This is a genomic window from Paenibacillus wuxiensis (assembly GCF_040195695.1).
Taxonomy (GTDB): domain Bacteria; phylum Bacillota; class Bacilli; order Paenibacillales; family Paenibacillaceae; genus Paenibacillus_B; species Paenibacillus_B suaedae.
Window position 1 is genome coordinate 1 of the sequence record NZ_JBEFZI010000008.1, and the last position, 230,686, is coordinate 230,686.

A 230,686-nucleotide genomic window follows, 5' to 3' on the forward strand; every position below is an offset into this window, starting at 1 on the left:
CACGCCGCCAGCGTTCGTCCTGAGCCAGGATCAAACTCTCCGTTAAAGTTAAGTTTGAACTGCTCATATCTTTTGACGAGGTATTGCTACCTCATTCACAAACGTTGCTCGTTGTTCAGTTTTCAAAGAACAATCTCAGTCAGTAACCAATCTCTCAGTTACTTTCTTTTTCTCACCGCTTTGTCAGCGGCGACTTTTATAATATATCATGTTCACTTTTTAGAGTCAAGCACTTTTTTTAAATTCTTTTTTCGAGCTTTCGAATGATTGCTTATTCAGCTTTCCTTCGAAGTGCTTCTCTCGAAGAGGCGAGTATTAATGTATCATATATTCCAAACCCAAGTCAACACTTTATTTAAAAAAAGTTAAAACGCTGCATGAGCTGTCATGCAGCGACTCAACTTTCTGTGATTGTGCAGCCGTCAATCAGCCCATTCATAGGCCCGAGTATACCCTAGCTTGCCATATGGACTAGCATGCTCAATCAAACGTTCTTTTACACAACCGCGATGTGTAAGCTTATTTAGTAGAGCTGGCATATAACCGGCCATCCACTTGAATTCTTGGTGCTGCATAATATCCGATATCGGAACTGGCCCCTTCGCTTGCTTCAGCCAATTCAGCAATGGTGCGCAGCATTCTACACTCTTCGATGAGAGGGAGAACTCGCAAGCAAGCAACGCAAGTTCAATTCGCTGCGGCATCGTCTCAGAGCTTGCAGTGAATTCTTCGTACATCTTATAGACACCTAGATTTAACTTCTTCACTTGCTGCCATAACGCTTGTCTAGGCATCTCTCCTTGCTCCATTATGGCAAGCGACGCCCAATAATAGAATGCGAAATCCACACATCGATAAGCGTCTAGCATGTATTCCAGCTTCCGTAAATGCTTCGCTTGATTATATGCCTCCAAAAACAGCGCATATGTCTTCATGTATTGCATCTGGTTCGGAGTCTTCTCTTCTTGAATCAATCTTTCCTGCCAACTTGCAAGCAATCCATCGCGATCTACGCGAATATTGCCACGCCCGTAAAACGGAAGCAGTGACCTCGCCTCATCCGAAACGATCCATTCCTCCCACCTATCTGGGTGGATGCAAATCCAGCGTGCAACAGAGCTGTCATCGGCCGATACTTCCATCGACTCAAAAGGATGGGATGGACAAGCTTCATCAACAACCAGCACATAGCGATCCCAATCAATATATTGGTGCATATCAGCATCCAATTGGCTGCGTTCCAATATATAAAGACCGCTGACTGTAGTCGCACCAATTAATTGATCTATGGAGTTATCCAATACATGTTTCATTCTCGACCCCACGCTTTTTTGGCTTTCTTTTACATCAAATGATAGTTTATAATTCTACATAGAAACTCTCTTTCCTTCTTCCTTCGAAAACATTTTCAATCTTGAAATGGAGAGGCTGCGATGAAACAACGTCTTTTTAGAACAAGTAAAATCAATGAGTTTCGATTGTGGGGACTTGTACTTACATTAGCCGGAATGGGAATGATGGTGCTCGGCACATCCGGCATTCTCATGTGGGGCATACAAGGACGCCCCTTCGCTGGAGTATTCATGGTACTGGGAATGATACTCCTCTTGGGAAGTGTCGCGATTTACTTCTGGGCTGGCATGTTGTCCACTAGTGCTGTAATTCTTGAATGTCCAGAGTGTGGTCGCCAGACCAAAATACTCGGCAGAACGGATCGCTGCATGTTCTGTAGAACGATTCTTACCCTTGATCCGGACAAGGCAACCGCAGAAAACATCGCCCCAGAAAGCAACTTAGATCAAGACAGTAAGAAGGATGTTACCGTATCAAAGTGAGGGAAGAATGACTTACAAAGAGATTTCTCACGCATTGACTCGTTGATTCCCACAACACCATGACCTGACATCTATGTTTTCACGAGCCTCACTCGCAAGAGTGGACCGAATATAACAGACTTAACGAAGAAACCGCCTATCTGATTAGATAGACGGTTTTCTTATTTCTAACTAATAAAAAGTATCATTGCGTGATTAAGAGTTTCGATATCGAAGAACGTTCCATATGCCTTCATTGGCGAAGCTTCGGGCCCATACAGCGACTCCACCGAGCTTTAGACGTTCTGCCATTTGAATGCGAGATTGAATCGATTGTTTATCCTCGATCCATATTTTCTGAGTTGCGCCTTCCTCCTCATATTCGACATAGTGCTGACCTGCACTCTCCGAATAAACAGGCTTCAACTTACGATCCTGAATCAAATCTTGAACTTTCTGCATACCAACAGCCTTAGAGGATACTTTCACTTCTCCGCCTTCAGTTGTCTCTGTCCATATCCGTGTGTATAGCGGCATCCCAAGCACGAGCTTATGCGGAGGCACATTATCCTCTTCCATAATTCGCTTCATAGCATTCTCTGTCCATGGCAAGGATGCAACAGAACCAGCAGTTGGACTTGTCGCCCAATGTTCATCGTAAGCCATAACCATCATGAAGTCGACGGAACGCGCCAGCTGTTCCCGGTCCAAAAATTGCGACCATCTGCCGCTCCCAGACTTCGCCGTCACATCAATCGATGCAACAAGACCCTTCGCATGTAGACGAGGAGTAAGCTCTCGTACAAACTGCGTTAAATTATCACGATCTTCAACATTTACGTTCTCATAGTCAATATTAATGCCGTCAACGTTGTATTTCTCTGCGAGCTTAATCAATTGTGCTATCGTTCGGTTACGTTTGTCGAAGGTTGCAAGCGAAGCTGTAGTTCGGTCTGGATCAAAGCTGTTGCTGTACAGCGCCCATACCTGCTTCCCATTCTGATGCGCCCATTGTACAAGACGCGGATCTGCCTTCTCATCCACATTTCCCTCGTTATCAGCCAAGCTGAACCACGTAGGGCTTATGACATTCGTCCCCGGCATCGCGGGCAGCTTGGTTGGATCCGGATTACGCGAGTACACAGCTTCCCAAGCCAAGCTTACTGGTCGCTTCTCCTTTACAAACGCAGGAACAGGCGCTGGCGAGATTGAAGGAACTGCTACACTTCCCTTACGCTGAATCTCGTCTTTAGCAACATAACCGACATTGCCGCCTTCCGCCTCAATCCGCAGCCAGTCTCCCTCTTCACCCCAGACCGTGACTTGCGTTCCACTTGCAAGCTTCTCTAAGGAGGGAGCTTGCTTACTAGCATTTTCACGCAAGGCTATTTTGGCATCATCCTTTTGCTGAATGACGATCCCCTGTTGAAGAGTCTGCCCCGGTGTGCTTAGTTGAACCGCACCATTCGAAGTGTACTGCTTCGCACGCAAGCCGTATACTTCCTTCAACGCAGTCATTGGAACATAAATGTCGCCGCCAATTTGTTCAGCAGCAGCTGACCACTGTTTAGCTCGACCATTCAAGCTTCCCGTTGAGTGTCCAAGCGCAACTGAAGCAACGTCCTTAGAACTTGTCATAATGACGGTTTCGGAACTATTCTCATACACAATAGAAAGCTTATCAGACAATGCCTGAACAGGTATGAGCAAATTCTCACCTTTGCCTTTCGTCCCATATCCCGTCCAGGCACCGTCCCAGATCAAGGGCTGTTCTACCTGAGAGATCTGGGAGCCAGCCTTATTCTGACCAGGTAACCAATCCCTGATACCATCCCATCCTTTCCACACGCTCGCTGCCAGGATGGCGAGTCCAATCAGAATAAAGAGACATCCTCCTCCCTTCCCTTTTTTACGGTTCTTTCCGCCGGTTCGATAATGCGGAGCACCTCTCCCCACTCCATTGCTTCTCATATAGTCAACTCCTACTTCTTCAGACTGCATCATTGGATTCGATAAAATAAAAAAGCGCGCAAGCATGAACTGCCGCGCGCATTTACATTTCTGCATTGTATTGAATATCGACCATCACCTATTGCTCCTTAGTCGATTCCACACAGGATTGACATACACCATACACTTCCATCCGATGTCCGCGTACGATAAAACCAGTAGCCTCTGCAGCCGATTTCTCCACTGATTCCATTAATTCAGGAATAGCGAAATCAACAATTTTGCCGCATCGCTCGCAAATGGCATGATAGTGATCTGTTACATTGGCATCAAATCGACTAGAACTGTCCCCATATGTCAACTCATGAACGAGCCCCGCCTCAATAAACAACTTCAAGTTGTTATATACGGTAGCAACGCTCATGCTCGGAAAATCCGGCTCGAGTGCTCGATATATTTCATCTGCTGTCGGATGATTCATCGCATCCAGCAAGTAAGCCAATATCGCATGTCTCTGTGGCGTGATGCGTACTCCGGACATTTTCAGATGTCCCAATGCATGTTGAACCCGCGTTTTCATCTTGTCCACCGCCTTCTACGCTCACATTAGTTCTATACGGGTTATCCCAACAAATCGTAGATTGTAACGATTCTCAGAAAATAATCTCTATATGTCCATTGTACGTGGAAGTTTTTTGTTTTGTCAATCCTTAATACGTCGCGCTGTTATCGTTTTCGTATGCTTATGTCACCATTCGTGTCTAAATTGACTTGATACGTAGCATTTCCTATTGTACCCTCTACTTTATTCTTTACGACATGAAAGGGAAAATCCGAATCTATATCGATGTCTCCAAAACGATTCATCGCTTGCAATGTAACATCAGCCCCCTCTGGTATGCCAATGGTGGTATCACCCGCCATATTCTGCAATTTCCAGTTGCCGCCGATGTTCTCTGACTCAACAAGCATGTCTCCACTCAAGGTCTCTGCTTGGACTGCACCAGCTGATTCATGAATGTCGATATCTCCTGATTTCGTATCCGCCATCGACTTCCCACTGATGTCGTACATCGTAATATCCCCACGCATGGTAGATACTTTGGCATCACCGCGTATATTTTGCACAAAGAGATTACCATTCAGTGTCTCTCCCTGTACTGGGGCTTCAATATTAAGCAGCTTAATATCACCATTGTTGCTCTTCGCCACTGCTTCGGCTTTCATATCATGGATCGCGATATCCCCATTATTCGTCATCACATCCGTCTTCCACATAACATGAGCCGGAATGGTGATGATCATATCAATGCGGATTGGCCGATTCCCTACTGCAAATTTCGAGCCGTTCGCGGTAATCGTCAATGTATGTTCGGAAGGCTTATTATCGATGGATGCTCCAGATTGGTTAGCCAGCGATTGCGCCTGCTCTCTATCCACTCCGCTTACAATTGCACTTAGCTCAACATCCATATTCTCTATATTCCCAGTCTGAATCCGAATCTCCCCATTGTTATTGCGAACAACGAGCTTCGATATATCCCCTGATATCGAATGTTCCAGCTTCGGCAACCGGACATTTATCCCATTATCACCTGCCATCTCCTTCATCATGGAGAAGTCGAACTGAATGCCTCGCACCCAATCCCGGAACAGGGAAGGCTGAGAAATCATGAAGACGGAGACTGCAATAAAAACAGAAACGAACATGCCTAAAAAATCCAAGCGCAGACGACGATTATCCCCCCGCTTGCTGTGGTACACGCCAGTCCAAATATATTCGATCCCCCATATAATAAATAACAAGGGCCACCATGTTAATAACAATCGCAATGTATGATATCCAAACAACTGATCGCTGAGCAGCATGATTCCAACAGCGACAAGCAGCAGCGAAGCAGTAATTCTCCCTACCTTAACCACTGAAGACCATCTCCTTCGGTTGTCCGTCAGCGTCTCTTATTCGATTCCTTCACAAGCAGAAAGATACCGCCACCAATAAGAAGAGCCGCTCCCGCGTAGGATCCCGCATACGTAAAGAACCAACGAAGCCACGCTGGATCTACGGTTAATAGCAGCATAACTATTCCCCCGAACAGAAGAAAAAGCCCTAAGAGCGGCCCTTGTCTGGTCGGCTCTATGCCACCAAACATCGCTTGATGATTGACACGTTCCGTACATTGCAAGGCATCAAACAAGTTAAAAAAGTAAATCACCGGCAGCATTAATCCTAACAATACGACAAGCGGTACATTCACTTTCGCATCTATTGCTGTAAAATACACGATAGCTACGATATCCAAGGCCAGCATCATCATAATAAGCAGCCCGCGCTGCATTAACCCTAAGTAGAAATGACCTGCTCCAGGGAAAATGAAGGACAAAAACAAAGAAAGAAACTTGCTCTTCTTCTGCGGCATTGCTCCATACATCGGAGGCGGTGGTATAGGCGCTCCTGGGCCTGGGCCATATCCTTGATGATCCTCATGAGCATGAGACATGCGTTCTCTCCGCGCTAATTGTTCCAGACGCTTGCGCAAAAACTGCTCATCCTGCTCCTTATTAGCAGACTGCTCACGGAATCCTTGATTGTGAGGTTCATGTAATTGATCGTCTTTTCTTTCAGCCAAGTCCTTCCCTCCTTACATAGCTCCTAATCCGGCATGTTCCTGCCACGCTCGCTTAAACAGCATCTTAGCGCGATATAATCTAGTTTCAACCGTTCTAACAGGCATCTTGAGCATCTGCGCAATTTCTGCGTATGTTCGCTGGCGCATGTGGTACAACTCCATGACCATACGATATTTCTCTGGCAATGCCCGAAGTGCTTGGTGAACCTCTTCACATTTTTCCTTCTTCATCACGCGTTCTTCCGGCATATCAGCAACATCATGAAGCTGAAAGGATGCAATATGGTGCGGCTCAAGCCGTTCTACCAGGCCTTCTTTCCGTTTTTTGCGCAATATATCAATCATCTGGTTCTTCGTTAGCCGATACAGCCATGTCGTAAATTTCGAGTCGCCCCGAAATGAATGAATATGGCGATACGCCTTCACGAATACCTCTTGGGCTATATCTTCCGCCAAATAACGATCTTGTACCGTCTGACAAATACACGTTATCACAAATGGACGGTGTCTTTCCACTAAAATACGCATTGCTTCCTCGTTACCTTGCTGCACTTGACTGACGATCAGTTCATCCGAAAATTGAGTTGTCTTACGATACACCATAGTCTCTTCCCTTCTCTACCCAGCAAAATTCATTGTGCGAATTCGCTCTACCGTACGTATTAAGCTTATATTCATTGTACGTTGGATACAGAAATGAAAGAAACCTTCCTGAGTCTAGGAAGGTTTCACCGACTTTAGTCTAGGATCGCTTTGGACTCTTACTCTAAGGTAACAGTGCGAACCCCTTGCACTCGCTCGAGTTGCTCTACAAATACGAACATGTCGAACTGTTTGGGGACGCCAAGAACGAGCTGCAATTCTGCTCGCTTCTCCACCATCGGATCGCCAGGTTGATTCAATAAGCGTTGGAACATCATCTTCTTGACGGTAACATCACGGGTTTCCATGAAGACATGGAGCTCATGAAGAAATTCAGAAGTAGAATCCGCATCTAATGTTAAAACGCGAGTGCGCTTGCCACCGAAGTAACGCTGTTCTACCTTGTTGAATCCGAACAAAATCACGATGACTAGGATTGTCGTCACCACAGCTGCATATTGGAATCCAGCACCTACTGCCAGTCCAATCGCCGCAACGACCCATAAAGAGGCCGCTGTCGTAAGTCCTGCGATTGATTTGCCCGTAAAAATAATTGTACCTGCGCCAAGAAAACCAATGCCTGTAATTACTGCTGTAGCGAGACGAGCAGGATCCACACGAACATTCCCTTCGTATACGAAGCTGGAGAAGCCATAAATGGACAACAGCATGATAAGTGCCGAACCAACGCAAACTAATATATGTGTTCGCAGCCCCGCTGGATGATTCGCTTGTTCTCGCTCCAATCCAATCAAGCCGCCAAGCAGCATCGCAAGCAGCAATCTAAGCGTTAATGAAAGATCATCAATTACCCACGGACTATTTGCAGGTATCTCCGCGAGCAATTCCATATCCGACTACCTCCTTCTTTCCAGGTGACGCAGCGATATGCCCGGCGCAATCTCCTCGTCGCGCACATATCGGAAGCCTTCGCGTTCATACAGTGTCAGCGCAGGAAGATTGCGAGCTCCCGTTGCAATACGGTGCGTATGAACATCTGGCATATGCAGTACATGAGCTAACAAACTTGCACCGATCCCTCTCCGAAAATAATCCGGCCGAACCATCAATCTGCAAATCTCCATAATTACAGGCCCTGTCATTTCGATGGATACCGCTCCAGCCAACTGATTCTCATCCCACCAGCCATAGAATGTTTCCGTGGTATTATGCAGGTCTTCTACCGTTTCCATCAGAGGGGGGATCTTGTCAAAGCCAATCATGTCTGCTTCAATCCGGTATGCCGCCTGTTGCAGGTTCCAGAGTTGATCCAATGTTGCAACATCATTCATATCCAACTGACGTATCATGTCTTTCACTACCCTTTCGGAATAACAGAGTATACGACTACATGAAAATAACTTGAATCTACACGAAAAGCGGAGATTCACTCCGCTTCCATGCCTGGCTCCAACGTATAGATATGTTACCCATCCGTCCTACGGAGCCCTAATCGATTCTTCATTTTTTATCTATAGCTTACATTTACAGCTCGCTCAAGCACTGAACAAGCAATTCGTTCACAAGACCCGGGTTGGCCTTACCCTTCGTCTCCTTCATTACTTGTCCCACGAGGAATCCAATCGCCTTCTGTTTGCCGGCACGGTAATCTTCAACCGATTGTGGGTTGTTTGCGATTACTTGCTCGACGACAGATTTAATGGCGCCTTCATCACTAATTTGGACAAGTCCCTTCTCTTCAACAATAGCCTGAGGAGCTTTGCCCGTCTCCAGCATCTCTTTGAAGACCGTCTTGGCGATTTTGGAACTGATCGTGCCTTTCTCAATCAAGCCGATCATTTCGCCCAAGCCTTGGCCAGTAACTTTTGAAGCATCCGCTTCAAGGCCATTCGCGTTCAAGTATCCGAGTAAGTCACCCATAATCCAGTTGGCTACTGCCTTGGCATCCTTCGTATATTGAAGACTCTCCTCGAACAGGTCAGCCAGCTTCTTCGATGCCGTAATGACTTCTGCATCGTAGCTCGTCAAGCCATATTCGCTCGTGTAGCGAGCTTTACGTGCATCCGGCAATTCCGGAATCGATGCCCGCACACTCTCTCTCCACTCGTCATCAATAACGAGTGTAACGAGATCTGGATCCGGGAAGTAGCGATAGTCATGCGCCTCTTCCTTGCTGCGCATCGTGAGCGTACGCCCTTGCGCTTCATCCCAGCGGCGAGTTTCCTGAACAACCTTACCGCCTTCATCCAGGATGTCAGCTTGGCGCTCCTCTTCATATTCAAGACCACGTTGAACGCCGCGGAAGGAGTTCATATTTTTCAATTCTGCCCTCGTACCCAGTTCTTTCTGGCCAATCGGGCGTATGCTGATGTTCGCATCACAGCGAAGGGAGCCTTCCTCCATCTTCACATCGGATACGTCGCAATATTGCATAATTGCCTTCAGCTTTTCCAAATAAGCCTTCGCTTCTTCTGGTGAATGAAGCTCGGGTTCAGATACAATCTCTACGAGCGGTGTGCCGACACGGTTGAAATCGACGAGAGAAGCATAACCGCCATCTACGTGCGTCAGCTTGCCTGCATCTTCTTCCAAGTGCAGTCGGTTAATGCCGATCCGCTTCGTTTCTCCGTTTACTTCAATATCAATCCAGCCGTTCTGCCCAATTGGCTGATCATTCTGAGAGATTTGATATGCTTTCGGAGAGTCTGGGTAGAAATAGTTTTTTCGGTCAAACTTGCTTACCGGAGCAATTTCACAGTTCAACGCCATAGCAGCCTTCATTGCATATTCTACCGCTTGGTGGTTTAATACCGGCAGTACGCCGGGATGCCCTAAGCAAATCGGGCAAGTATGCGTATTAGGCGGTGCTCCGAATTCGGTAGAGCAACCGCAAAAGATTTTCGAGTTGGTGTGCAGCTCAACGTGCACTTCCAAGCCAATGACCGTTTCATATTTCGTACTTGGCATGTCGTAAGCCTCCTCAATTACAACTGCGGACGCAGCTTATGGAACTCCGTGCGTTGTTCGAACGCATGGGCTGCACGAAGCACAGTCGCTTCGTCGAACGCCTTGCCAATCAATTGCAAGCCAACCGGCAATCCATCCGCCAACCCGCATGGTACGCTAATTGCTGGAACGCCAGCCAAGCTGACCGGAATCGTCAATATATCATTCAAGTACATCGCTAATGGATCATCAATTTGCTCGCCGATACGGAACGCCGTTGTCGGTGCTGTCGGCCCGAGCAAAATATCGAACTTGTTAAATGCTTCGTCAAAGTCACGCTTAATCAAGGTGCGGACTTTCTGCGCCTTCAAGTAATAGGCATCATAGTAGCCTGAGCTTAGTGCATACGTACCCAGCATAATGCGGCGCTTCACTTCTTGTCCAAAGCCTTCACTGCGAGAACGATGATACAGATCCAGCAGATTGTCAGGGTTGTCCGCACGCACTCCGTAGCGAACTCCATCGAAGCGCGCCAAGTTGGAGGAAGCTTCCGAGGAAGCAAGCAGGTAGTAGGTCGCTACTGCATATTCGGTATGCGGCATCGATACTTCTTCCCATGTCGCACCCATATCCTCGAATACTTTCAAGGCAGCGAGCACAGCTTCCTTCACCTTCGGATCGACACCTTGTCCAATATATTCAGAAGGCACGCCAATGCGCAGACCAGCCACATCGCCTGTCAGCTGTGCTGCATAATCCGGAATTTCTACCTTCGCCGAAGTGGAATCCATCTTATCGTGGCCTGCAATCGCTTGGAGCACGAGGGCTGCATCTTCCACATTTCTCGTAATTGGACCGATTTGATCCAATGAAGATGCGAATGCAACCAAGCCGAAGCGAGAAACGAGACCGTATGTCGGCTTCAAGCCAACGACTCCACAATAGGAAGCTGGCTGACGGATTGATCCGCCTGTATCAGAGCCTAGCGCGAACGCAACTTGTCCAGCTGCTACGGAAGCCGCGGAACCACCGCTAGATCCGCCCGGAACACGTTCCAAATCCCACGGGTTGCGAGTCGTGCGATAAGCAGAGTTCTCATTGGATCCGCCCATTGCGAATTCGTCCATGTTCAGCTTACCAATTGTAATGGCACCCGCTTCCTTCAACTTGCGGGATACCGTACCGTCATATACAGGTATGAAATTATCAAGGAATTTACTTGCACATGTTGTGCGCATTCCTTCCGTTACGATGTTGTCCTTAACCCCTGCAGGGATACCAGCCAATAAGCCGATCTGTTCTCCTGCCGAGATGCGCTTGTCGATTGCGGCTGCCTCGTTACGGGCACCCTCTTCATTAATAGTAAGAAATGCTTGCACTTGCTCATCCGTGCTGGCAATGCGTCGGAATGACGCGTCCACCAATTCAGAGACGGAGAGCTTACGCTCTTGTATTGCTTGTCTTGCTTCCGTTAATGACATCTCAAGTGGTGTCAATGCGGGCATCCTCCCTTATTCGCTTTATTCCAGAACGGCCGGTACTTTGAACTGACCATCTTCTTCTTCCGGTGCGTTAGCCATTACCTTCTCTATCGGCAGTGAAGGACGCGCTTCATCCTCACGCATCACGTTCCGTATAGGTAGAACATGAGTCGTTGGCGTGACGTCATCGGTATTCAATTCATTTAATTTTTCTGCATATTTTAGAATCGCGTTCAGCTGTTCCGTGTAACGCTCTTTCTCTTCATTGCTCAAGTCGAGTCTTGCCAACTTAGCAACGTGCTCGACGTCTTGTACGTGAATGCTCATCGGCAGCCTGTTCCTCCTTGCGCCATCAAGGCCAAATTCATCCCCTTATTATAGCTTAGAAGCGGAATCAACTCAACGCGTCATTCTGATAAAGTAATGGATGCAAAAAAACACCGAAGCACCGGAGTGACCGGTGATCGGCGTCTTCTTTAAATCCAAGCTCTTAAATTCACTTGGCGAATGAACTCTTCTTGTGACATTGCTCCGTCCTGTTCGCTCTCTTCGCTATCAGGCTCTGCGTCTGCGTTCATAATTCGACGGAATAATGATTCATTATGGGTCGCCAGTGCATAATCGATAAGTGCTTCCCGTTCGATGCGGTCCGCTTCCTGCTGCAGCAACCGTTCCTCTTGATCGATATCGGATGCTGGCACGAAAAAGTTGCGGTTTGCTCTCGGAACTCGGATGACATAGTCGAATGCGTTGTCTGCATTGCGGTCATAGGCAATAATATAGCCGTATTCCCCGATAGGCAAATGTTGTTCGAAACGGTCGGCAACAATGACTACTTTCTCTCCCAAAGGCAGCATTGTCCATGCCTCCCATCCGTTAGATGTATTCTATATGGTACTAGAATTTATGGTTCCTGTAAATGTATACGTACGAGTATCGCAATTGGTCACAAAAAGAAGCCTCTCTATTGCATACGATAAAAGCTGTACATCCGACTCTAGCTATTGTCTATGTTCACAAAGAAATGATTCGCAATCCTTCCTCCGCAGTCGTTAGCTTCTCATATCCATCAGCAGTAATCAGGTATGTATTCTCTATACCTACGACACCGCGTCCCGGGAAAGTGAATTTAGGTTCGATAGCAATTACCATCCCCTCCTGAAGCGGCTGCTTGAACCCGCGGGCCAATACAGGCCATTCATCAATTTCCATACCAATTCCATGTCCAAGAAACTTGACTTGATCCTCACCATACCCCATAAAATGCTCTTGCAATCCATACGATTTCGCCATATCAACCGCGTCTTCGTACAATGTCTCGCATACCGTTCCCGGCTTCAAGTGTTCCTCAGTTGCACGCAATATCGCTTCCGAAGCATTATAAGCACGCTGGAGTTCATCGTCCAGTTCCCCAATGACAAGGGTTCGGGTCTGATCAATTACATATCCATCGATGCAGCAGCCGAAATCGATCAGAATAGGTTCATTCACTTCAATCGCCTTACGGCTAGATCCTTGTGGACTTGCAGGTGTCAGTCCAAGCCCTCCAGCGGGACCGTCGAAATAAGTCGGTTCTGCGCCTGCACTTCCTGATGCCACCATGCCAGTTATTAGTTCCTGATTGAAGCCGCGCATTCGGATCATTCCAACATGGCCCTGCAGTCGGAATTCTCGTTCAATGTACGCAATGAGTTCTAGTTCTGTCATTCCCGGCTGGATGTAATCTGCAGCAGCAGCAAGCACCTTATGTGCAGCAGCTGCGGCAACCCGAATGCGATCCAGTTCAGCAGAGGACTTAATCATTCTCAGTTCCCGGAATAGGATCGATCCGTCTGTCCAATTCGCATCTGGAATGACCGTCTTCAATCTCTCATACTGCTGAACAGGTAGAACATCGAACTCTGTAGCAATGACGACAGCTTCCTTAACTTGGAACAGCTCCGCATAGTATGAGCGGATCGTCTCACCAAGCTGACGGAATGAACCGAGCGGAGCAACGCGAATGATCGACTCCTTCTGCGCACGCAGATAGCTGCGTTTCACCAAATAGACAGGTTCGCCGCATCTCGGTACGAGCACATAGCCGGTCTGCATGGAGCCGGTTAAGTAATATATATCCACGTTGTGTGTAACTAAGTACAAATCGATACCAGCAAGCTCCATCTTCTGTTGCAGGCGAGCGATTCGATTGCGATGCTCTTCGATAATTGCTGCATCTATTCGCTGTTCGGAATGCATCAATTGACTCCTCCTCGTATTAGGAAATGATATCTGCCGTTTTATTTGCACTTGTATCTGTTATGTAAAAAAAGGGACTGCGATACATAGTAGTAGGCAGTCCCATCGTTGCTGTATGCTTCCCTGATCATATCACGAGCGAGGATTGGCTAGCAAAATGGATCTATGGGTTTGTCTGTTCATGGCTGGGAGAATGTTAAGAGGCAACAGTTTTCATTCATACAAATGCGCTCATCTCTATTTTAAAAAGTGCGGTATCTGTACTTTATCAATGAGGATGAGTCCATCATAATTGTTCTTCGGAACAAGGAAATGTTCTGCACGTCCTTCTTCGTACGATTTGGTCGGCCGCGACATCCATTCGTTTCCGACTACAGGAGGCGAATACCGAATGTCCATAAACGTGTATGGTTTACCCGAAGCAGACAAAATATCTTCAATTGAACCCGGTAACAATGGTAGAACTTTATGAATCCCATTATTGAACCAATCAAATATTTCGCCGCTCGCCATGTATAAGCCAATTACATAGCTTTGTGCTTGTAGTTCCTTAGGCATCAGTTCCCCTACATATTTCAACTGACCCACTTTACCCTCATATAATTCATGTGTGGCTTTCCCGATATGAGTATTATGAGCCCATACTATCAATTTCTCATTCGGATAAACCTCTGTGGCAAGCCATACAAGATTGTCTGCCATTTGTTTATCCCGCCATTGAAGGAATGCTGTATCTACTTCAATGGCGCCGCCTAAAATCTTCTGTAAGTAATCAATATACTGCTCATAGTATTCATTCAAAGCCTTCAAACGAACCTCAATGGCTCGTTTGATTAGCTGATAGATTTGAGGTTCGTTTGGATAATCTTTTTGCATGAAGTCTTTATATTTAGGCAGTTCCTCATTCAAACGCTGGTATAAAGCGATAAGCTCAGGCTTTGCTTTTTGAAAAGATGCTAAATCTCGCTTACCGATCATCCATTCTTTAATATCTTGTTCAGCCTTGAGCAATTTCTCCCTCAACGCTCGACCTTGTATCCAAGTTGCATTAGGCTCCAATATAACATCCATTTTCATATCAAATCCGGTAAGACGGATCGGCGTACTGCTTCCCTGGCTGCTCTTTATGTATTCAAATAATTGTAGGACTTCCTCCGTTATATAGACACCATTAAGCGCTTGGCCTAGTGTATCCTGCGGTGTCCGGCTATTCATTCGCCCTTGAGCCATAGCCGCATCACTAATAGCGCTTTCAAAAGCAACCCTACTATATCCCAGTTCTTGATGAAGATACTGAATAAGTCTTGTTTTTGCTAGGCTGAACTCTGCTGTTGAGTGAGTACTTTCTCCAAGATACACGATCCGCTTATCCTGCAATAAAGTCTTGAGTTTATCCAGATCATCAAAATTCTGCTTTGGAATGCTGCCGTTCACAAGCTTCTCGGGCTGTATGGACGTAAACTCTTGAGCATGTTGCTTGATCCAGGCTTTCCATACTGCAATCTGATCCGTATTAGATTGGACTTCTCCCCTTATCGATACAGTTCCTTCGGCTCCATAAGCAGTCCCCGACTGAATGAAGGAAGAAGCCAAAGTCCCCAGCGCAAGCGTCATCGTCAGTAGCGTAAGTATAACTTTTTTGCGCGATGAAGTTGGCCTATCCGTTTGACAAACTTTTTTCATGACATGTCCCGCTCCTTTTTTCTATACGCTAAATATCAAACTTCCTTTGCCTGTTCTGAATGATGTTGTATTTTCTGACGTCCTTGCAGTGCCATGCTCCTTCACAAACCCTTGACCTTCTGATAAGAATCAATACATCACCTCTGTACATAACGGTTGCGGTAGTCGAAACCTGCCAGCTAATAAAAAAAGCGCCGGGCCTCCTTGATCGGGAATCAAGAGTGCCCAGCGCTTATGTACTGCAAAATCGTATTAGACAAATGGGTTGTGCTTCTTCTCGTATCCAATTGTTGTAGTCGGACCATGTCCAGGGTATACCGTCACTTCGTCGCTTAGTGTGAACAGCTTCTTATGAATAGAGTTCACCAGTGTCTTCATGCTGCCGTCTCTCAGGTCTGTTCTCCCCACACTTTCCCGGAAAAGAACGTCACCTGCGAACAAGTGCTTATCATACAAGAAGCTCACACTGCCCGGCGAATGGCCTGGTGTATGCATGACGTAGAAGGAATAACCGATCAGCTCCAGTGTATCCCCATCTTGCAGCAAATGTTCCGCCGGCTTCATGGACATTGCCGGAGACATTTGCGGCCACATGGTCGAGCCATTAAGTTCCGGTGTTGTCAGCCACTCCGCCTCAAGCTCATGAATGTACACCGGGCACGGATGTGCCTTACGCACAAGATCCACGCCGCCAATGTGATCGAAATGCGCATGTGTCAACAATATTGCCTTAACGTTTAGTCCATCGAGCGCTTGCAGCAACCGATCTGGATTCATGCCCGGATCAATGACAACCGCTTCTTTCGTATCTTCATTTGTCAATAGATAAGCGTTTGTTTGGACAGGACCTAAGTTGAAACTTTGAATCGTAAACAATGTCTTGTCAGCTCCTTGCTATATTAAAAGCCCGACAGCAGTTCTCTCAATTCAGACGTAATTCGAGCATGATAGCCCGTTCCCTCGCCGTATTGTTCGAGAATACGCTGTCTGACTACTTTCAAATTATTTTGATAATCCGGAGCTTCACGATCCGGGTTCTCTTCCTTGAATCGGATCATATGTGCCTGCACGTCACTCGGACGAGGTCCCCATTGACCGAGAACATAACCGCCCGTATCAGCGAAGATGACGATTGGAACGGAGCGTCCGCCCATCGTCAGGAATTGATCCATAACCTCAGGGAACTGTTCCATAATTAAGACTTCTGTGTCAATGCTTGCTGCTTCCATAGCGCGGAACACAACAGGCACATTACGTACCGCATCTCCACACCAATCTGCCGCCAAGATTAAGCAGCGGATATCGTCCCGATATTGAAGCGATTCGAAAAACTCCTTCTCTTCTTCACTGGACCAAGCAAATTGATCATACCAGGAAATGAAGGCTTCCTTGTTCTTCTGCATGGAGTCGATAAATGCTTGTGGTGAAATTCCTTGACCTATCACATTCGCTACATGTTTGCTCATTTCGGGTTCCCCTCTCTTCGCTTGGATTTCATATATTTGATAACAAAATATAGGGTAAGGCCAGCAAGTGCAACCAAAATAAATGGCTGAACATAAGGTGCCGCCTTCTCATTAATATGTTCCCACTGATCTCCAAGCGCGTACCCCAAATAAACAAATAGGATGGTCCATGGGATTACAGCCAGCGTTGTCAGAAGCGTAAATTTTCCTACCGGCATCTTGGAGATTCCTGCTGGTATGGAAATCGCGTGACGGACAACCGGAACGAATCGTGCAGAAAAGATTACGCCTGTTCCATACTTCTGGAACCACTCTTCCGACTTCTCAATATGGTGCTTGCGTATCAGGATGTACTTCCCGAACTTCTCCAAGAAGGGCCGCCCGCCATATCTGCCGATTGCATATACGATGAGTTGCGCAAAGACACCACCAATTGTGCCGAAAATAATCGCAGCGATAAAACTGACTTTGCCAATCGATACTAAATATCCGCCGTAGGCTAACACGATTTCACTCGGAATGACTTCAATCATGAGCCCCAGCATTATTCCCCATTCCCCAAGCTGCTGCACCCAATGAAGCAGCATATTGATCATATCATGTATCCATGCCATAGCTTGTCTCTCTCCCTTTTTAATTCCCAGCTTATTCTAACATATGGATCGCCATGACTCCAATCATGACTTTGGCTTGATCGATCTTGATGCCTCCTTGCCCCTTGGGATAACACAAGTCATGCGCTACCCTGGCCATGCATACACTTGGACTAAGCACAAGCTTGTACCTTATATCTTCTCTAGTAATGGCTGCCTACAAATGAAATGTTATGAACAAGCACTAATAAGTGATACTCAATTGGGCAAAGGAGGTTTCACAATTTGACACGTTTTTGGATTGTCTCTCGCAAACAATTGCGAATTGGTGCAATCGTCTTCTCCGCCATATTAGTAGCTGCAGCGTTCTGGCGCTATGAAACCGTGCGGTCGGAACGGGCAGTTGAGGCAGCACCTCAATCGACTCGAATTCTCCACATGGTTACAGGAGAGGTTAAATCCAAACTGGATAATGGGAAAGAAATCGAAGTGTATCAATTTATTCCGGGTACCGTTCACGCCAAAGCCGGTGAGCGAGTAGAGCTTCGTATTCGCGGAATTAACGGAAAAAAGCATGATTTCGAAATCGAGAGCATGAATGTAAAAGGCAGCATCGAGAAAGACAAAGAAACCGTCATCACCTTTACTGCCAAAGAAGGCATTCATCGCATCGTCTGCTTAACCCATCCGGATATGCAGCATGAAGGCCCTATGGTAGGGTATATCGTAATCGATTCGAAATAGCGCGTGGCCACAAGGAACCTGGGTAGGATGCCTGCATATGATGAACATATATGCAGGAAAGGAGTCGTCATCCATTGAAAGCCCCGAAGGAGCCTCATACAAGGCCTCTCCCCACAGCCAGAAGAATTCGCCGTGCTTGCAACAATGAGTTGTATCGAACCATTAAGCGTATGAACGTCTGGATTCCCGAAGATCTCGTCAAACAAGGAGAAGAACTATACTATCGCAAAGTGATTGAGAACTTGATCTGGATTCACGAGAACGGTGCCAACCGCAAGAAGCTGTCCGATTGGTGGGACGAGACCGTCTGCGAAGAGCTTGCCGCACTGTGGAATGTAGATCAAGCGAAATTATCCTCCAGCTTCCGGCAAGCATTCGGAGGCTAACTGCTATAATCGCTCATGCAGGCTGTCGGTTACCATCCGTTCAGCCTATTTCTAATGTCCAGCAACCTACGGAGCACTCATAGACGCACCAATCGGATTCGAGTTATGATGTTAGAAAATGGACGCTAAGGAGGACATCATCTTGAAAAATATCGTATGTGCACTAGCTTTGCCGCCAGAATTTCTAGAGGTCATTCGCCTCGCTGCTCCCGAATACAATGTCATTGCTGGACGAGCTAAGGAGCTCGATCGAGACGTATTCCGACAAGCTGAAGTTATTTTCGGTTGGTCGCCTGCTATCATCGAGGAATGCCTCCATGATGAATCCCCGCTTCGCTGGATACAGCTGTGGACGGCTGGTGCCGATTATATTCCGATGGATACACTCCGCAAGCACGATGTAATGTTGACTACGGCGGGGGGTGTGCATCCCGTCCCGATGATGGAGACGGTATTCGCGATGCTGCTCGGCTTCACTCGCAATCTGCCACAAGCGATTCGCAACCAAGATCGACACGTATGGGACAGTAAAGGGAATTATACGGAACTGCTGGGCAAGACCATGGGGATTATCGGCATCGGGCAAATCGGGGCTGAGGTTGCACGAATTGCCAAAGCGTTCGGGATGCGTGTTCTAGGCGTACGCCGCTCCGTTCAACCGACTGATTATGTCGACGGCTTGTACACGTTCGAGCAGCTGAATGAAGTTCTATCTGAATGCGACGTAGTCGTCAACATACTGCCAAAGACATCTCAGACGATAAACTTATATGATGAAAATAGGTTCGCTACCATGAAGCAAGGGGCACTGTTTATCAACGTTGGACGCGGTGCATCGGTGAAGACGGATGCTCTTATCGGCGCCTTGAACAGCGGCCACCTCGCAGGCGCTGGCCTCGATGTGTTCGACATTGAGCCATTGCCTGAGGATCATCCGTTATGGTCCATGGACAATGTCATCATGACTCCTCATATTGGAGGCAATACCGATCAATTGAAGGAACGAGCTACGAAGCTGTTTATCGAGAATCTCAAGGCCTATATCGCACAGGGACGTCCTGCTCGCAGCATTGTCGATTACGACAAGGAATACTGAGGATGCTGATTATGGTGGCCGGGCTTGCGTTTGAACCTCGTGATTATTCTGTCAGCTTTCAGGCTGAGACAATCAACTTGCTTGCGAAAGAATACGCGCTGCTCGAATTTCTGTACCGAAATCGCGGCAAGGTCTTTAGCCGGGAGCAGCTGCTGGATCAGGTATGGCCAATGGAATATCCGGGCGAACGAACGGTAGATGATCATGTGTATCGGCTCCGAAAAAGAATGAAACCATGGAGCGGAAAAGTTCAGCTGATCACCGTGCGGGGGCTTGGCTACAGCCTCACAATAAAAGAAACGCTGGGACTTGCGGTTCCGTCGCTGACGGACAGTGGATTGCAGAAGCAAATCGGGCAGTTGTTGGACACCTATCTCATGTTAGGGCAAAGCCAATCGATGTTAGCCCTTGTTAATCAGCAAGAGCTTCTTGGCGTGAATATCAGTCCCTCCCATCAAATGTTTCTGAGGTTTGTGCGGGCAGATCTGGACTGGTTTCTGGAAAGCGATGCGGAGAACCCAGATAAATTATATTGGCTGCTGATATTTTACTACTCTTTTTACATGGAACCGGCAAAAAGTCTGAATTACTTTGAACGGACGATTGAATCGGGGATTTTACCGTTTGAGATGCATCGCGAGTTGAAAGTGTTAAATATTCTTGGTCTTTATGCAGATAACGGTCGTGTTGAAGAGGATCTGCGGCGAGTGCAAGAGGCTTATCGGATCATTGAACAGGAGCAAGGTAAGCTGGATACCTTCAAGGTTCATATTGCCATGTCGGAAATGCATATTCATTTGGTCGCAGGCAGTATCCAGGAGGCGGAGCGGTGCTCTAGGCAGATCGAAGACATGCTGGCTGAAGCTCCTTATTTGCGGGAAATCAGCGCCTACCATGGTTTAAGAGGGAAATTGATGCTGCATCAAGGCCGCCCCCAGGAAGCAGCAGCTGCATTCGAATATGGCCTTGAGGCCGGCAAAACAGCGCATCATGTACCGCTGCTCGCTCGGTTGATCATTGGTACGCTCCATTTTTTGAAAACGTCGTATCACGATCCCAAACTTCTGCAGACCTTCCAGACTCGATATGATGAATTTGAACGGGGGTATAAGCTGGAGGCATATAAACAGCCCATAGAACAGATGATTGAGCGGATTTTAGGTTCTGTCTGATAATCCCCTGATATTTCTTCGTTAAAGTGAGAGAAATTCTATTCTGATTTTGCGGAGGAAATATTCATGTCTACCACATCTGTATCAAACAGGCACCAGACATCTATTTGGAAAAACCCGGTTTTTACTAAAATGTACTCGGCTTATGCCGTCTCATCTTTCGGCGAATGGTTCGACGTCTTTGCGATTGAGATTCTTGTGGCATACCGCTGGCATGCGGATCCGTTTATGATCGCCTTGATTCCGGTGATGATCGCTCTCCCCGGCATTCTGTTCGGATCTTTCGCCGGTGTAATCGCCGACCGCTGGAAGAAGGTCAATCTCATGCTGTTGGCCGATGCAGCCGAGACGCTGCTCACCATATTGCTGCTGTTTGTTCCCGGCATGTACTGGATGCTGCCTTTGCTTGCGTTTCGCGCCACAATGGGAGTATTCCGCGTTCCAGCGCATCAAGCGTTGACGCGTCAGGTGGTTCGGGAGAATCAACTGCTCAAAGCAACCTCGTATAACGGGCTCGTCAATCAATTTTCCAAAATCGCGGGGCCCCTGCTCGGCGCAGTGGCTTTAACAGTGATCTCCCCACAATTATGTATTTTGGTGAATGCCATCACGCGCTTATTCTCCTGCATATTGCTATATACAATGCGGCATATCGATGAAAATGCAAAAGCAGAGAATCGGGGGAATTCTGATGACTCGGAAAACGGCGCAGAGACCAAGATGAGCTTCGTCCAATTATGGAAGCAAGGGTGGGCAGTGCTGCTGCAGCGCCGGATTCTTTTTAGCAGTTTTAGCGTGAATATGATCATTATGCTGATTATTCTGATGATCGATTTCCAATTTCCGACGTTGTATCGGGAAATTGCCCCTCATAACGAATCTCTGCTTGGCTGGATGGTAGCTGCCACAGGAGTTGGAGCGTTTATCACCATCCTGCTGCTGAACCGTCTTGGCAAAGTGAAGTACGGACTTGGTATCGGGGGAGGCGCCGCGTTGATTGGAGCTGCTTTTGGAAGTATGGGACTCTTAAGAGCGGATTCGCATGAAATATGGAGCATCGTCTTGGGACTTGTGATCGGTATTGGAAACGGGCTGTCTATCGTGACTTATAACTATGTCCTACAGAAAGAAACTCCTGAGGGTATGACAGGCCGAATCTTTGGCATTCAAAATATGTCCGCCAGCACGATGATGGTAGGTGCGCCATTAATCGGAGGCTTACTGATTCGTGGAATGGGTGTGAGCAAGGTGTTTTTTTTGCTGGGAACGGTTGTCTTCATCATTGGCGTCATATGCCTGAGTATTCAGCACGTATTATGGCCGACCAGGTTCCAATCAACGCAGTCGCAAGAAATACAGGAGGTTTCCGGGTAGTGGTCTATGCGGATCAAAAGACTCTAGTATGGAGCTGAAAATAAGCCAACTATCCGTCCTATGGATGTCATTTTCATATAGTTTATCATGCTGGCAACGTTGACATACTCGCTCTAGCGAAGGTACGTACCGCTGATTTCAACCGGATGCTGCGGGACGATGCTATTAATCTGATCGTACCGCCTTGGAGTAGCGAATATTAATTTCAGCGGAAAGTTCAAATCGGCCTCTGTTCGCATTATCTGCGACGAGGCCGGTTTTTTCTTGAGTTGTTCGAGATTCCACCCCTATCGGCGTGCCGGCAGGCACAGCATGTTCAAAGTTCACCTTCAACTTCATGAGAAAAGCCCGGTATCCTGGTGGCGTCAAATGAAGGCGACCAGCGCTCCGAATTCTGGTTAACGTCCATGAACTACTGTCCCCTCGTGATCAACGAAACGATCGAGCTGTAAGCCCGCTTCGCTTCCTCCGTCATTGCGAAACGCTTGCTGTTCGCAGGATTGCGCATGAGAAGGACATGATGTGCCTCCGCTTCATATTGCCGGAACATCTTGCCAGCTGCGTTCGCATATGCGGCAGCTTGAAAGCGATCTGAACTGTAGTGCGCCGCAAGCGCCAGCTTCTCAATGGCTTCGGTCTGCAGCACGCGATCGAAGCGGTCGCTGCTAACCGCCGCCTCCCACCAAGCGGCGGCGTCATCGGCGCGGCCTAGGCGTGCACTTGCCAAGGCGAGCGCACGGTAGAGCCCCTTGCCATCGCGTTCGTAGCGCAGCCCTTCCTCCAGAATGGCAAGCGCCTCCTGCGGAGGCAAGGTTCGGCTCACGGCGATGCGAAGCGCCGTGTTCGCGGGCGCCCAGCGCAGCGCAGCCACTTGCTGCGCATGCGCGCGGGCCATGCCGACAGGGCCTGTGGCCCTGTCGGCAGCAGCGCTGGCAGCCGCGGCGAGCTGTTGTGCCACGAGGTGGCACGACGCGAGCACGATTGCGGCTGCCAGCGGAGCGGCAAGCAGCAGTGCCGCGAGACGCTTCCCGCGCTTCGTGCCCACCTGCCACAGCGCGAAGCGCATCCTTGGAGAACCATGATTGAGGCTCTCATCGTACAAGCCCAGCGTTAGCAGCACTGCGAACAGCAGCGTCACTAGCCCATACGACATGTCGAAATCAATCAGACTATGTGCAAGCAGCATCGCTGCGGCCAATCCGAATCCGGCATGCCGACGCCATGCTAGCAGCAATGCTGCTAATACTAACCCTATTGCAGGCATTGTAAATACCAGCCCTACATCAAGCAGCATATCCAGCACGCTGCTGTGCACTTCCTTGCCAACATACGGCTCGCTCTGTATGCGTGCAAACTGCTGCCGCCATGAATCTCCGCCTGCGCCGAACCAAGGATGTTCCTTCCACAGCGTAATTGCATCCTTATAGAACAATGTCCGCGCTCCTGCAGTAGCATAATGATCCGTAATCCGACTGCTTGCCCCTGTAGGCAGCAAGTGAATGCCTGCTATCATAAGCATTGGAAGTATGATGAGAATCAACCCATTTCGTAGCCAACGGTTCTGAGACAGACTCAGCATTAAGCCACTGAACAGTACAATTGAACCGATCCAAGCGAACCAAACAGGCATCGGCAGCCACCCATCCCCACTCTGCCACATCGAGGCACTCCATGCGGCCGCTAGGAAAGACCATGCTCCGAACCACAAAAACGTCGTCACGTACTCCGCACGATAGCCGCGAGCGCTCCAGATTCCAACCAGCAATACGATACCGAACACGATCCAGGATCCCCTTGATTCGGTAAGACCAAGGACGACCAAATGGGGAACAATCGGCACAGCCGCAAGCAGCCATTTGGTAGAGACAACCCGTACATGAACACTTCCACTCCGTTGGCTTCGAGCTTTAGCCGCCGCACAGGCTGCGCCGTTCAAGTGCAGTAACGCGAACGCCCCGGCAAGTACACCAAGCGTATTCGGGTATTGGACAACCCCACCTAATCGAAATCCAAACGCCGACAATTCTGAATTCTGACTCACCATCACACCTGATTCATTCGGTATCCATCCATAGAGCATGCCAAGAGCGCTGCCACTGATTAAGACTCCGACTAACATGATTGAACCTGTAATGAGCCGCTTAGCCTGATCCCCCCCTCTGTGCAGCATAATGGCGAGCAGTATAATCCAAGCTTGCAGCATCGCGGTTCTTAGGATTTGCATCTCTGTGCCATATACGGTTGCAGGCCCTAACACCCAGCTAATGAGATATCCGATGAGCAGGGGAAGCGGATATCTGAGTGGCAATGGAAGGACTGCATCCCACCTCCATGCGGCAAGCATACATACAGAAGCTGCGCAGAGCAGGAGGGATAGCATTCCCACATCGCGATCATAGAACAGCCCCTGCTTCCATAACCCAACAAGAAGCACAGCGAAGATTGTCCCGATTCCAACATACAAAACAACAAAATTGCCATGGCCATCTTGTTGTAAATCCACCTTCATCTGCACTCTCCCTTCTTTCCCGATTCTACCAATTCTATATCTATTATGATGGACAATCAAAAAGAAGGCCAACCCTTAGGTTGACCTTCTGACGATACTGCTTGTTATTCTGCGAGAATCGCCATCACGATCTTAGCGCGAACAAAATTATTGTCACCCTTCGTGAACAGCCATTGCTGGGCGTCCACAATCTGATAGGATGATTCGCCTCTTGCGGCAGCCAGCTCCTTCAATTCACGAATGACTTTCTCTTTGCCGGACAATTCAATCGCTCGCTCCAGCGTGACCGTCGTTCCATCGAACAGATAGAGACCATACTGTCCTTCATCAAATCCTTTAGATTGGCCCTTTTGTTGATCAATGATGAATGTAAGGCTGCCCCCACTTGTCAGTTCTCCCTTACGAGCATTACCTGATGCAACCTTCTGTTCGAGCTCTGCATAGGAAGGCAGATACTGTTCAAATGGAGCCATGTAATACTCACCGGAGCCAGCTGGCATCACTTCAAAGCCATTATCTACTTCTGGATAGGTACCGGCAATGCCAACTTCGCGCGGTTTGCTGATGTACATGCTTAATGTTCCATGCGCAGGAATACCTTGTCGTTGATCATCCGCAGTAATCGTGATTTTCTCGATGCCCTCTGCGGAATCAGCTCTTGCACGCACCAACAGCTTATCCCCATTAATCTCGCATGAGACCAGACCATTAGCTGAGACAGCAGTATAGAATAATTCATCGTTGTCTAAATCCTCAAAATATCTCGACAGCTCAAGACTTGCTTCACCGTCAGGAGTCAAATGCAGCGTTCGATCGAAATTATTTTTCAGGCTGGGCGATCGATTGATTTTATAGTCCTTATAGTATGTAGCGGATATATCTTTACCGTTCGTATCTTTTATTGTTACTTTGAATACCCATCTTGTATCCACTGCGTACTGAGCCTCAGCGCTGAAAAGATATCGTTTCTGATTAACAGGTGTTATGTTCTTGAAGCCATTTCCGGATCGAAGCTCGTTATAAGGTACCGGCAGGTTAGATCTCCAATCTACATTCTCAAATATATCTTGGAAATCATTGATTTCAGAAGATCCTAGCTGCACATAATTTTCCTGTTCAGGTTTTTTAATCCGAGGAATAATATTACCCTGTGAGGGGTCGACTACCGCAACGACAAACTTATGATGAAGCACCGTTCCATCCCCTTGGGTCCATTTGAACTCGACCGTAGTCGATCCTGGACTATGCGGTGTCACCACGTATTCTTCGTTCGGTAAATCTACCTTTACTTCGGCAATTGCAGGATCAATGTTCACCACTTCTTGATACGTAACATTCGTAACAGATGGCTGAATTAACTCGTCCTTAATCTTCTGACGCCCTTCTTGATTCATTGCAACGTCTGTGAATACCTCAAACACCTTAGTCGGGTATCGATTATTTAGCCCAGCTGCTGACGTCGATGTTGGAAAGGCGCTTAATAGGAGCACGATGCCAAGACATCCGATTAATAAGTTCCTTACATGACGAGAAGCACGCTTCAAGCTGCTCCCTCCCTCCTTTTCTCTCCTACCATTTCTTGTCTATGCAATGGTGAAGTACATTGCTATTTTAGCATGTTATGGCCGAGCTGTTATTGAATTTTTTGATTTGCGATCAATATGTGATTTAATCTGTTCCCGCATAATAAATGCACGCAGGGAACGTTGTGCAGGATCACTGGTTACCTGAAGCTTGGCACCATAGAAGATATCGTCTTCCCGACTTGCCATACGAACAATCGTTAAGCGGCAGGGAACAGCAAATCCAAGCTGCAGTTCAGCCTCTAATTCGCTTCCTTCCACGAATGAAGAGTTCCCCTTAATGTTGAAACCGATCCCATTCAAACTAATATCTTCGATATGGATCGGTATTGGTGTCGGCGTAATTGCCATTCCTTCCGCTGGTCGTGAAGGCAATACGTATCCATGCTTGCGCACCTCTATACGCGGAAATAAGCGTTGATCTGTAAATTTACGCTGTTGATGCGGCGGATGAATAAGCATCAACGACCCTTCATGCCGTGCCACAGCCTGAGTATGGAAATTAAATATGCCTACCGGCGAATATATGGTCACCTTCAGCGCCTCTCCAAGTTCAAACCGCTCGAATTCTGGCAGCTCTACCTCCATGACATCTCCTTCTAAATAAGACAATACTCCCGTTGCAATGCAGTTGTCGCCCTCAAGCACTGTACGACTGTGCAAAAGCGACATTAACAAATGCTCTGGAGCATCCGTTACATAAGCTCCCGTCATTGACCGTTCAACCTCCTAGATTCTTCGTTCGCAGTTTATCCCCTTGCTCCGCTTCGCTTCGTTTCACTATTCACGTTAATCTTGCTCTTGCTGTATGAAGATCGGGCCAGACATAGGCGTCCTGCTTGTTCTATTGCAACAACTCACTTAACCCTGTTCTATAACCATGCAGCTATAGATTCTTTTAATGGGCATTGATTTGTTACTGTTCCTGTTCCATACTACCTTCCTTTATATATCGTCCAAAACGGAGGGAATTTGAAGAGAAGCATACTGCTGGATAGAGTCGCTCGACCAAGGAGTTCATGTATGTAGCTCACTAGAGAAGGAGCAGGCCCTACATTATGCAATGTAACGAGAGCCGCCCATATTCGTTGGATCATAACTAAGAACCAAGTCAGCTTATGAGCCTGCCTATCCCCCACATCAAAAAGAACCCTCTACACAACGGAGAGGGCTCTAGCCTTAGATACTTATACTGTGCGCTTGCAGCCACGAGCTTCCAACAGCTCCTGCAGGGCATGCTCCAAGTACGGATCTGCGTTCAAAAACTGTCTGAACGTCTCATACTCGTTCCACATTTGCGGGTCAGTCTTCTCTACCTGCCCAGCAGGTTCTTCACCGCGAACCGCACGAATCAAAATATTCTTGGGTGTGTGCTCTATATCAATAAATTCGAGCAATTGTGTACGATATCCTACGCAATCAAGCAACTTCGCCCGCAGTCCATCCGTCGCCAAGGCACTGAAACGTTCCTTCAATATGCCGTGTCTCAACAAGGGCTCCAGCACGCTCTGCTCCACCTGACGGTTCAATTCATGCTGGCAGCATGGAACCGACAAGATAACTTGAGCTCCCCACCGTACAGCCTTGTTTAGCGCTGCATCTGTCGCGGTATCACAAGCGTGCAGCGTCACCACCATATCGACCTCATCGGCACCTTCATATTGGGCGATATCCCCCATTTGGAAGGAGAGTCCGTCATAGTCAAGGCGCCTAGCAAGCGCCTCACACCGTTCGATGACGTCCCGCTTCAAGTCCAACCCTACAATGTGAACCGGGAGCTTGGATTCTACATGCAGAAAATGATACAGCGCGAACGTTAGATACGATTTGCCGCAGCCAAAATCGATAATGCGGACCGTACGATTGCTCGGCAGATGCGGCAGCACATCCGCCACCATTTCGAGGAAGCGATTGATTTGGCGGAACTTATCATATTTCGCTGCAATCACATTGCCTTCCTTGCCCATGATGCCTAGTTCGACCAAGAATGGAACCGGAATTCCCTCGTTCAACACATATTGCTTCTTGCGGTTATGTGACACTTCAACCTTGCGCACGACTGCCGCTTGCTTGCGAATCGTTACCTTGAATTTCTTGCTGATTAACACTTGATAATCGCCCTCTGTTGTCCGCAACAATCCCTGCTTGAATGTACTTTCGAATAAAGACATTACCTTCGCGGCCGCTTCTGTTAACGGGACATTATCATGCGTCACCTTATTATCATAATGATACTCGAACTGGATCTGAATCTGCCCGCGCAACTGCACCGGCTTGAGCAGCACCTTGGTGTAGCCCTCCTCAGGCTTGCGCCGCAGTTGGCTAAGCACTGCACTGCTTAAGATTTGTTCTGTAATCACTCGTTCAACTAACTCTGTTAATTGTTCCATCTGCTTATAACTCCTACCGTTCCATTTGCCATGCTGTACTCTTACTTACGTCTTCCCTGCCCGAGATGACCTCCTCTCGGCTTAGACCCCCTTCTAGAAGCGTCTCATCCGACATTGCATCAAGTCGTTCATAGAACTTCAACGCTTGCGTATATCGACTTGCTGCCTGCTCAAGATGATGCCGCTCTCCACTGTCCAACCACTCAAACAAAGAGTCCTCCGCTTCAGCCAGACGACCCTCCTTCTCAAACCAGCGCCACATCTTCTCCCTTAAGCGATTATCAATATGATAGCCTTTGATTACCTGATATATCGCTTCCATCGAGTCTTGAACCGGAAGCAGCCTCCGATCACTACCTTGCGAGGTCGCTTCCAGCAAAAGCTCGTACGACTTCATCAATCGCAGAATATATATTGTCTCGTCATTGTCAGTTCCCATCATGCTCTCACCATATCGCGGCACTTCGGCAGCGCCAAACGGCGGCGACTCATTATCATGCCTGCTTCGTTCCCATTCCAACTTAGCCCGCTCATACAGTACAATCGCCAATGCTTGGATCTCATCTGCATGCGGCCGCTCTCCCGTCCGGAACAGTCGTATGATGTCCTCTGCCGGAAGCTTGTCAGCCAGTTCCCCGCTAATCCGAAAACGGCGCTGCAACAATTCATCCCATTCGACAATCAGTTGCTCACGCTTCTTCTTTTCCTTTAGTCCAAGCGCTTGACCAAACATACGAGTCATCTCTTCAATTAACCGGAGTAAATAATCACGTTGGTGCATCACCATCACCTCGGCCGTATTTTAGATTGAAAGACAAGGTAGGAATAAATCATGGGGACAAAGACTGATACCGCTATTACAAATAAACCGATATATCCACCCCAGTGGAGGGGCAGCAGCCATGCTCCAGCACATGCTAGTAAACCCGATATAAGCCACACCTTGCCTGCCAGACGATGCGTTTTGCGCCATACCTGTTCGTCTGCAAGCGTCCACGGCGTACGGATACCGAAAAAATAGTTGAACCGCACACGTCCAAACATGTTGCCAAGGAACATCCACAACAATCCGAGCGTAGTTAATATCAGAGATTGCACCGGAAACCCGTTAATTAGATGATAGCCGATCACGACGCCGAATATAGCTTGCAGGAACACAGACAATGCCCAGCCGAACCATATGTATGTGGATTCGAATTTCTTGTAATTGTGCTGCTGCGGATCTGCACGTCGAACGAACGGCAAAAGTACGGGGATCAGTATTAAGATAGCAGAGAATATGATAAAAACTATCGTCTTCTCCATTGTCCCGTCAGGAGCGCCATAGTAGTTGAAATGGGATACAATCCTCTCTGGAAGCTTCGGATATGCCAGCCACATCAGTCCAGCTACAATCACATTGTACACAAACAATACAAGAAATGCCCTTCTCTCCAGACTGTGATCCAGTAGTTTCATTAATCATCCCTCCCTCGCTTCCCCTGGTATGAAATGATATCAAGAAACCAGCCGAGAGCCTCCTGCAATACGGTTGTATTGAGTGAGTACCATATATGCTGGCCTCGCCGCTCATCAAGAATGAGCTTCGCTTGCTTCAACCCATTCAGATGATGAGAGATGCTTGGCTTCGTCATATTAAAGTGATCGGCGATGTCTCCTGCCGTCATATCCTTATCCTTCAACAAGGTTATAATCTGTCGCCTGGTCGGATCTGCAAGTGCTTTAAACGCCTCATTCATGTCAAAGCCTCGCTTCATGTACATAATATTCGGATTTAGACATCCAAAAAGTAAGTCAAGTATAGCGAAAAAGGGGAGCTTCCTCAAGTGAAGCTCCCCTAAACGTGGTCATCCATATCATCGTTGTCCCTAATACATCAGAACACTTCTGCTGCCTCTTACTGAAATACATTAGCTAAATAGGTGTGCAGCGCATCCGCAAGTGTCGCTGGCGTCTCCATCATACTCATATGACCCGCCTTCTCTATCGTAACCTGCGAAATATTGTCCCCGCTCGCCGTAAAGGCTTTATCTGCTGTCACAATCTGATCGTGCTCTCCCGCTACTAACAGCACGGGTAACTCGGTTGCTTGCAATACCGAAGTCCGATCAGTTCGCTCTCTCATCGCAAGCGCTGCTCCAGCAGCTCCTTGCGGCGGTGTGCAGTATCCAATCTCCTTCGCCCTGCTCACCTGCAAGGCATGCTCTTCAATATGCTGTGGCGCGAACAGCTTCGGGATTAATCCGTCCACAACAGGAACGATACCTTGCGATTGCAGCTTCTCGACAACGGCCAAGCGATTCTGCTTGCCCTCTACGGTATCCGGCAAGCTCGTGGAATGGATCAGCCCGAACCCATGCAAGCGGCTGCTATAGCGCTGAGCGAACGACAGCGTAATATATCCACCAAGAGAGTGACCAAGCAGCACAAATTGCGATAGCTCGAGCTTATCGGCAAGCGCAAGCACATCGTCAGCCATTTGTTCAATGGTATATGCGCCTACAGGTGAATCTGACTTGGCATGACCTCGCAAATCTGGAGCAATGACGCGATAGTTCTGCGCCAGCATCGGCATTATCGCTTCCCAATATTTCGAACTTCCACAATAGCCATGAAGCAATATGACAGCAGGGCCTTGTCCTTGCTGTTCTACATTCATCGTAAAGTTAGCATCCACCTGTATTCTTGTCATCGCTTATCCCTCTCTCCTTTTGGTACGTTCTCAAATTCGCAAGCCTTCATTTTATGCAGAACCTGCCGAAATATGCACCTTTAATTACCATTACACAAAATTTTCAAAAAAGCTTGTCCAAAGCATTCTTTCATTCCAAAAACATCCATACATATATAGTATATTACACTACCCATAAATGCCTGAATCAGCAGCCAACTCCAAGCATTGCCCGCACCAGTAATCTGCGATCTCGAATAGAGGGGGGGTGAACAATATGCAAGGGTTCGAACTTTTCTTTGCCACGAGTGCATTTATTCTCGGGTTAGTTCAGCTCATCATCAAGCTGACGGACCGGGAAAGTAAAAAATGATCCGTTCCCCCAGAACGGATCGGTACAGCTTAACACGCACATCTGTATGAACCCGAATGATGGAGGCGGAGGGCGATCCGGCTCCATCTTTTTTTGGCCCACGACATCATTTGTATGGAGGTTATTCGGTATTTATGCTTGGCTGCGGAAGAAATGATTCGATGATAGCATCCGCTATTTCGTCCGCCATCTTCATGACGTGATGCAAGGAAGTCGTCTGCAATGTCCAATACGGCTTCGGGCCATTCACATTCACGACACAAGCAATGCTGTATTGACCCACTTCCGGCATAGCTAAGCCGACCGATTCTGCTGGCTGTAAGGAGGAGTGGCTGACCAGGTATTGTCCTACGGAGCCTGGATGTCCGAGGCAAGCATCGATTGCAACCGTCACAACATGATCCCGCAGCGCAGATAACCGGGATTGCAAATTCGTGGCATCACATGGCTCTTCCATCGTCCCTACCACCTGCAATCCATGCTGCGCAAGTCGGGTGCCAACCAAGGGTCCAAGCGCATCTCCTGTGGATCGGTCGGTACCGATGCAGACGAACATAACGTCCTGACCTTGATGCTTGTCTGCGACTTGCCGCAGCCAATCTTGGAGACGATCTATCGTGCAGCGCGTTCTCTGGCCGCTCTGTTCGTATACCTTATTCATACTGCCGTTGACTTGCATGGGCGGAGAGCTCCTTCTGTTCTTTGTACTTCTTGATCAATCCTACTTCATAATTCATTCTACTGCATGATTCAATCTGCTTCATGATTCACATTCTACTGTACAATTCCATTGATGCCAAGCAAGGCACAATAAGGAAGGAAGCATAAGAAATGCCTTGGAGACGAACATTGAATTACGCGAGGATATCGTTTTGTTTCCACTGCTTTCGTGATACAATACGGACATGTTGAATAGGACGTTATCGCAATAGCGTCTAAGGAGGAGAACCATGGTTTCCAATGAAAGAACGCAAGCCAATGTAGAAATGATGATTGATGTGATCAAGGATAAATTGAAGATGGCTACGGCAGCAGCGATGCAGTCCTCTGCGTTCTCCGTAGAGCAATATGACGACATCAAGGATATTTACGATATCATTATGAGCAAGCCTGCTTTCAGCATCAGTGAAGTAGAGGCGATTGTCTCTGAGCTCGGCAAATTACGCCGTTCCTAACACTTTGTCGTATCGCATCACCAGTTGCAACCAAACGAAAAATAGCTCCTAGCGGACAGTGCATAAGCAAAGCGGCTCGGGAGCTATTTTTATTTATACCATAATTGTATTGAGCGACGACCGCAAAGCCCGCAGACGTTCAGGGTCAATTGGAGCTAGGGCTTGACCGCCCATGCGTACATTCGATCCAAAATGAACCTGCTTCACTCCTGCTTCCCTTGTGAAATCAACCACCGTCTCCGCGGTCAGTCCACTGCCAGCCAAAATCCCCAGATTCGAGCCAGCAGCCTGCCGCACCATGGACTGGATACACGCAAGGCCTTGCAGAGCGCTTGGCTGACCGCCCGATGTCAGTACAGTAGTCACCTGTGGGTAAGCAAGCAGAACATCCAAGGCTTGTAGCAGGTCGGCAGACTTATCGATCGCGCGATGGAAGGTCAGCGGCAAATCGCCGGCCGCCTCCAACACTCTCTCAAGCAGATCAACGTCTACCTTCCCTTCCAGTGTAAGCGCGCCAAAAACAATAGCATTCGCTCCAGTTTCACGTAACAAGCGAGTATCGCGCACAATTGTTGCTCGATCGTCCGCATCATACACGAATGAACGGCTATGCGGCCGTACCATCACATTAACCGGAATACTTACGGAAGCTATAGCCTCTTCAACGAGCCCGAGACTAGGGGTTAGTCCCCCTTCTGAAAATGCAGTAATCAGTTCAATGCGATCTGCTCCATGCAGCGCCGCTTCCTTCACCTCTTGCACTGTCGTACCGATAACCTCTAAGAGTATGGGATTCATTAGCTCACCTCTTCTATGATGTCATACTACGAATTGCGCATCATACCGCTCACTTCAATGGCTGAAGCTGAAATACCGTCTTCTGTTCACCGACCACACGGCCGTTGTCGTTCCGAATTGTGCCTGGGAACACGCGACGAATACGCTCAATTGTCGACTTCTCCTCATAACAAATCTGTTCGAGAATCGATGCAACAATATGCGCCCATTCCTCATCTGAACCATCCGCTACCTTGAAGGCGAAGCCAAGACCTTCACGACGAAGTCCGAAGGCAAATATCCCTTTGAAGCCGCCCTTGGCTATGATGTTCTTATCTTCCATCAACAGCGAGTCAACCCGATTCGTACCGCCAACTAATAATGGATGCTCCTGCATTGCATTGCGAATGCGCTCTGCAGCCTGGCGAGTCGGTTCATCCTTAATAAGCTCTGGGCAGGCGATCTTCACATACGCCGTTGCGAGTCCTTGAAGCGGAAGTGCATACACCGGGAAACCACAGCCATCTGTACCTGCATGCATCTGTTCTGGATCAACACCTGCCATCTCGCCGATTGTACGTGTAATCTCTTGCTGTGCAGGATGTTCAGGTTCCGTATAAGTCGCCAGATCCCAGCCCATCATATGGCTCCATGCAAGGACGCCGAAATGCTTGCCAGCACAATTATGATACGCTCTCCGGCGTTCTCCTCCATCGCGCAAATACTGCTCTTTCACTTCTTCGTTCAATGGAAAAGAGGGCGAGCAAATCAAATGATTCTCTTCAAGTCCCGCACATTGCATAATGTGTTCCATCGTATCAATATGAATGGATTCTCCTCGATGAGATGCTGTCATCAACGCTAAATCTCGAGTTTGCAGCCCATAATGCTCAAGTGTCCCACTGCGAACAACAGGGATCGCCTGCAGTGGCTTGCCTGCCGAACGCAGGAACATCGGTGAATGTATATCTCCAAGCGCATATTGAGGCTGCAGATGGCGATCGACACCACAGATTGCACCGCGATGCTCGCATTCCAGCCAGCCGTTACGTGTTTCCTCCACTAGACGTTCATTCATGTTCGTCTTCCTTTCATTTCTTCCAGTTGCAACAAAGCATGGAAATATGTTATTGATATTACATATTTACCTTTTGTCCATAATTCGTGCTTTAAGAGGCATCAGCGGACATCTTGTAATGTAAACATACACCTAAAGGAGAAGTGTTGACAACTGTGAAACAACAATATCGGGGCGTTACGCCAGAAGAAAAACGCAAGTTCGCACTAAATCTTCTGGGGGGAGCTGCCGCGACACTTATCTTGGCTATCGTTTTCTTTTTTATCACTAGAAGTGTTCTTCTGAATCAAACGACTGACTTCGATCGCTACGTAACGGATACGGTACGCCAAGCAGCCTCCCCTACCTTAACAACTGTCGTCACATGGATCACCCATATCGGATCTAGCCGTGTCGTTGTACCGTTGGCTGGCATACTTATTGTACTCCTTGCCTTCGTGTACAAGCGCAGATGGGACGCCATAAGCCTTCTGACTGTCTCGCTGGGAGGCGCCTTGGTCAATGAAGGCCTGAAGATCTGCTTCCAGCGGGCAAGACCAGACTGGGAACACTGGGTCGTTGAACATGGCTACAGCTTTCCAAGCGGTCACTCCATGGTTAGTACTGCCTTCTTCGGCATGATTGGATATTTAATATGGGTTCACTTAAAAGAACAGGGCAAGCCTGCCGGATATGTGCTTGTGATTACGGTATTACTTATTGTATGCATCGGGCTTAGCCGCATTTATTTGGGTGTTCATTACGTAACCGATGTGCTGGGCGGATACACGGCGGGTGCAATCTGGCTTCTGTTTACCATTTTGGCGATGCAGTGGCTGAGAGACCGCAAGAGAAGCGCTCGATAGGTACAGATAATGGATGCCTCTGTTTCAAACCTCCTAAAATTGTGTAATCCTCTAGTAAGACATTCGACTACACACAAAAGGAGAGGTTAGTATGAGTCAAAACACAGAATGCAATAACGCAAAAATGGATTGCAACACATTTGTAAAGGGACTTCTCATCGGGGGCGCGATAGGAGCGGCGGCAGCTCTGCTGCTTGCGCCGAAATCCGGACGCGAGCTGCGCTCAGATATAAGCGATAAGGCACAGCAAGTAGGCGGCAAAACAAAAGAAATGGCGACAGATCTTGGATCCCGCACAGCCGAAACCGTAAAAACGGTTGGATCAAAAGCGGGTGCAGTCGTTAGCAGCGTGAAAGAAGCGTCCAAGGAGTTCGCTGCAACCGTAAAGGAAGCAACAGCCAACACTGCAAATCAGTTGAAGGAAGCATCGGCAGACGTAGCAGAGGAAATTGCGGACGAGTTGAAGAAGGAATAGTGAACGGTATCTAATCTTTATGAGAATTGCATCTATGCTAGCATAGCAGACACAAAATGAAGATGCTGTCTATACAGACAAGCATCTTCATTTTTTCTACGAAGAATTATTCGATGTCAATATATTCTTAAGTTTCTCCGTTGCACGCCGCTGGATGCGCGATACGCTCATTTGGGAAATGCCGAGACGATCCGCAGCCGAGCGCTGTGATAATCCTTCATTAAATATAAGTGCCAATACATTTTGTTCTTCCGGCTTGAGTTCCTTCATAGCCTCCATCAGATCCATCTTGCGTTCAACCGATTCATAATCGTCGGCTTCAGAGCGAATCAGCTCTCCCAATGTCGCAGCACTCTCATCCTGCGATAATGGGGTATCTAAGGAAACGTAATGATAGCACTCTCGACCGGCTAGAACTTCGACAGTTTCTTCAACGGACAATTCCAACTTTTCCGCAATCTCATTTACATTAGGCGACCGCTCAAGCTTCATTGTCAGCTCATCAATGGTCTGCTGTACGAGCGCACCTTTTTCCTTAATCCTGCGTGGAACTTGTATATACCATGACTTGTCCCGCAAGAAGTTCTTCATATGCCCAATCATACTTTTCATCGCATAAGCTTCGAACGGAACACCTAACGAACTATCGAATTGCTTCAATAAGCGAATCAATGCCATATTGCCGACCTGCATCAAATCTTCATACAAGTCCGGACGGTTGCGTGAAATCTTGCCAGCGGCCATCTTGACCATGGGATCGTATCTCTGAATGAGGATCGTTGCAATCTCATTATCATTTGTAGCTTGATATTCATGTATGAGCCGTGTTGCTTCCTCGGATGAATGTTGTTGGGGGACAGCACTCATAGAAGTTCCCCGCTTCGCTGCAGGCGCTTCTTCATCTTCACAACGGTGCCGTGACCATCGACGCTCATCACTTCAACCTCATCCATCAACGCCTGCATTAAATAAAATCCAAGACCACCGGCCTGAATATCTTCAAGCTGCTTGTCATGCAAGCCTTCCATCCCACTGGTCTTGCTTGCTGCATCAAAGCTCGCTCCCTCATCCTGTACGATGATCCCAATCTCATCCTCAGCAACCTCAAACAGTACTTCAACGACTCCACCCTGCGAATCATACGCATATAGCACTGCATTATTGCAAGCTTCCGAAATCGCTACCTTCATATCTTCTATATCCTCATAGGAGAATCCGATACGGCTTGCGATGCCATACAAAGTCAACCGTGCCAACTCCACATATTCGGCTTGTGCTGGCAATGATAACTTAACGAGCTTCCATTCTCTTGCGTGTTCCATAATTCTGATTCAGTCCCTTTCATCGTTCATTTGTTAGGCTTGTGGGGTCAGAAATTTCGAAATACCTGTCATATCAAATAGTTTTTGGACATGTGTCGGTACATTTACAATACGGAAAGCTGACTTCTGCTCATGACGCATCTTCAATATCGAGATCAAGATTCCAATCCCTGTGCTATCAATATACGTCAGCTCTTTCAGATCTAAGGTAAGCTCTGTGTTCGCATCGTTCACAATCGGTTCCATCGTGGAACGAAACTCTTTCGCTGCTGCCAAATCCAAATCTCCACAAGTCTGGACAATTACTTGTCCCTCTTGCTGTACCGTCTTAACTGCAAACTTTTTTCCGTTCATCATGTTCCTCTCCTATACATAGGTAAACTTGTTAAATGTACTTTATTGGTAAATAACCTTCTTCATCTAAATCGAAACAATGGGAAAAGAATGCGACAGCTACTCGCCACATTCCTTCAACCATACGTCAAATGTAAATAGGGCCCCTTCTGGTACCGGTATGGCACGAATATCCCCGTCCATCAATTGGACAAGCGACTTGCAAATGGCAAGCCCCAATCCACTTCCGCCATACTTGCGGTTCATAGAAGAGTCAAGCTGTGCGAATGGCTGGAACAGCCCTTCCATCTTATCGACTGGAATACCGATTCCTGTATCCCGTACATCGAACCGAACATGGAACTTATTGCCTTCCCCCGTGCGCTTCGTTTCGATAATGGACACATAAATGCTGACATTCCCACGATTCGTAAATTTGACTGCATTTCCTACGAGATTAATAAGGATCTGCCTGACGCGCAGCATATCTCCATACAATAACGATGGCACATCCTCATCCATTGAATACGACAAGGTCAGATCCCGCTTATTCGCCTCGACCATGAACAGCTCATAAACCTCTGTAATGAGCGAGTTCGTATCGAACGGAAATTCCTCTAATTCCAACTTGCCTGATTCCATCTTGGTGAAATCTAGAATATTATTAATCGTCCTGATCAGTGTATCGGCGCTCTTGCGGATCAACTCCGCATAGTTCGATTGCTCACTTGTCAGCTCAGTGTCGAGCAGCAGATCAACCATTCCGAGCACCCCGTTCATCGGCGTTCGAATCTCATGGCTCATCATTGCTAAAAACTGTGTTCTAGCAAGTGCCGCGCGTTCCGCTGCTTCCTTTGCAGCTGCCAGCTCACTGTTCATCCGCTCAAGTTCCTTCGTCTTCTGATGGAGAAGCATCTTCTGCGCCTGCAGCCGCTTCTGTGCCAGGAATATACCAACGAAGCTATGAATCTTCGACTTCAAAATATGAGGGACGAATGGCTTGACCATATAGTCAACCCCACCCGCTGAGTATCCAGCAAATAAATGCTCGGTTTCCTTATAGTTCGCGGATACGAATATTATCGGAATATTCTTCGTCTTCTCGCGAGCCTTAATCCATTTGGCCGTCTCGATCCCATCCATGCCTGGCATTTGAACATCCAGCACAATAACGGCGAATTCCTCTTTCATCAAGTGGCGCAAAGCTTCCTCGCCTGAAGTAGCCTTGACCAAGCGATAGCTTTCCTCGGACAACACGGCCTCGAGTGCAAGTAAATTCTCGCGCCTATCGTCAACGAGCAAAATATTGATTGGTTCCAAGGTGTTCACAATTGTGCCTCCTACCGTATTTTACGATAAATCTTCTCGTTACGATCGATCTCCTCGTATTGAGATTCTCTCCCTGTAAAATGCAAGGATTCCTTGCCTCCGACAATAAGCACACCTAGTGGCGCCAAGCTCTCATAGAAAAGATCATGAACCCGGTTGCGCAGCGGCTCATTAAAATAAATCATTACATTGCGGCATAGGATGACGTTAAATTCATTAAAGGATCGATCTGTTGCTAGGTTATGCTCTGCAAAAATTACATTTTTACGCAAGTAAGGATGAATGACAACGCCCTCTCCAGAAGCCGTATAATATTCGGAGAAAGAGCTTGTCCCGCCCGCCTCCAAATAATTTTTGGTGTATGTGCGCATTTTGTCCATCGGGCATACGCCTTCTTTGGCTTTCTGCAGCGATAGCGGATTCATATCGGTTGCATACAGCCTGGTCTTCTCATACAGCCCTTCCTCATGAAGCAGTATCGCCATGGAGTATACTTCCTCTCCTGTCGAACAACCCGCATGCCATATCCGAATATACGGATACGTACGCAGCATAGGGACGACCTGTTGACGAAATGCCAAGAACATGGAGGGATCCCGGAACATTTCGGTAACGGGGATCGATAGGCTGCGGACAAAACGCTGCAAGCATTCCCGATTATAGAGTACTCGGCCCTGCAGCTCCGAAATCGTGTCTACCTTTTCCTCATGCACTTGATGCCAAATGCGCCGTTTGAGCGAAGGATACGCATAGTCCCGGAAATCATAACCATAAACTCGATAAACCCCTTCTAACAGCAATTCAATCTCAATGCGTTCTCGGTCCGAATCCTGGGGCCTTCTTCTCTCATCATGTAAACCGAGCCCGTTTCCGTTCATATCTTATCCTTGCTCCTTCATTCATCATGTCAACATATTGCTTACCTGTTATTTATATAACCATACTCGCATCAATGAAAGCAGCTGTTCCGTCTGAAATGGCTTGCTGACATAGTCTGACGCTCCTGCCTCAATGCACTTATTGCGATCTTCTTTCATCGCCTTCGCCGTCAGTGCTATGATCGGCAGCTTCTCGAATCGAGGCTGTTCGCGAATGCGGCGCATCGCTTCATAGCCATCCATCTCCGGCATCATCATATCCATGAGAACGAGGTCGAAATTCTCTTCCCCATCCAATGCTTCAAGTGCTTCGCGTCCATTTTCAGCATACACGATATTCATATCGTACTGCTCTAGCACGCTTGATAGCGCAAATACATTGCGCACATCATCATCGACGAGCAGTACCCGCTTGCCTGACAGCAGCATATCACTTGGTCCCTGGTTTTCTTTTTCATCGCTTAGCTGAACTTCCTCCGAACGCTTCAAGAGAATCATCGTTTCTTGCAGCAGACGTTCAGGAGACTTCACATCCTTAATAATGATGCTCTGTGCGCGCTTTTTCAGTTCCGTCTCTTCCTTCGCATCCAGCAGTTTGCCAGTGTATACAATGATCGGGATACGACGGATTCGGGAGTGGTGACTAATTTCATCCATTAATTCAAATCCTGTCATATCAGGAAGCAGCAAATCCAGAACCATACCGTCGAACTTCTCTTCCCCGAGTACCTTGAGTGCTTCCGTCCCGGTAGAGACCGCGGTAACGGCTACGTCCGCTCCTTCAATTAAGGCAATTAGAGACTGTCGTTGCGGACCATCATCTTCAACGATCAGCAGCTTCTTCTCTCCAAATGGCCACTTATGTCCGTCCACTTCTTCAGAAACAGCGACTTCCTTGAGCAACGCTTCTTCCCAAGCAGTAAGAGGCATACCCTCATGGTTCGCAGATACCTGCGGCATATGAGGCTTGACGAGCTTGCTGCGTTCCTCTGATGTATGCCCCTCTTCGCCCTCTACGGTTAGTGCCGCTTGGGCTTCTGCGATCGCCTTTTCATACAAAGCAACGGTGGAGTTAACTGGAATTGATGAAGGCTCTACCGCCTTCATCGGAAGGAAGAAGGTAAACGTACTGCCTTCCTTCTCTCGACTAACCAGCTGCAGCTTGCCGCCAAGCAGTCTTGCCAACTCTCGGCTGATGGACAGACCGAGCCCTGCGCCGCCGTAATTTCGGCTAGTTGTACCATCCAACTGCTGGAACGCTTCGAAGATCAAATCTTGTTTATCTTTCGGAATGCCGATCCCGGTATCTACAACATGTATCGCCAAATAAGGCTCATCCGCTTCCTGAAGCGGGGAAGGCAATTGCTCCGGCTTCGCCTTCGCAATGTGAAGGGTTACTGAGCCCTTCGTTGTGAATTTAAATGCATTGCCAATCAAATTGCGTACAACCTGCTTCACTCGATGCCCATCAGTTACTAGGGAGCTTGGCAGATCTGGATCTATCTCTACCTTGAACTCAAGCCCTTTCTGCTCTGCAATTGTCTCAAAGCTATCACTCATAAAGGAGGCCAATTCGCTCAAATAGACAGTTTCAAAATTCAACTGCATCTTGCCTGCGTCGATCTTGGACAAATCCAAGATTTCATCAATCATTTTAAGCAGATCCGAACCGGACATGTTAATCGTACGCGCATACTCGACCTGCTTCTGTCCCAAGTTCCCTTCCTTATTCTCCGCCAGCAATTGGGACAGCACCAGTAAGCTGTTAAGCGGAGTACGCAGTTCATGAGACATATTAGCGAGGAACTCAGACTTGTACTTCGAAGCCAAGGCCAACTGCAATGTCTGGCGTTCTAATATCGTTCGCGCCCCTTCGAGCTCTTCGTTCTTCTCTTGGGTTGCCAGCATCTGTTCTTCCAGCGCACGTGTCTTCGCGATCAGTTCCGTATTGTAGTGTTCCAGTTCTTCCTGTTGACGCTGGAGCATCTCCTCAGAACGCTTCAATGCTTCTGTGTGCGATTCCAGATGCTCGTTCGAGCGCTTCAATTCTTCCTGTTGTGTCATCAGTTCCTCAGACTGGCATTGCAGTTCTTCGGTAAGCGCCTGTGACTCACGCAGCAATTCCTCTACACGCAAGCGTCCAGAGATCGTATGCACGATGACCCCGAGCTTCTGTGCGAGCTTTTCGAGCAGTCGATGCTGTACAGGTGACATCTTCGTCAATGATGCCATCTCTAACACCGCAATCACTCTGCGTTCGAACATAATCGGGAATAAGATAAGCTCAATCGGTTGAGATTGACATACGCCCGATTCAATTCGAATGGAGCAATCCTTCATGTCGCTTATAATGATTGGCTTCTCATCTACGACACATTGACCGAGCAGGCCTTTCCCAACAACCATTGTTCGCTCAGCCTTCAAATCGTCAGTAGCTGCATAAGTACCGAACAGTTCGAATACATCTGGTTGATCCGTCTCATTCCGAATATACAGGGCGCCATATTGTCCACCAAGTGTCGGCACGAACTCGCTAATGAACATCTGCCCAACCTGATTCAATGTAGCGGCTCCATTCAGAAGCTCTGTAACACGTGCTGCATTTCCATCGATCCATGCCTGCTCTTCTTGAGCCTTCCGATACAATTCCTCATTCTTCTTGCGTGCTTCCAAGTCTTCTGCCATCCGCTTGAACACTTGAATGACTTCACCAATCTCATCATTCGTATGCGGCTCAAGCTTACGTACAATACGAAGCCTTCCACGGGCAAGACTGCGCATCATGATGGACATCGTATTCAAATTCCGTGTCACACTCGGGATGACCCACAACATAATCGCGCAGGAAACGACAAGCCCCAGCACCATTATACCGGCCGTCAAAGTAATCGACTGCTCGTAATGCTTCTTCGCTTCCAGCACCTGATTGTCGATCGACATCTCATGATGATTGGCCAAATCGGCCACACTGTTTTTCAAGTTGCGTTGATATTCCAATCCCTCTTTATTTCGCAATGCGTTGGCTTCTTCATATTTATTATTGGTGGTGAGCTCTACTGACTTGTTGACGAATTCGTCGTACTTGTCCCAATCGCGTATCGCCAGCTCGATGAGCTTCTTCTCTTGCGCCGTTGAATATTGTGCCGTCAACTCCCTGAACGATTTAACAATATCATCACGGTAAACCTTCCCTTTTTGCAACAGTTCTTCGCCGTTAACATTCGGGTTTAGCATATCGGTCACCAGCACGCTGGCGATATTGTCCATGTCGTCCCGAATCAAAAAGGCAAGTTCCACTTTGCGGAAGCTGTCCGTATAAATCTGATCCAGATCCTGCTGCAAGCTGCTCATGCGATCATAAGACACCCAGCCAAGTCCGGATATGATAAGCATGAACAGAACGAAGCCAGCGATTAATTTCGTGCGTAACTTCACTGTCTGCTCCTCCTTCTAAATCAATGAACATCCACCCAAATCAGACACTTGTCATCCTCACTGTCCTCATCAGAACCAGGTGCAAACAGCTCGTCCCATGAACTGCTCTGCAGCGTCTTCTCGTGTCGAAGAATATTGGCAATGCGCTCCATAGCCTCTTCCACGCTGTTGCCCGCCGTTTCCATTAACCCATCCGTATACATTGCAATTCGAGCACGTGAGTCGCATTGTACTTCTTTGGTCTCTACTTCAAGCTCTGGGAACATGCCTACTGGATATCCGGTAGATTCCAATGTTATGAGCTCACCATCCTCCATCATGACAACGCCAGGAGGGTGTCCTGCGTTTGCATACTGGATGCATCCCTTGTTCGTATCAACAACCACATATAATGCCGTCATATAATAGAGCATTAAATTCCCGTTCATATGAAGCTGATGGAATTTCGTATTCAATCGCTTAAGCACAAGATCCGGCTGTTCGATCTGCATAACGGCGTCCCGTAGAACGGAAGCAATGAACATACACAGCAGCGCAGAGGATACGCCGTGCCCCATAACATCGATTATGATAATTCCATATCTGCCTTGGCCCAGCGGGAACCAAGCATACAGATCTCCCGCCAGCTCCTCAGAAGGCTGATATAGTGCGTTGATCGTAATATGTTCATCTTGATAAGGCTCTGTCAACACAGAGCTCTGCACCTTCGCGGCCAAGCTTAATTCATCGCGAATATGGCGATCACGTTCCTTATGCCAATCCTTCTCCCGCTTCAAGCGCAGCGCTAGCCGGATTCGAGCCAGCAGCTCCACCCTGTTAATCGGCTTCGTGACGTAATCAACCGCACCCGCATCCAATGCCTCTGCGAGCATATTGGAATCCCCAATCGCCGTTACGATAATAATCGGAATGTCCCGAAGCTCAGAGTATTGTTGGATCGTGCTGCAAGCTTCCAGTCCATCAATCTCCGGCATCATCATATCCAATAAAATAAGATCAATATCCGGTACATACATAGGCCCAAGAGGCCCATCCATCCCAAGAACTTGATACATCTCATGGGCTGACGAAGCAGTCTGCACTCCGTCATAGCCAGCTTTACGAAGGATTTCCCGAATGAGCATGACATTCGTCGGATTGTCATCAACGACGAGAACGTTCATCATACTCTCCTCCCCTCATCGATTATGATATAGTTCGTGCCTTTTCGACATAGCCCCCCATAATTCCCAACTACCACTATACCGGAAAAGGCCAAAGAAGATCATCTCTTTTTGTTACTTGCCTGTGAAAAAAAACGAGAGCCGGTTAACCAAACTGTTAACCGGCTCTCCCTCACTATGCGCGCTGTCTCCACAATTGCCACAGCTTCGTCCCAATATCAACCCATTCCTTCCAATCCTGCTGTTGGCTAGCTGTGGAATGGGAATGGCCTTGTCCCTGCGGTGATTGTTCACGCTCTTGCTTATGCTCGGCTTCACCCAGTGGCTCCTGTGTTATCACAGCAGTGTCCGCCTGCAGCGGTGCTGGTACAGGCGCAGACGCTGCTGTCTGATGCTCCTTAGACACTCGTCTATCAGGGGTGGGCTTACGTTCAAATCGCCCTGCGGCTCGACGTACCCCCTTAACCAGTCCTACTGATACCTGCTTCGCAGCGATTGAGATCTCGTTCAAGGCTTCACCGGCATGTTGAACAGAGTCCATCACTGGCTCCATTTTCTTTAATTGCTCAGACAGCTCTAGAGAGAGTTCATTCGCATTTTTGGCGACACCTTGCAAGTCGCCACTCAATAAATTCACGGTCTGCTGTACTTGCTCAAGGGTATCGGCAGCCCGCTCCAGAGAGCGCTTGGCTGACAGCAGTGTTTGAATCAGATAGAACACCAGCACCGCAAACGCTGCTGCTGCAAGTAATGCACTAATTTCCAATAACATAGATGAATACCGCCTTTCTCCGCATTCCCAAGCATAACACAATTTTCCGTATACCAATTATGAATAAATACCCTGAAAGCAGAACTGTGAAACAAAAATACCCAATTGTTTAGCTGTCCTCCAGCTGTGGTAATCATCATGCAAGCCACGACAATCGAGCAGCATAGACAAGCTGCTCGGCCCAATCCTATCTTCGTAAAATTATAACAAGGAGGAACTGCTTATGCTTACATGGTCAGCAATATTTTTAGTAATCGCTGTAATTGCAGGAGTGTTTGGTTTTTTTGGGATCGTCGCAGCAGCAGCATCCATCGCCAAAGTACTGTTCTTTATCTTCCTCGTTCTGTTCATCATCTCCCTTGTTACGGGAAGACGAGTGTCATAATCGCCATATCGCTCTATGCAACACACAAGAATAACAAAAAAGGCTCGTCCGTATGACGAGCCTTTAGCCTTTTGTAATGCTTAACCGTTCATATCATATTCAACTAAGATTCTTCCCCGGAAGGTGAACGGATCTCACCACGGAGAAATGCTTCCTTGTCCCACTGTCTTAGCCAACGAGAGGATAATACGCCCGCCAGCATGGATCCATTTACATTTAGCGCGGTGCGCCCCATATCAATTAGGGGCTCTACAGAAATTAACAGTCCCGCCAAGCCAACCGGCAAATTCATCGAGGACAGCACGATTAGTGCGGCAAATGTAGCTCCTCCTCCAACACCCGCAACACCGAAGGAACTGATCGCAACAACTGCTATGAGCTGCAGAATAAACCATGGATCGAGCGGATTCGTTCCCACAGTAGGTGCAATCATAACGGCCAGCATGGCAGGGTATATGCCGGCACATCCATTCTGTCCCATTGAAGCGCCGAACGACGCACTAAAATTCGCAAAACTCTCCGGTACTCCAAGTTTATCCCGCTGTGTCTCCACATTGATCGGAATAGAACCTGCACTTGTACGTGACGTAAAGGCAAATACCAAGGCAGGAGTTGCGAGCTTCACGTATCGTGCAGGCGATATCCCCGATAACCCAAGAAGCAGCAGGTGAATGATAAACATGACAATCAGTGCAACGTAAGAAGCAATTACGAATCGGCCTAACTTCCATATCTCCGCTGGTGCTGTCGTAGACACAACGCGAATCATCAACGCAAGAACACCATACGGCGTTAATCGAAGCACCAATGTCACCATCCGCATAACAACCGCGTGTAGCGAATCAATGATAGAGGTGAACGTGCGCCCATGCTCCGGCTTCTTCCTAGCCACACCTAATGCTGCAATTCCAACAAAGGCAGAGAAAATAACAACTGCAATGGTAGAAGTTCTTCTCCCCTCTGTCATATCGAGAAATGGATTCGTAGGTATGAACTCCAGTACCTGCTGCGGGATCGTCATATCACGCACTTCTCCGACCTGTTCACTCAAATGCTGCCCACGTTCTGTCTCTTGTTGTCCCGCCTCCATATTCACAGCGGACAAATTGAAGGCCAGCGCAGATGCGATGCCGACAGCAGCTGCAACGGCAGTCGTCGCGATCAGGATGCTTATAATCACTGCACTCATCCTGCCAACACCCGTTCTCGTCGTCACATGCAAGATCGCGGAAATGATAGATACGATAATCAGCGGAATGACGACCATATGCAGCAGACGTACATAGCCACCACCAACGATATACACCCAATCGTTGAGCACACGTACAATATCATGCCCAGCTCCATATAGCTGCTGGAGAATCGCTCCATATACAATCCCTAAGCCGAGCCCAGCAAATACCCGCTTCGTAAAGGACACATGCCTCTTCTGCATGACATACAGCATATAGAGGAGTCCAAGCACAACAACAGCATGAACGATCAACCACCAACCGTTGCTCACGGTCATTTCACTCCTTGGTCGCAGGAGGCGCGGACATTCTCATGTCCATAATTCCATCCAGCATCATGTGATGCTATTATTACTCCCCAACTTGTGATATTTCATCCAGATTGAGGTTGACTTGCTGACAGATGTGAATGAAATGAAGCAACTCTTCATCCGGTATACCTTCGAAGAAGCGTGAGAACACAATCTCTCGCTGGATTTCTACCGCCTTGACCTTCTCATGCCCGGCTTCTGTAAGCTCCAAATAATTAATGCGACGATCAAGTGCATCTCGATTGCGTGTAACATATTGCAGTAAGGTGAGCTTATCGGTTATGCCCGTCACGGCTCCCGGTGTCAAGCGAAGCTCCTTTGCTACATCTGTTACTTTCATTGCCCCATTGCGAAATAGAAGATTCAGTACTGCAAATTGAGTCATATTCACATTGAGGTTATGCAGTTCCAAATGCCGATCCCATTGGGCGCGCATCCCACGCAACATAGAGCGGAAATTCATCTGCAATTGGAGCAGTTGTTCACGATTAGGCAAACTGTCACGTCCTTTTCTATCGTCCTATCTAACACACCAATCCTAGCATGAACCTAGCAATCGGCAACAAATAAGCTCATCTTACTCTGTACTAAAGTTTCAGCCCAAAGCGGAACTTCCAGCCATCTTCTAAGAACTTCACTTCTTTTACTTTAACCAAATGCGGCAGCTCTGACGATAGGGAAAATTCCTTCGTCTGCAATGACAGCCATGAGAGAGGGATTGAAATGTCCTTCACGCGGGCATCAGTCGGCACTACACGTACTGATTGACTGCTATCAATCCACTCCAATTGGAATGTAATCTTGAGCTCTGCTTGAACATAAGAGATAGGCTCCAATTGAATCGTTGCTTCCAATTCATTGTTCGCAAGCTCTGTCTTCATCCCACTAATATTCCACTTTTCCTTCAACGAGCGATAAGGTTCTGTCTCCTGCATATGCTTGGATACCAGTCCATTAATCTCTTCTTCGCTAAATTGTATCGTAAGAGAACGATTGTGTACGATTTGCTCCAAACGTTCTGACAAGGACACATCCACTTGAGGAGGCCAGCCTAATACCGTGGTCGGTTGAATGTAAAAATACGCCGCTCCAGCAAGCAGAATAAACAATACGATGACCGTCAACAATCCACGGCGCAGCCATTTCCACAATGTCTTCACTCTTATCATTCCTTCCAAAATATTGTTTCACTACCATGTGAACCGGTTACATACTAAACAAGGCGGGGGAACATTCCTTATGTCACCTATAAATGATACCTTCATGTCCTCATCGCAAACTTCAATATTCTAGAGAAGCCTAACATAAAGTTGGTATCTGACAATAAGTCCAGTAACCAGTAATCGGAATGTTCACCTTAGCAGTAAACCATACCATTGTATAACCATGAGAGAGGAGAATTCAATAATGAAGAAATTAGTGGCAGTGATGGCTATGACTTTAACGTTCAGTACGATAGCTGCAACAGGAGCATTTACAGCACAAGCAGCAGATACAACTGGAGTTGTTACGACAGAAATCGTGTCGATAGACCTGAAACAAAACACGACTCTCTATGATTCGATCAGCGGTAAAAAAGTAGGCCTCTTGGAGCCCCAGGTGATTTCAATTGAAGCAGCATCGAAGGATGAGCACAATACGACTTGGTATCGGGTGTTTACATGGATGGGAACAGCGTGGATGAAAGACCCGAATGCCTACTCCAAACTCGTTGCAGTCGGCCCCAATACAACCATATATAACGTGCCCAACGGCAAGCAGACGGGCAATCTTGCAGCGCAGACACTTCCTATTATCAATGAGCAAATTGATGAGTCCGGATTTACCTGGTATCAGATCAATAGTTATCAAGGCAAAGCATGGATACTAAATCCAGAACAAAGCCAGCGTGTCAAGTTAACAGCAATAACTCCACTCTATCAAGCCATTGATGGCAAGAAGGTTGGAGAATTGAAGCCGCAGACGGTAAGCGTGCGTACAGTGAAATATGATGCAAAAGGAAAGCGCTGGGTGAATATCCCGACTTGGAAGGGAAACCTGTGGATCAGATGGTAATCTGCAGCTCCTGCTAAGTGAATATCCAAATTTACAGGTATTGACATAAATAATTGTTGTGAATATAATAGTCGTAGCAACTATCTAGGACGACGAAGAGACATAACCATTGTATTGCATCCATACATAACGGTTATGTCTCTTTTTACCCAATTAGTTGCTATGACTACTATTGTCAAGGCAATTATAAATTTTGAACGGAGGTGTGTCGGAATTCGTTCTGCAGACACCGGAATTTTTCAAGTTCCGTATCGGGCGTTGACAATCGGCATCATACTCATTTTATCTACTGTCGCCTTCGAGGGTCTCGCCATTACTACCATAGCTCCCACACTCGCACACAGTCTGCAAGGCATCCATTTGTACGGCTGGATCTTTAGTACCTTCTTATTATTTCAACTTATCGGTTCCATGGTTATCGGCAAACAAATTGATCGGCATGGCGTAATTGCATCCGTTCTCGTCTCTTTCTCTATCTTTGTCATTGGCATCATCACAGCTGCTCTCTCCTTCCATATGTATATGCTCATTGCAGGAAGAGCATTGCAGGGTTTTGGTGCTGGCTCCCTCGTCACCTGTGTCTATTACATTGTAACGATTCGATACCCGGATTCGCTGCGCACCTCTATATTGGCAGCTTTCTCAGCCGCTTATGTTCTTCCTGCATTAATCGGACCTTATGTCGCAGGCCTCATCTCGATCTATTTATCGTGGCGATTCGTGTTTTGGCTCGTGCTCCCTCTTATCGTGCTCGCACTCTGTATGACACTGCCTTCTTTCCGGAGCATACAGAAATCAAACAGTTCCGAGATCAGGGGCGGGCGCAAAGAGTTATACGCAATACTGCTCGCTATCGGAACAGGATTGCTGCTGACCGGGTTAGGCCGAATTACGGATTGGTTAGGCGTAGTGCTCACCGGAATTGGGATTGCCATTATGGTACATCCGCTCCGTCGTCTGCTGCCTCAGGGAACATTCACGGTAACGCGTGGTCTCCCTGCCATCATCGTAACCCGAGCACTCTACATCGCCTGCTATTTCGCAACGGAGAGCTATGTCGTGCTCGGATTAACGAAGGTGAGAGGAATAACTGAGGATCTCGCGGGTCTAATCGTAGCAGCTGGGGCATTAAGTTGGTCTGGCGCCGCATGGGTGCAAGCTCGCCTTGACCGACATGACCTAGGCGAAGGCCGACAGAGGAGAATTCGGGTTGGCTTATGCATCATGATTGTGGGTGTCTCGCTTGTGCTCACTTCCATTGGACTGTCAGGCGGCGGCGTTGCTCTCGCCATGATCTCGCAGGTCTTTACCGGATTTGGAGTCGGGCTAGCCACCCCAACAATTGGGGCAGTTGCTCTGCAGCTGGCTGAGGAAGGCAAGGAGGGCGAGGTATCCGCCACACTCCAATTCATCGATTCATTCAGCATAGCTGTAAGCATAGGGATAAGTGGGGCCCTTGTAGCTCTAAGTGAAAGCCTGCAATTGGGAATCTTCACGGGTGTCATGATGACATTGGTTCTACAACTCTGCTTCGTTGTTCTCAGTTTCGTTACGTCTTTCCGCATTACGATGAAAGCCCACAGCATTGTACAGTCACATTCATCAATGTAGTATCCATTATTGGAGGTGGACGATTTGGCACGTGCATTGGTTGTCATTACTCCTGCTGAAGGACATGTGAATCCATCGTTAGGTTTGGTTCAGCAGCTCGTAAAGTGTGGCGAGGAAGTCACTTATGTGTGCACTGAGGAATATCGCAAACGGATTGAAGCCACAGGTGCAAAGGTCATTACTTACACGTACGCCCGGGGATCATTTGCGGATGATCCGATATTGAAGCCGAAAGTTTACAAGCATCCTTACCAATTTATTCATTTCATCCTGCGCGGCATGATTGAACCTATCATTCCAGAGGTTCTTGCTCTCACTGAGCAGGGCTCTTACGACTATTTGATTTATGATTACTTATTAGGCGGCTGGGGCGGACAAATCATTGCAGAGCGTCTTGGTATCCCTGCTGTATGCTCCATCACTTCGTTCGTATTCGTGAAACCGCTCGGAGCAGAACAACTGATGACCGAGCAGGAGGAGCAGGAAATTCAGGCAATTTATGATTCCTCGATGGAGATCGCAAGGCAATTAGCGGATCGCTATCAACTATCCGCCCCTGACATGTCTGATATTTTCAACGCATATGGAGAGCTGAAGGTCGTGCATCTCAGCCGTGATTTGCAGCCAAATGCAGAATTGCTGGACGACAGCTATGTGTTCACTGGCTCATCCATCGTACCGCGCATGGATGCCCCAACCTTTACATTGGATCGAAGCCAGCTTCCTTATGCACATACCGTCTATATCTCGCTAGGCAGCATTTTGAACAACAACATTGAATTTTACAAGCTATGCTTTGAGGCTTTTCGCAATGAATCCATTACATTCATTTTAGCCTGTGGCAAAGAGACAAATATGGAGCCGCTTGCTGACTTGATTCCAGACAATTTCATTATTAAACCCTACTTGCCGCAATTGGAAGTGCTGCAGCAAGTGGATGTCTTCATTACACATGCCGGCATGAACAGCACAAGTGAAGCCTTATACTACGATGTGCCGCTCGTCATGATCCCATTAACGTCCGATCAGCCTATGGTTGCAATGCAAGTGAAGAACCGGGGAGCTGGAGTTATCGTGGATCATCAAGGTCTCACGCCAGAAGTGCTGCGGAGCGCACTACTCGAAGTGCTGCATACCCCTTCCTATAAGCAGCAAGCCCATGCCATCGGCAAGTCTCTTCGCGAAGCAGGAGGATATGAACGGGCTGCCGAGATCGTCATGAGCGTTGTTGGGAAGGCAGCAGCACAGCCCTTGCGGACACGGAAGTAACCCCTGATTCGTCGCTCAATCGACAACTGTCCCGCTTCATTGACACGTTATTTGTCCTTACCTATAATGGTCATAACAACGATAGGGGTTGTTCAAAGTATGCGTATTTGAACAACTATAATAACGATGTGAATGAATCTGGGGGTCCGCATTTGGAATTAGAAAAGTATATCGGAGTCATTGTTCATCGGGCAGATTTGAAGCTTACGAATTATTATCAGAAGGTTGTAAATCCTTTTGACATCACTGTCGACCAATGGGAAATTTTAGTGGTGTTGTGGGAGCAAGAAGGAATCACACAGAAGGAACTCGCTGAGCGGCTGCATAAAGACCAGACGAATGTAGCTCGCATGCTGTTCAAGCTCGAGAAAAAAGGCTTTATCTATCGAGTAACGCATGAGTCGGATCGCAGATCACTTCGTGTATACTTGACTGTCAAAGGCCGAGAAATCAAAGAAGACATTCTTGCCCCATCCATTGAAGCTTACCAGAAAACAATTGAGGGATTAACAGAGGAAGAAGTGGAAACATTCCGCAGAATCTTGTCCATTATGCATAACAATGTTAAGGATTTATAACAGATTAGGCAGTATAAAAATCCCCTCGGAGTTCCGTAGCTGCATCATCGATATCTCACGATGTGCAGCTGCGGCCCGAGGGGATTTTCCCTATGCGCAGCTATATCAATGACTGTATTTCGTCCACTATTACAACTCCGGCGAACGGTCGAATATTCGGCGCACCTGTGACACGATCCAAATGACCGTAAATACGATCATAATATCGAAGCTCACATTGAACAGGAATAAATGCTTGCCCAGATCTGCTTCCCCATCGCCGACAAGCGGCACCGCAACCGAGATAATCGCTATCAAGGCTACGATGAGTGTGACATCCAGCATCTGGCGCTTATATTTATTCCGAATGTACTCCTTCAGCACGATGCCAATGTATAGTACAAAGAAGATGAAGAAGAAGGTAAAGTTCTTCGGAATTAGTTTCTTCTTGCCCTCACTCCAAGTACTGTAGGTATACGATAGTGCGCCGCGTGGCTCACCCAATTCCTTCTCATAGCTCCCTAGGTAATAAGGACGAATGAATGTCGCCTGCGCAGCGGCAGCCTCAAGCTTGTCAATGATCCGACCTGGATGACGCAAGTAGTAGCCAACAATGTCCATATGTCCAAGTCTGGAGTAAACATGCTCCGTAAGCTCAGGCGCATCCTGCTTAATCGGGACATCGGATTGAAAATAGTTCGTTCCAGCGAGAACCGCATATTTCTGAGGGATGCCTAGTGCATCCATGTCCTCTGACACGTGAGGAGAATCTTTTAAAATTCCGAAAAAGATCGTCTGATATAAATTGATTTGTTTTAACTCTTTAGGCGCGAATACATAGATGAGCGCAGTTGTCGCGATCATGAAGGCTGCTCCCCCAGCTATTACCCGCTTCCAAGCTCGATTCGGCCGCTTTTTGTACAATCGAAGCCCATATAAAGCAAACACCAAGCCAACCGGCGCATTTTGAATCTTGGAGGCTGCCAATATAAACGCGCAGACAAACAATAGGACTAGCCAAGTGAGTGAAGGATGCTGCTGCCTTGCCAAAGTAACCGCAATCGCCGTGGACAACAATAGAAACAGCAGGGAAACCGACTCACCGAAAAAGGAATGAAAATAACCGACATATCCAATATCGAAAAACATGAACAGCACACAGAGCGCTGCTGTGATTTGCAGCCACCGCTTGCCTGCACACGCGTAGCGGACAATGACGAACAGTGTGCTTAATAGCAGCAATGAATATACAATGCCCATTGCCTGCATCGGGAAATAGGATGGATTGAGCACCCGTCCAAGCAGCCCTGCAATGAAGACAAACAACACCTGCGAAGACGCATAATTGACAGCAAATGGGCCGTAATCATATTTGGAATGACTAAATCCGAAATATTTGTCCTCATATGTAAACGTGTCATTAAGCGGCGATATCCCCCCGCTCCGCACGATACGATCAAAGTCTCCGTTATCTGCTACTCCGATATAAGGCGAAGTAAACAAAATGCATGTTAAAATGATAGCACCGATTAGAACGGAACCCCAAGATACCCAATCTTTTCGTTTCATGCCAAGAATCACTCTCCTAACTAAAAAGAATAGCACTTCCCCGAGATGGGGAAGCGCCTCATTTCATTTATTGGCGTTCAGCACTGCGGTAGTTGTCATAGTCCTCTCCGTGTTGTCCGTCGCTCGCTCGCACCACACGGGATGAAGGCTCAGATGCTGACGATGGTGCGGCGAAGGTAATCAGTCGATGGAGAACAAACGAAGTTACGGTGTAAGCACCCGCTTCGCATAACACAATCAGCGATTGCTGCCATGATTGCGGCAGCGAGCCTAACAGCCCCGTAACCAGCGCCGAGAATGCAGGATGAAGCAGCACGTAGGCTGCTGCATAACAGAGCAAGGAAATAACAAGGAACCGAATGAAGCTGCTGAGCTGCGCCCCCTCGTATTGGAACGTAAAGCGGCGATTGAGCACATAACTGCACAGCACCCCTATGGTGTTCCCGACAAATGTCGATGCGAAGTGATCCCATCCAGCAAGGTGCATCAGTGCATAAATAAGCCCAAGTCCAATGCATGTGTTAATCACGCCGACAACCGCATAGCGGCTGAATAATCCCAGCCAGCCCTTCCTGGCCGCTTGCTCACGGCTCATCGGTTCACCTCTACACGCTGGGCACCCGGCCAGGAAGGCTGCGCCTCATTCTGTGCCACGTATGCGTCAGACAGCACCGTCTCCACAATATAGGGTGGTCTGCGTTTTACTTCATTATATATCTTCCCGATGTACTCTCCGATCACACCTAACGCCAGCAGCTGAATGCTGCCGATGAACCATAGCGAGAACATCAATGAAGCCCAGCCGGACACGGTATGTCCTGTCAGCTTGGAAATAAGCGTGTAGCCTCCGGCAATAATACTCGCTCCCAGGCTGATGAAGCCAAGCATTGTAACAAAGCGCATAGGTTTGATGCTGAACGACGTAATGCCATCCCATGCAAAAGACAGCATCTTGCGAAGCGGATACTTCGATTCACCTGCAACACGCTCCATACGGTCATAGGCAACTGTTGTAGAACGGAATCCGATCAGCGGTACGATTCCTCGCAAGAACAAGTTCACTTCATGGAATTCGCTCAAGTGTTCTACAGCCCTCCGGCTCATAAGGCGATAATCTGCATGGTTGTATACCAATGGGATACCCATCTTGCGCATCACTTTATAGAAGGATTCAGCACTCCAGCGCTTGAACCATGTATCTGTTGCTCTGCTGTTGCGAACACCGTATACGACCTCGTATCCCTCATGAAACTTGCGTACGAATTCTCGAATGGCTCCGGTATCGTCTTGAAGATCGGCGTCTAGCGACACGATGCAGTCCGCATGCTCCTTCGCGTACATAAGTCCGGCTAACAGCGCCTTCTGATGGCCGGCATTGCGAGCAAGCTTCAATCCGCAAATAACAGGGTGAGCAGCGCGGGCCTTCTCGATCTGCTGCCACGTTCCATCTCGGCTCCCATCATCTACAAGCACGATACGGCTGTCGGCTGATACGAGCTGATCCCGTTCGAGTCCCTTCAGCAATTCGATGAGTACGGGTGTCGTAATTGGCAAGGCCTCCTCCTCGTTATAGCAAGGAATGACCATATAAAGAATCGGTAATGTCATCGTAGTACCCCTTTTACATTGAAAATACGACATATTTCCACATACAGCTGATTTCCATTATATCCTATATCATGAAATATGCATAACCAAAATGATAACTTGGCTCATCTATTATAGCGAAAGACAAAACCGCCTGCCGAACGCTCAAAGCGAACAGCAGGCGGTTTTAGACGAAAATCGTGATAAAGGGACGTGAATTCTCCGTTTCATGCCGACAAATCAACTTTATTCTGTGATTGCTGCTAGGACGGCTTCATGAAATTGGCGTCGCAGTTCTGATATACTCTTATCCCGTCCATAATGCACGCGATTGGTAAGCAGCACCACTACGATATCCCTTTCAGGATCGATCCATATGCTTGTACCCGTAAAGCCTGTATGACCGAAGCTGGAGGCTGACCATCCTGTTCCAGCAAAATCAGCGGTATCTCCTTGCAGCACCCAACCGAGTCCTCGCTTTGCATTGGGTATATTGGAAGTCTGACAACGGAGCGCCTCTTGAATGACGCGGTCAGACAGCAAATTGCCCTCCGCTCCATGCAGCTCAGCCTTGCTTACCCATAAGCGGGCATAACGCACTAGATCGCGCGCAGAAGCGAACAGCCCTGCGTTTCCGGCGACGCCGCCCAACGCAGCTGCATTCTCATCATGAACCCGTCCCCAGCAATGCTCCTCTAGCCGCGAATCATATTCCGTAGCCGCTATTCGTGAGCGAGCCTCCTGTGGGGGATTGAAGCCGCTGTCCACCATGCCGAGCGGCTTCAACAGCATGCGTTCCACCGCTGAAGCCAGTGACTCTCCGCATACGCGCTCTATAAGTCTACCGAGCACAATATAGCCGAGACAACTATACTGACAGCCTGCTCCCGGCGGATACTCTACTTCCATACGATCCAGATGGCGAGCAATCTCATCAGGTGACCACCCATCTGAATACAGATCCCGATGAGGAGGCAGGCCTGAAGTATGTGCGAGCAACTGGCGAATCGTAATCGAATCTTTTCCATTGCCGCTGAACTCGGGCATGTGCATGGCCACAGGATCATCCAAGTTAAGCTTATCTGACTCAACCAGCATCAATAGTAACGGGAGTGTCACGACAATTTTCGTCAAGGAAGCACAATCGTATATGGTATCAATCGTGACTGGTATTCTATGCTTATCTGTATCCACTGCATGGCCCCTAGCATACTCGAACGCATGACCACCGTACCAAATAAGCGAGACGGCCCCTGGAATATCTCCACTCGTTATTGCATCATCAATCAGCGCGCAAGCATCCTGAAACTGTGCGTTGTTCGCACCAAGACGACCTTCCGGCATCGCCCAATCCCCCCACAGCATTGTGATGAATCTTAGAACGCAATCGTAAGTCCTATTACCGAGAAATTCTCATCTACTTCATAGCAATCATAGCTATGGATTGGATTATGGCATGGCCAGCTTGCCCATAATGGTTGGACGCACAGCTCCGGTAACACGAGGCAAATTATTCGGAATCCCGTGTATAAAATCATTTGCAAGCAGGGCGAATGCGATCGCTTCCTTCGCATCTCCCGGCAATCCCATCTCATCAGAGGCTGTCACCTTCTGTTCCGGCAGCTCTTCCGCAAGCCAGCGCATCAGGGTTGCATTGCGTGCTCCCCCTCCGCTGACAATAACATCTCGTATGCGGTGTTGAGGAAATACAAACTGCCGATAGGCATCCGCAATCGTGCGGGCCGTCAATGCGGTGAATGTCGCAACGATATCCTCAGCCGACAGCCCCAGCATTCTGCCATGCTCGATCCAATGCAGCGCATAATCCGTACCGAACATCTCACGTCCAGTCGTCTTCACTGGCGGCTCGGCGTAGTATGGATGTGCAAGCAATTCATCCAGCAGCTCGGTATTCGCCTGGCCGCGTGACGCCCATTCCCCATTGCGGTCATACCCATATGCCCCGCCCGATAATTGATAGATGGCTTGATCGATCAGCATATTGCCGGGACCCGTATCGAAGGCAGTCACCGTACTCTGATCCCCGCCAGCAGGAAGAATCGTACAATTGCCAATTCCGCCAATGTTCTGCGCAATTCTGCCCACTTCCGAGTCTCGCAGCAACAGATAGTCCGCATACGGCGTTAATGGTGCTCCCTGTCCGCCAACTGCCATATCCGCCGGCCGATAATCTCCGATAACGGGGACACCCGTATGCTTGGCAATGATTGAGATATCCCCAATTTGTAGAGTGGAAGGAACCGCACATCGATCTGCCTTATCTACGACAGGCTGGTGCCAGATTGTCTGGCCGTGGGAGCTGATGAAATCGACGTCCTCCATCGAGATTCCAGCATTGCTTGCCGCCTCGCGCGCCGCCTGTGCCAGCATTTCCCCCATATAGGCATTCATGATACATATTTCTTCTGTACTCGTTCCGCCTCTTGTACACAATCTTTTCAGTCGCTCTCGAAGCTCATCATCATATTCCTTGCAATGAAAGGCGATCATATCTGCCCGAGACTCTACTCCCGCCCCCTGAATGGAAACGACTGCGGCGTCAATCCCGTCGAGTGAAGTACCTGACATTAGTCCGATGATAATATGTTCCGATTTTACAGCTAATGATCGTGTGCGCAATCTTTCTCCTCCTTAGAAACTCCAATTCACTACATAAGTATGTAAACGCCTTCATGAATAATTGCTGCTGAATCCATTAAGCCCTATCTTTTTGCGAGAACATGTCATTTTTGTCCTCTTTTCTTATTATACGCTTCTGAAATTTTATTTCAATTTATGATATAATAATAGAATTATCATTCCAATGAATCTCATAGGGATGGGCTCACGCAGATCGAAAAGAGCCATGTTGAAGAGTAATTTCAACAATTATTAGAACATTCTGCTTCAGCTCGTACATTTCTCATGTAACCAATTGCTCCTCGTAACACAATTGACACATTGTATTTCTGATCCTGACAGATTATAATCTATCCAAATCAATCCAAGAGATTTTCATCACACTAAGGAGCTGATTGTATGAATTTCCCTTCTCTTCAGGATATTGAGTCCCTTGAGAGAGACGAACAAATTGATACCATAAAGAAGCTGCGTCTAAGCAATCGTATTCATGAAATGGCAGAAGGCTTCGGGTTCAAGAGCTCTTCGATGTATTACAATTGGTTGAAAAAGCTGCAAATTTATGAGGATCTATGCGGGAAAAAAAGTGTATTCAATCCGATTATGCCTCGATCATCCAACGAGTCGCTGCTTGCAAACGCAAGCTATACGCTCCGAGATGAAACGGGCAGCTTCTCTCCGGCTTCTCACCAAGTTGTACTATCCCAAGAAGAGATGAAGTTCAAGTATGACTTAGCAGCTTCAGGATCACAGGCTGCTACCTTGCTGCGCAAGATTGCAGCCTACATCGAAGATGAGGAGAGCGAGTTCACAATTACCCTCTGTATCGAAAAATGATGGCTGCAACGCAAAAAGAACTGGACGCGTCAATATGCGCAGCCAGTTCTTTTGTGTTTATATACCTCTAATTCTACGATAGTCCCAATTGTTCGAAGGAGCGGCGCATATCCTGAATGAGCAGTTCAGGATCCTCAAGTCCTGCGTACAGCCGTACGAGGACAAGCTCTTCTCCCTCTTGCCCTGCTAGTGGACGAACAACCTGCACTAAGCTCTCATAGCCACCCCAGCTGACCCCGATTCGGAACATTTGCAGCCGATCTGCCCATGTCAGCACCTGCTCAAGCGGAAGCGCCATCTCGAAGGAGAACAAGCTCCCGTACCCACTCATTTGCTGCTTCGCCAACTCATGCTGCGGATAAGTAGTCAGTCCGGGATGATTTACTCGTGCAATGTACGGAAGCTCATCCAAATACGCAGCCACAGCAAGACCATTCTGCTGCAGCCGCTCCATACGCAGTGGGAGCGTGCGCAGTCCGCGCATCGCAAGACATGCTGTCTGCGGCGTCATTATTCCGCCGTATAACAGAAATTCTTGGCGTCCGATTTCTTGCAGCCGTTCATGTGAGCCGATAATAACCCCAGCCATAATATCACTATGTCCGCCAATATATTTCGTCAAGGAATGAACCACCAAGTCAATACCGAGTTCCAGCGGATTCTGGAATATCGGAGTCGCCCACGTATTATCAATGATCGTTGTCGCTCCGATTCGCTTGGCGAGCTCTGCACATGCACGCAGATCCTGAAGTCGAATCGTCATGCTTGTTGGGCTCTCGAGATATAACATCGAAGTATTCGGCCGAACAGCGGCTTCTATACTCTCAATCGATTCCCCATTCACGAATGTCGTCTCAATCCCGAAGCGGTGCAGGTAATTGCCAAGCATTTCACGAGTCGGCCCATAGACATGATCCACACAGATGACGTGATCACCGGCCTTCACCGCTGACATAATGGCCGCAGAGATCGCCGCCATTCCTGAAGCGAAGCAGCGTGCTGCTTCTCCTCCCTCCAGCAGTGCCAACCGATGCTCTAATTCATTGACGCTCGGATTGTTGCCGCGCGAGTAGAGATGGTGCTCTAGCGGAGAATCCAGTGCCTCATAAAATTCCTTGTGGCATGAAAAGGTAAACAGACTGTTCTGATACATCGGCATTGTAACTGCGCCGAAATGCCGTTCATCGTGACAATCATGCACGACTACTGTTTGCTTGTCCCACTTCTTGTCTGAAGACAGGCCTTGTCTCTCGGTTGACATGATCTTATCGTTCCCTTCGCGGCAATAATGACTACATTTATATTGCACCATACTGAGGCATGCCAGCCCTATATCTGACACCGTGTATGGACATTGCTAAATATGAAACCCCTAGTACTATGACTTTCTACTACCCATGTATTTTCCTTCCCGCTCGCATAATCAGTTCTTATCGCAGCCCGTCGCAGCCGCGCGTCTACGGTAAATCTGGTAGCTTTTGCGAAGCAGCTCAAGCAGCCACTCCGGAACCGGCACTCCCCACTTCAAGCCTAGCGGTTTGTACAACAACCGATATGCCCGCTTGAAATCTCCCCACATGCGGTCAGGCTGCGGGATCAGAAAATCGGATACATCCACGACATACCCTTTGCCACAATCATTGGTGACATTTTTGCCATGAATATCTCTTGGGGTCAACCCTCGTGCGGATGCATACTCCAGCGCTTCATCAATATCGTCCAATACCGATTGTGGTATCGATATCCCGTGCCGGAGGCAGTGATACAGCGTTACCCCAGGTAGCCGCTTCAATATCAAATATCCTTGCCCGACGTAATAACATTCCGAATAGGCAGGATGCTTGCCCAGACGTCGATATACTTCCGCTTCGTCGTCCAACCCCCTCCTACCTGCTGCATACACTTTTACGGCAACAGAGGCATATTGCTTATGGCTGAAGACGACCGCATAATTCCCTGCGCCAATAACCTCCCAATCCACCGGTGTATTGGACACTTGAACGGGGTCGTCCCCATTCAGACTGCGAATGTCTGCTGCAGGCAGCAGAACAAGCTCAATCTGCTCTATTAGCGACTGAAGCTGCTCTGGATTAAGCATCAATACCCATTTCTCCTTCTAATCATTGACCATGTGCAACCCAAGCGAAACGCATTTCTCCCCTTAATATACCATATCGCCGGTCTTCGAGCGCTATCATCAGATGCCCCAGATCCAAAAAAATGGGAGCCTCTTTTTGCAATCTAATTGGGAGCAGCCAAGGAATACATCAGGGTATGGTCACGCAAAAAAAGGATAGGGACTCAGATATAAATCTGAGCCTCTATCCTTCCTCATGTAAATGATAAAATCCATCAAGGATTCAAGTACTTATTTGGCAATGCATTCATACCGCTTCGAGGTGTGATCTTCATTCAGTTCACGCACGATACCGTTCTTAACAAAATATTTCAAGCTGCAATATACCGTAGAGAGTGAAATGCGCTTCGTGGTCGCACGCATTCCAATATAAATTTCAATCGCGGTTGCGGGGGACTTGGCTTGATTAACGAACGATAAGACCGCTTCTCTCTGCTGTGTTAAATGTACGGGTTCTCGCTTACTGTCAGATTGTACGAATGAGATCATCGAATTGCGATTCATGGGGGTCCCTGCCTTTCTTATCGTTGTTTTCATCGTTACTTAAGAGCATGTTATGAGTTCATATGCTGTGTGTGCGCACTTACGTCAATCCCAAGGCAAGCCGCAATTCGGGCACCATAGCCCGCATCGGCACGGAAGAAGTTGCACAATGCGCGCATTTGAACCTCAGGTCTAACCTGCTTGAGGTCGTTCACCAAGTTCGCAATCAATCGCGATTGCTCCTCTGGGGTTAAGCTGCGATACTTATCGCCAGCCTGCCCGAAGTCATTCGTCTTGTTAATCGTACGCCGCATCGTCGTGCCGTCGAGGAGCATTTCGCTCTCTGCGTATTGCCCTCCAGCTTCAACATATGCGCCGGGATGGCTGTTCGGTTCATAGTTAATTGGAGACGGATCCTGATTCACATTCATGGCTCCATCGCGCTGATGGTTCCGAACTTGGGCAAACGGGCAATTGACTGGTATTTGCAAATAGTTTGTCCCTAGACGGTGGCGCTGTGTATCCGGATAAGAGAACAAGCGGCCTTGCAGCAGCTTATCTTCCGATGGCTCGATGCCAGGTACCAGTACGCTTGGCGAGAAGGCAGACTGTTCTACACTTGCGAAGAAGTTCGCTGGGTTCTCGTTCAATGTCATCCGCCCTACCCTCATCATCGGCACGAGCTCTTCCGGCCATACCTTCGTAGGATCAAGCGGATCGAAATCAAAATTATTTCCTTGCGATGGCTCCATCATTTGCACATACAAGTCCCATTCTGGGAAGTCTTCTGCTTCGATCGAATCATACAGATCACGAGTAGCGTGGTTGAAATCCTTCGCTTGAATTTGCTCCGCTTCTTCTGCAGTCAGGCTGCGCACACCTTGAAGTGATTTCCACGTATATTTCACATAGACAACCTTGCCTTCCTCATTCACCCATTTGAAGGCGTGTACGCTAAATCCGTCCATTTCTCGATAATTCGCCGGGATACCCAGGTCTGAGAATAACCATGTCAACATATTGGTCGATTCAGGAGACAGCGACATGAAGTCCCAGTAATGATCTGGTGTTTGGATATTCGTATGTGGAGCCGGCTTCAGGGAGTGCACCATATCCGGGAACTTAATCGCATCCCGAATAAAGAACACAGGCAGGTTATTGCCTACTAAGTCATAATTGCCTTCGGTTGTATAGAACTTCACAGCGAATCCGCGTGGATCGCGAAGCGTCTCAGGAGATGTCCCTCCATGGATGACCGTAGAGAAACGCACGAATACCTTCGTCTCAATGGAAGGATCCTGCAAGAAGGCTGCCTTTGTATATTTAGACATGCTTTGATACGGACGAAACACACCGAACGCCCCTGCACCGCGAGCATGGACGACACGCTCAGGAATACGTTCTCGATCGAAATGCGCAAGCTTCTCAATGAGATGGTAATCCTCCAACAACACTGGACCGCGCTGTCCAGCTGTTTTTGAGTTTTGATTATCAGCTACTGGGGCGCCTTGATTTGTTGTCAGTTTCGTCGGGTTACTCAATAATATCGCCTCCGCATGTTTTTATTTTATGTTTTAAATAATAATTATTATTATTAAGTGTGTTATTAATTTAGCACACTGAGATGCATTTATCAATAATAATTATAATCTAATACTTAATTTAGATAAAATAATCGTGGGTACCGGCACATGATATGCGGCCAAGGATTAAATAGTGAATGAGAGGATAATACTGATGCTGGATATCGCGAGAGAACTGAAACTTGGTGATAGAAGCCATCCTGTGCTGCTTCTTTGGCGGGAATTAGAATAAAGTTGCGGGTGCTAGAACTAGTAGATAAGCTGAAATGAAAATACACCTTACCTCCCATTCTAGCTCTGAACTGCTATTTGGAGATAAGATGCATCGTATTAAGCAGATTATTGTTGCTCGGCTGTTCTTGGGTACGAACGCGAATGATGGATCAGCTCTGCATAATATCCATTCTGTGCAATAAGGGACTCGTTCGTCCCTTCCTCTGCAACGCGGCCATGCCGCATGACAATAATGCGATCTGCATGCTGAATCGTCGATAAACGGTGAGCAATCACGAGCGTCGTTCTACCCTCTGAGACCACTTCAAGCGCTTGCTGGATGAGCTGTTCGGTATGAGAATCCAAATGTGCCGTTGCCTCATCCAAGATGAGAATGCGGGGCTGGAACACGAGAATCCGAGCGAAAGAAATCAGCTGCCGCTCCCCTGCCGATAGACCGCTCCCGCGATCAGACAGCCTTGTATCATAGCCATGCTTCAAGCGCTTGATCAGGCCGTGCGCCCCAACCGACTTGCAGGCCCAGATCACTTCTTCCCGCGATATGGTACCCTGGAATAAGCGGACATTATCAAGAATGGATCCCGAATACAGAAATGGATCCTGCTGCACTAGTCCGACAATCTGATGCAGCGTATGCTGCGGCAGTCGGCGGATATCAACCCCATCAATCTCAACACTTCCCCGCTTGACGTCATAGAAGCGTGCGAGCAGGTTCACAAGTGAGCTTTTGCCAGCTCCCGTCGTGCCTACGATACCTATGAACTCACCTGGCTTAATGTGCAAATCCAGATCATGCAGCACGTCGCGATCATCAACATAAGCGAAGCGAATATGATTGAAGTCGACTTGGCCCTGCACTTCAGAGGCAACTACATTATGCTCCTGCTCTGGCTTCGGATCCTGTACTTCAGGTTGAATGCGGAAGATGCGCCACATGCGATCCATAGATACGATTGTGGATTGGAGCGTGTTCCATTGCTGGGTAATATGGTTGATCGGCTGGAAAAACTGCCGAATGTAATTGATAAAGGCATACAGAACCCCGAACGCCAATGACGTATCCAATACGGCCATGCCGCCAAGCCACACGATGAATGCGACTGACACATTGCCGAGCACATCGAACGAGCGGTTGAACATGATGCTCGTGCGCACCTCGCGCAGATTCTCTTGCAAATACTTCCGATTCTGCGCCGTGAAGCGCTCTGTCTGCTCCTTCTCCTGATGGAACGCCTGGATGAGGCCCATACCCGACAGATTCTCCGCCAAAAATCCGATAAGCCTTGACAGCTCACCCCGTGCGCGTTGATAAGCAGATCGCAGCGCCTTCCGGAAAGCGACCGCAATCGCCAAAATAATTGGGAACAAGATAAGGCAGAACATCGCAAGCTTCGCATCGAGCGAAAACATAAACGCTACGATCAAGAGAAGCGACATGCCGTCCCTTACTACGCTTAACAGCACTTGAGTAAAGAACTGGTTGATCGTCTCGGTGTCACTGGACACATTCGTTACGAGGCTGCCCATCGAATGGCTATCGAAGAATGACATCGATTGCTTTGATATATGTCTGAACAGATCCTTCCGCAACTGGCCGACAATGCCCTGCCCCACCTTCTGAAGCAGGTTCGCCTGAATATAGGTGAACAGCAAGCTAAGCAGCGCGAGAAGCAAATAGCTGCCGCCAATCAGAAATAATGTGCCCACACCGTGCTTCCCGGCCAAGACATGATCGTCAATCGCGATCTTCACGAGATAAGGCTGCAGCAAATCCGCTCCAATTGCAAGGAATGTACATAAAAATATGGCGAGAAATGTCAAGCGATACGGCTTCGCATAAGCGAACATAGCGCGAAACGATTGCCTGCGCTCTTCGGGAGAAGCCCCTGCCATGCGTGAGCCTATCTCCTTGGGCTGTGCAGGATGATGATTGTTCCTGCCCTTCACGTTCGCTGTCGGTTCAGGCATTTCTCTTCCCCTCCTCTTGAATCGTATAGAGCGAGGCATAATAGCCGCCTGATTGGATCAGTTCTTCATGTGTTCCACGTTCCACAATGCTGCCATGATCAAGGACAATAATTTCATCAGCGTGGCGTACAGCGCTTATCCGGTGTGCGATAATGATGTTCGTCTTGCCCTTTCGAACTTCCCGGAGATTGTTCAATATCGTCGTCTCTGTTACAACATCAACCGCACTTACACTATCATCCAAAATGAGAATGGGCGCGTTCTTAATCATTCCCCGTGCCAAGCTCGTTCGTTGACGCTGGCCGCCGGACAAGGTAAGGCCGCGCTCTCCCAGCTTCGTAAAGAACTGATCGGGAAATCCCATAATATTGTCCCATACGTCCGCTTGCTTCGCCGCCTCCTCAACCGCTTCGTCTGCAGCATTTCGGTTATAGAATGCAATATTATCTCGAATAGTCGTGCTGAATAGGAATCCATCCTGCGGCACATACCCAATTTGGGTACGCAGGCTCTCTAGCGTAACTTCACAGATGTCTTGGCCTCCGATCCGAATTGTCCCCTTCGGAGGATCGTAGACGCGAAGCAGCAGCTTCACTAGTGTCGACTTGCCGCTGCCCGTCTTGCCAACAATGCCGAGCGTCTTGCCTGCTGATATCTGAATATTCACATCAGCTAATGATTCTCTACTTTCCTCTGGATAGGCAAATGTCAGGTTCCTGATCTCGATCACAGCATCGTCCGCCGAGATTGGCTGAGCACCCGCATATTCACGGATGTCCGGCTCTTCATTCAACAGCCGGTTCAAGCGATCAAGAGAAGCTCGTGAGCGGAGCATCACATTGATGACATTGCCGATTTGCTGTAGGGGTGTCATAATCATGCGCAAATACAGGGTTAACATAACGAAGCTTCCAAGGGATAATTGTCCCTGCATCGACAGCACACCCCCATACGTTATTGCGATAACGAGGGAAAGTGAGCCAGCGAACGGAATGAGCGCTTGGAAGAGAGATGTCATCCGCACAAGCCCTAATTGATTGCTGCAAATCTGATCCACTGTTGCGCCGAAGCGTTCTTCTGCCACATGCTCAACTGCGAATGTCTTCGTCACCTTCATGCCACCGAATTGCTCTTCTGCGGACTCCGTCATCGCCGCAAGGGAATCCTGCACCGCACGAGAACGAGTGCGAATGCGCGGGCCGAAATAAATGACAAACAGCGGAATCGTAAGCAGTGGAAGCACGCACACGAATACCAAATATAGCGGAATGCCACTTACCCCCATCATAAAGATGACCGACAGGAGCAGGATCGTCGCATTCGTCGTCTGGTTCACGCCGTTGGCAATCGTTTCTCGAACCGAGGTAACATCATTCATGAAATAGCTGAGCAGCTTGCCTACACCATGATTCGAATAATAGTGCTCACTTAATCTTGTAAATTGAGTAAACAGCTTCTGTCTCATGTTGAATTCAAACTTACGTCCTAGGCGATGATTCAAATATTGTCCAATTCCAAACAAGGAGCCATACCCGATAGCAACTCCAAGCAGCCATAAGCTGTAATGAATCACGGACTCCTTCGTCAGCCCCCGCATCTGCAGCTCATCAGTGAATCGCCCTAGCAAGGTGGGAAATACGGAGTAAATGATATTGGCTAACGCCATGCAGCCTACAGCTGTCACATAGAGCGTCAGATGAGCACGGACATGACTAAACAGCAATGTCCTTCCCTTCATGAATAGCATCACATCCCGTCTCATATTCGTTTAACCAGCGCCGTGCACTGGGCCATGTCGGCATCGACTGACTCTTCATCAGCCGCATGTGGGCCCGCCTGCATACGGCACTTCTCTACTTGATATGCACTTCATTTCTACATCGCACTGTGTATATCCATACATAAATAGTAATTGAAATAGTTGCCATTAACAAACCATATTTTTACACACTTAACATCTATGCTTCCTCACTCTTCTTTACAAAATGGGAACACACCTATCCACACACACACATGAAGTGCCTAGCCAGCACAAATAAGCCGTACTGTTCCAAGATCGGGTACGGAAATGCAATTCGTTTAAGGAAATGCGTCAGAAATTATGCAAAGCAAAATGTGATCTCAATCAAATCGTCCCGTATTGTTCTTTGCTATCATCTAAGCATGCATTGACTTATTGATAATGAATCTCAGTGACAAAGGAGACTTACGATGAGCGAACTTATTAATAATCGCGAAAAAATGATGTCGAGGATTTCTGGATCCCATTCAAGGATAAGTTCGTCTATTTTCGCTATTTCGCTGTTCGGGACGAGTCGGGGGAATATATGGGGACGTTAGAATTTACGCAAAATGTAAGCGAGATTCGAGCACTAGAGGGACAGAAGCGAATCATGTCCTAGAGCTCCATCATTGGCCTCTCTGGTCCGCGGCCTGCTTTACGTGAATTGTGCCGCAGGCCGCTGCCGCTGGGCCGAATTCATTACATCTAACCACTGCCCCTTTAAGCCGCTTGCCATAGGATTAAGGATCGGTGCGAAGGGGCAGCAAGAATATCTGCAACTAGCGCTTAACAGCAGTCATCCAGCGCATTGAGACGTTCCAGCACTGCCCGCTTACGGTATAGCATCTGCGCTGTCTCTGCCATGTCATGAATCATAGAGCGGTTCATGAACGAACCGAATATCATGCCGATAACCGGCACGGATTGGAATAGCTTCTTCCAACCAAAATTATCGGTAAAGGACACCATCGTCTCCCGCCATCCCTGTACTTCAGACACCGAGTCTCGAAGTCTATCCGGGTTGTCGTAGTCGCCAATGTCTTGCAGCACCGCCTGCTTGCCCACAATGTCGGACATCGTGAACTGCATACACTTCACAATAAAGAGCCGCTCTCTGGGATCATCCGGATCGAAGCCGTAGCAGATCGCCGTCTCCTGAAGCACCTTAAGTGCGATCCCAAGAACCGCAGGTATATCCACCGCTAATGTAAATATGCCGCCAAATCCCGTCGTTGCCCCTTGAGCAAATGCTACCTTCTTATTGGATTCCCGTACCGAATCCGCAACTGTGTTGCTCAGAGCTAGAGGCATCTGCTTCACAGCCAACAGATCCAGTGGATTCCCCTGCGCAGTAGAGGCCGCCAGGGAAACAGGATCTTCTTCTGCCCACTTTGCACGAAGCTTTTGTAATATGCTTTTCTTCTGGACGAGGTAGCTTCCTCCTGTATGGAGATAGCCTCCCAACTCATCTAGCAATTCAGCAATCTTATTCTGTATCCCCTTGGGAGTGAAGCGATCCAGCAGCGCGAATGGCAGCCGTCCTATCTTCTCGAATATGGATAAGTCCTTCTGCTCGCGTTCCCATTCCTCTATCGCTTGCAGCATCTGTTGAAGCTCGTCTCTCGATTCTCCCATTCCTCTTGATCTCTCCGTCTCCGCATTAGATTAAACCGTTTATTTCTATACCAATACGGAATGGCTTCATGTAGGTTGCGTCCCTTTTCCCGGATTGAGATCCCGTTCCCTAATAGCTCTAAGAGAGCGACGAGGTAGAAACGAAATGAGCAAAGCGAGATGTGACTTTGGTAGACAGACTTTGGTAGACAGACTTTTGTAGATAGATTTTTGTAGGCAGACTTCTCCAGTTGGACTTCTTCCTAATAGTCAGCAATGTTCTTGTCGATGTATCCAATCTTCCTCTATACTGGTGGTAACTGATCTCAACTTCCTAGCTTCCTACTTCCTATTCAAGATATCCTATCAACATCTGCATCTTCTGTGTCAGTTCCGCACTCACACCTAGCTCTTATGCTTTCATTCTGCTACCATCCTACTCACAAACGCTGCACATGCCTGCCAGTTTTCTCATCATGTCCGAACACCATACATATCAGAGTTGCAACATCAATCACATAGGAAGAAGGGATACTATGCATTGGTATGAACCGTTCCGCTCCGAGATTGAACAGGTCTTTCAAGATGCCGAGTGTATCATCGAGGCATTCCCAGCCCCGCTGAATGACGCAGGATTGCGCTATATAGAGAAATTCAATCCCAGTAACGATCGAAGCACAAATAATTATATATGCTACTGCCTCCCTTATTGGATGCAGGACATGACTGGACTCTCGACAGCGCATTGCCACCGCCTGGCGCTTGCAAGCATATTCGGCATGCTCTATTACTTTATCCAAGATGATGTCATGGATAATGATTGCGATAATAAGGCCGAGCAGCTTGCCTTGGGTAATCTATGCTATATCGAATTGCTCGACATCTATAGACAGATGTTCCCTCCCCAGTCCCCGTTATGGGACAGCTTCAGGCAGTACACATGGGAGTGGGTTCATGGCGTCACAAGCGAGCGTGAGCAGGATGTATTTATGACGGATCGCCTCAAGGTCGCTCACAAGTCAGCCCTCGTCAAGCTGTCTAGTAGCGGCGCGCTCTTCTTAACGGGTATGGAGGATAAGCTCCCGCATGTAAACGAGGCCGTTGATACTGTGCTTGTTTGTTTGCAGATGACCGATGACTGGGCAGATTGGCAGACAGATCTACAAGATGGAAGCTATAATTGTCTGCTGGCGTGGATTCGTTTTATTCAACAGATTCCGACAGATAAACCACTTACCGAGGAACTCGTTCGACATGCCATTACCGTATCCGACATCCTCGCTTCCTTTGGTCAAGAAGCTTTGAAACTTCAAGCCAAGCTGGATGGCATGCCGGAAGCGTCCCCTCAACTTGTAGAGTTCAACCGTTCACTAGCAAAGATTCTTGTCGAAGAAGCCGACCATATTCGACAGCAGCGTGAAGTGCTGATGATGGGCGGATTGTCGTATTGGTTGTCGAATTCGGTAACAAAGTAGTAGTTCAGAAAACAGGCAAAGTGTTACATTATCTGTGTAGTTCATTCCATATACGGAGGGGTGCACATGGTAACTACGGAGCAACTTTTCAAAAATCAAATCATTCACAAGGCCTGGGAAGATCCTTCATTTAAGGAGCGCTTGCTCAAAGATCCGAAGGCTGCCATTAAAGAAGTACTAGGCATTTCGATTCCTGACCATGTTGAACTAACGACTCAGGAAGAAACAAAAGATCGCTTCGTCCTCGTCATACCTCCAAATCCAGCAGAGACACTCCCTGCAGAAGGCGTTCGCCGTTTCGTTTGGTAAATAATCTCCCTCTAAAAAGGGGCTTTCCCTCGTCAGGCTATGACTTGTGGAATGCCCCTTCTCACTATTGTATAATCGTCTAAGTACCACTATGAAGCGTAATAGGTGGCTGTTCCAGTGCAGAAGGAAAGCGCACTATCGCCTCTGTCCCTTTCCCCTTCTCACTGTGAAAATGGATGCTTCCCTGCATAACTTCAACGATGCGGAAGGTGACCATCAACCCTAGCCCAGTTCCCTTCGTCTTATTCGAAAAATAAGGCTCGCCAAGGCGTGCTATCTCCTCCTGATCCATCCCTACACCATCATCCTGAACACAGATCATGATACCCCCTCTTTCTTCATACCCTGCTATTCGGATCATACCGCCATCCTGCAGTGCTTCGATGCTATTCTTGATCAGATTGATAAAGACTTGCTTGAACTTGGATGAGTTGCCGTAAATCAATAAATTTGACTCTACTTCCAATTCGATAACACCACCCTGCATATTTGCAAGCGGCATAAGTATCCCCTCAATCTGCCTAAGCTCCTCCCCAACATTAAGAATCACGACATCCTCGAGCTCTGGCTTCGCAAAAGTGAGGAAATCAGTAATAATTTCGGATGCACGATCAAGCTCAGTTAATGCAAGCTTCACGTATTCCTTTTCTTTGTCATTCGAGTGATTCTTCATCAACTGAAGGAATCCTCTCGTTACCTGAAGCGGATTGCGCACCTCATGGGCTACAGAGGCTGCAAGTTCGCTGATGATGTGCATCTTTTCGGAATGCTGCAGCTTGCCGTTGTACATTTCAAGCTCCTTGGAATATTGAATAACCTGTTCATGCGTCGCAACGATTCTTCTGCCCATAATCATGATGAAGGCAATGATAAAGGCAATAACTCCCCATTTCCAAATGGTAAGTTCATACTGGCCAGAATGAAGCAGAAACCAAACTAATTCTCCTAATGTCACAATAGCAAAAACAGTAAAGCCAATTGCAAACAATATCGCGTCCACATTTTTTCGGATAGCGTATACGATAGAAAGCCCCGTCAGCAAGCACAATTGCCCGACAATTAGGACTGCATACACTTTGACGGTTATAAAGTAAAAAAAACCATAGAACTGATTATTAGATAATATATTTATAAACAGGCACACAAGCATGAGTATAGAGTAAACAACTTGAAACTTCCTGATTTTCAATGTAATTGAGAATGGTCCGGGCCCAGTAATTTGCTCGAAATAATAAGTTAGTGCTGGGGAAAGGGCTTGCATGGCGATGTCAAATAAGATGACAGTCAGTTTCCCATATTCGCCGAAATAAGTATGAATAAACTTAGAGTTCGTAATCATGATAATACCAACAGCCATTATTACGATATTAAGAGATAACCAACTGGGCACGTCAATATTACGAAGGGAAAAGACGCAAATAAGCATTACAATGGCGATAAACACCAATGAACTACCTAGTAAAATATCTATGAGCCCTTGATTCGCATAATCTTGAATGATTTCTTGGTAATTGCCGATGATGATTGATTTTTGGATTCCAATTCGTTCTACCGTTGTAGCCGTATGGATATATACATGTTGACTATTAGAGGATGGTCTGATCGGCACAAGAATTTGATATACGTCAGATCCATAATCACGTGCAGAGTGGTACAGCTTTCTACCTTCATCCGAGTATACATCTACTTCAAATCCATATAACATACTTATGTATAACCCGGGTTGATCCCAATGCACAGGCGGGAGAGAAATTCGATACCATGCAGATTGGCTTCCTTGTGGCTTTAGGGGGACGCTTGATTGAAGATCAATTGTCTCCCATCCCTCTGTTCTCCTTACAATGTCCTTCCATGCACTTTGCTGCTTTTCCCATATTACATCCCATTGGGTAATCGTTATTTTAGTGGGTTCTGGTTGTGTGGATAATAGAGAAGGCGATGTTATAGCTCCAATAACCAATATAATGAGGCCTATGAAAATACCTCGCGTGAACCAGTTTTTAAATCCCATTTCACACCCCTGTATGTATTCAAGGATCATTCCATATCCAATATGGGCAATACTTCAACAAAAATATGTAAAATCCTGCTTAGAATCTGGAAATTGAACCATTTCTAATATGCGTCTCCATAAAATATAATAATCTTCATGGATCTTGTTGAAAATACCTGTTCATGCTACTTCTGTGTCGATCTATGGATGGGAAAAGACATAGAGAAAGTATATACAAACAATAGCGAGATGACTGTCGAAAAAAGAATGTCGAAATGTATTTTTTCGTGGCGTCCCCTCGTAATATTTGCATCATTGCAATCAGGTAGATTTCCTTGTTACGATAACTACTGGAACAGATGAACGATATCGTATGAAATCTACAAAGGAGTATCCTATGACAACTTATATAGAAGAACAGTACGACGGCAACGACTTTAGCTATGTCAATTGGAGCGAGTCTGAGCTGCGCAATTGCACGTTTACCTCCTGCCGCTTTCGAGGTGCACAACTGGATGGAGCAGTGACAACAAGCTGTCAATTTATTGACTGTGATTTCACCGGAGCCGTGCTCAATGGCTCTACACACACGCACAGTGCATTTACGAATTGCCGGTTCACAGGAGTGAATTTATTCGCGGCCAAATTTGCAGAATGCAAAATGGTAGGGACGGATTTCACCAATGTATTATGGGATGGCATAACGATTATCGGAGGAGATTGGTCGTATACGAATATGCGCCATGCGAACTTAACGAGGCAGAACTTGCGTGGTGTTCGCTTCATGGAGGCAGACCTGACTGAAAGCAAGCTGGAGAAGGCTGACCTACGGGATGCCGATCTAACCCGTACAAATCTCACCAAAACCAAATTGGCTGGTGCAGATTTGCGGGGAGCTGAGATGAACGGAGTGAACTTCAAAGCACTGGAACTTACCAAAGTCCGAATAGATATGATTCAAGCCGTTGCATTTGCTAGAGCATACGGAGCCAAGGTAGATTGATTCATAGATAGAGTAACAGCCGCAATCTGCTAATATAGCAACTTGCGGCTGTTTTTCAGTACTTCTTTTATTTAAAAATGAGCAGCGCATTGCTAATGTTCCGCCCAGGGTATGTCATATATCTTCCATTGTAATAAAGGCCACTTGATGCTCCGCCATCCAAATTCATCGCCTGATAAGCGCCAGCCTGCTTCATCACTTTAGCAAGCTCTGGAATCGTAGCGCTGGATGTAGTCAAGATCATTAGCTTGTAGTCCTTTGTTATACCAACCGCACTGCGTATGCTGCTGTGCTTCAATATTTTCGGATCTTTAAAGCCTTCGCCCTTCAGATTAACGGTAATCTTGCCGTCTGTAATAAGACGCGGCCCTACCTGCAAAGCTCCGTACACATCCCCTTCTTGGAATCGATCTATGAACGATGGCCCCGGGATCATCTCTACTTGATTATCTTTCGTGAACAGAAGCACACTTCGTTTATCGCCAGAGCCGTTATGTATCATTTTTCCGTTTCTAACTACATAGCCATACGGGACCTTCACCTTCGAATTGGAATAGGCATCAAAGTAGCCCCCATTTATCGCAGCGATTGCATAATTACGCTTTGCCATATGCTTGAGGTTATCGACCGAGCCCTCTCCTCCGTAACCCACTCCTACGCCGAGACGTATATGAGGATGCAGCAGATTTATGGTCAGCATCGTGGTCGTCACCCGCTTGTTCCCGACCTTGAATGCTCGCCAGCTCTTCTCAATTGACGATGTTTGGTTGATCCGCTGCTTCGAGACAATAGGCAAGCGAACATGACTGTCCCCATTCCAAAAATGGACAAGCGATCCGTTCTTGTCCCATTCCATAGACAGGTTCATTGCTTCGCTGACGAACCGAACTGGAACATAAGTCGTCCCCCCTGCTCGGAATGGGGCTGCTTCCAACTCCGTATTCATTCCGTTGACATATGCCTGCGTTGTACCTAATGTCATCTCCAGATAATTATCGTCGCTTACCACCTCTATGCGCTTACTCGTAGGCTCCCATGTCACTTGATAGTGCAGCTTATCGCTCAAATAGCGTATCGGGACGTAAGTACGGTACGCCTTCGTATCCATAACCCCATATGAACTTGCATCTGCGTGAGCTTGCCCATGTGGTGTAATGAATGTAAAAGTTAAGGCTATCCCTAGAACTGCTGTTATTATTTTTTTCAATTTCTGCACTCTCCCAGGCGAAAAAATCCAATTTCAGGAATATAGTATCATATCATCCTTTTGAGGACGATGTCTTTTTTCGACAATTATGTCAATTAGCCGACGTAATCCGATCATTCTGACGATTAATGTCATTGTCACAGAGAAGAGGAGCGCAACGTTAGCGCTCCCCAATCCCGGCACCATCTATCCAGCAGCTATTCTTCTCGATAAACAACTTCAGCATCGAACAACGTACTGCCATCCGAAGCTTGTCCACGAATAAAGCAGCGGCGATCATCTGCATGCATCGCTTCACCAGTAGAACGGTATACATCTACTTGATCCCCGAGAATGATTTCCTTATGGTACGTAATTCGGAAGCGCGACACACCTCGTTCCAATTCCTCTAGCGTCATCGCATCCAAGCATATATCAGCAAATCTGGCATTATTCAAATGGCCGTTCATATCAATACTGCTCTGTCTTACGTGGAGGGTATAAGCAAGGCGAAGAGAAGATTCTTCTGGTATGGCAACCTTCTCAGGCATCTCCCCCACAGAATCCTCATTATTGACAGGAACATCATAAGGAAATGCGGATGCCCGAAGAATACGCCGCTTATTCAGATCAACAAGTGCCCATGTCGTGCGGGATTGAGCAATTTGCTGATGCTCTGCATCGTAGACCACATAATCACGCAGCCATTGAACGCCTCTCGCTCCCTTATGCCATGTATCCAACTGAAGTACATCTCCGTACTTCGGCATTCTCATCAGTTCCAAATCCACGGTCAACAGCATCCAAGCCATGCCGCTGCCTACCAATTCGTCCATGGATACATCATGCGATGCAAGATGGGAATCACCTGCCCGCTGCATCCACTCCATTAATGTCGACAAGCGACAATCGCGCTTGTAATCACAGTTATCAGATGATACTTCATGTTGCTCACTCCAACGATTTGAGACCACTTCTAATCAACTCCTTCTGAACAATCATCTGCCTGCTTTTGAGTCCATCTATCTGCATCAGTCATTCCATGCCCAACAATATCATAACCGATATTGATCTGCTAAACCGCTGCTTCCACTGCGGAAACCTGTTCACGATCCTGAGCTCACTTGGTAATCGTAAATGCTTCTATTCATAAACCATCCTATGATATGTTAGTATAAACATAAGATAAGAAGCAAGCATAGATTATCCCCTTTACACAATAAATCCCCTCTTTACAGAAATTGAGGAAGAAGATAATTTGAAGGAAGTAAATCGATATATAATTTTTCCGATGCGATAGACGGTGTGTGTGAAACGCTTGTCTTGTATCATAAAGGAGCGACCAACATGATGAAGGAAATGAAGGATGCCTCAGCAGCGGTTTCAACTGTCATTAGTGCAGCTGAAGCCGCCGAACAGCCAACAGAGGGCCGCATTCTAATTGTGACTTCTGTCGCAGCAGAGCGGGATGCCTTATTGCGCGGTCTTCAGCATCATCCTCAATATGACGTCATTCTCGGTGGCGTGGGTGTCGCAGCGGCCGCAGCCCGGACGGCTCGGAAGCTTGCAAATGAGGGTTCATCCAACTATCGGCTTGTCATCTGTGCCGGTATCGGCGGGGGATTTCCCGGACAAGCTGAGATTGGATCATTGGTCGTCGCAAGCGACATCATTGCCGCAGATTTAGGTGCGGAGACCCCAGAGGGATTCTCCAGTCTGGACGAGCTTGGCTTCGGCTCTGCTCGCATTCCTGTCGATGCTGGGCTTGTCGCTCAAGTAGCGACAGCACTGCAAGCAGCGAATCTGCCAGCACGTTCCGGCCCCGTGCTCACGGTTGCAACCGTGACAGGCACAGCTGCAACCGCAGCCCAAATGGCAGAACGTGTGCCTGGAGCAGCCGTTGAAGCCATGGAAGGCTATGGCGTAGCCACCGCGGCGCAGGATTTCGGTCTGCCCGTACTGGAGCTACGCGCGATATCGAATGCCGTCGGCCCGCGCAATCGTGCCGCTTGGCGGATTCAAGAAGCGCTGGATGCATTGGAAGCTGCCAGCGCAGTTTTAGTGGAGGTGCTGTAATCATGAAAATCGCCTATTCCCCATGTCCGAACGATACGTTTGTCTTCCATGCTTGGGCGCATGGACTTATACCGGGTGCCCCGGAGTTAGATGTAACATATGCAGATATTGATATCACGAACCACCTTGCAGCGAGCGGAAACGGGTTAGATGTGCTCAAGATTTCATTCGCAGCATTGCCTTGGGTACTGTCTGAGTATGCCCTGCTGCCATGTGGGGGAGCGCTTGGCCGTGGCTGCGGACCGCTTGTATTGACGAAGGAATCGGCTTCGACCCCAGCTGACCCATCCAGCTTGTCTGGCCGACGTGTCGCAGTGCCCAGTGAACGATCTACAGCCTATCTATTGTTCCGGTTGTGGGCTGCACAGAATGTGCCAGGCGGGGTCGGAGAGATTGTCGTCATGCCGTTCCATCAGATCATGCCGGCCGTTCGAGATGGCCACATTGATGCAGGGCTAGTTATTCATGAAGCTCGCTTCACATATCCGTCTTACGGTCTCACAATGCTTGCCGATCTGGGTAAGTGGTGGGAAGCGGATACCGGCCTGCCGATTCCACTCGGTGCCATAATCGCCCGCCGCACGCTTAATGTGAACGCAATCGCCGGCTGGGCACGCGCATCAGTCGAATATGCATGGGCACACCCGGAAGCATCGCGTGAATACGTCCTAGCTCATGCACAGGAGATGTCGCCTGAAGTAACGGATGCCCATATTAACCTGTACGTGAATGAATTTACTAGAAACTTAGGTGAAGACGGCTATGCTGCAGTCGAAGCACTGCTTGGCCGCGCAGCGAAGGAAGGTCTCGTGCCTGCTTTCGATTTAGCCGCACTTCGCCTGTAGTCTATAGTGTGATTCGCGAACGCTACGTATACTATACCATTACGAAGTAGAGCGCCCGCAAATTACGCGGGCGCTCTCTTTGCTTCTTTCGCTGCCGACAGTGATAGACACTTGGCTGATATATCGCTAGGCGCCTACGGGATACAGCAGATGAATAGGTTCAAGATAGGAAGACAATCTGTCCCTTCTATACGCCCCCCTATTCAGTCGTCAACTCTTCGATCATATGCCCATTATGAGAGGATATGCTGTCCATTCGGCATGTCACCGCATACGATACAGCGAGTTTGCATATGCAAACGTTGGAAGCTTTTCATAGGCGGGTCGTGTATAATAGTTTATTGCTAAAGTAAGTAGGCAAATAGAAACGAGATTCTAGGAACAACACACTCCGAAGGAATCGCTCTCTTGCTGAAAACAACTACAGGAGTGAAAGTCCAATGGAAACATGGAAGAAAAATTTATGGATTCTATGGTTTGGTACATTTATCGTCTCATCAAGCTTTTCCATGGTCGTCCCATTCCTGCCGCTCTTCTTGATTCAAATTGGTGTAAAGGATCATATTGAGCTGTGGTCGGGGATTTTGTTCAGCAGCGTATTTTTCGCCGGCGCCATTTCTTCTCCGTTCTGGGGAGCGATTGGCGACAAGTATGGACGCAAACCAATGATTATCCGGGCCGGAATTGTACTATTCGTAACTTATATTATGCTAGCCTTCGTTTCGAATCAGTACCAGCTATTAACAATCCGTATATTGCAAGGCCTGCTCACAGGCTTCATCCCCGGATCGATTGCCCTTGTTGGCACCAGTACACCTGAAAAAAAGGTCGGCTATGCCTTGTCGATGATGGCAACCGCCACCGCAACCGGTACAATAATGGGGCCGCTCCTCGGCGGCATTTTATCGAAGCTGTTCGACAGCCGTCTGACGTTCGCATGTGCAGGCATCTTGTGTTTGATTGCAACATTGCTCGTCATCTTCTGGGTAAAAGAAGAGAACTTCGTTCCAACGAAGGACAGCAGTTCGATCGTCAATACCATTCGGATCGCATCCGTAAATCGTCCGTTTATGATCGTACTTCTGCTGTCGCTATTGACCCAATTCTCGGTCATGACGATTGAGCCTGTTCTGCCTCTCTACATTGTAGAGATCGGGCATTCCGCGAAGGACGCCTCATTAGTAGCTGGATTTGTGTTCTCGCTTGTTGGCGTTGCAAGTATTCTGTTCGCAGCAAGATGGGGTAAGCTTGCCGACCGCATCGGCTTCCAGAAGGTTCTTCTGATCGGCCTGCTCGCGGGCGGTATCGGTACGCTCGCTCAAATTCCGTTTCAAAATATATGGTGGTTCTCGATTATCCGCTTTACATATGGCATCTTCTTCTGCGCTGTGTTCCCAGCATTGAACGGACTCGTGGTGCAGACAACAGACAGTGATTTCCGTGGACGCGCCTTCAGCTTGAATCAGACCGCGAATCAATTTGGCGGAATGCTCGGCCCACTCGTTGGGGGAGCGATTAGTGGTGTGTTCTCCATCCACATGGTATTTTGGGTCACGGGTATATTGCTGCTTGCAACGATGGGGTTGGCGTTCAGGACGCAGCGTGGTGACCGCGTTCCAGTGAAGGCCGCAGGAACAAGCAAAGAGTTGTAAACCTGTAATCCTCAGAAATTACAGGTTTACGTTGCGGAAGACAGAATCATCGTTCTACAATAACAAGGGGCTGCACCGAACGTAATTTTTACATACGTCGGTGAGCCCCTTCTCTTTTTTATCGAGTGAGCGTTGGAACATTACCGCTCTGAACATGTACCTACCAAGGGCTTGCTGACTATCTGCTGGTAATATCGCGTCAGCTCCTGAATGTCCATAGGCATTCCGTCATGCAATCGGGATCGTTCGGCAGCGAACGCCATCATGTGGCTCTGCACGGAGCCGCGCAGCACAGCCGATGGGTCGCTCCTATTATGCGGCTGCGATACGAGACGGCAAAATTCATGCATCATGGCCGTACAGCCTTCGCGACCCTCATCATGGACATGCATCTCTTGTGAGGTATCATCAACAAAATCATATACTGTGAATGTCTGCTTTTCTAGGTTACCACGTATTTCCCCGCTCGTTCCTGATATTTGCACCATTCGCGAGCTGTCATGCGTGAAGGCGGACAAGGTAAAGGAAGCCGTCGCTCCGTTGCGAAATTCCATATTGACCACCTGATGATCGACGACATCATTATCACATTGGAAGACACACCGCCCATAAGGTGTCTCGCGAATCACGTCCCGAATATGCTCATCCGTGGGATCCTTCGTGAAATGCAGCGCACGACGACGACCTTCTCCTAAGTAATATCTCAAATCTGCATAGCAGCATTCATTAACATGTGGACAGCCATCTGTACAATAGAGCGGCGCATTTGCCGGCTTATTCTCTCGCTTGAAATGGAACAGCGAGCCGAAGGATGTCAGCCGCCTGCAATCCTGCTGCATGAGCCACAGAATGATATCTAAATCATGACATGACTTCGCTAAAATCATCGGACTGGACTCGCTCGTCTTACTCCAATGGCCACGTACATAACTATGGGCCATGTGAGAGAAGCCTATATTTTCACATAACTGAATATTCACGATCCTTCCGATGCTGCCTGCATCGATCACCTGCTTGATAGAGGACCAGAATGGTGTGTAGCGCAGCACATAGCATACAAGAACGATCCGGTTGCACCGTCTCGCAGCCGCCTCAATCTCGACGCATTCCTCAGCCGAAGGCGATATCGGCTTCTCCAACAACACGTGATAGCCCTGCTCCAGTGCCATCATCGTCGCTTCGTAATGCATGCGATCCTGCGTGCAGATCATCACCGCATCCGCATAGCGTGCCCCTTGCAGTGCTTCCTTCCAATCCGAAAATACATATTCCGCCTGAATATGATGCTCGCGCGCGAACACCGCCCGCCTCTCCTCGTCCGGTTCGGCAACCGCGACAATTTCTAATTCCTCTGGGAATTGCAAAGCATGCTGTGCGTATACATCTGCTCCTCGCACTCCTGCTCCTAGCAAGATGGCCTTCACACTCATCTCTCCGGCACCCTCCATTAAGCAATCATCTCGTTGTGATTGGGATATTTTTCTTTGTCTATAATTCTATAATCTAAAGCAAATATCCAATCGGAGCAATGCATTTCCCCACTCTATTTATGAACATCGTATGTCATGAAGATATCCTGCTCTTCCCACTCTACGAAGAAGCTAAGCTTGCTATCCTTCTGCATAACGCCAAGCCAGATTTGTCTGTCTCCGCTCGATTCTCTGCCTGCTGGATTCTGTCTCTGTCGAACGTGATGATTTCAAAATTCGCATCGTATTGCGTCTCTCTGTCTTCTATAAATAGGAGCCCATACGGCGGTTGAAGTGGCGTCGTAAGCCCTCTCCCAATAGATTGAAGGTGAGCACCGTGAACAGAATAGCGAGCGCGGGATAAAATACGAAAGTGAACTTGCTTAAATAAATATCCGCGCGCGTCTCTGCAAGCAAGGACACCCAGTTGGTGCTTGTATTCACAAATTTCATGGTGAAGTAATCAACCTCGGCCCAATTGTGCGTCAAGAAAATACTCAACACACCTAATTGTCCGATAAGCAGCATGACCTTGCCCAAATCAATACAGAAATTAATGACGATCTCCGGTACAAGCGACGGCATATAATAATTTCGAATCAGGCGCCATCCACTTAATCCAAGCGACTCTCCTGCTTCTACAAATAATTCGTGCGAGATATGGTTCGCTTGCTGCTGCACAATATGTGCCACTCGCCCCACCTCAAGCAAAGCGAGAATTGGGATTACCCATAGAATACGATTGCTCGAATATTGGATGAACGGCATACTCAGTAATAGAATAGCTGAGAAAATAACAGGCAGAAACGTGAATATCTGATTCAAGCTTGTTACCAGCCAATGAGCAACTCCCTTCTGCTTATACGCGAGCACGCCTAATGGTACTGCAATTATATAGCGCAGCAGAGCAATGAAGAAGACGATATAGACCGTCTCCTTGGTTCCTACCACGAGCTTGCTCAAGTTGTCGACGCCTTTCTTATCCGAGCCAAGCCAGTTCAGATCCGAAGCTTTGTAGGGAGGCAGCATGAGCTTGCCCTGCTCTGACCATCTATGCTTTTCGGGTGTAAGCGACTTGTCTATGAACGGCAATTCTGGACCAAGGTACATCACAAATAAAACCAAGGCGAGCATTGCCCCACCGATCCATAGTGTGTAGTTTTTCAATGAGGACACTCCTTTATCTCGATGTCGGCGCAATGGAACGCTTGGCCAGCAAGGCAATCCACTGAACTAGCACCACCATAATCGTAAAACAGAAAGCAATCCCGATAATGACACCCGGCTCATAATTCACTCCCGATCCGAAGCTAGTATCATAATCAATCGCTTGGAACAAACGGTGAGCGGCACCAGGATAACTCATTAAGTATTCAACCATTAGTAAATTAGACAGGGTGTATCCGAACAAGGAAGGCAGGTGGGACAAAATCGTTCCCATACTGTTGCGGCCAACGTGCTTGAACAAAATCATTCGCTGCGCGACTCCCTTCGCTTTGGCAACTTGAATGTACATCTGTCCTTCCTGCGCCGCAATTGCAGCGCTCGTAATTCGTGCAATATACATAGCCGGATATACGGATACAAGTACAGATGGAATGAGGAAGGCATACCATTCTTTTTGCTCAAAGAAATGAATAAACGGCATGTATCGAATAACAAACCATTGAATGAGCAGCACGACCATGAAGTCAGGCACCGATTGAAACAACCAAGTCGTTCCGTTCCCGATCACATTCCACTTCGACTTGTACAGCTTATAGTCAGCAATCCCTTTCAACAAGCCCAATATAAAACTTAATAGAAAGCCAATCACAATAATAGTTAGGCTGTTCCCCATCACTGTCAGCACCTCAGAACCTACAGCTTCCCCGTAACGATTTACGCCTAAGGTATTGTCAACAAAGATACCGTGTATAAATCCTGTGATGTTCTCGGCATACTGCGACCAGCTGAACTGATACGTCGCTGTCATCTTATAGCCTTCCATGCCGATGTCCAGCTTGCGTGGAAATAGGACAATGAGCATTATCATGATCAATGCAAAAAAGCTGAGGCATAATGACTTCACCATATGCAGTACTAGATTCATAATTTCCTCCTGAGTGATTCTCTCGCGATCCATATGCTAGTGATACCATATCATTCCTGTATTGTGAAGACGATGCAATCCTTTTATGGTTATTTTATCCACGAAATAGATCACTCCTAAGATTGTTGATTGATTGCTTAGGTGATCGTCTCCTTATCAACACCATAAAAAAGCACATTCCCAAATGAACTGGAAATGTGCCCTCTCCTACTAGATCTATTCTATTGACTCCATGGTATAGGGGAGAAACCAGACTTATCCATTGTTACTGACTGTCCAGCGGGAGCTCCAGACGGAACGTGAACCTCCCCTCCTCATGCGACATGCTGAGCTGACCACGATGCAGTCTTGCAATATGATAGGCAATAGATAGGCCGAGACCCGCCCCGGGGCTATCGTGTTGATCGTTACGAGAGGCTTCCGCCTTATAGAACCGCTCGAACAATCGCTGCTCCTGTTCCTTCGTAATAGGCTGCCCCCAGTTCTCTATTTCCAGCCATACTGTATAATTCTGCTCCCAGAGCCGCACCGTAATTTCTCCGGGCCTTACCGAGAACTTGTACGCATTCATTAGTAAGTTATCCATTGCTCGAACAAGCAGTTCTGCATCTGCCATTATCATTATCGCACGTTGGGATGCATGGACAAGTCGAATCTTGAGTGACGCCTCTCTTGCCAACGGTTCAAATTCAACAAGCAATTGGCGGAGCAGTCCGCTCAAATCAAGACGAGAGCGCTCGATTTCCACTCGATTGTCAGCTAGTCTTGTATATTCGAACAAATCATTGATCAGCTGGCTAAGCTGCTCGGTCTTCCGGCATGCATTGTGAAGGTAGCGCAGCTGCTCTTCCTTGCTCGCTGCCTCCTCTTGCTGCAACAAGTTCAAGTATCCAATCAGACTCGTCAGCGGTGTGCGTAAATCATGCGAGACATTCGTAATAAGCTCCATCTTCATCTGCTCGGTAAGACGCTCTTTCTCGATCATCCGCTGCAACTGTCCCGCCATATGGTTAATAGAATCTGCAATAATGCCGAGTTCATCCTGTCTATCCAAGGTTACACGGGATTGCAGATCTCCCTCAGCAATAGACAAGATCCCCTCTGTCAATCTCTTTAAATCTTGTAGTAAACCACGTGTAAAGAGAAAGAAGTATGCAAGGTATAGAAACAGAAACACTAATGGACTGACACCGTGACCTATTAAATAGGACGATACCGTATCCATGAGCGCCATTGTAATAAAGGTACAAAACAAGCTGAGAAGCGCAAACCAGAACAAACGTCCTCGGATGTTATGCTTACCATGCAGCATCGCCCATATCCTTCTATTCAATCCGATACCCCACTCCCCATACGGTCTTAATATACTGAGGCTCTCTAGGGTTCTCTTCAATCTTTTCTCGAATATTGCGGATGTGCACCATTACTGTATTGTCCGTGATGAATTTGTCTTCCTTCCAGACCAATTCAATAAGCTTATCAATGCTGAATACATGCCCCCGCCGCCGTGCCAGCCGCTCCAATATCGAGAATTCAGTAGGGGTGAGCAGCACTTCCTTCCCCCGAACAATAACGAGATGCCGTTCCGGATATATGCATAAATCCTTTATTTCGATAAACGTTTCATCTGAAATCGGGGGCGCCTGCATGATGCGTTCTTCCTGTTCCGCGAAAGATTGTCTGCGCAATTGAGCCTTCACCCTCGCCAGAAGCTCCATCGGATGAAATGGCTTGGCGATATAATCATCCGCACCTGTATGAAGTCCAGTGATCTTATCCAGACTCTCTCCTTTGGCGGAGAGCATGATAATCGGCACCTTCGTATGTTGGCGAATGGCCATGCATGCCTGCATACCATCCATATTCGGCATCATCACGTCCAGAATAATAAGATCAATATGTTCATGCTGCAGCAGTTCCAATGCCTGAATCCCATCTGCTGCCTCAAACACGGTATAACCTTCATTGTGCAAGTAAATGCGGAGCACATCTCGTATGTCCGCATCATCATCTGTTACTAATATCCCTTGACTCATCCCATCCTTACTCTCCTTTCTGTAAAGCAAGTATACAGCTTAAGAGAAGTGTATGAACAATCCAATTGAAAAAGAAATGATATTCAACTCCCAAAAGGATCGAGAGTCGAAGGCCGAATACCCGATTACTGCAACCCGCTCCCTTTCCGGCATACATATACGAAGGCTGGTGGAACGTTCAGAAACACAAAATGAATATTCTCGATATCAAAATAGCGAGCCAATTGCGGCTTCATTTGTTGAGAGTATTGGAATGCAACGAATAAACCTCCCGGCTTAAGCGATGCGTAAATTTCCTCGATCAGATGATCACGCAACTGCTGCGGGAAGTTGAAGAATGGCAGCCCGCTCAGCACACAATCCAGCTTCTCCCTACTTTCATCCCCCAATATCTTGCCTAGCTCACCAGCATCCGGATAAGCAGCGTATTCGGGATAGTTATCCTGCAAACGCGCCAGCAACAATGGATCCTTCTCGAACAAAATCACTCTGGCCGTATCACGTTTAACCGTATCGATAAATCTGGTAATGGCCCCTGTTCCCGCGCCTAATTCGGCAACATGCTGCACCTCTTGCCAGTCCACAGCATCCATCATGCGCTGCGCGAGAAATCGTGAGCTTGGCGTAATGCTCCCTATCTGTTTGGGCGTTCGAAAAAATGTATTTAAGAACAGTAGCTTTTCCCGAATCATGTTCACACTCATTTGACGTCTCCCTTTCGCTCGTATCCTTGGTTGTTATTATCATATCCAACATGTCTTGGGATCATAGGGAGTTTGCTCTGAATGAGTTCTTAATGAGTTCTGAAGAATTTCTGAAGGGATAGATTCTACGGATAAAAAATCTCCTGTTGTTTATATATCAACATTTTACAACCTTGAAACATTTTGATAAACCCTTGAAATATATTCTTCCTTAAATTAGAGCATCGCAACAATACTAAAACAAATAAGCCCTTATCACCCTCGCGAGGATGGTAAGGACTTCAACTTTCAACTTATTTCGAGAGAAGGGCATGCTTCCTACCTTCATGCGCTGCTGTCGCTCAGATTTACATCATTCAGCTATGTGCCAAACCGCTTGCGATACCCACACTTGCGGCACAACTCCTCTACAGCTTCTCTCCGGGAGAATCCGTAGAACAAGTTGTTCGCTCGCTCACTTTCAACAATCTCTGAGAATGAGTCACGGTTCACGTTGCCGAGATTAATAACTCCTTCGCCATCCAAGCAGCACGGTACAACGGTTCCGTCCACGAGTATCGCTGCTTGGGAACGAAGCGCATGGCAGAAGCCTTTGCCATCATCCTCCGGAGCGCTCAAGCTTGGCCATTCAAATTCATGGTCTTGATTCAAATAAACACGATCTGCGATCTTAACACCACTGCCTGGGATAATTTTTTCTTCAATTCGATAGTCCAAATTGAATTCTTTTTCAATAATTTCAAGCGTCTCGCGGTTGCGATTGCGCTCCATATTCGTCTTATTATCCTGTGTCAAATTCCATAGTCGAAACGAGAAGATAACCTTATGCTCTTCAGCTTCACGCACGAACTCCAAAATATCAGCAAGATACTTGTCGCGGTTCTCCGAGCCAATATGACCATCGAAGCTGTGAAGCGAGAAGTTCATCTGGCGCAGCGCTGGCTTGCCAAGCAGCTTATGCTTGTTCTTGCGTATAAGCGTACCATTCGTCGTAATGTTGACCTTGAAGCCCTTCTCATGGGCTGCGTCTAATAGTTCATCGATCTTCGGATGGAGCAAGGGCTCTCCTTTGACATGCAAATAAATATGATTCGTATGCGGCTTAATCTCATCTAGAATATGATTGAATGCATCCAGCTTCATGAAGTTCGCTTTGCGTTCTGTCGGCGGACAGAACGTACAAGCCAAGTTGCATACACTGGTCAGCTCTATATAGACTTTTTTGAACGTTTTCAAGATTGTTCCCCATTCTATTGTAGTAGTTCCGTACTGTCCTCACCCTCTACTATGCACGAAAATGCCCCTGCATTCAACTTAATCTGGGCGGAACATACAGGAACTAGCGTGGAAGAGCCTAATTCCATCACGCTCGACCCCGACGATAGCAGGAACAACACTTATGAATAGCAGATATGTCCGTTCTAAGAGCGCCGATTGGCCTCCCTATGAAATATCCCATTAAATCATCTTGAACGTAGGTTGTATGTAGCCAAATTGAATTCCTTTCGCAACGGCTTCAAGCGACGAGGTTACATTCAGTTTCTCAAACGTATGCTGCAGATGATTCGACACGGTTCGCTCGCTGATATGCAGCTTGCCGGCTATTTCTTTTCGCTTGTATCCGTCGCTTAAGAGCTGGAGAATCTGCTTTTCACTATCTGTCAACGTCTCTATAAAATCGATGGAAGCAGGGAAATAGGTCTCCCCGTCTTGAATTTGCAGCAGTGCACGAACCACCTCTTCAGGGTTCATATTTTTATTCAAGAATCCTTTCGCCCCTATTTTTTGTGCTTCATACCTGTATACCGGTAGATCATAGCCGGTCAACATAACAATTCGGGCATTCGGAATTTCGCGTAACACTTTTTTGGCAAGCATTATCCCATCCTCACTGGCCGAGGAATTAAGGTGGATATCCATCAATATAATATCAGGCTGCTCTTTGATGATCACGGAAACTGCCAGAGCAGTATCCGTAACGGATTGAAACCGCTCGATTTCAGGCGTGCCTTCCAGTGCGATTTCCAGGCTTTTCGCGAACAAAGCATGATCATCGATCAAGATAATGTGCATATGAGCCCTCTCCTTTCATCAAGAACTTTACTGTAACACACAATCCTCCACCGTGGGCCTCTTCCAAGGTAATGGAGCCATCAATCAGAGCAAGCTGTTCCCGAATCGACTGCAATCCCTTTGGTAATCCATCCCCTGCAGATTCAAAATTCTCCAAGCCAATACCGTTATCTTGAACCCTTAGCTTAACCTGCTCAAGATCAAGAGAGAGACGGATGTCCAGAGAGGTTCCGTGCGAGTGCTTAAAGGCGTTAGTGGCAAGCTCCTTAAGCATTCGATACATCATATAATTGTAGGGCTCTACCAGAAAGAAAGTATCGTCGCACTCAAATGAAATGGCAAACCTTCTGGTTGGATACGTTTGCTGAACCATACTCAATAGATTCCTTAAATTTTCTTTCAATGTAAGGGTATTAAGCAGGGCCGGTTGGTACTCCTGCATCTGCTGTCGGATCGACAGATTTAGGCGGTCCAACGCTTCCATGATTAACCCTCGGATTTCGGTGCGATCCGATTTGTTCATCATATTACGGATGGAAAGCAAATCCTGAAGAATACCGTCATGAAGGTAATGCGAGAAATCTCTTTGGATAGCTTCTTCTCGTTTGATCTGCAGCAAAGTTTGCGCATAATGGCTGTCTATATTCTGCATCGAGCTGTCGCATGCCGAGTCCGACTGGTTTTTGGCAAAAACATACAGGAGCAAGGTATAAGCTTGCATGCACAAAAGCATTCCATGAAGAATGACAGAAAATTCGCTTGGCTTAAGCCGCAGCAGCAGAGTAATTAGGCTAAACAGGGATATGATTCCGCCCATAAGAATGAGCATTGATTTCCTACGAAACAACATGACAGGGAAATCTTCCGCATGTGTTAGCGCAATCCGGTGAATGCTTAATAAAGGCAGAAAGAGAAATGGATAAATGCCAAGACCCTCTACGAATTCCGGGTTTGTACCAAAGTACAGCACATAGCCGAAAAAAATCAGAGCTGCCGTTAAAGCAGGTACGCCGAACTGCTTCCATTCGTTGCGGAGCACAAATAGAATCCGCTTCCGATGTACATAACACAGGCCAATGCCTACTCCAAAGCTAAGCACAAGCTGGAACAAGTAAAACAAATGAAACCATGAGTCTTGAATCAAACCCAAAAATACCGTGAATACGCAAGCACCTTTCAATAGGATGTCGGCCTGTTTCTTGTATAAGTACGCCGCATCCTGAAAGAGAAAGGCCGATATAAATCGGTAGACTGCGTATAACAGCACCGAACCACAGAAAGAGAGCAGTTGGGCAAACTGCTCGTCTCCTGAATCGATGCTTAGCAAGGTATACCAGCCAGACAAGATTAACAGCCACGTAAACCGGGTCAATACTCCGCTGTTTTTCAGATTCATGCTGCTGATGTATACGGCATCCAGCGTGATTACAAACATGAGCACCAGCATGATCACATCCGCAACGTCTATATCACTCCGAAAACCGGATAAATGTCCATACACGAGGTAAGCGATAATTAGTAGTTCATTAACGATCAGCATTATTTGTCTGTACAGATATCTGTTTTGAAAAGGGATCGCCTCCGTCCGCGATAATCCATGAATTGAACTCCATTACCGGAGAAATACAGTCCGATAACAAGCGCGTCTCGTAATCAAATAATAGATGCCGAATATAACTCCGGCAATAACCAGGGACATTGCGACCGGAACAAAAATCTGCCAGCTTTGTCCCAAAATATCGTCGATGAGCAGCCCTTTATAGCAAATCAGCCCGCAAATGCTGTGGAAAAGACCGATACCGAGAGGGATTGCATACATCATAAGAATTTGACTTCGAATCACTTTCTTTATTTTCTTCTTACTGTAACCCATCTTACCGAGGATCTCATAATCGCTCTGTTCATAGGAAACGGCCGAGATGTTATGGAAATATAGGATGCTTCCCGCCGCTATGAAGAAGAGTACTGTCAGAAAGCCAAGCAATAAAAAGGTGGAACTGTTGCCGGACATGATGTCATACGTCCGAGCATAAGAGCTCGCGAAATAGGGATTGTCCTTCAAGACTGGACGCAGAGCCTCATAAGCCGCCCTGCTGTCTCTTAAATTCTTGCCATCTATGCTCATGACCGAAATCTTGGGGAGTCCAAGCCCGGATAAACGATGATACATCTCATCTGAAACGATCAGAGTGCCTACACTGATATTAAATCCGATTGGATTTGAAAGCGTTGTGTCCCGTACAGTGATATCAAGTAATTGGTTATCAGGAAGAGAAAGCCGGTAGATTTGTCCGACATCTCTCTGCTTCGGATCGGAACGGTATTTAACCAAAATGCTGTTGCTATCTTCCAATTGTATATATTCCGCTTTCTTGCCCTGCTGATGCAATAACCGATTATAGTCCGACAAAGCCATCAGTTCAAATCCCGGCTCCCTCCCCAGGGCATATTCTGCTGGAAGGTTGTCCGATTGGGATTGGATCTTTATAAGCATAGATTGTTGAGCTGTAAACTGCTCGGAACCGATTGCCTCATTTAATGCTTGAACAGCTCGATCTGCCTGATCCGGCTTCTCGATCGGGAACTCCATCGCAGACGGAATAATGCGACTCACTGCCGCCACGGGATAATACATGGTCAACGCTGTAGAACCGAATACGCCCAAGGTACCGGCAATCAGCAGGGACAGCATAATCAAGGTTTTTGCGTTGGTTCGGATACGGGAAATAAACTTGGGTATCGTGACAATTGCAATGTCTTTGTACAGCAGGCTTTTCCGATGTTCCAGCTTACGGAACAGATACGGAAGAAAGGAGTAAATAACAAATGAAGTCCCGACTGCAATCATCAGCACCATTGACAGCCCCATCGGAGCAACACCGATGGATTTCCACAGAGACTCTTTGCCCCGCATGACATCAATAGCGAACAAATCGCCAGAGATCATGAGCACCAGCCCCAATATGGCCGCAGAAACGCGAACCTTGATCGGTTTTTCAACTGTTTTTTCAAGCCGGACAAGACGTAACAGCGTCGTTTTGCGAAGCAGCCTCCAGTTGGACAAGCTGAGCACCAGAATAACCACAAAGACAAAAACAGCGCTATAAAGCACGGCCTTTCCGTTAAATAACGGGATAGATGAGGTATTAATCTCTAAATTAAGCAGCAAGGAGACCCCTGCGACGATCCCTTTGTGGGCCAACGCTCCCATAGTGATCCCGATAAGAAGAGCTCCTAAACTAATCAGGATGTTCTCAATGGTCAATAATGCAAGCATGGCAGACTTTCGGTAACCTAGCAGCGTATATATGCCCAGTTCCTTCATCCGGCTCTTCATAAAAAACTGATTGGAGTAGGACATATAAAATAATACAAAAGCCATTAAAAAAACGGAGATGGTGCGTGTCATGGTTTCTACTCGGCCGTCTTCCGATATTTTGGACATCATGATGTCATTTAGCGAAAATGACATAAAGGTGAAGAAAACCGTCAAAATTAGAGCGACTGAAAATAGATAGAGCGAGTAGAACGATAGATTCTTCCTTACATTTTTAAAAGCAATAGTCGTTAATTTCATTACAACACCTCTTTTTAGCGCGTCTCATCCAACAGCGCAATCTGCTCCAGAATGGTTTCATAAAAGGAGCGCTGATCTTGAGTCTTGCGTTCAAGCACATTAAAAATCCGCCCGTCCTTAAAAATCAGGATACGCTTGGCAAAGCTTGCAGCGTACGCATCATGAGTCACCATCAGAATTGTTGTGCCCAATTCTTCGTTAGCTTCGCTTAACGTTCGCAGTAATTCGGTGGCCGAATTGGAATCCAGTGCTCCGGTCGGTTCGTCCGCGAATAAGATCGCAGGCTTCTTAATAATAGCTCTTGCTGCCGCAACCCGCTGCCTCTGTCCGCCGGACAACTCACTGGGATATTTCCCAAGCTGCTGGGATATGCCGAAGCGTTCGGCCAAGGAGCGTATGGAGCGGTCGATTTCCCCTTCGGACAGCCCTTTTAAAGCAAGGGGGACAGCAATATTCTCCATGACCGTTAGACTGTCCAGCAAAAAATATTCCTGAAAAATAAATCCAAGATGCTCGTTGCGGAAATCTGCTGCACGAGTATCGTCAAGTTTACTGATATCTACACCGTTAATGGTAATTTCCCCGTCTGTCGGTGTGTCAATGGTGGATAATACATTAAGCAGTGTCGTTTTCCCGGAGCCAGAAGCCCCCATGATGCCGATAAATTCCCTAACATGCACGTCAAAAGATATTCCGTTCAAAGCAGGTCTCTGTACGGAATTGTATCGTTTGGTTACGCTCTTAGCTTGCAGCAGGCTTTGCATAAAATCTCCCTTTCTATATGTTTGTATATACACCTTAATTTTTTTGGGATAGAAAGGCATGAGCAATTCACGCAAATTGGTTAAATAGAAAAATCTGAATGCGACCGAGTAAACTTCCTGAAGCTGTTTTAGTCCGGTGCGAGTTAAGGCGACGAAGAAAACTTTGCTTTCTGGGAGCCAAAAACGTAGAGGCAATCGTCAAATACACTACGGAGCACAAGGAAAAATAAAAAGGCCAAGTTCTGGGATAAGATGTACCCACTAACTCGACCTTTTTTCGAATCTATCGGCTACCTCAAAGGCAGTCACGTAAAAAACTTTCTCCATACAGGAACACATTAAGCATACACTTGAGTTCGATCATCCGATAGTTCTTCAATCGCTATGTAATCAAAATGTGCCTCATATCCTTCTCCCTGCGGACTGCATGCATAGATGCCCACTTGAATTGGCTTCGACTCCTGCTCGAACAAATGGGTCATGCGAAGCTGCTTCCATGCGGCACCATCCAGCGAGTAATCGACATAAAAGTCATTGCTAATCCGGGAAATACGGAAGTAGACCGGAGCATCCCCATTATCAACCTCTTGGGTTGACCAGTCCGAATATCCGTGGTTCGTTACCACTGCGCCGAGCTTATTGCTGGCATCCGGAATATATTCTACAGATGTTTTGAGCCAAGTGTCTGGCGAATAGCGAACCATTAGCCCTGCTTGGTCATAACGGTGAACAGGATAGGAATATACCTTGGTCGTCAGCCTGAAGTTCCCCTCAATTTCTGTATATAGAAAATGTCCATTATCGACTTCAAAGCCATAATGTGTCTTTTGCCAGTAATCGGTTTCTTTGGCGGTGCGAACAATGAGTTTTGCAGATTCTTGATTGATCTCCCACGCTCGAGGCGGCGAGTACCACATCAAGTTCGTGTTCAATTGTTCATGTTCAAAATTTTCATGTAGTCGAATTGAATTGCTCATCTGAATTGCCTCCATGTCGTAGTCTCTATTCCATCATAGGTGGAATCATCCCTACTGTACAGGGGCGCAATTAAGATTACGGTGCATCTCCTACATTATGTTGTGACCTGCGGAGAGTCCTGTTCCAGAATAATGCCATTCAATACAAGTCGAACAGGAGCACTAATCGTATCCCCAACCGGACATGTACGCTCAATGAACTGCACGAATTGTTCGACCTGCTCATAGGAAGCATTGCTCTTCACATGGATGTTGTAGCGAATTTCAGAATAGCCTCGGCGCACGTCAGATTTGTTCATGAAGCCATCTGTATCCAAATCCCCCTCAAGCTCCACCCAAAATTGCTCCAGCTGAATATTGAATTTACGGGCATATGCTCTTGCCACGATGGACTGGCAGGCGCCTAACGCACACAGTACGACTTCAACCGGATTCATTGCCGTATCCGTACCGCCCAGCGATTTCGGCTCGTCAATCGTAATCTCGAAATTCCGTGATCTCGCCTTTACAACCATTCCCTCTTGCAGATGTGCAGAAGCAGTAAATGTTTCAAGTGGCATTCATATAACCTCGCCTTCCTATTTTAACCAACATTATATCACAGTTAAAAAATATGAATAGTGAGAATGTTCTCTTGCTTCCAAGAAAAGAAGGGAGACTGCAGCTTTCTGCAATCTCCCTACTATGGTCGAGCTGCAAACCGAGCAGCCTTTATTTCAACGACCACACCTGTGTAACCCAATCTGCATAAAAGTCAGGCTCATGAGATACCAGCAGCACTGAACCAGTGTAGCTGCGCAGCGCCTCTATAAGGGCCTCCTTCGCCCGTGTATCCAAGTGATTCGTCGGTTCATCCAACACGAGCACATTGCTGTCCGTCAGCATCAATTCGCATAATCGCACCTTAGCCTGCTCTCCGCCGCTTAGCGAGCTGAGCGGCTGCCGAATATGCTCCTCCGTCAACCCAGTCATCGCAAGCAGCTTGCGTATCTGCTGATGTGTCATGTCTGTACGGAATGCGCATAATTGATCAAGCGCGGAATCGTCGGATACGAACAGCTCTTGGGCAAAATAAGCCACCTTCACCCGCTCTCCTTGACGAACATTGCCATGCAATGGGGTTAATTCTCCAAGCAGCGTCTTAAGCAGCGTTGTCTTGCCAACCCCATTATGACCGACAATCGCAATCTTCTCTCCTCGTTTCATCAACAGATTCAGAGGCGAGCATAGCGGCTTCGCATAGCCGATTTGCAGCTGTTCAGCCCTCATAATTCTACCTTCAGGCTCCACATGAACTTGGAAAGAAAACCGCGGCTTCGCACCAGAAGTTGGTCGATCAATCCGCGTCATGCGTTCCAGCATCTTCTCGCGGCTCTTGGCCTGCTTCGCCTTGCGAATCTTATTTTTCTGAACAAAATCTTCGAGTCTGGCAATTTCCTTCTGTTGTCGGCTATACGCTTCGTGCTGCTGCAAATTATTAAGCTCGTATACGCTGCGGAATGCCTCGTAGTTGCCTACATAACGCTTAATATTCTGGTGCTCGACATGAAAGATCGACGTGGCAATTTCATTTAAGAAAGAATTATCATGGGAAATGACCAAGAAGGCTTGCTTATACCCCTTCAAATAGCCCTTCAGCCAATCAATGTGCACCTCATCCAAATAGTTCGTCGGTTCATCCAGCAGGAGAACATGGGGCTCTTCCAAGAGCAATCTTCCTAGAAGCAGCTTCGTGCGTTGACCTCCGCTCAGCTTCTCGACATCCCGATCCAGACCAATATCAAGCAGCCCTAAGCCTGCTGCGATCTGTTCCAGTTTCACTTCAATCTCATAAAATCCCGAATGCTCCAGTCGATGCTGAAGCTCCCCATACTTGGCAAGCCATAACTCCAGATTGTCAGCATCTTCGGCCATCTTGTGTGCCAGCTCCATCAAATTCTGTTCCATGGCATAGAGGTGACCAAATGCCCCGCGCAAATAATCGAGCACGGTCATCCCAGGCTGCAGATCAATATGCTGCTGCAAATAACCTACCTTCACATGAGGCAGCCACTCCACCTTCCCTGCATCCGGCAATAGCTCACCGGACAGGATACGCAGCAATGTTGATTTGCCCGCTCCGTTGCTGCCTACAATTCCGGCATGCTCCCCCGGAAGCAAGCGAAAGCTAATATCGAGAAATACTCGCTTATCTCCATAAAAATGGGTTACTTCTTCTACAGATAACATACTCATCTCATTCTCTCCTTTGCATGTGCGTAAATGATGCTCAACGCCAAGCGAGAGAACAGCTTCATAAAGAAAGTATTTGCTTGTGTGTATGCAAAAAAGGGCAAGGCGAACGAATCGCCTTGCCCTATACAAATAGCCCATAATAGGTAGTTCAATTTATCCTTAGTGCTGCAGACTAATACGAACAGACCGTGTCTGTTGGTTCCGCTTGGTTCTGCACCCAAAGTTCATGAACGCGTACTTGTATATGAAAAAAGGAATCGGTTCTTTATCCACTGTTCTTCGATTGGCATTAAGCTAAAAATGGGCAGACTTCTCCCGTCTTAAGCCAATTTCCGTTGAAGAACAGTTGACAATACCGCCATCCCCTTTCTAATCCTCATCATCATAAAATGGTATTACGAGGAAAATCATACACGATCATAGCTCGTCCTGTCAAGAATATGCAAAAACCGCCGCATTCAAAAGATGCGGCGGAATCAACCAGTAGAAAAATAACTTCTTATTGAGCGCTTTTTATAATATGCTGTGGCACTTTAATCTGAGGAACCACATTGTGTCTAGTGTATGTTGAGTTACTTACAAAATGCTCCTCAATTTTTCGTCCGGACTCTTCTCCTGACTTGGTATATTCTAAAGCGGTACTCATAAGAAAATAATTATCCTTATTGATCCGATATTTAATGACTATGTTTTTCATATCGAGCATGATTTGTTTATTACCCTTTTGCTCCGACTTTTCCTGTTCTAATTTATCCTCTTCCTTGCTTGGTAACTCCGACCACAAAAAATGTTCCGCTTCCTTAGCCTTTTCATTTTCCAAACTCACTGTCACAATATAATCATTGCCTTCAGAATTAATGACCACTTCATTTACATACATCTTGATCTTTCTAAAGAGCTCGCTCAAATCCATATCTTTCCGTATTTGAGTTGGATTCATCGAACCATCCGGCAACTTTCTCCATTCACCGTCATATTGGAGGAAATATGATCCTTCATTCGTTTCGTACTTTTTTAACGTTAGGTTTACTTCATCAGACTTTATCGAATTTTCGAAATATACACCTATCGGTTCCTTCGTATAGTCAAATCTTATATTTGTTATCTTAGACTCTTCTATATTATGGTCTACTGTGAGTGTTTGTGTTTGAACGAAATCTACAGAGAAGCTCTTTAAACTTTTCTGCGCTTCAATTGCTTTTTGTAATAATTCATCAATTGTCGGCATCGTGTTACCGCATGCCGTTAACCCTAGTAATGATAAGAATGCTAGTAGTATGGTTATCCGTTTTTTCAAAATAACAGCCCCCTAAAATAATCTGCTTTACCTATGTTAGCCAATTTATAAAGAAGGGAACAGTAAGTTAAAACCTATTACTTCAATAAAATAGAAGCATTTAGACATCATCGATACATCTAATGGATACAGAAAGACTGTCGACAGTCTTGTTCTTTAACAGAACACCTCAGTTTGTATTCTCTATTAATTTGGTATGATATGGACAAATAACAGTGCACAAGTATTGGATATATTGCGAAAAATGTGTTGCAAAGGACGTCTTGCCCAAACCTCCATGTTCTCCTTCGACGAGCTTGTACCTAAGGATCTTTTGGTTCGCAAAATCGAATACGGCGCTATCGACGTTAGCTTCATCTATGACCTGTTCTTCGCCACAATTCTTAACATAAAATGTTGCGAACTGTTGATAGATTTTCACCTTGGTTCTTCTATATATTTAACGTATATGGAGATGAAAAATATGATTGGTATGAATATTCGTGTGTTGCGTAAAAAGCATAAATTCAGTCAGGAGCAATTAGCGGAGAAGGTAAACGTATCACGACAGACCGTAGCAAAGTGGGAAAATGGGGAGGCCTTGCCCGATATTTTTAAATGCAAGATACTCGCTGAACTTTTTCAAGTAACCCTGGATCAATTATCCCGTGATATGAGTGAAGAAGCGGCGAATCAGCTCGCCCCCAAGGGGAAGCAGTTCTTTGGTGTTGTGAAGGTAGGTGATCGGGGACAGATTGTCATTCCCAAACAGGCACGCGAAATGTATCAGATACAAGCTGGTGATAAGCTGATTGTCTTGGGGGAAGATGCGACAAAAGGGATTGCTCTCTTAAGAAGTAATCATTTCATGGAATTTGTAGAGATGATCCAAAAAGCGGAGCGAGAGGTAGATGAATCAGAATGAGCAAAATTGTATTTTTTTCGATACCCGCACATGGTCATACCAATCCAACCATTCCGGTGGTTGCCGAGTTAGTCAATAGAGGCCATCAAGTTTGGTACTATTCCTTTCTAGAATTTCAGGGAAAAATAGAAGGTGCTGGTGCTGCATTCATTGCTTGTGATGAGTTCTTGCCCCAGCTTTCACAAAAGGAATTGGATCGCAAGGTTGGCAAAGATTTTACAGCATTAATTGAGATGGTTGCCGATACTACCATCGCTTTGGATGAGAAGGTATGTCAGGAATTAAGGGAAATTCAGCCGGATTGTATTGTATCTGACTCTATATGCTTTTGGGGAAAATTATTTGCTAAAAAACTAGAAATTCCATATGTTTGTTCGACTACTACCTTTGCTTTTAATCAGTACACCGCGAAACTGATGAAGCGTGGTTGCATCGATGTATGGAGGATGATCGTGGGTTGGCCCCGAATGAACAGAAAAATTCAGTTGTTAAAGAATCATGGTTATGAAATAGGGAACGTTGTATCGATTGTTCAAAATAATAATGAAACAGACACCATTGTCTATACCTCGAAAGAATTCCAGCCGATGGCGGATACGTTTTCTGAGCGATATGCTTTTGTCGGACCATCCATCAGACAGTCTCCGTCGATACAGATTAATAAAAAAGATAGAAAACTAATCTACATTTCACTTGGGACGATACTGAATCAAAATCAAGATTTTTACCAAAAAGTTATTCAGGCATTTGCAGATACGGACTATGATGTTGTGATGTCAGTTGGTGAAAAAACGGAGATTGCTTCTCTTGGCAACATACCAAGAAATTTTACAGTGAATAACGTCGTGGATCAAATATCGGTATTGCAAACAGCCGATGTATTTATTACCCATTGCGGTATGAATAGTGTGAATGAAAGCCTTTATTTTGGAGTTCCAATGGTTTTATTTCCGCAACATAGCGAACAAGGATTAGTGGCTGATCGGGTTGCTCAACTGGGTGCAGGTTTACAGTTGAAAGGAAAGAAGCCAAAATATTTGGCAGCAGCGGTATCTGAGGTGTTGACGAATCGGACATATCAGGAAAATGCGCAAAAACTGTCAGAAACTTTTCAGAATGCTGGTGGTGCAGTAGAAGCGGCCAATGTGATTTTAACTAAATTCGAGCGAAGTCTTAATGGTATCTGATAATTTCGTATTGAACTATAGACAAAAAACATAAAGAACTCCCGCGGTATAGATATCACGGGAGTTTGTCTTCAATCTAACTGAATCCAATGGAAATAGCCTTAGAAATATGGTCTCGACTGTTAGATGAAAATAAAGTTGTAGACTGGGAGAGCCAATGAAAAAGACAATTGCCGAGCGATAACTCGTACATCACATATGTATTCCCGGAGCAAGCAGATACATAAATATCGAACTGGGTTGATAGACCTGGTACTTGATGAATTTTGCGTACCTATAGGCACAGTTGTATACAAGCTGTTCATTTACATGTTACTATAGACATTTAATCTGTAACATTTGGATAATGGCAAACCCTAGCGAAAGCAGGGGACGCAAAGCCACGGGTCTAATGTATTTCACAATGCGATGACAGCCGGGTTGCCCTAATTGCGACATTACGTGCGTCTTTTTTTATTGCGCTGCCATTAGGGTGGCGCTTTTTTTGTGCTATTGTAAAGCGTCCCCGGTGTTCATCTCATTTGATCGCAGAATGTAAAAGAATAGGAGATGAAATGATGCGGCCATGTTGTACAGCAACCAACAACGCAATGTACCAAGAACAGCATAAACACATTAAAGCAAGAAGAATACGGCATATGACGATTACAGCTAGCGCTGCGCTGTTAGCCGGGATGCTTATCTATCAGCCGACCCTTTATGCAGCGGATAAGCCGGTCGGTAGTAAGATTACTGTCACGAAAACGAACAATGCTCCGCAGGCAGGGGCAAACCAAATGCAAGGTATCACCATAGGAATGAGCGAGGATCAACTATTCCAAAAAATCGGACTGCCGGTTCGCAAGGATCTAAGTGAATATGGCTTCGAGTGGTATATTTACAATCAGGATTATAAACATTACTTACAAGTTGGTGTTCAGGATCACAAGGTCGTTGCACTCTATACGAATGCGAATGATTCTTATGGAAGCATTGGATTCGGTTCAACCAAGCAGGAGGTAGAGGCAGCCTTCGGATCTTCCCTCAGTCAAATTAGGAAAGGCAATACGATTTACAATATGGACAACAGCGGACAATATAGCCTGTACAAGGTCGGCGGTATGTATGCAACCGTGTTCTATGATCTCCATCAAGGGAATACGGTGACGGCTGTCCAATTTATTGCCCAGGATGTGGAACTGGCGTTCAAGGGGTACTTTGGCACGCCTAGCAAGCGATTGCAGACAAGCTTTGAGCAACAAATCCTCGATTTGGCTAATGCTGTGCGTGTCCGCGAGGGCATGAAGCCATTGAAGTGGAATGAAAAGGCTGCGGGAACTGCTCGCAAGCATAGCGACGATATGGGGCTGAGAAGCTTCTTCGATCATAACAATCCAGACGGCAAATCCCCGTTCGATCGGCTGAAGGCGGACGGAATCGTATACCAAAAGGCAGGGGAAAACATTGCTGCTGGACAGTCGAGTGCCATCTTCGTTCACGAGAACTGGATGAACTCGAAAGGACATCGTTCGAATATTTTGGGAGACTTTTCTCATCTAGGGGTGGGTGTGTACTTCGGGGGGAATTCAAATGTATATTACACACAGAACTTCGTCACGCAGAATTCCGTCGACGATAAAAAGCCCGATCCCGATGTTGTATCTCCTAGCCTCAGCAAATCTAAGGTTCTGACAGGAGATCCATTCGATGTAAAGGTCGAATATTCTGTGTCGAAAGCAGTATATTCAGCTTCATTCAGTCTTACTTATGACAGCCGCTTGACTCTCTTAGATATAAAGCCAAGCGTTACGATGGCTACCTATCAAAAGTTGAACTATCCAGATGTCCCACTTATCACGACAAAGAACATAACCGATTTACCTAATGGCCAGAAGCAATTGGATTACTCCGTAAATCTCAACGGAGGCGCTTATGAAGGAGACGGCGACATAGCAACCATCGCTTTCTTGAGCGACCAAGAAGGGAAATATACCTTCAATCTTGTAAATGCGAATCTGTTCAACGCAAACAATGAACGGATCCGAATCGGTTACATTCACTCGTCTACCGTTGATGTCATCAAGCCGTCTGTTCCGAATCCGAAGCCAGAGTTGCCTATTTCGTCTTCCTCATCTGAAGGCTCTAGAGGTTCTAGTAGTTCTACACCTTCGACTTCTGTGGGAACAATTCCAGCCGGTAAGACGATGAAGGCAGGATTATTGGCAGAGACGATGAAGGAGCATGCAGTGAATGCGGAGTTCAAGATAAATGCGAATACCGTAAAAAAACAGCTGCAGGACAAAAATGCCAAGCAGGTTCAACCCGATATTAGCGATGTAAGCATGAAGGATTACAATGAAGTCTCCTTCACGCTGGACAAATCGGCCGCCAAACTGCTGCAGGAATCAGGCAAGGATTTGCTTCTGTCTACAGCCGAATTCGATATTACCATTCCGAACAAGTCTATTGTGGAACTCATCGGAACGAGCGGACTCGAGCTTGTGGTGTCTCTTGCAGAGCATAAGGACAAAGGATTTAGCAAGCATCATGGCGAGACGACCTTTACGTCTCCGATGATCACGATCCGTGGGCCGCAAGAAGCAAAGAATATCCTGTTGGAAATCTCCTTGAAGCTGATGGAAGCTACAAAGGATATTCGTAAGGCAGGCGTGTACGCAGAAGCTCAAGGCGTAACAACAAATGCTTGGAGCTATAAACTGGCCGGAATGAAGGCAGCTGATAAGAAGCATATATCCTTCCAGGTCACGCAGTTCGGCACCTACACGATTGCAGAGCATGCAAGATCCTTCAATGATCTTACTGCACATTGGGCAAAGGATGAAATTGAAGTCATTGCAGCTCACGGACTGTTGTGCGGCAAAGACAGCATACACACATTCAAGCCGAACGACGTTATTACCCAAGCGGAGTTCGCCACCTTGCTTGATCGCTTGACGAATAACGGAAAGACTTGGGAACAGCGGATTGCAGAGCCTGGGGCACGTAAACCGATTACTCGCGAAAAAATGGTAGTGATGCTTACGCGGGCATTGAAAATTGATCTGTCCCATTCAAGCGCTTCGCTTGGATTTAAGGATGAAGCACTCATCTCACAGGATGCAAAGACAGCCGTTGTGTACGCAGTGAGCAAAGGACTTATCAAAGGAACCACCGATAACAAACTTGATCCGGCGGGAACGCTCACTCGAGCGCAGGCGGCACTCGTTTTGTACCGCGTGATACACGAGCAATAAGATATTCATCATGACACAAAAAGCAGAGATCCTAGATTAACACATAGGATCTCTGCTTCTTTTTTTCCTTTTACGGGGTGTATATTTTCTCAGTCTATCACTTTATTTTCTTTCTTCATCGACAATCGAGATCGTATCCTATTGAGCGTTGTCGATTACGTCCATCGGCACTTTGATTTCGGCCACTTCGTTATGCTTCGTAATCGTGCTCGTCACCTTCATGCTGATCGAAATCTTCTGTCCGTTCTCTTCCCCTTCGAGCACAAGTGTAAAGCCGCTCTTCGTCGGGAAGTAGGTTTCCTTATTCACGCCATATGTCATGGTAAGCGTCTTAACATTCATCTTGCCAAGCGCTTCCGCAGCTTCTTCACCAGATGACTCGGACAACAGCGTCTTCGCCAACTCCTTGCCTTTATCGCCAGACATATCCGTAGTCATGATGTATTCGTTACCTTCCACGGTAATCTTCGAATCTTTCTCTAACGGCTTGAATTTATCGAGATTTTGCGTCAAACTCATTTGGCTTTTAATGTTCATTTCCCACTGGCTCTTCAACTCATCCGGAACTTTCGCCCATTCGCCATTGACCTGAGAGTATGCTCCTTCTTTGGTGAAGTATTGTTTAATCGTTTGGTTCGTTTGGTCTGACACAATTGACGTATCTTGATAGAAACCAAGCGGTTCCTTTGTAAAGTCAGTTTTGATTTTAATATCCGATTTTTCTTCTTTGCTGCTGTCGCCTTGAATCCCATTCACTTGCTCAACATGGACATCCATTGAATAGCTCGTCAATGTTTTACCCGCATCCGTAGCCTTTTGAATCAATTCTCCTGCCGTAGGTGTTGAGTTGCCGCATGCTGTAATGCCTAGTACTACCATGATCGCTACGAGTGCTGCCGTCCACTTCTTCAAAACCGTCTGCCTCCCAAAATTAGTATGCTCCCTCATAGTAACCAATATCGATAGACAGACAAAGTGAACGTAGCCCTATTCCGAAACAGAAATTAGTAGAATAGAACTATTAATGCCATAAAAAAACCGCCAAATCCGTAGATTCGACGGTCTAGGCTATACATTGCGATTACTTAGCGCTGTCCAATACTTCTTGTGGCACCTTGATTTCGCCAATCTCGTTATGCTTCGAGAATGTGCTTGTCATAACCATTTTGAGTTCAACTTTCTGACCTTGCTCTTCTGCTTCCATAGACATGTCGATATCGGAAATTGTTGGCTGGTACGACTCCTTGTTGACGCCAAACTTCATCTTAATGCTATTAATTTTCATGTCTTCAAGCATTGCTTCCATTTGCGGATTGCTACCAGAGCCGGATTGGCTCAGCGCCTTCGCCAATTCTTTAAAGCCGTCGCCGGACAAGTCTGCCGTTAAGATATAGTTAGTTCCTTCTTCGGAAACCTTAGTATCTTTTGCAATCGTCTTAAATTGCTCCAAAAACCGCTCCGGACTTACTCCTTTTTCGGCACCCTCCAGGACTTCAGCCTTCACGTCAGCAGCTTTCGTCCATTGCTCGTTCATTTGCGAATAGATGCCGTCCTTCGTAATGTACTGAACAATCTTTTGTTCTTGTCCACCTACGGACATCGTCATTTCTTGATGCAGGTTAAACGGGTTCTTCGTAATGTCGCTTTTCACCTTAATATCTGTATTTTGCTCTTGCTTCTGATCTCCTTGGCTAATCGTAATATCCTGCTTCACTTGCCCTTCCGAGGAGAAACCCTTCAGCGACTTGCTTGCATCAATTGATTTTTGAATAAGTTCATCGACAGATGGAACCTGAGCATCCTTTTTCTCTGTCTCAGTTGTCGTCTGTGCTGTAGAAGAGCTGTTTGCTCCAGCAGCGTCTTTTTTATCTCCACAAGCCGTCATGCTTACTACTAATATTGCCCCCAACAATAGTGCAACCCATTTTTTCAAAACTTTTTCCCCCTAAATGTTAGTATACTTACTCATATTAACCAATTCATACGTCTCTGTAACAGGGATTTTAGAACTAAAACATGTGTCAAATTGATGAATAACTAGCTATTTAGTCCCACTCTCTGTATATTTATCATTTTTAGTTCTACCGTTTATAATCATATACATAGATACATTCTCGGAGGAATCATACATTGAAAAATCTACTCGTTACCGGCTACCGAGCTCACGAACTCGGCATTTATAACAATAAACATCAGGGAGTTCCCTATATACGCAAAGCCATAGAATCTCGCCTTATTCCGCTAATTGAAGAAGGATTAGAATGGGTCATCACACCTGGCCAGTATGGAGTCGATTTATGGGCTTGCGAAGCTGCTATCTCGCTGAAACAACAATATCCGCAGTTGAAATGCTCCATTATTACGGCGTACGCCAATCCTGAAGCACAGTGGAGCGAGGAGAAGCAAACCTATTTCGAAGAAATTATGCGCGGAATCGATTACTATGGCACGGTGAGTAATGCTCCCTACAGTGGCAAATGGCAGTTCATCGCAAGGGACGAGCTGCTGTTCCGCAAGACAGATGGCATTCTGCTCGTCTATGATGAGGATTCGGGAGAGGCAAGTCCGAAGTTTACGAAGGAACGCGCCTTGAAGAAGCAAGAAGAAGAAGGCTATATCTATATCAATATCGGAGGAGAGGAAATTCAAGCGATTGCAGATGAGGAGCAAAGCAGCATGTTCTTCGAGTGAAAAATTGTTTTGAATAAAATTCGCTTGGTCTAGTGAAAACGGATATGTATCAAGTATGTAAGGGAGCAGGGGCTTCAGTTAATCGTTCCAAAAAAGTAATAGGTCGACTCTATAAAACCAGCGGCAGCTTTGTGTTGTAAAATAGTACACTGCCGCTGGTTCATTGAATGAATACAGCCATTAGTTCAATCATTTTGCATCATAAATTCCTCTAATGTTATCCTCATTAGTTGGGTATCTTTATATTCTCCATCAAACAATTCTCTTTCATGTAGTACTTTTATCTTGTTAAATCCACATTTTTCATAACTCTTGATTGCTCTGACATTCACGATTTGTGGATCTATGTAAATATCCTCAACTTCTCGCTCGGTAAATAAATACCGAATGATAAGTTTCAATGCCAGAGTTCCGATTCCCTTATCCCAAAAATCAGTCTCTCCTATAAATATATCTAGTCCGAATTGCGGTTGATCAAGCTTTGCTCCATATTCATGAATTTCATCCTGTTGTAACGGATAGAACTGTAAATATCCTATAGAAGCATTATTAAATTCAATAATACACGGGGTGACATAATGCTCTCCTCTTGCCCGTGGCCCATATTTTCCTATAATCTGTTCCCATGTAAATCTGGTCCTTGGTCCTTCAATAAAACTTAGGATTTTTTTATCATTCAGCCATTTATATAACAAAACAAAGTCTTCATCAGCATAAGACATTTTTCTAATCGATACCTGACCATCCGAAGCAAGCATTACGTCTTCCCCCTCTAATGGTTTATTTTGTTCAACCCCATCAACTAACATCTTGCGATATCTTTTTCATCTCAGTAATTTTGAGGAATAGCAGAATACAAGAACCCTGTTGCTGAAAGTAGTTTTGTTCGGTTTTGTCGCTCTGCCACATTATTTCCCGGAAAATGTTGCACCCCGCTCATTTCCACACGTTCCACTTAAACCAAACTAGATTCAAGCCTCAAGCTTTTCCCAATATTCGATCTATTGCAGGCTTCGTAAAGCAGGCCAATTGCTCGGGCAGCTTGTCCAGGGAAAACCAACGCATATCCCCAATTGCTCCGTCTGCCTCATTATTGCGTGCTTCTCCTCCCTGTACTGTTGTATCGTAGATGAGGGACACCCAGTGTTCATCATTTTCGGGACGGATCGTTTCCGCTATACATAGCAATTGGGTCACCGTTATATCCAGGTTAACTTCCTCCTTCACCTCACGGATAACGCATTCCTCTAATGATTCGTACATATCCAGCTTGCCGCCAGGAATGCTCCATGTTCCTTGTTCCGGGTTCCGGTTGCGCTTGACCAACAGAATTTCATCATTTTGATTGCGAATTACCGCTCCTACACCTAATTTCGGAATTGCTGTTGTATGATTTGTAACTGTCATTGCCAATCACTCCTTAATCGAATATTCACCATCATTAGACTATTTAGGTCATGCAATGGTTTCACAAAAAAAGGAGTCGCGCATTGAGCGCACTCCTCCATTTCTATCGATATTCAGCCTTACTTGAACCAGCCCTTCTCCTTAAACCGCGTAATCGCCTCAATGCGATTGCCCACATTAAGCTTGTCGAGAATAACTGAAATATAGTTGCGCACGGTTCCTGTCGTGATATACAGCTCTGAGGCAATTTCCTTCGTATTCTTGCCGTCTGCAATCAGACAAAGCACTTCCTTCTCCCGCTCTGTCAGCGGATTCTCTTCCGAGTATGCTTCATCTACCAGTTCAGAAGCGTAGATCCGTCTGCCTGCCATAATGCTGCGGATTGCATCTGCCAGTTCCTCGCTCGGGCTGTCCTTGAGCAGATATCCATTCGCGCCTGCCTTCACGGCTCTCTCGAAATATCCCGGACGGGCAAAGGTCGTCAGGATCACGACCTTGCAGCCTGCGCCCTTCAGTTCCTCAGCGGCATCCAACCCGGTCTTCCCTGGCATCTCGATATCCATCAGGCATATATCTGGATTGTGCTCATGAACGAGCTTCACAGCCTCATCCCCATTCCTTGCCCGCCCGACAACACTCATATCCTCTTCCAAATCCAGCAGAGACGCTAGCGCTCCAAGCAGCATCCGCTGATCTTCCGCAATGACAATACGTATCACGTCCCCACCTCCTTAATAGGCTGCTTCGTCACGATCGGCACTTGTATGATGATGGCCGTACCTTGATCACATACAATGTCCATACTTGCGTTAATGAACTCAAGCCGTTCCTTCATTCCAAGCAAGCCATTGCCTGTCGACTGAAGGCTGGTATCCATTCCAACACCATTATCCTGCACCTTAACCTTAAGTTCTGCTTGCGAAGATTCAAATTGAATCGAACAGGACGTCGCATTGCTATGCTTCACAATGTTTGTAACCGCTTCTTTCAAGCACATACTGAGTACATTTTCATAAAGAAGCGAGATATTCGCAGGCTTGCCGCCTTCTAGGCTAAACTCAATTTGAGCCGCCTTCAAAATTTGCTTAATACGGAACAGCTCATCCTCCAGCCGCGTCCCCCGCATTTGCGTCACCAATTCCCGCACTTCCTTCAAGGCCGTTCTCGCTGTCTGCCGCACATCATTGATTTCTGCTTGGGCACGACCGGGATTCTTATGAATTAGCTTGCCTGCAAGATCACTCTTCAGGCCGATGAGCGACAGCTTCTGACCAAGCGTATCATGCAAATCACGGGCAATGCGGTGTCGCTCCTGCAGCTTCACCAGATCCGCAATCCGCTTGTTGGCATCCTCCAGCTCTCCTTGCAGCTTATCTCGCTTGTTGCGATTATAAGTCGTTACTGGGAGCAGGATAACTCCGATCATGCTGACAAGAACGAATGGCAGCTGCGTGATGAGCACCGGATTCTTCGTTACAAATCCATAGTTGATCGTCACAATCGTACTAATCAAGTGGATGGTATATAACGTAATAAAGCCGATTTTGTGCTGAATATTACCGATAAAGAACGCCAGAAACAATGCAAAGTATACATATCCGAACAGTACCGTCATTGTAATGGAAATAATCACTTGGAAGGAGGTCCAAAAGTAGACCCACCATCCCTTCGATACAAACGACAACACATAGCAGCCGAAAAACGCCAGTATCATGACTACGCCAATACCAACTTCGTATGGCGAAGAGGCCCGAAATATAAAGTAAAAAGGAAGGATATAAAAGACAACCCACACGTACGGGCTCAATCCCGTACTCCTGTGAAATATGTGATACCACTTCTGCATGATTGTCTTCCTCCATCCTCTTGCCATATTTAATTGTATCTTACCATAATGATGCCAAGCCGTGCTCATTATTCCCCTTGAATCCCCGCTCTTGGCGGCTTGATAGAGCTTCTAATGCGGCCTGACTTCTGCAGCAGCATCTGCTTGTGTTCCTTGAAGCTAACAAATACCTTTCTCTCTTCATCCCATAGTCGGAATCGGAGCGATTTCAGGCTCGTACGCAAGGTGATCGTCGTTGCCTTCTGCAGCGGAATGGACGCATCATGCGCCTTCTCCAAATTGTAGTTCGGCACCTTCGGACTAAGATGATGCACATGATGGAAGCCGATATTGCCGGTAATCCACTGCAGCAACTTCGGCAGCTTGTAATAGGAGCTTCCTTCTACCGCCGCCTTCACGTAGCTCCATTCATCTTCATGCTCGAAGTACGTCTCCTCGAATTGATGCTGCACATAGAACAGCCAGATGCCAAGCATGCCCGACAATAAGAAGATTGGCCCTTGGATCATCAGAAATGCCTGCCAACCTATGGCCCAACACAGCAATGCATATAACACTACAATTCCAATATTCGTAATGTGCGTATTCACTCGTTCCTTCCGCTTCGCACCTTTAACATTGAAGCGATACGCAATCAGGAAGATGGCGATCGGCCCGATACAGAGCATGACCACTGGATTGCGGTATACACGATAAGCTAGACGCGTCCACCAGGAAGCCTCCTCGTATTCCTCAACCGTCAGCACCCACATGTCGCCAATTCCCCGCTTGTCTAGGTTACTGCTTGTGGCATGATGGATCGAGTGACTGTTCTTCCATTGCTGGTACGGTACAAGGGTGATCACCCCTGTAATCGTTCCCAGAATATCGTTTGCCTTCCGGCTCTTAAAAAAGGATTGGTGACAGCAGTCATGAAATATAATAAATGTCCGAATGACGAAGCCGGACGCCATGACCATGAACACGAGAGATAGCCAATAGGATACCGTAAGACTCGCATAAGCGGCATACCACAGAACCAAAAGCGGTAAAATCGTATTGCATATTTGTCGAATGCTCGATCGCATATCGATCTGTTCATAAGGCGCTACTTCCTTCTTCAAGCTAGTAAGCTTCGAATCGGCCATCGTGTCAGTTCCCCCTAAATTGTTAACGAACATAGGTGATATCGCATGAACCCATACTTAATTATCTTAAGTATAGAGAATCCGTGTCATCCGCAGTAGTCATAAACGTCAGATAAGGGACATGATAAATGTCATATATGTCACGTTAAAACATGCAAACATAGGCGGGCCGATCCGCAAACAAATAAGCAGCCTGCTGAAATAGGTCAGCAGGCTGCTTGTTACTTCTTATTTATGAAGCGCGAATCGGATTGCGCGTCCGATCAAGCCGGGAAGCACCGATAAGTGCCCTTCGCCGGGAAAGACGTGAAAATCTACGGATAAGCCGTTCTCCTCCAGCTGCTTCAAGCGCTGGTACATCTCCTCCGCATTATGAAGCATCCGATTCGGATGTGAGGCTTCCTCTTCCCCAACGGTCATGAGCAGCCGCACAGGGGTTGGATCAGGCTCTACAGTACGGTTCGCTGTAAATGCCAGCTCCGCCTCCAGCACGCAGCGATTGCTCCACCAAATAGAGGGGCTGCCCGCAATATAAGTCTGGAACAGATCTGGCTTCGTGAACATCGTATTCAGCGTGAATAAGCCACCGAGTGAATGACCGAACAAAGCCTGCTTCGAACGATCTATCGGATACGCCTCTTCGATTGCTGGCTTCAGCTCTTCCTCGATGAAGCGAAGGAAGTTGTCGCCGCCTCCAGTTGGCGGCCATTCCTCCCCGCCTGGTCTTGGCGGCAAGGATGCACGATCCGTTGGAGGTGTCAGTTCATAGAAGCGATCCGCAGGAAAGTTTCCTTCCGTCAAATAACCAATCCCTACAACAACCAGAGGGCCGAAGCCGCGAATGCCTCGCCCCTTCAACACACGAGCCGACTCCGCGCAAAGAGGAAATAACGCGTTGCCGTCGAGCACATACAGAACCGGGTACCCCTCCGAAGGAGCTTCGCCCTCGGGAACACTAACACTAATTCGATAATCTCGGTTCGTATGCGTGGAACCCATATTGTAAACCGTAGAACGCGGCAGCGTAATCGGTTGTTCTGCTATTTTCATGCTGGTTCCTCCCCCTATTGTGCGGAATGAATTCCGATGACTCTGCCGATGTCAATGTTATGTCTTTCGAACATCGGACCTATTTCGGAGCTCGATAGAGCAAGTAGATAAAATACGGAACGCCGAGCAGCGCCACAACGACACCTGCCGGCAATGATATCGGCGCAAAAATCGTTCTGCCGATATAATCGGAGATGACAACGATAACCATCCCGATTATTCCGCACACGGGTAGCATGCGATGATGACTCACACCGACCAGCTTCCGTGCAATATGCGGTGCGATCAAGCCGACGAAGCCAATGCTGCCGGATACGGATACACAAGCACTGACAAGACCAATGCTGGCTATGAGCAGTAAATTTGTCTCCCGATTGACTGCCACGCCAAGACTCATCGCACTGTCTCGCTCGAATTGCAGCAAGTCCAGCTTCCGTGACTTGAACCAAATGAATGGGACGCAAATGATGAGCCATGGCAATGCGGCCACAACGTAATGCCAGTTCGCATTCCACACGCTGCCTGACATCCACACCGTTGCCATCTCGAAGTCCTGCGGATTCATCTTCAATGAAATATACATAGACAATGCCCCGAGACCAGAAGCTACCGCAATACCAACTAAGATCAAACGCTGCGGATCAAGCCTGCCTCGATGCCATGAGAACGCAAAAATAAAGATAGCTGCCAGCAAGCCACCAACAAGTCCAAACAAAGGCATAGCCATTACTGCAAACCAATCTGTGCCGACGATCTTCCCTTGGAAGAAAAACATAAACAGTACGACTGCAGCTCCGGCACCAGAGTTAATACCCAAAATTCCTGGATCGGCAAGGCCATTTCGCGTAATGCCTTGAATAACAGCGCCTGCTATGCCCAGACCCAAACCTACCATCGCAGACAGTACTATGCGCGGCAGTCTGAACTCGAAGATAACAAGCTCATGATCCGGCTGCGGATCAATGCCCAGGATGGTATTGATGACATCCTTCACCGTCATATCGAAGACGCCATTTGTAACGCTTATATAGACCGCCGTACAGAACAATGCGAGCCCAACGCCAAATACAATCCACCAACGAAGCAATGAATCTCTATGCACGTCCTCCCCCTCCTTTTTTGCGAATGAGATAGAGGAAGAATGGAACCCCAATTAAGGCTGTTACTACACCGACTGGAGTTTCGAATGGATGGTTGATGAATCTGCTGAGTACATCAGCAAGGCCAAGGAACAATGCCCCCAGCAAGCCTGCACAAGGCACCGTCCACCGGTAATCGAGTCCAACCAGCATGCGTGCAATATGAGGAACAATTAAACCAACGAAGCCAATCTTGCCTGCCAGCGCTACCGAAATACCGGTCAAAATGACGACTGAAGCGGTTGCAAGCAGCTTTACAAAAAACGTCTTCTGCCCCAAGCCAGCCGCAACATCTTCGCCGAGCGAGAGTGTCGTAATTGATCTGGTGACAGACATCGCCAGAATAAATCCAACAATAGCAAATGGAATAACAAGCTTAATTAACTGGAGATCCAATTGATGGAGCCTAGCGTTATACCAGAAGCTGATATTCTGCGAAATTTGAAAATAAACGGCGATCGCAGATGAAATGCTGCTGAGCAGGGTTCCGATAACCGTTCCGACAATTGCCATCTTCACTGGCGACAACCCACCCGGAATTGTGGAGGCCAATCCCCACACGACAACGACGCCAAACAATGAACCTAATAACGAAAAGAAAATCATTTCGATGGATGACGCAGAAGGAACCAAAATCGTGCACAGCGTAATGACGAAGGCCGAACCATCAGATACCCCCATAATAGAAGGGGATGCAAGATAGTTTCTTGTCATCCCCTGCATCATGGCTCCTGATACGGCTAGGAACGCCCCGATCAAGAGCGCCCCTATTGCCCTCGGCATGCGCGAGTGCATAATAATTTGGTGATCTACATTGTCCGGATTGAAGTGGAACACAGCATTCCATACGGTATTCGCATCAATGTTCTTGGCTCCATAGAGCACGGATAATACGATGACCGCCACCATGGCAATTGGTGACAAGATCATGATTGCAATCGCCAATGCCTTCTTATTATGCATATCGTACCAACCTGTTGTTTATTATTTGAACATCTGAATTATTGGGACAGCTTATCTACTGCTGCTTCAAGGAACAAGAATTTGCTGAGCGCTGTGCCGCCTTGTGCGAGCGGATCCACAACATTGACGAACACTTTGCCGTTCTTCACCGCATTAACGCTCTTCCAGATTGGATTGTTCTCCAAATCCTCCAGTGCTTTCGGTGTATTCTTGTTCTCATCTGGAGAGAACTGAACGAACAGATAGTCAGGATTGATTTCCGAGAATTTCTCCAGCGAGATCAATTCTTGCGCCTTCGCTGCTTTCACTTCTGCGGGAGCCGTCAGACCCAAATCGTTATAGAGGGAAGCATTAAAGAAGACTCCCTCAGGGTAGATCGCCAGATCGCCCTTACGAACACGAACCGCCAGTACCTTCTTGTCCTTCAGCTTATCGCCGAACTTCGCTTTCGTCGCATCTAAGTCGGCTTTATACTTGTTCAAAGCCTCTCCCGCTTCTTTCTCCTTGCCTGTTAGTTCTGCCAAGAGCTTCAGATTGGCTTCCCAGTTCGTAGACACGTGTGATACCGGAATGGTAGTCGTAATTTTTTTGAAGTTCTCGATAGCCTCTGGCTTGAACTTCGTAGAAGCGAGGATGACGTCAGGCTTCAGCTTCAAGATGCCTTCGTAATCCGGCTCCATCTTCTCTCCGACCGATACGGCTTCCGTTGTCGCTTTCTTGAACAAGTCAGGGAACTGCCCGCTTACACTAATTGCACCAACGGGCTTCGCGTCAAGTACAACCGCATCTTCCATGGACTCCATAGAACCAGAAATTACGATGCGAATTTCCTTTTTAGCAGGGATCGTATACGTTTGATCCAAATACGTAATTGTTTTTGTTTCGCCGGATGGTGCCGACTCTTTATCTTTATTGTCTGTGTTAGACGCTGCAGGTGCAGTCGTTTCCGTGCCTGAACCGTTCTTCGCATCAGCGCCTTCTTTCGCGCCACCAGCACCGCATGCTGTCAAAGCCAGTGAAAGTGAAAGCAATAATAACCCCTTAGCCATCCATTTGTTCATTTATTTCTGAACTCCCTTCGAACGTTTCAATTGATAATGATTATCACTATTAAATGATAGAACGTTTGCCCCGAATCTCCAATGGATAAATTCCTGAATTGTTATGGACAATTTCCAGATAGCAATTGAAGCATCGTATCCATCATTCGTTCCATCGCGATCGGAGAATACTCGACCCAAGGATCTGTATGTATCAGATGAACACGTTGACGACGCACAGCACTAAGCTGCTGCCATCGCCAGCTTTCATGCAGCTGCTCCCAAGCGGCTAACGTCTCACTCTCTTGGCAGACGTTGACGAGCAGGCGATCTGGATTGATTAGGGCAAGCTGCTCCAATGACAGCTCCATGTTATAGACTTGCTCTGGCCATTGGAATGCCTGTTGGAGCTGCAGATTATCGAATACAACCTCTGCAATTCCACGATTGCAATATGCATAGATCTGCTTTCTCAAAATTCTAACGAAGAGGAAGGTCTCATCCTTCACGCCAGATGGAAGTTGTTCTCTTACCCAATCCACTCTGCGATCATACTGAGCAAGCCAATTCGCAGCCTCCGTCTCTTCCCCAAGCAGCTTCGCTGCATGCATTAGCTGCTCTCGCCAATTCCTCGTACTTGGAACTTGACAGACATTCCCTGCCTGACCAAGCTGCTCTTGCTCCTCCTCGGCAAGCCCATCTATGCTGACAATTACATCCGGCGCCGCCTCGTGCAGCTTCATAATGTTCGCTTCCCAGTGCTCATTGACACGGTACGCACTGAGATGAACAGGAATATCATAGCGATATTGATCGTAATAGTATTTCGTCCATTTCGGGTGCAGGGGCGCAGCATAGGGAATAATATTGAGCGCCAGCAGATAGCCAGCTACTCCAGTTCCGTATGCAGCAATTCTCTTCCTGCGGCTCTTCATATAAACCGAAGGGGAAACACCAACCATCTGCTTGAACTTCCGGCTGAAATAAAACTCATCCTGATATCCAACCTGATGCGCAATATCTCGCAGCTTCACATCAGATCGATTCAGGAATTGCTTCGCCTTATTCATTCGCAGTTCTGTCAAATAATCGTTTGAGCTGAGGCCAAATGTCTTTTTGAATAAATCGACGAAATACTTCGGACTTACTCCTGCAATGGCTCCCAATTGCTCGATCGACAAGCTGTCACTGTAGTGCAATTCCATGTATGCCTTCGCTCTCTCAATTGAAGAACTTCCATGATCAGTGTGGTTCGGCTTCTTATTCAGCAGCGTATAGATAAGCTCCTGGAAGGCATATTGAGCACGGAATCGTTCCTGAGCACTCTCGCTGCCATGCATGCGAACGACTGCATCGCACAGAAGTGTCAGTTCTCCTGCTGAAGTCACCGCAATTGTCTCCTGGTGTTCGATTTCCCGTTCATCATGCAAGGGATGAAGCAGTGCTCCTTCCTCTGCTTCTCTATACATATCGAAATAAAAAAGATAGGCCTCTATGCCATCTTCTGCTTCTGATTTCATGCCGAATGTATGAGCAGGGGCGAACCAATACGCACTTTCACGAGACAAAGAATATTCCTTCTTGTCCAGCTGTACCGTTCCATGCCCTTGTGTTGTAATGATCAACAGATGTGTACTTGTCCACTGTTGGGCGGATTGATAGCCCTGTACATCCTTGCGGTATTCTGCTGTACGCAGTTTATAGATCGCTTCATTCCAGGAAATACGACTGCTGGAATGATTCCGTTTATTCATCGTTTTCATACTGCCTCCTACTTTATATAGAAGAAATCGGTGAGCATAATGAATCTATCTTTATGAATCTATCCTCCTTCTCATCATAATTGATAATGATTATCATCGTCAATATGGCTATGAATGAAACCAATACAAAGAGCCCAACAGTTCCTACTGCTGAGCTTGTCTAACCTGATGACATTGTTCTTGCTAGTTCATTGGGAGATGGCTATTACTCATCGCCAATTCTTCCTCTGACTTGTTCAAGAAGATGAGCATCTTCAATCCATCCTGTACACCCTTTGCATAGATCCATCCCATTTGCATAGAAGCCATCTCGTTCTGCACTTGCATCCATTCCTTGTGCAAGCTGCGCCCACTTCGACCTAACTTGCGCTGAATCGAATGCTCCAATTCATCTAATTTATTCTGCAGTATTGTTATTTCCGGAAGTAGCTCGACTTGTGTCCTAAGGAATTCCAATCGTTGCTGCAAGGTATCTTTTACCCAATCAGACATTTTTTCTTCCTCCACATCGATTACTAAACTGATTACGGAAATGCAATTATCCATGATTCATATCATTTTCCATATAATAGTTCCATTATAGTATAACATTTATCTTTTTGTTATGTTATAGTGATATCTCATTTTCCTCTACGATTCAATAACCTCTAAACTGAGGTGAACATCATGTCAGATTTGCTTAAGTTTGTTGGCGAACAGCTAAGAATGATTCGACTCGCAAAAGGATTAAGCCAGGAGCAAGTTGCAGAAAGAACGGGAAAAGAGGGCATGAGCAAGTCGCGGATATCCGATATTGAATCCGGGAAAGTCAATGTAACCTTGAAGACATTGGAATCTCTTATGCATGCGCTGGATATTATGCCTAGTGAACTGTTTGACTTCCAGAAGCTCGGCATCGAGGATGGCATCGAAGACAAGCAGATGCTTCTTGATCTACATAGAATCACGCTCATGGAAAGATCGATTGATGAGGTCAAGTATGTGGTTCGAACCACAAAGGATTTCCTTAACACGATGGATGCTAAAAGTTCCAAAGGAAATAAGCGTTCCTAAACTTTAGACAAGGCATTCGCGGCACACAAACATGAAGAATGCTTGATCATTTGCATACCATTCCAAGCAACTGAAGAACCCGCCATTCTCGGCGGGTTCTTCAGTCTGGACATCCATTTATTCATATCTCGTAAAGGGTCACCTGCAACTGTCATTACATTACAAGAGGAACGAAACTCTATCTATCCTCTGGCATAACCGAGCAGCTATGTAGCAGGGATCATCTTAGGAAGCTGCATATACTCCCTTTGTTCCACATACCATTCCTCACTGGTTCTGCCCTGCTCCTTCAGCTTCTGCAGCATGCGATGAGCCTCATCTTCTGAAGCGTAGTACCCAACTTCAACAAAATACTCTCCTTCTCTATCTTTCAGAATTCGTACATTCTCCCAATCGAACAGCGCTTCTTCTGCAGTGGCTTGAGCAGAACCAAATGGGTGTGAAGCGGTTCGTAAAGAATAAACGGGCTGGCGGCCTTCATCGCCCCTGCTCACAGGAGTGATGATGATGACAACCTGTGCCGGATCTCCATATTCCCGCACCTCATAGGTGACGGTCTCATTAAATGTGACATTAAATCGGATGGTCGTATCGTCATAAGTTATTAGCTGGTAAGCATCGTCGATGTACCTGCTGTTCTTCAATGTTGCCAAGTCTGTCAATGCGGAAAAAGCACGCGCGTCAAATACGGAAAACGTCATCGTATCAGGGTATTCTGAGAATTTCACATTGAACAAAGTTGCCTTCTCTCTGGCCTTATTCTGTTCTGAGGTTTTTGTAAAATTCAGCATAATTACATCGCTATTGCCTTGCTGACGCAACGAAATTAAGCTAACATCCGTTCCACCCTGCAATTCTCCGCCTCTGGCGCTGCCTTGATTGAACTGCAATATTTTCACGAGTCTGCCGAGCACTGGGATCTCTTCGATCTGCTTCGCAAAAGCAGGCATCGTATTCACACTAATGACGAACAGCACCAATGCAGCAGCTGCGCTTGCGCCTACTAGCTTCAGCCAGCGATTTCTTCTCTTCTCCTTAACGTTTTGCCGTTCACGCTTCCCTCGTTCAATCGCCTTCAGTGTAACTACAGCAAGCTCTTCTGGTATTTCAATATCATCATAAGCTTGTTTTAATTGACTAAGCTCTTTATTCTCCATCGTACTCACTCTCCCCAAGATTCAACTTTAGCTTTTGCAGCCCACGATATAGAATGGATTTCACCGAACTAAGCGGTGCATCCATTACCTCTGCAATTTCTTTGAGCGGAATATCTTCAAAGTATCTCAACATAATAACCGTTTTCGTTTTTTCATCAAGCCGATCCAACGCCTCGTACAAGTCCAGCGCTTCCTCTCGCCCCGCTTGGGTGTAGCTGCCTTCATGCTCTTTATCCAAATACACAACCTTCTTGGATTTGCGGATATAATCCAATGAACAGTTAACTGCAATTTTAGTCAGCCATGTACTGAAATATTGCGGCTGTTTTAATTTGTGTATAGATATAAAGGCACGATATACCGTCTCCTGTACGATTTCTAATGCATCCTCTTTATTTCTCACATACGTGTACGCCATCCGATAAATACTTTCTCTCTTCTCTTGTATAAGCAACGTAAAGCTATCCTCGTCGCCAGCAATCGCTTGTCTTGCCAAATCGGTTTTATTCACGCGGCTTCGCATCCTCCTTGTGCATATGTAAAAGCTGATTGAACACGATCCATATAACAATCCCGCAGCGCCAACGACACTGCGGGACATTTCTAGAACTTATGATTTTCTTATTTTACTGGTATAACCACGCTGTTGATCTTTTTACCTGTCGCTTCGTCGATTTCGAACAATTCAATGGTAAGCGATTGTTTACCAGACAGCTTGCTCACTGGAACCGAGATCTTTTGTGTAAATGTTCCCCATTCTGGGCCACCCTTCGTTGCTGTTCCGAAACCTTTCGCAACTACTTTATTTCCTTGCTTGACAGCATAATTATAATTCCCCTCAAACACTCTTGCTTCGCCCTTAATCGTGTACACGACAGAGGAAGAAACTACTTTTGTATCACGAAACATCTTAGCTTGTTTCTTTTCTTCTGTCTTTGTCAATGGGATCGCTATTTTATGAATCGCATTTCCTGTCTTTTGATCGATTTCGAACAATTCAAGTGACAGTGTCGTACCGTTCGTCATTTCAGCTACAGGAGCATTAATTGTCTGTTCGAATGCCCCCCACTCTGGCCCGCCTTTGGATGCTGTTCCAAAGCCCTGAGTTACTACTTTATCTCCATGCTTCACCGCGTAATGGTACGTACCTTCATGTACGTTTGCTTCGCCTTTTACCGCGTATGTCACAGCAGTAATTATAACCTTCGCATCACGAAACGCTTTATTTCCCTTTTCTTCACCATTTTCGTTCATAGGGAATTCTAGTTTGTTCATAGGCTCGCCTGTTGCTGCATCTTCTTCATACAATTCAAGTGTCAGTGTCTGGTCAGCAGATAGCTTGCTTTTGGAAATTGTAATATCTTGCGAGAATATTCCCCATTCTGGGCCACCCTTCGACGCTGTTCCAAAGCCCTTCGTAATTTCTGTATCGCCTTGCTTAACTACATATTGAAAATTTCCTTCAAATACATTAGCCTCGCCTTTTACTGTATATATAACATCTGTCTCTTCTACCTTAATGTCGCGGAACATGTTTTGTTGCAGTTTTGCTAGTGTTTGCTTCTGAGCTATCGACTTTGTATTCAGCTCTACTTGACCAGCCCAAGTTGTATTCATAAACCCAGCAAATGCAGTACCTGCCAATAGTGTCGCTGTTGCAATTGCTATTTTTGTCTTCTTCATCGTTGTTTATACTCTCCTTATGTTTGGCGTGAGCCTAGACTGTGTGTTTGTGTAGCTTCATGAAGTTTACAAAGGTTAGACCTACGAGGAATGCAAAAAGACGCAGAGTATATAATGGAAAATCATTCATGATTATTCAGCGTGTTTTGCCGTCCCACTTTCAATCCGCGATTCCCCTCATATTCTTGCGATTATTCTATAGAAGACAAAAAGAAAGACCTTAAGGGCAATCTCCCTCAAGGTCGAATATGGTCATAAGAACTAGCACTTCACTTCAAGCGTATCTCATTCTGCCTACAAGCTCAGCAAGTGTTGGAATCGCATCCTCCTTACTCCTAATCTCTACATTGGTATACAAGCCGCATTCTATTTCGTTTGGCGTGAAATGCGCCTTGTTCGCATAACCATATCCATATTGGCACTGCCGATTACGATTATGCTCATCGTTTACAGCTCCGTTATTGTCAGTTTTCGATAGTAGGTTCTAGCTGCACCGAGCGTGCTTACTCCATACATGCCATAGCTCCACGCATCATCCTCGTGCTGCAGCAATTGCTCGCCATTGATGCTTAGTGTAAGGGTACTGCCCTCTGCGGTTAGCTTGATGTCGTACTCCTGATTCAACTTCCATGGGTAGGCACAGCTGGCAAGCTTCTTGTAGCCAAAGTCATTGGCGTATAAAGACACTTGACCCTTACCGTCCAGTCCCGCATGGTATCCGCGCATGGCGCCTTGAGCCCGAATCGCAACAAGATGTGAATCGCCGCATTGCGGGTTGAGCGTAACCTCAACCGAGTAATCTGTCGCAAAATAATTGCCTGCATAAGACTCGCTAGGCTCGGCTGTCATCACGTACATGCTGCCATCTACCAAGCTCCATGCCCCTTGATTGTGAGCGAATGGGGTTACACAGCCGAAGCTCATCGCCTGCTTGTGGAAGTCAATTGTGTAGGCCGCCTTGCCGTAAATCCGGAATTCGTCAATGAAGATGCGTCCAAGGCTCTTCGGCTTGCGCGTAGAGTCTGACTCCAGAACGATGCCAACTTCATCAATCAATTCTCCCTCTTCTGGAATGACAAATTCCACATCGATCCACTGCTCGTTCACAAGCTTGCGGTAACCCTGTACCAAATCCCGCTTGCTCTTCGCCAAACGCACATATGGGGCAATCGTCATCGGCGCATTGCCGCCCCACTGATCAAGGTAAATTTTCATCGATACCGTTTGACCTGAATAAGCCTTCGGCGAGAAGGTAGGCGAATAACGCTCATCGTTGAAGTCATCCCGAGTGTAAAATGACTTGTAGAACACCTTCGAGCTCTCACCGCGAGTCATGCGATCAAATAGCACCTCAAGCGATCCCGTTCCTTGGTACGCCTGTTCTGTAGAATGCTTTAGGCGGCAGAAGAATGGATCAGATACGCGCATATTATGTGTTGAGCCTGGCAGCTCGAAGTCAAAATGGATTTCGTTCTCCTTGCAGCTGTCCAGCAGCTCGGGCGGGCATGGCACATTGGCCAAGCGATAGCCCAGAATCGCCAGTTCCTTCGCATAAGTAGGAATATCAAGAATGTTCAAATAACCCGAAATGCCCGACATGACGATACCGTCATTGATCGGCGTGCGATAATGTTCCCCGATTCCGCTTAAGCCGCAAGCTACCCCAAGCACCGTTCCAACATTGCCAGCATTGCAATCCGTATCCCAGCCGCACATCGTCGCGATTTCGACAGTACGGTTAAAGTCGCCCTGTCCGTAGATCATGGACAGCACACATACGCCTGCATTCGGGATGATATGGCATACACCCGTATATTTATCGTAGCCCCAATCCCGCTCCAGCATCGCGCGACATGCTCTGAAATCGTCCGGATGCTGTTCATAGAAGGCGAGCACAGCACGCGCAACCTGCGCGTAGAGGGAATCGCTTGGAATTTCCGCTAGACCTGCTTCAATAATGTCTTCGATGTTCGCTGTCTCGAAAGCCTTCGAGATCGCCGCACAGAAAAATCTCGCGCCAAGCACACCCTCACCATCATGTGATACTCTTGCCGCTGCTTCGCCAAAGTCAGCCGCCTTCTTCGGATTGCAGGGATTCACAAGTCCCCATGTATCAATAAAAATCTGACCGCCAATCTGTTCGGCAATAATTTGTCCATTCTGCTCAATCGAACCAGATTGCGGAGCGGAGATTCCTTTTTTCAAATTGATATACGCGGTATGCTCAGTGCTTACGCCATATCCGCCCCACCAGAACATGCCGATGCCTTCGCGAGAATAGTTGAGCCAAGCACGCGCCACATCATTTGGCGTAATGTCACGATCCACCGCATCATCATAGAGTGCACGGAGGAAATAATAAGGGCCGTTGGCATCGTCATCTGCCGCAAAGTTTTTAAAATCCTTCACATATCCCGTAATCTCGCCATACGTATTCTGAATTCGCTCATAGGTCCAAATTGTCGGCTCTACCGGCGCTCCGAGCCGAATCCCGATATTCATTCCCAAGTAACCTGCATAAATCTTCTCTACATAATTGTTCGGTATCATACAATCTGTCACCGCCTCTAAGTCGTTATTCTCTTGCATGTTATGAAGTAAGAATGTTAGAACGTAAGAACGTTTTCCATTTTCGTATGCTGTAAATGAGTTACATCATCTGATCTATCATTTGCTCTCTTTTTCGATGTAACTGGGCATCCGTGCCAATGATCGCGGTTGCCGCTTCCATGAATGCTTCGCAGTGCTGATCGATGCGCTGCTGATTGATGTCTTCGAGTGTAGCTATCTCTTCCGCAGGTATTGCCTGCACGCCTTGCATAGCCCCCAGAATAGCGCCGATCATGACGCCGATGGAATCCGTATCGCGCCCCGAGCTGACCCCGTCCTTGACCGCTTCCAGCAGATTGCCCTCGTGCAGCAAGATATAAGCCAGTGCAAGCGGCAGCTCCTCGATGGCGAACAATCGGCTTGGCGTGTAGTGATTGGATGGGATGCCGATCTTGTGTATGCTCCGATGCACATCGTCTCCCATTGGTGAATAGCGCGCGAGCACTTCATGGAAGGAAAGAACGATTTCCTCTCGATCCTCCTTGCGGGACTGAAGAAGAAGAGCCGTCTCGCAAATGTCATGTATCGCCCGCTTCGTGCCGTCCTTCGCATAATGCAGCGCCGTATCCGCTATATCATGTACGGTCGCTCCCGGCTCCATTGCCTTCGCAACACAGCATGCCATTACGCCTGCCGCCTCGAGGCCGTAGCTGAGCTGATGCCCGGATGCGAACAGAATCGCCTCATCATAGGCTCCCTTCGGATTGCAGGCATTCACGATGCCGATCGGGGAGATATACATGGCTGCCCCGCAGTTGACCATATTGCCGTACCCGCCTTCGCGCGGTTCACAATTCGCGAGCACATGCCGATTGAAAATATGCTTCTCGGGATAGAACAATCGATCCATAATGAGCGCTTCCCGGCCGAATTCCGGAATATACCGTGGCCGAAACGCAATCTCCTTCACGAATTCATTTGCCATATCATAGGCATCCAGGTGTCGGCGTTCCGTAACATATACATTCATTAATGCGAGCGTCATTAACGTATCGTCGGTAATAATGCCTTGGCCTCTCATTCTCCCCTGCCTCGCTGCCTCCGGCCAATCCGCCTTCCACCATTTCGTTTGCGTTGTTTCCACGCGCCCATACTTCTCTTTAATTTCGCTGTACGTCATTTTCTCTACGACAGCACCCATTGCATCCCCATAGGCTGTTCCGTAGATTGCTCCTTGTACTCGCTGCGCAAAAGAAACCATCCCGTTTCTCTCCCTCCTGCCTGAAGAGCGAGGCAGTCGCCTCGCTCCCCGATATCCAGTCTCATACGCTCTAGCTTTCGAGCTTCCTATTTGATCGTTTGATTCGCGTACTCTGTAATTTCCTTGCCACCGGCATCATTCCACGCCTGCACGAACTTGTCGAAGTCAGCTGCCGATTTGCTGCCCATCACGATGTTCGCTGCGAATTCCTTGTACAGCTCATTGCAGGCGTCCCATTTGCCGGCAAGTTCGGCTGGTATTATGAAGGCATTATCCTTGCTCGACAGAGAATCAATCATCTCCAGTGACTTCATTGCCGGTTCAGACAGGTATGGTGTCGCAGGATCGAATTCATGTTCCGGCTTGAAGTTAATCGTAGAGCCGACGAATAGCGGATACCATTCCGCGAATTTGTCCTTCAGCTTGATTTTGTTGTTAACGATCTCATACTCTTCACCTTCAATGCCGAGCTTGTCGAGCATTTGCCCCTTCGGGCTAGCCAAATATTCGAGTACAGCAAAAGCCAAATCTTTATGCTTGGACACTTTGCTTATCGCAAAGCCGCGGCTTTCCTTGCTGACATCGATCGGCAGGTAGCCTTGCGCCTTGCCTTTCGCTGGCGGGAGAGGCATTACCTTGGCCGACGCTCCATTCTGAGACGTCATTTTGTTATTGTACAGGTCGATCACCTTGCCCTGTGTCCCTGCGATAATGGCAGCTTGTCCATCATAAAAAGCTTTTTCCTTCGTATCCCATTTCTTTGTTAGAAACTCTGGATCAAGCAAACCTTCCTTATACAGCTTGGCATAGAACTCCAGCTTGTCCTTTTCAAATGATGTAGTTTTGCCGAATGCGTATTTCCCGTCCGCGCCCTTAATCCATGTCGAGGTCAAACCGAATGCTTGTGCGAACATCACATCAAGCTCATCAAGATTGCCCGCTGTCGTGTAGGCAAATTTGGCACCATTCTTTTCTTTCATTTCTTTGAAAAAATGATAATAGTTATCTATGGATGGATTCGCGAGCAATTCCTTGCCTGTTGCCGACTTATCGAACCAGTCCTGGCGCATGACCGGAATTTGGCTGCTTGTTGGCGACAGCCATACTAAGTACGGATAGTTTTTCGTGCGTTCTTGATTGAACACGTTCATGGATGCTTTGACATGGGTGGATTGTTCAATGTAAGGGGTAAGATCTTCAAGGATTTGCTGCGTGATGGCAAATGCGTAATCCCCGCCTTGGAAGTACATAATGTCCGGAATCGTGCCGCTTTGCAGCAGTAAGCCCAGCTTCTCCGAATAAGTTCCGCTCTGTACGGGAACGACCTCCAGCTTAATGTTCTTTCCTTCTGCCTTCATGCCTTCCTCAATCCCTTTAATCACCCTTGCATCAGGCGGCAGATCCTTGCCGACAATTGATATCGTGACTGCCTCTTGTTCGGATGATGATTGTGCATCTCCCGCATCCTTCGTTCCACTGGAACCACACGCTGTAGTAAGCATCATCAAGCTGGCAAGCATAAGGAAAATCATTTTTTTCATTGCATTTCCTCCCCCATATTTATAATCCTTTGTGTTCATAGATGGTTTTCAGCACTAAGAAGGCTACTGCATTTTTTGAACAAAATGCATTTCTTTGATCACAATAGCTTGTTTATTCTTTCACTCCGCCCTCCATCACTCCGCTTGTATAATGTCTCAGAATGACAGGATAGAGGATAAGAAACGGGATAATGGCAATGACGATCGTCGCTGCTTTCAGGGATGAGAAATCCAACTGTGCCACATTACTGTTTTTCAGCAGATCGGCTGTGCCGATTAAGGCCGTGCTGTCCCGCTCCACAACGAACTGCCGAAGCAGCACTTGCAATACGGTATTGTCGCGACTCGATAGAAAAATGCTCGATTTGAAAAATTCATTCCACTTGGCAACCGCATAGAACATCCCGATTGTCAGCAGCGGTATGCGAGCCAGCGGCAGGACGATTTTGACGAACATTCGAATATGTCCGGCACCGTCGATTCTCGCCGCCTCGATAAGGGAGTCCGGGATCTCTTCAAGGAAACGCATCATAATGATCAGGTAGTACACATTGATCATCCGGTAGAATACCATAGCCCATAAGCTGTCGAGCAGATGCAAATCCTTAATGACCATGTATTCCTGCACGATCCCCGGTTCGAAGATCATAATAATAATGAGGAAAATCATAATCGGCGTCTTGCCTACTAAATGTTTGCGGGTCAGCACATAGGCCGCGAGTGTGGTAAAGATAACGCTGATGCATGTACCCGTAATTGAAATAAACAAAGAGTTCAACAGCGCCTTGCTGACCAGTGCATTGTTGAGCACAACTTGAAAGTTAATAAGGGAGAAGCCTTGCGGCCAGATTTCATAGCCCCGCAGCATATGAACCTTGTCTGGATTCGACAGCGCTCTGGCAATCAAGTTCATGATCGGGATGAACATCGTTAAGACAAGTGCTGAGAGGATAAGGCCGATCAGCATTTTGGATACGGTTATTTTATTTCGCAAGATGCATCCCTCCTTACCAGGCGCCTTTGTTCGTAATTTTTTTCGATATAAAATGAGTCGACAGCACAAGGATGACCCCAATTAAGCTCTTGAATAAATTCGCTGCCGTTGCAAACGAATATTGGCCATTAATGAGACCAACCCGATACACGTAAGTATCGATGATATCGATCTTGCTGTTGACCGAATCGTTCGTGAAGTTCAATACTTGATCCAGCCCGGCATTCATAATGAAGCCGACATTGAGAATGAAGATCGTGACCATCGGAATATACAAATGCGGAAGCACGATCCGCGTTACAATATGCCAGCGGCTCGCCCCATCTACATATGCCGCTTCGTACAAGCTAGGACTGATTCCCATGATGGCAGCAAGATAAATAATCGAATCCCATCCGATGCTGCGCCATGCCTCACTCGCCAGCAGAACCCAGCGAATGCTGCCCTTGTCAGTCAGAAAGTCATGCGCGGGGAAGCCGAACACTTGAATGAGCTCATTAACGGCACCTGTCGATGGGGATAAAAATTCGAACCATATCCCTGTAATGACGACCCACGATAAAAAGTGAGGCAAATAGGAGATAACCTGAACCGCCTTGCGAAAGCGCCCATTGCGGAATTCATTAAGCATTAATGCGAACAAAATGGGCAGTGGGAAAAGCAATACCAGCTTCATCCCACTAATGATGAGCGTATTCGCCAGAACATTCATAAAGATGGGTGTACTGAATAATTCGCGGAAATATTTCAAGCCCACGAACACATGGTCACCCAAAATGCGATAGTCGAAGAAGGCCAGCTTCATTCCGATAATGGGCCATATATGAAAAATGAGAAAATACGCAATACAAGGCAGCAGCAGGAGATAGAGCACTTTGTCCGCCCACACCCGCTTTAATTTCGAAGCCGCTTTCATTTCCACTCACCTCCGGGCGGTTGCTTAGCTGATTTCCAATTCCATGAGCGGCGCATGCTGCTGCGCTCCATATACATCCCGATCGAATACGGTGCCTGAGGACACCTGTCTGGCGAACGTAATTTTGAAGCCGAGCGCTTGGTCGAAAAACACAAGCTGCGTAATATGTTCAAGCGGGATTTGGTATAACCTGGATACCGTCTCTTTATTCATTCGACCAGACTGCTTCATTTTGTAATAGAGCTCCGGTTCTTTGAACAAGACGTCTATCGTAATCTCGAAGGGCCCGCTATTTTTGCTTCGAAATACGGCCGCAGCGTCATATAGCTTCATGACTACACCTCTGTATATTCGTTCTTGAACATCTCCAGCCCATCCGCAACCTCCATCAAGTGGTAGACGGAAAATTCATAAACGTCGCCGAACGGCACGTCGCTCGGTGCAAATGGGAATGCTAGATTGCCAGCCGTCGACTTTCTTCCCTCATACCCGTAATGAAGGAAGGTGGAACGGGCCGAGCTGCAAATCGCATTCGCCAGTTCCTGCGTCTTGGCAGTTACCTCGATGACGACACCGAGCTCATGAGCAGGTGCCCGATTCGGCTCCAGCTCTCCCAACACGCCATTCAAGCCATAATTAATGAAATGAATGTGGTAGTCTTCCCTTGAAATTTCATCGTAGTACTCATACACCTGCTGCTTGACCAGTTCCTCTACCTCTTCAATCCGTGCAATAAGGAGCGGATCGCGTACACCGGCAATGACGAAGGTACGGCAGGCCACCTTCATAGCGCCTTCCAGCTTGATTTTGTACACCGGAGTCTCCGATATTCGACTGCCGCTTACTTCTACACTGCCATCACCAAGCTCCGTGAAGATGCAATGCTCCAAATCCAGCGTCAGACCTGGGCCGTGCAAAATGTATGGATGATCCTTCTCATAAAACGTGTGGGCGGCAACCGACACGGCTGTGCACTTGCGCACCTCGCTAAGCGGCTTCACGATAAAGGAATCCGGCTGCAATATGCCCAGCATGCAATCCTTAGTCGTACCCGGTTCAGCCGACAGCGCGGCGCACTCTAGTATTTTCCCCAAATGATAGGCAAGCGCAGTATCGAATCCATGTAGCATGGCAACTGCCGCAAATGGAGACGGATCATAGGCCCGTCCGCAGATCACAATATCTGCTCCTGCTTGAAGCGCCTCTACAATGGGCTCATGCCCCATCTGCGCCACGATGTTCGTCGTTGCCGCCAAGCGCTCCTGAGTCAGCGGCGCAACCGTCAGGCCTAATGGCGCACACTGCCCGGCATCCAGCTTCGCAGCAACCACCTCGTGAGGAATGTCTGCCCAGATCGTGGCGATTTTGATGCCTTGGAAGCGATGCTCTTCAAGGATCTCCATGATGATGGCCTGTGTCCATTCCACATGTACCTTGGCGCCGCTGCCCCCGGCCGATCCGATGATGATCGGAATCTTCGCCTGGATTCCCGCGTTGATCATAATCTCCAAGTCCTTCTTGCAAGCCTGCTTGCTGACGATTGCAGTTCCCGCACCCAGCTTATGGGGACCGGCATCCGTAGACCCAGCGTCTACGACAATGGCATCCGGATGATGCGCCATACCGTTCATGAACGAGGCCCTTGGAAAGCCATAGCCCAGCATCCCGCACGGGGCCAGGATTTTGAATTGTTCTTTTGTCATAGGTACCCTCCACCATCACAGTACGCAATGCGTGTTGTAATTTTTTGTTTGCAGCTTGCTATCCGGTGTTCTTTAGGGTCTAGGTGTGAGTTCTAGGGAGTATTGGAAATGTGGGTAATTGGATGATCCAATTTAATGATCAAAAGGAAGCGATGCGCTCACCCTTTTGAGCTTCCATTGTGGAGCAGAATGTTCTGCTTAACTTGTTGCAAGTGATAGAGCAGTGCTTCCTTTGCTTTTTGTGGGTTTTTCTCCTTAATGGCTTGTAAAATGCGGTAATGCTCCTTATATACATCGTCCTTGCGCCCCGGAATATGTTCCGTCTTCGCAAGTGTCTTCTGCAGCAGATCGATATGCAGATCGATCAGGTTGACGAGTACAACATTGTGTGTCGCCTTGGCAATGGAAAGGTGGAATGCTTGATCCGGATTGGCTTGACCATTCGAATCATCCGAATCATCGGAGTCACGGTCAATCTTGCCCCATTTCTCAAATGCCTGCTCAATCTCCCGAATATCCTGCTCGGTCGCTCGTTCCGCAGCAAGCTCGACGATGCCCGTCTCGAATATCTCTCTTGCTTCGAGCAGCTCAATGATCGTGGCTCGTTCGATATTCTCCAGCATGCGCTTCTTGTCTTCGGCTTCGTTCAGCGTCTTGCTCAAGAAGCGTCCGCCTCCGGGGCGCGTCTCTATGAGTCCTTCTCGTTCGAGAATACGGAAGGCCTCCCGCAAAGTTCCGCGGCTAATGCCGAATGCTTGGGCGAGCTCCCTTTCCGTTGGCAATACATCTCCAGGAGCCAGGTTGCCTTCGAGAATCAGATTCTCTATTTGTTCAATGACATCTTCATAGACACGGTGGTACTTAATTTTTTTAATCGTCATTGCTCATTACCTTTCATGCGTTTCATTCGAAATTGGGTGACCCAATTATCCGCAATTTCATAGTAATTGGTAATGAAAACGGTGTCAATGTTTTTTTCTAATCCTTCTATTCGAAAAAACGACCCGCAAGGTAGCCACTTTTCAAGTGCCACACTGCGGGTCTTATGGTCTTAGGATAGATTATTTTCCACCCTTATAACGCTCATAAGCAGCTTCATAGATCTCCAAGTAACGCTTCACGTTCATTTGCTCCAGCTGCTTCACATACGCATCCCACTGATCGAAGCCTGCCGCTCCAGAGGCGAACTTGTCGCGCATCTCGTCGATATACGTCTGGATGTCCGTCTGGATCGTCGTCAATTCTTCCTGCTCCTCTGGTGTGAAGTTGAACGATGGCCACACATCCTCCATTTTCACGGAGAATGGCTCTGCATCCTGCGCATTCTTCACAGAAGAAGGATAGCCCTCCGCACCCTTGAAGAACTTTTGCTTCACGATGCCCGGATAATAGCCGCCCGGCCACGTTAGGTATTGGCTGATGGCTTGATCCAGATTCAGACCATCCTTGTTGTTCTTAATTGCATCTAGATATTCATAGTCACCCTTGTCGTTCACCTGATAGGTAACACCTTCAAAGCCCATGAAGAACATCTTAGCGCCTTCATCGCCATAGAAATGATCAATCCAGCGTATTGCGGCTTCTGGATTCTTCGCTTTGTCCGTCAGGACGAACATACCGAGGTTGCCGAGCGGCGAGCCGATATTCGTCAGCTGCTTCTCTCCGTTCACTCCTTGAATGACCGGCATCCCCACATAGCCGTCCTGATTGTACACGGCCTTCGGATCAACACCGTCCAAGAACCCATATAAGCCGGCGCTCGCCTTCGACGTAATGTCCGTATCCTTCATCGTGAAGGTTTCCTTGTCCAGTAGTCCATCCTTGTATAGCTTAGCGACATATTGCAGCAATTGCTTATATTCATCAGTTGACTGAACAAAACGAAGCTTGCCCGTCGCCGGATCAAGATCCACATTCGGATTGGCTATCCCGTTCTTGCTTAATCCAAATGGTCCGCGCAAAAAGTTGATCATAATGCTGACGCCCCTGGATCCCCATGGAATCTCATCCTGCTTGCCGTTCTTGTTCGGGTCCTTTTCTTTAAACGCTTTCAACACCTGAACCAATTCATCCAGATTCGTCGGCGCCTTCATTCCCACGTTTTCCAGCCATTCCTGCTTCACCCAAGGTGTGCCGTAGAACAGCGATTTGAACTCTGGATCAAATATGGTTGGGAAGCCGTAAATGCTGCCATCCGGCATCGTAATTCCCTTTTTTACAATCGGGTACTGCTCCATAATCTTCTTGAAGTTCGGCGCATATTGATCAATGAGGTCGTTCAGCCTGAGAAATGTCCCTTGACTACCGTATTTGATTAAATCCGTCTTCGGCAGTGCAGAGGCGAAAAACATCTCCGGATAATCGCCGCCAGCCAGCTTAATGTTGCGCTTCTCCTTCAGACTGTCGATCTGCACGGTCTCCCACTCGATATGGATATTGCTCATTTTCTCGTATTCCTGCCAGAGCATCAGCTTGCTCCAATCGGCAGAAGCGAAGAACTTGCCGGCGAAGGCCGTCATCGTCATTTTGTCCTTCGCGATCGGCATGCCTTCCTTGTTCATCAGCGCCACACGCTCATCACGATTGCCCTCGTTCGCTGCCCCGCCGCCTCCCCCGCCTCCGCACGCCGTTACGAGCAATGAGAAGCTCAGCACCACACTAAGCGTCAATGTGAACCATTTTCTTGAACGCATCACATGTCCCCCTTTATTATTCAATATTGGAATACCGATACCGATAGCCGTGCAATCTACCCCTTCAATGCGCCAATCATGATGCCCTTCACGAAGTACCGCTGCAAGAACGGATACAAAATCAACATTGGCAAATTCGCTACAACGAGTACAGCGTACTTTAACCCTTCCACGCTCATCTTCATCCGGACCGCTGATTCAGAAGTCAGCTTCACGAACTTGCCGGAATCGCTTTGAATCAAGATTTCACGCAGGATAAGCTGCAGTGGGAATTTCTCCTTCGTCGTCAAGTAAATCAAGGCATTAAAGTACGAGTTCCAATGACCCACTGCATAAAAAAGCACCATAACTGCAATAATCGGCATGGACAGCGGCAGTACGATACGGAGCAGCGTTTGAATGTGCGTGCAGCCATCGATCATCGCAGATTCCTGTAGCTCACCGGGAATCGACTGCTGGAAGAAGGTGCGCATAATGATGATATTCCAGACGGATACAGCATTCGGGATAATCATGACCCACAGCGTATCGAGCATGTTCAAGTTTTTAATCAATAGATAGGTAGGAATCAATCCGCCCCCGAAGAACATCGTGAATACGATAAGTCCGGTTACTAGTCCCCGCCCCGCCAAGTCACGGCGAGATAATGGATAGGCGGCACAGATGGTCATCACGACATTAAGCGCCGTACCGATGACCGTATATAGAATAGTGTTGCTGTAGCCGAGCAGAATGTCCTTGTTTTGAAAAATTTTCGTATAGGCATCAAAATTGAACCCCTTCGGAATGAGCCACATTTCTCCGCGCAGCACATGTTCAGGATTGCTGATAGAAGCGCTCAATACGAATACGAGCGGGTACAGAACGATGAGAGTGAGCAAGGTAAGCAGCGTGTAATTGATTAGGTTAAATATGCGGTCGCCAAACGAACGATCGATCATCTTCTGTCCCCCTTACCATAGGCTCGTCTCGTTGACACGCCGCGCAATGTAGTTCACAACAATCAAGAGCGCAAAATTGACAACGGAATTGAACAATCCAACGGCAGCCGAGAAGCTGTACTGCGCGTCCAAAATACCGGTACGATACACATAGGTGGAGATGATGTCTGAACTGCTCATGTTGAGTGAATTTTGCATGAGGAATACTTTCTCGAAGCCAACCGACATGACGCTGCCCAGATTCAAAATGAGCAGAATGATAATCGTCGGTGCAATCGTCGGCAGGTTAATATGCCAGATGCGCTGTACACGTGTTGCGCCATCAATGGTAGCTGCTTCATGCAGCTGGTGATCAACACCGGAAAGAGCCGCCAAGTAGATGATGGAGCTCCACCCCATGGTCTGCCATACATCGGACAGCACATACAGCGTTTTGAACCAACCCGGAGAGGTCATAAAGGTAATCGGCTCGCCGCCCATCGCCACGATCAGATGATTGATAATGCCTGTACTCGGATTCAGGAAAATAAACAGCATCCCCACAACAACGACGACCGACAAGAAGTGCGGGGCGTACGTAATGGTCTGTACGACCTTCTTGAACCGCTCGGCCTTCACTTCGTTCAGCATCAGCGCAAGGAAGATCGGGATTGGGAAGCTTAGCGCCAAGGAATACAGACTGATGAGTACCGTGTTCGTCAGCAGGCGTTCGAAGTAGAAGCTGTTGAAGAAGCGTTCGAAATGCTTGAAGCCAACCCACGGACTGTCCCATATCCCCTTATTCGCCATGAAGTCCTTGAAGGCAATCTGAATACCGTACATCGGCAAATAGTGAAAGATGATATAGTACAGCACGACCGGAAGCAGGAGCAGGTACAACTGCCAATTCTTCACCAGCCCCCTGCGTATACGCTCCATTCGACTGTTGCGCCCAGGTTCAAGCTCACTGGAACGCTGCATTGCAAGTTCAGTTGCCTTCATCGCCTCTTCCTCCCTGATGCATCGTCTACGTGCAAGCTATCCGGCTGCTTCATGGATTAGCCCTCCGATAGGATAGCGGCAGCATCCAAATTCGGGATTGGCGAGACAGGGACAACGCCGCCGCCTTGGCGAATCGACTCGGTTGCCGCACAACCTACAGCCACGCTCATACGACCCGCAAGTGGAGTTGCTATCGGCTCCTTCCCATGCAGAATCATATCGACGAAGTCCTTGCAAATGTTCGGATCCGCTCCGCCATGCGACCCCTTCGCCTCCTTAATCTGATACACGCGATCTGCCAGTTCGTGCTCTGTATTGGATTTGCGCGTCCATACGTATACTTTGTCTTCCATTTCGTTATTTTCCATCCGGCCTTCCGTGCCGATAAAGGTATAGTTCCGCTGATAATCCGGTGTGAAGTGGCATTGTAAATAGGAAGCCTTAATCCCGCCTTCCAGCTCCATAATGACCATATTGTTGTCCTCCACATTCACCTCTTCACGGAATGCACATTCGATCAGTCTCCCTGGGCTCGCTTCCGTACATGTTGCCCGCTCCTCACAGCTTGGACAGGTTAAGTCATTCGGCTTATCCCCGCCATAAAAGTCCAAGCTGCCGAATGCGCTCACCTTTGTCGCATAGCGCCCTGTAATCCAATGAATGATATCGATATCATGCGATCCCTTCTGGAGCAGCAATCCTGTGCTGTTCTTGGAGTTCGCATGCCAATCGTGGAAATAGAAATACCCGCCCCAGCCAACAAAATGTCTTACCCATACAGCCTTGATCTCGCCAATTACACCGGAATCCACAATTTCCTTCATTGTGCGGTACATGTTCATGTAGCGCATATTGAAGCCTACCATCAGATGCTTGCCAGATTCCTTCCATGCGTTCAAAATGTTGTCGCAGCCTTCCACCGTAATCGCCAGCGGCTTCTCGCAAAATACATGCTTGCCTGCCTTCAGCGCAGCTACGGCATGCTCTTCATGGCAGAAATCAGGCGAGGTCACCGCTATCGCATCGATATCTTCACGTGCAAGGAGTTCCCGATAGTCTGTCGTGACGAACGCATCCGGGTTAACATCGTCCTTGAATTCCTGAAGGCGCTCCGGATAAATATCAGCTGCCCCCACTACAATGGAACGTCCCTCCGGCTGATGCCAATATTTCGCGATTGTCCCTCTTCCACGTGCACCAATCATGCCAATTCGAACTTGCTTCTCTGTCTTCATTTCCTCATTCTCCTCTCGATTATGCTTGCAAGCCTTGTGCAAAATGCCCGCTTGCAGCAGCACATCGCCCTCTATAGTAAAGCGCTTTCAATACGCGATGCCGCTAGTTCTCTTGTGCAGCAGCTAAATGCAGGTAAGGGGAAATAAGCGTCAGCAAATAAAACATGTAGCACATAGCTAACGTTCAATCAGATATTTTTCTAGTCGGCTTCCATGGTGAGGTATTTAGAATTCATACGAGACGGGATTTATAGGATCATAGGTGCATTTGATCTATTGGATGTATTGGATGTATTAGATCTATTAGATTCTTGGGTTCATAAGGAGTTTTCTTCTTGCACCATGCTGAATGGTGAATAATTGAAATGTGTCTGATGTGATGGATTTTCTTATGTGATGATCGTGATTGATGGTCATGTGATGGGAATATGATGAGTGCTACCCAAGTACTTAAGTTTGGGTATTGAATCACTTTGCGCAAAAAAGACAAATATATTTGGGGTAAAATCTATTGAAGTTTGGATAAAAATATCGCGAGCACATTTACTACGAAATGGTTTCATCTGCAAGCTTGTCGTCATTATATTACGCTAAACTTTCCTCCGTCAACACGTTTTTGGATGAATTTTTCATCAACCAAATTTTAAATATTTGGGGCAAATATCCAAACTATGCATCTCCCTTAGCTTCTCCGTATTGCATGGAGTTGATCAGTTTCAATACGGCGTACAGGAATATCCGTGCAATCGGCGAATACAACATAGGTAGAATAAATCGTCCCCTTCACACTATAAACAGGTAAGAGAAGGAGTTTGATGACATGAGTAAAGTGCTAGTACTCGGGGGAACCCGCTTCTTTGGCAAGAAGCTTGTAAACCTGCTTATTCAAGAAGGCTCGGATGTTACCGTTGCAACACGAGGACATACGGAGGATTCTTTCGGTGATCAAGTGACGCGTATCCGTCTTGACCGAACAGTGCCTGAACAATTGCGGCAGGCTGTCGGCGACACGGAATGGGATGTCGTGTACGATAATATCGGCTATCACCCGCAGGATGCGTTCCATGCTTGTGAGATATTTGCTGGCAAGGTGAAGCGGTACATCTTCACTTCAACCTTGTCTGTCTATCCCTTCGGGCAGATAGGCTATTCCGAAGAGGAATTCTCCCCATATACATACGCCATACCAGCCAATCTTCCGCAGGAAATCGCATATGGCGAAGGCAAGCGGCTTGCTGAAGCCGTCCTGTTCCAGCATGCTTCTTTCCCCGTATGTGCCGTCCGGTTTCCAATCGTGCTTGGCATGGATGACTATACGAAGCGGCTTCATTTCCACATCGAGCATGTACAACAGGGGCTTCCTATCGGACTTCCGAATCCACAAGCCGAGATGAGCTATATCACTTCGGATGAAGCAGCCCGCTTCCTATTCTGGCTGAAAAACCAGCACTTCGAAGGGCCTGTCAATGCCTGCTCGGACGGGGTACTGTCGATCCGTCAGATCATTCAGCTCATCGAAGAGGGAGCAGGCAAATCTGCACTTATCGTAGACACTTCCGATCCACAGCAGGCAGCAGCATTCGATACCGCTCACCTGTCTCCGTTCGGCGTGCCGGAGCAATGGGGCCTGGATACAAGCAAGGCAGCACAGCACGGATTCAAGTTCGACTCGATTCAGGACTGGTATCCTCAACTCATTACATCGATCATCGGTTCCCGTTCGTAATAGAACAGGCTCGAAGTGAAACACTCAAGGATCCGGTTCAAAAGTCCGTCTTACAATTTGACCCCTACATGGGAGTGAATATGCATGACGAAAGACGCCTTTCCCCCACTACACTGTGGCTTTAAAGGCGTCTTCGCTTATCTTATAGGACTGATCTCCTGTTTAACAGCTCTTGAGAACAGCCTCATCCGCTTAGGTAGACTTGCGTACAATCAGAGAAAAAGGGAGCAGCATTCGGAAAGGCGCAGGATATGGATCCGTCAGCCCATCCAATAAAGCCTTCGCAGCAGCATACCCCATCTCGTACTTCGGAATATGAATAGACGACAATGGCGGAGAGCTGTACTTGGCGAACTCAATATCATCAATGCCTATGAAGGCAAGATCCCCGGGTATGGACAGTCCCTCTTCCGCTGCTGCCCGCATCGCAGCAATCGCCATCATATCGCTGGCACAGAACATCGCAGTAGGCCGATCTACTTGTTGTACTAGCTGCTTCATCTGTTCATAACTGCGATCCGCATCCCATTCAGCGTCAATGACCCAATTCGGGTTCCATACACAGCCCGCTTCCTCAAGAGCGATTCGGTATCCCCGATACCTCTTCTCCCGCTCCAGTTGTCCAAGCAGCCCTTTCCCTCCAATAAATCCAATCTTGCGGTGCCCATTCGTAATGAGATGACCAACCGCCACCCTTGCCGCATTCATCCGATCGTAGGAGATGACCGGAATTGACGGATCTGCTACATCGATCCCAACAATGTTCGGCACTCTCTCCTTCAGCCACTTATATTGAGCAGGATCCATTCCTTCTACACAAATGATTCCGCTAAGCTGATACGACTTCAAGAGGGATTCAAACAACGTGGTGCTTCTCAGTTCAGCTTGGGTATGTAAAAAAGCAAGTGAAGCTCCTGCCTCAAGCAGCTTGGCTTCTATTCCTTGAATAATCGGAGAAAAGTAAGGATGATTGTACTTGTTGTCAGGAAGTGATAGGATGCAGCCAATCGCATGAGTGGACATAGGAGATGTGTGATGCCGCGTTCGGGTACGCGCTTTGGGATTGGCTATAGGTGTTACCTGATAATTGAGTGTTTTGGCGGCCTGCCATATTTTCTGCTTCGTCTCTTCACTTACTCGCCTGCTGTCATCATGATTTATAACGCGTGAGACAGTCGATATCGAGACTCCGACCCTCTCTGCTATATCTTTCAGTCTGACCATGATCTCCTCCCCTGGCAGTATGACTTATCTTCTTCGAAGTCGGTAAGCGGTCTAGTTGTAAATCACAGCATACCACAGCGATCATGCACTTAAAAGCATGAAGTACAAGGCGGCGCGGTTCATCGGGAAATTTGGCTTCAGCCGTTTTTTTTTTGCAAATAGGGACATTTTGTCCCTGACCAATAGCCAATGCCGTGCATTATATATTAACAATAGGTCAGTTCCTATCCGCTTCGTGCAGGAACCTGTGGAGGGTCGCTAGGATGAAATACATGCTCGGCATCTTTTATGTGAATCGCCTTGATCTATTGTATCGGGCCATTGCCAGTATCCAGCCCTACTGGCCGCATACGGTTATCATCGATAATTCAGACAGCCATGACCTCCGTCATGAAGAAGCCTTATCCTCTATCGTTTCGATTTACGAGCCCCCTGTTCCCTTCTCACATAGTCAATCGCAAAATATGCTGCATCGATGGGGCGCTGAGCGGCAATGTGACGCTGTTCTCTATATGCACTCCGACGCAGAAGCTCATGAAGGCGTTCCGTATGCATTCCTCGCTACGTTAGCAGCATGGCAGCAGACTGGGCATCGATGGGGCGTCGCCTTCACTAACTTGGATACGCTCGCTGCATTTCACATGGACGCAATTAGGGCTGCTGGACCGTGGGACCACCTGCTTCCTATGTACTTCTCCGATCAGGACTGGTACCGAAGAGTCGTGCTGGCAGGATACCCGATCGTTCCAACCGGACTTGGCGTGACCCATCATAATGCTGGGGCTTCGACGGTTAAGTCCAATCCCCTGCTCACCCATCTCCATCACGTTACCTTCCCGTTGTACCACCAATATTATGAGACCAAGTGGGGCGGTACTCTAGGGAAAGAGACCTACCACCTTCCATTCAATCAATTCCCGCTGAATCCCGTTGACAATTATCTTCCTGTCACGTAACCCCTGAACACGGAACGCGAGGCTCGATTATCTCTGTCTATCATAGATAGAATGAGGGAGTGTATATCGAATGAAAAAATGTATTGTATTCGGAAATTGTCACGTATTTCCCATACGCAGGTATTTGATGGCATCTCACACATTCCGCTACAGTTATAAGCTGGTAGATGTGCTCCCTATCCAAAACTGCAACCAAGAGATCGGTATCGGCGATCATGTGCTGAACGATTGTGATTTGTTCATTTACATGAAGACGAGCGATGCCTACGGCGAGCGCTTGTCTAGTGATTACTTGTTAAGCAGGCTGCCGCCCCATTGCAAGAAAATTAGCATTGGCAACGCCTACTTCAAATCCTACTACCCTCAATTTACTTACAATAACAAGAATACGCTGTATGGATACGAGGATCAGAACGTTCTCCGGTTATTGAAGCGAGGAGAGAGCAAGGAACGAATTGTCGCCATATTGTCTGACGAGCAATTCTATTCCGCCAAAGAACTGCAAATGATCCACAACGAATTCATGTATAATCTCCGCCAACGCGAATTCGACATTGATATTCCACTTGCGAATTTCATCGAGCAGCATTATCAGAAGGAGCATCTATTCTGCACGGTGTGCCATCCCCGCTACCATATTATCCGCTACTTAGCGATGAACATTTTGCAGCGAATCGGAATTTCTACGATGGAAATTGCGCAAGCCTTTTACGATTCAGACTTCATCGATTTGATTCACCCTATTTATCCAAGCGTCATTAAGCATTTGGATCTGAGATTTCTGCAGCCAGGTGCTCGTATCTATTCGCTGGGAGATGAGAAGTTCACCTTCCAAGAATATATCGCACGGTACGTGGATATTCACAGCCAAGAACTGCAAATGGTGTAGGGCTTGCATAAGAAACCGGATCATATGTAAAAAAAATCAGAGGGCACTCAGCCTCTCTGATTTTTTCTGCCTTCTGTCTTCTGTTCTCCGTCGAAACATTCTCGGTTGTCTTCTATTTTGATTTCGCAACTAGTTCTCTGGTTAATGCGTAGACCTTTCCTTTTTCATTTATATTGTTGAGGAGCTTGGACAGCCCTCTGATCAACCTTAGAATTCGGCACATTATAAATTGCCATTTGCACTTTGCCGCTTTTCGCGTCGATGACAAGCTGGTAAGGGCCTAGCGTACTGACTTCGCCGCTTGCTCCATCAATGTTCAATTTTATAATATCGTCATACGAGAGGCTCTTCTCTGTTTCTGTGATGGCTGCCTTCATCTTTGTCCGGATGCCCTCGTCCAAGGAAGAGAGCTGAGGGTCGAGATTGATTTGATAAATTTCACCGGTTTGTGCTTTGATCGTAACCTCAGCAGCAAATATTTTCTCCGCTCCCTTTACGGGATGCGTTACGGTTCGATAGGCTTTCGAATAAAGAGTAGGCTCTTTCTTCCCATCGATTTTATACGAATACCGTACGCCTTCAAAGTCGATTTCTTCATTTACAAACGGCTTCAAAGCCTCCTGCGCCTTCTCCACCAGCTCCTTGTCCAAATCCTTAACGGTCTTCATGAATCCCGGCTCGCCTTGTTGTTTGGAGTTGGCCGCTGCCGCTGCATCGGATGTCGGTGCCGGAATGGATACCATAAGCAGCGCTGCTGCGGTTACAGATAGAACTACGTTCCATCGTTTCATGAAGATATCCTCCTCCTACCCATTAGTTCCTCTTTCCATTCTCAGGAAGCAGACTGATACCGTAGCAATTCCCTTTCAAGTCCACTCTGGCTTCTATCGTAGGACTGCCTTTTTTCGTAAAAATAAATTTACTTCCGTATTTCGACTCCTGCTTCGCCTCGTACCCGCCCAAGCTTACATTGAATATTGACTTTGTTTTGGATTCTACTGCAGCCTTCACTTTCTTGATGTCCAAATCCGCATATGCTTGATCTTTATCAGGAACATCCACTTTTTTGATGAGAACATCATAGATTTTGCCCGTAACAGCGCCAATCTCCAGACCTATCCAATGATCTTCATCGCCGCCGTTAATTCGCCATACGTAGGAGTCCTCTTTCATTTTCGGATCCTTGCTCACGAACTTGTGCAGTTGGGCTCTCGTTAATTTTGGATTTCCACCGTTCGAGAACTTCTTCAAGGCTTCTTCTGCATTTTTACGTACTGAAGCGTCTATATTCTTATAGGAGAAGTCGATATAAGCGGTATGATCCTGATCTGTCATGGAAGCGGCAAAATCCTCACCCAGCATCGAAATACGGGTTTCATTCGGGGATTTATGTAGATCCACTTGTTTCGGTGCATACTTCCGTTTATTATTCAGCTCCTTAAGCAAGCCAATCATCTTGTCCTGCTTGGCCTTTTCTAATTGATCGAAGGTGAGGCGCAGGTTCAAAAACACGATTTCCTTCGTGTTCTTGTTCATCATCATATTCCCTATATTGTCTTTGAAAGTAATCGTCAAGTTCACTCCTTCCATGTTCACATCGGCCTCAACGATAGACAAGCCTGACAAATCACGAACCTCTTTTTTTATTTTCTCTTGAATCTCCTTATCTACATCTGTTAGCTTCATCGTATTCTGATCACTTGCCTGTGTGACCGTCTTCGCCGCATAAGATTCCGTTGCAGGTAAAGCTGTCAGCACAAGCGCTGCTGCCGTCATACATATCCATACTTTGTTCCATGATTTCATTTGAAATTGCTCCCTTCAGCATTGTCAGTTGATATGTTCCTTTTCTGTGTACCTATTCCGTTAAGGGGATTGTCATTTCTAAGTCTTTGATGTAATCCACCAGTGGTGTATCTTCCGTCACGAATGTCAGTTTCTGATCGGGCGATACCTGGTCATATCCCGCGACAAAGCGATAATTCTCGGGATCGATCACCCGGATTTGCTCATCAATGAGCAATTGCCCTTGCTCATCTTCCAAATATAAACGACGACCGTTATCAAACGGATTGTCGCCAAACTTGCTGTAATAGACAAATAGTTTGTCGCCCTTCCATTCCAAGCGCGTCACTTCCAAACGTCCAGCCGCTCCTTGGCTGAGAATAAGTGGCTTCTCTTCGCTTGGCATCTCGTTAACCATAGTTTTATTTTGAGACCGCGGTTTCTTAGATAATGTTCTGAAATACGGCTTCAACGTAATCGATTTCGATGGATGTTGGAACGGTGCGAAATTGAAGTTGCACGTAATGTGCTCGATCCCATTAATCAACGTCCCTGATCCATCCCTCCCGTTAATTGGCTGGAGTTCATTTCCGCGATCATCGAAGATGGCAACATTAAGTCCCAATGGCTCTAACTCTTTAGGACGATGTGGATGCTCGTGTTTCAAAATAACCCGCGTTGACACTTCCGACATTTCGATTTTATCTACTTTCACGACGGACTCCCCGTGCTTTCTTACCACGTCCGATGTGATGGTTAGCGAAGCAACCTTTTTCACGGGGAAGCTGAATTCGAATCGATCCTGCTCCATTCCCTCCAAGAACACAAACAGCTTCAATTCGAACTCATCGGGCAGATTCCAGTTAGGTGTAAAGTTAATGACACTGTTTACCGTCTTGCCGTCTTCCGATAGGATGCTATCCCGTAAACTGCTCGCAAAATGATCGAGTTCTCCGTCAATCGCCAGCTTTACCTGTTCGATTTTCCGCCCAGGCGCTGTTTGAACGAAGCCCACAGATAATCTTGCCCCATCGTAGATGACCTTGGATACTTTCAGCGTTTCTCCGTTTATCGTCACGCTTTGATTGACATTATCGACGAGCCCCTTTTCATCCGCTGCCTGCAGCCCTAAGTCCCCCGCAATCGTGAACACGGTATTCAGAAGCGGAATCTTCTTCAATGTCTGCGCCATCACCGGCGACACGAACCCAGAACCGATAATGCCCATGCCGATAAAAGATACTGCTGCCGCTATGACGGCGACTTGGCGCATGCGTCTCTTTTGTCGGCTTGCCGCATTTGATCGCAGCGCGTGAACGGACTGCACTACACTCTGCTTCACAACGTCAGGCACAGCATCCCGCTTAGCCGCCAGGTCTCGCAGCTCTGCATAAGTAGCGTCGTAGCGCTGCCGCACCACTTCAGGGACTTCACGCGGCTCATTGGCAGCCGCCTGCTTGAGCACATGCTCCATATCAACATGTTTCATAGTCGCCCTTCCTTTCAAAAGGATTGTCCATCACCTTCGCCAACGCTGCACGGGCCCGATGCAAACGCGACTTAATCGTTCCTTCCGTTGTGTCCAGCAGCTCCGCAATGTCTCTCACAGACATGTCCTCAAAATAATGCAGCGAAATGACGATGCGGTGATTATCCTCCAACCGATCAATCTCCGCCATCAGATCCAAGTACTCGATATGCTCATTGTCCGCAACAGGTGCGGCTTTTGCCGGAAGATCAGCCATGATGACAACCCGCTTCTGCTTGCTGACTAATTGATGACATTCATTCATTACAATACGGAACATCCATGTCTGGAAGTAGGCAGGTTCTCGTAAAGTATGTATCGCGCGAAACGCCTTGAATATCGCCTCCTGAATCACATCAGCGCAATCCTCATCCCGCTTCAAGATGGAACGTGCTACCCGATATAAACTGCGCTCCATACCTGTAATAAGACGAATAAATGCTTCGCAATCTCCCTGCTGTGCCAGCCTTACTTCGTCCACCGTTAGCACATTGATAATCCTCCCTCAAGATTTGAATAAGCTTATTCTATTACGTTAGATTGGCTATGAAGGAAGTTGGTTCCATCCAATCAACATTTCATTTTGGCAGGACAAAAAGCCGTTCATGACAAACCTCCCCATTTAAGAAGGGGCGAACAGATGTATAAATAAATATATTCTCCGTTTTTTTCCTGATGAGGTATTGAAAATCTACCTGTCACATATATACTGATTATATAAATATCATTTGATATGTATCAGATGATATTTCATTGGATTTGGATGCCTACTAGGGAGGAAACCCGCTATGCCGCCTAAGACGAAATTTTCGCGGGATACGATCATTGATGCCGCCTTCCACATTGCCATGCGAGAAGGAATCTACAGCATTACGATTCGCAAGGTCGCAGAACATCTGGGAAGCTCAATTGCGCCTATTTATGTCAACTTCACAGATGTTGCGGAGCTCATTCAAGTGGTTATACAGCGTATTTTTACTTTCAGCGACGATTATCTCCTCAGTCAGGATACGGGCCAGCCATTTCATGATATTGGCGTTGCCACACTCCGCTTCGCACGGGAATACCCGCTCCTGTTCCGCGACATGGTCATGAGACCGAACCCCTATTTGCAGCATGAGCCGGGCGAGATGAACAGCATTATCGACAGAATGAAGACCGATCCGGAGCTTGCCGATTTCACAGACGAAGAGCTGATGCCTATTCTGCTTAAGATGAGAATATTTACGCTAGGTCTGTCCGTTATGACGGCTAATGGCCTGCTGCCAGAAGGCTTCAATGACATTGAGGTCATGGACAGTACGTCCGCCGATATTATCGCTGCCGCCCGCATGCGGCAGAAAGGGGAGCAATTATGAACCGTCAGGAAGCGATGAGTCGAATCGAGCGGCAGTTTAGAAGCGTTATTCAGCGTAATCGCAAGCTTCATAATGCCTATTTCCTCGTACATTGCGAGCCCTTGGGCATTCATCTGAACATGGCGGAAGGCACGACACGAGGTCAGCCATCTCTTCCGCAGCAGCGCTATTATATTGCCAGCATAAGCAAGCTGTTCACCTCGGTACTTACGGCAATGCTCGCAGAAGAGGGCAAGCTCACCTACGAAGATCCCATCCATCATTACCTTCCTTCGGAGCTGATGCACAAGCTCCATGTATACAAGGGCACCGATTACTCTACTCAAATTCAAATCAAGCATCTGCTCAGCCATACGTCCGGATTGAACGATTACTTCGAGGATCGCCCCAAGCAAGGCCCACGGATGCTCGACCTATTCACCTCGGAGCCTTCACGCGAATGGACACCACAGGAGGTTATCCAATGGTCCAAGGAGCATCTAACGTCCCATTTTCCTCCCGGACAGAGAATCCATTACTCGGACACCGGATACCACTTATTAGGCCTACTCATCGAAAACATCACATCCATCCCACTCCATGAAGCATTTCGCCGTTACTTATTCGAACCGCTGCAGCTCCACCATACGCATATGGCGTTTTATTCTACACCGGCAGTAGAAGACCCTTATCCCATGGCCGACTTATATGCAGGCCAGACTGCAATTACCGATTACAAAAGCATCAGCATGGAATACGCAGGCGGCGCCTTAATATCGACCTCAGAGAACTTGCTGACATTCATGAAGGCTCTTACGAGCGGCAAGTTGATATCCGACGAAAGCCTCCAGCGCATGCAAGTATGGACGAAGTTCAGGCCGGGCGTGGATTATGGGTACGGCATTGTCCGCTTTCGAACCGTTCCAATCCTATTCCCGGCAAGATATAATGCGTGGGGCGCATGGGGCTATTCCGGAACCGTTATGTTCTATCATCCCGCCCTCGATGCCTATCTGATCGGCAGCTTGAATCAACTGCGATCCACCGCTAAGGCAGTTCGCATTATGTTCAAGGCCATTGATGTCCTTCTGAAGTGCAGATAGCCAAACGCAAAAACCCGCTGCCAGCGCTTGGGCCGACAGCGGGTAATCTTCCATCCTGATTTCTTTCATTGTATCGAAGAAGACCTCTTCGTTACACCATAATCTTGCACATATCGTTCGTGAACTCCACTGGATCCTGCAGCGGCAAGCCTTCAATCAAGAGCGCTTGGCTGTACAGCAGGTTCGTATACAGGCTCAGCTTCTCTTCATCGGATGCATGAGCATTCTTCAGAGATTGGAACACTTCGTGGTTCACGTTGATTTCGAGCACCTTATCGGCTTTCACCGCTTGGTTGTTCGGCATCGCGTTCAACACTTTTTCCATCTCGATGGATACTTCGCCTTCTGCAGACAAGCATACTGGATGGGACTTCAAGCGCTTCGAGGCTTTAACGCTCTTCACCTTATCCTTCAAGATGTCCTTCATCGCCTCGAACAGTTCCTTGTTCTCGTCTTGTTCGTCAGCAGACTTGTCATCGCCATCGGACTCGATGCCGAGATCGCCGCTCGATACGTTCTTGAATTCCTTCTCCTTGTACTTCATGAGCATCTTAATCGCGAACTCATCAATGTCGTCTGTAAAGTACAGAATCTCATAGCCCTTATCCAACACAAGCTCAGTTTGCGGCAGCTTCTCGATGCGTTCGATCGATTCGCCAACTGCGTAGTAAATGTATTTCTGATCTTCTGGCATTCTTTCCACGTACTCATCGAGCGATATCAACTTCTTCTCCTTGGAGGAGTAGAACATGATCAGGTCTTGCAGCACATCCTTGTTCATGCCATAGTCGCTGTACACACCATACTTCAACTGTCTGCCGAACGATTGGAAGAACTGCTCGTACTTCTCTCTTTCGTCCTTCATCAAGGATTGCAGCTGGCTCTTAATCTTGTTCTTGATATTCTTCGCGATCAAGCTCAACTGGCGGTCATGCTGCAGCATTTCGCGTGAGATGTTCAAGGACAGATCCTCGGAATCGACCATCCCTTTCATGAAGCTGAAGTAGTCTGGGAGCAGTTCTGCGCATTTGTTCATGATCAACACGCCGTTCGAGTACAGCTCAAGCCCCTTCTCATATTCCTTCGTATAATAGTCGAATGGCGTATTCTCTGGAATGTACAAGATCGCATTGTATACAACAGCGCCGTCAGCGCTGATATGAATATGCTTCAGCGGCTTGTCGAAGCCATAACGCTTCTCACTGTAGAAGTTCTCATAGTCTTCTGTCGTCAGCTCATTCTTATTTTTGCGCCAGATCGGAACCATGCTGTTCACTGTTTCTTCTTCTTGATACGCTTCGAATTCCTTATCGTCGTCTTCCTTCGGACGATGCTTCGTCACATCCATCTTGATCGGGTAACGGATGAAGTCCGAATATTTCTTCACGATCGACTTCAGACGGTATTCATCCAAATACTCGTCATATTGCTCGTCTTCCGTGTTCGGCTTGATCTTCAATGTGATGACCGTACCTGGCTCATCCTTCTCGCTAGGCTCAATCGTGTACCCGTCTACACCCTTCGATTCCCATTTGAACGCTTCATCACTGCCGAACGCCTTACTAATTACCGTCACGACATCGGCAACCATGAATGCGGAATAGAAGCCTACACCGAATTGGCCGATAATGTTATGGCCATCCTTCGCTTCATTCTCCGTCTTGAAGGCAAGGGAGCCGCTCTTCGCGATAACGCCGAGGTTGTTCTCCAGTTCTTCCTTCGTCATCCCGATCCCTGTATCGGCTATTGTCAACGTACGGTTCTCTTTATCAACCGAAACTTTAATGAAATAATCTTCTTTATTGAACACCACATTGTCATCAGACAAAGCTTTATAGTACATTTTGTCGATCGCATCGCTCGCATTGGAGATGAGCTCTCTAAGGAAGATTTCCCGCTGCGTGTAGATCGAGTTGATCATCATTTCCAACAAACGCTTGGATTCTGCTTTGAATTGCTTCTTAGCCATGAATAAAAATCCCCTCTCATATCTTTTCATGTCATTACTTACACGTAGTCATTATCATTATAGTAAGTAATGGATTAGCACTCCACTACACAGAGTGCTAACAATATAGTAATAGTGTACCTAGTCTATTTTTTACTGTCAACTATATTACGTTCAAAATTGGGATTTTCTGATATAAATTTTTACTCTTATATCGAGCAGATAATGATGCTAGAAGCATACAAGCCTATCGCTAGACTTCACCTCCCGATGTCCGTTTTTATTTGTATGCCCCTCTATTTACAAACTCTCAAGTTTTCCATTACATCTCCTTAACCCTTCCATTACATAACCTTAACAAGCGGTTGTTATAATCCAGGTGAACAGACAAGAATGCACATTTTAAAGATTCGTCTTATGGAGGGACATGACAAATGAAAAAGAAAGCTATGATCGTGCTAGCAACCGCATTGACACTATCTGCTGGAACAGGAATTACTTCGGTACATGCTGCCGCTGCCGATAGCGTACCTGCATCTCACGTTACGTACACGAACAACGGGCAAACGGTTACACCTGCTTCGCCGGCTGTAGAAATCGACTCTCGCTTATACATGCCTCTCCGCGCACTTAGTGAAGTAACCGGCAAATATGTAGATTGGGATGAATTCAGAGGCAGTGTTGCGTTGACGGACAAGCCTGAGTTGACTGGCAAGTATAAGCTCAATGCAGCGGATCTAGCTGAAGGAATTAAGATGGGCATTGGTTCATCCTTGACTCATGTGCCTGGCGATCCTGACAATGTGTTCTACTCCACTGCTGACCGTGGCCCGAACGGCCAAGTTGAAGTTGGCGGTAAAACTCGCCGGACGTTCCCATTAGCAAGCTATACCCCTAGCTTATACAAGATTCAAATCGATAAAGATGAAATTAAAATATTGGAGCAAATTCCGCTCAAGGTAAATGGCAAAAATCCAACGACGGGAAATGCTCATATTACCGGACTTCCGAATAGTAAAGGTCGTGACGAAGCCCCATTCGATGCCAAAGGGGAAAAAGGTCTAGCCTACGACCCATACGGACTCGATATCGAGGGTCTTGCCTATAACGCGAAGGATGACACGTTCTGGATCTCGGATGAATACGGCCCTTCCATCGTTCATGTGAAGCGCGACGGTACGATTATTGAGCGCATTGTTCCAAAAGGATGGGCTGCACAAGTCTCTACACCGCTTGTACCAGCTAGAGAAGTCATTCCATCCGTATACAATAAGCTTCGCCAAAATCGCGGTGCTGAAGGCGTCGCTATTACGCCAGACGGCAAGTACATGTTCATGTCCATGCAAAGCCCGCTGCGCAATCCAGACAAGTCTACAGACAACTCGCGTCAACTGCGCATCATCAAGCTCGATCTTGCGACATTGCAGCCAGTGGCTGAATATGTGTATGTGACAGAGGATGCCAAGCAGTTCACCGGTCTGGATCAAGCAGACATTGTCATCTCGGACGTGGTAGCCATCAACGAGAATACGCTGCTGATTGACGAACGTGACAAAAACGCAGGCGATAAAGCTCAATTGAAGCGCATTTATGCGGTCGATCTCACAACAGCTACGAATATTCTTGGCAAGTATGACGACGAGAAGTCTGGCAAGACACTGGAGCAAATGTCTCTTGCTGATCTGAAATCCAACAGCATTCTGCCGCTTGCGAAGCGTACTGTATTGGATGCAGTTGAATTCAAATATCCATATGAGAAAATTGAAGGTGTATCCCTCGTAGATGGCAACAAACTCGTAATCGTCAATGATAACGACTTCGGTGTAGACAGCACTTCATCCGATAACGGCACTGAACTGTGGACATTCAAGCTTCCTTACTCCATCCAATAACTTCACACCTACTTGCAGCACCCCGGAACGGACGTCAGCAGTCAGCGTCTATCCGGGGTGTTCGCGTATATTTCACACGATTCCATATAACCTACCTAATACATACAATTGATCCAAATACTAAATAAAAAGCTTCATCATATACATATATGGGTCTGTACATATAAGGAGGTTATTCAATTCATGAGAAAGAAAGTCATATCCGCCACACTTGCTGCTATGCTCGCTGCATCGCTTCCGCTGACTGTCATGGCGCAACAGAAGTCTACTTCTACTGCCGCCTCATCCTGGTACACAGAAGGGATTCAGGCGCTCGTCTCCAGAGGAATACTTCCCGAGCAGACAAAGCCAACGTCCACAATCCCGGTAAAGGACTTCATCCGCTATGCCGCACTATCGCTCACCTACCAACATGGGATCGATCCGCTAAAGGCAGCTGCGAATGAAGGATGGGTCGAAGCTGAGGAATTCTCCTCTCTCGACGCACCGATTACGCGCGGGGAGCTTGCCCGTATCCTCGTTCGCGCCTATGAACTTGGCACAGAGGAACGCGGCGAGAAGACATTAACCGAATATACGCTGCGTGCTAAATCTCTTGGCTTACTTACTGGCTATCCAGACGGCAGCCTCCATGAAAATAAAGACGCGACTATCGGGGAAGCCGCCTCTGCACTTCGCAACCTGCGCAAGCTCCGTCTAGCTCAAATCGACAACAAGGGTGTACCGCTCATTTCCGTTGAGGATTTCATGCGCAACCCTGGCAATTTCTCGTATCAGCTGTCTGCGGACGGCAACTACATTTCTTACGCAGCTCCTTGGGAGAGTCGGACGAATGTATTTGTGAAGAAGATGGATGGCTCGAGCGAGCCTGCACGCATCACTAGCTCTAAGGATCGCGATATTGCGGGGTTCTTCTGGAAGGGCGATCACATCCTGTACTTAAAGGACAAAGGCGGAGATGAAAACTACCACTTATATTCAGCAGCATTCAACGGCAATGCGGAGAAGGATCTCACTCCATTCGATAAGGTGCGCGTCGGGTTAGTCAGCACACTGTCCAATGTGAAGGATGAAATCCTCATTACGATGAACAAAGATAATGCGAAAGCATTCGATGTCTATAAGCTGAACGTGAAGACAGGGGCTACCAAGCTTGTAGCGAAAAATCCTGGCAATATCCAAGCTTGGCTTGCCGATCACAATGGCGCCATCCGTATGGCCGTTGCTACGGAAGGCATTAAAGGCGCTGTACTCTATCGCGATACAGAGGACGAAGAATTTAAGCCTTTCATCACAACGGATACAGGAGAAACCGTCTACCCGCTTGGCTTCACGAAGGACAACAAGAACATATATGCAATATCGAACAAGGGACGCGATAAAACAGCGCTGCTCAAATACGACCTGCATGGCAAGGAACAGCTACTCTACTCCCATCCTGAGGTCGACTTGGATCGTGCAGTATACGATGACAAGCAAGATAAACTGCTCATGGCTACCTATATCACAGACAAGAAGCATAATTATTACTTCGATGCGGACTTCGAGGCTCTGAACAAAAAGCTGCAGCATAAATTGCAGGCAATGGAAAGCGAAATCCAAATCAATGACTACAACGAAGCAAGAACGAAGTTCATCGTCAGTCTGTCGAATGACAAGGTACAGGGCAAATACTACTACTATGATTCAACGACGGATAAGCTGACGCTCCTTGCTGCCTTAAGCGACTGGTTAACAACGGATCACCTTGCCGATATGCATCCAATCTCCTATAAGAGCAGGGATGGCTTAACGATCTACGGCTATTTGACACTGCCCAAAAATAAGCAGCCCGAACAACTCCCGCTTATCGTGAATCCTCACGGCGGGCCTTGGGCTCGCGATGAGTGGGGCTTCAATCCCGAGGTTCAGCTGCTCGCTAATCGCGGCTATGCCGTGCTGCAGGTTAACTTCCGATCCTCAACAGGTTATGGCAAAGCATTCATCGATGCTGGCGACAAGCAGTGGGGACGCGATATTCAAAATGACATTACGGACGGCGTGAAATGGGCAATCAAGCAAGGCATTGCAGATCCAAGCCGCATCGGCATTTACGGCGCATCATTCGGAGGATACGCAACGCTGGCCGGCATAACCTTCACGCCGGATCTGTATGCAGCAGCCGTCGACTATGTAGGCGTGTCCAACATCTTCACCCTGCTGAATACGCTGCCGCCATATTGGGAAGCGAACCGCAATATGTTCTATGCACGGATTGGGCATCCAGAGAAGGATAAGGAGCTGCTTAAGGAAGTATCCCCTGTGTTCCATGCACATAAGATCATTACACCGCTCTTCGTCGCACAAGGAGCCAATGATCCGCGCGTAAATAAAGCTGAATCCGATCAAATGGTTGAAGCACTCAAGAAGAGAGGCATTAATGTGGAGTATATGGTGAAGGACAACGAGGGCCATGGCTTCCACAATGAAGAGAATCGAATTGAATTCTACAATGCCATGGTGAAGTTCTTGGATACCCATTTAACAAAATAGCTTCCCATCCATAAAAGGGCTCTTTCCCATGAGAAAGGGCCCTTTTTCTGTATAAATGGCGATGTATAAATACAATAAATTCACCTGACTGTTATATTTTACATGAATCCTGCAATCCCAATTTCTACGTATATACTTGGGAAAGTTCAAATTATGAACATATACAAGTATACAAAGGGGTTCTTTTCAATGAAAAAGAAATGGATTGCTGCATCACTCGCGGCTGTGCTTGCTGCATCGCTGCCGACGTCGGTCATGGCGCAGAAGCCAGCCGAAGCTGCAACTTGGTACCAGAATGGGATTCATGCGCTTACGTCCAAAGGAATTTTGGATGAACATGCAAAGCTGACGTCTACGGTTTCCGTTGACGAATTCGTCCGCCTAGCTGTCTTGACCCTCACGTATCAACATGGAATCGAACCAATGAAGGCTGCTAAGAATGCAGGCTTGGTAGCTGACGAGGATTTCACCTCTCTTGATGCGCCGATTAAACGCGGCGAGATTGCCCGCATCCTCGTCCGTGCGCTTGGCAAGGAGCAAGACGAGAAGAGCTTGACCGATTATGCGGAACGAGCTAAGACGCTGGGCTTGCTCAAGGGGCTCCCAGATGGGAAACTGCATGAGAATAATGCAGCAACACTGCGCGAGGCTGCGTCCGCACTTGAGAACGTTGTGAAGCTGAGCCGTTCCGGCATCGACAATAAGGGCGTGCCGCAAATTTCCGTCGAGGATTTCATGCGCAACCCCGGAAGCTTCTCCTATCAGCTGTCTCCGGATGGCAATTATATTTCCTATGCAGCACCGTGGGAAAATCGCTCGAATGTCTTCGTACAGAAGATGGACGGTCCCAGCGAGCCAGTGCGCGTAACGAGCTCCAAGGATCGCGATATTTCCGGCTTCTTCTGGAAAGGCGATCATATCCTCTACTTGAAGGACAAGGGCGGGGACGAGAACTTCCACCTGTACTCCGCAGCGTTCAACGGCAATGAAGAGAAGGAATTAACGCCATTCGATAAAGTTCGAGTCGGCGTAGTCAGTGCACTGTCCGGCGTTAAGGACGAGATTCTCGTCTCCATGAACAAGGAAGACGCCAAGGCATTCGACGTGTACAAGCTGAACATCAAGACAGGCGAAACGAAGCTAGTCGCGAAGAATCCAGGCAACATTCAAGAATGGATTGCCGATCATGACGGCAAAATTCGCCTTGCCGTTGCTTCAGATGGCATCGAGGGCGTCGTATTGTACCGGGCGACAGAGGAAGACGAATTCAAGCCATTCATTACGACATCAGGCGGCGACAATGTTAACCCGCTTGGCTTCTCCAAGGACAATAAGACGATCTATGCTGTATCCAACAAAGGTCGCGACAAGTCCGCGCTCGTCAAGTACGACCTTCAGGGCAATGAGCAGCTGATCTACTCCCATCCGGACGTCGATCTGGCAGGAGCGGTGTATGACCATAAGCAAGATAAACTGCTCATGACTGCATATATAACGGATAAAGTACATGTGAAATATTTTGATGAATCATTCGAGGCTTTGCACAAAAAACTTCAGCACAAGCTGCAGGCAACAGAAAGCGAAATCGGCATCAACGACTACAATGAAGACAAGACCAAGCTCATCGTCAGCCTATCCACTGACAAAGTGCAGGGCAAGTATTATTACTATGATTCCACAACGGATCAATTGACGCTGCTCGCCAACCTGAGTGACTGGCTCAATTCAGAGCAGATGGCGGACATGCACCCGATCTCCTATAAGAGCAGAGACGGCATGACGATTCATGGCTACTTAACGCTGCCGAAGAATAAGACACCGGAGAACCTCCCTCTGATCGTCAATCCGCATGGCGGTCCATGGACCCGCGACATGTGGGGCTTCAATACAGAAGCTCAGCTGCTGGCTAATCGCGGCTATGCCGTGCTGCAGGTTAATTTCCGCTCCTCTACGGGTTACGGAAAAGCATTCATCGACGCCGGCAACAAGCAGTGGGGCCGCAACATTCAAAATGACATCACGGATGGCGTACAATGGGCAATCAAGCAAGGCATCGCCGATCCGAAGCGCGTCGGCATTTACGGTGCATCCTTCGGCGGATATGCGACACTAGCCGGCATTACGTTCACACCGGACATGTATGCAGCAGCCGTCGATTATGTCGGGGTATCCAACATCTTCACCCTGCTTGATACATTGCCGCCTTATTGGGAAGCGAACCGCAACATGTTCTATGAGCGCATCGGCCATCCGGAGAAGGACAAAGACATGCTGAAGGCCGTATCTCCTGTATTCCATGCGGACAAAATCACAACGCCGCTCTTCGTTGCACAGGGCGCCAATGATCCGCGCGTGAACAAAGCCGAATCCGATCAAATCGTCGAAGCCCTCAAGAAGAGAGGCGTTGACGTCGAATATATGGTGAAGGACAACGAAGGCCACGGCTTCAACAATGAGGAAAACCGCATCGAATTCTACAATGCCATGGTGAAGTTTTTGGATACACATCTGAAACATTGATTAGATTCGTCTGGACATATTCGCCCACAACCATGTAAAAAAGATCGGGTTTCAGCAGTCAGATGTCTCTGATGTGCTGGACCCGATCTTTTTTTATTTTCGCTATCAATATCTCTGCATACGATGCAGCAATAACTGCTCATTACTCACTTGGAGCTATTTCTCTCCTTACATGCTGGTCCCTCATCTACGGAAGGCAAGAGGTTACAGTTTGAGCCTGCCATAGACATCTCCTGAGTTCATCTAGCTATGCTGCCACACAGACAAAGCGTTCTTTTTGAAATGGCTCGGCGTAACCCCCGTCTTGCGCTTAAAAACTCGGGAGAAGTACGGAACATCATTAAAGCCCACTTGGAAGCATATATCCGTTACCGACATATCGGTATCAAGCAGCATCGCGGCCGCCTTGTGAATCCGAATATCGACCAAGTAATCATTATACGTCTTACCGGTAAATCGTTTAAATAAATCACAGAAGTATGTCTTCGAAATATTAAACTTGCGGCAGATCATCTCTAGGCGCAGCTCTTCATTATAATGCTCATGTATGTAATGAATCGCGGCCGTCATCAATTCCTTGAATTTGCCCAATCGTTCATCCACGTCATCGGAATTGCGCTGTCGATCCATCTCTCGCACAAGCATCGTCATCAGCTTCAGCAGATCCGCCTTAAGTACCAGCTCGTAATAACGATTAGCCTGCTGATATTCGTCCAGCATATCATTCAGAATCTTCGATACCTCAAGATCAGTCGCTCCCGACAATGCCACCTTCGGGGTCACATGTTCCTCATCCAGCATGAACTGTTCCAGATAGGAGTAGTCGAACCTCCCTCTGCTCCCATTATGCGGCTGATACTGCTCGTCAATAAAATGCGGGAGAAACTCAAGTCCAATAATGTCAATTCCTTGACCGGCCACTAATGTCACCCGATGAACGGCGTATGGTGGGATTACAAAAATATTGCCCTTCACCATCCGATACGTGTGATTATTGATCGTATGCATGAACTCGCCCTTCACGACATACCAGATTTGAAAATAGTCATGCGTATGATCACGTATGCTGCCACCCGCATGGTTCCAACGATATATTTTAAAAGGCAGCGGTGTTCCGATCTCGCTCTCAGCGCGATAAAATTGGACATCCTGTGGCATGGGCTTCTGCTGCAACTCTCGACGCTCGAGCATCATCGATTTCCCCTCCTCTTCCTCTCTGATTCCGTTCCCAATCCAATCTGGGTTAGCTTGGAAACCATTCTCTTCTATCATATCATGATTGACCAAACAGGCGATACCGAATGTGCAATTGAAAGGGCGAAATCAGCAGGCGGGAATCCTCCTCCAGCATACACAAAAAAAGAGCCGCATCCCGTATGCAGCCCTATTCAACCTATATTATTGTGCCATCCGTCGTGATGGATGGATCGTGTCCACGAACAATAGACCATCATACTGATCCCGAACGACCATCGTCTCCTCAAGTACGCCCCACGCTTTAGCAATACGAGGAGTGAACATCCATGATGTACCCGGTTCAAGCTTCGCCTGTGTGAGATCCAAGAACTGATTAGGGTGGCCTCCTGCTCTAAGCACCGCTTCTATGCTTCCTTCATTATGCGGCAGCGTGATGCGCTCGGTATCCTTGCTATTCTTGCTGGAGCTTCCTTGATAGGCATACAATCCGATCACATAATTGTCCTTCCGCAGCGAGAATGACAGCATCTCCCCCATTGTCGGATAAGGATGATTGTCGAAGCCGAAGCCGTTATGCTCGGTTACCATCGTCGAATTATGCTTTCGAACATGGTAATTATGCCCCCATACGATGATCTTCTTATCGGGATACAGCCGCTCGGCAAGCCATGCCGCATTGCTCGCCATTTGCTCATCCCGAATATAGCTGGCTTCCTTCATCTGTCGCTCAGGCTCAATCCCTGCGAATAGCTTCACCATTCGTTCACAGTACGTCTCCAGCATATCGATGCGATTCTGCAGCACACGCTCCATAATGGGAACGATCTCTGGTTGCTCAGGGTAAACAGCCTGCAGCTTCGTCTTGTTCTCCTTCACGAACGTTTGGAATACTTGATACTTCGCAATCAGCAGCGATTGCTCCCGCTTGAATTGCTCCAAATCCTTGTAGGCATGCACCTTCAAATACCATCGATCCGTTTGCGCGAACGATACCGCTTTGCTCTTGTCGACTTGGGCGAACCATTTCTCCACAAATGCAATGAACGGTTCCGTAGTACCCTGTACATCAATCCCTGTCAAAATAAGCGGCCGTGCCGTCTTGCTCTGCTGCGCGATATACTCGAATAAGGGCAAGTTCTCCTCCACCTGCCATACGCCAAAGATCGAACTCTTCATCATATCTGTAGGTGTTCGCTTGCCAATCTCCGCAAACGCAGCTGATGTCTCGCCCAGATTCGATTCAAACGCGAGTACATCGTACCCGAGCTGTTCGTGCAAAAACTGAACCAGCCGAACCTTCGCTGAATTATATTCCGATGCGCCATGTGACGCTTCTCCTAGACTGACCATTCGCTTATGCTGCAATAACGGCTTCAGAAACTGGAGATCCTGGAATCGTTCCTTCGTTTCCTGTTCCTTTCCATGGATCTCATTATGTATGGCAATCGGCTTCGCATGCTCCTTGACCCACTGCTTCCACGCTTGGCTGATTGCCATGTCCGCCTCACCAGAGTCAATGCTGCTTGCTGCTGCGCTGTTGGCGATTGAGGTGCAGGCAATCATGCAGACTGCCGCCCCCATAATCAGTGTTCGCTTCCATCCTATCATTGTTTCACCTTCTGATTATGTCTTTGTTGTCTTGCATAAACAGCATAAATCGAGAAGGTTAAGGGCAAGGATGGCTCACATTTAAGTTTGGTTTAAAAAAAGCAAGGTCACGCTTCCTCGGCGACTTCTTGTCGTGCATCCTTCACGCGCAGTCGCAGCAACCGGCGGAATGGGATGCGCTCCTTCCACTGGGACATGACGACAACGAGCGCATAAGCACCATACCCTTCAATGATAATCATCGATGGCATAATGAAGTATCGATACCGCTGCTGCACTTCAATGAACAGATGCACACCCATATAGCCGAGAATTAATAGAATGAGGAACAGATACTTATGTTCGGTATCCCTGCGCAGAATAAGAAGATCAACGGCTAAGAACAGCAGTAAGATAATGACAAAGTAACTGACATACGAATACGTATGAATCAAACCGAATAGACTGCTCACGCTGTTCGTATTCAGGCTCCAAAATAACGCATCAACCTCGCCCCACATAAGCCGAATTTTACTTAGGAAGAGATTCGACAGCTCTCCAACATTGGACAGACGCTCCCACACCATTTCCTTCTCAATACGCGTTCGCTCTTCTCCTAACGGATATTGCGACACTGTTTTAAAGTCCTCTTCCGAATAGGCCCCCTCTGTCCCACGATTGAAGCCCAATACAAATTTCCACATCGGATCATGGTTCTCTAATGGCGTATTCGAGATTCCCGTTCCTACCGCAATGAAGCTAACCAGGTAGAAGATAGCAAAATAGGTCGTCATGAAAATAACAAGGAAGCCGATCACTTTTTTGATGGACTCCTTCTTCAGTACGATTAAATAAATCACGGCATAAAACAGGATACTTAATAGGATCACAATGCCCAATGGACGTATGAGATTGCCAAGTGACAGCAGCACCGCTATTACCATGCTTACTTTCCACTTGGGCGTTCGTTTTTGGAGCAAAAAGTAAAACCCGAGATAGAACAGAAACGTCGCCAAATGCTGATTCGTCAATACCGAGCTCATTACAATGCTGGGAATGAAGAAGCAGTAAGTGATGCTAGCGAACTTCGCCGCAAATTCATGGAATAGATTCCGTCCAATTTTATATACCAACACCGTGATGCCTGCGCACCAGAGTGCATTTATGATTTTCAAGGGCAGCAAGCTTGTGCCGAATATCTTAATCATCAGCGCCTGATACATCGTGAAGCCTAATTGATAGGTCCATGCCTGGAAATAATCGCTGTACTTATACGAGAAATCCCCTACCGACATTTTCACTGCGGCATCGTACATGATTTGAAAATCAGACATCGGCTTCGTATCAACGACAAGCACCCACATAAACCGGATACAGAAGGCTAAGCATGCGATAAAAAGGATAAATGCCCGTTCCTCATGCAAATGCCGATAAGCTAGATAGGCCAAAATAAATACAAAAGCTGTATAACCTGCCATAATGAATGGGACTTGGATAAGCATATCTGGGCTGTACCCCATGAAGACGCCACACATATAAAAGAGAATTACACACAGAAATGAAAGCAAAATAAAAAGCAGCGGTGTCTTGCATATCCGCGCTTTGCGTAACGACATCTCCAAGGATATCCCACCTATTTATAAAATGAACCCATTCATTGTACCATCATTTCTGAATCATAGTAGCTCCATAATATTACACTGCATCGTATGCCATCATGGAGCCACAATACTCACATGCTGCTACAGAATCAGGCTGCACCTTTATCTGGGCACCACAACCCGTGCAGTCGACTACTTTTGGGAGCATCGGCTTGTTGGCAGCAGCTGAATTTGCGGCCGCACGTTCGTAAGGTTTAAAGTTATCGTCCCTTTCATCGTGATCGGTCATCTCATTCACCAATTGTACCCGATACTGTTCTACCATAGCTTTTTCATCCGCACTGCGATCTAGCTTCGTGCTTGCCCACACGAGAAGAGCACCCGGAACACCCAGTAATAATACAAAAACAAACAGCATCTCTACTTCTTCCTGCATATCCGACCAGATCATCATATTTCCCAGCAACACAAGCTCTACGAATAACATCATCATCCAGCCCAAGCCTCGCATGAAATTGCTGGCCCTCCATAGCTTCTTGGCAGGCAGTAATATGCCCCGCTGACGAAGCTGCAGCTCGATTTCGGCTTTTGTCCTCCGCTGCTTGCCCTTGCGGAACAGACAAATTCCTGGAATGCCGAATACGAATACAGAATACAACAATTTCCCGAACCAATCCTCGATCTCGTGAAGCTGTGACAAGTTAAGAAGGAACGAGAGGATAAAGCTGATTTGGAAAAATAAAAAGATTCCGCCTACTACTTTTAAAAAAGAGCCTTTCTTCATTATATGTCTCCCATTCCTCCTGAATTCTACTAAAATCATCTATAGCCCTGTATTTAGCCCTATTTCGCTTAACAATCTCGAATTTCTCTAGATTTCTCTACTGCTCAGCAACAATCATCGCTTAGTTATGTGCTACACTTACTCATACGGAACCGCAGATCCGCAATAGTCGCAAGAAGCAGTAGATCGAGGAGGTACCTCGGTCTGAGCGCCGCATCCGGGGCAGCTGACCATCTTCGGAAGCAATAGCGCACTGGCAGCCACCTCTGCAGCAGCACGACTATGTACCGGTTCGTCATACCCATCCTCATTCTCTTCTTCATCGTCTTCGTTATCTTCGTCTGAGGGGTTCATGTTCTCTGCTTGCTGCTGCATGTACAACGCATCTGCCTTCGCATCGATTCGAGAAGCCCGCCAGAGCATGAAGATACCAAGCATGAAGAAGAATAGCCCTACGCCATAGATTGTCGTTAATTGAGACTTAGGTACTGGCCACTCCGCCAATACAGTGAGAAACTTCCACTCGATGCCGAACAATATGATATAGCCGATGAATCGAAGCAAGTCGCTCACTCTTAACGAATCGCGCGCCGGAATCAGATTCTGCTCCCGCATCATCTTCCGTGTTTCCTTACGTTTCTTCAAATACTTGCCGCCGATGAACGACATAAGCCCTGGAATCCCGAATACAAATACAGAGAATCCCAGCTTCCCTACCGGGTCATCAGCAGGAGTAACACGAGATAAGCTTACGAAAAAGCCAAAAATAAAAGCAACTTGCAAAAAGAGCAGCACTCTTCCTATTGTGCGTAATAAACCACCCATGGAATTCAGTTCACCTTTCTATCTATTTAACTATTGAGCATACATTCATGTTAAATCTATCGTTGTCTACCCATCGCATCTATTCATTGCCACCTATTTCAGCACTGCTAACTGCTCATTGCGCAGCTTCATCCCGTTAGACAACTGCCGGATCATATCGCGCAGCTCATCAGCGCTGTATACCGTGTTGCGATCACGCACCATAGATCGTACACCTTCCTCCAGGCGAGCGGCCTGATCCATGATCTGTCCTTCCTCCAGCACCATAGTCGGTACCGATATCGGATCGCTATATTTCACCTGTTCCTCCAGCTTGTTCACCTGCTCCAGCAGCATATCGCGCTCTGGATTCTCCCAGCTTTCCAACTCCAATCGTGCTCCATGCAAACTAAGCTGAAGTCGCTTCTTAAACTGCATCCGATTGCTCTCATCCTGCTGCAAGCGGCCAACAGATATTCGCGTGAGACCAATGAGGAGCGCCAAAATGAACGCTACTGCAAAGGTGATGATGTGAATCCACATGTACAGCTTCTCGGGTATATCCAGGACGAGCCAAAACAGCACAATATGTACCAAAACTACAATATTATAAATGAAGGCGATTGCTCCCATTGATAAATTCATAGGAACCTCATCCTTGTGCTTGGACAGATGGACGAGCATACTCATGCAAAATAGATAACTGATCAGTCCTGCCATCATGAGGGAGCCGAAGGACAGCCACCATGAGAAGCCGCGGGATTCGACATCGCACAGGCCAAAAAATAAACCAACCGTTACCGCTCCTAGAATGAGAAATATCGCTGATGTAATCCACTTGAACCGTGATGCCCACTTCATGATATTCTCCCCCTATACCAGCTTATTGCCGCATTCCACGCAGAATTTTTGCCCTGGCTTAACCTCGCTGTTGCACCCGCTGCAAGTAAGCGTCGTCACCTCGCCGCAGTGCGGACAGAACTTGACCTTGCTGGACACCGGTTCGCCGCAATGACGGCATGGAACTGGCATTGCTTGTCCGCATTCGATACAAGCACCTTGATCCGGCGGATTGTCTGCCCCGCATTCTGGGCATGGATTATACGGATCCCCGCAGTGTGGGCAGAATTTGGTCGTACGCGGCATCTGCTCCCCACATGCCTGACATTTCACCTCAACCGGCTTCTCCGTGCCGCCACTTACAGCCAGCGATGTACCGCAACCTGTGCAGAAGGAGGCATCTCGCTGATTGCCACGATTGCACTTCGGACATACCTTGTCATGCGCATCAACTCGAAGCTCGCCTGCCATCTGCGTCATGACGCCGCCTACAGCACCGCCAACCCCGTAACCCATGCCAAGCCCAATACCTGCACCCATCAGATCTGACTTCACTCCACTATCATTCCTAGCGACCTCTCCAAGCGTATCGAATGTACGCTCTTGCTGATAGGTGAATCCAATAATATTCATTTCAGCCCGCTTCGCCAGCGCTTCCCGCAAACGCTGTGTGGCTGGATCATCCTCAGGCGTATTGACCGAGTCTACATAGAAATTAAGCAGACGAATGCCATATTCCTCGAACACCGGTGCAACCAGCTCTTGAATATGCTTGGAAATATCCGATATGTAGGCATTGATCTCTAATATACTAATCTTGCGATGCACGAAGTAGGAAGAAATCAGCTGGTGAATATTCATCATGAGCACGCCGCGGAAATATTCAGTCAGCGTATCTTGATTGAACACAGGCAGCGTGCCTACAAGCTTACCCAAGAACTTACGTGCATCTTCGATCTGAATGCCGAACTGCCCGAAGGAACGCACCTTCACGAACAACTGATACTTTGGATCCTGCAATTGAAGTGGTGTCCGCGTGCCCCATTTTACATTCAGAGAATGAACCTTATTGACATACCATACCTCCGCAGTGAAGGGAGAATCTCCTCCGAACGGTAAGTTAACAATATGATTCAATATCGGAATATTCGCCGTGCTAAGCGTATGCCTGCCTGCTGTGAAGCTATCGAGCGCTTGCCCGCCCTTGAACAAAATCGCTTCCTGCGACTCATTTACGATAAGCTGCGACCACGTTGCCAGCTCATGATTGGGAAACTTCCATGCAAATACATCAGGTGAACCATCATATTTGATTACATCAATAATCGCCATATTCTGCAGTACCTCCGACAATAATAGTATGGAGCCATACACATCGAAAGGGATCGTTTCTACTTCCCTATATCAACTGTTTGTATTAATATGAAGATATACACATTCACTACTTTACTACTACGAGGAAGCTTGCAAAACGTATCCATAATTAAGTCCGCATTCCTAATCTTTCTTCTATCTGCTCCATTTCTATTATATAAGGCAGCTGCTTCAGACACCATCCTCATAATGGAAATCAAAAAAATAGGTCTGCCCTAGCCCGTGCTTCATTCGGCATCATAACGTTCATACTCGCTTCGCCTCGTGCATATATTTATTTTCGTGTTAAAACGTTTAGCTGGAAAATCTATAAATGTGATCTCCTCGATTTGACCCAGTATTTATGAACTACTAAATTTCAAGCAACACGTCAAACGATGACTGCAAATTGTTAAAGCGATTCGCTTTATTCCACCTCTTCCCCCTCTTTATAGCACATGGATTCTTTGGATGAATAACGCCTTCTTCACACTTCACTAACACATACAAGACTATGCCGTTTCTAATGTTTGTCTTAGATACCGCCTTAATTTGAGCATCTTAACCCTGCCTTGGCTTGTAATTTCGCATTCTGATCCATCTAGCACCCATCTATCGTTCTAAGAGATTTGAATGCGATTACATAGATTTGTACGTGAAAGGAGATGTTTGCCGTATTCCTCAGGTCTGGCGAACCTAACCCAATATGAAACGGAGTGTGATTAAGATTGAGAAAGGTCAAAAAAGTTAGTGCAATCTTGTTTCTAGTCTTCATCTTGGTATTCACAGCTGTACCATTGACTGCTTTCGCTGCATCACCTTGGGCACCGAATACGGCCTATAAAACAGGAGACCTCGTCACCTATGGAACCGATACCTACCAATGTGTACAAGGACATACCTCTCTTGTCGGATGGGAACCACCAAACGTTCCTGCACTGTGGAGCAAACAATTAGCTCCTGCTGACACGGAACCGCCGACTGCTCCAACAAATGTTACGGCCAGCAATATCACAACCGTATCCATCACCCTTGGGTGGACGGCATCTACCGACAATGTCGGTGTTACAGGCTATGACGTCTATAACGGAACTACACTGGCGGGTTCGACTGCAACGACAACGTTCACCGTTTCAGGTTTATCTCCAAATACCACTTATACCTTCATCATTAAAGCCAAAGACGCTGCCGGCAACATTTCCCCTGCCAGCTCGCCTGTAAGCGCAACGACATTGGCTATTGTTCCGGATACCCAACCTCCGACAGTACCTGCTAATGTAACCGCCTCCAACGTGACCAGCAGCTCGGTTACATTGAACTGGACGGCTTCAACGGATAATGTGGGTGTCACAGGTTATGAGGTGTACAATGGCTCCATACTTGCCGGTTCTTCGACAACTACTTCCTATACCGTTACAGGCTTGAATGCCAGCACTGCCTATACGTTCACGGTCACTGCGAAAGATGCCGCCGGCAACGTATCCGCTGCCAGCTCACCAGTCCATGTCACGACAAGCGCTGTTATTATAGACACGGAGCCACCAACAACGCCCGCCAACTTAACAGCTCCTACCGTAACGACGAACTCCGTATCCTTAAGCTGGACCGCTTCGACAGACAACATCGGCGTCACCGGATACGATATTTATAATGGCACGACGTTGGCAGGTTCTTCGAATACAACCTCCTACACCGTTACAGGCTTAACTGTCAACACCGCTTACACCTTTACTGTGAAAGCAAAAGATGCCGCAGGTAATGTATCCTCCGCCAGTAATGCGCTCACCGTTACAACACGTTCCCAACCTTCATCCCAATATGAGATTATAGGATACTTCCCAAGCTGGGCTGCTTACGATACGCCGTCCTTCACGCCTGCCAAAATTGACCCGACAAAAGTAACGGTTATCAACTATGCATTCCTTGATATTTGCTGGAACGGCAGACATGGAAATCCTTCCAACAGCCCCGATAATCCAAATCCAAACACATGGACCTGCCAAAACGGCAATGGCACCCCAAATAATGCGCCGAACGGTTCCATCGTAATTGGAGATTCATTTACAGACGGTACAGCTGATGGCGGTTACAACCAACTGGTTACGATAAGACAGCTGAAAAACACCAACCCGAATCTGAAATTATTCGCCTCCGTCGGCGGATGGACGTGGTCCAATCAATTCTCCAACACCGCGAATGACCCTGTGACAAGAGGCAACTTCGCCACTTCCGCCGTCAATTTCTTACGTCAGTATCAATTTGATGGCATCGACATCGACTGGGAATATCCGAACAGCGTTGGCGTACCTTGCGCGTCAGGTCAGACTTGCCAACGTACAGCTGACAAAGCCAACTACATCCTGCTGCTGCAAACCCTTCGCCAAGCTCTTGATAAAGCTGGACAGCAAGACGGCAAGCGCTACTACATTACGATTGCTTCCAGTGCGAACTCCAGCTTCCTGGCAGATGCAGGCGGCACCAACAACTGGCTGTCCAACGCTGCACAGTACTTGGACTGGATCAACATCATGACCTACGACTACTATGGCCCATGGGATGCGACAAGCGGCATCGGATCGCCATTGTATAACGACCCCGCCAACACAAACGGCAGCAGCCAATTCAACATCAATTCCACCGTAACCAACTATTTGAATAAAGGCATTCCTGCCAATAAAATAACCATAGGCGAACCATTCTATGGCTATGGCTGGAAAGGATGCAACGCGGGTCCAAATAACAACGGACTGTACCAAAGCTGCAGCGGTGAAGCCACTGGCGGTTCCAGCGGCTCGACGTATGACTTCGCCCACATGCAGAACACCGGCCTGCTGTCTGCTGATTCTACAGGTAAATATACGGTTGCTGGCCAAGGCTATACCCGCTACTGGAACAATGTGACGCAAACTCCATCCCTCTACAACCCATCCACAAAAGTCTTTATTTCGTATGATGACGAGCAATCCATTCATTTGAAAAATGAATTCATCAAATCCAAAGGATTACGTGGCGCGATGTTCTGGGAATTAAACGCGGACAGGAACCGCACCCTTCAATCCGTCGTATCCAACGACTTGCCTCATTAATGCGATCAAGATGATAATTCAGCCATAAGAATAGAATAAACAGCACACGCACGCAATAAAAAAGGGCTTTCCCAAAAGTAGAATCTTCTACTTTCTTAGGAAAGCTCTCTTTATGTATTCCTTGAGAGATGGATATGCCTGAACTGCTGCTGCACAAACGTAGGAGCCGATTTCTTTACAGCAGATTTAAGAGGTTGAATAGATATTCCTTCAACTATAAGGATTGCAGCTGCTTTGTCTTTTGTATATACATAAGCATCTTAAGGTTTACTTAAGAACCTAGTAAGAAAAAAGAGACTTTTAGGAACTAGAATATATTTATCTTAACAAACCAACTTATAAAGTATTTCAGGAGGATTCTATGAAAAAGAAAATGGGTATCGCAATTGCTGCCTCTATTATCACTCTATCTAGTTTTACAGGAAGTACTTATGCAACTTCGAAAGCAGAAGTTCCTGTTACAGGTTCCTACAACACAAATCAAATGGCTCAACATATAAAATGGTTAGAAGAGCATGCAATGCCATTAAAGACAACGGATCCAACAGCACCTATTCATGATTTGAGTCCGCTTAAGGATATGATCGGATCAGCTACAATTGTTGGTTTAGGTGAAGCGACGCATGGGGCTCACGAAGTTTTTACCATGAAGCATCGCATTGTTAATTATTTGACAGCTGAAATGGGCTTTAAGGCCTTAGTGTTAGAAGAGGGATGGGACAGAGCATTGGGACTCGATCGCTATGTTCTTACGGGTAAAGGGGATCCAAGCCAATATCTAAGTCCTGTATTTAACACGAAAGAAATCATAGATCTGCTTCAATGGATACGCCAATATAATGCTGTTCCAAAGCATAAATCCAAAATACGGATCATCGGGATGGATATACAAACCGTAAACGAGAGTGTTTATAACAATATCCTAGCGTATGTAAAGAAATACGATCCGAAACTTGTCACTCGTTTCGAACAAAAGATGAAAGGCCTTATTCCTGTAACGAAGGATTTAGATACCTTTGGCGATCTTAAGAAAGAAACGAAAGCACGGTATGTTTCAGATGCGAAACAAATCAGCGCTTTATTAGAGCAAAATAAAAATAAACTGAATGGAAAATCCCCAGAGTTCGCATGGATCAAACAAAATGCCCGTATTATCGAGCAATTTACGACAATGACAGCCGCATTTCCTGATAACCTGGAAGACTTTTATTTGAAACACGATATTGCCATGTATGAGAATGCGAAATGGACAGAAGAACATATAGGAAAAACAATCGTGTGGGGCCATAATGGGCACGTTTCGAAAACAAATATGATCCCTTTCGTATACCCTAAAGTAGCTGGGCAGCATTTAGCAGAACATTATGGAAAACGGTATGTATCCATTGGAACATCTGTCTATGAGGGACGTTACAATGTTTACAACACTAACCAAGAATTCGGTCCCTATGGAACATTAAAATTAGATGAGCCGAATAGTTACAACTATACCTTTGGACAAGTAAAATACGACCAGTTTTTTGTTGATTTGCGTAAGGCAAGCGGAGTGACTAAAACTTGGCTAAACGAGCAACATGCCATTTTTGCCGGAGTAACAACGGTAGGTCCAGATTTCCCAACGACTGTTGATGTACCATTAGGTAAAACATTTGATATCCTTGTTCAAATTCAGAAAGTGAGTCCATCTCAACTGATCAGGAAACGGTGAAGTCCTGGGATTTATTTATTTGACGGATTGTCAAGCTAAGTACGACCGTTCATTCATGGACGCTTCGTGAGCAGACATCCAGCCTAGACATCTACGTGGACGATTATTAATGAGAGAGATAGCATCGTTGCCAGGAGAATACGGATCTACAAAATAAACTTTAGATTTATGAGAGTTCTCAAGGGGCAACCTCCATCGATAGGCGTTACGATCGGGCATCCTCATGGCTAAGTAGTGTTGAGTCTTACGCTCAATAAAAGTAGCTACACAAGCTTTGCTTTTGCCACGGCTAGAGACAACGGTATCCAGCTCCCAGTGGCCGAAGGTTTCACGCTTGCGAACCTGAACCAGCTTCTCGGTCAGCTCATTTGCAAGTTTAGGCTTATCGTTGCCGACAGAAGCACTAGATGCTGCGGCAACGATAAGCGTGTTGAGCCGACCGGGGCTTCGTATACCTGCTCTTTAAAAGACGTTACAGAATTTTAGATAATTTTGTACCCTCAAACTTATTACCACAACCATTATTTTTATTAATAGGAAATATTAAGAATTTCTCTACACTTGGCAATGGATATTTGTGATCTGACATTAAAATTATAAGTCTTTCCAAAGATTTTAAGCTACTTTTACCATAACCACTAACCGTACCATATGCGTGGCTAGCGCCAAGCTCATGAATACTGTAAAGTAATGAGTTAATGGATTCATCAATATCTTGATACAGTTTGTACAAGTGCAGAAATTCCTCTTTGCTCAATCGTTCAAACTCATGCTTTTCATATGTTTTAAACTCCAGCAAATTCTCAGGAATTAATTCATTTGCAATTGTATTACATTCTTCCAAGTTGCTAGAATTAGTGAATTCCCATAAGTAGTTCAAAACTATCTTCCAATCATTGAGATTATATTTTAAAGCTAGAAGGACATTCTCAAAACAGCTAACTCCATAAGCTACTCTACCTCTTAATGAAATTTGTTTAAATTTTTCCATACTCATCATCTATTAGTCTCCTTTATACCACCTAGTAAGTGCATCAAGGGCATTTCCTTCAAAAGTAAACGTACAATTTTGACAAGCTTCCTTTGCTGCCCCAAACTCAGCAGGGATTGTTTTAGCAGTGTACAAGGTACAAATCACCTATTTTAGCTCCATCATTCAAAGCCTGGGTTAAGTCTGGTATTAAATGAATAGTGAGTTCATTTGGCACTGGATGGGGTGTTTTTGAACAGCCGCCAATTGTGTTACTTGAGATATAGCGGCAAATGAAAAAAGAATACCACAATGGGCAGTTAGCTCGCATTGTGGCGCTGTTGGTTGTAATAAACGATAATTTAAAAACTCTGATGTCATTCTACAAACAGGGGGAATTTACCTTCTATTTCTCACTATCTTTAAAAAAATCTTCTTCTTGATAAGGATAATTCAGTAGTGCTAGATTTTCTGTAGTCATATACCATTTCCTATAATCTAAACTACTATTAATAAACAAACGCCCCTTATCCCTTTTTAATAGAGGATACGTTGTGTGATCCTCAACAACCAAATCCAGATTATTTAACCGCAATAGTTTTCCAATTACTTCGAGTAGTTTTAACCATCCGATATCAAACATACGCGTTATAAATTGGATACTAATAAGTACATTTGTATTCACACCGTACGCTTCGTGATTCATATCTCGAAAACGTTCTGTATAGTCATCTTCATCATCTAAATTAATGCTCATTGAAAAATATGTGCAACCGATGCTCACGTATTGAGTACCAGTTCGATCCCATACCTCTGCCTCATAATTAATTAATTCTACAAATAATACTTCGTAAATCATATTGTAAAGCAATTTCCCCAATTCTTCTTTAGGCAAATTAGAACCAACTGATAGTCTAAAATCCATCTTATTCAAACCTCCAGTATGCTCTAGTTACTTGACGTCCTTCGATAATTAGGAGTTCATTTAGGTATTTTAAATCCTTGTGTGTTTGACTAATTAGATTTTCAATAAGCTCAGCCCTTTTTTCAACAGGGTAATCATTTAAGTTTAGCACTATTCGTCTAGCTTGTTTTGTAGTTTTATCTCTAAGCATGTCAAGTACGTTCTTTTGAATAGTTGTATTAGGAGCATAACAATCAAACACCTGCCCCTCTATGATAAAGTCTGGACTTTTTTCGGGAACGATTCCATACCCGTTACCATTGTCAAATTCAGGAAGCATCGTTGTACGATATCGTTGTTCTGCAAGTACATCAGCAGATTCATTTTGACTCGTTAATCCTCTATCACCTTTTGGTGGAATCTTAGCATAATTCCCCTCTGGTTTCCCACCTTTAGGTAATGGAGGTTTTGTAATTATTGCATTTGGTCTGATTTTAGGTGTATAAGGAATATATTTAGGAGGATGTAGATAGTACTCTGAACTAGTTTTCCATTCAACATTCTTATCACCATATTTTGAACGGAAATAATCATCCCATTCTGGTTACGCTCGAGGTATCTTTTCAGAATAACTCTTACCACTACCCGCCCCCTCAACTTTCTCACGCAATGCCTCCTGGATGCACAACCAATCCTGCTGCGCCGCCAGCAAGATCAGTTATTTTATCTACAATTTCATTTTCGGTTTTCGGTTGATCCACGATTGGGACAACTAACATTTTTCTTTATTGGCATATTAAAAAGGCTCATCCTCCCTATCGTTCAAGTTGGAATAAGCCTTTGAAAGTTTATCAAACGTGTTAATCGAGTATGTCGTTATATTGTACAATTTTGTTGTTGATTGACTGTCCCTTAAAGAATTTTAGATAATTTTATACCTTCAAACTCATCTCCCCACCCATCGTCTTCTTCTATAGAAGATTTCAAAAATGGTTCAATATCAGGTAATGGAAAGTCGTTATTTAACATATGACTGATAAGTGTCTCCAATGCATCCATACTTCTTTCCCCATACCCACTAATATTAGTATAAGCATGACTAACTCCCAGTTCATGAATATCTCGTAGTAAGATATTTATTGATTCGTCAATATTTTGATATAGATTATATAAACATAGGTATTCATCTTCACTTATCCGCTCAAAATCTTCATCATATGTTTTAGTTTCCATTAAATTTTCAGGAATTAATTCAGCTGTTGCTGAGTTACAGTCTTCTAAATTATTTGAACTTGTGAATTCCCATAGATATCTCAAAACAATTTTCCAATCATCTGAATTGTATTTTAATGATATTAGTGCATTCTCAAAACAACTAATCCCATATGCAACTCTACCTCTGAATGAAATTAGTTTAAATGTATCAATATTCATATTCAATTTCACTCTCCTCTTTTCAGAAGGTAACCTTGTTTAGCTTGTTCCGTCCCCTATGTTGTAATCTTAAAATCAGAAAAAAAGAAGATGATCCCCACGTCTATGTTACTAATAACTATCACCATTATATCAACTTACTTTTGCGATATAGTATCAAACGAGTCATGCTATAATAAAAAAAATACTACTGATCTATCTATGAAAGGAGAAAATGATATCGAACAAGTTATTCAGCATTCATGGGATTTAAGCGAATCACAGGCAATTATTCTCCAAAAAGAGCTTGCCTTAAAAGTAATAAAGGAAGACCAACTAGATCAAGTTAACTATATTGCTGGTGTTGACGTAGCCTATAGTAAAAATAGTGATAGATTAGTAGCTGCCGTTGTAATACTTGATGCCGTTACTCTAAAACAAGTTGAAAGCACTGTAGTAGAAGGTAGGTCTAGTTTCCCCTATGTTCCTGGATTATTTTCATTCAGAGAATTACCTTCGGTTATTAAAGCATTCAGTAAAATATCTATTACACCAGATTTAATAGTCTGTGATGGACAAGGGGTCGCTCATCCGAGACGATTTGGATTAGCAAGTCATTTGGGAGTACTGTTTAACATTCCAACAATAGGATGTGGTAAAACCAAGTTAATTGGAGATTCCGAAGAACCTGGTCAAAAAAGAGGGGAATATGCAACTTTAGTTGATCAATCTGACAAAGTTGGTGTCGTATTAAGAACCCAGGATAACATAAAGCCAATTTATGTCTCCGTAGGACACCGAATCTCATTACCTACGGCATGCAAATGGGTTTTACAGCTAGCTCCTCATTTCCGCTTACCCGAAACAACCCGCCAAGCAGATCAATTGGTAAATAGATACTTAGCTCACTTAGAAGAAAAATAGAGGCAAGATGACTTTTTTTATATCCATTGGCCATCGCATTTCTCTGCCGACAGTTTGTGATTGGTTATTAAAGGTTTCTCTTTACTACCTGAGGTAACTCGACAGGCTGACCAACTTGTACGAAAATATTTAAGAAAGTAGGGGAGATAGAATGGGTTGACCCCTTCTATCTCTCTATTATTTATTAATCTTATTTTTACATAAAAAACCTTTTATTATCACAACTAATTCAAATCTGTTTGCTCATTCTTTCTTTGTTCTCTACGTAAATTTAACAACTTATAATTGTCACAAATTTCACTTAACACTCTCGATACAGCTAGATTTCCATTTTCATCCCATTCTTGATAATTCAATTCTATACCATTTTCATATTCTCCAATTGATTTTATCTCCCCGTTTTCATACCAGCTTATCTTCTTGCCAATGATTTGTCCGCGATCCATTGCTTCGATTTTGTTTTCCCGCTTTCATAAAATTCATGAGTTAATCCATGTTGGAACCCATTTTTGTAAATACTGAAATATCTCAACATACCATTTGCATACGTCTCATAAGCAATTCCATTGAAAGGGCTCCCGTTCTCGCCCTCAGCATTATCTAGTACTTCATCACTTGATGATGAATACCACAAATCCCCAAAATCCACACCTTCATCAATAATTTCTTCAAGTGAATAATTTATTTCTTTATCTCCCATGATTATGTTTTAGCACCTCCGGTATAAAATGAGTCCCCTTTGTTATATACTCACAATGAGGGCAGCGAGGCATCGGAGTCCCAATTGGCATCTTCTTATTTATTTTTCTAGCAGAAATTACGAATATCATGAACTCTTCTATATCAGCATCGGGACGAGCTAATAATGCTCTATTTAGAGCTCTTACTTCAGCATGAGAACCTGACCCGAGTGATTTAATATAACCTTCCTCTATTTATTTCGGCATGCCTACAATTCTTTGATTAATTATTTTTATGCTGTGTTACAGGTACATTGCCCTCGGGATCATTAATATCAAAAAATACTTCCCAGTTTTTTATCTAGTACACCAGCAACAGCAGGATCTAGTTCTTTCTTAGTTAATTCACTATTCTTTAATCTATTTAGTTCTTTATGGACAGCTCCCCTTAGGTTTATACGCTGATGCAGTTCTTGAGAACTTAATTGCCCATATTTCTCTCTTAAATATTTCCCCCGAGATTTAATCATCCCCTCAATGCCTTCCTTCGGCTTATTAAGCTTCGGACAGGTTGCTTGACATGCAAAAGAGCCCTTTCCTACTCATAGTTCAAGTGTGAAAGAGCTTTTGAAAGTTTATCAGGTGTTTGAATTATTTAGTGTTTGGTTTGTTGGTTGTCTTGTACGACCTTCTTGTTAAGACTGTAAAGAGTTTACATAAAATTTATGACAGACTCTATCTACTCGCTAGTTCATACACCTCAATGCATTTTTTATTTATCCAGTCTATTGCTATTTCTGCTTCTTCTCTTAACATAACGCCTCGCTTGCATTTATACTGAAAATTTTCTTTTGCCCAGACCAGTATGATCTTTGTATATTCTAAAGTCTCAATCTTACATGTACTGTCCTCTTCATCATCTTCAGCAAAGATATCTTCAATAGTTGTAAAAAATTCATCTGATTTTATTAAGTTTACATTCCCCCCCCCTTCATATAAAGTTGTCTTTCCTGCTAGTAATTCAAGTAATTTTTCAATTTCATCCTTTACAGTAGCAAAATCGCCAAAAATATCCGAACCTAGTGAATTACTAATCAGATAACCATTCTTTAATGATGTATCAATACCAAAATCCAAAATAACCTCATTAAAATCTTCATTAAATTCAATTGTATACAAATATTTAATCATGTTGTTATCTCCATTCTTCTTAATACAACGGATATGCTGACGTAATTTTGCCACTTTTTATAATAAATTCAATAGTAATTCCTGTACTTGCAGTCCCTCTATATCTATTATTCTTGTAAACAACTTTGTTGTTGAAAGCTATATTTATCTCGTCAATTACTTGTTGTGGTGTCCAATCTTTCGGAAAAAACGTAGTCTTAGCTTTCTTTAGTATTCCATCAACCTCTATATTGGCTCTGTATACACCATACTCATTAGGGGGATCAACATTTCCAACAACTTTCCCTTTACTATTTGGCATACCTTCATAATGAAATCCAACTGCTTGTCCCTTTATAATTTCGCCCTCAAAGATATGATTTAGTGCGTTACTCGTCGTTCCTTTTTTGAAAGATTCTGTATTTTTTAAATCATCGAGATTCCAACTAACTTTCCCCGTACCCCCACCGCTTGAGTTCTTATTTTTTCCCGAAGTAGAACCCGATGCTGAATTCTTCGGATCGCTCCCCGGATAGTATTTCCGCACCTCAATCTGATTCTTCGTCGGTTCAAGAGGTTTTTGTGTAGACGATTTATAGTTCGCATTTGGCCCATCGTATACCAACTTGTTCTTGGACAATTGACTAGCGGACTGTTGAAAGGCTTCCAATCTTTCCTTTATACCCCAGTTTACAGTTGACCCCCCACCTATTGGCACCGGCGTCTTTGCACTCACCTTCGGAAGAGTAGGCCCTCCACCTTTTGGTGCAGCTCCTCTCGCCCCTAAAATTAAAGTGACTACGTCAAAGGAACTCATCCAATGCTCCTTAGATAATGGATCATCTGGATTAAATGCTTCTTTGAAGGAACCTGCAATACCCGATGACAACCAGTTCACATAGTCATATGGGGAATCGTTGCGTATGTCGGCCCTTGTCTTGTATCCTTCAATTCTACTACTCACTTCGTCAAATGCCCCTACCGTTAACCAGTTGCCAAAGTCGTATGGAGAATCTAACGATTTGTTTGCACGTACTTCTAACCCATTCCAAAAATCAATTCCTATTTCCGCAAAGCTATTTCCCGTCTTTTTAACTCCAGACCAAATTTCTTCTCCGGTCTGCGCGCCCACCTCTGCAATTTTCTTTCCCATCGCGAGTTGAGCTTCCGCTTGCTGGATCTGGGCTTCGCCTAGCATAGCCAGCCATGACCGGGATTCTTCTTGCTTCGGTTTCGACTGCTCTGCCATGTTACGATCGTAGCTTGCCTTCCAGCGTTGTCTCACTTCAGGTGGAATCTGCTGATACGCTTGAGCCATCGCATTCGACTCTATTTCCATGTTTTGAACCAGCTCTAGTAGACCGCCAGAACTTGCTATATGACGCGCACTTGTGAACACCTTGCCCAGCAGCCACTTACTATAATAGGCATCTTTGGCTTTCTCGTGCTCGTATTGACTGATGAGTCCTTGCATGAACAAACCGGCCAGATATTTCAGTGGATGCAATCCACCTTTTGCGCCTCCACCTCCAGCATGACTCGTCCCTGTACTTCGAACAGGAACAGCAGCGCTTGCTAGTAGACTCGTACTCACAGCCGCTCCGACAAATCCGCCTAATGCTGCTCCCATTGCTACTCCCACTACTGCTCCAGCTACTGCCCCTATCATCGGAATAGCGCCTAGCAGTTTGGACTCCGTACCCAGCAATCCATCAGCTTGTTTTTGATCCGCCGGGTTCGTGATCTTCGCGGTAGGGGTATTTGTGTTGTTAGATGAACCCTTCTTGGCAGCGGCTTGTGCTGCTTCATAGTCTTTGATGTTCATTAGTGGCGGCTCCGGCACGGGAGGAAGATCCATGACGAACACTGGGGCCTTCACCGTTCCCTCTTGATCCACCACCGGGGCCTTGATATCCGTTTCACCATCTAGTACCATGCTGCTGGCTCCGCCTGTGAGGTACAATGCACTTCCTGCGGTAAGCGACAGCTCCTGACCCGCATCCAGCTTCACGTGACCGCCTTGAATCCTTACATCTCCCGGGCTGCTGACGGTAATGCCGTTCCCTTCATGGAGTGTAATTGAAAATCCTCCCGAGGTAGACAGAGTCAGCTCTTGTTCAGACATGTCCACGCCGCTTCCTTGCGCATGTCTCCATACTTTAACGTCTGGCTCCCCTTGCGTGTGGCGATGCTGTCGCGAATCCATGACATAGGCTTCATGTTCCCGGCTCGTCGGCAAGTAAAGCTCCACACGCTCCCCAATCTCTGGCATATCGTACCAGCCACTATGCTCTTCCGCTACATAGCGCGTGGCCACCGGGAACCAACATGCTTTAGCCGGGTCTTGCTTAGGGTCGATATCCAGTTGGAGCTGTACCAAATCTTGCTGTACCTGTAACACGCTGCCCGTCAGCGCAATCCCCGTAGCTTGATCATTCTCATAGCGGGCATAGCGAATATCCTGTTCAGCCTGGAGATCGTAACGGGTAAGCAGCAGTCCATCCTTCATCCGTGTTACTGCCCGAACAACAACTAGCTCTTTCCCAGATCCAATCGGTAACGCGATGCTATCTCCCAACGCATAGTATTGCAGGCTTTCGATCACGTAGGTCACATACGAGCCCGCACGTCTTCCCGGCTTCCCCGTCTCCAGCTCATGGAACGTCCTACGGTAACTTACATCCCGTTCCAGCTCGTACAGTTTGCCTACTGGCATTCCGAAAAAGACCTTAGGCGACGCTGCAGTTACCTCCGGCACCAGCACTGACCCAAAGCGAGAGGCCAGACGCTTTAAAAATGCCCAATCCGTCTCCTCATATTGTAAAACAAACATATTGGTTACGGTATCAATTGCATCTCCATACTTATATTTTCGGTCATCGTTGTGACTACACTTCGAATCGCTACATCGGTGAGAGCATCTGCCACTTCTTTCGTATCGACATCCGCGCTGATCTTGGTAGATGAAAGCCCAGATTGAACTTCGGATGATATCAGATTTATGAGAGCGCCTTCGCTATTGGACAACATTAACTGCTTTCTAAATCACCGCCTCAACGAAGCAAAAATCGTAGTCAATTGACCAGTCATGATGATTGCGAAGAAATTCAAAAAAGGACATGTTTTGCATGAAGTTGAGAACTCGTAATATAAGCATCTGCTCATCGTCTTCTTCGCGCTGCAGCTTTCCTAGCCATAACCCGGCTTGATCACTCACGAATATTCCGCTTTCTTCTTTTACATACACTTTATACATCCACATTACATATTTTTCGATTACAATAAGACAATCGTCCGTGACTAAGTATCCGTCGAAATGCATGATATCGTGTTCCCGCCCAATTTCAATGACTGCCTTTCTCACTCCCAACTCACCTACTTTCTTATTTCTTACGTAACAGTACTTCGCTATACGTATATGTAACCTTGAGTCTTCCTTCCAGCTCGTCTTTAACGAGACGAAGACCGTTTCAAAGACGGAAATACAAGCAAAAGTGAGGAATTAAAATGGCTTTATCAGAGAACATGAGGGCAATTCGCAAGGAAAAAGGTCTTACTCAGCATGAATTAGCCGAGCTTGCGAATCTATCCAGATCATATATTGCGGATGTTGAAAGAAAAAGATATAATCCTAGTTTCGAGTCAATTCAAGCAATCGCAAATGCATTAGGAGTCAAGGTATCAAAACTGATTGGAGAAAGTACAGAAGATATCGACAAAGAAGACTGGACACAAGAAGAAATCGAAGAGATAACAAAATTTAAGGAGTTTATAAAGTCCAAGAGGAAAAAGCAGTAGTTAGCATTAGAAACGTTATTGTTCCGGATTCCGGAAGTAACGACACGCGGAAAATACACGAAGCATAAACCTGTAAAGTTGCTCTCCTTGGAAACTTCATCCATGCACGCATTAACGGATTTGTCATTCTTAGCCAGCTAGAAGTCGTTGTACTTTGTTTTCATCTGCAATCCTTCCTTCTTGTGCTGTTATGCCGCCACCGGGCGGCTATGGAGTAGGGAAGTCGGTGCCCGAAACATCCTTACTTGTCTATGTCAACTGGTCATCACCAGATTTATTGACTTGCACAATAATTATCGCGACTACTTTCTAGATTGTTGCGGAATAAAATTGCTATTTTATCCCTTTCACTATAATGTTCGAACTATGTCATCTCGAAATTGCGAAAATCTTTTGTTCCCTGTGAGGGCAGCGTTAACTACAGATGCATATTATTTTACAAACCTGTAAGAAAACAAAGACAACAAAAAAACAGGCCAATCATGGTAGCATCTGAACATAATCGACCTGCTCAATGTAACGCAGTAGCATTATTTAGGTAATGAAACTAAAGTATTTCGTGTGCGTACAACCGTATTGGCGAAATCTTCATACGGTTACTACATGGGTTATATGTGTTATTGGCTGAATGAGGGGTTCATTTAGCATTGGGTAGCCCAACAATTCCTCTTCGACTTTAAGTCTTCAGCCAATTATCTTGAAACGAATTCTTTTTCAATCCTAGATATATAATTCTCTATAGTAGGAAGCTGATCAGGATGACGGGTAAGATACTCATCGGATGCTTCTTTCAAATACTTGATAAAAACTTCATTATCTAAAATAACTGACTCTTCTTCTGGCACAATAGGATAATCAAAATAATATATAACCCCCGTATCACCGAAATAATCTTCTTCCCATGACTTGAACTCATGAGCAAATACACACCATACTGCTTCTACTCCATATCCTTCTCCTTTTGAGTAACTGTCTAAAATCGTTAAAAACCTATCATCCCCTAAGATTTTATAATAGTTTGATACCATTTTTCTATTTTTTTCATTATCATATCCCATTTCATGTTCCATCACTATCACCTCTACTCATTTCTTGGGACTATAGGAAATACATTTGTTATTTTTCCAGTCGTTTCATCTATATATCCCTCAAACTCTAAACCATTAGATGAATTTCCTCTAACAACGCGTCCATCTACTCGACCATTTTCCATAGCCTCTTTCCCCCACTTAATAATATCTGCATCCGATATCTTTTGGGGATCATAGACGGTTTTCGGTTTTGGAATACTTTTTAACTCACCCGCAATAATATTACCTTCCCTATCTAATGCTGGAATTCCATATTTCAATTCTGTTATCCCGTCAATGTAAGGATGCTTTCTTTCATAAATTATACAATCTTCAAGACTCCATCCTTCATTAGTAAATGCCTTCTCGAAGTTTTCTCTATTATGCCCGCCAACAACCCCTTTATTTTTCTTTCTAACAATACCCTGCACATTAATTATATGATCCTCGAAGTCTGCGGCATAAGTGAAAGCATTTTTCCCCGTCCCATCAAAATGGTTACTCGTACTCGACGGTTTAGGCGTCCCCCTTTTTGAAGGTATCCCCCCAGATGATTTTGGAGACTTAGACACCACCTCAGCTATCCTATCAGCACTTGCTGCACCGCGCATAGCAGCTTGTAGCTCCGACGAAATCTCAGTTAATTCTAAATGCTGCTGCATTTGCATAGAAATCAATTGAGCTTCTAGCACTTGTTGGCCCTGGGTTTTTATACCGGGCTTTTTACCAGTGACAAGTTCTATAAATGGATCTACCAGATAAATATCTATAAAATCTTTTTTCGCTGGTTTACTTTCCCAATCACTATTTTCTTCTTGCTTCAGTTGCAGCTGTTCTGCCATGTAACGACGATCGTAGTTCGCCTTCCAGCGTTGTCTCACTTCAGGTGGAATCTGCTGATACGCTTGAGCCATCGCATTTGACTCTATTGCTATGTTTTGAACCAGCTCTAGTAGACCGCCAGAACTTGCTATATGACGCGCACTTGTGAACACCTTGCCCAGCAGCCACTTACTATAATAGGCATCTTTGGCTTTCTCGTGCTCGTATTGACTGATGAGTCCTTGCATGAACAAACCGGCCAGATATTTCAGTGGATGCAATCCACCTTTTGCGCCTCCACCTCCAGCATGACTCGTCCCTGTACTTCGAACAGGAACAGCAGCGCTTGCTAGTAGACTCGTACTCACAGCCGCTCCGACAAATCCGCCTAATGCTGCTCCCATTGCTACTCCCACTACTGCTCCAGCTACTGCCCCTATCATCGGAATAGCGCCTAGCAGTTTGGACTCCGTACCCAGCAATCCATCAGCTTGTTTTTGATCCGCCGGGTTCGTGATCTTCGCGGTAGGGGTATTTGTGTTATTAGATGAACCCTTCTTGGCTGCGGCTTGTGCTGCTTCATAGTCTTTGATGTTCATTAGTGGCGGCTCCGGCACAGGAGGAAGATCCATGACGAACACTGGAGCCTTCACCGTTCCCTCTTGATCCACCACCGGGGCCTTGATATCCGTTTCTCCGTCCAGTACCATGCTGCTGGATCCGCCTGTGAGGTACAATGCACTTCCCGCTGTCAGCGACAGCTCCTGACCCGCATCCAGCTTCACGTGACCGCCTTGAATCCGCACATCTCCCGGGCTGCTGACGGTAATGCCGTTCCCTTCATGGAGTGTAATTGAAAATCCTCCCGAGGTAGACAGGGTCAGCTCTTGTTCAGACATGTCCACGCCGCTTCCTTGCGTATGTCTCCATACTTTAACGTCTGGCTTCCCTTGCGCGTGGCGATGCTGTCGCGAATCCATGACATAGGCTTCATGCTCCCGGCTCGTCGGCAAGTAAAGCTCTACACGCGCCCCAACCTCCGGCATATCGTACCAGCCACTATGTTCTTCTGCTGCATAGCGAGTGGCCACCGGGAACCAACATACTTTAGCCGGGTCTTGCTTAGGGTCGATATCCAGTTGGAGCTGTACCAAATCTTGCTGTACCTGCAACACGCTGCCCGTCAGCGCAATCCCCGTAGCTTGATCGTTCTCATAGCGGGCATAGCGAATATCTTGTTCAGCCTGGAGATCGTAACGGGTAAGCAGCAGTCCATCCTTCATCCGTGTTACTGCCCGAACAACGACTAGCTCTTTCCCAGATCCAATCGGTAACGCGATGCTATCACCCAACGCATAGTATTGCAGGCTTTCGATCACGTAGGTCACATACGAGCCCGCTCGTCTTCCCGGCTTCCCCGTCTCCAGCTCATGGAACGTCCTACGAACCTGGTAACTTACATCCCGTTCCAGTTTGTACAGTTTGCCTACCGGCATTCCGAAGAAGACCTTAGGCGACGCTGCAGTTACCTCTGGCACTAGCACTGACCCAAAGCGAGCGGCCAGACGCTTTAAAAATGCCCAATCCGTCTCCTCATATTGTAAAACAAAAGTTCCCAGTTTGGTATTGTTGGTTACGGTATCGATGGCGTCTCCAAACTTGTATTTACGAATCATCGTTGTGACCAGATCATCGTAGGTACGATGAATATCCTGATAGGATCGCTTCTTTATCTGGATATCCATCTGATAGGAATGCGAAGCGGCTTCCAGCTCAAAGGTATACACGCCCCGAATGCAATGCACGGATAGGCGCGTAACAATGCCATGAAACAGTCGTCTTACCGATTGTCCCCGTTCATCCAACTGGCGGATAACGATCGGTTCCTCTTCCATGTTCTGTCCAATGCATGCAGCTCCCTGCTCTTCCGACAGCATGCCGCTTACCGTTACATATGCGTGATCGTTGATGGTTCTTGTAATTTGAAGCTTCTCTATATGTTGAGGCTGAAAGGGACCGTAGAAACGCAGACTTTCATATCCGATTTCGTTATGTAATGCACTCAAGTGAGCTCATCTCTCCTTTCGGGCGGCATAAAGCCGCGGTCACTTCCGAAACCTGACGCCTTTGAGAACAGAACCTTAATCCAACTCCTGCCCGTCATTTTCGATTTGGATATGACCACAATATAGACACTGAAGGGTACAGTTCTGCATCAAGGCAGGCTGACCCTCGATCTTCACATCACTTTTCCCGTTCAGCCACGGCATAGTCAGCATCGGAACACATGGAGCCTTCTTCACGCCATAGATGTCTACCATTTCACTGGCCTGCACGGCTGGATTTAGAGGGCTGGAGCAGTTCCCAAAAGACTCGATGTTCACCCCGGGCACGTAATCTCCAATATTCATTTGTGCTTTGTTTTTAATGTAGACGCCATGGCTAAAAGGCCTTTTCAGACGGGTAGGCTGCGTACCATAACTACAGCTTAAGATCGCTCCTGCCACGACATAGCTTTTTTTCGCAGCGCTTCCCGGCTTCACCTGAGTTTCTTCCATCTTGCTTTCTCCCCCTTCATGCCTCCATCTCAACTCTTTGCAATCGAATGCCTGTAAAGAATCGTCGCAACAAGCTTTCCGCCACAGCTAAATGGATATAAATATGAGGTTCGATGGAGCCCTTAATCCGAAAAACAGGCGATTCCAACTCCCCCTGTCTCAGTACCAAACGCTTCAATGTCTGATTGGGGTACCATTCTGTTTGTGCGGACAAACAATCTTCCATCGGCGGACGAAGCAACCAATATACGTCCTGTTTGGCCTGCTTGAAATCGGTAAGGATGACCGCTCTCCATTCCAGTCCGGGCATATATTTCTCCAATAATGATTTCATCCGATCCGACACCAGCGGCAGAGGAAATTCCAAAAAATCCGGGTACACCGTTTGTGGACTGGTATGTACAGCTAGAAAAAGAGGATCCTCCTGCTGGTTCTGTCCCTGTGGATCTGCCAGGATATCTCTTACTTGCAAAGGAGACATCGCAGCAGGCTCCACCCTGTTCTTTACCCGCTCGTCTACCATCAGTCGAAAATATCTCAATGCAGCCACTCCCTTTTACTAGCGGTGTCCCTCGACTGTGCAGGCGCAAATGGATCACGATATAGATGAGATTTCTCAAAGGTTCCCGAATCCAATCCAATGGCTTCTCTACGCTGTACATCTGTAAAAATGACTCCTTGTACATTAGCTCCCGTAAAATCAGCCCCGATCAAACAAGCGCCGGCAAAAGATGCGCCTGATAGATCTGTCCCAGCAAAGCAGGCATCCGTTAGATCCGCTCCGGTAAAAATCGCTCTTTGTAGTAACGCACTTTGAAATACGGCTCCACGCAACTGCGCACCTTGAAAGCTAACCTTATGCAAGCTTGCCCCTGTGAAATCTACACCAGCAAAACCCAGTGGCTCCCAATCCAAAGAAACATCTGATCCATATCCGGCGCTGCCCATAACGGCATCCAATATCGCTCCTTTCATCGAGCATCCGCTGAAATCGGCTCCATGAAGCAAGCTGTATGTCAAGTCGCTACCATTCAACTGACTCTCCTGCCACACCGTTCCTACTAAAACACAGCCATATAGACGGCTATGCTCCATCTCAATCTGGCGAAAAGCTGTATAGCGAAAATCCAGCAAACTATAATCTCCATCCGATAGTTGGACTTGGGTCAACGCCTGATAACCATATGCATGCTCTTCTTTTTCCTCTAGCCATAACCGAATCTGATCTGCCTCCATGGCTCTGCGATCTTCTCGATACACCGATACACTGTGATCCATGTATTCGCCCACACGAATCTCGAACGTCTCTTCCCGCTCCAACTCTTGAAATTCCGGCAAGCACACGGCCTGCTTCATCGCGAGACGAACCATATTTACAAGGAGTGCATGAATATGTGCTGCCGCCTCCAGCATGGCATGCTCCCATTCAAGCTCCGATAGCGAAACACGCCGCTTCTCTACTTCCTCTTGCAATTGCTGCCGAAAATCGTACCAATAGGAATATGACCAGCTTGTATCCCATTCAAATCGGATCGGCTGGGGATCAAGCATCCATAAGGCATCTGAAGCTTCTACAAGATAAGCAGGCCGCTCCTCCAGCCATGTGGTACGCAGCGTGGAGTACGTAATATAGCCGATTTTCCCTTTTCTCCCTTGAATCTGTTCTTGTCGAATATCCCGGCAGTACCCCCGAAAGTCCTCGATACAGGCCTTCATCCGTTGCTCTTGCACCGCCTTGAACTTCAGTGCCCAGTGTCTGCGGATCAGGTACCACGCCAGATTCGAGGCGGCTTGCTGCGGGTCTAGCTCTTCTTTAGGCTTCTCCATTTACATTCCCCCACGATCTGAAGCTCTTCATAGGTCATATCATCAAACTGCCTTCATTCGTTCGCGAACTATAGCCTAATTCGACTTCACTTCGCTGCCCTTCATATTGGCTGATCCGCTCAATTGAATATGACTGCCCTTGCAGTCCATACGCAGCTCGCTGCCTGCGGACAAGCTCATCTTCTTCCCTGCAGACAAGCTCAAATTGCCACCCGCCGAGATACTTACCTGCTTGCTGCTCACAATATGAATGCCTTCCTTGTCGTCCAGCTTGATAAAAATAGAGCCATCTTTCCCCGTCACGACCAGTTCATCCGGTCCCAGACGGATTTCCTTCCCATGGGGCGTTCGCCAGATCTTCATCTGCGGATTGGAGAACTTGTTGTGTCCGCTCCCTCTCCCCGCACGTCGGACCGCACTTCCCGCAACGCCATCTTCTTCACGACTTCCCGGGAAATATAAAGACACCGGATCCCCTTTCTCTGGCATTACATACCAGCCTGTATGTCCTCCGCCGCTATACACCGCCGAATAGGTAAACCAATGCGCCTGCTCGACCGCCTGCTTCTCATCGCAGTCCAGATGGATACGTACCTGATCCTGACGCACGTCCACGACCACCCCGCCTAACGAAGCACCAGCCAGTTTGTCCTGATAATAACGTTTCTGTCGCAATCCTTGGTACGAAGTAAGCACATATTGATGACGCAGTAAGCCCTGCCTCATCTCCGTATAGGCCTCAATAACAAACAAACTATGTCCCTTAAAAGCTAACCGAGCCCCCAAGTCCAGCACCTCGTCCGTCTCTACCTCATAAACAATAAAATCATTCTCGCCCACCTTTGCCTGTTCATTCTCCTGAAAATAGCGAAAAGGCAGCATTTGCTTGCGCACGGTATAACGGGTATGATCCAGCACCACTTGTGCAGGGCTATCCTCGATGCCGAAATAAAATTTAGGACTGTCAAAACGGGCCACAGGCATTAGACTCGTATGATAGTGGGAAGCCATTCGTCTTAAAAAAGCCCAGTCCGTCTCCTGATACTGGATGGCAATTCGGCTGATGGGCTCTCCGCCTGTCGCCCCATCAATCACATCCAGCCCTTCATAATCCTTGCCGACGATCTCCAGCATCTGAGGAATCGTCATCTTCGTATATTGAAAAGAGCGGGTACGCTGTTGGATATCCATCCGGTAGGTATGAGAAATGGCCTCAACCATGAGGTAGTAAACATCCCTTTCAACCCTTACTTCGACCGTTAGTGCGATCCCGCTGAATAACGGCTTGCTGTCGCCCGATTCGTCCCGCTGACTCACCTGAATGACCGTGTTCTTCTCTGTCTTTTCCACATAGCTATCCCGTAGCTCCTCGGGGATGATCCCGGTAAAATAGAGACGGGTGTGCTCGTTTATTTTCTTCGTGAGGGTAAGCTGCTCCAGTTTGACCAGCTCGTAAGGATGGATTTGGATATTTTCGTAGCCTATGCTCATAGCGAATACGCTCCTTTCTCAAACGTAGGAGGCAAGGGCACTGACACCGTTTGGAGCGACTGTACCGTATATTCCGCAACAGGCAGCCATACCTCCATGTCCGATTCCACACAGTTAAACGTCCCCATCATCACCTGTCCTGCATGGATGAACAACAGGATCTCGTTGTACAAATTCGTATCCACACCTGCAGCTATAAAACGGATTTGCCCGATGGATAGACCGGAACGATTCACAATCACTTGAGTACCCATCCAATTATGGATCGGTTGTACAGACCGCAGAACGTCTGCCATCTGCTCGACAAAATCAGGTAGCTCCTCGACCGCCAAAGGGGTTTCGGTTCGATTAAAGGTGATATTCACCGTTCCATCCTCCGAAGTATAAATGAGCTCCGGACGATGCTCCGAAGGATATTTAAACTTGGCTTGCGCAAGCGGCATTAGCTTAAAGAATTTCGGGACGCTAACCGCCATTTGTCCGTCCAAAATCGCTCTCATTTCCAAAGTAATGAGCTTATCGCCCTGCCATAACGTTGAGTTTTTTTCAGTTATGTTTTTATCGTGATTATTTACAGTCGTTTGAGATAGGATCGTATTTTCATTATTAGATGCAGCATTCTGATTAAGCTTGTTTTTGATGCTAAGGATCTGCTCGTCCATATAGTTCATAAGGGTAGTCCCTTCTTAAAAAAATATGACTTTTTGGAAAATTCAATCGGAATTGAAGCGCTGTCGTTCGAATAAATGACATCCGGTCTGTGAGCCGATGAATATTCGCCGCTGCTGCTTCAGGTAGTAACTCCTGCTTTTTAGAACCCCTGACTCAATCCACAATCATCCGCTGCCTTCCACCGTGCCGTACATCAGGAGACAGCGCTCTGCCTCCTCCCGCTTCACTCAAAATTCTCCGCAGGCCTGCGAAGATGCGCTCATTGCTCAGCTCGCGGTATCCCGTTCCGAGACGCTGACCGAGATAATGCTGAATGACGTTCCGTTCCACGGCGCCGCCGTTCAGACAGAGCATGGCAAAGCTCGCATCATAGGGGTGATCCGTGCCGCTCTTCAGCAGTTCATTGGCGAAATACTGCAAAATGAATGGAGACAGCGTGCTGCTTCCGATGCCTGCATACGGCACATGGATGACGTTGAACGTGTTATACTCGGTCTCCAAGTCGGCAAAACCCTGATAATCCGCACGCAGCCGGGCACCCTCCTTCAGCTTGAACCGACCGAGTTCCAGCTCGTCCGTCTGCACCTGCATGTCGTGCTCATCAAGCACGATCTCGCCCGGAAGCGTCGTGAAGTCGCTCGCTGCCTGTTCCGTGAGAAAGCGAATTTTGAGCACTGTCTCCTTGCCGTTCGAGGAATACGGAAGTTCGAAATCCTCTTCCATGGTATATAAGCGGCCGTCATGCTTGACGATGCCCTTGGTAATCATCAAGCTTTCCGCATTGACCTGAACCTCTCCACCCACGATGATACCGTCGGAATAGTGCTGGTAGATGATGTCGGCGAACTGGCGTGGATAATCGCGCAGGCTCTCCAGCATGGCGGTTTTCAGAATCCGACCTTTATGGAAGTGTGGTAATTGATGCTTGAACAAGATGCTTCCTCCTTTCCCCGCTGAGATTGTTCAACAAGGCCGCCTTTCTCCAACTCATACAGGAAATCACTCGGCCTTCTTGAACACGTACGTCCTTCCTTATTTCAACCCGTCGAAGAAATCCAACTCCGACAAATCATTTTCGAACGCATAGAATTGCTTCTTCCCGATATGGAGCTGCTCATTCACCCGCGCAACCGGCACTGCGTTGAAGCCCCAGCTGCCATCGCCCGCAAAAACGAACCATTTCGCCTCGCCGTTGGCAATCGAATCCGTATCGTCCTGTGGAATGCTTGCGCCGTACTGGGCGGCGATCTCTTCGTATAGAGCAGGGCTGTAATCGGCAAAATCATTCCGATATGTCACTGTGTGTCTCAATTGCCCGTCGCCTCCACGAATATGGAACTCGATCTCATGCGCGCTAAGCGGCCGCGAAATCGAGCCCTGCGCCTGATCCAGCCGCTCGTAGCCGGAGATGAGCATCTTCTCCCGCCCGGTATGTGTCCAGGCACTGACCGAATACGGAACGACCGGCGCATGATTCGTTAGCTGCGCCTCGATAAGGCCCGACTTCCGAGCGCTCAAGTAACGCAGGGCACCGCGCAAGCAGGCCAGCTTCAGCTCTGGAACCTTCCCCGAATCTTCCGCCTTCTGCCGGAATTCGATTGCTCTTCCCGGTACGAATTCCTTCAGCGCTTCCCGAAACACGTCGATGCGGCAGGATTGGCCTGTCAGCTTAATGATGGAGTAGTCCTGCAGCCTACCGTCGCGGTAGAACTCGTCCAGAAACTTGCGTACGATGGCGTAAATGTCTCCACGAATCAACTGGTTCATTTCTTGAATGTTGAACACGATGTCCGGCGGCTCGTATACGTCCCGGAACTGCCCGTTCTCGCGCAGTGACAGGCACCATCGATCCACGGCCGTAAGATTCAGGTCGCTTTCTGTCCTGCTTCCCGGCCCTGAGTGGAATCGATTGCGAAGGATGCCCGTTTTGCGGAAAAATTCCTTCTTCATGCCGTCCGCCAGCTCCCACAGCACATAAAAATTGTTCCGCACGCGCTGATATTCATCGCGCGCATGGTTCTCATATTCCTTGAACCGAGTCGGAAGAAAGTGCTCCGTCTCCTTATAACGGGCGTCGAAGTTTGAATAGACGGCATCTGCGCCGAATTCGTCGACATGCCGATAAATGTCCGTCGCCGGAATGTCAATCAAGCTGTCGATGTCTGGCAGACTCGCCTTCCTGTAGAAGTCGGCAAATGCGATCTTCATGTACTGCATGATGCGGTATGTAAGATTGTTGCCGCCGAAGTTCGTATCTCCGTTCTCATAGGATGTATGGATATCGAGCTTATAAGCGATATGCCCATCCTCGATGCGGAACCGGCATGACGACAGATCGGTCGTTCCTCCGCCGCAGTCGATCACGAGCGCTTGATATTCTTCGCCGTCCAGAAACCGCTGTTTCTCCATCTGATCAGCGATCGTGTTGTACAATACGGCCAAGCCTTCATCCAGCGCATCCTTGGTCTCAATGCGGTACTCCGGCAACATATCCGCGAACATATCGATGAATTGTGTCTTCATCTTGACCGGGCCCGATAGATGGAGATGCTTGAAGCGGCATTTGAATTGATGCTCTGCCGTTCGGATTACATGCAGCATATAGGCGCGCAGCAAATCGCTTCTGCTTACCGTTGCTGCATTCCCATGGCCGTCCGTCACTTCCTCCAGCCGCTTGTAATTGTTCACCCAGCGCTTCATTCCATGGAACACGGAGGCGCTGGAGCTGTACCCACTTTTCCGCTTATCCTGCAGCGCATCGCTGCCGAAGCTGAACCGGATTCGCTCCGGATCCGAGCAATCTGCGATTCCGATTACAGTAGGCAGCGACTCGAGCCATTCCCCTTCCTTGGATGTTCCGTCAGGGAAGCACACATAGTTGATACGATCAAGCCGGATTCGCCCGTTCAGCAGATCCGTCGCATTTGGTGAAGCCACGTACCCACCGTGCAAATACGCCCCTGCCGTTGTATTTGTCGTCCCGAAGTCAATCGCCAACACCGCGTCCGTCTCTTCCAGCTCGCGGATATCCAAATCCGCCACCGGAATCTTGTAATAGTACAGATTGGCCGGCGGCTGCGGGGTGCTGCGATAGTACGTGCGATACACATATTCCGATACTTGCTTCGGGAAAAAGAGCAGACTGTATTGGCGATTCGCCGTCTTCCTCACTTCCGCTCCCTCGCCCATCGCAAGCCAATAGCTGCCCGGACGCAGACTATCCTTCACCAGATTGAGGATCGCGCACAGCTCCATATGCTCATTGACAAGCAGCACGTTCGATTCGGCAATTTCCGTTCCCGCTTCCACCCTGTATCCATCATGCCGATCGAGCTTCAAGCCGTCGTATAGCGTAATCTTGGCCGGAACCCGAATACCTCCGTCATTCGGCAGCGGCATACGGAGATAAGTTCGTACCATCTTCTCGACCCGTTCAAACCCGTCCGGGCTAGCCGTTTGAATGAGCTGGCTTTCCTCCGCCCCCCGGTATTTCATGACAGTTGCAATTAATCCGTCGCGATCAAGCGTATGGATCATTCCTTCAATCAGCTTTTCCTGATGGCAAATGTTCCGGAGCTGAAATGTCGTCATCTCCGATAGTTCCTCCCGGGTATATTCCACATGCTTCCGCCCCGCATCCCGCTTGGCCGGCTGCTTATAAAGCCTATATGTATACTCGCTCATCTTTGCCCCCTCCCGGCCGCCTCGCGTCCAGCCTTGCTTCTTATCTTTATAAGTTAATACAGCGACACATTTCCAATCCGCATCGTATCCTCCATGCCAATAATGCCGAAATGATCCTGCCAGTACACTTCCGTATGGAACCTCGCTGGCAGGAACAGCTCCTGAATCAATTCGAGCTTCATTCGCGCCGGTTCACTTTCCTCCTGTCCGACATAGAAGAGAAGCTCGTCCCGATCCTCGCAATTCGCATAGATCGTCGAGCTGCGAAAGATGCCGCGCATCGTATCCTTGAGCAGGTATATCGCCTCACCCGTCTCATATAGCCGCAGCACATTCCCCGCGATCATCTCGCGCTGCTCTTGATTGAACAGGCCGATCCCCTTGCTGACGCGCAAACCGAACTTCCCCTCTTCCATGTCGCGCAGCACGAACTTTATGTAATACTCGCGCCGGTTCATCCCCTGATAACGATCAATTTCCGTCACAAAGTGAAGCACGATATCGAACAGCGTATGGCGCAGCTCCACATCCTCTTCATTGTTTATGTCGAACATGTCCTTGAACAGATCGTAGAACCGATAATACGGATTCACCTCGATTGTGTCCGGCACCGCATTCGCCCAAACGTTGAGCTCCTCCAAGCTCAGTTCCATATAGGGCGAATACACCTTGGCGGGGACAAAGCAAAAATCCGACGCGCTCAGACCGGATTGCTCTGCCTTAATGACCAAATCCCATATGTAATTCACGCCAATACCCCTTCGCACTTATACTCGGGAAAATGCATCTGCACCTCGGAAACGAGAAAGCTCATCAGATCATGCAGAATGAACTGCTCTCCTTCCGACACTTCGTCCTCGACTGCGCGGAAGCTAAGCCGCATAATTTTCTTATCCAGTACCGTCCGCACATTGTCGCTAATGAACGAGTTCATCTCATAGGATTGTTCTCCGCCGTTATTCGCTTCCAGGATATCCACATGCTCCAGTTGAAGCATCTGCGCTGCCTCAAAAGCATTCACGAGCCGCACAATCTCGCCCTTGGAGCGCACGATTTGGGCTTGCTTCCTCGCATATTTGCCGATAAAGCCATCTGCTCTCCGATTGGATACCAGCTTGTATTCCAAGCTTCCAAGCCGGGATTCCGAAGGCTGCGCAATCTTCACGACCGTCCACATGCCGGATTTCTCATGCGGCGACACAATCGTCAAATCGTCTCTCGTTCGCTTGATATAACGAATGTGTTCCTCATTTCCTTCCACCAGATAGCCATGTTCGCTGCCCAGCTTGTGAATCGCCAGAACATGTTCGTAATTAATTCGATCGGCTGCAGGCTCGGGAAAGCCGTCGTTCTGAATGGCAAGCCGCTCGATATTCCAGAGCGGTACGAGATCCACGTGCTTATGAGGCTCGAATTCCTCTAGATTAACGGTAATCTCGTTGATCTCGTCCTCTTTCCGCAAAGCACTGTCGCAGTCCGTGAGCCATACGTCAAAAAATTTATAAGCGTATGGATGATTCAATGTCTTCCATGGAACGCTGTTCTGTTGAAAGACACGGTATAGCTTCTCGATCTCGTTGATGTACAGTCGGCTTTGCGACAAGCGCACCGTAATCGCATAATTGCCCCCTGTTGTCTTCATCTCTCCGCGGAATGTTCTTTTCCCTGACATCAGGTTATGCAGCCTTGCAAAATCACACTGCAAAAACAGAGTTAGCAGCAGCGCTTTCCCCTGCTGCTTCATCTGCTCGACAAGACTTCCCATTTCTATCGTTTTGTGTGCCGTGTCCTCCGGCAGCATCGGGCGGAGGAAATCATGAATCGGGTCGACATCATCGCGGCGGCACATCGATACGAAAATATCGTGCTTTTCCTCGCCATCCTCAATTTCGTCGAATACCTTGCGCTCTATTTTCCGATTCATGTCTTCCTGATATTCCACCAGGTTCAGGAACAATCCAGTCATTATATTTTTCAATAACTTGCGCTGCTCCAGATCCTCCATCCTGCTCAATCGATCATGTATCAGTTCCTTCATGGCGCCTGATGGACTCCTTCCTTGTTCCCTTGTTCTCCCTGCTAGGGGATGGAGCTTCATTCCCTTTGCCGGCAGTTGAAGCATTCCCCGTTGGCATCCCTTATCCGCTGCTCGCAGCCGCTCCGCTTTCGGCGTTGCTCGGCACGGCTCCACCAGCGGCATTGCCCGCTGTGCCTCCGCTTCCGGCGTTGCTCGGTGCAGATTCGCCCGCCGCATTGCCCGCTGTGCCTCCGCTTCCAGCGTTGCTCGGCGCAGATCCGCCTGCCGTATTGCCCGCTGCGCCTCCGCCCCCGGCATTGCCTCCTGCGGTCCCGCCTCCATTCGCGGCGGCAGGAGGCTGTGCAGCAGGCGGCGCCGGATTCAGCTTGACCAGCGCCTTATCGATCTTGCGCTCCATGCCCAGCACACGTTCCAGCATGTCGATTTCCTGATAGATTTGCTGCGCGGCGGAATAAGCATCGATAGCTCCCAGATAATCCTGCCCGGCTAACTGCTGGTCGCCCTTCTTCTCATACTTCTCGCCCTCCAGCAGCCGCTTCTCCTTCCGCAAACCAGCAAGCTTCTCTTCCGCTGAATCGAGCTTGGCTCGGATATCCTTCTCTCCGTCGGTGTACCCTTCCTCAAGCGCGGATTTCCGTGCCTTCTGGTAAGAACTGCGCGCCCCAACATAATCCTGTGCCTCGAACTTCTTGTCCCCTTCCTGCACCCAGTTCATAACCTGCATGTACGTGCGGGAACGGTCTATTTTCTCCTCTAGCTGCTTATGATTGAACTCTTTGTATGGCTTTGCTTCCTCCTGCGCCTTCCCGTATTTGTCCAGCGCCTTCGCGAAGTCCTGTCCCTTGAAAGCTTCATCTCCGTCCACCATAAGCTGCATCACGCGCTGCTTCTTCGCGAAAAAGTCCCGGTGGAACTTGTCCTTCAACCGAATCGCCATATTGCGCGCCTCACTGTAATCCTTAATGGCCTTCGGATAATCGCCATCCTTCATATACATGTCTGCACTTTTCTGATATTCGAGCATGTTCTCCAGATTTTCCGCTTTGATCGCCGCCTGCTTTACGAAGTAGAAAGTCGCGCCTCCGCCAACCAGCAGCAGCACGATCAGGGCCAACAGCCACTTCTTCAGCAAACGCCATTTACGCTTCGGATCCTCCTTGAACACCTTGTTCGCATACACAGCAACAGCCGTGTAATTGCTCACGGTTTGCCGCTGCTTGCTGAGCAGCACGTCCTCAAGCGTGTCCGTGAAATCCTCTGGCTCCTTCGCATCCGTTAGTGCGTCGACCATTTCCGTTGCGTTGACATCCTCCCACAAGCCAGGGGTGCACAGCAGCAGAACATCTCCTTCAGACAAAGGAACCTTTTTCGAAACATACGGCTCCAGGCGCTCCGGCTGCCCCATATACTGAAGAAGATTGTGGCGTTCTTCATGAACCTCCATCGCTTCTTCCGAGATTTCTCCGGCATCCTTCATCGACTGTGCCAAGCTCTGATCCCTGCTGCGACCGAAAAAGCGTCCGCCGCGAAAATGATACAGGCGGGCATTACCCGCTGCCACCCAGCGAATCTTCGCATAATCTGTCACGACCAGAATCAGGCTTGCCTTAAGGCGCACGCGCTTGCTCTCCGTTCTCAGCCATTCATGCGCTTCCTGCATGTAATGCTTCAACCGCAGCGAAGACATCGTCGGCTTCTCCGTAAATCGACCAAGAATGCTCTTGACGACCATCTCGGCACTGTCCACTTCCATGTCCGAATCCAAGCCGTCCGCGATGACCCAGCAGGCCATATCATCCAGTTCAACATAGGCAAAATAGTCTTTATTATGTAGAAAAGAACCGGCCTCCGTCACGAAGCTGGTCTTAAAGTCGCTGTTCTCCTTTCTCATCCTTACCCCCGCTTCTCCTGTCCCATGATTCGCATACCTATCACGGAGCTCGTGTTCAAAAAGGAAATTCCCGCCTTCACACAATCAAAAGCGAGTAAAGTGGTCGATTCGATCTGTCTCTCCCAGAAATCTACCGAAGCCAGGAACAACAGGCTTCATGCGTTATCTACGATGACAATGGTCGCGTTGTCTTGATTGGCCAATCTCTTCTGTTCGATCGCTTCGATGATCTCCTCGGCTGCATCGTGAGGTGAAATCGGCTTGGACAGAATCTGCTCCAATTCCACTTCCGTCATCGTGTTGTACACCCCATCGCTGCAGAGAATGATCCGGTCTCCCGGCTGCAGCCTGAACGGCTCGCTGCCGATCTCGATGCTCTTGAAATTCTCATATCCCAAGTAATTGATAAGCCGCCTCTTCATCGGGTGCTCCATCGCTTCTTCCCTTGTGATCTGCCCCGTTAAGCAGCGTTCCTGCAGCACCGACTCCAAGATATGACGCTCATTCATCCGGATGAAATTGTCTTCCCGGAACACCATGATCATACTGTCGCCCACAGCCCCCCAATACAGGAGATCATCCGCAATGACGGCAGCTACCAGCGTCGTCCCTCCAGGCGCGCCCTTCAAATTCCGCAAAATTTCCGTATTGCTTATCTTGGCCGCCTTCGCGAAAAAGCTCTGGACTTCCCGAATATGCTCTAACTTGAGGAACTCTCGAATAAATACGGTTACCGCGAGCGTACTCGCCATTCTGCCGTGCGCCAGGCCGCTTATGCCGTCCGCAAGTACGGCGGCCGTACCGTGTGCGGTCGTGACGCTGGCGAAATAATCGTCCTGCTCTTCACGAGCGCCAATCGTCTGCCCATTGCCGATCGGCATGCCGGACGCAGGTGGCTCAAGGCTCACCGTATCCAGCAGCAGCCGGCGCCGCACACCCAGCAGAAGCAGAATTGCGGCAGTACAAGTCAACACGATCAAATACGGTACCCAATTCTGTACATCCATTGTGGTCATCATCCCTAACCCATATTGTGATTCCACTCGAAATGTATGCCGCAGAGCGGAATGAAGATAAATTTGCTGCGACCGAGCTGAATGACGTCATACGCTGCCAGCTCCACCGGCGAATAAACGGCCTCTTCGTTGTGATAAGCAAGTCCTGAGGCATCTCCTGGCAATAGGTAGAAATTGCGCTTCTTCGGATCATATACGATTACCGCATGATTTCTGCGCGAGATGGCATTGTCGCCCAAGATGCGAATATGCATCTCCTCTGCGCGCCCGATAAAATTCTTCTCCGCCATAATCCGATAGTCCTGACCAAGCTGAGGGCCCTCAATGCATACGAGCCAGCCGGTTACCGGCTCGATGCCGGTCGTTTCCCCTAGGTATGGCATCGTCTTCTCATTGTCCTCCACGTGCGGCGGCCTCTTCGCGTCCACATTCTGCGGCTGTTCCACCGATATGCTGCAATAAGGGCATATGCTGCCATGCTTCCTCGTACTGAACATGTGTCCGTTAGCGCATCTTGTCAGACTCATCTTTCTTCATTCCCCCGTCAATTTGAATAGTTCTCTTATGATCATGAAGTCAATATATCGTTCGTTATTTCGCCAGTAACCGCGTGTTGGCAATGCTGATGACATCTCCGGAATGAATCCGACATGGTTCCTCCGGTTCCAACTGATTCGCCCTTTTCCCCCCAGCTCTTCGAATGCCAACCCCGCTGCGGGAATCAAGATCCTCGATGAACCATTGGCCCGAGGCATAATTGAGCACCGCATGATGCTTGCTAATAAGCGACGCATATTCCGAATCCGACAGATCTATGTCAACCTCGCCTTCTGCACCGGTTTTGCCGATAAGCAAGGATGTTTCGCCGTGGATGTACCATTCCTTTACGCTCTCTCCCTCATCATTCAGGAGTACAAGCTTGGCAATGGTGTCGACTTCGTCCTGCCGGCCTGCTTCACGACTACCGGAACGTCGCGCCGCATACACGATTATCGCGATCGCCAGAAGGACTCCGACCGCCGCCTTCAGGACGGGATCGATGTTCCATATGTACACATATAACAGAGCAGCAACCACAATGGCTGCAACCCCTATATCAATGAGCGCGATCCACCCGCTCTTTCGATTGGCATGACGGTGAACTTGATCGCTGCTATTTTGCTTACTCACATCTCATTCCTCCGTTGCTTCGCTCAACTCATGTGCATCCCTTTTATTAAAAAAAGCACCGTACTTAAAGCAAAACGATGGCTTTGCTAGCTTGTTCGGAGCTGTCTCACATGTCACTCTGCCTTGTCATATTCGTCCGAAAATACCATACCGCGTGCGTATAGTCGCCGAAGCCGTACCCGAATTGCATAGGCAATCGGCAGAGCCACTCTATTTTTTCTTGTTCATACCGAAAAAGCGTTGGAACATCTCGGACGTATCTATCGGATTCCCCGCGTCCTTGCCGCCGTTCTGCATTGGCTTCTTCGTTTTTGGATCAAAGCCGAAAAATCGCGCGAAATTGGCTTCCACGTTCCGTGGATCAAAATTCGCCCGTTCTCCTGCCGCTTTTCCAGAAGCTGCATTTCTCCCTCTTGAATGGGTAGATTGATGATTTCGTCCGGAGTCTCGCTCCATGCCATCCAGCTTATCATCATAAGCCTTCCGTGCAGCCTCATCCTGAAGCACCGCGTAGGCTTCATGAATCTGCTTGAACCGTTGTTCCGCCTCGCTGCTTCCCCCATTTACATCGGGATGATACTGCTTGGCGAGCCGCCGATATGCCTTCTTCAATTCTTCAGGCGATGCATGCCGCTGTACGCCCAGAAGTTCATAATAGTTCGTCATTCGCCTCGCCCCTGCCTTTCTAACGGTTTTCAACAAAATATTGCAATGCTTCTCATGAATTTCCCAGTGTATCGGATAAAAATATTAAGAGGCTGTAAGCCTCTTAATATTTGTTGTCCGCACTGCCACCAGAACAGGACGTACCTGCTTATACCGGGTAACCGCCGTCGATTGTAGCCAGTTCGGTTTTGTCTTTCTTTTGTTTGATGTACAGCGTGAATGTACCTACGCCTTCCGTGTCCCCGTAAGTTTCGGAGTAGTCCACCACGAATGCGTTCGGGAAATACACTTTGCGCACCACTTGATCCGCAGCGACAACCTCAAGCGTTACCTTGCGGTAGCAGTCCGCCTTCTCAGCAGGAACGAGCGACCACAATGCCAGCTTCTTCGTGTCGTCAGCGTTGTCACCGTCAGTCGCCGTGATGATCTTGCCGGAAATGCGCAGCGTCGCGCCCACGTCCGTCGATCTTGCGTTGGAATCGTTCGGTGTGTCCGTGTCATACACAACTTTCTGAATGTTGTCCATGCCGAGCTCGATCGTTTCTGCGCCTTCTACTCTAAGTATGAATCCCATGAATTTTGCCTCCTTGAATGAAAATAATTTAGGTTCCGCAAGCATGGAATGCTTACGGGATTTATGTTGGAAGGCGCGCTTGAAGCACGCCTCTAACATACGCTTCCATATGCCAGCCAAGCTTCTAATCATTAGGCTTTAACAGGCGTAGTGCCCTTCGTGATCATGACTTCGAGATTCTTCACATTGCCGTTGAACACAAGATCGATATGGCATAGATTGCTCTTGTCGTCTATCACATAGGACATGTCATCCCCGTCTTGAATGATCGAGTTGACAAAGCCGCGCGTACCAAGCCACTTGCTCCTTTGGCTGCTCGGATTATTGCTGAAGAATTTCACGATGTTCTCATGCTTGAAGTCACCCGTCTGGAAGCGGAGAATCCGCTCGATATAGGTGCTGACAAGCGTTTTGTATATGGAATCAAAGCCATTCTCGGTCAATGCCATGCTTCTGGCCTTGTATACCGTGATTCGCTTGATGTCTTTATCCTGAAGCTGCGCATTCTCGGAAGAGAAGACGAAGCCAAAGTTTTTATAGTTGATCGCGTCTTTGATGTTGTTCGTAAATCCAGTAATCTCCTTCGCCATCGTCGTAACCGCGCGCAGCGCATGGTCGCTTGCTTCAATATCGAAGCGTACGCCCGGATAGTCACGGCTGACGTTCTTGAACGATTCGCGCAAATATTCAGGACACTGATAGGCGGCAACGACCCCGGCAGCAACATAAGCGGCGCCTACGTACACACCCTCGATCCACAGCTTCAAGATGTCTTCCTTATCTTGGGACAGCTTGACGCCGTCCTCCGTGTGGAGCATGCGGCTATCGATGATAACGCCGGACTTATCCTTCGGAATAATGGTGAAGTTCGGGATGCATGGAATGGCGAACTCGCTGTATTCCTTGCGAACCATACTACTGCACTTGTCGATATACTTGTCGAGACCGGTGGTTGCCAGACTGTTGAAGGTCGTCTCTTCTCCAGATTCGAAGTTGAAGAATACCTGCACCTTATAGTCCTTCACGACTTGCAGGAGCATCGACAGCGATTCCATCGTGTTGCCCTCCTGCTTCACGGTCTTGCCGTTGCCGCGGAAGCGTTCACGGGACACCTTCACCTTGCCGGCCGATTCCAGCTCGACGGACGGCACGATCCCGAACCAGATCGTGTCGGAGAATTCATTCTTTGAGTTCACCGTGTTCAGATACGTCTCCAAGCGCGGAATATTGCTGCTCTTCACGGTCATATCCAGCTTCGCGTTCGTGATGAGCATGGACGGAAGCATTCCCTTGTTCTTGGTCGCATACTGATCGAAGAACATCCGTACGCCCAGTATCTTCTCCACGAGCGGCTTGACTGTTTTTACAAAGTCATCCTTCGCATTCTTGTAGAACTCCAAATACGTATTATAGTTTTGTACTTCCGTCTCCGTATCGACCTCGTTATGTACCGCTGGCAGCGGACAGAATGTACGCACTACCAAATCCTTCACGTAAGAAGACGGCGTCTCTGTAATGGATTCATAATCTTCGCCGAACACGTTCGAAAGCTCGGTACCGCTGTTGTCATCCAAGAGCATCAGCTCGGTATTGTCGCTCTTCGGCGCTTCAATGATCTTCAATTCGCCCGACTCACCGATCGTCAGCATGCCGATTTGGATCGCCTCGGCTTGATTCTCCTCCCGCGAGCCGCCCAACAAGAGCCGTGTCTTGATATCTTCAATCGCGAGCGGCAGCATTGCCATCACGTTGTTGTAATTTTTGCTGGCATCCTCGAACATCCCGTTCAGCTTATCGCCCAAATCAAGCTTCTTCGGATCCCCTTCATCCAGCTTGTCATACTGGCCGTACAAGTAATGGATTTCCTTGCGCACTTGGCGAATATCGTCCATCACCTTCTTTGGCGAAATCATGTCGAGCAAATTCTCGAACTTGAAATCGACGTTCGTAATTCCCTGACTGCGCTTCGTATCGATCAGGGTGAACAGCATTTTCAGAAAATCATTGTTCTGGTCGATCTTAATTTCTGAGATGCAATCCTCCGCGATTCCCTCCGGCTTCTTCAGCGTATACATCACTTTCTGATTGGCTGCATTGTAGAACGAATACACGCTCGGAGAGAACTTGTCGAGGAACTCATCAAAGCTCCGAACAAGCAGGTGCTCGTTCACTTCCTTGATCTTGTCGTCACTGAGGCTGTCAATTCCTTTGACATCACCTACGATGGTCAGCAGATCCAGCATTTCCGGGTTAATCTCCTCGAAAAGCATGGCTCGGTTCGTTTGACTGATAATGTCCATAATGTCAGCACAAAAACGGCAACCAACTTAACTTACGCTTGAACGCATAAGCTAGGACTGGTATGCACGCTTTATGCTTCCTCCTCTCTATTTCGTTGCAATAGTCTTCTCGCACTAGATATGCAAGAGAAATCATACCTTCGCAAATACAGTTTTCTATAATTTGGGTGATTAGTTCTATTTAAATCTTAGAGAGAACATCCCAAATTTGTCAATATTATTTATTTGTCGCTCAAATTCGCTATAAATCCCCTTGATTTACCCAAATCAAGAAAAAAATTTGTCGTTAGCCCTTCACTTTTTGGTACTTATTTCCGATGATTTGAGATAGGATGACAGTACCAACTGCCCAGTATCCCAGACACCATTCCTCCTTTTCCCAAATATTTCGGTAGAATCTAACAAATACTTTATATCGAAACAAAAAATATTTATATTTTTTGTTAAAAGGTGGGTATATAGTTTTTATGTGTAGACGAAATATTTTCAAATCTATGATTTTCCTGCTTACGACCTGCTTGTTATTCCTAACGTCATCAGCCCTGATACCTATCCACACCCTAGCTCAGGCCGATTCTGCACAAGGAATCGATGCCGTATTCGTCATGGACGTCAGTTATTCCATGAACGAGACCGACAAGGAAGGCATTGCGTCGGAAGTCGTCAATATGTTCATGGACATGAGCGATTCGGAACGCACGCGTATTGGGTTCGTTGCCTATAACGACAGAATCGTGGCCTCGGAGCCGCTAACTTCGCTCGCTGAGCCCAGGCAGAAGGAGAAGCTGAAGCGTCAGATCAGCAGCTTGCGCCGCTATGGGTACACGGATCTAGGCCTCGGCTTGAAGAAGGGAGCCGAGATCGCTGGGAAAGGAACTGGACAAGGCCATAAGCCATTCATTATCCTACTGTCCGACGGGGGCACCGACTTCGGTAATGCTTACACGGGCCGAACGATCGCCGATTCGAACCAGGACGTAGAGCGCGTCATTCAGCAGGCGAACAAGCAGGGATACCCTATTTACACCATCGGCCTGAATCATGACGGCTCGGTGAATGAGAAGCAGCTGAAGACCATTGCCGCAAAGACCGGCGGCACTTCGTATGTCACGACAAGCGCAGAAGAGCTGCCTGATATATTCAACCGCATTTTCGCCGATCAAATCCAATCAGTTCTCGTACCGATTGCCGCGTTAACGGCCACTGGAGGCATGCAGGAAGTAAAGGTTCCTCTTCCGAACTCCAGCATGTCGGAAGCCAATCTCATTCTGCTGTCTCAGAGCCCATTGCTGGAGTCTCAGCTCTATAACAGCACCAAGAATGCGCGATTCTATAAATCCGGCAAATATACGTTGATGAAGATTCCCGAGCCGCGCAAAGGCGAGCTGCTTTTGAAGTTCAGGGGAATGACAGGCGATGTTGTAAAGGTGAACCTGCTTGGCAGCTATAACATGCGAGCAGTCGGGGAATTGACTTCCAAGGAAGCGACGAAAGGACTGCCGACAGCCTTCACGGCTCGCTTGTATTCCCTGTCGAACAAGCAGCCATTGGAAGATAAGGATGTATACATGGACGTACAGGCAGAGCTTGTTATCACCAATCGGCAGACGAAGCAGAAAGAACGCGTGCAGATGACGAACAACGGGACAGGCTTCTCGGCGGAGCATCGCTTCCGGACATCAGGGAAATACGACTGGACTGTCGTCATGAATGGGCCTCATTTCTTCAGAGAAACCGCAGGCAGCATGCTCGAAATCGTCAATAAAGCGCCGGTATTGTCCGGACAGAATCAAATTGGCATCGTGAAGGAAGATGGCGAGGCGAAGCTGAATTTCAAGGATTATTTCACCGATCCGAACGGAGATGAATTGACGTACAAGATTGTCTCCAGCGATCATAAAAATCGAATGGAGGCACGTGTCGAAGGGGCGGCGCTTTACCTGTCCCCGCTGCATTCCGGCTCTTCGGAAATAACCGTAACGGCAACCGACCCTGAGGGGGGAACGGTTACTGGAAAGCTGTACGTGAAGATTTCTTCGGTGTGGGAACGTTATTGGATTATCGGAGGCTGTGCGTTGGCTGCATTGATTGCCTTATTCGCACTATACGTGCTGCTGCGTCCAAAGCCGACGTTCACTGGGAGACTGGAAGGGTACTTCTTAAACACGGCAAGTGGCAATGAGGTTCCCGTTAAATACTGGCCACTTACTTCCTTCGGCAAAACGCGAAAGATAAGCCTGCAGCAGCTGTTTGCTCGCCTGGATGTGAATGAGCCATTGCCGGAAGCCGCCCATATCCTGTTCGAGGCTGGCAAGAACGGCACACTCCGAATCAAGCACCGTACCAACTGTACGGTGGCCAAGGGACGTACGCCTATTAAGCCGAACGATACGGAAACGCTTGAATACAATGATAAGCTGTACATTACGTTCGAGGATGGGATAACGGAGATCGAGCTGCGCTATAAAGCTGTTAAACAGGGCGCTGTATCGTATGCAGATCCGTCTGCAATGTCACGCTAAATGAAATCAACAACCGGTAGGGACAATGGAAGTAGATACAAATCAGGGGCTGATTCAGTTCATTAGAACCTAGATTTCAATAAGTAAATAAAGAGGCTGTCCCACACTCGGACAGCCTCTCATTATTTATTAATAGTGCATCGTTATGCCATGTTGCGCTTTATGCAGCAAATCCTATAAATGCCACCTAGCACACCATATTGATGTAAATCGTACAACATGACCTGTTGCAAACGTAGTTGCACCTACATCCTACTTCTAAGCCTGCTTGCGATCATCCTGCTGCCGCGCCTTGTGCTTGCCGAGCAAGCGCTCAACCATTGCCAGCAGAATTCGTTCCGCATGCAGCGCGGCCTTCATCTGCTTCATGGAAGCATGCCTCTTATCTGGTCGAACCGCTAGTCCCTTGCGAATAGTGCGCTCCATCAGTGGGCTGACGCTGCGGTTTAGGCTTCTGACCGATTCCAGATTATCCTGGAACAAGCGCCTAGTCACATCATTCGGCGTGCGGCCGCTTAGGCAAAAATACATCGTAGCTGCAAAGCTGTATACGTCGGACGTGATTCCCTGCTGCGATTTTTCGGAATAGAATTCAAGCGGCGAATATCCCGTGCTCGTAAAAATCCGATGACCCGTCTTCTCATAGTATATAGCAGAACCGAAATCGAGCAGCTTCGGCTGACCGTCCTCTCCAATGATAATGTTCGCTGGCTTGATATCGCGATGAATGATGCCTTGCGCATGGACATATTCAAGCGCAGATGCAAGCGGCAGTATCGTATCGCGCAGGAAATCGGCCACGGAAACAAGCCTGCCTTCTTCAACAAATCGCTCAAGCGAGATGCCCTTGCAATACTCCATTATCATATAATGCGTCCCGTTCTCCTCAAAATAATCCACAAGGCGAACGATGTTCGAGTGGCTCAATTGCTGCAGCATCTGCGTTTCCATCAGGAAGGCCTCCCGCAGCTCATCATACTGCCGTTGAACAGAGGGTACACGGCACAGCACGGTTCGCTTGTCCAGATCGCGAAGAGCTACCTGCCTCGGGTAGAACTCTTTCACGATGACCGCCGCTCCGTCCGCCAGCTTCCGTCCCGCATATACATTGGCCAGCTCGCTGCAAGCGATTACTTTCTTCACTTTATAGGAATGATGAAGCACAACATTTCGATTCAAACAAATGCCAGCATAATCCGGTTTCACGGTTTCCTCCAGAAGCTCTGGCCTGACTGGGACGTGGAAGTTGCATCGTCCGCCAGCAGACACGTAGTATCTATTATTGTAACACGATACCCAATATTTGCTATATAAGATTTATATGGTTTATTGAATTCTATGAGATAACGATCAAGAGAGATAATGCTTTGACCTTCAATCTTTTCCCATGATATAATTCGGTCATTCTTTCCAATGAGGTGAAATGGATGTCATTCCGCAACGTTCGAGGTATGTAGGTTCCGGGCTGGGTCAAAACGCGTACCAGCTATCAAGGGGATAGTCTGCCCTTTTGAGCCTAACGGAACCAGAGAGCCGCGCAACGAAATGGAATCCATTCAGAAGGATATGCAGTTGTACAGTTCCTGCCGATCTGACAACTCGTATTCCCATTAATTTCACATACTATTGGAAGGCGGAATCAATATGAACTCTTTCGATTACAAACAATTTTATGATCAAGTAGGCAGGCTGAACGGTTGGGATTTCAGTCAAGTGAAATCAACTACAGAGGGGACGAATTGGGAGCTATTCCATGAGGCTGGCAAGCTGTGCGCCAAGTCGGACATCCTGCTCGACATCGGTACAGGTGGCGGTGAATCCGTGCTGCCGATCGCAGGTCAAGTGCTTCTGCTCGTTGGAATCGATGCTTCTGCAAGCATGGTCTGTACGGCACAAGCGAATCTGGCAGCAGCTCAGAAGTCCAATGTTCGCTTTATGCAGATGAATGCAGAGCAGCTTATGTTCCCAGATCGACACTTCGACATCATCACATGTCGACATTCCGAATTCAATGCCACAGAAGTTGCTAGGGTATTGACGGACGATGGCGTGTTCCTAACCCAACAAATCAGTGAAGGCAACAAGCTCAACCTGAAGCAGGCATTCGGCAGAGGACAAAGCAGCGGCGTTGAATCCGGCACCTTGCTGCGTCGATATCAGAAAGAGCTTGGCGAAGCTGGATTCATGAATATCCAATCCTATGAAATCAATCTGACACAGTATTATCAGACCGAAGAAGATCTGATGTTCATCCTTATACATACGCCAACGATACCGAACTTCGGGCAATTCGAGGACGATATGCGCATCTTCAAGCAATTCGTCGCCGACAATAGCACAGATAAGGGCATTCGTACGAATGAACAACGGTTCGCCATCGTTGCAAGAAAGCATTAATCCATCATACGATTTGAGCGATGACTCTTATAGACCATCCTTGCGCATGTAGGATTATTTAATGGTAACTGTCACACTTTATATACAATTCGTCATATAAATTAAAGCAGCCAAGGGATTCGTCCCCCTGGCTGCTTATTTAGATCGGCGAGCTTCTATCGATGTACAATCTAGTCATGATTCACCTTATCTTGTACAGCATTCGGATTTCGCCTTATTGCTCGCGCTTTTCCCAGCTCCAATAATATTTCATCTCTCTAAAAGCAACATCCCACAATGTTTCATTTCCTTCAATGGTTATCGTCAGCTCATTTGCCTTTTCGAGATAAACTGTGAATATTTCCGGCTCATGGCGTTCTGCAGACGCAGACAGGAACTCATGTCCATCAACGGACACACTTACTCTCCCCTGCAACTCCTTCTGATCGGGAACTCCATAAAACAAGGAAAGATAAAGCTCTTTATTGCCTAACGAATACGTATATGTCCCCCTATTTTTTCCATCGATACTATACACATTATATTTGGGCTCTACGGTTTGACCGCCAATTTTGAAACGGTATGGTTTTGTGCCCGTTGATGTATTTCCGGTGCTGTCTATCAGTTCGTTCAACGCCACAAAGGGACCCATTTCTTGGGTAAACGCCTTGTCAACAATCCCGAAGCTCCCCCAAACCACAGTCATAAGGACAACAATGAAAATGCCCGTGGCAGCTATACTTTTCCGGATATTATTTGTACGAAAGCCAAGTTTGTACGCCCAGAATCCGATTGCTGCGCCTAATGAGTTTTCAATTACGTCGTTAATATCGAAGCTGCCGAGCAACGTTAGTGCCTGAATCGTTTCAATCACGAGAATGGATAGGATGAACAATGCAATGAATCGAATAAAGCCCGTTCGATATAACAACGGAATCAAAATGCCAAAAGGAATGAAAGCCGCAATGTTTCCAAATCCAACCAAGTCCATCAGAGTAGGATGTAGAAGATCTGATACACTTGGCAGCCTAAAAAAACTGTCCGGTATAAGAATAAAGGTATAACCATCCTTTTGATCTATGGTACCTACTCTACCGAAAGCTAGAAATATAAAATAAAGAATCAAAAATGTATAGCATATGGTTATGCCCAACATAATCTTACGCTGCTGTTTAGTCATGGTTTACTCCTTTATAGCCGATTTCCATATCTATGCTGATGGATTTCATTTTATCTGTCTAAAATGACTTTCAAGTGACAGTGAAGGTGACAATTTAGTCACTTACGGAGCGGAGATAAATCACTTTTTACTGTATATGAATCTCCTCAATTACTTGTATAAAATAAAAGCAGCCAAAGGAATTTATCCCCTGACTGCTATCTTACGTCACGATAAGATTACCGATAAGTCACCGTTGAACCGCAATACTCACAAGTTGAGGTGGAGCTAGGAGATACACTCGTTTGTGCGCCGCAGCTAGAACATGCAATCATTTTGGGCAACTGTGGTGCAGTCTGTGGTACAGTCGAACTAGCTGCTGCTTCCATTTCTGCACGACGAATCGGCTGCGCTGGAGGTTCCTCAACGATCTCCTCAATTGTTGGCGCATACGAAGGCATTGGCACAGGCTCCTGTTCGAAATAAGCTAGATGCTCTCTTCTAAAGCGCTCCTGTGACCTTTTCTCCAATCCTGATGCTGCCCACCAGAGCAATACCCCCGGTGTGAAAAAGAGCAGCGCAAAAATAGCTGCCAACATGAACTTATCTCCTTGTGTAGACCAGTTCACGATCATACCAAACCATACGATCCCATATAAGAACATAAGAAACCCACCTGCAAATCGCAGGAATGATTGAAAGGCCATGCTAGGCGGATTAAGCCCTAGCTGTCGCAATTGCTCGCGTTCATCTGCTTTTTTCTTCATACTGCCTCCAATTTTTCGGAGCACCAATCCAGGAAGAAGAAATACAAGCAGACATATCATTAGATAATCCTTCCGAAACATAGATCGATCCATAAGCATCCCAAGGATACTAAGTACAAGCGCAAATATGAGAAAACCGCCGCAAAATTTTAAAAAAGAACCGATCTTTCCCCTCATTCCGCTAAACCTCCTATCACCTATCACACCAAACCATCACATTCCGTATAGTTCATATCGCTAAAGACGGCATTCCGATTCATACGGCCCGCCATTTACGGGCATATAACACTCATTATAAATAACATCCAATGGAGAGGCCAACCTAATTGTGGAAAAAGAATTGCAGAACAAAATGAAATAGACCTCCAGCCAAGCTTGCCATGACTGAAGGTCTAGAGAACTTGCAAAAATGAACATGCATCCGAATGCGAATCTGCAAATCTGCGAATTTACGAACTTGCGAACTTCACTTGCCGCACTGCTGGACAATCTCTACGCTCTAGCTCTAGGGCTCTAGGACATTCCCTCCCTGACGTTCTTCTCCTGCAGCTTCATCCGATATTCAAGCGGCGTCATCTGATTCTGCTTCTTGAAGAAGCGAATGAAGGCCAGCGCAGAATTATAACCAAGTGCGGACGCGATCTCATTGACCCTCTTCGAGGTATTGAGCAGCCATTCCTTCGCCTGCAGATTGCGATAATCATTGATGTAATCGGAGATCCCGATGCCTGTCATTTGCTTATATAGTCTAGATAAGTAGGAAGGATTCAACCCTACCTCGTTCGCAATCGCAATCAGCGAGATATCATGGGTTAAATTATTGGCAATGTACCGATGAACTCGCTTGATCAGTTCTCCCGGAACCTGTTCTTCTCTTCCTTCTTGCCGCTCGAACATGAGATCAGCGAGTTCCCAGAAATATTTCTTCAGATCGAGCCATGTGAATGACTCCTTCTTCTGGTACAAGAAACTAATATCCATCTTCGCGCCGACCTCTTGCTTCAACTTCGGATTCTCTCCTAAATGGGATAGGAACAGCGCCGACAAGGAATGATACAACGCCATCTTCCGAGCATAGCTGCTCTCCTCCTCATTGTTCCAATCCTTCGTGATGCGCAGGAACAATTCATAATACTCCTTGCGATGATTGTTCTCCAGACATTTCAGCAGCAGTTGAATTCGGTTATGTTGAAAGTAATCTTGCGTATCCGTACCGTTCCCGCACTCTTGCATTTGCAGAATATCGGAATCCGTCAAAATAACTTCTTTAGGCAGCCGCTCCCCCGACACGAAGCAATACTTCAGCATCTGGAATCGTTCCGCCACACTTGCCCATTCCGTCGATGTACTGCTGAGTGCGAAGGATACCGTTACTTGCAGAAGGCGCTGACAGGTCTGTTGAATCATGCCCATAACTCCGTTCAAGCGAGCCTGTGATGACTTCCACACTTCCGACTCGGACATCACATCCTCATGAGACTCATAACTGGAGTAGGAATAGCTATGATTGCCGTCTTGCGTCATTCGCGGCTGCAGCAGCCATACAAGCTTGGAATGCTCGAATGGGCAGGAGAAGCATTCCATATACGGGGTGACATACTCCTCGACGATATTCTGTACACCATACAGCAATAAGGATTTATCAAGTGAACTGAAGGAATTCTTCCAAGCATCCACCTTGCCAACCACCATCATGACAGGCAGATCGGCACGTAGCGGAATATCATATTCTTGAAAATGACGCTCGATCCCTCTCAGCATCTCCGCCTTGCCCTCTAGAAGCTCCCACACATATTCTCTCTGCAGCAGCGGCAGCGCCTGCCGCATCCGATAATGCGCCTGCTCCAGCCTGCGCATCTGCTCACATTCCTTGTTAAGCTGAGCAATGGCCCGTTCAACGGCAGCAACGATCTTCTCATCGCTCTCAATTTTCAAGATATAATCGAATCCGCCGAGCGCCATGGCGCTCTGGACATAGTGGAAGTCATTATAGCCCGTCAAGAAAATCACTTTACAGTTCGGCCAACTCTGCTTAATATTTTGAAGCAGCTCAATCCCTTCCAGGCCAGGCATTTTAATATCAGAGATAACAATATCTATGGGCGAAGCGGACCTGCGCATCATATCCAATGCCTCTTCACCCGAATACGCTTTCAAAATATCGAGCTCAAGATGTTCCATGCCCTGAAATAACTCCAGCAAACCATCTACAATAATAGGCAAGTCGTCTACGATGAGCATTCGTCGCATGCCGATCTCCTCCTTTATTCAAGCCCCAGATGTATACGTACCTTCAGTCCGCCAAGTTCAGAACGCGACAATTTCAATCCATATGAATCTCCGTAGCGAAGCTGTATCCGTCTGTGTACATTAATTAGCCCTGTCGTCTCATCGATGTGATTGGTACAATTGGCAAGGCGATTGCAAAGCTCATTCAGCTTCTCATCGTCTAAGTCATCTCCATTATCTTCGACACTGATCACAACTTCATCTTCAACCTGTTCGCTGTGCACCCACAACTCTCCTGCTCCGCGCATATTGCCGAATGCATACTTATAGGCATTCTCAATGATCGGCTGCAGCACAAGACGCGGTACGCGTATTGGCTGGCTCTCGATGTCGAGGAACACTTGAATCCGATCCCCGTAGCAGATCGATTGCATCTCTACATAGGTCGAGGAATGCTTCACTTCCATCTCTAGCGGAATTTCATCTTCATCGTTCCGGGTAATGAAATGAAAATACTCGCCGATATACAAGCAGAATTGGTATGCCTTCTCTTTGTCCTCCGACTTAATAAGCCGGCACAGTACAAAGAAGCAATTGTACAAGAAATGGGGATTGATTTGCGATTGAAGCCGCTTCAGTTCCGAGCGCTGGCTTCGAATTTGCTGCTCGTAATTCTGTTCAATGAGTGTTTTCAACGAGTGCACGGTATCATTGAACGCCTGATACAAATATCCGAACTCATCATGGCCGCGATCAATCGGAACAGGCGTCAAGTTAAGCTGCTTCACCCGCCTGAACGCATGAATGAGCTTCATAAGCGGTCTATACATGAGCTTCATTAAGGAGTAAGAGAAAAAGAGCGCTGCCACCACAGCCAATCCACATGCCCACCAGAACCATTGCCGATACTTCTGAATCGGCCCCAGAACGGTTGATTCCGGTATGCAGGTCACAGAGTAAGAACTCCATACAGCGGAGTATTTGTAAACCGTCAAATACCGCTCCCCATCATACTCTACGATATCGTAGCCTTCATGCTTCTCTTCGTTCCATTTCTGTTGAATAAACTCCTTCATTGAATCGTACAGTGTCGATTGCTCATTGCTGCGAATATCCCATTCGTGCTCCACATTCAGCAGCATCGTCTCTCCATTCAGAGAGCCCGCAATCTGATCAAGTGCTTCCTTGATCTTCCTAACGGACAGCTCCGCACCAACCAAATAGATTGGATCCTTGAAAGTAGTCGTCGGGTATTGCAGGGTAATAAACAGTCGATCGTTCCAGTATATGAACGGCTTGCTGTAGAAAGGACTCTCATGCTGCATGGCAGCAAATTCCTCTCGATTGAGCGTCGTATCATATTGCTGACTGAGCAGCGTACGATCAATTTTCGGTACGTATGCCTTGGCTTCGCGAATAAACGGACTCGAATTCTTCATGAGCTCCAATCGCTTCTGAATAAGCGTAATGTTGTTGGCCCGCTCGTAGGCGGTCAAGTCCGTCCCTAGTGCAGCTAACTCCAGTAAATCGTTGTCCGTTACATAATTCGGCAAGTAACGGATAATTCGTTCGACTTCCTTATCGAGCGAGTCGAGGTAGAAGCTTGTCGTATTTAAGGTAGAACGCGATACTTCCCGCTGAATGCTATTAGCTCCCCGCTCATTGATGAATAACGTAATCATCATGAGGGGGAGCAATACGATTAGAAATACAGCCATGATCTTCATGAAGATGGAAGAGTCTTTTAAGCGGAATAATAGTTTCATCGTATTTTCTCCCTACATTTGGAGGTTTCGGCTACTATTATTCTTTGACACTTCCCATTACAATTCCTTTAATGAAGAATCGCTGTAAGAATGGATATATAATTAGAATTGGGAATGCAGCAACGAAGATCTGAGCTGCCTTACTTGTACGGTCAGACAGCTTCTGCATTAATTCAATTTCTTCAGGCTTCAGGTAACGCAGATCCATCTTTATAATGATCGACTGCAGGAACGTTTGCAATGGATATTTCTCAGGATGACTCATCAACAGCATACCGTCGAACCAACTATTCCAATGCCATACCACCGTAAAGAGTCCCGTCGTTGCCAATGCCGGAACCGATAGCGGGGCGTAGATTTTCCACAAGGTTGTGAAATGCCCTGCACCATCAATCTTCGACGATTCCTCCAGCTCCTTCGGCAAGCCGCGATAGAAGTTAAGCAACAGAATGATATTGAATACTTGAACTGCATTTGGGAGTATCAAAGCCCAGATCGTATCCATAATACCAACGGCTTTCACGGTCATATACCATGGAATTAAGCCACCATTGAACAGAATGGTGAATACGAATATCCATACATAAATCGTTCGCATCCGGAACTGTGAAGTTTCTTTGGATAATGGGTATGCGGTCATGATCGTTAAGAACATGCTGAAGGCCGTACCTAATACGGAACGCTCAACCGTAACCCAGAAAGCTCGCAAGTACTCTGGTCTGCCGAATACGTTCTGATACGCCGCAGTCGTGAATTCCACCGGCCAGAGCATGACCTTGCCTGCAGATGCCGCAGAACCTGAACTGAATGATACGGCTAATATATGAACAAGTGGCATGAGGCATAGTATCGAAATGAGAGCTAGAAATAGAACATTGAATCCGAGAAAGACTTGTCGGCCTAACGACTTTTTCATAACGATGATCGTCCTCCTTGACTAGAATATGCGGTAATTGGCGAAGCGATAGGCCATGACATATGAAACGGAAATCAGAATAAAGGAAACAGCTGACTTCAGCAGTCCAACTGCTGTGGCAAATCCATACTGCGATTCCACGACACCCATTCGATAGACGAACGTATCGATAATATCTCCGCTCTCATATACCTGCGGGCTATACAAGTTAAAGATTTGGTCAAACCCAGCATTCAATACGTTACCGATACTGAGCGTAAGCATGAGTACGATAATCGGCAGCATACCCGGCAAGGTAACATATAAGGTCTGCTTCCAACGTCCAGCCCCATCAATCTCTGCAGCCTCATACAACGCTGGATTAATGCCTGTAAGTGCCGCCAAATAAATGATCGTCCCGAAGCCAAATTCCTTCCATACGTCTGTAACGACCATGATATAAGGGAACCAATTATTGTCCCCCAAGAAGAAGATAGGCTTTATGCCAAACAACCCTAGCAATTGATTTAAAACCCCGGTAGACGGAGACAGTACATCTATGACTATACCGCTAAGCAAGACCCAAGATAAGAAGTGCGGCAAGTAGACCAAGGTCTGGAACGTCCGCTTCACCCATTCCTTGCGTAGCTCGTTCAGGAGAATCGCAATCGTAATGGGAACAATCAGACCAGCGATAATTTTCATCGACGCGATATATATCGTATTGAAGAATATGCGTCCGACATCTGGGTAATCCAGCAGGAACTTAAAGTTCTTCCATCCCACGAATGGTGATCCCATTAATCCCTTCGTCGGGATATACTTCTGGAACGCCATCATAATGCCCGCCATCGGAATGTAACTAAACACAATGATAAGAATCAGTGCGGGAATGAGCATCAAATGCAGCTGCCATTCACGCTTCCACATCCGAGATAATTGATTCATTCAGCTTCACCTACTTGTAGTTATAATTTATACAGAAGAGAGTACCTCATATCTAATAAGAACTATCTTCATTGTAGTCTCAGGGCAAATCCCATACCATATACTGGTCTTTACTTCTATATACAACTGTTGCGATTCCACATCTCCTGTATGCTTTAAATCTAATAGAATCACTTCCCGGTAAGCGTATTTGCAATCATTTACGGTGCCTGACGCAGAAAAAAAAGAGAGCGGAACATACTCCGCTCTCCCCGTGAAATTATTTATTTGCTGCGTACCATTCGTTTACTTCCTTCGTCATGTCATCGCCACCGAGTTTCTTCCAATCCTCAACAAATTTATCAAATTCGTCGATAGGTACTTGGTTCATGATGATCTTAATGAAGAGCTCGTCGCGTTTACGCTTCAAAAGCTCACGTTTTTCCACCATTGTTGGTGTCGGTGCACCATAGAATTTATTACGATGGAACAGGTTGTGCTCCTTCATGTATGGTACATTTGAGACTGCTCCGTTTGGACCAGAGATAAGCATTTCCCACCACATTGAAATATCTTCACCATTTACATATTTCATCGCACGAGCATAACGTGTCTTCTGGTCTTTCGTCTTCAGCAAGCTCTCATCCTTCGTTTCAATTGCCTTAGGCAATACGGAACCATTATCGCTTGCTTGGTTGAACGCCATAACCGGGCTGAGCTGCCAATAGTTATTGCCGCTCTCCTTCATGCTCTTGCCGTACTCGTATACCTTCTGTTCTTCCGTCGGGTGATTATCAATTGCGATCCATTGGTTCAACAATTTAACCATAGCCTCCGGATTCTTCGCTTTCTTAGAGACAACGTTATATTTCTCCGTTCCCAGCTCAATTTGCGTGGATGCTTCCGTACCATCAATGGAGAGAAGGCGGAATGGCTTCCATTCTTGAACAACCTTGCCATCCTTAACCGCACCTTGAGCTAAATGCGCAGGAGTCCACTCTGGGCCGTAGAGTACACCAATTTGGTTATTGAAGATCATTTCAGATTCCTTCATCATGTCCTTAACTGCAAATTCTGGATCAATTAGCCCCTTCTTGAACATATCTTGCAACGAGCGAAGTGCTTCTTTCATTTCAGGCTGAATATCACTGAACATCAATCCGCCCTTACCATCGTCGATCCATTGATTCAAGTAAGCGTGGTATCCATTCATGAATCCAGTGAGACCAAGTGCACCTGTAGGTTCATAAAATTCCTTATTCAATGCCAGACCATATGACTTTCCAGTGCCTCCTGGATCCTTAGCTGTAAACGTTTCCATAATTTTAATCAGGTCTTGCAGCGTTTTCGGCTCAGGCAGGTTCAGCTGCTTCAGCCAGTCCGTACGCACCCATACGAATTGAGGCGTGAACGCAGTTCCTGACTCTGGAATCCCCATCAACTTACCATCAAATGTACCGGATTTCATCTGCAATCCGCCATCACGCATCAAGAATTCTTTCGTTTCATCCGTTGCGTATTTGTCATATATTTCAGTCAAGTCCTGAATCATATCTGCTTCAATCAACTGCTGTAATTGAGCTGGTGTAGCTGGGAAGAAATCTGGCAAATCGTCAGTTGCAATTGCCATCTTGAGCTTCTCTTGGAACTGAGGTCCACTTACGACTCCATCAACGATCCATTTATTCGTAATTTTAACGCCAACGTCTTTCTCATAAGCATCATACACGGCGTTCTTGTCATACGTTTCACCTGCATCAAATTTCAAATACGGATCCTTCGCACGAACCGTAGATGCTTCAATTACTGTATTTTCTGGTGTTTCAGCTGGTTTCTCTGCTGTTGTATTTTCTGCTGGTTTATCCGTTGTTGGCTGAGAAGTTTCAGCTGTCTTGCTTGTGCAAGCTGTTGCGACGAGACTCAAGATAAGCGTAAGTGATAATAACATATTCCGCATTCTTTTCACGTCTGACCCTCCTAATATGTGTATTGAAGACCCACTTCTAATTGTAGATACAGTTCGAAGGGCATTCCATATACTGGTCTTTACTTCTATATACAACTGTTGTGGTGCACATGATTTGTCGCCCGTTGTTCCGCATCCATCTAAATGGAATCTTAGACTATGGTTTCTAGTACAGGCAGATGCCTGTCAGGGAATACCGTCGAAGCGACTTCCCCAATTCGTCTAGCCCCCATTCGTACGTAAAAAGGCTCCGCATGCGGATCGCTATGTACGAGCACCGCGCGTATTCCCAATTCCCTAGCAGCATCGACCATGCGGTTCCATAACGCTTGTCCATATCCGCGACCGATGGCATTCGGATGAATGAACAAATAGGTTACTAGGCCCCTGTCCCGCTGAGAAGGATCCTGTTCGAGCGCAATGAATCCTTGAATCTGCCGATTCTCCTCGGCGACAAATAATTGAGCGGCTGTAAGATGCGCCTCGGTAATCGTCAAGTCCTCCCGACAAGCTTCCATAAATGCTTTATCATAACCCCAGTACGCCTTGGATGCATAGGCAAGCTCACTAAGTATATGAACATCCTGCACTGCGGCTTGGCGTATATACACCATCCCTTGTCTCCCCTTTTATGAATGGTAATTGTTGTGAAGTGCTGCTGCATTCATTGTACCTGACAAGATCCATGGGCGGAAGCTTCGAATCACCTATTCACGTTTGTTCAGACTCCACTTTTCTCGCCCATTGCAATGAAAATCCCCAGACGCATGGAAACGCTGGGGACAAGTGTACGCATTATTTATTTTTTGTTCACGAGTTGTTCGACAAAGGCGAGCTGCTCATCCACATGTTTTGTTTTGTTGTAGGTTGACGGCACCACATAATCAGGGACAAGCGCTGCTCCTTTGGAAGCATCCGGTCTTTCGAGTTGTCTACTTGACAAATACATGGAAAATTTACTGTTAGGCAGATCGAATTTTACGGAAGCAATGTATGCATTCGCGTTTCCTCCAGGCGTTTCGCCAATCACCTGCCCAATCTTATTATCTTGCAAAATCGCCGCCATCAATGATGCTCCGCCATATGTATTTTTGGAGGTAAGTACATACAGTTTCCCTTTAAAGACAAGCTCTTTATGAACATTATTATTCTGTGTTGAACGTATTATTTCTTCCATTTCTTCCATGTCCCCTCCACTGTTCGCCACTTGTGAATTATGCGTTACCCCAAAGGATTGATAGTGCTGCACATTCACATATTGGAGCAGTTTCACGAGAGCATTCATATTTCCACCGGATTTATTATCACGGAGGTCTAGCACGACATTGTCGATTTGATTGTGCTTAACAGCAGAGAAGAACTTTTTTAATTCAGCATCATACACATCATCTGGCTTCAGCACATTCATTTTTAATAAAGCTATGTTTTTGTCCTTATCTATGTTTTGAGAATAATTCAAAGGATATCCCACTGAAATAGGCTTCACCTGCAACCTAACCGGCTGCCGCAGCTTTTTCCCATCTCTCATGATGGTATAGACAACATAATCTTTATTTTCAATCAAACCTAACTTCTCCAAATATACCTCTTCAGCCAATAAGGTTGACATTTCCAACGAAGCGAGCAAAAACATCTCATTATCACTAGGGATATATTTGATAAGTTCTTGGGCCAACTCTTCGACTGTTCTGTCGCCAATAGAAATGATTTTATCTCCAGCCTTCAAATCTTCCTCATTACTGTGGTAGATATACACCCCGTTCTCATACCATTTATATAGAATGGGAATGTTGCGCTTTCGAAAGCTTAAACTGGTTACAAACCCTGAATTGGCATCATGCAGTTGAGCAATAACGGATTGTCCCCAGAAGTAAATATCTTTGCGATATATCTGATCTTTCTTTTCTTTAATTTCCTTCAGTACTTGTTCGTATTGGGCCTTCAGTTCCTCTGGTACTCCATTTACGGTGGCAGGATGGGTGTCTGCAATTTTGTTATACAAAAATTCGATGTCTTTGATCGCTTTTTGCTGCTCCTTCGTTAGAACCGCTGGTTCGTGAAGCTGCTTTTCTTTCTTGCTAATCGCCTTTTCCGTAACGCTATCATTCCATGTAAGAGCCGTAACTATTACTGCCCCTATAATCCCGATAAATAATAGAAGACCTACCAATCGGATTTTCATTTGATATCATTCCCCCTGCATTCTCTCTCTTAACGAGCTATTCATTATATGCAGTCACGTTTCCCCATCATTTCGACACTCTTCAATAATTTAGCTATATAAGGAAGATACAAACAACAATATATCATACAATCGAACGTTTTCATTTGAATAAATTGGTAATACCCTCGTGCTATAAGTCATTTCTACATCACATGAATTTCATTACCTGCAAAACATACAAAAAGCTGCCCAACAAGTAGAAATCTCCACCCGTCAGACAGCTTCTTAAATTGTGGCTCGCTATTTCCAAATTAAAATGGCTGCATGCCCGCAGTATCCAGCTTCTCGCCATCAATGTTCGCACCCATGCGTGTCGTAAGATCACGATAGTGCGCGACGCGGCGGCGTACTGGATCAGCCGTCTCCGGCAAATTCGCTTCTTGACCGCCGTTGATGACCATAATGGTGGCCCCGAATCCCGGCACGAGCCCCTTCGCCAACTGATCTGCCGTAGGCGTCCATTGCCCTGTCATGATGTCATGGTTGGAAGGCTTCGGATCCTGTGGGGTCAACCAGAAGAGCAGCCCCGTAATGAAGCCGAGCTTCCCATCTGCTGTAATCTTGTCTGGATCATTCAACAGTACACTAGGATCGCGATATACAATGGAGCTAATCAAGCCATAGTTATAGTTCCAGCTAAGCTGAATCGGACCGCGCCCATGATAGGACTTGCCCGGTACTGGCTTCCAGAACAGGTTGTCCTCATCTACATAGCCGATTTTGTCCGTATTGACGAAGCCTAGCTCTTCATTGAAGAACAGCGCCCAGCGCAGCTCGCCACCTGGTGCCGTAGACCAGCCGCCGCCTGTCTCATGAGCGATGTTCGCTAGGAACCCAGCAAGCTCACGCTTGCGGTCATTACTGCTCCCCTCACCCAGGAAACTGCCGAAATCCACGATCCGCGTCAGCTTCGGCAAATTCGAATGACTGGCATCATTGAAGTCTGGCGCTTGGAAGAGCAAGGTTTCGGTCTTCGCCTGCTTGTCCAGGCGGTAAATTTGCTTCACGTTCGGATAGCCCTCGCGGACGACTTCCTTATACTTAATATTCGCAATCTCTCGTACTGCTGCTACGAGATTGTCATAGGAATAATAGTCGGACTGGTTCGGCTTGTAATAGTAGTTGCCCTTCGCTTTTGCATCCCATTCCGGTGTACCGTAGCGCAGTGGGAACGTGGACTCATATTCCGCCTTCGGAATAGCTGCTTGCACCTCCGCTGCAGCCGCATCCGGCAGGAAGGCAGGATTAATGCCGTTCCACAGCTGACTGATCTGGTCGTCGGTCAGCACACGGCTCTCTCCTACGCCTATATCAATGACCGGGCCGCCCTTCGTTGCTGCGCTTATCGCTGAACTATCGGTATAGTTGCCTGATGTATCCACAGCGCGAATGACGTATTGATATCCTGTATCCGCTTCCAATTCATAGTCTGAGAATTTCTTGGCGATGGTGCTGCCTACTTTAGCTCCATTTCGGAGAACATCATAATGAGAAATGGCTGCATTGTCTGTTGAAGCTGTCCAAGTAAGTGTAATAAAGGTGGAGGATTGCTCGGTTGATACGAGATTCGTTGGAGCGGTAGGAGGTGTAGTATCTTCGTTGTTGTCCTTCAATAACTTCCATGAGGTGTCCCATTCGTTCGTTACTTTTGCATCAGGGATACTATTGTAGGACCACCACTTCGCTTCATAAATCTTGCCTTGATGGGATACAATATCACCTGCAGAGTAAGCCTTGTTGGTCTGCCAAGCTTGTACCTGAGACGAATTCGTGCTGCTTGCCGCATAAGCTGTAGAAGATGATCCTAGTGGCGCTGCTGTGAGAATTGCCGCACCAAGAACAGCGCTTAAACTTTTGAGCAGAAGCTTGTGCGAGAACGGAAAGTTGCGATTCATTATACGCCTCCTATCAATTTGTTATTGATAACGACTTTAGTATAGGAAATTGCATCTACTTCTCTCAATAGGTACAGCGAACCATTCCTTTGTCGAATCTTGATTCTGATACTATCTTATTAGCGCTATAACTTCCTCACTTTCGCTTACGCTGCATTCATCTACTTTTATATTGAAAATGGTATGATATCAGCAATAATATTTAGAGGAGTTAACATGAATGACTATAAATATTCAAGAAATCATCCAGGCCACACAGCATAAGTTCGGATTAGAGGATTACCGCTTGCACACGCAAGAATTGTACCGGGAAGTGAATCTATTCAATGAGACGACCTACTATCTCAGCATGGAGTGGTATCCGCCCTATGTGAAGGAGTCCGTGGAGGAAGATAGCAATCCCGAAGGGACAGCCGTAATATCCTATGACCTGACTGCTGGTCAATATACGAGTGTTATTTTTGTACAGGGGAAATCGTATGCGAACAGCCCCTCTTATCCGAACATCGGCTTAGAAGAGATCATTGCGTGGATCGAGAGAGATAGTGAACTCGTCTATGGCAAGCAGTTTCAGCTCTCTCGCCACCAGAATGGCCAATATGTCTTCCATGAATGCGTCGACGGAACCCCTGTATCTCCTGGCGGACATATCGAGATCCACTTCGATGAAGCCAACAAGCTCGTACAGTATTCCAAGTATGGATTCTATGCTTCCAAGTCATTGATTCAAAAAGAAGCGTTTACCCTCTCCCTTGAACAAGTCGAGCCGCTAGCTAAGGAGCAACTGAAGCTGCTCGAATATCCGGCGTACGAGGAACAACGCCTTCTTCCGCTCTATGGGATCGAGGAGATTTATGTGACGAACGACGGAGCTTCCGTCATTCCGTTCGAATTCATTATCCATGCGGGTTCGCGGCTGAATATCGATAAGGTCATCGAATGGGAACAGGCCAGCACGCAGCCTTTGGAAAAGGTGGACATCGAGTGGCGGGAGACGGTCACCGCCGAACAAGCGGTATCGAGTGAGCCGCATCCCGACTCCTTCCCGATTACCGGAGCAGAGCAAGAGAAGGCGGTCGCAGCGGTTGTTGAAGGAATGAGCCAACTTTATCCGAACGACTCCGGACAATGGGTGTTAAAAACCTTGCATCGTCATCGGGGATATATAGAAGCGATATTGCGGGAGCAGGCGCCAAGCAAGCGCGTATTCCAGCGCAAGCTGGTTCTGTTCATTGATGCGCAGCGCTTTGTGACTGTAAATGCAATGGACAACCTGCCATTTATCGAAATGTTCGATGATTTTCAAGCAGCAGATGAGGTTGTCATTAGTCAGGATGAAGCCTATGTGAAGCTGAAGAAAAAGGGATTCATTAAGCTTACGCCGGTCTACGTGTATCATCCTGAACAGAAGAAGTATGTATTATGCGGAAAATTAGACTGTGCTTATGCGGTGAATGCTGCAAATGGCGAGATTATGGAGTTGAACAACATATAAACAGCGAACACTCTGCCCGAATCGTGCCGGGGATCCTCTGATTGAAAGCATTATACTTTACCAGTATAATGAAATTGATTTCAAAATATTGGATATATGTAAGAGGACTTCCAAGCTGTACGTTGAATAAAAACTTTTCAATGACGGAGGTGTTGGAATGGCGCGATTCGCAGAGCCGTTTAAAATCAAAATGGTGGAGCCGTTGAACATGATCTCACGGGAAGAACGGGAAAAGGCGCTTGAACGGGCGGGATATAATCCATTCCTGCTGCGCGGGGACGAAGTGTATATCGATCTGTTGACCGATAGCGGTACGACCGCGATGAGCGACAACCAATGGGCAGGCCTGATGCTGGGCGACGAATCGTACGCAGGCAGCCGCAACTATTATCATCTGTGCGACGCGGTGCAACAGATTACAGGCTATCAGCATGTAATTCCCATGCATCAGGGACGAGGCGCTGAGAAGGTGCTGTTTCCGCTGCTTATTCAAAAAGGACAGTATGTCCTGAGCAATTGGCATTTCGATACAACGCGTGCGCATGTCGATCTGGCTGGCGGGATTGCGGTTGATCTTGTTACCGAACAAGCCTATGACACGACGACGCCTTACCCGTTCAAAGGAAACTTTGATGTGGATAAGCTGCGCCATGCGCTCGCTGAAAAAGGAGCAGAAAATATCGCATTTATTCTTATTACCGTGACAAACAACAGCGCCGGCGGCCAGCCCGTATCCATGGAAAATATCCGTGAGGTATCCGCCATTGCGAAGCAGAACGGGATTCGCGTTTTCTTTGATGCCGCGCGTTATGCAGAGAATGCGTACTTTATCAAGAAACGCGAGCAAGGCTATGAAGATAAAGAGATTATTGATATCGTCCGTGAAATGTTCTCTTATGGCGAAGGATTCACGATGAGCGCTAAAAAAGATGGGCTTGTCAATATCGGCGGCTTGCTAGCCTTTAAAGAGGATGAAACCTTATTTACGCAAGCGCGTTCGATGACAGTGCCGATGGAGGGCTTTCCGACCTACGGCGGCTTGACCGGCCGCGATATGGAAGCTCTTGCCCGCGGGCTGCGCGAAGGCATCGACGAGCAGTATCTTGCTTATCGCATCGGCCAGATCGAATATCTCGGCAGACGCCTCGAGGAAGGCGGAATCCCGTTCCAGACGCCAACGGGCGGCCATGCCGTCTTCGTAGACGCGAAGAAGATGCTGCCGCATATTTCTGCGGCCCAATTCCCGGCCCAGGTGCTGGCGAATGAGCTATATCTTGAAGCAGGGATACGGGGGGTTGAGATCGGTTCCTTTCTGCTGGGACGTGACGCTGCGACTGGCGAGCAATTGGAGAGCAAGCTTGAATTGCTGCGCTTGACGATTCCGCGCCGTGTCTATACGAATAACCATATGGATGTTATTGCGGATGCCTTGATTGCAATCAAGGATCGGGCAGGAACACTAACGGGATTAGAATTCACCTACGAACCGCCGATATTGCGGCATTTCACTGCGCGCCTTCGACCCGTCAAGACAGAAGCCCTGTCCCACTGACATACGCCGTTCATCCTGAACAGGGACGGTGACGTCGAAATGCCACCACTTGTCAAACGGGTCGTCGTCTACCCTACGTCATATACGCTGATGTGAGGCAGAATGAGGAACGTGAACCCTCTCGTCCGGAGGGTTCAGCAGCTATTCTACATGGATATCGGTAATGAAGTAGGGGGTGTCTCAAAAGTCTATAAAGACTTGGACACCCCCTTGTTTTCAAATATGCAAAAGAACATTTTATTAATTCAGATTACTGTGCTTACGCGAATACATAAAGTATATAATCGTGCCAATGCCGATCCATATAATAAATGAGATCCACGTCATATAAGGCAAGCTGGATGCAAGGTACAGGCAAAGCAGCGCACTAATGATAGGGAGCACGGGTACGAACGGAACACGGAATGAAGCCTTCAATTCAGGAAACTTCTTGCGCAAGACAATGATAGCGACCGAGATTAATGTAAACGCAGCCAATGTCCCCATATTCACCAAATGCGCAAGCGTGGTTAGATCAACAAAACCTGCAATGCCTGCCGCAACGAACCCGGTTAACCATGTGTTGCCGATTGGAGTTTTGGTCTTGGCATTCACTTGCGAGAACATTTTCGGCAACAAGCCGTCACGACTCATAGCGAACGACAAGCGGACTTGAGCATAAATCATGGCAAGGATTACGGTCGTAATGCCAAATACCGCTCCGATTGATATGATCCCCGCTATCGAGTTCTGCCCTACGGATTCCAATGCTAATGCAACCGGCGCACCGACATTGAGCATGGTATATGGAATCATCCCGGTTAATACCCCGGATACCGTAATATATAAAATCGTACAAATGAGCAGAGATACGATGATCCCGATTGGCAACGCTCTTTTGGGGTTTTCCACTTCTTCCGATGCCGTAGCGATAATATCGAACCCAATATAGGCGAAAAACACAGTAGCCGCCCCCGTCATCACACCACTAAATCCAAAAGGCATGAACGGCGTCCAGTTATCAGGCTTTACATACCATATTCCGACTGCGATAAACAGCAAGATAATAGCTAATTTCACGAACACCATGACCGTGTTGAACTTAATGCTTTCCTTGACTCCTTTACTGACGAGCGCTGTGATTGCCAAAATGATAAGAACCGCCGGCAAATCAATAAGGCCGCCTTTCCCCATACTGGGAGCAGAGGATATAATGTCTGGAATCGGCAGGTTAAAGCCCGCAAGCAGAGATTGAAAGTACGCAGACCATCCCGTAGCGACTGCGGAAACCGCGATTACATATTCGAGCATGAGATCCCAGCCGATAAGGAAAGCTAGCAATTCTCCCAATGTTGCATACGTAAATGTATATACGCTTCCCGAGACGGGCACTGCCGAGGAGAACTCCGCATAGCAAAATGCAGCAAGTGCGCAGGCAATACCGGCTACAACAAATGATAGCATGATCGCTGGCCCCGAAGATTCTGCCGCTACGACGCCCGTAACAACGAAAATCCCTGTCCCGATCACGCAGCCTACGCCAAGAAAAATCAAATCGAGCAAAGACATCGCCCGTGCCAATTCTTTTTTCTCGCTCTGCGCAAGCATGAGGCTCAATGACTTCTTTCGGAAAAGCTTATTCAATATTATTCCCCCTATGCTCTGGTACGCAAAAGCAAACACAATCAGTAATTATTGAAAACATTTACATCCCATACCAATTTTTATGCTATCTATGTTTAGGTTAAGAACGATTTTAACATGTCTATTGAATCCTGAGATATAGGTAATTATTGCTAAGCTAACCGTTCTTCCTTTCCCTGAGAATCGACGGAGAGGTTTGTACTGTAGGAGAAGAAATCAAGCATTCATGTATTCCAAAGCAGAACAAACTTATTTATCATTATCCAATATTACCAATTTTTATGCATATGATCCAGAACAAATTTTTCTGAAAAAATGCCTAATAGATATGCTGAAAATGCTAGCAATGGGAGATGTAGCGTCATTGATTCGAATATAACAAAAAAAAAGAAGCTGCCTTCCATCTCTGCTATAGAAAGCCGCTTCTTTTTGCTTTTCTGATATAGATCGTAAGTGCCCTCTTTCATTCTTTCTTGACGCTAGATTGTCGATCTCTTGAAGCGTCCAGGACATTACCTGAAGCTATATCCGATATTATCGTGGACATAACTATTAGCAAGCTCCGACCAGTGGAATATCTTTCCGTCTGTGCTCATAGAGTCGAATCCTTCGAACTTCACAATGGCAGAACTATTATATGGCGTCATGCTCACCCAACTTCCAGACGTCGTCACAAGGGAAGCGTTCAAAAATTTCGCATTATATGCATACGAGCCATTGTTCTTGTATTGATCGGGGTGATGGGCAGTTGTTACCATATTGAATTGCCGGTTGAATCTCGCTCCCTTGGTTTCGGCTCCGTCCTTAAATCCCTGCTCGATCGGGATTACGGCTTGAGCCAGCAGGTTGTTCGAAGTATTATAGATATCGACCTGCACGCCTGCCCCTGCATTCGCGCCATACAGCGTCACGAAATTGACGTCCAAGCGAATTGTTTGGCCGGGCTGATAACTTAATACCGTCGGACTATGGCCGTATGTAGTGCTGGCACAAGGGCTGCTGATTGAGCATGAATTTGAGCCGTATGCACTTGACCAAGTATTGAAGGTCGTGCCATTTCGTGCTACGCCGCCTTGGGTAGCACCCCCAAAGTATTGAAATCTCCAGCCTCCGTTCGCATATTGCAATCCGAAATCCAAGTTATAATAAGTGCCATTCGGCGCGACCGTATCGAATGTCCAAAATACGGATGGGTACGTCTCTGGCGCAACGTACATCGAATCCGGCATTTTGAACCACGTTTGCGCGGCTTTATAGCCTGCACTGTTCGTAATTCTCTCAACCATCGCACCTGATGCGAATGCCGTAATCGGAACGGCGGCGAACACCAAAATAGCGAGCAATAACGTAAACATTTTCTTTTTCATTTCCATTTCCTCCATTACATAGATTCGTTTTTCAATTAAAACGAAATGGAGTTTATCACGTCTTAATATGCTAGTTATATCCATTTGAGACAATAATAGATCGATTCTCGCGCATTGTAAACTACTTATTTCCAAATAATTGCACATTATCAGACATGCAAGAAATTCGAGAATCTGTAAGAGAATCCCGAATCATTCATTTATGCTAGAACGATATACTCTTCCTGTAAATTATGCATTCTGCTAAATCAAATTTTAAAAAATAGTGCCTGATAGATATGCTGAAAATGCTAGCAATGGGAGATGTAGCGTCGTTGATTCGCGTATATCAAAAAAAAGGAGCAGCCTTCTAAGATTAAAAGGCTGCTTCTTCATCTATTAACACTACTATTTAAAAGAGATCCGGCTTGCATGCAATACGCGAACAGCTAGTGTTTACTTGATATAGCCTTAACAAGTAAAGTTACCGCTTCCGCTCTCGTCGCCGGGTTATTTGGAGCCAGCTTGTTGCCCTGCTGCCCACGAATAAAACCTGCCGCATATGCTGCGGATACATGCACCCTGGCTCACATAGGTATCTGCTCCGCATCAGCGAATGGAGGCTGTGCTTGCGAATCTGCCTTCAGTCCTAACGCGCGAGCGATCATCACGATCATCTCCGTACGACTGATCGGATGGCTTGCACGGAAGGTATGATCCGAATACCCCGTAATAATGTCCGCAGTGACGGCGCTGGCCACGTACGGCCGAGCCCAGACTGGAATCTTGTCGAGATCGATGAAATCCAGCAGCTTCGAACCATCCCCATCCAACTTCAAGGCGCGACTAAGCATTGCCGCGAACTCGGCCCGTGTGACCCGCTCATTCGGACGGAAGGTACTGTCTACATATCCGGTAACGATCCCCTGTGCAACAGCCTGCTCAATCGCAGCTTGGGCCCAGTGCCCGGAAATATCCTTGAGGGCGATCTTCTTCGTCCCTGTCGAGCCACTGGCAGATCCTTCACCTGTGCCCGTTTGATTGCCCGAACCATTATTTGAGCCGCTGCTGCCAGTAGATGCTCCGTTAGATCCACTGGAGGAAGAACCTCCAGACGATCCTCCGGATGGGGAACCCGGTTCGGGAACCGTCGCCATCTTGAAATGGAGCGAGTAGCTGCGCAGTAATTTGAAATCCTCATTCATGACTCGAATCACAGCCGTTCCCGGCAGCTCCAAGGCTTGAATGACGCTTACCCGCAAGCGTGGATCATTGGCCTCCGCGCTGACAATAGGCACTTCTGCCGTCCCTACGGGCAATTCGATATGATAGGATGTCTTCTCTGGCGCAAAGTCCGTAAGGAGTCGATCGTTCATGCGAATTGCTGTAATTTCCCCCGGAATGACGCCGCTATGAAACGTATCAAGCGCCTCCATCAAGGTTACGGCCTCTCTGTTCACTTCTTGCTGCGTCGCTCCTGCATCATGAGCAACCTTAGCAGCTGCTTCGATAGCAGCCCGCAGCCCATCAATCACCTTCTGCGGATATTGCCCCGGTTCAGTTCCAGCCTTCGCTGCATGATAGATCTTGTTCGCTAGCGTGATCGTATCGTTCAACGAAGTCGGATCAAGGGCATAGCCTGTGAACGGTACGATGCTATCGTTCAGTCGGAAGTCTTGGAATTCAGCAGTATCCCCATACTCACCTGGGCTTCCGCCTGCATTATTGGCGAACAATCCGACATGGAGATTCGCAATCGTTGCATTTTCATATGCACCCCCTATTTGCGTCCATGTCGTAAGATCCGTGCTATAGTAGCCTGCATACCGATTGCCTTCCTTTGTTACTTTTAGATATACCGTATCGCTCTGAATCTGATCTGCCGTTACCTGCTCTTGCGGAGCTCCATTCGACTCAGAAATGACCGAGAATATGGCTCCTCCATAGCCCGGATGGTTCTTTCTGGCCATATAGAAGTAGTTATCATCATCGCCGTAGATCAGCAGTCCTCCCTCGGCATACGCCTTCGTCGGCTTGAAGGTCAACCGCGTAATCAACGTAACATCTTTGGTAGATGGCGCATAAAGAAGTATATTCTTGTTCGAATTGGCGTCCCTCCACAGATTCCCTTTCTCTGTCTTGATCTTCATGTTGTTGTGCTCGGCATCAAGCGCCCAAGCCTCTTTATTTTCCCTGATCCATGTCCATACGGAATTGAGTGTCAGTTGGCCGCTTACTGCAATGAGCGCTTTGCCATACACACCTGATCCATCGGTTGCTTCAGCTCGAACCTCAACAATCCCGTTAGCTTTCACTGTTAACAGGCCATTGCTGTCAATCGCGGCGACGTGCGAGGCTTGTGTCGTGCCTGGATTGTACGCCCTCCATTCAACCGCCTGCTTATCAGCATGCTGCGGTTCAAGCTTCGCCTGCATGAGCAGCGTACCGAATGGAGCCGTAATCTCTTGCATCCCATTGTGACCGGTTACGATAATTCGCTCCACAGGAGTTCCCTGCTGCGGCTTGAACGTCACAGGAATCGTCTGTTCCGCCACATTTCCACGTAAATTTACGGTCGCTGTAAGGTTAGCCGTTCCGGCTTGCAAGCCCGTCACGACACCGTTGTTATCGATTCGGGCAATGGCCCGGTTGTCGCTCGAGTAGGTAATGACTGCCTTCGTCAGATCTGCGGCATATCCGCCAACCGTCGTGCCTCTTACCCCTAATTGAAAGCTCTGCCCAACCGTATAATCCCGCTCCACTCGGCTCTCTAATTGAACCTCCGCTGCCGATGCGAAGCCGCCGACGCCTTCAGTAGCCTCCAGCTTGATGAACGAAGCTGTCACAGGTTGGAATGCTGCTGATTTCTCCGAAGAATCGGACGACCAGCTGCCGCTCGCGATTTCAGTAAACTGCGCTCCATCTGTACTTGCATATATTTTATAAGCAGTGATGTTCCCGTTATACCCTTCCTGTCTCGGAAGATAGCTTAAACCGCTAACGACTGATTTCATGCTGAGCTCAAGCGTAATCGATTGCGGAAGTGGTGCGTACGGAACCCATTGGCTGTGCCAGAACGTCGATGGATTGCCGTCGATCGCGTATTTGGCATCACCATTGTACTGCGTCGCCTCGCTTGAAGCTGTTGCCTTCACTGTCATCTGGTCGTTGCCCGCTGCAATCGAAATACTCTTCAGCACTCCCTTATCATTCACATGCAACTGCTGTTCTGGGGAGATTGTGACCTCATCCGCAGGCGTCCTGTCCAGAAGAACGGTTCGATTTACACCTTCGCCTTCGAATTGATTGCCTTCTATTGAAATATGATTGCTCTCTAAGAGGTGGAATGCGACTTGCTCATTGGGGTTCATGTTGGGGTGCGTTCTCGTAATCTTGTTGTCGGAGAAACGAATGCCGTCCGTGCTCTTAGCGAACAGTACGGTATTGTCTAGCATCTGAAACGTATTGCCTTCAATGTTGATATTGCGATGCACAGGCCCTGCATACTTCGTATTCTCAGGATGAATCTGAATCACCGGATTCCCGTTCTCGATGAACGTATTATTGCGAATCGTTACATCTTGAACCATCCCGGATTCGTACCAGGTTTGCGCATCACTGGCGATAAGGATTCCGCTCATCTGCATGCGCTCGAACACATTGTCTTCAATGATAGATTTGCCGCGCGTGGATAGAAGAATTCCTCGCGTCGGAATGCGCGAGAAGTGATTTCCTTTAATTTCGACCTCTGGCGCCCAGGTGGCATTCTCGATTACAACGCCTGTTCCCATACTTGAAGGTACATCCTCCTCAAGGGTGAGGGTAATTTCACGGTCGTTGATCCGCTCTGCCTGAGCGACCTTGCCGCTGCCTACAGACGTAAGGGTTCTGTTATCGATGAACTCGATCGCATCACCAGGGAAGAACGCCTCGAATCCGTACGTCTGATGATGCATGAAGCGAACGACGATCTGATTCGGTGCCGGCTTGCGCACCACTTCAAGATGAGTCCCATGTACATTAATGACATCATCATGAGCCCCACGGAAAGTACTGTTCATAATTTTGAGCTTGCCCTTCACGCCTGATGCCTGGATGAAGTCAGCGAATCCGGTTGCGGTACGTCCCGTTTCCGCGCGCGGTGCGAACGTCATGTCCTCGAATGTCAGGTTCTCGCTGAACTGTCCAATGATACCTAGACCATGCGTATAGTGCATCGTAACATGCTTCCACGTGACATTTTTGCTCTTATGAATGAAGGAGCCTACCTGACTGCGAACCCCGTCTCGAATTTGAAATACATGCCCTACCGTAGTATTCGGAGCCTGATTATAATGCAGCCGCAGCGTATTGGCTTTCAACTCCTGCACGCTTGTCGCGCTGGATACGGGATTGCCTGTTCTCCATGTGATATTTTGGTCTGGATCATACTCTTGGGCGATTCCGTCCTTGAACTCCCAATAACGCGCTCCAGCCTTATTCGGTTCGCTCACCCAAAAGACTTGACCGCCGCGAATCTCATATAAGGAATCCTGATTGACCTCAACATCCATATAGTTACTGCCGATCTCCAGCACCTTCACTTCCGACATCGTCGGTCGCTCATAATCAACGCGCACATTGCGAATCTCAATATCTTCGCTTTGATCGATGACAAAGGTCGTCATTTTCCCATGCAGCATAAACAATGACCCATTGCCTTCAACCGTTACGTTCTTCATATCCTTAAGCAGCAAGCCAATCGTCTTCGTTACATCTGGATTCTCGCTCTCGGAAGCTGTATTGGAAATGTAATAGGGTCGCTTCTCCGCATCTTCCGCATAAAAATCATATCTGCCTTCCGGGAAGTTAAGAATCACAGGGCCATCCATAGCCGCCGCAGCAGCAATCGCCCGCTGGACGGGAGATGCCGCATCCTCCTGCGAATTCGGCTTTGCTCCATAGTAAGTAACATCAATGACAGTAGGCATAGATGCAGATTTGGGCTGTTCTCCACCATATGTGGCGTCAACAACCGAAGGCGTATCTTGTTGGATCGAATTTCCCTCCTGTACAACATCGAGCATGACAGCATTGCTAGCATCGTCGTAAGCCATTGCATAATAGGGTGTCAGCATCCAAGTTGCTAGCACGAATAGCATGAAAATCACTACATTCTTGCTTGACCGCTTCATCTCATTCCTCCCAACAAAAGATTGTTGTTCTTCGTTACGCGTTACGTTTGTCCTCCTTTGCTTATGTAGTCGTCTTATCTGTTGCAGATATGGTAATCGCTTACAATTTTGATTGTACTATAGCCTATGCTCTCTAAATCTAGTAGTTTCCATCATTTTTTTATGAGAATCGTACTTATTTAGTAGAGAAAGCAGATTGTCCAAATTGGCTCGTAACAATACAAAAAGTCCGAGAAGCCGCAGCCCCTCGAACCTTTTTATCAGGAAATTACAACACAAAGGTAGGATTGCTCACTAAACCTCGATCTTATACTCTCTCTGTAATAGTCCATATATCTCTAAGTCCACGATTCCTTTGCCCGACCAGAGCGATGCTTGCCGCAGCGTCCCTTCCTTGATGAAGCCATTCTTCAGCAGCACCCGCTTCGAGCGTTCATTTGCAGGCATAACTTCGGCTTGAATTCGGTTTACATCCACGTCCTCGAACAAGAACTTCACAACAATTCGCGTCGCTTCCGCAGCAATGCCTTGCCCCCACTCCGTTTCTGCCAAGAAGTACCCGATCGTCACCATATTCACCTTCTGATTGAAGTCGAACGCTTCCATGATGCCTACCACTCTCTCGCTGTCCTCATTGGTGACTATCCCCCATTTGATGCGCGATCTCTTATTGAAGTCTCTCTCAAAATGTCCGAACATGTTCTTGACGGTCGCCTTGTTATGCTTCGGGATAATGCCGCAATATTCAAAAACGGTATCGTTGCTGTAAATGTCATAGACCTCATTCAGATGATGCTCTTCGACTTTCTTCAACGTAAGTGTATCCGACTTCAATATCGGAAATTGACCAAACACGGCGTCCAGGTTCATCGTATCACCGCTCCATATTTTCAGCTTAATCGTATTCGTCGTATGATCGTAACATCACTGACTTGACCTTGACCGTCTTGTTCCACCTTTTGAGCCTTTTAGCATGTAATCCCGTGTAGATGTGGATTGCTTGTCAGCAACCGCTGCACCCTGTCTAGGGTATCTGGCCCCATTGGTATGCCCCCATTGCGATACAGAAGTATCCATCGAAGACATGCCAGCGCTTGGAATACATCAAACTCCTCTTGCGGGATATCATTTATAGCTAAATACGTATTACGAAACACTTCGGCAAAGTGCTCCGATATGTAGATCTGCTGCAGCGTGAGCGACCAAGCGAAATCATATCTTGCATCTCCCAATTGCACATTGGTCCAGTCGATGACCGTTAATTGCCCGGCCTTCTCAACGAGATTACCAAGATGATAGTCCCCGTGGATGATTCGCTCATGCTTCGGTGCTGCCAGCTCGACCAATTGCTCTAGGAGAGGATACAGATCTGAATGCGCCTGCATACCTAGGAAGAAATATTCGCTAAAATCATGCCGCGGCAGTTGTATCTGAGTATGGAATTCTTCTGGAGAAATGCGGTGCACGCGGTTTAATAGATTCGCAATCTCCTTCATAGTCTGATCATTGCCATCACGCAGCGGCTCGCCATCGAAGGTAGTCAGCAGCACACTGTCACCGTTCGCATTTATCCCCCAACCGATGGGCTCAGACACGGATACCTCCTGCGCATACAGCAGATTGAGCGCTTGGTATTGCAGACGAATATCCGGTTTGGAATCTCTGCTCCATATTTTCAGCACATAGCTGTCCGTATCGGTTACAACCTTAACGGTCTCTGCTTCCATGCCTTGCATCAAGGAAGTGATCGTAATCGTACCCGCTTGCTGCAGAATGCGATCAAGATGCTGATGCTTGTCCCTCCACTCTATTGCTGCCAGATCATGCTCATGGTGCTTGTGCTTGTGTTCCGTCATACCTTCATACCGCCCCTCTGTTTATGCTTCTCATGCTCTTTGACGAATTGGAATATGTAAATCCACTCTGCACTTGCCCTCTTTATCCTGCTTGGGATCGTTCAGGCAAAGTTCAAGACATGGTCGATCATCAGCCTCATAACCACTGCTTGGCAGCCACAGCCTGAACATCGTCTCGTATGCGAGAACGAAATTCGGGACGGTATCGTAATACGAATAGACCGCATACCTACCACCGGGCAGGGTTCCATATGAGATGTCCTTGTGTTCCTGCTTGGTGAATCCTGGCGGCAGCGTGACACAAGCATCGTAACGGCAGGCATACTCCTCAACCTCGTTACTATCGTCTAACGACACGCCAATGAACCTCTGTTGCCCTATGGCACTCCCCTGCTCTCGTACCCAGTTTCCCAACTTGTCCCAAGCACCTCGTGTATCCAAATAACTCCCAACATGCCGCACATACGCCACTTCTACATCCGGAAGCTCCTTGATCACAATCATGTTCTCCCACGCTCTCTGCAGCAATGGATGTCTGCGACTTCTATTGTAGTCTGGAGAGAAAGATAACTCTTCTTGCTTATTGCTATGATTTGCTGACAAATTGCGATCTTCCCGATTTGTATGCTGAATGGTATCTCGCAGCTTGCTCCTAACCGCGCTCGGTGTACTTCCATGGTGCTTCTTGAATACAGCATTGAATGTGGATATGGACTCGAAACCGCACAGACTTGAAATGTCCAGTATGGTGTGATCCGTTTGCTCCAACAAGTGAATTGCCTTCTGCAAGCGCTCTTGATTCACAAATGCCATAGGCGTCATGCCGACATGCGCCGCAAAGACTCTCGTAAAATGATATTTGGAAAAGTTCGCAATGCTGGCGAGCTGATCGAGACTGAGCTTCTGATGGCTGTTT

The 230,686-nt window shown here is 47.1% G+C and carries 198 protein-coding genes, 4 pseudogenes and 1 riboswitch (1 of these 203 cut by a window edge); of the genes and pseudogenes, 43 read left to right on the forward strand and 159 right to left on the reverse strand.

Annotated elements, in window-relative coordinates; translation table 11 throughout:
• Nucleotides 1-422: 422 nt before the first annotated feature.
• Nucleotides 423-1,313, reverse strand: a complete 891-nt coding sequence (locus ABN764_RS18810; RefSeq protein ID WP_174809428.1) for a hypothetical protein — start codon at nt 1,311-1,313, stop codon at nt 423-425.
• Nucleotides 1,314-1,433: 120 nt separating this feature from the next.
• Between ABN764_RS18810 and ABN764_RS18815 the strand changes: the two genes are divergently transcribed.
• Nucleotides 1,434-1,835, forward strand: a complete 402-nt coding sequence (locus ABN764_RS18815) for a DUF2614 family zinc ribbon-containing protein (protein ID WP_065291873.1) — start codon at nt 1,434-1,436, stop codon at nt 1,833-1,835.
• Between the two features lie 195 nt (nt 1,836-2,030).
• On the opposite strand, the gene ABN764_RS18820 is transcribed toward ABN764_RS18815, so the two are convergent.
• From ABN764_RS18820 to uptA, 16 genes are all read right to left on the reverse strand, one after another.
• A complete protein-coding gene (locus ABN764_RS18820) occupies nt 2,031-3,785 on the reverse strand; it encodes a glycosyl hydrolase family 18 protein (protein WP_174809429.1) in 1,755 nt (584 codons plus the stop codon).
• 118 nt (nt 3,786-3,903) lie between these two features.
• Nucleotides 3,904-4,344, reverse strand: coding sequence for a peroxide-responsive transcriptional repressor PerR (gene perR / locus ABN764_RS18825; protein WP_174809430.1), 441 nt, complete (start codon nt 4,342-4,344; stop codon nt 3,904-3,906).
• A gap of 146 nt (nt 4,345-4,490) precedes the next feature.
• Nucleotides 4,491-5,687, reverse strand: a complete 1,197-nt coding sequence (locus tag ABN764_RS18830; protein ID WP_446672734.1) for a DUF4097 family beta strand repeat-containing protein — start codon at nt 5,685-5,687, stop codon at nt 4,491-4,493.
• Between the two features lie 26 nt (nt 5,688-5,713).
• A complete protein-coding gene (locus ABN764_RS18835; RefSeq protein ID WP_021255267.1) occupies nt 5,714-6,394 on the reverse strand; it encodes a DUF6677 family protein in 681 nt (226 codons plus the stop codon).
• A gap of 12 nt (nt 6,395-6,406) precedes the next feature.
• Entirely contained in the window at nt 6,407-6,997 is a 591-nt protein-coding gene (locus ABN764_RS18840) for an RNA polymerase sigma factor (RefSeq protein ID WP_174809432.1), read from the reverse strand.
• Between the two features lie 158 nt (nt 6,998-7,155).
• The gene (locus ABN764_RS18845; protein ID WP_174809433.1) at nt 7,156-7,887 is read right to left on the reverse strand and encodes an MgtC/SapB family protein; all 732 of its coding nucleotides are present in this window, start codon (nt 7,885-7,887) and stop codon (nt 7,156-7,158) included.
• Between the two features lie 6 nt (nt 7,888-7,893).
• Nucleotides 7,894-8,346 (reverse strand): GNAT family N-acetyltransferase, encoded by a 453-nt coding sequence (locus ABN764_RS18850; RefSeq protein WP_072730173.1) that lies wholly within the window; start codon nt 8,344-8,346, stop codon nt 7,894-7,896.
• 175 nt (nt 8,347-8,521) lie between these two features.
• Complete coding sequence (gatB, locus tag ABN764_RS18855; RefSeq protein ID WP_021255271.1) at nt 8,522-9,964, reverse strand: Asp-tRNA(Asn)/Glu-tRNA(Gln) amidotransferase subunit GatB; 1,443 nt, start codon at nt 9,962-9,964, stop codon at nt 8,522-8,524.
• Nucleotides 9,965-9,981: 17 nt separating this feature from the next.
• Nucleotides 9,982-11,424 carry an Asp-tRNA(Asn)/Glu-tRNA(Gln) amidotransferase subunit GatA gene (gatA, locus tag ABN764_RS18860; RefSeq protein ID WP_446672947.1) on the reverse strand — a complete coding sequence of 481 codons (1,443 nt, stop codon included), beginning with the start codon at nt 11,422-11,424 and terminating at the stop codon, nt 9,982-9,984.
• A 39-nt stretch (nt 11,425-11,463) separates the two neighbouring features.
• The gene (gene gatC, locus ABN764_RS18865; protein WP_021255273.1) at nt 11,464-11,751 is read right to left on the reverse strand and encodes an Asp-tRNA(Asn)/Glu-tRNA(Gln) amidotransferase subunit GatC; all 288 of its coding nucleotides are present in this window, start codon (nt 11,749-11,751) and stop codon (nt 11,464-11,466) included.
• A 149-nt stretch (nt 11,752-11,900) separates the two neighbouring features.
• Nucleotides 11,901-12,281: an ATPase gene (locus ABN764_RS18870; protein WP_446672735.1), complete on the reverse strand. Its 381-nt coding sequence runs from the start codon at nt 12,279-12,281 to the stop codon at nt 11,901-11,903.
• Between the two features lie 157 nt (nt 12,282-12,438).
• Nucleotides 12,439-13,662, reverse strand: a complete 1,224-nt coding sequence (locus tag ABN764_RS18875) for a M24 family metallopeptidase (protein WP_446672736.1) — start codon at nt 13,660-13,662, stop codon at nt 12,439-12,441.
• A gap of 237 nt (nt 13,663-13,899) precedes the next feature.
• Nucleotides 13,900-15,345, reverse strand: a complete 1,446-nt coding sequence (locus ABN764_RS18880) for an erythromycin esterase family protein (RefSeq protein WP_446672737.1) — start codon at nt 15,343-15,345, stop codon at nt 13,900-13,902.
• A 252-nt stretch (nt 15,346-15,597) separates the two neighbouring features.
• On the reverse strand, nt 15,598-16,221 hold the full coding sequence (locus ABN764_RS18885; RefSeq protein WP_174810888.1) for an MBL fold metallo-hydrolase: 624 nt from the start codon (nt 16,219-16,221) through the stop codon (nt 15,598-15,600).
• Between the two features lie 23 nt (nt 16,222-16,244).
• Nucleotides 16,245-16,811 (reverse strand): thioredoxin family protein, encoded by a 567-nt coding sequence (locus ABN764_RS18890; protein WP_446672738.1) that lies wholly within the window; start codon nt 16,809-16,811, stop codon nt 16,245-16,247.
• Nucleotides 16,808-17,425 (reverse strand): undecaprenyl phosphate transporter UptA, encoded by a 618-nt coding sequence (uptA, locus tag ABN764_RS18895; RefSeq protein WP_021255279.1) that lies wholly within the window; start codon nt 17,423-17,425, stop codon nt 16,808-16,810. The genes ABN764_RS18890 and uptA overlap by 4 nt, the downstream gene beginning before the upstream one ends.
• 264 nt (nt 17,426-17,689) lie before the next feature.
• Between uptA and ABN764_RS18900 the strand changes: the two genes are divergently transcribed.
• From ABN764_RS18900 to ABN764_RS18920, 5 genes are all read left to right on the forward strand, one after another.
• Entirely contained in the window at nt 17,690-18,148 is a 459-nt protein-coding gene (locus tag ABN764_RS18900) for a cupredoxin domain-containing protein (RefSeq protein ID WP_065291862.1), read from the forward strand.
• Between the two features lie 50 nt (nt 18,149-18,198).
• Complete coding sequence (locus ABN764_RS18905) at nt 18,199-18,534, forward strand: dehydrogenase (RefSeq protein ID WP_370510431.1); 336 nt, start codon at nt 18,199-18,201, stop codon at nt 18,532-18,534.
• Between the two features lie 142 nt (nt 18,535-18,676).
• On the forward strand, nt 18,677-19,630 hold the full coding sequence (locus ABN764_RS18910) for a D-2-hydroxyacid dehydrogenase (protein ID WP_021255282.1): 954 nt from the start codon (nt 18,677-18,679) through the stop codon (nt 19,628-19,630).
• 2 nt (nt 19,631-19,632) lie between these two features.
• The gene (locus ABN764_RS18915) at nt 19,633-20,802 is read left to right on the forward strand and encodes a winged helix-turn-helix domain-containing protein (protein WP_446672739.1); all 1,170 of its coding nucleotides are present in this window, start codon (nt 19,633-19,635) and stop codon (nt 20,800-20,802) included.
• A 66-nt stretch (nt 20,803-20,868) separates the two neighbouring features.
• Complete coding sequence (locus ABN764_RS18920) at nt 20,869-22,176, forward strand: MFS transporter (RefSeq protein WP_446672740.1); 1,308 nt, start codon at nt 20,869-20,871, stop codon at nt 22,174-22,176.
• A gap of 165 nt (nt 22,177-22,341) precedes the next feature.
• Here the strand turns inward: ABN764_RS18920 and ABN764_RS18925 are convergent, their stop codons facing one another.
• The 10 genes from ABN764_RS18925 to yyaC all read right to left on the reverse strand — a co-directional run bounded on the left by ABN764_RS18925 (nt 22,342) and on the right by yyaC (nt 32,381).
• A complete protein-coding gene (locus tag ABN764_RS18925) occupies nt 22,342-22,515 on the reverse strand; it encodes a hypothetical protein (protein WP_446672741.1) in 174 nt (57 codons plus the stop codon).
• 73 nt (nt 22,516-22,588) lie between these two features.
• Nucleotides 22,589-24,685, reverse strand: a complete 2,097-nt coding sequence (locus tag ABN764_RS18930; protein WP_446672742.1) for an O-antigen ligase family protein — start codon at nt 24,683-24,685, stop codon at nt 22,589-22,591.
• A 104-nt stretch (nt 24,686-24,789) separates the two neighbouring features.
• Complete coding sequence (locus ABN764_RS18935) at nt 24,790-26,229, reverse strand: hypothetical protein (RefSeq protein ID WP_446672743.1); 1,440 nt, start codon at nt 26,227-26,229, stop codon at nt 24,790-24,792.
• A gap of 75 nt (nt 26,230-26,304) precedes the next feature.
• Nucleotides 26,305-26,982: a PilZ domain-containing protein gene (locus tag ABN764_RS18940; protein WP_268625113.1), complete on the reverse strand. Its 678-nt coding sequence runs from the start codon at nt 26,980-26,982 to the stop codon at nt 26,305-26,307.
• Between the two features lie 473 nt (nt 26,983-27,455).
• Nucleotides 27,456-28,658, reverse strand: a complete 1,203-nt coding sequence (locus ABN764_RS18945) for a class I SAM-dependent methyltransferase (protein ID WP_021255288.1) — start codon at nt 28,656-28,658, stop codon at nt 27,456-27,458.
• A gap of 13 nt (nt 28,659-28,671) precedes the next feature.
• Nucleotides 28,672-29,439: a DUF6483 family protein gene (locus ABN764_RS18950; RefSeq protein ID WP_174810259.1), complete on the reverse strand. Its 768-nt coding sequence runs from the start codon at nt 29,437-29,439 to the stop codon at nt 28,672-28,674.
• 5 nt (nt 29,440-29,444) lie between these two features.
• Nucleotides 29,445-30,116, reverse strand: coding sequence for an SdpI family protein (locus ABN764_RS18955; protein ID WP_174810260.1), 672 nt, complete (start codon nt 30,114-30,116; stop codon nt 29,445-29,447).
• Entirely contained in the window at nt 30,116-30,397 is a 282-nt protein-coding gene (locus tag ABN764_RS18960; protein ID WP_021255291.1) for an autorepressor SdpR family transcription factor, read from the reverse strand. The genes ABN764_RS18955 and ABN764_RS18960 overlap by 1 nt, the downstream gene beginning before the upstream one ends.
• 158 nt (nt 30,398-30,555) lie before the next feature.
• Nucleotides 30,556-31,350, reverse strand: coding sequence for an alpha/beta fold hydrolase (locus tag ABN764_RS18965; protein ID WP_446672744.1), 795 nt, complete (start codon nt 31,348-31,350; stop codon nt 30,556-30,558).
• Between the two features lie 473 nt (nt 31,351-31,823).
• Nucleotides 31,824-32,381 (reverse strand): spore protease YyaC, encoded by a 558-nt coding sequence (gene yyaC, locus ABN764_RS18970; RefSeq protein ID WP_446672745.1) that lies wholly within the window; start codon nt 32,379-32,381, stop codon nt 31,824-31,826.
• Nucleotides 32,382-32,652: 271 nt separating this feature from the next.
• Here yyaC and ABN764_RS18975 point away from each other — a divergent pair, with 271 nt between their 5' ends.
• Nucleotides 32,653-32,877 (forward strand): DUF1128 family protein, encoded by a 225-nt coding sequence (locus ABN764_RS18975; protein WP_021255294.1) that lies wholly within the window; start codon nt 32,653-32,655, stop codon nt 32,875-32,877.
• Between the two features lie 93 nt (nt 32,878-32,970).
• On the opposite strand, the gene ABN764_RS18980 is transcribed toward ABN764_RS18975, so the two are convergent.
• Together ABN764_RS18980 and ABN764_RS18985 are read right to left on the reverse strand one after the other, a co-directional pair.
• The gene (locus ABN764_RS18980) at nt 32,971-33,675 is read right to left on the reverse strand and encodes a copper homeostasis protein CutC (protein WP_446672746.1); all 705 of its coding nucleotides are present in this window, start codon (nt 33,673-33,675) and stop codon (nt 32,971-32,973) included.
• 49 nt (nt 33,676-33,724) lie between these two features.
• Nucleotides 33,725-34,732, reverse strand: coding sequence for an asparaginase (locus ABN764_RS18985; protein ID WP_446672747.1), 1,008 nt, complete (start codon nt 34,730-34,732; stop codon nt 33,725-33,727).
• 155 nt (nt 34,733-34,887) lie between these two features.
• Between ABN764_RS18985 and ABN764_RS18990 the strand changes: the two genes are divergently transcribed.
• Both ABN764_RS18990 and ABN764_RS18995 read left to right on the forward strand, forming a co-directional pair.
• A complete protein-coding gene (locus ABN764_RS18990; RefSeq protein WP_446672948.1) occupies nt 34,888-35,577 on the forward strand; it encodes a phosphatase PAP2 family protein in 690 nt (229 codons plus the stop codon).
• Nucleotides 35,578-35,668: 91 nt separating this feature from the next.
• On the forward strand, nt 35,669-36,052 hold the full coding sequence (locus ABN764_RS18995) for a YtxH domain-containing protein (RefSeq protein ID WP_021255298.1): 384 nt from the start codon (nt 35,669-35,671) through the stop codon (nt 36,050-36,052).
• A 96-nt stretch (nt 36,053-36,148) separates the two neighbouring features.
• Here the strand turns inward: ABN764_RS18995 and ABN764_RS19000 are convergent, their stop codons facing one another.
• The 8 genes and pseudogenes from ABN764_RS19000 to ABN764_RS19035 all read right to left on the reverse strand — a co-directional run bounded on the left by ABN764_RS19000 (nt 36,149) and on the right by ABN764_RS19035 (nt 45,284).
• Nucleotides 36,149-36,919, reverse strand: coding sequence for a sigma-70 family RNA polymerase sigma factor (locus ABN764_RS19000; RefSeq protein WP_028532007.1), 771 nt, complete (start codon nt 36,917-36,919; stop codon nt 36,149-36,151).
• On the reverse strand, nt 36,916-37,374 hold the full coding sequence (gene rsbW / locus ABN764_RS19005) for an anti-sigma B factor RsbW (protein ID WP_021255300.1): 459 nt from the start codon (nt 37,372-37,374) through the stop codon (nt 36,916-36,918). Before rsbW ends, ABN764_RS19000 begins: the two co-directional genes overlap by 4 nt.
• Nucleotides 37,375-37,407: 33 nt before the next feature.
• Nucleotides 37,408-37,728 (reverse strand): STAS domain-containing protein, encoded by a 321-nt coding sequence (locus ABN764_RS19010; RefSeq protein WP_021255301.1) that lies wholly within the window; start codon nt 37,726-37,728, stop codon nt 37,408-37,410.
• Nucleotides 37,729-37,845: 117 nt separating this feature from the next.
• Nucleotides 37,846-39,036: pseudogene (locus ABN764_RS19015) on the reverse strand (response regulator); the annotation flags it as partial.
• Nucleotides 39,037-39,047: 11 nt separating this feature from the next.
• Nucleotides 39,048-39,914 (reverse strand): CheR family methyltransferase, encoded by an 867-nt coding sequence (locus ABN764_RS19020; protein WP_021255303.1) that lies wholly within the window; start codon nt 39,912-39,914, stop codon nt 39,048-39,050.
• Nucleotides 39,915-39,962: 48 nt separating this feature from the next.
• The gene (locus tag ABN764_RS19025; protein WP_446672748.1) at nt 39,963-43,349 is read right to left on the reverse strand and encodes a response regulator; all 3,387 of its coding nucleotides are present in this window, start codon (nt 43,347-43,349) and stop codon (nt 39,963-39,965) included.
• A 20-nt stretch (nt 43,350-43,369) separates the two neighbouring features.
• Nucleotides 43,370-44,512 (reverse strand): SpoIIE family protein phosphatase, encoded by a 1,143-nt coding sequence (locus ABN764_RS19030; RefSeq protein ID WP_021255305.1) that lies wholly within the window; start codon nt 44,510-44,512, stop codon nt 43,370-43,372.
• Nucleotides 44,513-44,687: 175 nt separating this feature from the next.
• Nucleotides 44,688-45,284, reverse strand: coding sequence for a DUF948 domain-containing protein (locus ABN764_RS19035; RefSeq protein ID WP_446672749.1), 597 nt, complete (start codon nt 45,282-45,284; stop codon nt 44,688-44,690).
• A gap of 223 nt (nt 45,285-45,507) precedes the next feature.
• On the opposite strand from ABN764_RS19035, the gene ABN764_RS19040 reads away from it, so the two are divergent.
• Complete coding sequence (locus ABN764_RS19040) at nt 45,508-45,669, forward strand: DUF1328 domain-containing protein (RefSeq protein ID WP_021261596.1); 162 nt, start codon at nt 45,508-45,510, stop codon at nt 45,667-45,669.
• A gap of 103 nt (nt 45,670-45,772) precedes the next feature.
• On the opposite strand, the gene ABN764_RS19045 is transcribed toward ABN764_RS19040, so the two are convergent.
• The 3 genes from ABN764_RS19045 to ABN764_RS19055 all read right to left on the reverse strand — a co-directional run bounded on the left by ABN764_RS19045 (nt 45,773) and on the right by ABN764_RS19055 (nt 48,372).
• Nucleotides 45,773-47,179 carry an L-cystine transporter gene (locus ABN764_RS19045; RefSeq protein ID WP_268625102.1) on the reverse strand — a complete coding sequence of 469 codons (1,407 nt, stop codon included), beginning with the start codon at nt 47,177-47,179 and terminating at the stop codon, nt 45,773-45,775.
• 73 nt (nt 47,180-47,252) lie between these two features.
• Complete coding sequence (locus tag ABN764_RS19050; protein WP_021255309.1) at nt 47,253-47,708, reverse strand: MarR family winged helix-turn-helix transcriptional regulator; 456 nt, start codon at nt 47,706-47,708, stop codon at nt 47,253-47,255.
• 91 nt (nt 47,709-47,799) lie between these two features.
• Nucleotides 47,800-48,372, reverse strand: coding sequence for a hypothetical protein (locus ABN764_RS19055; protein ID WP_268625100.1), 573 nt, complete (start codon nt 48,370-48,372; stop codon nt 47,800-47,802).
• A gap of 247 nt (nt 48,373-48,619) precedes the next feature.
• Here ABN764_RS19055 and ABN764_RS19060 point away from each other — a divergent pair, with 247 nt between their 5' ends.
• The 4 genes from ABN764_RS19060 (at nt 48,620) to ABN764_RS19075 (ending at nt 52,725) form a co-directional block, all read left to right on the forward strand.
• The gene (locus tag ABN764_RS19060) at nt 48,620-49,267 is read left to right on the forward strand and encodes a hypothetical protein (protein WP_446672750.1); all 648 of its coding nucleotides are present in this window, start codon (nt 48,620-48,622) and stop codon (nt 49,265-49,267) included.
• Between the two features lie 162 nt (nt 49,268-49,429).
• Complete coding sequence (locus ABN764_RS19065; protein ID WP_446672751.1) at nt 49,430-50,878, forward strand: MFS transporter; 1,449 nt, start codon at nt 49,430-49,432, stop codon at nt 50,876-50,878.
• 24 nt (nt 50,879-50,902) lie between these two features.
• On the forward strand, nt 50,903-52,147 hold the full coding sequence (locus ABN764_RS19070) for a macrolide family glycosyltransferase (RefSeq protein ID WP_446672752.1): 1,245 nt from the start codon (nt 50,903-50,905) through the stop codon (nt 52,145-52,147).
• 152 nt (nt 52,148-52,299) lie between these two features.
• Nucleotides 52,300-52,725: a MarR family winged helix-turn-helix transcriptional regulator gene (locus tag ABN764_RS19075; protein WP_028532002.1), complete on the forward strand. Its 426-nt coding sequence runs from the start codon at nt 52,300-52,302 to the stop codon at nt 52,723-52,725.
• Nucleotides 52,726-52,854: 129 nt separating this feature from the next.
• Here ABN764_RS19075 and wsfD read toward each other — a convergent pair whose 3' ends face one another.
• From wsfD to ABN764_RS19100, 5 genes are all read right to left on the reverse strand, one after another.
• Nucleotides 52,855-54,273 carry a glycan biosynthesis hexose transferase WsfD gene (gene wsfD / locus ABN764_RS19080; RefSeq protein ID WP_446672753.1) on the reverse strand — a complete coding sequence of 473 codons (1,419 nt, stop codon included), beginning with the start codon at nt 54,271-54,273 and terminating at the stop codon, nt 52,855-52,857.
• A 67-nt stretch (nt 54,274-54,340) separates the two neighbouring features.
• Nucleotides 54,341-54,868, reverse strand: a complete 528-nt coding sequence (locus ABN764_RS19085) for a GtrA family protein (RefSeq protein WP_446672754.1) — start codon at nt 54,866-54,868, stop codon at nt 54,341-54,343.
• Nucleotides 54,865-55,881 (reverse strand): glycosyltransferase family 2 protein, encoded by a 1,017-nt coding sequence (locus ABN764_RS19090; RefSeq protein WP_446672755.1) that lies wholly within the window; start codon nt 55,879-55,881, stop codon nt 54,865-54,867. The genes ABN764_RS19085 and ABN764_RS19090 overlap by 4 nt, the downstream gene beginning before the upstream one ends.
• A gap of 225 nt (nt 55,882-56,106) precedes the next feature.
• On the reverse strand, nt 56,107-57,204 hold the full coding sequence (locus ABN764_RS19095; protein ID WP_446672756.1) for a serine hydrolase domain-containing protein: 1,098 nt from the start codon (nt 57,202-57,204) through the stop codon (nt 56,107-56,109).
• 105 nt (nt 57,205-57,309) lie between these two features.
• The gene (locus ABN764_RS19100; protein ID WP_446672757.1) at nt 57,310-58,500 is read right to left on the reverse strand and encodes an anhydro-N-acetylmuramic acid kinase; all 1,191 of its coding nucleotides are present in this window, start codon (nt 58,498-58,500) and stop codon (nt 57,310-57,312) included.
• Between the two features lie 399 nt (nt 58,501-58,899).
• Here ABN764_RS19100 and ABN764_RS19105 point away from each other — a divergent pair, with 399 nt between their 5' ends.
• Nucleotides 58,900-59,337 (forward strand): hypothetical protein, encoded by a 438-nt coding sequence (locus ABN764_RS19105; protein ID WP_446672758.1) that lies wholly within the window; start codon nt 58,900-58,902, stop codon nt 59,335-59,337.
• 73 nt (nt 59,338-59,410) lie between these two features.
• Here ABN764_RS19105 and ABN764_RS19110 read toward each other — a convergent pair whose 3' ends face one another.
• From ABN764_RS19110 to ABN764_RS19135, 6 genes are all read right to left on the reverse strand, one after another.
• Nucleotides 59,411-60,598, reverse strand: coding sequence for a trans-sulfuration enzyme family protein (locus ABN764_RS19110; protein WP_446672759.1), 1,188 nt, complete (start codon nt 60,596-60,598; stop codon nt 59,411-59,413).
• Nucleotides 60,599-60,760: 162 nt separating this feature from the next.
• Complete coding sequence (locus ABN764_RS19115) at nt 60,761-61,435, reverse strand: serine/threonine-protein kinase (protein ID WP_446672949.1); 675 nt, start codon at nt 61,433-61,435, stop codon at nt 60,761-60,763.
• A gap of 270 nt (nt 61,436-61,705) precedes the next feature.
• Nucleotides 61,706-61,978, reverse strand: coding sequence for a transcriptional repressor (locus ABN764_RS19120; RefSeq protein WP_021255323.1), 273 nt, complete (start codon nt 61,976-61,978; stop codon nt 61,706-61,708).
• A 50-nt stretch (nt 61,979-62,028) separates the two neighbouring features.
• Nucleotides 62,029-63,498, reverse strand: coding sequence for a catalase (locus ABN764_RS19125; RefSeq protein WP_446672760.1), 1,470 nt, complete (start codon nt 63,496-63,498; stop codon nt 62,029-62,031).
• Between the two features lie 381 nt (nt 63,499-63,879).
• Nucleotides 63,880-65,742, reverse strand: coding sequence for an ABC transporter ATP-binding protein (locus ABN764_RS19130; RefSeq protein WP_446672761.1), 1,863 nt, complete (start codon nt 65,740-65,742; stop codon nt 63,880-63,882).
• On the reverse strand, nt 65,735-67,480 hold the full coding sequence (locus ABN764_RS19135) for an ABC transporter ATP-binding protein (protein ID WP_446672762.1): 1,746 nt from the start codon (nt 67,478-67,480) through the stop codon (nt 65,735-65,737). Before ABN764_RS19135 ends, ABN764_RS19130 begins: the two co-directional genes overlap by 8 nt.
• Nucleotides 67,481-67,979: 499 nt before the next feature.
• Between ABN764_RS19135 and ABN764_RS19140 the strand changes: the two are divergent.
• Nucleotides 67,980-68,144 (forward strand): annotated as a pseudogene (locus tag ABN764_RS19140) (PAS domain-containing protein); the annotation flags it as partial.
• A gap of 167 nt (nt 68,145-68,311) precedes the next feature.
• On the opposite strand, the gene ABN764_RS19145 reads toward ABN764_RS19140, so the two are convergent.
• Entirely contained in the window at nt 68,312-69,160 is an 849-nt protein-coding gene (locus ABN764_RS19145) for an EcsC family protein (protein WP_268625088.1), read from the reverse strand.
• A 515-nt stretch (nt 69,161-69,675) separates the two neighbouring features.
• Here ABN764_RS19145 and ABN764_RS19150 point away from each other — a divergent pair.
• Both ABN764_RS19150 and ABN764_RS19155 read left to right on the forward strand, forming a co-directional pair.
• On the forward strand, nt 69,676-70,614 hold the full coding sequence (locus ABN764_RS19150) for a hypothetical protein (protein WP_446672763.1): 939 nt from the start codon (nt 69,676-69,678) through the stop codon (nt 70,612-70,614).
• 66 nt (nt 70,615-70,680) lie between these two features.
• The gene (locus ABN764_RS19155) at nt 70,681-70,923 is read left to right on the forward strand and encodes an NHLP leader peptide family RiPP precursor (protein WP_021255329.1); all 243 of its coding nucleotides are present in this window, start codon (nt 70,681-70,683) and stop codon (nt 70,921-70,923) included.
• A 79-nt stretch (nt 70,924-71,002) separates the two neighbouring features.
• Here ABN764_RS19155 and ABN764_RS19160 read toward each other — a convergent pair whose 3' ends face one another.
• Entirely contained in the window at nt 71,003-72,934 is a 1,932-nt protein-coding gene (locus ABN764_RS19160; RefSeq protein ID WP_446672764.1) for an ATP-binding protein, read from the reverse strand.
• A 379-nt stretch (nt 72,935-73,313) separates the two neighbouring features.
• On the opposite strand from ABN764_RS19160, the gene ABN764_RS19165 reads away from it, so the two are divergent.
• Nucleotides 73,314-73,919, forward strand: coding sequence for a pentapeptide repeat-containing protein (locus tag ABN764_RS19165; protein WP_021255331.1), 606 nt, complete (start codon nt 73,314-73,316; stop codon nt 73,917-73,919).
• Nucleotides 73,920-73,986: 67 nt separating this feature from the next.
• Here the strand turns inward: ABN764_RS19165 and ABN764_RS19170 are convergent, their stop codons facing one another.
• Nucleotides 73,987-75,135 (reverse strand): phosphodiester glycosidase family protein, encoded by a 1,149-nt coding sequence (locus ABN764_RS19170; protein ID WP_227774817.1) that lies wholly within the window; start codon nt 75,133-75,135, stop codon nt 73,987-73,989.
• 188 nt (nt 75,136-75,323) lie between these two features.
• Entirely contained in the window at nt 75,324-76,079 is a 756-nt protein-coding gene (locus ABN764_RS19175) for an acyl-[acyl-carrier-protein] thioesterase (RefSeq protein ID WP_446672765.1), read from the reverse strand.
• A 376-nt stretch (nt 76,080-76,455) separates the two neighbouring features.
• On the opposite strand from ABN764_RS19175, the gene ABN764_RS19180 reads away from it, so the two are divergent.
• The 3 genes from ABN764_RS19180 (at nt 76,456) to ABN764_RS19190 (ending at nt 79,678) form a co-directional block, all read left to right on the forward strand.
• On the forward strand, nt 76,456-77,181 hold the full coding sequence (locus tag ABN764_RS19180; RefSeq protein ID WP_446672950.1) for a futalosine hydrolase: 726 nt from the start codon (nt 76,456-76,458) through the stop codon (nt 77,179-77,181).
• 2 nt (nt 77,182-77,183) lie between these two features.
• Nucleotides 77,184-78,026 carry a 1,4-dihydroxy-6-naphtoate synthase gene (locus ABN764_RS19185; protein WP_072730132.1) on the forward strand — a complete coding sequence of 281 codons (843 nt, stop codon included), beginning with the start codon at nt 77,184-77,186 and terminating at the stop codon, nt 78,024-78,026.
• Between the two features lie 440 nt (nt 78,027-78,466).
• Nucleotides 78,467-79,678, forward strand: a complete 1,212-nt coding sequence (locus ABN764_RS19190) for an MFS transporter (RefSeq protein ID WP_446672766.1) — start codon at nt 78,467-78,469, stop codon at nt 79,676-79,678.
• 140 nt (nt 79,679-79,818) lie between these two features.
• On the opposite strand, the gene ABN764_RS19195 is transcribed toward ABN764_RS19190, so the two are convergent.
• The 15 genes from ABN764_RS19195 to ABN764_RS19265 all read right to left on the reverse strand — a co-directional run bounded on the left by ABN764_RS19195 (nt 79,819) and on the right by ABN764_RS19265 (nt 96,902).
• Nucleotides 79,819-81,108: a Gfo/Idh/MocA family protein gene (locus tag ABN764_RS19195; protein ID WP_446672767.1), complete on the reverse strand. Its 1,290-nt coding sequence runs from the start codon at nt 81,106-81,108 to the stop codon at nt 79,819-79,821.
• A gap of 303 nt (nt 81,109-81,411) precedes the next feature.
• Entirely contained in the window at nt 81,412-82,314 is a 903-nt protein-coding gene (locus ABN764_RS19200; RefSeq protein WP_138184433.1) for an ABC transporter permease, read from the reverse strand.
• Nucleotides 82,315-82,327: 13 nt separating this feature from the next.
• A complete protein-coding gene (locus tag ABN764_RS19205; RefSeq protein WP_446672768.1) occupies nt 82,328-83,239 on the reverse strand; it encodes an ABC transporter permease subunit in 912 nt (303 codons plus the stop codon).
• Nucleotides 83,240-83,504: 265 nt separating this feature from the next.
• The gene (locus tag ABN764_RS19210; protein ID WP_446672769.1) at nt 83,505-84,572 is read right to left on the reverse strand and encodes a HAMP domain-containing sensor histidine kinase; all 1,068 of its coding nucleotides are present in this window, start codon (nt 84,570-84,572) and stop codon (nt 83,505-83,507) included.
• Complete coding sequence (locus tag ABN764_RS19215) at nt 84,565-85,275, reverse strand: response regulator transcription factor (protein ID WP_021255341.1); 711 nt, start codon at nt 85,273-85,275, stop codon at nt 84,565-84,567. The genes ABN764_RS19210 and ABN764_RS19215 overlap by 8 nt, the downstream gene beginning before the upstream one ends.
• 125 nt (nt 85,276-85,400) lie before the next feature.
• The gene (locus ABN764_RS19220; protein ID WP_174807843.1) at nt 85,401-85,979 is read right to left on the reverse strand and encodes a class I SAM-dependent methyltransferase; all 579 of its coding nucleotides are present in this window, start codon (nt 85,977-85,979) and stop codon (nt 85,401-85,403) included.
• Between the two features lie 360 nt (nt 85,980-86,339).
• Nucleotides 86,340-87,215 carry a radical SAM/SPASM domain-containing protein gene (locus tag ABN764_RS19225; protein ID WP_268625082.1) on the reverse strand — a complete coding sequence of 292 codons (876 nt, stop codon included), beginning with the start codon at nt 87,213-87,215 and terminating at the stop codon, nt 86,340-86,342.
• 222 nt (nt 87,216-87,437) lie between these two features.
• Nucleotides 87,438-88,052, reverse strand: a complete 615-nt coding sequence (locus ABN764_RS19230) for a response regulator transcription factor (protein WP_446672770.1) — start codon at nt 88,050-88,052, stop codon at nt 87,438-87,440.
• On the reverse strand, nt 88,030-89,592 hold the full coding sequence (locus ABN764_RS19235) for a sensor histidine kinase (protein WP_446672771.1): 1,563 nt from the start codon (nt 89,590-89,592) through the stop codon (nt 88,030-88,032). Before ABN764_RS19235 ends, ABN764_RS19230 begins: the two co-directional genes overlap by 23 nt.
• Before the next feature lie 72 nt (nt 89,593-89,664).
• Nucleotides 89,665-91,629 carry an ABC transporter permease gene (locus ABN764_RS19240; RefSeq protein ID WP_446672772.1) on the reverse strand — a complete coding sequence of 655 codons (1,965 nt, stop codon included), beginning with the start codon at nt 91,627-91,629 and terminating at the stop codon, nt 89,665-89,667.
• Between the two features lie 14 nt (nt 91,630-91,643).
• Nucleotides 91,644-92,393 (reverse strand): ABC transporter ATP-binding protein, encoded by a 750-nt coding sequence (locus tag ABN764_RS19245; protein ID WP_446672773.1) that lies wholly within the window; start codon nt 92,391-92,393, stop codon nt 91,644-91,646.
• Between the two features lie 338 nt (nt 92,394-92,731).
• Nucleotides 92,732-93,370, reverse strand: coding sequence for a DUF1349 domain-containing protein (locus ABN764_RS19250; protein WP_174807837.1), 639 nt, complete (start codon nt 93,368-93,370; stop codon nt 92,732-92,734).
• A 95-nt stretch (nt 93,371-93,465) separates the two neighbouring features.
• Nucleotides 93,466-93,930: an OsmC family protein gene (locus ABN764_RS19255; protein WP_174807836.1), complete on the reverse strand. Its 465-nt coding sequence runs from the start codon at nt 93,928-93,930 to the stop codon at nt 93,466-93,468.
• Nucleotides 93,931-94,081: 151 nt separating this feature from the next.
• A complete protein-coding gene (locus ABN764_RS19260; protein ID WP_072730123.1) occupies nt 94,082-95,605 on the reverse strand; it encodes an ABC-F family ATP-binding cassette domain-containing protein in 1,524 nt (507 codons plus the stop codon).
• Nucleotides 95,606-96,104: 499 nt separating this feature from the next.
• Entirely contained in the window at nt 96,105-96,902 is a 798-nt protein-coding gene (locus ABN764_RS19265) for a DUF6612 family protein (RefSeq protein ID WP_268625076.1), read from the reverse strand.
• Nucleotides 96,903-97,365: 463 nt separating this feature from the next.
• Here ABN764_RS19265 and ABN764_RS19270 point away from each other — a divergent pair, with 463 nt between their 5' ends.
• The 3 genes from ABN764_RS19270 to ABN764_RS19280 all read left to right on the forward strand — a co-directional run bounded on the left by ABN764_RS19270 (nt 97,366) and on the right by ABN764_RS19280 (nt 102,226).
• The gene (locus ABN764_RS19270; RefSeq protein ID WP_268625075.1) at nt 97,366-97,806 is read left to right on the forward strand and encodes a helix-turn-helix transcriptional regulator; all 441 of its coding nucleotides are present in this window, start codon (nt 97,366-97,368) and stop codon (nt 97,804-97,806) included.
• Entirely contained in the window at nt 97,803-98,993 is a 1,191-nt protein-coding gene (locus ABN764_RS19275; protein WP_446672774.1) for a macrolide family glycosyltransferase, read from the forward strand. Before ABN764_RS19270 ends, ABN764_RS19275 begins: the two co-directional genes overlap by 4 nt.
• A 338-nt stretch (nt 98,994-99,331) precedes the next feature.
• A riboswitch (cyclic di-GMP riboswitch) is annotated at nt 99,332-99,421 on the forward strand.
• Between the two features lie 210 nt (nt 99,422-99,631).
• Nucleotides 99,632-102,226 carry a CAP-associated domain-containing protein gene (locus ABN764_RS19280; RefSeq protein ID WP_446672775.1) on the forward strand — a complete coding sequence of 865 codons (2,595 nt, stop codon included), beginning with the start codon at nt 99,632-99,634 and terminating at the stop codon, nt 102,224-102,226.
• 138 nt (nt 102,227-102,364) lie between these two features.
• Here ABN764_RS19280 and ABN764_RS19285 read toward each other — a convergent pair whose 3' ends face one another.
• Both ABN764_RS19285 and ABN764_RS19290 read right to left on the reverse strand, forming a co-directional pair.
• Complete coding sequence (locus tag ABN764_RS19285; protein ID WP_174809813.1) at nt 102,365-103,138, reverse strand: DUF6612 family protein; 774 nt, start codon at nt 103,136-103,138, stop codon at nt 102,365-102,367.
• Nucleotides 103,139-103,307: 169 nt separating this feature from the next.
• Nucleotides 103,308-104,159 carry a DUF6612 family protein gene (locus tag ABN764_RS19290; RefSeq protein ID WP_174809812.1) on the reverse strand — a complete coding sequence of 284 codons (852 nt, stop codon included), beginning with the start codon at nt 104,157-104,159 and terminating at the stop codon, nt 103,308-103,310.
• Between the two features lie 197 nt (nt 104,160-104,356).
• On the opposite strand from ABN764_RS19290, the gene ABN764_RS19295 reads away from it, so the two are divergent.
• The gene (locus ABN764_RS19295; protein ID WP_446672776.1) at nt 104,357-104,917 is read left to right on the forward strand and encodes an SLOG family protein; all 561 of its coding nucleotides are present in this window, start codon (nt 104,357-104,359) and stop codon (nt 104,915-104,917) included.
• A 185-nt stretch (nt 104,918-105,102) separates the two neighbouring features.
• On the opposite strand, the gene ABN764_RS19300 is transcribed toward ABN764_RS19295, so the two are convergent.
• The 11 genes from ABN764_RS19300 to ABN764_RS19350 form a co-directional block, all read right to left on the reverse strand.
• Nucleotides 105,103-105,726 (reverse strand): GNAT family N-acetyltransferase, encoded by a 624-nt coding sequence (locus ABN764_RS19300; protein WP_446672777.1) that lies wholly within the window; start codon nt 105,724-105,726, stop codon nt 105,103-105,105.
• A 169-nt stretch (nt 105,727-105,895) separates the two neighbouring features.
• Nucleotides 105,896-106,324: an NUDIX domain-containing protein gene (locus ABN764_RS19305; RefSeq protein ID WP_446672778.1), complete on the reverse strand. Its 429-nt coding sequence runs from the start codon at nt 106,322-106,324 to the stop codon at nt 105,896-105,898.
• A 119-nt stretch (nt 106,325-106,443) separates the two neighbouring features.
• A complete protein-coding gene (locus ABN764_RS19310) occupies nt 106,444-107,043 on the reverse strand; it encodes a response regulator (RefSeq protein WP_446672779.1) in 600 nt (199 codons plus the stop codon).
• A complete protein-coding gene (locus ABN764_RS19315) occupies nt 107,040-108,170 on the reverse strand; it encodes a sensor histidine kinase (protein ID WP_065291312.1) in 1,131 nt (376 codons plus the stop codon). Before ABN764_RS19315 ends, ABN764_RS19310 begins: the two co-directional genes overlap by 4 nt.
• A 68-nt stretch (nt 108,171-108,238) precedes the next feature.
• Nucleotides 108,239-109,297, reverse strand: a complete 1,059-nt coding sequence (gene desA, locus ABN764_RS19320; RefSeq protein ID WP_174810740.1) for a Delta(5) desaturase DesA — start codon at nt 109,295-109,297, stop codon at nt 108,239-108,241.
• Between the two features lie 228 nt (nt 109,298-109,525).
• A complete protein-coding gene (locus ABN764_RS19325) occupies nt 109,526-110,347 on the reverse strand; it encodes an alpha/beta hydrolase (protein ID WP_446672780.1) in 822 nt (273 codons plus the stop codon).
• A 79-nt stretch (nt 110,348-110,426) separates the two neighbouring features.
• Nucleotides 110,427-111,449 carry a FecCD family ABC transporter permease gene (locus tag ABN764_RS19330; RefSeq protein ID WP_446672781.1) on the reverse strand — a complete coding sequence of 341 codons (1,023 nt, stop codon included), beginning with the start codon at nt 111,447-111,449 and terminating at the stop codon, nt 110,427-110,429.
• Nucleotides 111,442-112,449, reverse strand: coding sequence for a FecCD family ABC transporter permease (locus tag ABN764_RS19335; protein WP_446672782.1), 1,008 nt, complete (start codon nt 112,447-112,449; stop codon nt 111,442-111,444). Before ABN764_RS19335 ends, ABN764_RS19330 begins: the two co-directional genes overlap by 8 nt.
• Nucleotides 112,450-112,487: 38 nt before the next feature.
• Nucleotides 112,488-113,510 (reverse strand): ABC transporter substrate-binding protein, encoded by a 1,023-nt coding sequence (locus ABN764_RS19340; RefSeq protein WP_446672783.1) that lies wholly within the window; start codon nt 113,508-113,510, stop codon nt 112,488-112,490.
• 101 nt (nt 113,511-113,611) lie between these two features.
• A complete protein-coding gene (locus ABN764_RS19345) occupies nt 113,612-115,243 on the reverse strand; it encodes an ABC transporter substrate-binding protein (protein WP_446672784.1) in 1,632 nt (543 codons plus the stop codon).
• A gap of 192 nt (nt 115,244-115,435) precedes the next feature.
• Nucleotides 115,436-115,744 carry a hypothetical protein gene (locus ABN764_RS19350; protein WP_174811436.1) on the reverse strand — a complete coding sequence of 103 codons (309 nt, stop codon included), beginning with the start codon at nt 115,742-115,744 and terminating at the stop codon, nt 115,436-115,438.
• Between the two features lie 174 nt (nt 115,745-115,918).
• On the opposite strand from ABN764_RS19350, the gene ABN764_RS19355 reads away from it, so the two are divergent.
• Nucleotides 115,919-116,305: a helix-turn-helix domain-containing protein gene (locus ABN764_RS19355; RefSeq protein WP_021261022.1), complete on the forward strand. Its 387-nt coding sequence runs from the start codon at nt 115,919-115,921 to the stop codon at nt 116,303-116,305.
• Nucleotides 116,306-116,511: 206 nt separating this feature from the next.
• On the opposite strand, the gene ABN764_RS19360 is transcribed toward ABN764_RS19355, so the two are convergent.
• The 15 genes from ABN764_RS19360 to ABN764_RS19430 form a co-directional block, all read right to left on the reverse strand.
• Entirely contained in the window at nt 116,512-117,462 is a 951-nt protein-coding gene (locus ABN764_RS19360; RefSeq protein ID WP_446672785.1) for a DUF4179 domain-containing protein, read from the reverse strand.
• Complete coding sequence (locus tag ABN764_RS19365; RefSeq protein WP_446672786.1) at nt 117,452-117,973, reverse strand: sigma-70 family RNA polymerase sigma factor; 522 nt, start codon at nt 117,971-117,973, stop codon at nt 117,452-117,454. The genes ABN764_RS19360 and ABN764_RS19365 overlap by 11 nt, the downstream gene beginning before the upstream one ends.
• 110 nt (nt 117,974-118,083) lie before the next feature.
• Nucleotides 118,084-119,145 carry a Gmad2 immunoglobulin-like domain-containing protein gene (locus ABN764_RS19370; protein ID WP_446672787.1) on the reverse strand — a complete coding sequence of 354 codons (1,062 nt, stop codon included), beginning with the start codon at nt 119,143-119,145 and terminating at the stop codon, nt 118,084-118,086.
• Nucleotides 119,146-119,592: 447 nt separating this feature from the next.
• Nucleotides 119,593-121,695 (reverse strand): ADP-ribosylglycohydrolase family protein, encoded by a 2,103-nt coding sequence (locus tag ABN764_RS19375; RefSeq protein ID WP_446672788.1) that lies wholly within the window; start codon nt 121,693-121,695, stop codon nt 119,593-119,595.
• Nucleotides 121,696-121,795: 100 nt separating this feature from the next.
• The gene (locus ABN764_RS19380; RefSeq protein WP_446672789.1) at nt 121,796-122,956 is read right to left on the reverse strand and encodes an ADP-ribosylglycohydrolase family protein; all 1,161 of its coding nucleotides are present in this window, start codon (nt 122,954-122,956) and stop codon (nt 121,796-121,798) included.
• A gap of 86 nt (nt 122,957-123,042) precedes the next feature.
• Entirely contained in the window at nt 123,043-124,497 is a 1,455-nt protein-coding gene (locus ABN764_RS19385; RefSeq protein WP_446672790.1) for an extracellular solute-binding protein, read from the reverse strand.
• 112 nt (nt 124,498-124,609) lie between these two features.
• The gene (locus tag ABN764_RS19390; protein ID WP_021255373.1) at nt 124,610-125,491 is read right to left on the reverse strand and encodes a carbohydrate ABC transporter permease; all 882 of its coding nucleotides are present in this window, start codon (nt 125,489-125,491) and stop codon (nt 124,610-124,612) included.
• Nucleotides 125,492-125,504: 13 nt separating this feature from the next.
• Nucleotides 125,505-126,407, reverse strand: coding sequence for an ABC transporter permease (locus ABN764_RS19395; protein WP_446672791.1), 903 nt, complete (start codon nt 126,405-126,407; stop codon nt 125,505-125,507).
• A gap of 24 nt (nt 126,408-126,431) precedes the next feature.
• The gene (locus ABN764_RS19400) at nt 126,432-126,740 is read right to left on the reverse strand and encodes a DUF4387 domain-containing protein (RefSeq protein WP_174809528.1); all 309 of its coding nucleotides are present in this window, start codon (nt 126,738-126,740) and stop codon (nt 126,432-126,434) included.
• A gap of 2 nt (nt 126,741-126,742) precedes the next feature.
• Nucleotides 126,743-128,110 carry an acyclic terpene utilization AtuA family protein gene (locus tag ABN764_RS19405; protein ID WP_446672792.1) on the reverse strand — a complete coding sequence of 456 codons (1,368 nt, stop codon included), beginning with the start codon at nt 128,108-128,110 and terminating at the stop codon, nt 126,743-126,745.
• Nucleotides 128,111-128,268: 158 nt separating this feature from the next.
• Nucleotides 128,269-128,991, reverse strand: a complete 723-nt coding sequence (locus ABN764_RS19410; RefSeq protein WP_065291321.1) for a FadR/GntR family transcriptional regulator — start codon at nt 128,989-128,991, stop codon at nt 128,269-128,271.
• Between the two features lie 180 nt (nt 128,992-129,171).
• Complete coding sequence (locus ABN764_RS19415) at nt 129,172-130,803, reverse strand: type 2 periplasmic-binding domain-containing protein (RefSeq protein WP_446672793.1); 1,632 nt, start codon at nt 130,801-130,803, stop codon at nt 129,172-129,174.
• A gap of 56 nt (nt 130,804-130,859) precedes the next feature.
• Nucleotides 130,860-131,744, reverse strand: coding sequence for a carbohydrate ABC transporter permease (locus ABN764_RS19420; RefSeq protein WP_446672794.1), 885 nt, complete (start codon nt 131,742-131,744; stop codon nt 130,860-130,862).
• 12 nt (nt 131,745-131,756) lie between these two features.
• Complete coding sequence (locus ABN764_RS19425; RefSeq protein ID WP_227774837.1) at nt 131,757-132,662, reverse strand: ABC transporter permease; 906 nt, start codon at nt 132,660-132,662, stop codon at nt 131,757-131,759.
• Nucleotides 132,663-132,781: 119 nt separating this feature from the next.
• The gene (locus ABN764_RS19430) at nt 132,782-133,960 is read right to left on the reverse strand and encodes a Gfo/Idh/MocA family protein (protein WP_446672795.1); all 1,179 of its coding nucleotides are present in this window, start codon (nt 133,958-133,960) and stop codon (nt 132,782-132,784) included.
• Between the two features lie 820 nt (nt 133,961-134,780).
• On the opposite strand from ABN764_RS19430, the gene ABN764_RS19435 reads away from it, so the two are divergent.
• Nucleotides 134,781-135,686, forward strand: coding sequence for an NAD-dependent epimerase/dehydratase family protein (locus ABN764_RS19435; protein WP_446672796.1), 906 nt, complete (start codon nt 134,781-134,783; stop codon nt 135,684-135,686).
• A gap of 192 nt (nt 135,687-135,878) precedes the next feature.
• Here the strand turns inward: ABN764_RS19435 and ABN764_RS19440 are convergent, their stop codons facing one another.
• Entirely contained in the window at nt 135,879-136,910 is a 1,032-nt protein-coding gene (locus ABN764_RS19440; RefSeq protein WP_072730098.1) for a LacI family DNA-binding transcriptional regulator, read from the reverse strand.
• 263 nt (nt 136,911-137,173) lie between these two features.
• Here ABN764_RS19440 and ABN764_RS19445 point away from each other — a divergent pair, with 263 nt between their 5' ends.
• On the forward strand, nt 137,174-137,866 hold the full coding sequence (locus tag ABN764_RS19445; protein ID WP_174811150.1) for a glycosyltransferase family 2 protein: 693 nt from the start codon (nt 137,174-137,176) through the stop codon (nt 137,864-137,866).
• 70 nt (nt 137,867-137,936) lie between these two features.
• A complete protein-coding gene (locus tag ABN764_RS19450; protein ID WP_142546381.1) occupies nt 137,937-138,755 on the forward strand; it encodes a WcbI family polysaccharide biosynthesis putative acetyltransferase in 819 nt (272 codons plus the stop codon).
• 164 nt (nt 138,756-138,919) lie between these two features.
• On the opposite strand, the gene ABN764_RS19455 is transcribed toward ABN764_RS19450, so the two are convergent.
• From ABN764_RS19455 to ABN764_RS19470, 4 genes are read right to left on the reverse strand one after another with little or no spacing between them, the layout of a single operon-like run.
• Nucleotides 138,920-139,546: a hypothetical protein gene (locus ABN764_RS19455; protein WP_446672797.1), complete on the reverse strand. Its 627-nt coding sequence runs from the start codon at nt 139,544-139,546 to the stop codon at nt 138,920-138,922.
• 22 nt (nt 139,547-139,568) lie between these two features.
• The gene (locus ABN764_RS19460) at nt 139,569-140,561 is read right to left on the reverse strand and encodes a hypothetical protein (protein WP_446672798.1); all 993 of its coding nucleotides are present in this window, start codon (nt 140,559-140,561) and stop codon (nt 139,569-139,571) included.
• 52 nt (nt 140,562-140,613) lie between these two features.
• Nucleotides 140,614-142,029: a DUF4179 domain-containing protein gene (locus ABN764_RS19465; RefSeq protein ID WP_446672799.1), complete on the reverse strand. Its 1,416-nt coding sequence runs from the start codon at nt 142,027-142,029 to the stop codon at nt 140,614-140,616.
• A complete protein-coding gene (locus ABN764_RS19470; RefSeq protein WP_142546389.1) occupies nt 142,016-142,558 on the reverse strand; it encodes a sigma-70 family RNA polymerase sigma factor in 543 nt (180 codons plus the stop codon). The genes ABN764_RS19465 and ABN764_RS19470 overlap by 14 nt, the downstream gene beginning before the upstream one ends.
• Nucleotides 142,559-142,856: 298 nt before the next feature.
• Here ABN764_RS19470 and ABN764_RS19475 point away from each other — a divergent pair, with 298 nt between their 5' ends.
• Together ABN764_RS19475 and ABN764_RS19480 are read left to right on the forward strand one after the other, a co-directional pair.
• Complete coding sequence (locus ABN764_RS19475) at nt 142,857-143,426, forward strand: TetR/AcrR family transcriptional regulator (RefSeq protein ID WP_446672800.1); 570 nt, start codon at nt 142,857-142,859, stop codon at nt 143,424-143,426.
• Nucleotides 143,423-144,508, forward strand: coding sequence for a serine hydrolase domain-containing protein (locus tag ABN764_RS19480; RefSeq protein WP_268625052.1), 1,086 nt, complete (start codon nt 143,423-143,425; stop codon nt 144,506-144,508). The genes ABN764_RS19475 and ABN764_RS19480 overlap by 4 nt, the downstream gene beginning before the upstream one ends.
• A gap of 91 nt (nt 144,509-144,599) precedes the next feature.
• Here the strand turns inward: ABN764_RS19480 and htpG are convergent, their stop codons facing one another.
• Nucleotides 144,600-146,477, reverse strand: a complete 1,878-nt coding sequence (htpG, locus tag ABN764_RS19485) for a molecular chaperone HtpG (RefSeq protein WP_446672801.1) — start codon at nt 146,475-146,477, stop codon at nt 144,600-144,602.
• 413 nt (nt 146,478-146,890) lie between these two features.
• On the opposite strand from htpG, the gene ABN764_RS19490 reads away from it, so the two are divergent.
• The 3 genes from ABN764_RS19490 (at nt 146,891) to ABN764_RS19500 (ending at nt 153,400) form a co-directional block, all read left to right on the forward strand.
• On the forward strand, nt 146,891-148,348 hold the full coding sequence (locus ABN764_RS19490; RefSeq protein ID WP_446672802.1) for an esterase-like activity of phytase family protein: 1,458 nt from the start codon (nt 146,891-146,893) through the stop codon (nt 148,346-148,348).
• Between the two features lie 183 nt (nt 148,349-148,531).
• Complete coding sequence (locus ABN764_RS19495; RefSeq protein ID WP_446672803.1) at nt 148,532-150,880, forward strand: S9 family peptidase; 2,349 nt, start codon at nt 148,532-148,534, stop codon at nt 150,878-150,880.
• 189 nt (nt 150,881-151,069) lie between these two features.
• Nucleotides 151,070-153,400, forward strand: coding sequence for a S9 family peptidase (locus tag ABN764_RS19500; protein WP_446672804.1), 2,331 nt, complete (start codon nt 151,070-151,072; stop codon nt 153,398-153,400).
• A gap of 243 nt (nt 153,401-153,643) precedes the next feature.
• Here ABN764_RS19500 and ABN764_RS19505 read toward each other — a convergent pair whose 3' ends face one another.
• The 7 genes from ABN764_RS19505 to ABN764_RS19535 form a co-directional block, all read right to left on the reverse strand.
• Nucleotides 153,644-154,594: a helix-turn-helix transcriptional regulator gene (locus ABN764_RS19505; RefSeq protein ID WP_021255396.1), complete on the reverse strand. Its 951-nt coding sequence runs from the start codon at nt 154,592-154,594 to the stop codon at nt 153,644-153,646.
• A gap of 204 nt (nt 154,595-154,798) precedes the next feature.
• On the reverse strand, nt 154,799-156,205 hold the full coding sequence (locus tag ABN764_RS19510) for an erythromycin esterase family protein (protein ID WP_446672805.1): 1,407 nt from the start codon (nt 156,203-156,205) through the stop codon (nt 154,799-154,801).
• A gap of 107 nt (nt 156,206-156,312) precedes the next feature.
• Nucleotides 156,313-157,800, reverse strand: a complete 1,488-nt coding sequence (locus tag ABN764_RS19515; RefSeq protein ID WP_446672951.1) for an ArnT family glycosyltransferase — start codon at nt 157,798-157,800, stop codon at nt 156,313-156,315.
• Between the two features lie 79 nt (nt 157,801-157,879).
• Nucleotides 157,880-158,569 carry a hypothetical protein gene (locus ABN764_RS19520; protein WP_268625046.1) on the reverse strand — a complete coding sequence of 230 codons (690 nt, stop codon included), beginning with the start codon at nt 158,567-158,569 and terminating at the stop codon, nt 157,880-157,882.
• Nucleotides 158,570-158,707: 138 nt separating this feature from the next.
• Nucleotides 158,708-159,394, reverse strand: coding sequence for a TFIIB-type zinc ribbon-containing protein (locus ABN764_RS19525; RefSeq protein WP_446672806.1), 687 nt, complete (start codon nt 159,392-159,394; stop codon nt 158,708-158,710).
• Nucleotides 159,395-159,487: 93 nt separating this feature from the next.
• Nucleotides 159,488-160,234, reverse strand: coding sequence for a hypothetical protein (locus ABN764_RS19530; RefSeq protein WP_446672807.1), 747 nt, complete (start codon nt 160,232-160,234; stop codon nt 159,488-159,490).
• Nucleotides 160,235-160,246: 12 nt separating this feature from the next.
• Nucleotides 160,247-161,545 (reverse strand): SPFH domain-containing protein, encoded by a 1,299-nt coding sequence (locus ABN764_RS19535; protein ID WP_446672808.1) that lies wholly within the window; start codon nt 161,543-161,545, stop codon nt 160,247-160,249.
• Between the two features lie 749 nt (nt 161,546-162,294).
• Between ABN764_RS19535 and ABN764_RS19540 the strand changes: the two genes are divergently transcribed.
• Complete coding sequence (locus ABN764_RS19540; protein ID WP_446672809.1) at nt 162,295-164,652, forward strand: glycosyl hydrolase family 18 protein; 2,358 nt, start codon at nt 162,295-162,297, stop codon at nt 164,650-164,652.
• A gap of 361 nt (nt 164,653-165,013) precedes the next feature.
• Complete coding sequence (locus ABN764_RS19545; RefSeq protein WP_446672810.1) at nt 165,014-166,360, forward strand: erythromycin esterase family protein; 1,347 nt, start codon at nt 165,014-165,016, stop codon at nt 166,358-166,360.
• A gap of 30 nt (nt 166,361-166,390) precedes the next feature.
• On the opposite strand, the pseudogene ABN764_RS19550 reads toward ABN764_RS19545, so the two are convergent.
• The 5 genes and pseudogenes from ABN764_RS19550 to ABN764_RS19570 all read right to left on the reverse strand — a co-directional run.
• Nucleotides 166,391-166,702: pseudogene (locus tag ABN764_RS19550) on the reverse strand (IS30 family transposase); the annotation flags it as partial.
• A 130-nt stretch (nt 166,703-166,832) separates the two neighbouring features.
• Complete coding sequence (locus ABN764_RS19555; RefSeq protein WP_446672811.1) at nt 166,833-167,360, reverse strand: hypothetical protein; 528 nt, start codon at nt 167,358-167,360, stop codon at nt 166,833-166,835.
• Between the two features lie 376 nt (nt 167,361-167,736).
• Entirely contained in the window at nt 167,737-168,255 is a 519-nt protein-coding gene (locus tag ABN764_RS19560) for a hypothetical protein (RefSeq protein WP_446672812.1), read from the reverse strand.
• A gap of 1 nt (nt 168,256) precedes the next feature.
• Nucleotides 168,257-168,574 (reverse strand): CdiA C-terminal domain-containing protein, encoded by a 318-nt coding sequence (locus ABN764_RS19565; protein WP_446672813.1) that lies wholly within the window; start codon nt 168,572-168,574, stop codon nt 168,257-168,259.
• Nucleotides 168,575-169,146: 572 nt separating this feature from the next.
• Nucleotides 169,147-169,668: a hypothetical protein gene (locus ABN764_RS19570; RefSeq protein ID WP_446672814.1), complete on the reverse strand. Its 522-nt coding sequence runs from the start codon at nt 169,666-169,668 to the stop codon at nt 169,147-169,149.
• Nucleotides 169,669-169,869: 201 nt separating this feature from the next.
• Between ABN764_RS19570 and nfi the strand changes: the two genes are divergently transcribed.
• Complete coding sequence (gene nfi, locus ABN764_RS19575; RefSeq protein ID WP_268625030.1) at nt 169,870-170,571, forward strand: deoxyribonuclease V; 702 nt, start codon at nt 169,870-169,872, stop codon at nt 170,569-170,571.
• Nucleotides 170,572-170,983: 412 nt separating this feature from the next.
• Here nfi and ABN764_RS19580 read toward each other — a convergent pair whose 3' ends face one another.
• The 7 genes and pseudogenes from ABN764_RS19580 to ABN764_RS19610 form a co-directional block, all read right to left on the reverse strand.
• Nucleotides 170,984-171,271, reverse strand: coding sequence for a toxin-antitoxin system YwqK family antitoxin (locus ABN764_RS19580; protein WP_446672815.1), 288 nt, complete (start codon nt 171,269-171,271; stop codon nt 170,984-170,986).
• Nucleotides 171,261-171,506 carry a YwqJ-related putative deaminase gene (locus tag ABN764_RS19585; RefSeq protein WP_446672952.1) on the reverse strand — a complete coding sequence of 82 codons (246 nt, stop codon included), beginning with the start codon at nt 171,504-171,506 and terminating at the stop codon, nt 171,261-171,263. Before ABN764_RS19585 ends, ABN764_RS19580 begins: the two co-directional genes overlap by 11 nt.
• Nucleotides 171,507-171,586: 80 nt before the next feature.
• Nucleotides 171,587-171,781, reverse strand: a complete 195-nt coding sequence (locus ABN764_RS19590; RefSeq protein ID WP_446672816.1) for a hypothetical protein — start codon at nt 171,779-171,781, stop codon at nt 171,587-171,589.
• Between the two features lie 205 nt (nt 171,782-171,986).
• Complete coding sequence (locus ABN764_RS19595; protein ID WP_315746989.1) at nt 171,987-172,442, reverse strand: hypothetical protein; 456 nt, start codon at nt 172,440-172,442, stop codon at nt 171,987-171,989.
• A gap of 19 nt (nt 172,443-172,461) precedes the next feature.
• Entirely contained in the window at nt 172,462-173,238 is a 777-nt protein-coding gene (locus ABN764_RS19600; protein ID WP_446672953.1) for an EndoU domain-containing protein, read from the reverse strand.
• Between the two features lie 279 nt (nt 173,239-173,517).
• Nucleotides 173,518-175,296: pseudogene (locus tag ABN764_RS19605) on the reverse strand (contractile injection system protein, VgrG/Pvc8 family); the annotation flags it as partial.
• 165 nt (nt 175,297-175,461) lie between these two features.
• Nucleotides 175,462-175,785 (reverse strand): hypothetical protein, encoded by a 324-nt coding sequence (locus tag ABN764_RS19610; protein WP_446672817.1) that lies wholly within the window; start codon nt 175,783-175,785, stop codon nt 175,462-175,464.
• A gap of 143 nt (nt 175,786-175,928) precedes the next feature.
• On the opposite strand from ABN764_RS19610, the gene ABN764_RS19615 reads away from it, so the two are divergent.
• Nucleotides 175,929-176,219 (forward strand): helix-turn-helix domain-containing protein, encoded by a 291-nt coding sequence (locus ABN764_RS19615; RefSeq protein WP_446672818.1) that lies wholly within the window; start codon nt 175,929-175,931, stop codon nt 176,217-176,219.
• 692 nt (nt 176,220-176,911) lie between these two features.
• On the opposite strand, the gene cdiI is transcribed toward ABN764_RS19615, so the two are convergent.
• From cdiI to ABN764_RS19705, 18 genes are all read right to left on the reverse strand, one after another.
• A complete protein-coding gene (gene cdiI, locus ABN764_RS19620) occupies nt 176,912-177,289 on the reverse strand; it encodes a ribonuclease toxin immunity protein CdiI (protein WP_446672819.1) in 378 nt (125 codons plus the stop codon).
• Nucleotides 177,290-177,300: 11 nt separating this feature from the next.
• Nucleotides 177,301-180,177, reverse strand: coding sequence for a CdiA family toxin C-terminal domain-containing protein (locus tag ABN764_RS19625; protein WP_446672820.1), 2,877 nt, complete (start codon nt 180,175-180,177; stop codon nt 177,301-177,303).
• Nucleotides 180,178-180,252: 75 nt separating this feature from the next.
• Nucleotides 180,253-180,669 (reverse strand): DUF4280 domain-containing protein, encoded by a 417-nt coding sequence (locus tag ABN764_RS19630; RefSeq protein WP_021261075.1) that lies wholly within the window; start codon nt 180,667-180,669, stop codon nt 180,253-180,255.
• A 16-nt stretch (nt 180,670-180,685) separates the two neighbouring features.
• Nucleotides 180,686-181,192 carry a hypothetical protein gene (locus ABN764_RS19635; RefSeq protein WP_446672954.1) on the reverse strand — a complete coding sequence of 169 codons (507 nt, stop codon included), beginning with the start codon at nt 181,190-181,192 and terminating at the stop codon, nt 180,686-180,688.
• A gap of 14 nt (nt 181,193-181,206) precedes the next feature.
• A complete protein-coding gene (locus ABN764_RS19640; protein WP_446672821.1) occupies nt 181,207-182,496 on the reverse strand; it encodes a pentapeptide repeat-containing protein in 1,290 nt (429 codons plus the stop codon).
• Between the two features lie 75 nt (nt 182,497-182,571).
• On the reverse strand, nt 182,572-183,987 hold the full coding sequence (locus ABN764_RS19645) for a phage baseplate assembly protein V (protein WP_446672822.1): 1,416 nt from the start codon (nt 183,985-183,987) through the stop codon (nt 182,572-182,574).
• Nucleotides 183,984-184,658, reverse strand: a complete 675-nt coding sequence (locus tag ABN764_RS19650) for a hypothetical protein (RefSeq protein ID WP_446672823.1) — start codon at nt 184,656-184,658, stop codon at nt 183,984-183,986. The genes ABN764_RS19645 and ABN764_RS19650 overlap by 4 nt, the downstream gene beginning before the upstream one ends.
• A 154-nt stretch (nt 184,659-184,812) precedes the next feature.
• Entirely contained in the window at nt 184,813-185,592 is a 780-nt protein-coding gene (locus ABN764_RS19655) for a DNA and RNA helicase (protein WP_446672824.1), read from the reverse strand.
• Nucleotides 185,593-185,691: 99 nt separating this feature from the next.
• Entirely contained in the window at nt 185,692-188,343 is a 2,652-nt protein-coding gene (locus ABN764_RS19660) for an Hsp70 family protein (RefSeq protein WP_446672825.1), read from the reverse strand.
• 53 nt (nt 188,344-188,396) lie between these two features.
• On the reverse strand, nt 188,397-189,098 hold the full coding sequence (locus ABN764_RS19665; protein WP_268625136.1) for an iron-dependent peroxidase: 702 nt from the start codon (nt 189,096-189,098) through the stop codon (nt 188,397-188,399).
• Nucleotides 189,089-190,381, reverse strand: coding sequence for a normocyte-binding protein (locus ABN764_RS19670; RefSeq protein WP_446672955.1), 1,293 nt, complete (start codon nt 190,379-190,381; stop codon nt 189,089-189,091). Before ABN764_RS19670 ends, ABN764_RS19665 begins: the two co-directional genes overlap by 10 nt.
• 100 nt (nt 190,382-190,481) lie before the next feature.
• Nucleotides 190,482-192,272, reverse strand: coding sequence for a serine/threonine protein phosphatase (locus tag ABN764_RS19675; RefSeq protein WP_446672826.1), 1,791 nt, complete (start codon nt 192,270-192,272; stop codon nt 190,482-190,484).
• Nucleotides 192,273-192,427: 155 nt separating this feature from the next.
• A complete protein-coding gene (locus tag ABN764_RS19680; RefSeq protein ID WP_268625015.1) occupies nt 192,428-193,279 on the reverse strand; it encodes a PP2C family protein-serine/threonine phosphatase in 852 nt (283 codons plus the stop codon).
• A gap of 14 nt (nt 193,280-193,293) precedes the next feature.
• Nucleotides 193,294-193,815, reverse strand: coding sequence for an FHA domain-containing protein (locus ABN764_RS19685; RefSeq protein WP_315746975.1), 522 nt, complete (start codon nt 193,813-193,815; stop codon nt 193,294-193,296).
• Nucleotides 193,816-193,879: 64 nt separating this feature from the next.
• Nucleotides 193,880-194,458 carry an FHA domain-containing protein gene (locus tag ABN764_RS19690; protein ID WP_021255433.1) on the reverse strand — a complete coding sequence of 193 codons (579 nt, stop codon included), beginning with the start codon at nt 194,456-194,458 and terminating at the stop codon, nt 193,880-193,882.
• Nucleotides 194,459-194,668: 210 nt separating this feature from the next.
• Nucleotides 194,669-195,124, reverse strand: a complete 456-nt coding sequence (locus ABN764_RS19695; protein WP_446672827.1) for a J domain-containing protein — start codon at nt 195,122-195,124, stop codon at nt 194,669-194,671.
• A 148-nt stretch (nt 195,125-195,272) separates the two neighbouring features.
• Nucleotides 195,273-195,698, reverse strand: a complete 426-nt coding sequence (locus tag ABN764_RS19700) for a hypothetical protein (protein WP_021255435.1) — start codon at nt 195,696-195,698, stop codon at nt 195,273-195,275.
• 131 nt (nt 195,699-195,829) lie between these two features.
• Nucleotides 195,830-197,998, reverse strand: a complete 2,169-nt coding sequence (locus ABN764_RS19705; protein WP_446672828.1) for a transcriptional regulator — start codon at nt 197,996-197,998, stop codon at nt 195,830-195,832.
• Between the two features lie 467 nt (nt 197,999-198,465).
• On the opposite strand from ABN764_RS19705, the gene ABN764_RS19710 reads away from it, so the two are divergent.
• Complete coding sequence (locus tag ABN764_RS19710; protein WP_446672829.1) at nt 198,466-200,520, forward strand: vWA domain-containing protein; 2,055 nt, start codon at nt 198,466-198,468, stop codon at nt 200,518-200,520.
• A 258-nt stretch (nt 200,521-200,778) separates the two neighbouring features.
• Here the strand turns inward: ABN764_RS19710 and ABN764_RS19715 are convergent, their stop codons facing one another.
• Nucleotides 200,779-201,726 (reverse strand): serine/threonine protein kinase, encoded by a 948-nt coding sequence (locus tag ABN764_RS19715; protein ID WP_072730053.1) that lies wholly within the window; start codon nt 201,724-201,726, stop codon nt 200,779-200,781.
• A 438-nt stretch (nt 201,727-202,164) separates the two neighbouring features.
• Here ABN764_RS19715 and ABN764_RS19720 point away from each other — a divergent pair, with 438 nt between their 5' ends.
• Nucleotides 202,165-202,917 (forward strand): class I SAM-dependent methyltransferase, encoded by a 753-nt coding sequence (locus ABN764_RS19720; protein ID WP_446672830.1) that lies wholly within the window; start codon nt 202,165-202,167, stop codon nt 202,915-202,917.
• 214 nt (nt 202,918-203,131) lie between these two features.
• Here the strand turns inward: ABN764_RS19720 and ABN764_RS19725 are convergent, their stop codons facing one another.
• The 10 genes from ABN764_RS19725 to ABN764_RS19770 all read right to left on the reverse strand — a co-directional run bounded on the left by ABN764_RS19725 (nt 203,132) and on the right by ABN764_RS19770 (nt 216,724).
• On the reverse strand, nt 203,132-204,076 hold the full coding sequence (locus ABN764_RS19725; RefSeq protein ID WP_446672831.1) for a VanZ family protein: 945 nt from the start codon (nt 204,074-204,076) through the stop codon (nt 203,132-203,134).
• Between the two features lie 218 nt (nt 204,077-204,294).
• Nucleotides 204,295-204,999, reverse strand: a complete 705-nt coding sequence (locus ABN764_RS19730) for a hypothetical protein (protein WP_446672832.1) — start codon at nt 204,997-204,999, stop codon at nt 204,295-204,297.
• A 336-nt stretch (nt 205,000-205,335) separates the two neighbouring features.
• Nucleotides 205,336-207,072 (reverse strand): response regulator transcription factor, encoded by a 1,737-nt coding sequence (locus ABN764_RS19735; protein ID WP_446672833.1) that lies wholly within the window; start codon nt 207,070-207,072, stop codon nt 205,336-205,338.
• Between the two features lie 14 nt (nt 207,073-207,086).
• On the reverse strand, nt 207,087-208,817 hold the full coding sequence (locus ABN764_RS19740) for a sensor histidine kinase (protein WP_446672834.1): 1,731 nt from the start codon (nt 208,815-208,817) through the stop codon (nt 207,087-207,089).
• Between the two features lie 37 nt (nt 208,818-208,854).
• The gene (locus ABN764_RS19745; protein WP_021255444.1) at nt 208,855-209,733 is read right to left on the reverse strand and encodes a carbohydrate ABC transporter permease; all 879 of its coding nucleotides are present in this window, start codon (nt 209,731-209,733) and stop codon (nt 208,855-208,857) included.
• Nucleotides 209,734-209,754: 21 nt separating this feature from the next.
• Nucleotides 209,755-210,660, reverse strand: a complete 906-nt coding sequence (locus ABN764_RS19750) for an ABC transporter permease (RefSeq protein ID WP_021255445.1) — start codon at nt 210,658-210,660, stop codon at nt 209,755-209,757.
• 259 nt (nt 210,661-210,919) lie between these two features.
• Nucleotides 210,920-212,596 carry a type 2 periplasmic-binding domain-containing protein gene (locus tag ABN764_RS19755; RefSeq protein WP_446672956.1) on the reverse strand — a complete coding sequence of 559 codons (1,677 nt, stop codon included), beginning with the start codon at nt 212,594-212,596 and terminating at the stop codon, nt 210,920-210,922.
• Between the two features lie 161 nt (nt 212,597-212,757).
• Nucleotides 212,758-213,219, reverse strand: a complete 462-nt coding sequence (locus ABN764_RS19760) for a GNAT family N-acetyltransferase (protein ID WP_446672835.1) — start codon at nt 213,217-213,219, stop codon at nt 212,758-212,760.
• 185 nt (nt 213,220-213,404) lie between these two features.
• Nucleotides 213,405-214,787: a S41 family peptidase gene (locus ABN764_RS19765; RefSeq protein WP_446672836.1), complete on the reverse strand. Its 1,383-nt coding sequence runs from the start codon at nt 214,785-214,787 to the stop codon at nt 213,405-213,407.
• Nucleotides 214,788-215,080: 293 nt separating this feature from the next.
• Entirely contained in the window at nt 215,081-216,724 is a 1,644-nt protein-coding gene (locus ABN764_RS19770; protein WP_446672837.1) for a glycoside hydrolase family 19 protein, read from the reverse strand.
• A gap of 220 nt (nt 216,725-216,944) precedes the next feature.
• Here ABN764_RS19770 and ABN764_RS19775 point away from each other — a divergent pair, with 220 nt between their 5' ends.
• Nucleotides 216,945-218,219, forward strand: coding sequence for a hypothetical protein (locus ABN764_RS19775; protein ID WP_446672838.1), 1,275 nt, complete (start codon nt 216,945-216,947; stop codon nt 218,217-218,219).
• Between the two features lie 157 nt (nt 218,220-218,376).
• Nucleotides 218,377-219,771 (forward strand): tryptophanase, encoded by a 1,395-nt coding sequence (locus tag ABN764_RS19780; RefSeq protein WP_446672839.1) that lies wholly within the window; start codon nt 218,377-218,379, stop codon nt 219,769-219,771.
• 240 nt (nt 219,772-220,011) lie between these two features.
• On the opposite strand, the gene bcaP is transcribed toward ABN764_RS19780, so the two are convergent.
• The 7 genes from bcaP to ABN764_RS19815 all read right to left on the reverse strand — a co-directional run.
• The gene (bcaP, locus tag ABN764_RS19785) at nt 220,012-221,394 is read right to left on the reverse strand and encodes a branched-chain amino acid transporter BcaP (protein ID WP_446672840.1); all 1,383 of its coding nucleotides are present in this window, start codon (nt 221,392-221,394) and stop codon (nt 220,012-220,014) included.
• Nucleotides 221,395-221,906: 512 nt separating this feature from the next.
• A complete protein-coding gene (locus tag ABN764_RS19790; protein ID WP_021255454.1) occupies nt 221,907-222,761 on the reverse strand; it encodes a hypothetical protein in 855 nt (284 codons plus the stop codon).
• Between the two features lie 428 nt (nt 222,762-223,189).
• A complete protein-coding gene (locus ABN764_RS19795) occupies nt 223,190-223,321 on the reverse strand; it encodes an S-layer homology domain-containing protein (RefSeq protein ID WP_446672841.1) in 132 nt (43 codons plus the stop codon).
• Nucleotides 223,322-223,327: 6 nt separating this feature from the next.
• Entirely contained in the window at nt 223,328-227,914 is a 4,587-nt protein-coding gene (locus tag ABN764_RS19800) for an alpha-1,3-galactosidase-related protein (RefSeq protein WP_446672842.1), read from the reverse strand.
• Nucleotides 227,915-228,208: 294 nt separating this feature from the next.
• Nucleotides 228,209-228,784: a GNAT family N-acetyltransferase gene (locus tag ABN764_RS19805; RefSeq protein WP_268625000.1), complete on the reverse strand. Its 576-nt coding sequence runs from the start codon at nt 228,782-228,784 to the stop codon at nt 228,209-228,211.
• A 98-nt stretch (nt 228,785-228,882) separates the two neighbouring features.
• Nucleotides 228,883-229,770: an aminoglycoside phosphotransferase family protein gene (locus ABN764_RS19810; RefSeq protein ID WP_446672843.1), complete on the reverse strand. Its 888-nt coding sequence runs from the start codon at nt 229,768-229,770 to the stop codon at nt 228,883-228,885.
• A 30-nt stretch (nt 229,771-229,800) separates the two neighbouring features.
• On the reverse strand, nt 229,801-230,686 hold the 3' portion of the coding sequence (locus ABN764_RS19815; RefSeq protein WP_446672844.1) for an AraC family transcriptional regulator. It continues 53 nt past the right edge of the window; 886 of the gene's 939 nt are visible here — the last part of the coding sequence; the start codon falls outside the window, past its right edge — the gene reads right to left on this strand; its stop codon occupies nt 229,801-229,803.

Bases quoted from the DNA above. Each gene is read 5' to 3' on its own strand.
- ABN764_RS18940 (WP_268625113.1), bottom strand. From the start codon at position 26,982: ATGACGGGAGCTTATGTAACGGATGCTCCAGAGCATTTGTTAATGTCG.
- ABN764_RS19450 (WP_142546381.1), top strand. From the start codon at position 137,937: ATGAAAAAATGTATTGTATTCGGAAATTGTCACGTATTTCCCATACGC.
- ABN764_RS19545 (WP_446672810.1), top strand. From the start codon at position 165,014: ATGAAAAAGAAAATGGGTATCGCAATTGCTGCCTCTATTATCACTCTA.
- ABN764_RS19780 (WP_446672839.1), top strand. From the start codon at position 218,377: ATGGCGCGATTCGCAGAGCCGTTTAAAATCAAAATGGTGGAGCCGTTG.
- ABN764_RS18840 (WP_174809432.1), bottom strand. From the start codon at position 6,997: ATGGTGTATCGTAAGACAACTCAATTTTCGGATGAACTGATCGTCAGT.
- ABN764_RS19105 (WP_446672758.1), top strand. From the start codon at position 58,900: ATGAATTTCCCTTCTCTTCAGGATATTGAGTCCCTTGAGAGAGACGAA.
- ABN764_RS19650 (WP_446672823.1), bottom strand. From the start codon at position 184,658: ATGAACTATATGGACGAGCAGATCCTTAGCATCAAAAACAAGCTTAAT.
- ABN764_RS19340 (WP_446672783.1), bottom strand. From the start codon at position 113,510: ATGAACAAATGGATGGCTAAGGGGTTATTATTGCTTTCACTTTCACTG.
- ABN764_RS19460 (WP_446672798.1), bottom strand. From the start codon at position 140,561: ATGAAATCATGGAACAAAGTATGGATATGTATGACGGCAGCAGCGCTT.
- ABN764_RS19580 (WP_446672815.1), bottom strand. From the start codon at position 171,271: ATGGGAGATAAAGAAATAAATTATTCACTTGAAGAAATTATTGATGAA.
- ABN764_RS19695 (WP_446672827.1), bottom strand. From the start codon at position 195,124: ATGACGAACTATTATGAACTTCTGGGCGTACAGCGGCATGCATCGCCT.
- ABN764_RS19790 (WP_021255454.1), bottom strand. From the start codon at position 222,761: ATGAAAAAGAAAATGTTTACGTTATTGCTCGCTATTTTGGTGTTCGCC.
- ABN764_RS18955 (WP_174810260.1), bottom strand. From the start codon at position 30,116: ATGAAACTACTGGATCACAGTCTGGAGAGAAGGGCATTTCTTGTATTG.
- ABN764_RS19700 (WP_021255435.1), bottom strand. From the start codon at position 195,698: ATGGGATTCATACTTAGAGTAGAAGGCGCAGAAACGATCGAGCTCGGC.
- ABN764_RS19680 (WP_268625015.1), bottom strand. From the start codon at position 193,279: ATGGATGTACAGAATTGGGTACCGTATTTGATCGTGTTGACTTGTACT.
- ABN764_RS19250 (WP_174807837.1), bottom strand. From the start codon at position 93,370: ATGAGCAATTCAATTCGACTACATGAAAATTTTGAACATGAACAATTG.
- ABN764_RS19305 (WP_446672778.1), bottom strand. From the start codon at position 106,324: ATGACAGTTACAAATCATACAACAGCAATTCCGAAATTAGGTGTAGGA.
- ABN764_RS19565 (WP_446672813.1), bottom strand. From the start codon at position 168,574: ATGCTTCCTGAATTTGACAATGGTAACGGGTATGGAATCGTTCCCGAA.
- ABN764_RS19360 (WP_446672785.1), bottom strand. From the start codon at position 117,462: ATGGAGAATAAAGAGCTTAGTCAATTAAAACAAGCTTATGATGATATT.
- ABN764_RS19735 (WP_446672833.1), bottom strand. From the start codon at position 207,072: ATGCGACGAATGCTCATCGTAGACGACTTGCCTATTATTGTAGATGGT.
- ABN764_RS19760 (WP_446672835.1), bottom strand. From the start codon at position 213,219: ATGGTGTATATACGCCAAGCCGCAGTGCAGGATGTTCATATACTTAGT.
- nfi (WP_268625030.1), top strand. From the start codon at position 169,870: ATGAAAGGAGAAAATGATATCGAACAAGTTATTCAGCATTCATGGGAT.
- ABN764_RS18920 (WP_446672740.1), top strand. From the start codon at position 20,869: ATGTCTACCACATCTGTATCAAACAGGCACCAGACATCTATTTGGAAA.
- ABN764_RS19495 (WP_446672803.1), top strand. From the start codon at position 148,532: ATGAGAAAGAAAGTCATATCCGCCACACTTGCTGCTATGCTCGCTGCA.
- ABN764_RS19010 (WP_021255301.1), bottom strand. From the start codon at position 37,728: ATGAACGGAAAAAAGTTTGCAGTTAAGACGGTACAGCAAGAGGGACAA.
- ABN764_RS19810 (WP_446672843.1), bottom strand. From the start codon at position 229,770: ATGACGGAACACAAGCACAAGCACCATGAGCATGATCTGGCAGCAATA.
- ABN764_RS19435 (WP_446672796.1), top strand. From the start codon at position 134,781: ATGAGTAAAGTGCTAGTACTCGGGGGAACCCGCTTCTTTGGCAAGAAG.
- ABN764_RS18975 (WP_021255294.1), top strand. From the start codon at position 32,653: ATGGTTTCCAATGAAAGAACGCAAGCCAATGTAGAAATGATGATTGAT.
- ABN764_RS19110 (WP_446672759.1), bottom strand. From the start codon at position 60,598: ATGTCAACCGAGAGACAAGGCCTGTCTTCAGACAAGAAGTGGGACAAG.
- ABN764_RS19590 (WP_446672816.1), bottom strand. From the start codon at position 171,781: ATGATTAAATCTCGGGGGAAATATTTAAGAGAGAAATATGGGCAATTA.
- ABN764_RS19720 (WP_446672830.1), top strand. From the start codon at position 202,165: ATGAACTCTTTCGATTACAAACAATTTTATGATCAAGTAGGCAGGCTG.
- ABN764_RS19535 (WP_446672808.1), bottom strand. From the start codon at position 161,545: ATGGCGATTATTGATGTAATCAAATATGATGGTTCACCTGATGTATTT.
- yyaC (WP_446672745.1), bottom strand. From the start codon at position 32,381: ATGCAAGTCAACGGCAGTATGAATAAGGTATACGAACAGAGCGGCCAG.
- ABN764_RS18820 (WP_174809429.1), bottom strand. From the start codon at position 3,785: ATGAGAAGCAATGGAGTGGGGAGAGGTGCTCCGCATTATCGAACCGGC.
- ABN764_RS19280 (WP_446672775.1), top strand. From the start codon at position 99,632: ATGACGATTACAGCTAGCGCTGCGCTGTTAGCCGGGATGCTTATCTAT.
- ABN764_RS19805 (WP_268625000.1), bottom strand. From the start codon at position 228,784: ATGAACCTGGACGCCGTGTTTGGTCAATTTCCGATATTGAAGTCGGAT.
- ABN764_RS19525 (WP_446672806.1), bottom strand. From the start codon at position 159,394: ATGGGTGGTTTATTACGCACAATAGGAAGAGTGCTGCTCTTTTTGCAA.
- ABN764_RS19555 (WP_446672811.1), bottom strand. From the start codon at position 167,360: ATGATGAGTATGGAAAAATTTAAACAAATTTCATTAAGAGGTAGAGTA.
- ABN764_RS19385 (WP_446672790.1), bottom strand. From the start codon at position 124,497: ATGAAAAAAATGATTTTCCTTATGCTTGCCAGCTTGATGATGCTTACT.
- ABN764_RS18980 (WP_446672746.1), bottom strand. From the start codon at position 33,675: ATGAATCCCATACTCTTAGAGGTTATCGGTACGACAGTGCAAGAGGTG.
- ABN764_RS19095 (WP_446672756.1), bottom strand. From the start codon at position 57,204: ATGCCGGAAGGTCGTCTTGGTGCGAACAACGCACAGTTTCAGGATGCT.
- ABN764_RS18930 (WP_446672742.1), bottom strand. From the start codon at position 24,685: ATGAAGGTGGATTTACAACAAGATGGCCATGGCAATTTTGTTGTTTTG.
- ABN764_RS19165 (WP_021255331.1), top strand. From the start codon at position 73,314: ATGACAACTTATATAGAAGAACAGTACGACGGCAACGACTTTAGCTAT.
- ABN764_RS19755 (WP_446672956.1), bottom strand. From the start codon at position 212,596: ATGCGGAATATGTTATTATCACTTACGCTTATCTTGAGTCTCGTCGCA.
- ABN764_RS19185 (WP_072730132.1), top strand. From the start codon at position 77,184: ATGAAAATCGCCTATTCCCCATGTCCGAACGATACGTTTGTCTTCCAT.
- ABN764_RS19375 (WP_446672788.1), bottom strand. From the start codon at position 121,695: ATGATACCGAACAATTATGTAGAGAAGATTTATGCAGGTTACTTGGGA.
- ABN764_RS19400 (WP_174809528.1), bottom strand. From the start codon at position 126,740: ATGAAGCTATATGACGCTGCGGCCGTATTTCGAAGCAAAAATAGCGGG.
- ABN764_RS19710 (WP_446672829.1), top strand. From the start codon at position 198,466: ATGTGTAGACGAAATATTTTCAAATCTATGATTTTCCTGCTTACGACC.
- ABN764_RS19685 (WP_315746975.1), bottom strand. From the start codon at position 193,815: ATGAGTCTGACAAGATGCGCTAACGGACACATGTTCAGTACGAGGAAG.
- ABN764_RS19530 (WP_446672807.1), bottom strand. From the start codon at position 160,234: ATGAAGTGGGCATCACGGTTCAAGTGGATTACATCAGCGATATTTCTC.
- ABN764_RS19595 (WP_315746989.1), bottom strand. From the start codon at position 172,442: ATGATTAAATATTTGTATACAATTGAATTTAATGAAGATTTTAATGAG.
- ABN764_RS19560 (WP_446672812.1), bottom strand. From the start codon at position 168,255: ATGGATTTTAGACTATCAGTTGGTTCTAATTTGCCTAAAGAAGAATTG.
- wsfD (WP_446672753.1), bottom strand. From the start codon at position 54,273: ATGAAACGAAAAGATTGGGTATCTTGGGGTTCCGTTCTAATCGGTGCT.
- ABN764_RS19065 (WP_446672751.1), top strand. From the start codon at position 49,430: ATGACTACTATTGTCAAGGCAATTATAAATTTTGAACGGAGGTGTGTC.
- ABN764_RS19740 (WP_446672834.1), bottom strand. From the start codon at position 208,817: ATGAAACTATTATTCCGCTTAAAAGACTCTTCCATCTTCATGAAGATC.
- htpG (WP_446672801.1), bottom strand. From the start codon at position 146,477: ATGGCTAAGAAGCAATTCAAAGCAGAATCCAAGCGTTTGTTGGAAATG.
- ABN764_RS19315 (WP_065291312.1), bottom strand. From the start codon at position 108,170: ATGCAGAAGTGGTATCACATATTTCACAGGAGTACGGGATTGAGCCCG.
- ABN764_RS19180 (WP_446672950.1), top strand. From the start codon at position 76,456: ATGAAGGAAATGAAGGATGCCTCAGCAGCGGTTTCAACTGTCATTAGT.
- ABN764_RS19255 (WP_174807836.1), bottom strand. From the start codon at position 93,930: ATGCCACTTGAAACATTTACTGCTTCTGCACATCTGCAAGAGGGAATG.
- gatA (WP_446672947.1), bottom strand. From the start codon at position 11,424: ATGTCATTAACGGAAGCAAGACAAGCAATACAAGAGCGTAAGCTCTCC.
- ABN764_RS19380 (WP_446672789.1), bottom strand. From the start codon at position 122,956: ATGGTTTCTTTTGCGCAGCGAGTACAAGGAGCAATCTACGGAACAGCC.
- ABN764_RS19775 (WP_446672838.1), top strand. From the start codon at position 216,945: ATGACTATAAATATTCAAGAAATCATCCAGGCCACACAGCATAAGTTC.
- ABN764_RS19415 (WP_446672793.1), bottom strand. From the start codon at position 130,803: ATGCGTTCAAGAAAATGGTTCACATTGACGCTTAGTGTGGTGCTGAGC.
- ABN764_RS18810 (WP_174809428.1), bottom strand. From the start codon at position 1,313: ATGAAACATGTATTGGATAACTCCATAGATCAATTAATTGGTGCGACT.
- ABN764_RS18985 (WP_446672747.1), bottom strand. From the start codon at position 34,732: ATGAATGAACGTCTAGTGGAGGAAACACGTAACGGCTGGCTGGAATGC.
- ABN764_RS19020 (WP_021255303.1), bottom strand. From the start codon at position 39,914: ATGAACGGAAACGGGCTCGGTTTACATGATGAGAGAAGAAGGCCCCAG.
- ABN764_RS19445 (WP_174811150.1), top strand. From the start codon at position 137,174: ATGAAATACATGCTCGGCATCTTTTATGTGAATCGCCTTGATCTATTG.
- perR (WP_174809430.1), bottom strand. From the start codon at position 4,344: ATGAAAACGCGGGTTCAACATGCATTGGGACATCTGAAAATGTCCGGA.
- ABN764_RS19670 (WP_446672955.1), bottom strand. From the start codon at position 190,381: ATGAAGGAACTGATACATGATCGATTGAGCAGGATGGAGGATCTGGAG.
- ABN764_RS19260 (WP_072730123.1), bottom strand. From the start codon at position 95,605: ATGAGTATGTTATCTGTAGAAGAAGTAACCCATTTTTATGGAGATAAG.
- ABN764_RS19160 (WP_446672764.1), bottom strand. From the start codon at position 72,934: ATGGGATTTAAAAACTGGTTCACGCGAGGTATTTTCATAGGCCTCATT.
- ABN764_RS19405 (WP_446672792.1), bottom strand. From the start codon at position 128,110: ATGACAAAAGAACAATTCAAAATCCTGGCCCCGTGCGGGATGCTGGGC.
- ABN764_RS19230 (WP_446672770.1), bottom strand. From the start codon at position 88,052: ATGCACATTATCTTGATCGATGATCATGCTTTGTTCGCGAAAAGCCTG.
- ABN764_RS19645 (WP_446672822.1), bottom strand. From the start codon at position 183,987: ATGAGCATAGGCTACGAAAATATCCAAATCCATCCTTACGAGCTGGTC.
- ABN764_RS19060 (WP_446672750.1), top strand. From the start codon at position 48,620: ATGAAGAAATTAGTGGCAGTGATGGCTATGACTTTAACGTTCAGTACG.
- ABN764_RS19270 (WP_268625075.1), top strand. From the start codon at position 97,366: ATGATTGGTATGAATATTCGTGTGTTGCGTAAAAAGCATAAATTCAGT.
- rsbW (WP_021255300.1), bottom strand. From the start codon at position 37,374: ATGGAACACGCAAGAGAATGGAAGCTCGTTAAGTTATCATTGCCAGCA.
- ABN764_RS19350 (WP_174811436.1), bottom strand. From the start codon at position 115,744: ATGTCTGATTGGGTAAAAGATACCTTGCAGCAACGATTGGAATTCCTT.
- ABN764_RS19215 (WP_021255341.1), bottom strand. From the start codon at position 85,275: ATGAGTCAAGGGATATTAGTAACAGATGATGATGCGGACATACGAGAT.
- ABN764_RS19245 (WP_446672773.1), bottom strand. From the start codon at position 92,393: ATGCAAAGCCTGCTGCAAGCTAAGAGCGTAACCAAACGATACAATTCC.
- ABN764_RS19155 (WP_021255329.1), top strand. From the start codon at position 70,681: ATGGTAACTACGGAGCAACTTTTCAAAAATCAAATCATTCACAAGGCC.
- ABN764_RS19465 (WP_446672799.1), bottom strand. From the start codon at position 142,029: ATGAAACATGTTGATATGGAGCATGTGCTCAAGCAGGCGGCTGCCAAT.
- ABN764_RS19115 (WP_446672949.1), bottom strand. From the start codon at position 61,435: ATGCTTAATCCAGAGCAGCTTCAGTCGCTAATAGAGCAGATTGAGCTT.
- ABN764_RS19770 (WP_446672837.1), bottom strand. From the start codon at position 216,724: ATGAATCGCAACTTTCCGTTCTCGCACAAGCTTCTGCTCAAAAGTTTA.
- ABN764_RS19120 (WP_021255323.1), bottom strand. From the start codon at position 61,978: ATGAATCGCAATTCGATGATCTCATTCGTACAATCTGACAGTAAGCGA.
- ABN764_RS18950 (WP_174810259.1), bottom strand. From the start codon at position 29,439: ATGCACCAACGTGATTATTTACTCCGGTTAATTGAAGAGATGACTCGT.
- ABN764_RS19745 (WP_021255444.1), bottom strand. From the start codon at position 209,733: ATGAAAAAGTCGTTAGGCCGACAAGTCTTTCTCGGATTCAATGTTCTA.
- ABN764_RS19750 (WP_021255445.1), bottom strand. From the start codon at position 210,660: ATGAATCAATTATCTCGGATGTGGAAGCGTGAATGGCAGCTGCATTTG.
- ABN764_RS18870 (WP_446672735.1), bottom strand. From the start codon at position 12,281: ATGCTGCCTTTGGGAGAGAAAGTAGTCATTGTTGCCGACCGTTTCGAA.
- ABN764_RS19440 (WP_072730098.1), bottom strand. From the start codon at position 136,910: ATGGTCAGACTGAAAGATATAGCAGAGAGGGTCGGAGTCTCGATATCG.
- ABN764_RS19640 (WP_446672821.1), bottom strand. From the start codon at position 182,496: ATGGAGAAGCCTAAAGAAGAGCTAGACCCGCAGCAAGCCGCCTCGAAT.
- ABN764_RS18890 (WP_446672738.1), bottom strand. From the start codon at position 16,811: ATGAGCAAACATGTAGCGAATGTGATAGGTCAAGGAATTTCACCACAA.
- ABN764_RS19480 (WP_268625052.1), top strand. From the start codon at position 143,423: ATGAACCGTCAGGAAGCGATGAGTCGAATCGAGCGGCAGTTTAGAAGC.
- ABN764_RS19355 (WP_021261022.1), top strand. From the start codon at position 115,919: ATGTCAGATTTGCTTAAGTTTGTTGGCGAACAGCTAAGAATGATTCGA.
- ABN764_RS18995 (WP_021255298.1), top strand. From the start codon at position 35,669: ATGAGTCAAAACACAGAATGCAATAACGCAAAAATGGATTGCAACACA.
- ABN764_RS19600 (WP_446672953.1), bottom strand. From the start codon at position 173,238: ATGAGTTCCTTTGACGTAGTCACTTTAATTTTAGGGGCGAGAGGAGCT.
- ABN764_RS19325 (WP_446672780.1), bottom strand. From the start codon at position 110,347: ATGAAAATAGCAGAACAACCGATTACGCTGCCGCGTTCTACGGTTTAC.
- ABN764_RS19705 (WP_446672828.1), bottom strand. From the start codon at position 197,998: ATGGACATTATCAGTCAAACGAACCGAGCCATGCTTTTCGAGGAGATT.
- ABN764_RS19300 (WP_446672777.1), bottom strand. From the start codon at position 105,726: ATGTTAGTTGATGGGGTTGAACAAAATAAACCATTAGAGGGGGAAGAC.
- ABN764_RS19195 (WP_446672767.1), bottom strand. From the start codon at position 81,108: ATGAGTGTGAAGGCCATCTTGCTAGGAGCAGGAGTGCGAGGAGCAGAT.
- ABN764_RS19190 (WP_446672766.1), top strand. From the start codon at position 78,467: ATGGAAACATGGAAGAAAAATTTATGGATTCTATGGTTTGGTACATTT.
- ABN764_RS19505 (WP_021255396.1), bottom strand. From the start codon at position 154,594: ATGATGCTCGAGCGTCGAGAGTTGCAGCAGAAGCCCATGCCACAGGAT.
- ABN764_RS19205 (WP_446672768.1), bottom strand. From the start codon at position 83,239: ATGAATCTAGTACTGCATATGGTGAAGTCATTATGCCTCAGCTTTTTT.
- ABN764_RS19030 (WP_021255305.1), bottom strand. From the start codon at position 44,512: ATGAACGTTCTCGTCGTTGATGACAATCCGACGAATGTCATGCTCATT.
- ABN764_RS19630 (WP_021261075.1), bottom strand. From the start codon at position 180,669: ATGGAAGAAACTCAGGTGAAGCCGGGAAGCGCTGCGAAAAAAAGCTAT.
- ABN764_RS19145 (WP_268625088.1), bottom strand. From the start codon at position 69,160: ATGGGAGAATCGAGAGACGAGCTTCAACAGATGCTGCAAGCGATAGAG.
- ABN764_RS19800 (WP_446672842.1), bottom strand. From the start codon at position 227,914: ATGAAGCGGTCAAGCAAGAATGTAGTGATTTTCATGCTATTCGTGCTA.
- ABN764_RS19420 (WP_446672794.1), bottom strand. From the start codon at position 131,744: ATGATCGATCGTTCGTTTGGCGACCGCATATTTAACCTAATCAATTAC.
- ABN764_RS19000 (WP_028532007.1), bottom strand. From the start codon at position 36,919: ATGAGTGCTGTCCCCCAACAACATTCATCCGAGGAAGCAACACGGCTC.
- ABN764_RS18915 (WP_446672739.1), top strand. From the start codon at position 19,633: ATGCTGATTATGGTGGCCGGGCTTGCGTTTGAACCTCGTGATTATTCT.
- ABN764_RS19150 (WP_446672763.1), top strand. From the start codon at position 69,676: ATGCATTGGTATGAACCGTTCCGCTCCGAGATTGAACAGGTCTTTCAA.
- ABN764_RS18845 (WP_174809433.1), bottom strand. From the start codon at position 7,887: ATGGAATTGCTCGCGGAGATACCTGCAAATAGTCCGTGGGTAATTGAT.
- ABN764_RS18925 (WP_446672741.1), bottom strand. From the start codon at position 22,515: ATGAAGTTGAAGGTGAACTTTGAACATGCTGTGCCTGCCGGCACGCCG.
- ABN764_RS19635 (WP_446672954.1), bottom strand. From the start codon at position 181,192: ATGGTAGACGAGCGGGTAAAGAACAGGGTGGAGCCTGCTGCGATGTCT.
- gatB (WP_021255271.1), bottom strand. From the start codon at position 9,964: ATGCCAAGTACGAAATATGAAACGGTCATTGGCTTGGAAGTGCACGTT.
- ABN764_RS19345 (WP_446672784.1), bottom strand. From the start codon at position 115,243: ATGAATAAACGGAATCATTCCAGCAGTCGTATTTCCTGGAATGAAGCG.
- ABN764_RS19370 (WP_446672787.1), bottom strand. From the start codon at position 119,145: ATGAAGAAGACAAAAATAGCAATTGCAACAGCGACACTATTGGCAGGT.
- ABN764_RS18815 (WP_065291873.1), top strand. From the start codon at position 1,434: ATGAAACAACGTCTTTTTAGAACAAGTAAAATCAATGAGTTTCGATTG.
- ABN764_RS19570 (WP_446672814.1), bottom strand. From the start codon at position 169,668: ATGAATATTGATACATTTAAACTAATTTCATTCAGAGGTAGAGTTGCA.
- ABN764_RS18905 (WP_370510431.1), top strand. From the start codon at position 18,199: ATGCAGGAAAGGAGTCGTCATCCATTGAAAGCCCCGAAGGAGCCTCAT.
- ABN764_RS19035 (WP_446672749.1), bottom strand. From the start codon at position 45,284: ATGTTATTGGAAATTAGTGCATTACTTGCAGCAGCAGCGTTTGCGGTG.
- ABN764_RS19220 (WP_174807843.1), bottom strand. From the start codon at position 85,979: ATGAGTGTGAACATGATTCGGGAAAAGCTACTGTTCTTAAATACATTT.
- ABN764_RS18850 (WP_072730173.1), bottom strand. From the start codon at position 8,346: ATGATACGTCAGTTGGATATGAATGATGTTGCAACATTGGATCAACTC.
- ABN764_RS18960 (WP_021255291.1), bottom strand. From the start codon at position 30,397: ATGAATGAGGCGTTTAAAGCACTTGCAGATCCGACCAGGCGACAGATT.
- ABN764_RS19725 (WP_446672831.1), bottom strand. From the start codon at position 204,076: ATGACTAAACAGCAGCGTAAGATTATGTTGGGCATAACCATATGCTAT.
- ABN764_RS19090 (WP_446672755.1), bottom strand. From the start codon at position 55,881: ATGACATTACCGATTCTTTATATGGTCATTCCTTGCTATAACGAGGAG.
- ABN764_RS19765 (WP_446672836.1), bottom strand. From the start codon at position 214,787: ATGAAAATCCGATTGGTAGGTCTTCTATTATTTATCGGGATTATAGGG.
- ABN764_RS19275 (WP_446672774.1), top strand. From the start codon at position 97,803: ATGAGCAAAATTGTATTTTTTTCGATACCCGCACATGGTCATACCAAT.
- ABN764_RS19660 (WP_446672825.1), bottom strand. From the start codon at position 188,343: ATGAGCGAGTATACATATAGGCTTTATAAGCAGCCGGCCAAGCGGGAT.
- ABN764_RS19040 (WP_021261596.1), top strand. From the start codon at position 45,508: ATGCTTACATGGTCAGCAATATTTTTAGTAATCGCTGTAATTGCAGGA.
- ABN764_RS19500 (WP_446672804.1), top strand. From the start codon at position 151,070: ATGAAAAAGAAATGGATTGCTGCATCACTCGCGGCTGTGCTTGCTGCA.
- ABN764_RS19045 (WP_268625102.1), bottom strand. From the start codon at position 47,179: ATGACCGTGAGCAACGGTTGGTGGTTGATCGTTCATGCTGTTGTTGTG.
- uptA (WP_021255279.1), bottom strand. From the start codon at position 17,425: ATGGCATGGATACATGATATGATCAATATGCTGCTTCATTGGGTGCAG.
- ABN764_RS19430 (WP_446672795.1), bottom strand. From the start codon at position 133,960: ATGAAGACAGAGAAGCAAGTTCGAATTGGCATGATTGGTGCACGTGGA.
- ABN764_RS18965 (WP_446672744.1), bottom strand. From the start codon at position 31,350: ATGACAAGAATACAGGTGGATGCTAACTTTACGATGAATGTAGAACAG.
- ABN764_RS19520 (WP_268625046.1), bottom strand. From the start codon at position 158,569: ATGAAGAAAGGCTCTTTTTTAAAAGTAGTAGGCGGAATCTTTTTATTT.
- ABN764_RS19240 (WP_446672772.1), bottom strand. From the start codon at position 91,629: ATGAAATTAACGACTATTGCTTTTAAAAATGTAAGGAAGAATCTATCG.
- ABN764_RS19130 (WP_446672761.1), bottom strand. From the start codon at position 65,742: ATGCCTGAACCGACAGCGAACGTGAAGGGCAGGAACAATCATCATCCT.
- ABN764_RS19085 (WP_446672754.1), bottom strand. From the start codon at position 54,868: ATGAGCCGTGAGCAAGCGGCCAGGAAGGGCTGGCTGGGATTATTCAGC.
- ABN764_RS19515 (WP_446672951.1), bottom strand. From the start codon at position 157,800: ATGTCGTTACGCAAAGCGCGGATATGCAAGACACCGCTGCTTTTTATT.
- ABN764_RS19335 (WP_446672782.1), bottom strand. From the start codon at position 112,449: ATGCATAATAAGAAGGCATTGGCGATTGCAATCATGATCTTGTCACCA.
- ABN764_RS19475 (WP_446672800.1), top strand. From the start codon at position 142,857: ATGCCGCCTAAGACGAAATTTTCGCGGGATACGATCATTGATGCCGCC.
- gatC (WP_021255273.1), bottom strand. From the start codon at position 11,751: ATGAGCATTCACGTACAAGACGTCGAGCACGTTGCTAAGTTGGCAAGA.
- ABN764_RS19395 (WP_446672791.1), bottom strand. From the start codon at position 126,407: ATGAAAGCGGCTTCGAAATTAAAGCGGGTGTGGGCGGACAAAGTGCTC.
- ABN764_RS19455 (WP_446672797.1), bottom strand. From the start codon at position 139,546: ATGAAACGATGGAACGTAGTTCTATCTGTAACCGCAGCAGCGCTGCTT.
- cdiI (WP_446672819.1), bottom strand. From the start codon at position 177,289: ATGGAACATGAAATGGGATATGATAATGAAAAAAATAGAAAAATGGTA.
- ABN764_RS19730 (WP_446672832.1), bottom strand. From the start codon at position 204,999: ATGAGGGGAAAGATCGGTTCTTTTTTAAAATTTTGCGGCGGTTTTCTC.
- ABN764_RS19135 (WP_446672762.1), bottom strand. From the start codon at position 67,480: ATGAAGGGAAGGACATTGCTGTTTAGTCATGTCCGTGCTCATCTGACG.
- ABN764_RS18945 (WP_021255288.1), bottom strand. From the start codon at position 28,658: ATGGAACAATTAACAGAGTTAGTTGAACGAGTGATTACAGAACAAATC.
- ABN764_RS18875 (WP_446672736.1), bottom strand. From the start codon at position 13,662: ATGCATTCCGAACAGCGAATAGATGCAGCAATTATCGAAGAGCATCGC.
- ABN764_RS19235 (WP_446672771.1), bottom strand. From the start codon at position 89,592: ATGCTGATCGTTAATGAACTACTAATTATCGCTTACCTCGTGTATGGA.
- ABN764_RS19615 (WP_446672818.1), top strand. From the start codon at position 175,929: ATGGCTTTATCAGAGAACATGAGGGCAATTCGCAAGGAAAAAGGTCTT.
- ABN764_RS19510 (WP_446672805.1), bottom strand. From the start codon at position 156,205: ATGATAGGATGGAAGCGAACACTGATTATGGGGGCGGCAGTCTGCATG.
- desA (WP_174810740.1), bottom strand. From the start codon at position 109,297: ATGGCCGATTCGAAGCTTACTAGCTTGAAGAAGGAAGTAGCGCCTTAT.
- ABN764_RS18880 (WP_446672737.1), bottom strand. From the start codon at position 15,345: ATGAAAAAAGTTTGTCAAACGGATAGGCCAACTTCATCGCGCAAAAAA.
- ABN764_RS19675 (WP_446672826.1), bottom strand. From the start codon at position 192,272: ATGAGAAAGGAGAACAGCGACTTTAAGACCAGCTTCGTGACGGAGGCC.
- ABN764_RS19490 (WP_446672802.1), top strand. From the start codon at position 146,891: ATGAAAAAGAAAGCTATGATCGTGCTAGCAACCGCATTGACACTATCT.
- ABN764_RS19425 (WP_227774837.1), bottom strand. From the start codon at position 132,662: ATGGAGCGTATACGCAGGGGGCTGGTGAAGAATTGGCAGTTGTACCTG.
- ABN764_RS19410 (WP_065291321.1), bottom strand. From the start codon at position 128,991: ATGACGATTAAAAAAATTAAGTACCACCGTGTCTATGAAGATGTCATT.